Here is a 230,686-nt window from a genome sequence, read left to right as displayed (position 1 = left end):
TCGTCTCCTGATACACGGTATAAAGCACATCGGCAATTAATGTCGACGTCAAAATCGAAATACGGGACACCTCATTAGCTCGTCCACCCAATGCCTGAAGGATGTGTTCGACAGCCTGTTCTGGCGTTTTTCCCTGCGCCTGTTGTGAAGCCAGTACGGAAACCAATTTATTTTTTATTTCATCATTTGCCATCGTTCGGTTCCTTCATACATTGATTACAGATGTTATTTTAGTATAAGCACGCTACCTGTCATGGCAGTAATGAGCAAATAAAATCATGCGGCGATACCCTTCAATGGGTACAAAAAGACATCAATCCGCGCTGAGGTGTATGATATGCCCAACTTTAGGAAACGCAGACCTCCTAAAGCCAGAGCTGCGCGTAGATATAGATAGAATAGAAAGCCAACGCACATGCGGCTTGAAGTATGACGGGGATAAAACACAGTTTGATACAACTCCGCATACATCGTTCCACCCTCTTTTTTCCTGAAATGCGATAATCACCCGATAAAAATCGTATTTTCGTTTATGCCCAGTCATTTTCATCGTCCGAAAAGACCATGTAAAATGAAAGGCTTAGTGAGCAAGAAGGCTATAAGTCATGATCACCACCGACGGTAATAACGCAGTCGCCTCCGTGGCCTGGCGAACTAATGAAGTCATCGCCATCTACCCCATCACTCCCAGTTCCAGCATGGCTGAACACGCGGCCGCCTGGTCGAGCGACGGCGGGCTGAATATATGGGGAGATACGCCCCGCGTTGTTGAAATGCAATCGGAAGGCGGCGCGATCGCTACCGTCCACGGCGCATTGCAGACGGGCACACTCGCTACTACGTTCACCTCATCGCAGGGTCTGCTGCTGATGATCCCCACGCTGTATAAGCTGGCTGGTGAGCTAACCCCGTTCGTCTTGCACGTCGCTGCCCGTACGGTTGCGACGCATGCGCTTTCTATCTTTTGCGATCACTCAGATGTCATGGCCGTGCGCCAGACGGGTTGTGCCATGCTGTGCGCCAGCAATGTGCAGGAAGCGCAGGACTTTGCGCTGATTTCGCAAATCGCCAGCCTGAACAGCCGCCTGCCGTTTATCCATTTCTTCGACGGTTTCCGTACCTCACACGAAATCAATAAGATTGAGCCGCTGAGCGATGACGTGATTCGCCAACTTCTGCCGCAGAAATCCATTGATGCACACCGTGAGCGAGCGCTCACACCGGAACGTCCGGTAATTCGTGGTACCGCCTCTAACCCGGATACCTTCTTCCAGGCGCGCGAAGCAACCAATCGCTGGTATGACGCAGCTTATGAGCACGTTGAGCAGGCGATGAACGATTTCGCCGCCGCGACAGGACGCCAGTATCAGCCGTTTGAATACTATGGCCACCCGGAAGCGACCAAAATCGTCGTCCTGATGGGCTCTGGCGTCGGTACCTGCGAAGAAGTGATCGATACGCTGCTGACACGCGGCGAGAAAGTCGGCGTGGTGAAAATCCGCCTGTATCGCCCGTTCTCCGCCAAGCATCTGCTGGCCGTCATTCCGCAAACAGCGAAGAGCATCGCAGTACTGGACCGCACAAAAGAGCCGGGTGCGCTGGCAGAACCGCTGTATCTCGATGTGATGACCGCGCTGGCTGAGGCGTTTTCCGTAGGTGAGCGTTCACTCATGCCACGCGTGATTGGTGGACGTTATGGCCTGTCTTCCAAAGAATTTACCCCGCAGTGCATACAGGCGATCTTTAATGAGTTAGCGCTTGCTAACCCAAGACCGCGCTTTACTGTTGGGATTTATGACGACGTCACCAATCTGTCTCTGCCACTGCCGGAACAGCATTTTCCCAGCGGCGCATCGCTCGAAGCCCTGTTCTACGGTCTGGGCAGTGACGGCACCGTTTCTGCGACCAAGAACGCCATCAAAATCGTCGGTGAAACCACGCCGATGTTTGTGCAGGGCTACTTTGTCTATGACTCGAAGAAAGCCGGTAGCCTGACCGTTTCCCACATGCGTGTGGGCCCGCACCCGATCAACTCCGCCTACCTGATCGATCAGGCCGATTTCGTCGCCTGTCATCAGTGGCAGTTTATCGACAAGTACAGCATGGTCGAACGGCTGAAGCCCGGCGGCGTTTTCCTGATCAACTCGCCGTATAGCAGCGACGATCTGTGGCACCGTTTGCCGCAGGAAGTGCAGGCAGGGCTGAATCAGCGCAATGCCCGCGTGTACTGCATCAACGCCGCCAAGATTGCCCGCGAGTGCCATCTGGGTGCGCGCATCAACACCGTCATGCAGATGGCGTTCTTCCACCTGTCACAGATTCTGCCAGCCGATGTAGCGGTGGAAAAACTGCGTAGCGCCATCGCCAAGAGCTACGGCAGTAAAGGTCAGGAGCTGGTTGAACGTAACTGGCAGGCGCTGAGCGCCACATTGGAAGCGCTGGCAGAAGTGCCGCGGGAAGCCGTCAACCCAGACAGCCCGCAGCGCCCGCCAGTGGTTTCCGACGCCGCGCCCGATTTCGTCAAGACTGTCACGGCCGCGATGCTGGCGGGTCTGGGCGATACGCTGCCCGTTTCCGCCCTGCCGCCCGATGGCACCTGGCCGACCGGCACCACCAAGTGGGAAAAACGTAATATCGCGGAAGAGATTCCGCTGTGGCAGCCGCAGCTTTGTACGCAGTGTAACCACTGCGTCGCCGCCTGCCCGCACTCGGCTATTCGTGCCAAAGTCGTTCAGCCTGATGCAATGGAAAATGCACCCGCTTCACTGCAATCGCTGGATGTGAAAGCCCGCGACATGCGCGGCCAGAAATACGTGTTGCAGGTCGCCCCGGAAGACTGCACTGGCTGTAACCTCTGCGTGGAAGTTTGTCCGGCCAAAGACCGTCAGAACCCAGAAATCAAAGCTATCAATATGGAATCCCGTCTGGATAATCTGACGGCGGAGAAAGAGAACTACGATTTCTTCCTGCAATTGCCGGAAATCGACAAATCTACGCTGGAACGTATCGATATCCGTACTTCTCAGCTGATTTCGCCACTGTTCGAGTATTCCGGTGCCTGTTCCGGCTGTGGCGAAACGCCGTACATCAAACTGCTAACGCAGCTCTATGGCGATCGTCTGCTGGTCGCGAATGCGACGGGCTGTTCATCTATTTATGGCGGTAACCTGCCTACTACGCCGTGGACGACTGATGCCAACGGTCGCGGTCCGGCTTGGGCCAACTCGCTGTTCGAGGATAACGCCGAATTCGGTCTGGGCTTCCGCCTGAGCGTCGATCAGCACCGTCAGCGAGCCGTCCGTCTGCTCAATAAACTGGCACCGCAGCTGCCGCCGGATCTGGTTAACGCGTTGCAGGAAGAGTCCATTGTGCCTGACCTGCGCCGTCAGCAGATTGAACAGCTACGTGGATTGCTGGCAGCTATCAATGATAACGATGCCAAGGTGCTGGCGAGCGAAGCCGACCACTTTGTCGATAAATCTATCTGGCTTATCGGCGGCGACGGCTGGGCGTACGATATCGGCTACGGCGGGCTGGATCACGTCATGAGCCTGAGCGAAAACGTCAACGTGCTGGTGCTGGATACGCAGTGCTACTCCAACACTGGTGGACAGCAGTCCAAAGCGACACCGCTGGGCGCAGTGACCAAATTTGGTGAGAAAGGCAAACGCAAAGCGCGTAAAGATCTCGGCATCAACGTCATGATGTACGGTCACGTGTATGTCGCGCAGATCTCACTGGGCGCACAGCTGAACCAGACGGTGAAAGCGATTCAGGAAGCCGAAGCCTGGCCGGGCCCATCGCTGATTATCGCGTACAGCCCATGCGAAGAGCATGGCTACGATCTGGCATTCAGCCACGATCAGATGCGTCAATTGACGGCAACCGGCTTCTGGCCGCTCTACCGCTTCGATCCACGTCGCGCCGAGGAAGGTAAACCAGCACTGGTGACGGATTCTCGTCCGCCATCCAGCAGCCTGAGTGAAACGCTGCTGAAAGAGCAACGCTTCCGCCGACTGAATAACATGATGCCGGAAGAAACCGCGCAGCTCTATGAAGAAGCAGAACTGGATCTGCGCCGCCGCTTTGACTTCCTGACGATGATGGCAGGCAAGGCGGAGAAAAACCCGCAGGAATAATCGTTCCGCTCCAAACCGGCTTCGGCCGGTTTTTTTATGGCGTGCCATCCCTGGCCGCCACCCTTACGGGCCGTTGCTGATGCAACGTTAAAAATTTCTCCCGGAAACTTTTTATGGCGTGCCATCCCTGACCGCCACCCTTGCGGGCCGTTGCTGATGCAACGTTAAAAATTTCTCCCGGAAACTTTTTATGGCGTGCCATCCCTGACCGCCCCCTTGCGAGTCGTTGCGGTTTTCCTCATCCAAACTAGGTTGAATACCGAAGAATCCAGCGCCGATAGCCCAGTTTGTCAGGCATGGTAAAGAGGGGCTGACAAGACGCAAGTTACCTTATACTTTATGAGATTATTCGCTCGTTACGGTGTCAAACCGCTCTCAACGTCGCAGAGGACGAAACATGAAAGGAAAGTTCGCACCATCGCAGATTGCATTGCACTGGCTGGTTTTTCTGTTGCTCGTTGTGACTTATGCCACCATCGAGCTGCGCGGATTTGCTGAACGCGGTTCGCTGCTGCGCACCGTGATGATGGTGACGCACTTTAGCTGCGGCGTAGCCATACTGGTTCTCATGCTGGCTCGCCTATTCTTGCGTCATCGGCATACCTCACCCGCCATTACGCCAGCGCCCTCTCGTTGGCAAAGTGCTCTGGGTTCGCTTACCCACGCCGTGATTTACCTGCTGTTTATCACGCTGCCGATACTGGGCGTTGCCTCGCGCTATTACAGCGGTCGGGACTGGATGCTTTTTGGTATCGGCATGCCAACAGCCGCGACACCAAATTTCGATCTGGCTGAAACGCTGATCGGCTGGCATGAAACACTGGCACCGTTAGGATACTGGCTCATTGCCCTGCATACCGCCGCTGCCCTGTTCCACCACTATGTTATGAAAGACAATACGCTGCTGCGCATGATGCCAGCCAAGCGCGATTAATCGGGCAACGAAGGAGCAAGCATGAAAGTCGCACTGGGACAATTCGCCGTTGACCGCGAGTGGCAGCAAAACGCCACGACCATCACTGAGTTTATGTTGTCAGCACAGCAAAACGGTGCCGACCTGCTGGTGCTGCCCGAAGGCGTGCTGGCTCGCGATATTACCAATCCCAACATGGTGCTCACCGCCGCCCAACCGCTTGATGGCCCGTTTATCTCGCATCTGCTGGAAGCCAGCAAAGGCAGCGACCTGACGACCATGCTGTGTGTACATATCCCGAATGGCGAAGGGAAAGTCTGGAACACGCTGCTGGCGCTGCGCAACGGTGAGATCGTCGCTCAATACCGGAAGCTGCATCTGTACGATGCGTTTTCCGTACAGGAATCGGAAAACGTACTGGCAGGCGAAGAGGTTCCGCCGCTGTTAACCATCGCCGGGTTGAACGTCGGGCTGATGACCTGCTATGACATCCGCTTCCCTGAGCTTGCACGCCGTTTGGTGCTGGACGGCGCAGACGTACTCGTTCTTCCCTCCGCCTGGATTAAGGGGCCGCTGAAAGAAACACATTGGGAATTATTGGTGCGCGCCAGGGCACTGGAAAACACCACTTATCTCGTCGCCGTTGGCGAGTGCGGCGTCAAGAATATCGGCAACAGCATGGTGGTCGATCCTTTAGGCGTTGTCGTGGTTCAGGCACCGGAAACACCGGCTCTCATCTATGCCGACATTGACCCAGAACGACTGGCGTATGCCCGTCAGATTCTTCCGGTACTGGCTAATCGCCGCTTTAGCACACCCACGTTGGAAGAGGAAAACTGAGTCGAGATTCACCCTAAGAGGTTTTCTTTCCCACTCGTGCGCCAAAAAGTGTGATTAGTTACACATGTTGTTTCCCTCTGAGGCCGTTCTGCACATATAATGCGCATCCGGTCGTCATGGCGACCCTAGCAGACCAGCCTCCTGATTCGGGGGGTGCATTCACCACTCAAATAAGAAATGAAAATGAGTATTCGCGCGATCTTGACTTTAGTTCTTGCAGCAGCCGCATTCAGCCAGGCCGCTTTTGCCGTTGTTTATCCTCTGCCTGCGGCTAACAGCCGACTGATAGGCGAGAATATCGACATCACCGTACCGGAAGACAGCACACAGCCGTTGGAACATTTTGCAGCACAGTTCCAAATGGGTCTGAGCAACCTGATGGAAGCCAACCCAGATGCGGACGTTTACCTGCCCATTCCCGGCAGCAAAATGGTGATTCCTCATCAGTTGATTCTGCCGGATGCACCACGTGAAGGCATTGTCATCAACAGCGCAGAAATGCGTCTGTACTACTACCCGAAAGGCTCCAAGACCGTGGTCGTGCTGCCAATCGGCATTGGTGAGTTAGGTAAAGATACGCCGATTAACTGGACAACGTCTGTTCAGCGCAAGAAAGCGGGCCCAACCTGGACACCAACCGCGAAGATGCATGCAGAATATGCGGCACGCGGTGAAACCCTGCAAAAAGTTTTCCCAGCTGGCCCAGATAACCCAATGGGGCTGTATGCGCTGTACATCGGGAACCTGTACGCGATTCACGGTACCAACGCCAACTTCGGTATTGGTCTGCGCGTCAGCCACGGCTGCGTCCGTCTGCGTGCTGATGATATCAAGTATCTATTCAACAACGTGCCGGTCGGTACTCGCGTTCAGTTCATCAATGAGCCAGTGAAAGCCACCGTTGAGCCAGATGGTTCACGCTATGTTGAAGTTCACAATCCGCTGTCTCGCACGGTAGAAGAATTCCATTCTGATTCTCCTGCACCGATCAGCATGACGCCAAAAGTGAGCAAAGTTCTGGCCGACGCAAGCGTGAACACCAGCGAAGTCGATCAGGCAATCCAGAGACGTTCTGGTATGCCGACCAAAATCAATGGTCTGATCGAACAAGCCACGCCAGCCATTCCGGTTGAATCTGTTGCTGCACCTGTCGCACCAGAAGCACAGCCGCAAGATAGCCTCAATGCCGTGCAAAATACCGCACCCGTTGAAGCACAGACAACGACCGCAGCCGACGCTAACCGTTCGTAATCGTCTATGACGCGTTGGAAACCGATTCAGGTTTCCAACGCGTTTCTCTAATATCCCTACCGTTTACTTTTTCTGTGAAGCTTCCAGCGCCTGCGCCACATCAGCGATGATGTCGTCAATGTGCTCAATGCCGACCGAAATTCTGACCAGATCCTCACTCACGCCTGCTTTCGCCAGCTCTTCCGCATTCAACTGCCGGTGCGTGGTACTTGCAGGATGGCACGCAAGCGATTTGGCATCGCCAATATTCACCAGTCGTAAAATCATCTTCAGCGCATCAATAAAATGCCCCCCTGATGCTTTCCCGCCTTTAATGCCAAAGCTGATAATTCCAGACGCCTTACCCGAGGTAATTTTGTCGCAGTTTGCTTTATAGGGGCTATCCGGCAACGCGCCATAGTTCACCCAGGTAACCAACGGATGCTCATTCAGGTAGCCAGCCAGCGCTTCCGCATTGCTGCAATGACGTTCGATGCGCAGACTGAGGGTTTCCAGCCCCTGCAATAGTAAGAACGTGCTGTGCGGAGAAAGCGCCGCGCCAGTATTGCGCAGCGGTACCACGCGGCAGCGCCCAATATAAGCAGCCGGACCGAAAGCGTCGGTATACACCACGCCGTGGTAAGACGGATCGGGCTCATTCAGTAACGGGAAACGCGCTTTATTCGCAACCCAGTCAAACTTACCGGAATCGATAATCGCACCGCCAATCGTGGTGCCATGACCGCCGATATATTTGGTCAGTGAATGGACGACGATATCTGCGCCGTGCTCAAAAGGTCGGCACAGTACGGGCGTCGCCACCGTGTTATCAACAATCACCGGGACGCCGTGGCGATGCGCAATTTCCGCGATTTTGGCAATATCGACGATATTTCCCGCTGGATTCCCGATAGATTCACAAAAAACGGCGCGAGTGCGTTCATCAATCAGCGATTCCAGCGTCGTAAAATCATCGAAAGAGGCCATCCGCACTTCGACACCCTGACGCGGCAGAGTGTGGGCAAACAGGTTATAGGTGCCGCCATACAGCTGGCTGGTGCTGACGATATTGTCCCCAACCTGCGTGAGCGCCTGAAGCGAATACGTTATTGCCGCCATACCGGAGGAAAGCACCAACGCGCCGATACCGCCCTCAATGGCCGCCAGCCGCTGTTCCAGCACCGCATTCGTCGGGTTCATGATGCGGCTATAGATATTGCCCGCCACCTTCAGATCAAACAGATCGGCACCGTGCTGCGTGTCGTCAAATGTGTAAGAGGTCGTCTGGTAAATCGGCACGGCTGCGGACTTCGTTGTCGCTTCAGATTCATAACCATGATGTAGCGCGAGGGATTCAAGTTTCATCTTACGGGCCTTTTTGTTGATCGTTGGAGTGAGGAAAATATCCAGACAAAATAGCAGACAGCGATCGGGAAAAGCACTTGATGATGTAGAAGAAATGGAGATAAGTTAGTAAAAACAAGACTAAATTTCAGCGTTACATTATTACACTGAAGCGCCTTCACAAAACCGTGATCCTCCGCTGAAACGAATCTGAAAAAACGATAAAATTTGCGCAGAGAAAAAAACGTGCGCACCGTAACCTATCTGCGCGTCACGTATTGCACCGCCTGCAAATCACAGCTACTTTTAACGTTATAAATCCCCCACCCGAAGCGCAATAAATGACTGATACAATAAAAAATATCGCTACTTGCGAACTGCCTGCCAGCGTCCAATTTCCCCACTACGATCGTAAGGCGCTGAAGCCGCGCATCGTCCATATCGGTTTTGGTGCTTTTCATCGCGCTCATCAGGCACTGCTCACCGATCGCGTGCTGAATATGGTGGGAGGAGACTGGGGAATTTGTGAAGTCGTGCTGTTCAGCGACGACACCATGATCACTGCGCTGCGCCAGCAGGATCATCTGTTTACCGTGTTGGAAAAAGCGGCGACTGAAAATCAGCCAATTGTGGTTGGTGCCGTGTGCGAATCGTTACATGCCAAAATAGAAGGCATTAGTGCCATTATTGAGAAACTCGCCGCACCAGAGACCGCCATCGTTTCCCTGACGATTACCGAAAAAGGCTATTGCATGGACGGGACGAGCGGCAAGCTGGATCGGACCAATAAGCTGATTCAGCAGGATCTCAGCGATCCTCGTCATCCTGCTTCAGTACCGGGATTGCTGGCGGAAGCGCTACGCTTACGTCACGAACGCGGGATTGCGCCATTCACCATCCTCTCATGTGATAACGTGCCGGAAAATGGCAAAACAGCCAAAGCTGCCGTGCTCGAATCTGCGGGGCTTAACGATCAGAGTCTGATCGATTGGATCGAGGCTAAGGTTTCTTTCCCGAATACGATGGTGGATCGCATTGTCCCTGCCGCGACGCCGGAAGCGTTGCAGGAAATTGCCGATCACCTCGGCGTCGCCGATCCCTGTGCGATAGCCTGTGAGCCCTTTATTCAATGGGTGATCGAAGATCATTTCACTGCCGGACGCCCTGAGTGGGAAAAAGCGGGCGTGCAATTGGTGCATGACGTCCTGCCGTTTGAAGAAATGAAACTGCGCATGCTGAACGGCAGCCACTCGTTTTTAGCCTATCTGGGCTATCTCGCCGGTTACGATCACGTCAGCGATTGTATGAATGACGAGAACTATCGCCGAGCGGTATCTCATCTCATGCTGCTGGAGCAGGCACCGACGCTCAGCGTGGTGGATATCGACCTGAAAGACTATGCCGTTCAGCTGCTTACCCGTTTTTCCAACCCAGCGCTCAAGCATCGAACCTGGCAAATCGCGATGGATGGTTCACAAAAACTGCCCCAGCGCATGCTGGAATCGCTACGCTGGCATGTGCGTAATGGCGGAGACTATCGCTGTCTGGCATTAGGGGTCGCTGGCTGGATGCGTTATGTCAGCGGAAAAGATGATGCAGGCAACCCTATAGAGATCCGCGATCCGCTGGCTGAAAAACTCAGACAGGTCGTTGCGGAAACATCAGATAACGCCGAGCGGGTCAGTGCGTTTCTCAATATTCGTTCTATTTTTGGTGAGGATCTGTCAGCAAACCACGATGTGTTCAACGCTATCGCACAGGCTTATCTGAAGCTGCGCGATCACGGCGCAAAGAACACCGTGGCCGCACTGGTACAAGACTTTAAATAACGATAAACCCAAGCAGCGCAAGGTATAACGCACTTTGGACACTCAGTGACAGAGTGCGACTTTTCCCCTTTGTTTCATCCAGCCACTGCAGCGATGACCAACTCATTCCCCCACCGATGACCGCGATCAACAACATCGCCGCAGCAACCAGCCAGACGAATTTATCCAGCAGCGAATTGGGAAACAAAATTTGCAGTGCGGAAACGACGAGAAACAGCGTCACGCAGCGCAATACCCCGACCAAAATACCTGCACGATCTCTCAACCCACGCGGTGCGGAAGACGGCAACCAGGCCTGAAAAGCAAACAACCCAATCACAGCAATAAAAATCACATAAATAATGGCATAGACCAGCAAATGACCCACGTTACGGCTCCTGATGAGGGAATACGATAAAGTAAACTGGGCGGGATGATGACGACATTTCCTCTCTGCGGTCAATGCGTTATTTCATACCATGCTATCGATTTGTGGGGCAGCGCCCACTATCGCCTCGCCGCCAATCTGCCCGTATAATGCTTTCCCGTAATAAATTTACATACTTTGTAAGTTAAGAACACAAAGACACGATCAAAGAATTATAAAAAGCAAATTAAAATATCTTATTTCATGATCTGTCTGACAGATCGTCATTAAAAGCCCCCTAAATCGTGATCGTCAGTTTACTTTCTTTTCAATAGGGCAAATGATAAAGAAATGATAGTTCAATAGAACTGAAATATTGTTTCATCTTTGTAATTAGGCTGATCATGAATAAACCAATCTCTTTTAAACATACGTTCTGCTACGGCAGCGCAAACCTGCTTGGCAGTGGCGCGCTTGCTATCAGCGGCGCATGGCTGATGTACTTCTACACCACATTCTGTGGGTTAACATTGGTTCAGGCTGCTGCTATTTTCTCCGTTGCCAGCATCATCGATGCGATCAGTAACCCCATCATGGGGTACATCAGCGATAACTTCTACAACACCCGAGTTGGCCGCCGATTTGGCCGCCGCCGCTTCTTTATTTTGCTGGGTGTCCCGCTGGTTCTGGTCTACCCCATGCTATGGGTTGAAGGCTTTGGCTTCTGGTACTATCTGGCGACGTACGTGCTGTTCGAGCTGATTTACACCTCGATCATGGTGCCGTATGAGACGCTGGCTACCGAAATGACCTCTGACTTTAAACTGCGCTCTAAGCTGACAGGTTCTAAAGCCATTTTCGGTAAAATCGCCAACTTCCTGGCGGCATTCATTCCTGGGCAGTTTATTGCTATCTACGGTAAAGATTCCGCAACGCCATTCTTCTACACTGGCCTGGTCTACGGCGCCATTATGTGTGGGGCGATGATCGCGCTGTACATGACATCCTGGGAACGTCCGGTCAACGAAATCGTCCGTGAAAGCACCTCCAGCCTGTGGCAAGCGATGAAAAAGCTGAGCGTGGATATGGTTTCTACCTTCCGTCTGCGTATTTTCCGTAAGCATCTGGGGATGTACCTGTTTGGCTTCGGCGCTGAGTGGCTTTTCGCTTCCGCGTTCACCTACTTCATCGTGTTTGGTCTGAAGCAGAACACCGCGCTGGTATCACACCTCAATAGCTTCAGCTCGATTATGCAGCTCATTTCTACCGCAGCCTTCATCGGTATCTGCGTCAAAATGGGCTTTGCACGACCGTTCCGTCTGGCACTGATGGTGGTGATCGTCAGCGTGATAGCCTATGCCGCGCTCTATTTCGCTAACTGGTCAGAAGACATGACCATCTTTGTTCTGTTCGCCATTACGGCCGTATTTGGCCTGAGTACGGGCGGTATCTACTACATTCCGTGGACGGTTTATACCTTCCTGGCCGATGTGGATGAAGTCCTGACCGGGCGTCGTCGTGAAGGAATTTACGCCGGTGCGATGACGTTTGCCGGTAAAATGGTTCGCTCTGTGATTGTCTTCGCGATGGGCTGGACGCTGAGTCAATTCGGCTTTGTCTCCGGGCAGTCAGTGCAACCAGAATCTGCCGTACAGGCGATTGTTGGCGTGTTCTCGCTAGGTGTTATCGGTCTTGCGCTGATTGCGATTTACTACACCACTCAGATGAAGCTGGATCGTAAAAACCACGCCATTCTGCTGGAAGAAATTGCACGTATCAAAGCGGGCGGTGCCATTGCCGATGTACCAGCTCATGCTCGTGCTGTCGCAGAAGAGCTGACAGGCTGGGAATATGAGAAGTGCTGGGGCAACAACCCGTTAGGCGTTCAGTCAGAAGAGTCTAAACCGCAGGTTGCTACTGCACAGCATTAATTGAAGACGTTCGTTTATTGAAAACAGGCATCAATTAAAAGCTGTCATCAACGAAAAACAATCAGCCCAATCTCGTATTGGGCTGATTCATTTAGGCCTGCGTTTGCTGATTAACAGAACAGGTAGGATATGGCAGGCGATCGCATCAATCGCCTGCCAACATGCAGGATTAAATCAACGAGGCTTCTTTCAATTCGCTTTTCAGGTAAGCGTAATATATCGGGGCAGCAATCACACCGGACAAGCCAAACGCTGCTTCAAACACCAACATCGCCAGCAGAATTTCCCACGCGTGCGCTTTGATCCTCGTCCCAACGATTTGTGCATTCAGGAAATACTCAAACTTGTGAATCAGCATCAAATACACCAGCGCGACCAGCGCAATCGGCAACGAAAGCGATAAACCAGACAGGAAAACGATCGAATTGGAGATCAGGTTACCAATCACCGGCAGCAGGCCGAAAACGAAGGTGAGCACCACCAGCGTTTTAGCAAACGGCAGATGGATACCACACAGCGGCAGAGCACCAAGAATGAAAATGGCAGACAGCACCGTGTTAACCGCAGAGATTTTCACCTGAGCGAAAACGATGTTGCGGAACGAGGCCGACAGCAGCGAAACCCGACGCAGTAACTCCGCTTTCAGTAATGGTTTTTCCGTGTCTTTATCGACGTTATAAAGCGAGACAATCGCGCCAAGCACCATACCGATTAGCATCGTCACAAAGCCATGCAGAAAACTTTTCCCCATGTTCTGCAACATCACAATATGCGCCTGAACCCATTGCAACAGCTCGTGCTGGAGCTCTTCAATACTGACCGGCAAATACCCCGGTAAGTAGTGGATAATCTGCTGCTGGATGTCATTGAGGATGTAGCCAATGCGCACATTAAACGCGGCGGTATCCTTCATTTCCTGCATCAACATCCCGACCAGGCTACCAAACAATAGACTCAGCAGGCTGACGACCAGCGTGCTGATCACCGCGACTACAATCCAGCGAGCACGCTTACCGCTGATGACCCGTTGAAAATAGGGCGTCAGTAAATTCACAATTTCATACACCAAAAAACCAGCAATAAAGCAGGTCAGCAGGCGTAAAGGCAGCAATATAAGCAGGCCACCCATAATAAAGAAAAAGCTCAACAGGCGAGCTTGTTTCAGATTCAGTAACTGCATGATGACATCCCGTATGAAGAGGCAACGCTGAGGGTACTCTTTGTGGAGTATGTTACGCCTTTTTCGGTACCAACAGATTGATATATATGCGCCAGATTTACGTCTATTCTGCGAGTGATAACAAACGAGGGATATTTTTGGTGTTTTACCCGCGAAATACCAGCCGTGTTTTAGCTCGGACGGATATCCACCCACCAGGCAAAACGCCGAGTCACCTTCACTGGCAACGTCCGTGCAACGGCGTCAAGCAGGCGATCGGTTTCATGTAGCGGAAAAACGCCCGAAATCCGTAGCATCGTCACTGCGGAATCAACATGAAAATAACCATTGTGATAGCGGGCAATTTCAGTAACGAACTGACCTAGCGGCATGTTATCCGCAACCAGTTGTCCTTTGCGCCAGCTCTGGCGGAAATTCTCAACGGGCGCAGGTTCGCTGCTCCTGTCACGGGTAAAGATCACCTGTTGCCCTGCCGTCACGCGCTGCGCGGCGGGTACTGCCGTTTGTAGCAAGACCTCACCGCTAAAAACGGAGAGGACGCTGTGGGCGGACGTATAGCGCAGCGCTAATTGGCAAGAATACGCAGAAGCCGCGAGATCGCCATGGGGCGTGGTCAACCGGGCAGCGTGAGCCGTTCGGTTATCCAACATCAATTCACCTTTGAGCAATTGAAACGTCAGCGGCTGAGCCAACGCGGGATCGCCCTGCTGATTTAATGCCGAATCCGTATTGAGCCAGACGGTCATCCCCGTTTCGATGTTGAGCTCACGCGTTTCGCCCGTTCCCGTGTGGTAATCGGCCGCATAGCTTTCCCACGGCAGACTAAAGCCCACGCCTCCGGTAAGGCTGGCAATCGCCAACAGTTTGAGCATGCGCCGACGTTCCCCACCCCGCTTGCTCAGCACCGAAGAGGCTAATTGGCTGTCTACCGCATGGAAACGGGCGTGAATCTGCTCAACCTGCTGCCAGGCAAGCTGGTGAGTGTCATCCTGATGTAACCATCGCTGCCATGCCTGACGCTCGTGTTCGGAGCAGTCTTCGTCATACAGCGTGGCATACCACTCAGAGGCGGCATGAAGAACATCTTTCGGAATAGAAGAAGTAATAGAGGAAATCATAAGTCCTGACACAATAGACAATTCAGCATTGCCTGTGCCATATATTTTTTCACCATCCGCTCGGAAACGGCTAATTGTTCAGCAACCTGCCGATAGGTCAGGCCATCGAGATGCACAAGCAAGAATGCCTGACGCACTTTGCCCGGTAGCGTCGCCAGCATTTGGTCGATGGCCATCAGCGCATCAACCACCATCGCCTGCTGTTCCAGCGAGGGAGAAAAAGTAAACTCTTGCTCTGCCAGCACTTGAAGATAGGCATTCTCGATGTCTTTACGTCGCCAGTGATTCACCACCAGCCCGTGGGCAACTGTCGTCAGCCAGGCACGTGGTTCACGGATGCGATCGGCCTGATGCTGGCAAATCAAACGCAGAAACGTATCCTGAGCCAGATCTGCGGCCTGCTGAGAACACCCCAAACGCCGACGCAGCCACGCCTGTAACCAAGCATGATGGTCATGATAAATCTGCTGAACGTTTAAGGTTTCAGGCTGATGGAGGCAGGCAGCGGCGGGACTCTTCACGGTATTCGCTCAATGTGACAGCAATGAAATGATTTTCATTATCATTAAAAGCAAAGTCAACGACTATTCGCGTTTATCATGCCGATTACGCGAAAAAGGAGGGCGTTGTAGGGATTGCATGGAAAAAGAAAGAAGCCCGAGGGCTTCTTTCAGTGAGAGTCGAGAAGGAGGATTACCAGCGATAGCTGACATTCGCGCTAACGTTACGGCCTTCACCGTAGTAGCACCAGTAGTTACAGGCGCTGACATACTCACGATTTGTCAGGTTGGTTGCATTAACCTGCAACCGCCAGTCTTTGCTGAAATCATAGGCAATCATTGCATCCCACAGCGTATAAGCCGGAACCTTCATGTCCGCCGAATTGGCAATGTCACCGTAAGAGCTGCCAACATAACGCACACCGCTGCCGATACTTAATCCTTCCAGTTTGCCGTTAAAGGCATAAGTCGCCCAGCCAGACACGATCTGTTCAGGCAGGCCCGGTAGGCGTTTACCCACTTCACCGACGGTACCTGACTTGGTCGTCTCCACTTCGTTGTATGTGTAGTTTGCCGTCAGCGTCAGACCGGTATACACCTCACCGCTCAGTTCTAATTCAAGGCCGCGTGAACGCGCTTCACCCGCCTGAATAGTCAGGCTTGGGTTTTTAGGATCCGTCGTTTTAACGTTTTTCTGTTCCAGATTAAACAGGGCAGCAGAAGCATAGCCGTTAAAGCCTTCCGGCGTATATTTCACGCCAACTTCCGTCTGCTGGCCTTCTTCCGGCACATAAGGACGTTCGTAACCATCACGACCCGACACTGGCAAGAACGATTCCGAGTAGCTGACGTAAGGGGAAATACCGTTATCAAACAGGTACATTACCCCAGCAGTCTTGGTAAATTTGGTATCGTCGGTGCGAGTATCCGCGCCTGATGAAAAATTACGGTCGCGAGACTTCGCCACGTCGTAACGTCCACCCAGCAAGAAGATCAGACGCTCGTCATACTTAATCTGGTTCTGAACATAATACCCGGTCTGATGGCGGCCAGAGCGGTGAGCAAACAGTTGGCTGTCCGGCGACGTATAGTTGCCGTAAACCGGATTAAAGATGTCGATAGGGCTACCAAAGGCGTACAGGTTTCCATCGCGGCTTTGTGTATTAGCACGGCGGTAGTCGAACCCAAGCAGCAGGGTATTTTCAATGTCTTCCCACTGCCATTCACCCACTAAACGGTTATCGGTAGCCCAGTTTTGCGCAAAGCCGTCACGGTAGGTCAGCCCACGGTTAGCCTGACGATCATTAGCCATACTCAGCGCATAAGCATTGCGCAGATCCAAATTCAGATAGGTGTAATTCACATTCTGGTGGAACGTCCAGGTGTCGTTCAGATGATGCGTGAATTCATAGCCCAGAGTGAACTGCCGGGTATCGTGGCGGTTCATACCCGGTTCGCCCAGCGACGTTTTATAGCCGACTTTGCCAAACGGTGTGCCCTGTAGTGTACCGTATGGCAGCTTAAAGCCGTTGGTCGTGTCGGATTTCGTATCCATGTAGCTGGCTAATACGGTCAGTTCCGTGTCTTCTCCGAGGAACGTGACGCTCGGTGCCAGATAAAGGCGCTTACTCTTCGAGAAATCCATCTCGCCCGAGGTATCACGCGCTAGCGCAACAACCCGATACAGCACTGAGCCATCATCATTTAACGGACCTGCGCTATCGACAGCCAGATGGCGATAATCATTAGAGCCATATTCCAGCTCGACTTTCCCCTGCGGCAAACGCGTTGGTCGTTTGGAGATGACGTTAACCAGACCGCCCGGCGGGTTTTGCCCGTACAGCACGGAGGCTGGGCCTTTCAGGACTTCAATACGCTCGACGCCGAACGGCTCAATCTGCTGGCCGTAGAATCCATCTTCATTCAGCGTCGCCAGGCCATTTTGGAACCGGGACTGATCGCTAAATCCACGAATAGTCACCCATTCGGCTTTATTGTCCGGCCCGTATGGCGTCGCGAGAATACCGCTGCTATAGCGCAGCGCCTGATCGATCTTCTGCGCGCCGCGCTCTTCGATCTGCTTCTCCGTCACAACAGCAACCGCACGTGGCGTCTCTGAAATCGGCACATCCAGCTTCATTGCCGTATTCGGTGGAGCGGTGACGACGATCCGATCGTTTTTAGCGGTAACAGGAGCTGAAACGGAAACAGGCTCACTCGCCGTGCGCTGCACTAGCGTCACGCTGCCATCGGCACTGTATTGTGCGCTCAGGCCGCTGTTGCTGAGAATCTGCTGGAAACCCTGCTCAACGCTATAGTTCCCCTGCAACCCCGTACCGCGCTTACCCGCCACGGCTGCCGGATCATAAGACAGTAATACACCAGCCTGTTGGGCAAATTGATTGAGCACCTGATTGAGCGGGCCAGACGACACCGCGTATTGCTGGACAGGTGCCGCTGACGCGGCATAAACCGCCGCCATTGGCAGCACTGAGGCAAACGATGCCCCAAGTACCCCGGCACGTAAAGTACGCGCCAATAGGTGGGTACGGAATTTAACCATGACTTATCCCCTATCGCATAAGAAAGACTTGTTTTCAGAAGCTATGCCAATTGAAAGAGTAAAAAGGGGAACCAGAAATCGAAAAATAATTAAAGTAATCGTTATCAATCAGAACTATTAGGGAAAATACGTTGCCGCTATTGGTAAACCTATACGGTGACTAATAAAAAACTGACGTCATCTTTATCAAAACGTGCTATATGGCGATAAACGCTATATAGGCTCAACCATATCCATAATTAGACGACAGTCTACTTATTTATTCGTCATCCTTTCGGATTCAACACGCTAAAAATAAAGAAAATTTACAGAGCTTATTGCCAGCGTTTAATAAACCATGATGTTTAAAAGGAGTAATTTACGAGCAGGAAGAGGAAAGTGATGAATAGGCAAGAGGCAGGGCTGGATAAGAGCGAAACGTTTCGCTGATTATTTTAAACAAGCATAATATATGCAATAAAATAGTTAACCGTCTATTTTTATTAATTTTTCACATCATTCCGGTTAATAAAGAACGCTTTTTATTCTCCATCCACAAAAGCTACGTGTTGCTTTATCGTTCTGCTGGCCGTCAGCGGATATCAATACACACCTCGAGTCTTCCGGCCAGATAATCTCCGATGATTCAAGCTTACGATGCCAGATTTGTCGAAGGCTCAACCGCATCCTGGTTTAGGATCAGCAGAGAAAGCACTCGATTTTCAACGTTCAGCTTCGAAAAAGACAGCGTACTTAGCTGCTTTTTGGTAAAGCCATCAGACAACAAATCCGAGACCACACGCGTACTCAACATGTTGGAATTCGTCATAAAATCGTGATAGGCAAACTTCACGTTGATAGGGAGTACATCATCAATTGAGACGGGCGTATTCATTTCAGCACGCAATCCAAAATGGGCGTTGAAGGCAGAATTCGCACAGACGACCTTACATTTCTCGTCAATCACCGCCACTGCACGTCTATCATTCTGAACTGGTTGAGAAAGCATGCCTAAAATCTCATTCCGGCCAAATATCAGACTCATTGTTTCCTCTGCATCATGCTATGTAAAAAGATATCTCACAGCGCGCCATGACGCCACGGCGCACCATTGATAAGCAATCAACCTACCGGAATTTAAAAGGTTTCCGGACTAATCGTGTTCTTCCCCACCCCAGAAAATCACCTAGTGAAAATAGTGAATTTCGCTAACCGGAACCGTTTACACGTTCTCATGCTACCGGGGCTCAAACATCTGCCGCCTTACTCAGCGTCAGTGATGTTGGGTATATCTCTGTTATTTATTTTTGGAAACCGGATATTTCTGAATCAGACACAAAAAATAACACTTAATTTTTCTTTTTTTAGCGGCTAGCACACGACATCTTTACGCTTTTTAAGAAAGCTCACATCTGTGCTGTGGAACCCACCTAAAGTGTAGATTATTCACACTTATCTGCCCGTTGATAATCAGATAAATCTATTTCATTAATAGCCTACATATAATTAACAACTGGAACAAAAATTCAACACATCAATCATAGTTGAACGCGCTAAATAGCTGGCCTACGTAGGAATATACTCTGAACAGGATTTTTACTATCGGCTGAATAAGCGGGATCTTTATGCCTTTTGATCGTAAAGGGCGATCAAAAACTTGATAACAATAGATATAATCTATTGAAAACAATGAATTGATCGTTTATGACATTATAACAGCCCTGATAATTCTGCTGGCAGTCATATTGTGACATACATCACTTACTGCATTTTGGCTACCACGAAAAACTTGCCTGTTTTCTGAGCCGAAAGACTATCTTTTAAGTAATGCCCCGCTGCTTTTCCTGCATTGCGTGATCAATCGCGCAAAAAAGAAACAAAGATAACTGGTTAACTAGAATTAACCATTATTTGACATAGCATTAACATGTTTAAGGAGAAGCGCTATGACACAACATAATAAACACGCCATTCCCGCCGCCATTGCGGAAAATGCACTGATAAATGCCCAGCAATACAAAAATATGTATCGGCTGTCCGTTGACGATCCCGCCGCCTTTTGGGGTGAGCAGGGAAAGATCGTCGATTGGATCAAACCCTATGAAACGATCAAGAACACCTCATTCGATCCCGGCCACATCCGCATTCGCTGGTTTGAAGACGGTACATTAAATGTGGCAGCAAACTGCCTGGATCGCCATCTGGCCGAGCGTGGCGATCAAACCGCCATTATCTGGGAAGGGGATGACGCGACAGAAAGTAAAAAAGTCACCTACCGCGAACTGCATCAGTCCGTGTGCCGCTTCGCCAATGTGCTGAAGTCGCAGGGCGTCAAAAAAGGCGATGTTGTTGCCATTTATATGCCGATGGTGCCGGAAGCGGCTGTGGCAATGCTGGCCTGCGCCAGAATCGGGGCGATTCATTCGGTGATCTTCGGGGGCTTCTCTCCCGAAGCGATTTCCGGGCGTATCATCGATTCCAATGCCAAGCTGGTCATCACTGCCGATGAAGGCGTACGCGCCGGACGCGTGATTCCGCTGAAGAAGAATATTGATGAAGCGTTAAAGAACCCGAACGTCACCACCATTTCCAGCGTTATCGTTTTCCGTCGTACGGGTAAGATCAATGAATGGCAGGAAGGACGCGATCTGTGGTGGCACGATCTGGTTGAAAAAGCAGACGACCATTGCCCGCCAGAAGAGATGAACGCGGAAGACCCGCTCTTTATCCTTTATACGTCAGGTTCGACGGGGAAACCCAAAGGCGTACTGCACACTACTGGCGGCTATCTGGTTTATGCCGCGCTGACCTTCAAATATGTCTTCGACTACCATCCCGGCGACATTTACTGGTGTACGGCGGACGTTGGCTGGGTCACGGGGCACAGTTACCTGCTTTATGGCCCGCTGGCATGCGGTGCGATTACGCTGATGTTCGAAGGTGTACCAACCTGGCCGGACGCCAGCCGCATGGCGCAAGTAGTCGATAAGCATAAGGTCAACATCCTTTATACCGCTCCAACTGCGATCCGCGCACTGATGGCGGAAGGTGATAAAGCGATCGAGGGCACATCGCGTGAATCCCTCAGGATCATGGGTTCCGTCGGTGAGCCAATCAACCCAGAAGCCTGGGAGTGGTATTTCAAAAAAATCGGCAATAGTAAATGCCCCATCGTCGATACCTGGTGGCAGACAGAGACGGGCGGCTTCATGATCACCCCGCTGCCGGGCGCGATTGAGCCGAAAGCCGGTTCCGCGACGCGTCCGTTCTTCGGTGTACAGCCTGCGCTCGTCGATAACCTCGGCAACCCGCAAGAAGGCACCGCTGAAGGCAATCTGGTCATCGTGGATTCCTGGCCGGGTCAGGCAAGAACCCTGTTTGGCGATCACGATCGCTTCGAGCAAACCTATTTCTCTACCTTTAAAGGCATGTACTTCAGCGGTGACGGCGCGCGCCGTGACGAAGATGGCTATTACTGGATCACGGGTCGCGTTGACGACGTGCTGAACGTTTCCGGGCACCGTCTGGGGACAGCGGAAATCGAATCAGCGCTCGTTGCACACCCCAAGATTGCCGAAGCCGCCGTGGTCGGCATCCCGCACCATATGAAAGGGCAGGCTATTTACGCTTACATCACGCTGAACCACGGCGAAGAGCCGTCCAGCGAGCTGTATACGGAAGTCCGCAACTGGGTGCGTAAGGAAATCGGTCCGATTGCTACACCGGACATCCTGCACTGGACTGACTCTTTACCAAAAACGCGGTCCGGCAAAATCATGCGTCGTATTTTGCGTAAGATCGCCGCCGGTGACACCAGCAATCTGGGGGATACCTCAACGCTGGCCGATCCTGGCGTCGTCGAAAAACTGCTCGAAGAAAAGCAGGCTATGAGTACCGCCTCTCAATAACCCCCTGACCCACCACTCTCTTCATTCCCGTAAGCCATGATGTGGCTTGCGGGAATGTGGGTGGCGATAAATCAGAGGGTGACGTCGCGGTAGCACTCAACCCTACAGATTACTGGAGACTTACGATGAATGATGCCATTTATCAACGGATTGAAAGTCACCCCTTATTCAGAGAACTGGTCAACAAGCGACAGCGTTTTGCCGCTTTCCTTTCACTCATCATGCTGGTGCTTTATGTCGGCTTTATTCTGTTGATCGCCTTTGCACCTGGCTGGCTGGGAACGCCGATCGCTCCAGGTTCCAGCATTACCCGCGGCATTCCGATTGGTGTGGGATTGATTGCGATTTCCTTCATTCTGACCGGCGTTTATGTGTATCGCGCTAACGGTGAATTTGATCGTCTGACCAAGCAGTTACTGGATGAGGTAAAGCAATGAAAATACGCTTTATGATGCTGTTCGGGCTTTTGACGCTGCCCGTGCTTGCGTGGGCAGCGGATGCCCTCACGGGGGATATCCAGCGCCAGCCGTTGAATATTCAGGCCATCGTGATGTTTCTGCTGTTCGTCGGCGGCACGCTGTATATCACCTACTGGGCGTCGAAGAAAACGCGTTCGCGTAGTGATTACTATACGGCGGGCGGCAACATCACTGGCTTCCAGAACGGGCTGGCGATTGCGGGCGACTACATGTCCGCTGCATCCTTCCTCGGTATTTCTGCGCTGGTCTATACCTCCGGCTACGACGGATTGATTTACTCACTCGGCTTTTTGGTCGGCTGGCCAATTATTCTGTTTCTGATCGCAGAGCGGCTGCGCAACCTCGGGCGTTATACCTTTGCTGACGTCGCATCCTACCGTTTGCAACAGCGCCCGATCCGTAGCCTTTCCGCCTGTGGTTCGCTGGTGGTTGTGGCCCTGTACCTCATCGCACAGATGGTGGGCGCGGGGAAACTCATCGAACTGCTGTTCGGCCTCAACTACCATGTGGCGGTGGTGCTGGTCGGTATTCTGATGGTGATGTACGTGATGTTTGGCGGCATGCTCGCCACCACATGGGTACAGATTATTAAAGCCGTCCTGCTACTATTTGGTGCCACCTTCATGGCCATTATGGTCATGAAATCCGTGGGTTTCAGCTTTGATGCGCTGTTCAAACAGGCGATGGCGGTTCACCCGAAAGGGGCGGCTATCATGAGTCCCGGCGGACTGGTTTCTGATCCGATATCCGCGTTATCTCTCGGGTTAGGACTGATGTTCGGTACGGCTGGTCTTCCACACATTCTGATGCGTTTCTTCACCGTCAGCGATGCGAAAGAAGCACGAAAAAGCGTGTTCTACGCCACAGGCTTCATGGGCTATTTCTACTTCCTGACCTTCATCATCGGTTTTGGTGCCATCCTGTTGGTCAGCGCTAACCCTGCGTTTAAAGACGCAACAGGCGCGCTCATCGGTGGGAATAACATGGCGGCGGTGCATCTGGCTGATGCGGTCGGCGGCAACTTCTTCCTCGGCTTTATCTCCGCCGTGGCCTTTGCCACCATTTTGGCCGTCGTCGCCGGTCTGACGCTAGCAGGTGCTTCTGCCGTATCCCACGATCTCTACTCTAACGTGATCAAGAAAGGGAAAGCGACGGAGCGTGATGAGCTGAAAGTCTCGAAAATCACTGTACTGGTGCTGGGTGTGGTGGCTATTTCGCTCGGTATCCTGTTTGAAAACCAGAACATCGCCTTCATGGTCGGGCTGGCGTTCTCCATCGCCGCGAGCTGTAACTTCCCGATTATTATCATCTCCATGTATTGGTCGAAGCTAACCACACGCGGTGCGATGATTGGCGGTTGGGCAGGTCTGTTGACGGCTGTCATTTTGATGGTGCTGGGGCCGACGATCTGGGTGAAAATCCTCGGTCATTCTGCGCCTATTTATCCTTACGATTATCCAGCGCTGTTCTCGATGCTGGTTGCGTTTATCGGTATCTGGTTCTTCTCCATCACCGATCGTTCCGAAGCCGGACAGCAGGAACGCGCACGCTTCCATGCACAGTTTGTCCGCTCACAAACCGGCGTCGGCGCATCAAAAGGCAGTTCCCACTAATATTCCTCCCACTGGCCCGCGAAATGCGGGCCAGCTCTTCTTTGCAATCCAGCGCGTCGCACTATTGAAAGATTTTTGCGGGGCGGCTTCACGATAGTTATCGACCTTCTGTTCTTCCCTGAACGTTCCGCTAGGGTGTCTGCATACACATCACAGGGAAAGGATGCGATGCAGCCTCACGATGCCATCTTCAAACAGTTTTTGAGTGATATTGATATCGCCAGAGACTTTCTTGCGGCCCATTTACCCCCCGCTATTCAGCAGCAGTGCGATTTCAGTACGTTGCAATTGGAATCTGCATCGTTTATCGAAAATACATTACGTTCGCGTCTGTCAGACATGCTGTACTCACTGCAAACTCGCTCTGGTTCTGGATATATCTATTGCGTCATAGAGCATCAAAGCCGCCCCGACAAGCTCATGGCTTTCCGGTTATTACGCTATTGCCTTGATGCAATGCAGCAGCATTTATCACAAGGTCATCAGTCGTTACCCGTGGTTATTCCACTCCTGTTCTATCACGGCAAACGTAGTCCTTATCCGTATAGTATGCAGTGGCTGGACCATTTCACCGATCCACCGCTGGCAGCACAGGTTTACCATCATGCCTTTCCGCTGATAGACCTGACCGTGATCCCAGATGAAGAGATCAAAACGCACCGTCGTGCCGCACTGCTGGAGCTCGTGCAAAAACATATTCGAACACGGGATATGCTGGAATTGGCACACGACATCGGGCTATTATTTGAACACTGGAACCTGTCTTTACCACTGCGGCACGCGTTATTACTGTACGTCGCAAAAGTGGGTAATACATCTGACATAGACAGGTTCATTGATTCAGTGGCTGAGCCCCTGTCAACGCATAAGGAGGACACAATGACCATTGCACAGCAATTACATCAAAGGGGATTTGAGCAGGGGATGCAGGAAGGTATGCAAGAAGGGATGAAATCTAGCGCACTAAACATCGCCCGCCAACTGCTGCAAAACGAGATGGAACTGGAATTAGTTCAGCGTGTGACCCAACTGTCCGATGAAGAGATGGCGCAACTGCTCCGCAGCGAGCAGAAATAATTTTTTATCGTGGGCTATCCCTGCCCACGGCTCTGCGAAATCCAGCGCTTCACCTTGTTAAACGGGATTTATTCCTCGCTTAATGTCACCACGTCATACATCACGCTGCCGCCTTTTAATTGTAGCGTGATCGTATTGTTGCCGTTTTTCAGAAAGCGGGATGACACAGGGATACGGGCAATGTGATAGCGACCGCTCTGTAGCGCACCGCGATAAATAGTTTTGTCGTTTTCGTAAGTCAGCGTTTCCAGCGTGCTGCCGTTTACCGCTACCGCCAGCTGTGGCATGGTCGGTTCACTCATACCGCTGTTGCTCGCTGCTGCCAGTGCGATGTTCAGGAAATAGGTTTTCTTCTCAGGTTGCAGGGCAAAACGGATGTCCCATTTTCCCGGTTTGGTCTGCGCGTAATACCAGTCACGCCGATAGTCGCTACGGCCAATATCGAACGTCAGATTTGCCGGAACCTCATGCTGCCAGCGGGTATTGCGGGCTTCATTGCCAAAGCGGAATTCACTCGCCTGCCGATTGGCCTGTCCAATAGCCCAAACAACCGATTCAGCTTTGGGCAGCGTTATCACAGGCAGCACTTGCTTATTACCAGAAACGGACAGCGTTTGTTCTGCCAATATCCCTGGCTGCGTACCACTGTTGGCGTATACCGCCAGATGGTAATTGCCCGGACGGACATGGGGAATGGCAAAATTCCCCATGTCCGTGGTTGCCTGATACGAATAGCCACGGGTTTGCACATCAAACGGTTCATCCAGCGATGACGAAAGCACAATGGTCACCGGCTGCTGGCTGGCAACGCGTCCGCTCACCTGCGTGCGATCGCGCGCATAGCGGGAATCGCCCACCCAGTTGTACGGCCAACTGACAGTTTCCGTCAGCGCCTGACGCTGAGCATCCGCCAGCATGTGTCCGGTATCGCCCTGATTGATATACAGCAGCCACGGACCGTAGAATTTTTTCCAGCCCGGTGGGGCCACCATATCCGGCGTGCCAAAGTGCGAGCCCGTCATGTAGTTCAGGATGATCGCATCCTGATGCACCAGCAAATCCTGCTTGAGCGCATCGCCGGAGAAATACTCTCGATTGCCATGAATCAGCCACGCGCCCACGCCATTACCGAAAACGCCCCAGAAAGGCGCGGCACGCATATAACCGGCAAAGTCATATTTGGAATAAATGCTGCCATCCGGCAGTCGCCAGGTTTCATCCTGCACCTTCGGCGACGCTTCAAGCTGGCTGTAGAGCAGCGGTTTACCCTGACGATCGCCATTGTAGAGATGGTCTAATCGGACAGGATCGAAGCGATAGACGTTACGCAGTTCGCTGACTTTAACGTCCTGATTTCCGCTATTCTCAGCGACGACATAGCTATAAATCCCGCTAACGCCGCGCCGCATAATCAGGTGATATTCAAGCCGTAACAGCCCGTCCCGATCGTCGATATAGGCGACATGCGCCATATCACGATCATTGCGCAGCACCTCTACCCGCTCGGGGACAAAATCTTTGACGCCTTTAGCATGAGCATCGTTAATACGGTCATTATTAATATAGTAATCGAGATAAGCGCTACGCGTTTTACTCGGATCGCGCGCTGCGCCGGACAGGTTGGTGACGATATTCTTGCCTCCCGTCACCATGCTCGTCGCGCTGCCGTCCTCCCCGAACGCGACTTTTAGCAAGCCATTATCCAGAACGGTATTCAAACCAGAAACGGATAGCGACACCGCATTATTCTGCGCGCTATAGCTATAGGGAGCCAGCATGGCCCCTACCAACAACAAGACAGATCGCATCACAGTCAGCCCTCTTGTGTTCAGTCGGTTAAACGAGAATTTTCATCACAGTGGTGATGGCCACTACCGCTTCAATATCGAGATACTCGGGGCTACCACGGTGCGAGGTGTCCCTGCGGGAACCTCATCACCGTGCTTCCCCTAATATCCAGCATTGGGTGTAGCCTGAGATATCAAAAAAAATTCCCGCTATTTTAAATAGATACCCTAAATAATTCGAGTTTCAGGAAGGCGGCAAGAGAAGGAATCCCGATGAGCTTACTCAGGTAAGTGATTCGGGTGACTGAACGCAGCCAACGCACATGCAACTTGAAGTATGACGGGTATAGCCGTGATGGGAACAGCATAATCGAGAGAGATAAGCGCCCTCCTTCACGCCACTGCCAGCACAAACAAGAATCTGGCAATAGCGGGAAGAAAGTCAGGATCGACATCGCAGAAATCAAAACTGATCAGAATGACAGCTCGCGAATCAGTACGGCGGACACCACTTTCCAGCCGCGAATCAATAGGCTTTGCGCCTCACCGTCCATCACTACCGTGCCGCGCAGCACCTGCGGCTGAGCACGATAATCGTCAGGCAGACTGAGCAGCACGCGATAAACGGCCTGTTCAGGATGCAGCTTGCGCTGTGCATCGCTCAGCGTGGCAATATCGCCGCCATAAATTGATGCCAATTCCGGCGCAGCGTTTAGATCGCGGGTTGCCGTGCTGGCAATCTCCACAATGGTGAGCGGCAACGACGAGCGGCTCACATCCTGTAAATAAAACGTCCCCTTTGCCCCCGTGCGAAGCCGCTGCCAGTCTTTTTCCGATACGAACGCTTCCACCAGTCCGCCGGTTGGCTTGGTGACGACAGCCAGCCATTCGCCCTGTCCCAGCCACTCGCCGGTTTCCAGCGGCGTAGTCATGTCTGCCACCACGCCGTCTATCGGTGCACGCACCGTCAGCTGTTCGGACTGACGCTGCAAGACCTGTAACTTTTGCAGCGCCGCTTCATGCTCCTGTTTCACCCGCTGGTGATCGCCAGCCGCTTCCTTGTTGAATACCTGAAAGGTGCTTTGCCAGTTCAGCGTAGCGATTTGTCGCTCCAGCTGTTGCCGTTCGTGCGTCAGCGCGTCAGACGACAGCGTAAACAGCGTTTGTCCCGCTTGCACAGGCTGGCCGACCTTCACGTCAATGCGCTGAATCATCGCGGGCACGGGCATATACAGGCTGCTTTGCTGTTCCGCCCGCAGCAGCGCCGGTGCATACACACCACGCTGCCAGGGAATCATCAGCAAGAGCAGAACCACGGCGCTCACGGCCAGCGTTGTCGTCATATTACGGTTCATACGGTAATCCTTACGGCGTTTACTCCATTCGCGCACTTCATTTACTACAGGCATCACCACGAAGTAGCCGATTTCAATCGCAAAAAGCAGCATCCCCAGCAGTTTGAACGTCATGTGGTAAACCAGAATCGCGATACCGGTAAACAGGAAGAAACGGTATATCCACACCGCGAAGGCATAGCCGACCAGCGTGCGTTGCAGCCAGCGCGGAAAATGCTCCGGTGGCGCATCCCCCAAGCCGAACAGCCATTCCCGCATCTGCCAGCGGCCGATAGCGAAGCCCCGGTTTTGCAGGTTCGGCATCTGTAACCCATCGGACAGCAGGAAATAGCCATCGAAGCGCATCAGCGGGCTGAGGTTAATCGCCAGCGTCATGATCCAGGTCGTCGTCGCCAGCATAAACGCAGCGCTGCGCAGCATGCCGTCCGGCAAGAAGCTCCACGCCAGCGTCGCCCACGCCGCCAGTACCAGTTCGGTCATCATGCCCGCTGCGCCAATCGCCATCCTCTGCCGACGGCGGGTGAGTTTCCACGAGCCGGACGTATCGGTGTACAGCACCGGCATCATCACCAGAAAGGCGACGCCCATGGTGGCAACCCGCGCACCAAAACGCTTGCAGGTGTAGGCGTGGCCGAACTCATGCAGAATTTTGGTAAAGCACAGCGTCAGCCCCGCCAGCGCCGCGCCCTCCAGCGTGAAGAAGTGCAGGAACGTATGCTTGAAGGTTTCCCACTGGCGTCCGGCGAGGAAGAGCCCCAGCACGGCCACCAGCAGCGTCAGTTTGAGGAAAGTCCGGCTGAAAAACGGTTCTACCCACGGCAGGGTCGCGCCCAGAAAGCGATCGGGGTGCCATAAGGGGATGCGAAAAAACAAATAGTTCTTCAGCAATTTGCGCCAAATCGAAACGCGTGACTGTTCCACCTGACGAGAAAACTGTGCCAGCGCGTCATCGCCGGAAACGCGCGTCAGGCTGTTGGCCTGCAAGAAGCGGTTGAAGTACTGCACATCGCTGTCATCGAGCGTCAGCGCAGAAATCTGGTTAACCTCAGCCACGATCTGCGCGGCGTTCCCCATCGACCAGCGCGATAGCATCGCCATTTCTGCCCAGCCGATACGAAAATAGAGACCGCGCAGCGGATCTTCTAGCGTCCAACTGGGCGATCCGTCGCGGTTAGCTGGTCCGGCATGCAGGATCAGTTCATCGCGCAGCGGGCTAAGCCCGGCCGCTGGCGTTGCGCCTCCGGCCATCGTTAGACACCCAGCCAGACGCGCAAGGAGGCCAGCGGTTTACGCAGCAGGTAAACGAACAGCACCGTGCGTTTACCGTACAATTTGGCTGTCCCCTTCAGACCCACGCGCAGCTGCGGGTCATCCTGCGTAAAGCGGGCTCGTAGCCGATAGGCCATCACATTATCCGGCGTCGGCGCGGCGCGATAGCCAATCTGTTCAAGCCGCGCTTCCTGTGCCGAATTCGGTGCAACGTTGAGGAACAGGCGTACATCTGCACCGTTTTCCAGCGCAATCGCATCCGCCGCAGGCAACTGGATCTCCAGCTCAACATCGTGCGGATCGGCGATCATCATGATGCGTTCCCCCACCGCCACCGAGCGCCCAATCCAGTCACTGCTGTCGTCAAAAATCGCCACGCCGTCACGCGGGGAAACAAGCTGCATGCGTTCCTGCTGGCGTTGCAGAAAATCCATGTCGCTCTGCGCCTGTTCGCGACGGCTTTGCAGCACGGCCAGACTGGCTTTGCTGTTAGCATCGAACAGCGCCTGCTGCTGTGCCTGACGATACTGCGCATCGGCGGTGGCAAAAGCCTGTCGGGCCGATTCCAAGCGATTTTCCAATTCGCGCACGTCCAGTCGCACCAGCGGTTGATTAGCGCTGACAGTCTGATTAGGGCGAACCAGTATGTCATCCACCACGCCCGCCACAGGGGCGCGCACCATCACCGGACGATGGGCAACAATCTCTGCCGGCGCTAGCACCGACTGGCGAACCGGGATCAACAAGATCAGCACCAGCGCCACGATCGCAGCAACGATCAAACGGCGTCTGGCAGGCGGCGTTTTCGACGGGCGACGGCGTACCTTGCACAGGCTCGACCAGGCGTGTGCGTAGGCATCCGCCAGTTTTTCCAGCAGCACGATCTCGGCCGGCAGCCACGCGCTGTCCCGCGCTAGCACCAACACCAGTGGCGTATCGCCCTGCGGTAAACGCAGCGGTAGCCAGAGTAAAAATTCTGGCAGATGCTCCTGCCACAAAATCTGGTCATCGTCAGGCAGCTCGCGGCATTGCAGCGCCTGCGTTTGACGCCCTTCTTCCTGCCACTGGCGGCACAGGCGGCTAAATTCGGTACAAAACGGCGCGTTGTGATCGAGCGAGGCCAGCCCGGAAGCCGCCTGCAAGCGCTGTTTATCGCAGTCCCACAGCAGCGCCTGCCGATACTTCACTAAATTGTGCGTCTCGTTGACGATAAAAAACGCCAGCTCCTCCAGCGTTTCACGCGCTCTGGCACGGCTTTGCAGCTGCAACAGTTCGGCCAGCAAAGCCAGCCGGGTATCCTGCTCCGTTTGTGCTGCCGTCGTGTTCCGTTCGATCATGGCGATACGCTACCCGCATCAGGCGGTACGATTTGTGCCACGCCGCTCATGCCCGGCAGCAATCCAGCGGTAGACTGGGTAATGCGGCCAAAGACTTTTACCGACTGACTAACCGGATCGATCGCCGAAGAAAGGCGGCTGATTTCCGCCGGATAGCTCAGACCGGTTTCATCCAGCACGACCTGAAAGGCGCTGCCCTGTTTTAGCCACACCAGCCAGCGCGACGGCACGATCATTTCCAGCTCGAACGCGCTGTCATCATAAATCGCTAACAGCTCTTTGCCTTCCGGCACGGATTCCCAACGTTTCACTTTGGTTTCCGTTACGCGACCGGAGAACGGCGCTTTAATCATACAGCGTTGCAGCATGGCGCGATTGACGCCGCTTTCGGCCTGCGCCATCGACACCGACGATCGCGCCTGATCGACATCCGACAGGCTGATCGAATTGAGCTTATCCAGTCGATCGGCAATCGCCAGTTTCTTACGTGCGGCATTCTCTGCGGCGTTTGAGTAGTTCAGCTTTTCGCGCAGCACGGTGCAGTCAAACGTCACCAGCGTATCGCCCTGTTTGAAGTGTTCGCCCTCTTTCACCGCAATATCCGTCACTTTTCCGGCAATTTCGCTGGATAACACGGTATAGCGCTGCGCGCTAAGCTGTACGCGAATGTCTCCCGTCGTCGCAGCCTGCCCCAACAGGGGCAGACCTAACGCACTGACCAGCAATAGCGGACGCATCATGCCGAAAGCCATTAACGCGAACCTCCCGCCTGTAGGGATTGCAGGTTATCCCACATATCCGTGTTCACCACGCGATAAGGCTTACCCGCGCTAGCCGACGATGTAGTCGTCGACGACGAGGCAATCGGCTTCGCGACTGGCGCAGAGGATGGAGTAGAGACTGTTTTAGCCGACGCCGTCGTGGTGGCAGGCGTAGCCGGTGTTGCCAGAGACAAGCGCGGTACCGCAACGCCACCTTTCTCAAGGTTACCCGTGGTGCGAGCAATCGAGCTGCTCAGCGCCGCCAGACTGACATCGTTCACGTTATCCGGCAGCACATCCAACCCGGCAGCCTGATACACCGCGCCGAGCGCGTTCTGTACATCGGCAAAGCTGCGGTCGCGCGCGCGGGTCGTCAGAATGGTTTCCGTGCTGACGCGCACCTGTTCCATCTGCGTTTCAGCACGATGCTGTACGCTAAGTGTGGTCTGGTTGAGGATGCCACGCTGAATCCGCGCAAGTTCCTGATAGCGGCCAAACATCTGCGTACTCTGCTGATATTCCTGCCAGGCGACGTTCACCTGCGTCAGCACCGCCATGCGCAGCGCCTGACGACGAACTTCCGCCAGATCTTCATTCGCCTGTCCGGCGCGTTTCACCGATGACCACGACAGCACGTTCAGCAGGTTGCCGCTGACCTGAACGCCCGCGTTCGCCCACTGGTGATTGACCAGATAGCTGTTGCTGTCGCCGTTGATACCGGCAAACAGCGACACGCCCGGTAGCAGACGCAGCAGTGATTTCCGGGTTTCCAGTACGCTATTGCGTGCCAGATAGCTCTCTTCGCGCACTTCTGGACGTTTAACCATCGAGAAGTTTTCCAGATCGTCGAGCGAGTAGGCCATCTTCGGTGCGACCAAACTGCTTTCGCTCGGCACGACGACATCGTATTTGCTCGACGGCGGCAGGTTCATCAGCGCCGCCAGACGGGATTTCGCCACCACCAGATCGCTGTCGACAATCTCTAACTGACGCACCATCTCCAGCATGTTTTTCTGGAAACGCAGCGCCTCAACCGGTGCCAGCAAGCGCTGTTGTTCGGTCTGACGCGCATATTCCAGCGCCTGACGCGCCTGCGTCAGCGCAGTGGTCACTTCTGGCTGCAAACGCTGTGCCGTTGCCGCTTCCCAATAGGCCGTCCGCACCTGACGGGTAATATCCGCAACTACTCGACGACGACGCTCTTCCGCCGCCAGTGATTTGTTCGCCTGTACTTTGGCGTTGAAATAGCTGATACCGAAGTCCAGTACATTCCAGCTCATCGTCAGATCGGCGGTGCGCTGGGTCTGATCCTGACTGGTTGACGCTTCCAGCGACTGCCTACCCGTAGTCACCGATTGGCTGCTGGAACCGGCCACGTTGTCGCGGGTTTGTAGCCCGGCGCGCGCGGTCAGTTTCGGTAACAGCATGTCCAGATTCTGTACGCCCAACAGGTCATCTTCCATCGCCTGTTCCAGCAGCGCGACCCGCTGTTGCAGGTTATATTTCAGCGCACGGGCAATCGCTTCATCCAGCGTGATCGTGCCGCGCACTGGTTCCTGATTGGCGAACATCTGCGTTCTGTCGCTCAGCGCCTGTGCAACCTGTTGCTCGATCGTCACCGGCTCAGGTTTGACGGCACAGCCAGCCAGACCCAGACAGGCCAGGGCTACCGCGATCCGTAACGCCCGGGAACCCGCGGTGCGTGGTGTAGCCTCGTGTTGAACGTTCTGCTGCTGACTGTCGTGTTGCTGGCTATCCCAGAAATGCGCTATGTGCTGATTCACCCGGGTTCTCCCCATCTTCTATTTGTCTGTTCCCTTCATCTTGCAGGCGGTGGAATGGTTACCGCCTGCAAGCGCCCGGGTTAGTGGTTAAGTAATAAAATCTCGTCTCGGTATTCGATCTGCGCTTTACCAGGTTTGCGCTTGGTTACGCGCGCAGACTGCTCAGCTCACTGAGCGCCGCCAGCAGTGCATCCTGTTCAGGCTGGTGCTGACGCAGTTGTTCGGTAAAGGCGGTTTTCCCCGCAGGCGCTAACCGCTCTGCATCGCGGTTTTCTGCGGGGAGTGCATCAGAGTGGACAGGCAGCTGCATCGCGCCACGGTCAGTCGCCATCTCTGCGCCATCGCCCTGTCCGGTTTGCAGCGTAATCGGTACGATCCGGCTGGTACCGTCTTCAGCCTGCGCTTTCAGCGCCAGTTGGATCTGATTAACCTGCACTGCGCTGGCATCGGTAATGCGCACCACGCCGTTGCGGGCATCAAACTGCACCCACGCAGGCAGCGGACGCCCGTTCGCCAGTTGCAGCGTCAGCGTGGCATTGCCTTCGCGCACGCTGAACATGCGCTGCGGCAAGCTAAAGGCGAGTGCGCCGGAGGCATCCGGCTGTAACGCGCCCTGCACGCTGCTGAAAGCCGACTCCAGCGCTGTTGTCTGACCGCGCACGCTCAGGAACAGGTTGGAATCCGTCGGACGCAGCGCGGCGTTGTCGCGCATAGACGCTTCAGCGCGCGAAGAGAAGTTGACCTGCTCCAGTGTCGGCATCAGCGATGACATGACGGGATCGAGCACCCAAGGGGCATCCGACTGGCGTGTCGTACCGGCATCTCGCTGACGCACAGGTTCGGTAACGATATTGTTCGGTAACGGCTGCGCTTCCGGGCGAGATAAATCGGCGACGATCGCCCCCAGCGGCTGTTCGCGCTCTCTTTCGCCCGCATCAACAGGCAGACTCACACCCTGCTGCACCAGAATTACTGGTGCAGCTGTCGCGGTGTTATCAGGGGTTTCCGGTTGTGGCTCTACATTAGCTTGCGCCACCGTCACGTTGACTAAATGGGTGGCTTCCGCCTTACCATCGCTCGCCGTAAGCACCACAGTAAACTCACCGGATGCAGTCGGTGTGCCAGAAATCGTGCGAGTCGCCGCATCAAAATTCAGCCCATCCGGCAGGCCGCTGACACGCCAGGCCAGCGTGTCGCTATCGGCATCGGTAAACAGGTTTTCCGGCAGTGTATAGTGATACTCGGAGCCCGCTTGTAGCTGGCCCAGATTCAGCCCAGCGTTGTCGTTATAAACTGGAGCACTATTGTCTGGCTCCACATCCGGCGCTTGAGCCACCGTCACCTTGACGGAATGGGTAGCCTCCGCCTTGCCATCACTCGCCGTAAGCACCACGGTGAAATCGCCGGATGCAGTCGGTGTGCCAGAAATCGTGCGGGTCGCGGCATCAAAACTCAGCCCATCCGGCAGACCGCTGACACGCCAGGCCAGCGTATCGCTATCAGCATCGGTAAACAGGTTTTCCGGCAGTGTGTAGTGATACTCGGTGCCCGCTTGTAGCTGGCCCAGATTCAGCCCTGCGTTGTCGTTATAAACCGGGGCGTTATTGTCAGGAGCTTCACCGCCTTCAAAGGTGATGACTGCTTTTTCTTTGAACGCTGCCTCAACATTCTGTCGCCAGTCAGCATCTTCAAATACGGTTAACCCGATAGTGCGGCTACCAGAACCCTCAGTTCCACCGTGGCTATAGGCGAGGCCATCGATTAACTGTGCGGTACTTGCACCATCACGCGTTACATAGAGGGTCACGGTAGCGACACCATTAGCAACACTGACACGGTATTCTATCTTGCTGTCACCGACAAACATCTGATAGTCAACGGTTTTGTCGATAACAATTTCGCCGCCGTCCACATGTAGCACATCACCAGTTGTTGCAGGGGAAATGACGATTTCCATCCTGTGAATATTTTGGCCGACTTCAATAGTGTCTATGGCGGTATTCTTAAACAGGCTGACAGGTTCACCGCCTGACGCGTAGGATCCCCCGACTGGCTCGGTACTGACCACCGCAGGATCGTTAATGCCGACCACATTCACGGCCGCAGTAAATTCTGCCGTATGGCCTTCACCGTCATTGAAGCTGATGCGGAAAGTGGCGGTGTTTCCCGCTAGAGTGGGATCTTGACTGGTGGACTGGTAAGTTATTGCACGCAATACTTGTTGCGCTTCAGCCTGAGCGACGCCCGTCAGGAACGTGATGGTGAGCGCACCATTAGCAGCCGTTGTGACAGCAGCAATGGCCTTATCCCCTTGCCAGATTTGGCCGTCGTTGAAGCTCAAACCACTGGCAGATGAAACCCCAAACTGGTCACCGGTCTGTGTACCGCCAGTGCGCTCAATAACAATGCTGGCACCCTGATAGCTACTTTGGTCGTTTACCGGTGCAGATACCGTACCACCAGGAAGCAACGCTACCGGGTTGTCATTTTCGGTAAAGGTGACATTGGCTGGTTTCAGATCAAGAACAATGACACCCTCTGGGGAACCGTAATCAATCGCACCAGTTATATACAGCTGTTTGCCGTCAGCGCTAAACGCAACCTGACGAACCTCATTCAATAGCGTGCCATTAAAATTGGCAAGGTCGCCAAAACCATCCACAGCCTGCAACTGCGTCAGACTGCCATCTGCAGCACGGGCATACAAAATGATACCGTAGGTACCAAAATTATCGCTTTGTCCTAAATCGCCAGTGATCACCACCGATGTGCCATCGGGCGATACCAACACCTGTTTGACTACGCTAACACCATCTCCCAATGTGAGAGAATCTTTGGCGGCCAACGTACCGTCATCAGCCACAGCAATAATATGAATGAACTTATTGTTATCAACTACATAAAGCGTTTTCCCATCGGGAGACACGCTCAACGTAGAAGCATAATAGCCGTCTTCACTGGCGCTGACTCCCACAACGGATTGTGCAAAACTCAAAGCGCCGTCATCGCCAATACTAAACCGGCTCACCAAGGTATCGCCGCCAGACGTCGCGACAAACAATGATTTACCATCAGGTGATAACACCAGAGCATTAGCAGCATCAAGTTGTAAACCGCTGCTGTCGCCATCCGTAAAGGTCTTACTCAACGTCAGCATATCGCCATTGCGGGTGAAAACCAGCAGGCTTTCTCCGGTGGTGATATAAACCTGATTACCATTAACCAACACATCGCGCACCATACCAACATCATCACCAAACGTACCGAGCACGCTCAAATCGCTGGCGTTAAGTAGCACGATCTTCTCCGCCCCAATGACATAGAGGCTGCTCCCGTCACTGGACACACGCACCTGCGTCGCGTCAGTCAATCCTGTGATTTCTACACTGTTAGCCAGCTGTAATGTGCCATCCTCGCCACGCTGAAGCACATAAAGCGTGTTGTAAGCCACGTCTGCGCCGGTTTCGGTTTCAGCGTTATAGACATACTCACTGTGAGTGCGAACCACATAAATATTTTCCCCCGCCACGGCGATGCCCTGAATACCGGTAAAGCGCGAGTTCCCGTTGTCGTCCAACACCTCGAAAATTTCTACATAGTCAAGCGAACCGGCTTCTGCCCCCAAATGCGGTATCAGACGAGAGTCCAGCACAGCCACAGAAGCACTGATGTCAAGTTGCGCTGCGTTATCGTTCGCATCGACAAGGCGTGTCAGGGTGACGGTAACGTCGCCTTCAGCCACCGCATCCTCCAATGCCCAGTATTGGATATCGTCAATCAATGCAGCCACAGCGCTCGGTGCATTGTCTCCATCGTGCATCACGAGCGTGATAGTCGTCGTGTTATTTTCGACAGACACCTGATACTGGTGCCCATTCGTTGTCACACCCGCAGCATCCGTTGCCGTTAACGGGATTGTACTCCCATCAATCACCAGTGCCTGGTCTGCTCCGGTACGGTTCACCGTGAGCGTCAATTCTGAGAGCGCCGCGCCATCTTTACCCAGAGCAATGTGCACGTCGTCAAATAAATCCACCGCTGCAGGCAAGCCATCCAAGCCAATGTCCACCACTGGCTGCTGGCTTTCCGCACTCATATTGGGTTCAACAGAAGGCGCAACCAGCATCAGCGCCAGTGGAATGTCAGCGGATTTTCCCCCGCTGTCGCGCACACTGACGGTCAGATCAACGCGTGCTGGCAATTCAGTCCCGCTGTTACGGTACGTCACCTGCTGTAAAATCTGGTTAACCACAGTTTTAGATATTGGTGATGTGATGCTGACCGTGATCGTGCCTTCCGCTACCGTTACATCGGCGATTTTCACATTATTGAGCAACAGCGTGCTGCCTTTCAGGCTCAGCCCCTGCCCATTTGCCAGCCCAAACACATCGTTAGCGGAAGCATCACCTGCACGAGCGATCGTGAAGGACATTCCCTGATAGCTATCCAGTTCATCCATATCAACATCGCTAAACTGTATGCCCTGAGTAAAAGGCGTATTAGAGATGGATGCACTATAAGGGGCGTGAACCAGTGCGAGGGACGCCATCACACCGGTATTGTAGAAGCGTGCACCGGTATACAGCGATTTGCCATCTTCTGATACCGTCAGCGTAGTGACCGGACGCCCAGCTGACAGCATCCCAGTTTGCGTCAGCTTGCCGTCCGTGCCAATCGCGTAAACCGTCACCATACTGTCATTGCTGCCGACATACAGTGTTTTGCCGTCCGCCGAGGCTGTCACGCCCCAGGGGTTGCTAAACGGTAGCGCCTCAACCCGAGCGATGGCGTTCGTCGAGCTATCGTAATGCAGCACCGTCAGGCGATTGCCCACATTGCTGGTCACAATGTAGATATACCCCTCATCCGTCACGGTAAAAGCGGCATTGGCGTGATTCAGTTCATTACTGGTGGCTAACGTTCCGGCCGCCTTTTGAGCTCCGCTACTGTCGGTATAAGTCAGCGTAACCCCATCACTGCCGCGTACCAGTTGACCGGCATAGCTCAATGTCTCGTTTGCTGCTGTGGTGTAAATCGTTATCTTGCCGCTGTTACCCAACACATAAACGGTACCCTTCGCATCAACAGACAAGCCAATCGGCGTCGTGCCATTAACTTGATCGAATGTCGCTGTATTGCTCAGTGTGCCACTTTCACCAATGGTATAGTGGTACAACGTACCGGACGTTAGCGCATACAGGCTTTTCCCGTCATCGGACCGTGCCATCTTCAACACATTGCCAGCTAACCCTTCCACACGCGTCGTCAGGCTTAACACACCGGTGTCAGCATCTTTACTGAATACCAGAACCGTCGAATCGGCACTCAGATAAACCGTGGAACCATCCGCCGAGAAAACGGCTGCGCGTCCGATAAGTCCGCTGACCTCCGTCCCATTATCCGCATTGCCATCATCCATTCCCGATACAAGACGCTGTAATAGCGTTAGTTTTCCTGTTTCAGGATCGCGCTGATAGAGGCTGACCCGCGCATCGCCGCCATAGTTAGTGGTGGTGGAACCAATAACCAGCAACGTACGGCCATCATCGGACAACACCATGCTGCTGACGTAGTTGTCATAGCCAGTGAGCAGCCCATCGGAGTAATACAAATTAGGATCGACCGTGATATCGGTCTGGATGGTTGGCGCATTATTGATGGCTAACGTTAAGGTGGCCGTAATATCCGGGAGGCCGGTATCCACACTCTCACCGCTGGTTCCGCCACTATCACGCAGGCTTACCAACGTCACAGTACGTGTGCCTGTCGTTGCCTCTGTCGTGTCATTAACATAGGCGACACCGTTGATCAGTGTTTGCGCCGCAGACACGGTCATACCAGCCGCATGATGGATAGTCAGCGTGCCATTACCATCGCTCAGAGCATAGGTGTAGGTATAGCCGCTTACCGTTGTTCCCTCGCCAGACTGGGTAAGATCAACGCGCGTGCCATCAATTACCAAGAATTCGTTGGCAGCTTGGGACAAACCGCCAATACTCAGCGTGATATCAAGGATTGTCTGCCCTGCTTCGCCCGCATTAATCTGCGTATTGGTGAACACATTGACGGCTGTCGCCGTTGTATCGTAGTTAGGCAGCGGCACGGCTGTCGCCGTCAGTATCGGTGCCGTATTGGTTGTCACCAGCACCGCCAGCGTAATAGGCAGGCTGTCAGCGTCGCCGTCATTTGCCCGCAAAGACAGCGTCACCACGGTGCCATCGGCTACCGCATCAGTATTCTGGTAGGTGACCTGATGTAAAACGGCATTCGCCTCAGCACGGCTTACGCCCGCCAGAAATGTGACCGTTAGCGCTCCACCACTCTGGCTGAACGTGGCAATCGCGCGATCGCCCTGAAGGATCTGTCCATTCTCCAACCGTATATCGTTCGCCGTGTTGAAATTAAACACATCCTTGTCTGATGCCCCGCCCTCACGAGAGACGATCAGTTGCATACCGTCATAGTTGCCATTTCCCGCATTCAGGGCGTCGAAATTGGCATCTGACAGGGTTATTCCAGAGGCAATCGCCACACCCGAGCCACGGATCTGCGTTAACAGCGTTGAATAACGGCTAACACCCTCACCCGCAACGAGTAAAGAACGGCCATCCTGAGATAACGCGATATCCCCGCCGTTAGTACTGCCCGCCACCTGACCAAGCAATGTCAGTGCGCCCGTCGCGGATACCGCGTAAACGGAAACCATGCCGTCCGTCGTCGCGGCATATAAGCGAGTTCCCTCGGTATTGAGTACCATGCTGCCTACGGGTGTGCTGGTGAACACATTCACTACGATCAGTGCGTTATCAGCTCCAACGCGGTAAAGCGTAATATCATTCGTTGTCGGGTTAGCGAGATAGACCGATTTTCCATCAGCCGACACCGCCATCGCATAATCGACGGGACCTTGCCCCGTTATACCAAGCGCCATGCTGCCTAAAAGCGTCAATTTACCGTCGCTCATACGCTGATAAACTTCCAGCGTATGTTTTTCGTAACTTACCGCTGCACTGTGCGCAATATAAACATACTCGCCTGCGGTGGCGATCACACCGTTGCGATGACGGAGTGAATCAGTACGAGTTAACTCGCCCGTATCAGTATTACGCTGATAGACAAACACTTCTCGACCACTACCATTACTTGCGTCGGCATAAACTTGCGAACCATCATTCGCTATCGCCAGCCCCCCGTTTGCGCCATTGCCTACCGAGATCGTGCTGATATGGCTGAGCGTGCCGTCCTGAAGGCTAAATTGCATCAGGTTGCCGTTACCCGATAGGGTATACAGCGATTTACCATCGGCGCTGACCACCATGTCATTCACCTGACCCAGATTATCAACCACCAGACTCTGCTTTTGCGTCAGACGCCCTAGTTCATCAACCGTAAAGACCGTCAGCGTGTTATCCGAACCAGCAACATAAGCCTGCTTGCCATCCGTGGAATAGGCCACTTCCGTCGCCCCTGCCAACGAACCCGCCGTTAATGACTCCGCCTCCTGCAGAACTTCACCCGATACCACCGGCGCAACGTTGATCCTACTGTCGATGGTGACGGTAGAGTGAATATTCAGCTCGGCAGTATTGTTGCCCTCATCGCTCAGGCTTTTCAGCGTTACCGTCACATCGCCGCCTGCTACCGTGTTATCGCGTGGCTGGTAGGCAATACCGTCAATTAGTGTTGCAACGTTATTGGGTTGAAATGCATCAGAGGAAGATTCGATACTGATTGTGATGGTGGTCGTCTCACCACTGACCGCAACGCTATAACTGTATTTCCCTTCACCGTTTGTCAGTTGCGCGCCATTAACCGCTTCAAGCGTAATTTCAGTACCGTCGATCACTAATGCCTGATTCGCTCCCGTGCGGTTAACGGTAATCACCAGATCTTTCAGTTCCTGCCCGTCTTTATCTGCCGACACGCTAACATTGCTAAACAGATCGACCGCCGGGAAGCTGTCACTGGTATCGGTAATCGTGACTGTCGCCTTGGTGGGTGTCGCATCAACACTCGGTGCGGTATCCGTTGCCACCACAACCTGCGCGGCTACATCCGCCATCGTCGCGACAGCAGCAGCATCAAACATCATGCGCGGTTCCAATACCCACGCCTGACGCGGCGTGCGCGTTAAGCCTGAACCAGATTTTGAGCGGGAAAAAGTCATCGTGTCATGTCCTGTAATAAAGGGGCAAATCGCGTCATTTCTGGCTACCTTCAGCGGTCATTCAACCAACCGAACATAGCCGCCCTCGGTTTCGATCTGGCCGGCAATACGATCCAGACGTCGGATCAATTGATCCTCAACGCCCTCAGCACCGAAGCCTGCACCATCGATAAAACTCATACGTTTCTCACCCTCGGTGCAGACCAGCAGGCCTGGTGTCGCTTCGGCATCAAACAGGTTGCGGCCAAAATCCTCTGGGTCGCCGGGGCGAATGCCGACAAAATAGAATTTGATGTTGCGCGCGCGGAAGCTGGAACACAGATCGCGGAAGCGCTGCGCGGCAAAGGTACGGGCGGGATCCGTACCGGTTTGACCACTGAATGCATTTCGGTTGAAGTTATAGCTGTCGGTGTCGAACCAGTTACCAATCGTATTAGCCATCATCACGATCACCTTTTGCCCGTCACCGTTGCCGTCCAGATTGAAATCCAGCGGCAACGTGGCATCACCCCAGCCGTCTGAACCACGCATGTTGGGCGACAGCGCCGCGCCCGCCCATGACATCGCGATGGCATAGTTCGTGTTGAAACGGGCAGAAAACTGTTCGATACGCTGATTCAGCCTGTTTTCTTCATTGGTCAGCGGCATCAGTGCAGCATTGGGGCACCCTTTGTCCGCCACGATCCAGCGTGTATCCACTGCATCGTTATCGTCAAAATCAGGATTCGGGCCGCGCCAGGAGATCGGCGGTGCGCCGGGACTGCCGTTTTGCGGCAAGTCGTGGCGGTAATAGATCTGGAATTGAGCAACGGGAGGTTCATCCCAGAAGAAATTTTCTTCCCGCCCCAGCCCGCGGTACATGCACAGCAGGTTAGCGCGACGATCCGGGAAACGGCGGTCGGCCATGCTACTGACCACGCCGCTGGCAAATAGCGAGCGCAGTTCTGGCGGGTTCAGCGCACCCGGTGCAGACCAGCGCCGAATGCGGTTGGCGTCTTCCGCATCGTACACATTCACCGACTGGCTGTACGGCACCAGCGATAGCCACAGATTGTCACGTTTGCCGTCTGCACTACTCAGCATGCGCTCGACGAAGCTACGGCTAACACTTTTGAGCGAACGGATATCCCCTTCACTCATATCCCCCGTCACCGGCATGACAAAGGCGATTTCGGTCGGACGATTGATAACTTCGGCGGTCGAGTACACTTCCTGCGTCCTCGCCCCGAGGTTCAGCAAACTGGGCTTGGTTTCGAAGGCAACGGTGACGGTATAGGTTTTACGCGTCTTGCTGTTGCGCCCTTCCGTGACGGCCACATCGCCCTCCACCAGTTTTTCACTCAGGGCATTATTCATCCCCAGATTATTTTTGACGTAGTCATACGCCAGCTTATTGGTCTCTTCCTGGCTGTATTCTTCGCCATTAATGGTCGCCTGATGCGCGACAGCCAACGCAGCGGCATCCGTCGCGCGTTTGATCTGCGTTGCATCACCGGTTGCCGTGGAGGTATCCACGATAAAAGCCGCTGTCACCAATAACGCCATCGCACCCAGTGCATAGAATCCGGTGCCCGCGCCTTTTTCCTGCTGAATAAAGGCAGACAAGCGTTCACGCCAGAACAGAGTAATTCCGGTAGCATCTTTTTTTACTTTTCTGTTCTGTAAGGTTTTTTTCATTCCTTCCTATCCTGTATTCCTGGATTCAGCGCGTACTTAACCCGCCCATAAAACGGGAAAATAAAAATGACATTGCTCATATGCCTATCGGTTTTTAATGGTTTCATTATTCCGGTAACGAGAAGCTCGCTGCCGTTTGCGGTCTATTGCCGCTTCTGTGTCTGGTATAAAACCCGTAACTATTGATCTTCTTCTTCCAGACCTGCCTCTTTTCTGAGTACCTCATCCAGTTCAACCACGTCGACAGCGACCCGGTTGACCGACGACGCATGCAGCAGGCCGCCCAGCGACAGGCCACCCAGCAGGCTCACATCTTTCCCCTGACGGCAGATCTCGACCACGATCATGGAGATATTCTTGCTGCCCTCTTCACGGTCTCTTTCCGGCAGCTCAGGAAGGTACTCCTCGCCCGGCAGGGTTTCACTTTCTTCGCACAGCGCCTCTGCCGTGCCCCTGCTCAACTGCCAGTGCAGCTCACCGGTCTGGCGCACGTTGCTGATTAACAGTTGGTAATTTCCTACACCTTCCGTTGGCAACATCGTATCGAGCAGCCCCTGTAGCCCACTCTCATCCAGCTTCTGCTGCATCGCTAATACTGACGCGATGGCGCCCGCACGCTGTTCCATGCGTGTACGCTCAAGCCCGACGGTGTAGATATCCGCGCACAGCGACCCAATCGCCAACACAATCGGGAACGCTAACGCCGTTTCTACCGCAGTAGAAGCACGGCGAGAAAACCAGAAGCGGCGTATCCCGCTCAGTAAACGACTGGTTTTCAATAAACGACTGGTTTTCAGTAAACGATCAGTCATTGCGCAATTCCGTCCCAAACACATGTTTGTACTGATAACGGAAGGTGTCGCCAAGCGTTAACACTTCCGGCAGCGGGGTAATAAACGCCTTTTTAATCTGCACCGTCACGGACCACACCGGCAGCGTCGTCGTTTCCTCACCATTCGGGTTTTCCTGACTGCCATTGCCGTTCGTCAGCCCACCAAGCTGGCTCAGATTGTCGAAGTGCAATACGCTGACGGTTAAATCGTCTTCCTTGAGGTAGCCGTATCCTGCTTCAACCATGCGCGCCTTGAGACGGGTACCCATCTGTTCCGCGCTGTCCGATGCGAGATTATCGAGACGGAAAGCCTGCACGGCTTTATCCAGCGCGGCGCTGCCAGCAGCAATCACCAGCCCGATACGTGCCAGTTCAAACAGCATCATCACCCCGACCAGCACCACCGGCACCAGAAACGCCACTTCCGTCGCGATCACACCGCGCGTGCTGCGCCAGTGGCGTTCATGGCGCGGCACGATACATTGCGCTACGCTTTCATCACGCCACGGGCCGAGATTACGAAGCCACGCCATTACTCAGGCGTACTCAATTGCAGGCGTTGACGGCTGGATAACAGCAGCGCTTCACCACGAGATTTATCCTGCTGCATCTGCTGTAAACGCTGATTCAGCTCGTCAATCAGGCCATCAATACGCTGCGGCTGTGCAATGGTTGCCAGCGCAGCACGCGCATCATCGTCTCTGCCAATCGAGAGATAGGCCAGTGCCAGATTCAGCCTGCCTGTCGCGTTGCTGTCATCCACCGAACGCAGCAGAGAAATCGCTTTGTCCGTATTACCGCTTGCCAGCCATGAGAGCGCCAGATTATTGAGTGCCGCGACATCCGCCGGGTTTATCTGCAACGCTTTTTCAAACAGCTGACGCGCTTCGGCGTGTTTGCCAGAGGCATCCATCACCACACCCATGCCATTGAGTGCGCCAGCGTCGTTCGGTTGTGCTTTCAGCGCACAGGTAAAGTCGGTTTGCGCCATCGCATTACGTCCTAATGCCAGCTGCGCACGGCCCATTCCCAGACACACCGCCAGCGCTTCTTCCGGCGTCATTTTGTTGGTATCGCCGCCCAGTGCCTGGCGTGCTCGTCCGTACAGCTCCAGCGTTTGCTGCGGTGGACGTGCCAGAGCCGCCACGCTGGCATACTCCAGCATCTCTGCCCCTTTCAGCGCATCGCGACTGTCGAGACGCGCATACACTTCCGTCGCCGCTTCAACACGGCCTTGATCGCGCAGCAGACGCGCCAAACGCAGGCCTTCATCTTTGCTGCCTTTAATCGCCATCGAGCTGCTGCATCCCGCCAGCACGGTACTGACTATCAGCAGTGCCAGCATGGGCGCGCCGCGCTTAAGTTTTGCTACCAGATCGACCATCTTCGATAACTCCATCGGTTGTAACCTTGGTGATTTCCGGTGCATACCGGGAATCGATGCTTTTAAAGTAAATTAATTAAAATCAATACGTTAAAAATAAAACGCTACTGCGCCAGCAGGCGGATCACTCGCACCAGTGCAGGCGATGCCATAATGGCAATAATCGGTGGCAGGATCAGCGCCATCAGGGGCACACTCAGCTGCGCAGGCAATTTACCCGCCTTCTCTTCCAGCCCCAGAATCAGCGTCTTGCGACTTTCATCCGCAATCGTGCGCAGCGCCTGAGACAGCGGCGTGCCGTAGCGTTCCGCCTGAATCAGCGTCGCCACCATGCTTTCGATCTCGCTAACGCGGGTACGCTCCGCCAGATGCTTCATCGCCAGCGTACGATCCGACAGGATCTGTAATTCGGCGGCGGTGTAGTGCAGTTCATCCGCCATTTCCGGCGAAGACAGCCCCAGCTCTTTCGATACCACCTGCAACACGCGTCCGATAGGCAGACCGGCTTCGGCGCAGACCACCATCAGATCCAGCGCATCCGGCACCGCACGCGCCAGCTTTTCACCCCGACTTGCCGCACGCCATTTCAGCCACCACTCCGGCACCATCGAACCGACAAAGAAGCCGATCAGCCCCGCCGCTACGCCCGTCAGGCCCGCGCGGTCAGCCGGTGGCAACCATCCCCACACCAGTGCGATAGCGAACAGCGCCCCAGCGGCAAATTTCCCCATTACCAACCAGCCCACCGCTTCGCTGCGGCGGAGCCCAGCCAGATCCAGCAGGCGGCGCAGATTGCGGCGATCGCGATCCGATCCCGACAGACGCTCGCCCTGCGCGGCAACGGGCTGCAAGACTTTGTCTAACCAGGGAGATAATGCAGTTCCCTGTCCTCTCAGGATGTTTTCCTGAGAGCTCGCCTCTGTCGAAGTGACGGGCAGATGCCCGCGCATGCGGATTTCCAGCTGTTTGTATTGCTGGATTTTATGTTGTGTACGGGCCAGATAGATTCCAGCCACCATCAGCACAAGCGCCAGCAGCAGTAAGGGATCGTCAAAAACAGTCATGAGTAGCTCTCCCTTTATCCTATCCGTTTAACCATAACGTGCGTGATCAACATGCCGACCGAGACGCTGCACAAGGCGTAAATCAGTACCGTCGTTCCCACCGGATCGGAGAATAAGAAACTGAAATCCTCCGGTGACTTCATGTACAGATAGGCCAGACAGCCGGGGAACAGGGCGGCGACAATCTTGGCAGATGCCCGCGCTTCCGACGTTTTGGATTGCACTTTCAGTTGCAATTCACGACGTTCACGCAGCGTAGCGGACAGACGCTCCAGCGTTTCCCCCAGTCGCCCACCCGCTTCCTGATTGATGATCAAAATCACCACGAAGAAACGGTATTCGGACATCGGCACCCGCGTAGCCGAGGCCTGGATCACCTGACGCAGCGGAATCCCCAACCGCAGCCAGTGATCGATCGTCTTGAATTCATTCGCCAGCGGCCCGGTCAGGTGCTCCGCGACAATTGAGAAGGTATTCGCCACCGGCACGCCGGCACGGCAGCTGCGGGTAATGGCATCAATGGCTTCCGGAAGGCTCTCGCGCAGCGCTTTCAGGTGTTTTTGCAGCGTCGAACGAAATAGCAGCATGCCGATACTGATAAACAGCACCAGCGTAAATATCAGCCCCATCGTGAGCGGCAGCAGGGTGCGTTGTCCCAGAATCATGCCGAGAATCAGGCTCACCGCCGCCAGCGAAAGGGAACGCTGGAGCAGGTTCTTTTTCCAGCCGATGAACGTCATCTGCGCCCAGAGGATCGCCAGCCAGCGCCCAATCACCGGGACACCCATCAGCGGCGTTCTGATTTCGTCACGCAGAATGGAATCAGATGCCACGGCGGCGGCCGACGGGCTGACCTCGTTCAAAATCTGCTGCCAGCGTTGTTCGCGCTGCATGCGCTGCTGCCGTGACTTTTTCCAGGCGTTGATCGCCAGAAACAGCATCAGCACGCTGCCAAATACCAGCAGCGTGATCAGATTCAGGCGTAAATCACTCATCGGCGTCTCCTCAGTCCGTCATTGCGCATCAAACAAATGCGCTTTATCGCTGTAGAACTGCGGGCGCTGAATGTGCTGAACATATTCACCGGTCAACAGACCCTGTCCATCCATCCCCTGAATGTTGAAGCTGAACAGATCCTGAAGCTGGATTACTTCGTTCTCCATGCCACACACTTCGGTGATGGAAACCACGCGGCGCATACCGTCACGCATACGTTCGATCTGCACGATCAGGTGAACCGCGCTGGCGATCTGACGGCGGATCGCCATCAACGGCAGCTGCATGTTCGCCATCATCACCATGTTTTCCAGACGCTGTATCGCATCGCGCGAGGTATTGGCGTGCACCGTACACAGCGAACCGTCGTGACCGGTGTTCATCGCCTGCAACATGTCAAAGCTCTCGCCGCCGCGCACCTCACCCAGAATGATGCGGTCAGGGCGCATACGCAGGGCGTTACGCATCAGATCGCGCTGATCGACGCGGCCCGTGCCTTCGGCACTGACAGGACGAGTTTCCAGCCTCACCACATGCTCCTGCTGCAATTGCAGCTCGGCGGCATCTTCGATGGTGATGATGCGATCGGTGATGCCGATTTTCTGCGACAGCGCATTCAGTAAGGTGGTTTTACCCGCCCCCGTACCGCCGGAGACGATCACGTTAACGCGTGCCTGCATCGCTTTGTTCAGAACATCCGCCATCGCGTAGGACATGCAGCGGCGCTCTGCCAGCATTTCCAGCGACAGGTTGCGACGCATAAATTTACGGATCGAGATCGTGGTGCCGTCGATCGCCAGCGGATAGGTGATGACGTTGACGCGGCTACCGTCCGGCAGACGTGCATCCACCATCGGGCTGGCTTCGTCGATACGACGACCCACCGCGGCGGCAATACGCTGCGCGGTGTTAAATACATGCTCTTCATCAATGAAGGTAATCGGCGACAGTTCCAGCTTGCCAAAACGCTCGACAAACACCTGACCGGCACCGTTGACCAGAATATCGTTGACCGTGTCATCCGACAGCAGCGGCTGGATCGGCCCGATCCCGGTCATCTCATCCAGCATTTCGGTGGCGATGGCTTCCTCTTCCTGACGAGAAAGCTGTAAGCGCTGCTCATCACAGATGCGGCGGATCACCGTTTCGATCTGCACCAACAGCTTGTCACGCCCCATCATCGCCGCTTTACCTGCGTCGATCTGATCGTAGAGCTGTGCGCGGATAATCCGACGCTGGCTGTTTCGGTTGTCCGTCTGGCGGGCAGCCGGTGCAGATCCAGAAGACGTGTTCGCCGCAGGCTGTGTGCGGTTCTCCGCAGCCGGGCGCGTTTTCAGTTCTGCCACATTGGCAGCAGGCGCAGGCTGAGGCGTGCTTTTTCCTGCTTCACTTTTTTGCAGGTTGTTCTTACGAATCAACATGTCCGTAACCCTAAAATAGTCCGTTAGCCCTTTAAAAAACGGTAAACGCTGAACATCATCAGGCGCGTTTTAACCAACGCGAGAACCAGCGTTTTTCCGCCGGTCTGGCGCGTACACCGCAGGCCAAATCGACCAGCTGGCGTAATCCCTGCTGGAAAGCGGGTGCCGCAGCCAGATTCAGTGCGCCGAGCGTCAGGCTCTGCGATAACGCGTGGCCTGCATTCGGCAGCACGACATCAATCTTCCGGCCAGTAAATTGTTCGAACTGATCGCGGCTTAACGGCGCGGTCGTAGCAAAGCGGCTCTGGTTATGCACCAGCAACAGACGTTGCCCTTCGCTTTCGTCGCCGATCTCATTCAGCACGCGCCGTACATTACGTGCATCCTGAAGCGTCAATTCCGTCACGATGATGCGCAGATCCGCGTAGGTCAGCACGTCGAGCGCACCGGTTGGGTAGCTGCTAGGCAGATCCCAAATAACCTGATTGAACATGCGGCACAGCGCACCGCCGAGATTCAGCACGTTATCGACGTCAACCGGAGCCAATTCTCCCAGCTCTGGCTTCTGTGCCAGCAGGTGCAAGCGGGTATCCACGCGCAGCATGGCGCGTTGCAGCAGTCGGGTATCCAGTTCCTGCGTACCCAACACCGCCGCCAGACCTGCATCGTCGGTTTGCCCCTGCAACAGCAGTTGGTCGCCGTTACGACGGTCAAAATCCACCAGTGCCACAGGCAAATGACGCTCGCCGGACAGCAGGCGACTCAGCCCCATCGCCACGGTACTTGCGCCACTTCCGCCGCTGGCACTGACGACCGCAATCGTCCTGCCCATGCGGGCATATTCCGGCCCGGCCTGTTGGCCTTCACACTTCGCCAACGTTGCCGCCAGCAGATCCAGCGTGAACGGCTTAACCAGATAGTCCACCACGCCCGCCTGGAGCAGTGCGCGGTACAAGCCGACATCCTGTTCTTTGCCCGTCGCAATCACCTGACTGGTGGGGCCGCAGACGCTCAGCAGCTCTTCGAGTGCCGGAAGCGGCCAGTGCGCCCCTTCCAGATCCACCAGTAAAATGCGCGGCGGGACATTCAGTTCACACCACTGACGAGCCGCAGCGATACCACCGGACATCACTGGTACATCCGGCTGTTTCAGGCGAGTAAAGAGATCGCCGATATCGGCCACGTCGCGTACGTCATTGGCGAACGCCACCAGCGGCAGCGCCAGTTCTTCACCATCGTTAGGGGTAATTTCACTCATGGAATGTCACGCCCTTAATCTTCTTCAAAGTTAATGTCGATGAGCTCTTTCACTTCATCTTTGTGATAGCGTTCGATGCTATTGACCGCCGCCACACCATCCGCACCGTCCAGCGCTTTGGCCTGAATCAGATCGCGTGGCTCCGCAACCATCATCGCCAGATTGTTTTGCGTGGCGCAGCCGAGAGAACCAATTGCCTCATAAGGCTTCACCATCAGCTGATTGGGGTCATTGATCGTGCAGCGGGTGGTTTTGACCACCAGCGCCTCGGAGATCACTTCCAGATCGCCATTCTGTCCACTCGCCGTAGAACGGCGCATTTGCTTCACATTCTGTGGATTAGCACCGGCGTTTTTCAGCACGGTAACCAGTCGCCCTGCCATCTGCTCGCCGCTCGCGCTGTGTGGGATCAGCGTCAGCGTCTGTGCGGAGAGCCGCCCTTGATCCTTCAGCATGATATTGAGCTGCCTCAAGGATTCAGGCAGGAACCCGCGCCCGTTCGGTGCAACCAGTAACGGCACTGACACCGATGAAGGCTGGACGGCAATCGGTTGAAGCCCAGGCTGATCAAAGCGCTGCATACGTACGTCGTTAATCGGCTTATTCCATCCGCATCCCGCCAGCAAAACAACGGCGGTCAGCACCGCCACACGCATGTGCAGCGGGCGAAGCAGGGGGTAACTGTTGTTGATCGTTTTCATGTTTTATTGCCCCTCGCGGACTCAGTAGAGATAGCCGATAGATGCAGAGCGCGGCATGGACGAATCCAGCATTTTTACGCCTTGTCCCGGTGTCTGAAGATCGCCCGCGTTAACTGGCTCAACGACATAGGCGGTCGCGATAATCACCAATTCCGTTTCTTCCTGACTGGTGGATTCGCTTTCAAACAGGCGGCCAAACATCGGAACGCTGCTTAATCCCGGCACGCCGTTGATCGTCTGGCTACCGGCGCTACGCAGCATGCCCGCCAGCGCAAAGCTCTGTCCGCTGGCTAGCTCTACCGTGGTATCCGCACGGCGCACGGTTAAGGCCGGAATGCGCGATCCGCCTTCCAGCTGTACGGAACCGACGTCGGTTAGCTCACTGACTTCCGGCGCAATGTGCAGGCTGATGCGGTTAGCAGACAGCAGCGTTGGCGTCATGCGCAGAATCACACCGTAGGATTTGTAATCGATGCTGACGCTGTTATTGGTGATCAGAACGATTGGCACTTCACCGCCTGCGGCAAACGCAGCGGTTTCCCCTGACATCGCCGTCAGGTTTGGCTCGGCCAACACGGTCGCCATGCCCTGCTGGTTCATCGCGGTTAACAATCCGCTCAGTCTGGAGCGACCGAAGTTCAGGAAGCCAGTATCCGTTGGGTTAGCAAATCTTCCGGTCGTAGCGCTGAACAGATTAAGACGCGATCCGCTGCCTGCGGTCATGTTGCCGCTACCGGTGCTCAGTGATGCCGCCCAGTTGAAGCCCAGTTCACTGGTTAACTTGCGGGACACTTCCACCACGCGCACCTGAATATTGATTTGCGAAGGCGTTTTGATTTTGAGCTGGTTGACTACGTTACCGGACGTTTCGCTGGAACCCGGTAGTCTTTCGCCACCGCCTCCACCGCCGCCCTGACCACCGCCTACAGATGACTTGATGTAAGTCTGAATACTGTCGATGACACGTTTGGCATCCTGCGGGGTATCGACGCTACCGCGCACAATCACACCGCTGGGAATCGAGGGTTCCAGTTGGATATCCGCACCGGGGAATTCACGCTTCATGCGTTCACCCAGCGCTTTCAAATCATGCTCGGACACCAGACGAATGGCGTTGATCACATTGCCATTTTCATCCATTGCATAGAGCGTGGTGGTACCGACGCTTTTGGCGTAGACAAACAGGTTACCCGGTGAAGGCAGTTCGAAACTGGCAATATTCGGATCGGCCACCAGCACGCTGTCCGGCAGATCGCTGAGTTGCAATAACCGTCCTTGGTGCACGGTCAGTCGCACCTCATCGGTTACTGGCGCTACAGATACCCCAGCAGCCAGCGTAGTCGCAGGCAACATCATCGTCGTCAGCGTGACAGGCAATACCGCATTAAACAGGCCAGCGGCCAGCAATCGTTTGCACGTACCCCGAAAGTCCGATTTCAAAAACAGCGAAAACATCGTCATTTACTTAATTCCGTAATGGGCTTCATTTTTCCATGAGCAGCTCGCGGCACCCCGCAGGCTGTCAGATTGCGTGTTCGTCCTATCGGGAGGGGAACGTCACCACGTCTTTTTGCTCAGCGCGATAGATTTTCACTTTGTGTCCGCCGGATCCTACGGATAGTGCTCCGTAGATATCGGTCGCCAGCGGAACCGTGGTCACATGTGGCCGCCCTGTGGCTGGATCGACTACATCATCCAGATCGGCACTGCGCAGTGCCAAATGCAGAATGCCCAGCTCTTTGGCAACCGCCAGCGCTTCAGCCTGCTGAGGCGTCACTTCCAGCGTAACGGTTTGATAGGTTGCAGGACGAGAACGCACGGCAGGCTGACGGCTTTTGGCGGTGGCATCAAGCACCGTACCGTCTTCCTCAGCTTCAAAGCGTGGGTATACCGGCGTACCGGTTTTATCGTTCAGCGCCAATACGCGTAAATCGCGCACGATCGTTTGTGATGCCAGCAGCGGCATCACAACAGGCTGATTACGGCTTGCAGGTAGCTCTGACTGATCGTCTCGTCTCATGCTGAGGATCACATCAACACGATCGCCAGCGGACACTAGCCCGGCATTACTCGCAATAGCGCTGGTAGGAACGGAGATAGCACGCATCCCTTTACGCAGCACAGCAGCAACGAAGCCCGGCTCATTGGGGTTCACAACAGCATTACTGCTGAGCCACGCGCCTTCCTTCACCGTTTCACGCAGGGTCGCGCCCAATAGCGGGGACTTGCTGTCCGGCCCGCGAACGAAGTTAAACGCACGGGAAACCGATTCATCCGTGGTCTGCCAACGCAACGAGGTAGAATCAATGAAATCACCGGGATGCAGATCTTTCGCGGCCACCAAAACAGCAGTTTTTTCCGGCGCTTTAACCACGACCGGAGGCGGCGCAGGGGGTTCAGAAGAGAGATGGCTACGCACCATCAGCGCAACAATGCCTGCCAGAACGAGCGCGCCTGACAGTACGTATGTAGAGTTCACTTTCATTTCAACTTGCCTACCCTAGCGTGTGTGTCTTAAAGCTGCGACAGAATTAAAACAAGGGAAAAATCAGGACATATATCGCGCCGAACGCAATGGCGACGCCGTAAGGTATGCCTTGAGAAAGATCGGCGGGCAACGCGGGTGGCATAGGCAACCGACTCTTGAATATCCGGTTGGTGGTTTGAATGCCCATCGCCACCGCTGTGGGTACGGTATTCAGCAGCGGCAGGCTAAGCGCCAAAACACCGCCAGCCAGTGCCGTCACCATGACGAAAACGATCTGGTGTCCTTGCCCGACCCACAGGCACAGCACACTCATCAGCTTGACATCCCCAGCGCCTAATCTGCCGGTGAGGAAAAGCACAAATCCCACAACCAGTACTGCCGCCGCGCCTGGCAGCGCCCAGAGCGTTTTGCGTAGTGCCAACATATCTAACGCACCGGATTGCAGGACATGTGAAGCGCTGAAAAACAGCCAGCCCAGCAATAAAATCAGTACCGCCTGATTCGTAATTTTGCGTACTAACAGGTCGGTACTGATACACCACAGCAGGCACCCTATCAGCAGTACCGTCTGCGGCCAGTGCGCGTAATCCGCCATCTCGCGCTTATTTCGCTGCGCCGGATGTACCGCCGCTGGTGCCCGTACCGGTAATTTGATCGGCGATTTGGCTGAATTTCTCATTCAGCGCTTTCACGAAGATACCGTCGCCGCCGAAAATAGCACCGATGGCTGCCGCCATTGCCGCCGCAAGAATGCCGTATTCGATTGCCGTTACACCGCTCTCGTCACGCAGGAAAGAACGCAATTTTGCTTTCATATTTTTCATGGGAAGACTCTCTAATCCGCAGGCAAAGAAATCATGGCCTACTCGGAAATTCGGGGGGTGCCATGATGATAATAAGATTAATAATGAGACTTATTATCAAGCGCCGCAAGCAGTAGAACATTAATATTCGTTAATCTTTCCATACAAAAAATTATCAATATAAATCAATAATTAACACACTTTACATTGCAGGAAAAATTAATAAATATTCATGTTTTTTGCAGGGATATTCATAAACGATCACGAGAAAATGGTCGCGGCAAGCAGGAAAAACCCACTCACCACGCATCGTATTCATCGAGAAAAAAAGAGGATTAGCAGCGATTAAGGCACAGATAAACGTTCAGGCCCGGCTCTGAGGAGTCCAGATAGAGCTTTCCACCGTGCAGGTCAGTAATCGCCTGAACCAGTGATAATCCCAACCCGTAGCCGGACTGAAACCAGGTATCCAACCGCTGAAAGCGCTGTAGCGCTTTGGAATGCAGCGCGGGCGGAATGCCCGGACCACGGTCAGCAACACTCAGGGCGATCCAGCCACGATACAGCGTCACGCTCAACGTGATGTATTTACCCTGCGCCGCGTATTTCAGCGCGTTTTCCACCAGATTGGCCAGCGCCTGAAACAGCAGCGCCCGGTCACCAAAGAGCTGAATGCCGGCTTTGATTTCAATCTTCAGGCGACAGCCGCGCTCTTCCGCCAGCGGCTGATAATATTCGGCAATTTCTTCCAGCAGCTGGCGCGCTTCAATGTTCTCAAACTGGTGCACGCAGCGCCCGCTTTCGATTTCACCGATGCGCATCACGGTACGGAATAGCCCGAGAATTTTATGCACCTCGCCCACCGCCAGATTCAATTCATCACGAATGTCGTTATCCAGCCCTGCCCGCTCCGTCAGATTGAACAAGCGATTTTGCAGATGCGTCAGCGGCGTACGCAGTTCATGCGCGACATGGCTGGAGGTGCTGCGCACCTGCTCCATCAAGCGCTCAATCCGTTCCAGATTCTGGTTAATATCGGCACTCAGACTGTCAAAATCATCGTCGTAAGGCGACAGCGGCATACGCACCTGTTGCTCGCCGCTGCTGTAGCGATGCAGCGCCGCGCGGATTTTCTCCACGCTGCGCAAGCGGCGTAAACTGAAATGACGGCTGATAAACAGGCAGAAAAGCAGTACGACAAACAGTCCCGCCCCTGCTACAAGCGGGATTGTCCTCACCCGTTCTAACATGGGTCGAATGTTGTAAGCGGTAAACAGCACGCCACCGTCATCCAACATCACGGACAAACCGATCAGATTGGGATCGTCAGGGCTGGAAATTTCGGCTTTAAGACAGCTGACATCCATCCGGCAATCGGTATGCTGCCGCATTTCCAGAGGGTGTGAGTTTGCAGAATGGGGGGTTAAAAGATGCATTTTCAAGGGATGATTGTGATACAGAATATCACCGTGTTTATCCATCACCAGAAACAGCGGTAATTCATCCCCTTTCGCTCGATTATCGTGCCGTAATTGCGTAATCAAGCTATCGGCATTCGTTAAACGCGACTGCATCGAGTAGTCGTAAATATTACCCAGAATAACTTCGCGGACATGCGTTCTAATCAGCGTTTCACTTAATGAACTGAAGCCGACAATACACATCAGCATCATCAATAAGAACAGAAAAACAATGGTTATTGCCTGGCGAAAATTAGAGGTGCATAAAAAGCCGGGATATTGGCTTGCCCCCAGTAATTGCCAGTGTTTTATTTTTACCTGCCAGCGCTGCCCAAGCTTCTTTATTTTTACTTTATTCAGCGTGGCTGCCAACATCGGTTTTGTCCTTATCTACCGCGCCTAATGCGTAGCCCATCGCTCTCAGCGTTTTAATTAATGGATGCGGGAAGCCTTTATCAATTTTTGCCCGCAGTTTTGACATATGAACGTCGATCAGATTGGTCTGCGGATCAAAATTGTAGCCCCATACGCGCTCTAACAGCATCGTACGCGTAATCGCCTGACCCGGATTTTCCATTAATATAATCAGTAACTTGATTTCTTTATCGGTCAAGTCGATACGCTTGCCGCCGCGCCATGCAACGCGCTGCATACGGTCAAGTTGCAGGTCTTCAAAGGTCAGCATGGAAGGATTATCGATATGGCGTTTACCGCGCCGCGCCATAATATCCAGACGTAATCTAAGCTCATTAAAATTAAAAGGCTTGCCGAGATAATCTTCCGCACCAAGTTCCAGCCCCATCACTCGATCGACATCACGATCCAGCGCCGAGAGCAGCATAATAGGCGGATGACGTGAGCCTTGTAATTCACGTAATACCGTAAATCCATCCATGATGGGTAACATTCTGTCCAACAGAACGACATCATAAACTTCATCCTTGATCGCTTTTAATGCGTGCGCGCCATCATGCACCATTCGGCAAGAATGGCCGTGGGAATGTAATTTAGACCCCAGCCAATGGCACAGCACAGAATCATCATCAACCACTAATACACGCATAATGTTCCCCTATAAACGTGGCTTATTACCTAATTAATTTAGGGTTAATGTCCGTTTATTTTATCTGGTCCTTCAAACAGCCATTCACCCCACACGATGTTGATACCGTGCGGGCCGTTTTTCACTTCTAAGAAAAGTCCTACGGATAATAACAATCATTATCATTTAGTGACAAGCAGTTTACAATCGCCTGACGTCGTTCTTAGACTGGACGCATAAAAAACATCCCCATCGCTTACGCCATGGGGATGCAGAGGAAGGAAAGAGAAGAGAAAGAAATCAACGCGGTAACGAGGATCACCTCACCGCGTCTTACTCATTTTCGATCAGAAGCGCTTCCATCAGGTCGAGGTCGCGCAGCATTTTTTGTAATGTCTCATTGCTGATTTGCTGCGTGGCACGCAGATGATACAACTCCGCACGTTCGGAATTCAGCGCAGTCAGGCGAAAACGCCGCTCCAGATTCTCAATCAGCAGGCCATTTTCAGGATCGTCTTTATCAATGAGCCGTCGACGCAGATTGCCAATGACGCGTGCGCTGACTTCTTTCAGCACCTGCTCATCAATGTTTTCCTCTCGATCGGCGGCCAGACGCTCCTCCATTTTGTGCATACTTTTGATCGCCACTTCTGCCACCGCCATACGCGCCATGCGGATTTCTTTGGCATGCGCGGCCTTGTCCGCGACCACCACACCACGCAGCAGAAACGGCAACGCCAGCACGCCACACAGCAGAGAAAACAAAATAACGCCCGTGGCGATGAATACCAGCTGATAGCGAGATGGGAACGCGGTGCCGTCCGTCAGCAGCAGCGGAATAGATAGCACACCCGCCAGCGTAATCGCCCCTCGCACGCCGGCAAAGGACGCGATCCACAGCTCGCGCGTGGAAAACTCGGCAAAGATCATCGGACGCTTTTTCTGAATGTGCATGCTGTATCTTTTCATCACCCACAGCCAGCAGAAACGCAGCAGCAGCAGAGCACCATAGATAATCACGATATCGGTAAACAGCATCCAGGTTTCAACTGTGGGATCCAGCTCTGCCTGCGTCACCGAGGTTTCCAGAATGTCCGGCAATTGCAGGCCCAGCATGATGAACACCATGCCGTTAAACACGAATTCCAACATCGACCACACGCCGTTCGCACGCAGCCGCATCGTCAGCGGCGCGCTACGAATCACACCCGACTGCCCGATGGTCATCCCCGCCGCCACCGCAGCCAAAATGCCTGAGACGCCAATGTGTTCGGCAATCAGATACGACGCGAAAGGTAACAGCAGCAGCAGTACGATCTGCGTTGCAGCATCATCACCGCTCCAGCGGCTGATAGCGCGCAGCGATTTACCGAATAACCAGGTCACACCGACGCCCGCCAGCAGCCCGCCCAGTGCGACCTGCATGAATTCCAGCGTCGCACCGGAAACCGTAAACACCATCGTGCCCATCGCAATCGCGACAGCAAATTTCAGCGACACCAGGCCGGACGCATCGTTCATCAACGCTTCGCCCTGCAAAATTCCCATCAGCTTTTTCGGAATACGATCTTCACCGACAATGCCAGACAGCGCGACGGCATCCGTTGGCGACAGCACGGCGGCCAGCGCGAAGGCCGCAATCAGTGGCATGCCCGGCACCATCCAGTAGATGAAATAGCCGATGCCCACTACGGTAATCAGGACCAGAACCAGTGCCAGACCAATAATTTCTCGACCGTGCTTCAGGAACTCACGCGTCGGCGTTTTCCAACCGTCGGCAAACAGCAGCGGCGGAATGAAGAGCACCATAAACAGCTCGGGATTGAAATCAACGTGCAAACCGAACTGGGGCCAGGCAAGGATGGCACCAAGCGCGATTTGCATTAAAGGCAGAGGGATTTGAAAAGGTAAAATGCGGGTAACGACCCCAGACAGGGATACCACCAGGGTCAAAATAAGAATCGTAAAAAATATTTCCATGCTTTCCTTAGACGTACTCCTAAATCAAAAAAATTCTGCCTGTTAGCGAGCAAACTGCTCTTCCATATTTAACGCATTTAGCTCGGTATGAAAATGGATTTCTGGGTGAAGAAGAAAGGTTTCATCCTAAATAATTCAAGCTGCAAGAAGGCGGCGACACAGCGAATCCCCAGGAGCTTACACCAGTAAGTGACTGGGGTGAGCGAGGAAAGCCAACGCACGTGCGGCTTGAAGTATGACGGATAATTACTTTACTGATTATCACACAAGTTACATCAACCCAAAGCCAATAAAAGGGCACATAAAGTCGCGTTTGGTGTGAGAAATGCTAAGGAAGAGAAAGAAGAAGGAAAGATGAGAAATGACAGACCTTCTGGACGGCGCCAGAAGGTCTGTTGGAAAGGATTACAGCGCCCAGCCGCCAGCGTAGAACACCACCAGCGCGACAGCAATCACCACGGTGCCGATGTTCAGTTTACGCCATTCGCCAGAGAAGATGCGGCCTAATACCAGCGCGCCAAAGCCCAGCATAATACCGGTCACGATGTTACAGGTCAGCACGATGAATACGGCGCATACCAAACCGGACATGGCATCGACGAAGTCATCAAAGTTCAGTTTGGAGACGTTGCCCAACATCAGCAAGCCGACGTACATCAGCGCAGGTGCAGTGGCATAACCAGGCACCAGATACGCTAACGGAGACACAAACAGCAGCAGCAGGAACAGGACACCGACAACAGTTGCCGTTAAGCCCGTTTTACCACCGGCTGCCGTACCCGCTGCGGATTCGATGTAAACCGCCGCCGGAGACGTCCCGACCAGACTGGAGAAAATGCTGCTCACGGAGTCTGCGGTCAGGGCTTTACCACCGTTGATGATTTGTCCATCTTTATCCAGCAGGTTCGCCTGTCCAGCGACAGCACGGATCGTCCCCGTGGCATCGAACACAGCGGTCATCACCAGCGCCAGCACGCTCGGCAGAACCATCGGCTGCAACGCACCCATGATATCCAGACTGAAGATCAGTGACGAACCATCAGCAGCCGCCAGGCTCGGCAACGCAAAGAAGCCCGCGTATTTTACATTCGGGTCAAAAATCAGCCCCAGAATAGAGATCGCGATGATAACCAGCAGAATACCGCCCGGTACGCGACGCTTCTCTAAACCGATAGTCGCTGCCAGCCCCAGCAGGGACATAATGACGGGGAAAGAGGTGAAATCACCCAACGCGACCGGCAGGCCGTCAATGGGGTTTTTTACCACCAGACCGACACCGTTAGCGGCAATAATCAGCAGGAACAGACCGATACCAATCCCTGTGCCATGCGCCACGCCCATCGGCAGGTTGCGCAAGATCCAAGAGCGGATGCCCGTGACGGAAATGATGGTGAACAGCACACCCATCAGGAAGATCGCTCCCAGTGCCACAGGAATGCTGATTTGTTGTCCCAGCACCAGACTGAACGCGGTGAACGCCGTCAGAGAAATCGCACAACCAATCGCCATTGGCAGATTGGCCCACAATCCCATCAGCAGCGACCCCAGACCGGCAACCAGACAGGTTGCAACGAACACGGCGGTAGGCGGGAAGCCAGCCTTGCCCAGCATACTCGGAACCACAATCACGGAGTAAACCATCGCCAGGAACGTCGTCAGGCCGGCTAACACTTCCTGACGCACGTTACTACCGCGCTGTGTAATTTTGAAAAAAGCATCAAGCGTGCCTTGCGAGCCTGCCTGACGGGTGGTGTTTGACATGGTGGTATCCCCTGAAATGCCATTATTATTTAAGATCGATTCTGACGGTTACCGCGGCCTTGCTCCGCGAGCGCACCAACATTGCTGGTGCGGCATGAACCGTATAGCTCCGCACGCAAACGATTAACTCGCTGGATGCAAAGCTTGAAAACTTTGTATATCAAGACACTGCTGTATCAAAAACAGGCTGAACGAAAACAAGCTGGATAAGACGGTGTCAGGCAATGTGAAGCGCGTGATTATCCCGCTTCACCCGCGCTTATTTCAACTGCTAATCGAGACAATTTATCTATCTCACTTCATCTGTCCGATAAGGAAGCGCACAGCCAGTACAGGTAATGTTCAATCAGGCCACTTGCTGAAAACGGCTCAGTATGAAGAAAAAGCAGAAAGGGTTTTTAGACGGAAATCAAAACAGTGGTTTACTCCTCACAAACTGATCGTTCATTTTTTTGTGATTCGTGTCACAAAAAAGTTGACCACCCGTATCAGTGCGAGTATTCTTAAAAACGTGAACAGCATCACAGAAAACAAATCAACTAACAACGAGGAAATGACCATGAAACTGCTGAACAAAATCATCGCTATGTTTGAAAACATCAACATCAACTTTGGTACTTTCAACCAATAATTATTTAAGAATCGTGGGGGATAAAAAGATGCGCGTTGTCCGCAAAATCAATCAAATATTAAAAGCGTTGGGCAAAACCTATCGCGGTGTTAACCCCCACGCTATCTTCCGTTAATCGTACTCAAGTACGTTAACCACCATAAAATGGCTGCCATCCGGTAGCCATTTTTGTTTCTGGTATTCTGCATGCCTCACGGCGCGACATACGGATGGTGCTGACGCCAATGCTCGGCGATATCCTGACGACGACAAATCCACACTCGCTCATGCTGTTGAATATAATCCAGAAAACGCTGCAACGCCCGAAAACGGCCTGGCCGTCCTAGCAAACGACAGTGCATCCCGATAGATAGCATCTTAGGTGCGGTTTCCCCTTCCTCATAGAGCACATCAAAACTGTCTTTCAGATAGGTGAAGAACTGATCGCCACTGTTAAATCCCTGTGGTGAGGCAAACCGCATATCATTAGCATCCAGCGTATACGGCACAATAAGATGCGGATGCACCTCACCATTACTTTTTTTGACCGTCATCCAGAACGGCAGATCGTCACCGTAGTAGTCGCTGTCGTACCAAAAATTGCCGTTATCGACAACCAACTGGCGGGTATTGGGGCTATCGCGACCGGTATACCAGCCAAGCGGAGCCTGACCGAATAACGTAGTGAGTACATCAATGGCTTTATGCATGTGCTCGCGTTCGGTATCGATATCCATGTGCTGGTAATGAATCCAGCGCCAGCCGTGACTGACCACATCATAGTTAGCCGATTTGATCGCCTCGACCACCTCGGGATTACGCGCTAATGCCATTGCCACACCGAATACCGTCAACGGCAATCCTCGACGCTGAAACTCGTTATGGATACGCCAAAAACCGGCGCGCGAACCATATTCATACAGCGAATCCATCGACATATGACGATCGGCATAACTCGCTGCACCAATAATATCGGACAGAAATTGCTCGGATCCAGCGTCACCATGTAAGACGTTATTTTCCGCACCTTCCTCGTAGTTCAATACAAACTGCACGGCAATACGTGCATTTTCGGGCCAGTTAGCATGCGGGGGCTGCCCTGCATATCCGATCAAGTCGCGCGGATAATCGCTCTCAATGCCGTACATCGTTGCAGCAGGTGCTGTGATCATATCCTTTCCCTTTTTTAACGCAGCGAACTAAACATACCGCTCAGCGGCTTGGCAATCGGGTAATCCAGATCGCCCTGCTTACTGGTCGTCAATCCCAGTGCCGACAATGACTCAATCAGCTTGACGGCAGCGCTAACGCCGTCGATCACCGGAATCGACAGTTCTTGCGTCAGTTCCTGCGCTAGATCGGCCATTCCACCACACCCAAGCACAATCGCACCCACACCATCCTGACGCAGAGACTGTATACAATATTCACGCACCTTGTTCTGTGCGATCCCGCTATCCTGCTCCAGCGCGAGTACTGGCAAATCGATCGCGTGCAGCGCAGCACAGTGATGTTCAAAGCCATAGCGCTGTAGTAAATGGCGGGCGATGATGACGGTGCGCGGCAATGTGGTCACAATCGAGAAGCGCGTTGCCACCAGTGTCGCCATATGCATGGCGGCTTCGGCAATGCCGATGACCGGTTTACTGGCGACTTCCCGGGCAGCAAGTAGCCCGGGGTCGCCGAAGCAGGCAATAATGTGCCCGTCGACACCCTGCGCTTTCCCCTGCTTCACTTGTTCCAACACGCCAATCGCGGCTATTGCTTCGTCAAAATGCCCCTCAATAGACGGTGCCCCCTGAGAAGGACACACCGCGACAATCTCCGTTCCTGGCGATGCCACAGCGCGAGCTGCGGCACCAATCGTTTCGGTCATAGCGAGGCTGGTATTAGGGTTAATCACCTGAATGATGCAAGGTTTCACGCGAGCTTCTCCTTAATATGGCCAAACAGTCGGCGGAAATCCGGCTCCACGTTTTCATCTCGGTCAAAACGCAGGCTGGCAACAATGTCATCAAAATGCTGCGTCATCGCTTCCGCTAACCCTGAGACATTTTTCTCCCGTAGTAACGCCAGCAGATCGTGGTGATCGTGGCATCGGCATCCCTGTTGCCACGGCGTGCCATATGCGGCGATAACCAGTGATGAGCGCAGCGTCAGTTGCGACACAATTCCCGTTAGCACGGTATTGCCAGAGATCGCCTGGAGTTGAATATGGAATGCGGCAGACAGGCGGATCGCTTCTGCACCGTTCTGGTCTGCGTGTGCCTGCTGCTCTGCCACGATCAATCGATCTAACGCCGCCAGATGAGGAGACTGGCAGCGCAGCACCACTTCAGACAGATTGGCACACTCAATAAAGCGGCGAGTCTGGAAAATTTCCTGCGCTTCTTCAACGGAGGGCGTCGATACCTGCGCACCACGTTTGGGCGTTAACGTCACCATCTGCACCATCGCAAGACGTTGTAAGACTTTTCTAATTCCCGTTCTGCTCACATCAAACACATCTGCCAGCGCTTCCTCCGGCAATTTTGTTCCCGGCAGTAATTGGTGTTCGACGATAGCGTTAAGCAGAGCCTGGTAGATAACATCATCTTTTTGCTGCAAAAACTGCTCATTTCCCAATCCGTAAGTGTAGTTCATTCGCTTTTCTCGTTGTCATATTCTTATCAAATCGTACACAAAAAATATAAAACACGTATACAAGAAATTAATTTTGGCCTGATTAATGCAACTCCTTTTCTACATACATAACGTCATTCATTTCACGACTAGGGTAAAAGGAGCAGATTCCATGCCAGAAAAAATGATTACAGGTAATGGTAGCAACGCATACAGCCCCAAACTCTGCAATGAGGATCTGGCACCGACACGTGTTCAAACCTGGTCTTGGTACAACATCTTTTCATTCTGGATGTCAGATGTGCACAGCATGGGTGGATACGTTGTCGCAGCGAGCTTTTTTGCGCTGGGGTTAGCAAGCTGGCAGGTATTACTGTGTCTGCTTGTGGGCATCTGTATTGTGCAGGTCTGCGCAAATTTGGTCGCAAAACCCAGCCAGATGAGCGGCGTTCCTTATGCGGTGATTTGCCGTCAGGCATTCGGTGTCTTTGGCGCGAATATTCCCGCCGTCATTCGTGGCCTCATCGCTTTTGCCTGGTACGGCATTCAGACATACCTGGCGGCACATGCGCTTATGCTGGTTCTGCTGAAGTTTTATCCTGCGCTCGCCCCACTGACACAGAGCCACTGGCTCGGCCTGTCTGCACTGGGATGGATCTGCTTTGGCATCATGTGGTTCCTGCAGGCTCTCGTGTTCTGGCATGGCATGAACGCGATTAAACGCTTTATTGATTTTGCAGGCCCAGCGGTTTACGTGGTGATGACGGCGCTCGCGATCTGGATTGTTTACCAGACCGGATGGGAGAATATTTCTTTTACGCTGACCAGCAAAACGCTCACGACCAGCGAGCAACTTTGGCAAATGCTCACCGCCACTGCACTGGTTGTGTCCTACTTTTCCGGCCCGCTGCTGAACTTCGGTGACTTTTCTCGCTACGGTAAAAGCATGCAGGAAATCCGTCGGGGCAACCGCTGGGGTCTGCCGTTCAATTTTCTGCTGTTCTCTATTATCACCGTGGTGATTGTTTCGGGAACACAGTCATTATTCGGCCGCATGATTACCGACCCGATCGAAACCGTCTCGCATATTGACAGCGGTTTTGCCGTCGCGCTTGGCGTGCTGACCATGATTATCGCAACCATAGGGATCAATATTGTTGCTAACTTCGTCTCATCAGCGTTTGATTTCTCCAACTGTTCGCCACAGCGTATCAGCTTCCGCACGGGCGGTATGATCGCCGCTGTCGGCTCCGTACTGCTCACGCCGTGGAACCTCTTCAACTCGCCAGAGTTGATTCACTACACGCTCGACGTACTCGGTGCCTTTATCGGCCCGCTGTTCGGCATTCTGCTCATGGATTTCTATGTCATCAAAGGCGGGAAAATCTATGTGGACGATCTGTTCGACGCGACGCCAAAAGGGAAATACTGGTATCGAAATGGCTTCAATCCCAATGCGATAATGGCATTGATTCCCGCGGTGACCATTGGGTTGATTATCACCTTCACGCCACAGTGGCGTGACGCGGCCAACTTCAGTTGGTTTATCGGCGCATTCCTTGCCGCTGGCTGCTACCGCTATCTGGCACGCCACGAATACGTTGGTACAATGAAAAAATCCTTCGCTCCACGCGGGCTACTGTTAGGAAAAGAATAAAGCACCATCGGCAGTGCCGCACCGCGTGAAAACCGGTGCGGCACTTCGTATCAGGCGTAGTTCGCATCAGGCATAGAGCGACACTTCCCCTGCCGGACGGGTTTTAAAGCGACGATGTAGCCAGAGATACTGTTCAGGCGCACGCATGATTTCTGTCTCAATCACCTTATTCATGTAGCACGCCGCAGCCTGCTCATCGTGATAAGGATAATCCTGTAATTCAGGTTGAATCACCAGTTGATAACCCAAAGCATTGGGCTTGCGGATCAGCACTGTCGTCATCATCGCCGGTTTTGCCAGACGGCTAATGGTATACGTACCGCTAGTGGTCGCCGCATTTTTCACCGCAAAGAACGGCGCAAAAACGCTACCTTTAGGGCCGTAGTCCTGATCGGGCGCGAACCATACCGCTTCACCCCGTTTTAGCGCTTGTACCATCCCACGCAGATCTTTACGGTCGATCATCGCTTTGTTGGAACGAGAACGTCCCCAGGTTTGGACCATTTCCATCGCTTTATTATTGTGCGGACGGTACATCGCCATCATTGGCTGACACAGCCCCATCGCCCTGCCACCCAGTTCCAGCGACATAAAGTGAATACCAATCACCATTACGCCCTGACCTTTTGCGGTAGCGTGCTGTAAATGCTCCAGCCCTGAAACATCAAACCACTGGCGCACGCGGCGATCGGACCAAAACCAGGCCATGCCGGTTTCAACCAATGCCATTCCGAGCGAAGCGAAGTTACTGTCGATCATCGCTTCTCTTTCGTCGTCAGAGATCGTAGGGAAACACAATTCAAGATTGCGTCTGGCAATCGACACCCGGCGTTTCAGAAAGACGCGGGATAGACGACCCGCACTGCTTCCGAGCTTCATCAGCAGCGGGTAAGGGAGTTGAACTAATAAAAACAGCACGCCAAGGCCGAACCAAGTCATCCAATAGCGCGGGTGGAGTAATGCCCAGGTAAATGTTTGCTTAATCTTCATGATACTCGTCTTTAAGTGATTAACAGCGTACCGCATAAAGAGTCGTTCTCATCGCGCTACATCTATCATGACACTTTTTTATAGGGATCGTTTCAACTGTGTGGAAAACTGTTTCTGACCGTTATCGCGCGTGAGGTTAAAAAGCAGGATAAACATGCTGATAACACTGAGGGGATTTTGAGCAGCCGATGAACGGTTAACGGCAGCGGCATCATACCCGATTCACACTTAATAATGGAGTGGTCGGACAAGAAATATTCGCAATATCACGCCGTCTAACGCTACCATCTTGGTATATGTCAAAAACAGCGACTGGCTTTCTGGCCGCTAAAATAGCGCTGGCGACAAGCCACAACATAATCAAGGAATTGATGGAAAATGACTTTTTCTCTCCCTTCTCGCCTCCCTATGCTAACCGCACTGATCACCGGGATGCCTGTTCTGGCGTTTGCCACCACCTTCGCCGATAGCACTTTCTTTCATAAAGACTGGGAAGTGGTCTGTGATAACACGCTAACGTGTCGGGCTGCCGGCTACTCGCCAGAAGAGAAGTACATGGGAGAAGATAAGGAAGCACAGGACGTCTCGATTCTCATCACACGCCATGCTGGGCAAAATACGCCAATAACAGCCGACGTTACGCTCGCTGAGGTAGACAAAGCGATGCCTCAAGGCACCAAACTAACGCTAACCATTGACGGCATAGATAAAGGCCCGCTCACCTCGACCGGAGACAACCTCTGGCAGCTAAATGAGACACAGATTCCCCTCGTCCTACAGGCACTAAAAGGAAACGGGAAAGTGGCGTTTCATCACAATGGCATCGTTTCCGAGCTGTCTGGAGCGGGAGCCTACGCCGTTTTGTTAAAGATGGATGAAAGACAGGGTCGCATTGGCAAAACGGACGCTATCACCAAAAAAGGAAGTGAAAGCAGCGCGTTACCTGCTGTAGCAACCCCCGTCATCTACGCGGCAGCAACTAAACAGGCACGATCAAGAAATCTGACAGATGCGGAACAGGCGGCTATCCAGAAAACGCTGCTTAAGACGCTAAAGGCAGATGACTGCGACAGTTTCCCACCGCAGGATTATCAAGAAGCAGAGCCAATTGAACGCATTCCGCTGAATGACAGCATGTCGCTGCTCAGTACTCTCTGTTGGCGCGCCGCTTACAACGAAGGCTACGCTTATTGGGTTATCGACAACGCCATGCAGACTCAGCCGCAGCTCGTGACGACAAGTGGAACAGGCTATGAAAACGGTGAGATTACCTCAGTGCAGAAAGGACGCGGGCTCGCGGACTGCATGAGTTATGACGCCTGGACATGGGATGGCAAAGCATTCCAATTGAGTCGCATGTCAATCACGGGCTCATGCCGCATGATCCACCTCGGCGGCACCTGGGATTTACCCTACTGGACGACGACGGTGGTGAAATCAGGAAAGTGAAACTTTGATTGGATCGCCGCAAACTTTTACCTGCGGCGTTTCTGGCTCATTCCACCGGAAGAGGCAAAGATGCCATCCATTAGGAATGTTTCGGGAACAATCAATCATGCCGTCAGCTCCACTGGCTCTTGCACGATCTGCGTTAACCCATGAACCTGGGACTAGCCCGCTCCTGATCGCCTCCCGCCAGGAGCCATTCGACGTTTGCGGGTTAATTCCCATACGTAGAGAAATCTCCTCATTTCGCTGATCCAGCACCCATGCATCGGTAACGCTAATCGGGATAAGAACACGAGCAAGACCATCTTCTCTCATATAGCCTGAAACAGCACTGATTGACCACTCCGGAAATGGACTCATGTAGAGTGCAGGCTGGCCATGTCTATGATAGCGACCTGCACTTTGTGGCCCCGGCGGATCAAGGACAGCCCCAGCATTCGTCGCCAACACAGAACGGTAGAAAACACCCTGAATTTGAAGAAAGTTTCTACGAACCATGAAGTTACTCTCCCTGCCAGATGAGTTTCGACCATAACAATCACCAGAAAGCGCGCTTAAAACCCTACGCGTTTTCTTGGATTTTACTCTATGGCTTGGCACAGCGGTTCTCAAAATCTGTAAATGGAGTGCGTATAGTATTTCAGGTGTCATCATTCCCTATACGCATAACTATACGCACTAGGCTGTAGATTTAGATAGATGAGGTTTTCACTAAACGACTGAGAAGTAGCGCGAAGTATTGTCATCACTGAATTTTGTGGACTTTGGGGAACTTCAGGGGTGGTATTTTTGGAGCGAGTGAAGGGAAGCGAATATGCCACATAACTTAATGTAATTGTTTAATTTTTATGATTTGAAAAAACTAGACTAATCACATTCCTATACATATCTCTCTTCAACAACCACTTAGACAACTAGAAGATAATAAGGCGTTAGTCAACATGCACCGCATACAGAATTTTAAATTTGATAAAATCATACGTGGCTATGAGCAGAGATCCTAAACTGCATCACGACTCAAAAATGCAAGCCATTAGCTTAGGATATATCTTTTTATTGCTAAATATTCCATCACTTTTCCATTCCAGTGTTCACTGGATTTCCCCATGGAGTCAATCAACTCATCAAAAAGGAATTCTCTATTATTTGATATAATCTCTTTATCAGGGATTCCTTCAGGCGATATCTTATGAAGATGCATCATAACATTAAATTTTTGAGTTTCACTTGCTGAGTCGTTTCTAGAGCAATCATCAATTATTGACGTTATTGATATATTTTTACCTCGAGAGACCTCAATCATTAATTCAAATTCATCTATTGTCATATAATAAATTCTATTCTTGCTTATGGAAAGGAAACCATGCTTATTTTCAATCATATTAAAAAGTGAATGATCTAACATTTCCTCAATCGACTTACCAGTGGAAATATAATGATCCATGTGAGTTATTATTATTAAAGAATCACGTTCAGATATAGGCTTTTTGTATATTTCATTTATTGCTCTCGCACAGTCTTGACCTTGTATGACACCTTTAATAAAGCTATTACTCAACCGTTGTTTAATGTGTAGGGGCGTATTTGAATACTTTACTGTTTTATCTGGCTCGATCGCTTTTGAGTCAATATATACATTACCTTCAGTTTCGCAAACAACAAAATCAACAACTTTAGTTTTTTCAGATATTTTATTGTCTCTATACAGCTTGATAAGCTCATTTTCTACAATAACATCAGATGAAAGTTCACCTAGTAAAGTCGCTATATAAGACTCCATGACACGTCCAAATTTATCCTTATAGTTTGAACCATCCTCTTTTTTTAGCACTGAAGGAACTAGGGCTGCGAGAGAGGCTCTTAAAAGATGTTTGCTTAGTATAACTAAGCCATCATCTGTATGAATGAAGGGTTTATTCAACATTGGTGGATCTAAATAGTATTCAATCTCTTTTGACTCAAAATCTTTAAATTCACTCAAAAAGCTTCTTAATTCAACCTTTTTTACTGATACTAAATTTAAATATTTTTTTAAAACATCAGCACCAAAACATGGAACAAGATGAATCAAATAAGTTTGCACAGGAATAAGTGTTGATTCTTTACCATCATCAATGCATGACAGCATCGCAAAGTATGCGCTAATTTTATAATAAGACTCAAGGCTTAGACCATATAAATCAAAAAACTTTTTTTCAAAATATCCGCCATCATAATTGCAATACCAATAATACTGCCGAGATAATGTATTTAACTCTAATTTCATAGGAACTTGATATAATTTTTGATTTATTAACATCCTACGTATACTTAATAACACCTTGTTATTATCAAACAGGTCTTTCACTTCATTTTGAAGATTATATATCCTGTTTACTATATCAATAAAATCTCGCTCATGCATTGATACAGTTCTTCCTTTCAATGGTTCAGTAAACTTCCACTTTAGTGCTAAAAAACAGCACCATGGGAAATTTGATGTAACCCCATAATCAGGCTCTCTGATTTTTTGAAAATGTTGATAAATATTATAAAGAAAAGAATCGTCATCATAGGTAGATAATTTCTTTTTTATTGCTGCAACCTTTCCTTTATAATCTTTTTTTATTTTAACTTGAAGAGGATGTTGTAAATTCATTAAATGCCCCATGACTTATATAATTATTTCAGAGCTATGTATCTGTAGTTTATAGCATCTTCCATAGAATAAAAACATTACCACACTTAAATTATATTCTGAAAAAATCGGCGCTACACCGCACCCGCCTGAAGTTTTCGGATCATAAAAATTTTTCAGTTTTCTTTTTCTACAAACCAACCCGCCAGACTGCGCCGTGACTAGGCTTGTGCGCTTGGGTGCCAACTGAAATCATTGAAACAAATTTCAGTTTTGGCGTTTTTTGTCAGTTCGGGAACCCACAGAAAAACCATCTATCTATTTGAATTTAAATACATATTATTATTTCACCGTGGCGTGGTGAAAAAAAATCAGGCGAGAGAAGGAACACGCTACCGTTCCGGTAATCCCTTACCAGACGGGGCTTTCCCTAAACGACTGAGAAGTAGCACGAAGCATTGTCATCACTGGGTTTTTTGGACTTTGGAGAACTTCAGGGGTGGTATTTTTGGAGCGAGTGAAGGGAATCGAACCCTCGTATGCAGCTTGGGAAGCTGCCGTTCTACCATTGAACTACACTCGCACACAGAAGCGACTGGCATTATAGCGCTATGCCGTTGCCGAGCAAGTAAAAAACCCGGCAACGTGCTGATATTTTAGCCGGTTATGCAACGGTGGAGAGTGGCAGAAACAGCGTCTCATAGCCGTTGGAAATGACGTGCCAGGCAAAATAGGCAAATAGCAGCGCCGAGATCAGGCTGCAATAGAATGAGATCCGTTCTTTCAGCAGACGTTGGCCGTATTTCACCAGCGCGGCAAGGAAGAACGTCCACAGCACGCCGCCGACGAAAAAGCCCAGCAGAAACAGGCTAATCATGAAGGCTGAGCCATCCGTAGACTGTGCGATAATCGTGCCGCCAATCGCCGCAAACCATAGCAGCGCCGTCGGTGACGCCAGCGCCATGCCGATGCCACTGAAAAACTCGGTATACCGGGCAGGTGGCACAGTGAAATCCGCCGTATTCGCTGTCGCAGACAGGTCAGCAAAGCGTTTAACCTGATAGTCACGCCATGCTGCACGCGCCATGCTGAATGTCATCCAGAGCAGAATCAGCCCGCCACCAATCCATAGCACCCAGCGAACGGGCGTCAGGTTAAACACCACCGCCAGACCCAGCACCGATAGCGTGGCATAAAACAGATCGCCGAAACAGGAACCCAACCCGATATAAAACGCTGAACGCGCCCCGTGCCGCAGCCCACGGTTAATAATAGCGGTATTGACCATCCCCAAATCGAGACAGAGTGACAGGGATAGCAGCATCCCCGTGAAGACAACTAACAGCATGGTATTCCCTTCGAGCGTTAAGCAATAAGGCGAGTGTAGAGCCGAAGGGAAACGCTGTATTGTCAAAAATTGATACGACGGAATTGCCCTGGCGTCATGGCGTTATAGCGGTTGAAGGCCTTCGTGAAATGCGCCTGATCGGCAAACCCGACATCGCCCGCAACCTGACTAATCGCAGCGCCCTGCCGCAGCAGCTCCCGCGCTTTACACATGCGTCGCTGCATCAGCCACGCCAGCGGTGGGAGCCCAACCGCCTGATTAAACGAGCGCACCAGATGTGCGACCGACAGATTCTCCTGCTGCGCAAGCTGGTCAAGCGTAGGGACATAGCTGAGATCGTTCAGCAACCCGTCTTTGATTCGCGTGATCCGCTCAGCTTCTTTGACCTGCCCTTGAGACGGCACATGATGCTGGTTTTCCATCAACCCCGCCAGCAGCAGGATAATGCGCTCCTGACGCGTGCTATCGTCCAAATCAGAGGTAACCAGCTGTTTTAACTCGGACGCCAATTGTGCCGATGGATTCCAGCCCCGTGAGAACCGAAAGGTTTGGTGGAAATAATGCTCGAATGCCTGTGGGTGAACGTACAGCGATGCGCACTGCCAGCGGTCAAATTCGTTGTCGCTGCCTTGTAGCTGATCGGGATTGTAGGTCGTCACCATATCGTTGGTGGCAACAAAAGTCTCTCCATCCAGCCAGACCGTTTCCAATCCGCTGAGATTGGCGCTGATGACGAACTCATCGTGTGTATGCCGTGGAAAACTGCGGCCATTGGTTAACAGCGCCAGTTCGAACCAGGCATCGCGGTACGTCATCATGAGGGTGTTCCGGCAGTGAATGAATGCCTGAAAATAGCATCTTCCCCCGTTGGGCGACAATCACAGAATGACGGCAAGAATGCGGAGGGAAAACGAGATGATAATACTATCGAGATGAGATCGAGATACACGGGGCTACCACGGTGCGAGGTGTCCCTACGGGAACCTCATCCCCGTGTTTCCCCTAAAATTTTACATTGTCGATAAGAAAAAAACCGGTGTAATTACACCGGTTTAATAAAGTATTACGACAACGTCAGGCCGACTTTCTCTATCTTATTTCTGCGGACGCATCGCAGGGAACAGGATCACGTCGCGGATGGTGTGGCTGTTCGTGAACAACATCACCATACGGTCGATACCGATACCCAGACCGGCTGTTGGCGGCAGGCCGTGTTCCAGCGCGGTCACGTAGTCTTCGTCGTAGAACATCGCTTCGTCATCGCCTGCATCTTTAGCGTTCACCTGCTGAGCAAAACGCTCTGCCTGATCTTCGGCATCGTTCAGCTCGGAGAAGCCGTTACCGATTTCACGGCCACCGATGAAGAACTCAAAGCGATCGGTGATTTCTGGGTTCTGATCGTTACGGCGCGCCAGCGGTGACACTTCAGCCGGATATTCGGTGATGAAGGTTGGTTGGATCAGGCTGCTTTCTGCAGTTTCTTCGAAGATCTCGGTCACGATACGGCCCAGACCCCAGCTTTTCTCGATCTTGATCCCCAGAGACTGGGCGATCGCGGTCGCTTTCTCCAGATCGTCCAGATCGGCAACGTTGGTTTCAGGACGGTATTTGCAAATCGCTTCGCGCATCGTCAGCTTCTCGAACGGCTTACCGAAGTCGAATGTCTGGTCGCCGTATTGTACCGTCGTCGAGCCCAGCACGTCCTGCGTCAGCGTACGGAACAGGTTCTCCGTCAACACAATCAGGTCTTTATAATCGGCATACGCCATATAAAGTTCCATCATGGTGAATTCAGGGTTGTGACGCGGGGAAACACCTTCGTTACGGAAGTTACGGTTGATCTCGAACACACGCTCAAAACCACCCACAACCAGACGCTTCAGGTACAGTTCCGGCGCGATGCGCAGGTACATGTCGATGTCCAGCGCGTTATGGTGCGTGATGAACGGACGGGCAGATGCGCCGCCGGGGATCACCTGCATCATTGGCGTTTCAACTTCCATAAAGCCGTTATCCACCATGAAGCGGCGAATTGCCGCCATCACGTTAGAACGGATGCGGAAGGTATTGCGTGATTCGTCGTTAGCAATCAGATCCAGATAGCGTTGACGATAGCGGGTTTCCTGATCGGCCAGACCGTGGAATTTATCCGGCAGCGGACGCAGTGCTTTGGTCAGCAGACGCAGTTCGGTACAGTGGATGGACAGCTCGCCAGTCTTGGTTTTGAACAGCTTGCCGCGCGCGCCCAGAATATCGCCCAGATCCCACTTCTTGAACTGCTCGTTATAGATGCCTTCAGCCAAATCGTCGCGGGACACATACAGCTGAATACGGCCGCCAACGTCCTGCAAGGTCACGAAAGAGGCTTTACCCATGATGCGACGGGTCATCATACGACCCGCGACAGTCACTTCGATACCCAATTCTTCCAGCTCTTCGTTCTCTTTGGCATCGAACTCAGCGTGCAGACGATCGGACGTGCTGTCACGGCGGAAATCATTCGGGAATGCGATCCCGGTTTCACGCAGCGCCACCAGCTTTTCACGACGCGCTTTTAATTCATTATTCAGATCTTGCGCCTGATCGGCACCCTGTGATTGTGATTCAGCCATGTGAATTCTTATAACCCCGCTTTTAAACTTGCTTCAATAAATTTGTCCAGATCGCCATCCAGTACCGCCTGCGTGTTACGTGTTTCCACGCCGGTACGTAAATCTTTGATGCGCGAATCATCCAGAACATAGGAACGAATCTGGCTGCCCCAGCCGATATCAGACTTGTTGTCTTCCATCATCTGCTTCTCAGCATTTTTCTTTTGCATCTCAAACTCATACAGCTTCGCTTTCAGCTGTTTCATCGCCTGATCTTTGTTTTTATGCTGGGAACGGTCATTCTGACACTGCGTAACAATGTTGGTCGGAATGTGGGTAATACGCACCGCGGATTCTGTCCGGTTAACGTGCTGACCACCCGCACCGGATGCGCGGTAAACGTCAATACGCAGGTCGGCTGGATTGATTTCGATATCAATATCGTCATCCACTTCCGGATAGACAAACGCGGAGCTGAATGAGGTGTGACGACGGCCGCCGGAATCGAACGGACTCTTACGCACCAGACGGTGTACGCCCGTTTCAGTACGCAGCCAGCCAAACGCATAGTCACCGATGATCTTAATAGTGGCGGATTTCGTACCGGCCACGTCACCGTCTGACTCTTCAATAATTTCGGTTTTAAACCCTTTGGCTTCCGCCCAACGCAGGTACATACGCACCAGCATGCTGGCCCAGTCCTGCGCTTCCGTACCGCCAGAACCCGCCTGAATATCCAGGTAGCAATCCGCACTGTCGTACTGACCGGAGAACATGCGACGGAACTCGAGCTGGCCTAATTTATTCTCCAGCGCGTCCAGTTCTACCGACGTTTCATTAAACGTATCTTCGTCGTCTTCTTCCACCGCGAGCTCAAGCAGACCATTCACATCTTCCAGGCCCTGAGCCAATTGATCGATGGTGTCGACGATAGCTTCCAGCGAGGAACGTTCTTTTCCCAATGCCTGAGCGCGTTCAGGCTCATTCCAGACATCAGGTTGTTCCAGCTCGGCGTTTACTTCTTCGAGGCGTTCTTTCTTGGCATCATAGTCAAAGATACCCCCTAAGAACGGCACTACGTTCAGACAGATCCTGAATGCGGTTTTTTACCGGATTAATTTCAAACATGATTTTTTATATTCTTACGTTAAGTCGTTGACAACGGAATGGTGTAACCCGCCATTCTAGCGGATAAAAGGCCTATTTTATAGACTTTCTGCCCGCCGTATTCGGTTCACGCTATCAGCGCGGCCACAGATGTTGGATCATCAATTGCACAGAGCGTTTACCGCGAAACTCGTTAATATCCAGCCGGTACACCATTTCCACTTCTTTAATACTTGGATCTGGCCAGATGGTGGTATCGATATTGAACGCAATACCGTCTAGCAGCGGCACCTGCCCGGTTGCGCCGATCGGTTCAAACATCGCTTTCAAATGGCGCTCTTTGAGTAGGCGGGGTTGCAGAATACGGAAGCAGCCATCGAACGTCGGTTCGGGGAACGCCTGTCCCCACGGCCCTGCATAGCGCAGCATTTCTGCCGTTGAGAGCAAATCCAGTTCCGGCAACATCAATTCGCCATCAGACCAGACGACGCCTTCAAGCTGAGACGGATCGAGCCATTCACCAACCAGATCGCCGAAGCGCTGACGAAAATCTTCAAACCGATCTTCATGCAGCGATAGCCCTGCCGCCATCGCGTGTCCGCCGAATTTCTGCATCATACCGGGATACAGCGTATCTAATCGCTCCAGCGCATCACGCAAATGCAGGCCGGAAATGGAACGTCCTGACCCTTTCAGCATACCGTCGCCAGCAGGTGCAAAGGCAATCACCGGACGATGAAAACGCTCTTTAATACGCGACGCCAAAATGCCGACAACGCCCTGATGCCACTCTGGGTGATACATCGCCAACCCGTAAGGTAACTCCGTACGAGTGCGCTCCAGCGATTCGCACAGGCGCAGCGCTTCGACCTGCATCCCCTGTTCGATTTCCCGACGATCCTGATTCATTTCATTCAGTTCGTTGGCAAGGATACGCGCTTGTACGATGTCATCGCTGAGTAGCAAGTCGACACCGATTTTCATGTCGTGTAATCGCCCAGCAGCATTCAGCCGTGGGCCTAATGCAAAGCCTAAATCGCTGGCGACCAGTTGACTGGCATCGCGGTTCGCCACTTCCAGCAGCGCCCGAATGCCCGGACGGCATTCCCCCGCACGAATGCGATTCAGCCCCTGAGCGACCAGAATGCGGTTATTGGCATCCAGCGGCACCACGTCAGCCACCGTGCCCAGCGCGACCAGATCTAGTAATTCGGTGAGATTCGGCTTCGCCAGCCCCTGTTGCATAAATAAGGGCTGCGTAAACCAGTCGCTGTCACGCAGGCGCACGAACAGTGCCATCATCAGGTAAAACGCGACGCCTACGCCAGCCAGTGACTTGGAAGGAAACTGGCAGTCAGGCAAATTGGGGTTAATCATCGCGTCGGCATCAGGCAAGATTTCGCCCGGCAGGTGGTGATCGGTCACCAGCACCGCGATACCACGCCGATGCGCGTCTTCGACACCCGCGTGAGAAGAGATCCCGTTATCCACAGTCACAATCACTTCAGCACCCAGCGCGGCAGCCTGCGCCACCACTTCCGGGCTTAGCCCGTAGCCGTTTTCAAAACGGTTCGGCACCAGATATTTCACGTTCACGCCGCCCATACTGCGCAGCGCTAATACGGCGAGCGCCGTGCTGGTGGCACCATCGGCATCAAAGTCACCAACGATGACGATGCAGCGCTTCTCGGCCAGCGTGTGTTGCAGCAGGTCAATCGCTTTATCAATGCCGCTGAGCAAACGGTAATTCAGCAAACCACTCAGGCTACGTTCCAGCTCCTGCGCACCTTTCACGCCGCGCTGCGCATAAAGGCGACGCAGCAAAGGCGGAACGGTGTCAGGTAAATCAATGTCCTCCGCCAGCGGACGCCGACGGAGTTGGGTAATCATATCCACGTAGTATTAACCGCCGGTTTTCTTCGAAGCTTTGTGTGCTTCCAGCATCGCCAGCATCTCTTTCGGCCCTTGATATCCCGGTACGACCATACCGTCTTGCAGCACGATGGCAGGGGTGCCCTGCACACCAAACTGTATGCCCAGTTGGTAATGCGCGGCAATATCGGTTTTACACGTTGCTGCCGAGATTGCGTCGCCCTTCATCGCGCTATCAAATGCTTTATTGCGATCGGCCACGCACCAGATGGACTGCATGTCTTTTGCTGCTGGCGATTTCATACCCTGACGCGGGAAGGCCAGATAGCGCACGGTAATACCCAGCGCGTTGTAGTCTTTCATCTGTTCATGCAGTTTGTGGCAATAGCCGCAGGTGATGTCGGTGAACACGGTGATAACGTGTTTTTCCTGCGCGGCTTTATACACAATCATCTGTTCCTGTAGCGCATCCAGCTTGCCGATCAGGATCTTATTGGTGGTGTTAACCGGCATGGTGCCACTCACGTCATAAAGCGGGCCTTGCAGCAAATGCTTGCCGTCTTCGCTGATGTACAGCACGCCGCTATCGGTAATGACGGTTTTCATACCCGCCATCGGCGAAGGCAGGATTTCCGCCCCCTGCATGTCCAGACGCGTTAACGTCTGCTTGATCGCAGCATCATCGGCGTGCGCAAAATTGGTCGCCGTAGCCACCAGCAAAGAAAGCAGTAATAACCCTTTTTTCATTTCATCAATCCTGTTTTTCGCAGCATGGTCCGTAGCAAACATGGTTCGTAGCAAAATAGCCTTGTACCAATGCGCTGTGATAGTGAACGGGGTGTCCCGTCAGCCAGATAACGTCCTGTTACTCTGATAGTGACTCGATTGGTTATGTTATCCCTAGGCGCGCGGATGGTGCTGCTGATGCAGCTGTTTCAGCCGCTCCGTCGCGACATGGGTGTAAATCTGCGTCGTGGAAAGATCGCTGTGCCCCAAGAGCATCTGTACGACCCGTAAATCCGCGCCGTGGTTCAATAAATGGGTCGCAAACGCGTGACGCAAGACGTGCGGCGAGAGCTTTTCGCTGTCGATGGACGCCAGTACCGCATAATGCTTGATACGATGCCAGAACGTCTGGCGCGTCATTTGCCGTGCGCGATTGCTGGGAAACAGCACATCCAGCGTCTGCCCGTTCAGCAGCCACGGACGACCATGTTCCAGGTAATACTCGATCCAGTACACCGCTTCTTCACCCAGCGGCACCAGCCGTTCTTTATTGCCTTTCCCCAGCACGCGTACCACGCCCTGCCGCAGGCTGACATCGCTCATCGTCAAACTGACCAGCTCGGAAACACGCAGCCCCGTCGCATACAATACCTCAAGCATGGCCTTATCGCGTAATTCCAGCGGTTGTTCAATGCTTGGGGCGTTGAGCAACGTATCCACCTGCGCCTCACTCAAATCTTTGGGTAGGCGCTGCGGCAGTTTTGGCGATGACAGCACAGCACTCGGATCGTCACTGCGCAGCTTTTCCCGATAAAGGTACTGAAAGAAGCGACGCATCGCGCTCAGCAAGCGAGCCGAGCTGGTTGCCTTGTAGCCCCCCTCAACTCTGTCAGCGAGAAACGCCTGAAGATCGAGCGACTGCGCCTGCAACAAATCGTTGTCATGATGTGCAAGCCACTCCGCGAGCGTTCGCAGATCCAACCGATAAGAGGCCAGCGTATTCTCTGCCAGATTTCTTTCCAGCCACAACGCATCGAGAAACTGTTCGATAAGCGCCTGATCGTGTTCTTGCATCGCTGTGTCCTTCTTCACTGATTGGCAATATTATGCCGATGAAGCGGCGACTTTACACCTTCATCGAGTCCGCATTCTCTCGCAAACAGAATTGTGCGCGATCTCACATATTCCGCGAACACCAACATCGCCATAACATTCTCCGGCAAAAACAAGGCCGCGGCACATTATATTTTATGTATCGTCAATATATCGGAACAGGCTCCTTGAAGCCGCGTGCCGACTGGTATTGACCTTACTTAATCAACGTTGAAAAGCCGATTTTTCTGTGCGTAGAATGGCCGTTCGTGTTGTTAAAATAAAGAAACATTATGCAAGCCACCACCACCACTCTCGATGCCGAAGCGGAAGCACCACCCGTAAACTCACGCAATAAAGTGATTGTTGCGTCATTAATTGGCACCGCCATCGAATTTTTCGATTTTTATATCTACGCCACCGCCGCGGTGCTGATTTTCCCGCACATTTTCTTCCCACAGGGCGATCCGACTGCCGCTACGCTACAGTCGCTGGCAACCTTTGCGATTGCCTTTATTGCTCGCCCGATTGGCTCGGCAGTCTTCGGTCACTTTGGCGACCGCGTCGGACGTAAAGTCACTCTGGTCGCTTCTCTGCTGACCATGGGGGTTTCAACCGTTCTGATTGGGCTGTTACCGACCTACGAAACCATCGGTATTTTTGCACCGATTCTGCTGGCACTGGCGCGCTTCGGCCAAGGGCTGGGTCTGGGCGGTGAATGGGGCGGCGCGGCGCTGCTGGCGACCGAAAATGCACCGTCCCATAAACGTGCGCTGTATGGGTCGTTCCCCCAGCTTGGCGCGCCGATTGGCTTCTTCTTCGCTAACGGTACCTTCTTGCTGTTGTCCTGGCTGCTGACGGAAGAGCAGTTCATGACCTGGGGCTGGCGCGTACCGTTCGTCGCGTCCGCCGCGCTGGTGCTGGTTGGCCTGTATGTTCGTATCTCTCTGCATGAAGCTCCCGTCTTCACCAAAGCGGTCAAAGCGGGTAAGCAGGTGCGTATGCCACTGGGCACACTGCTCAGCAAGCATATGAAAGTCACGATCCTCGGCACCTTCATCATGCTGGCGACCTACACGCTGTTCTACATCATGACCGTTTATTCCATGACGTACGGTACGACGCCAGAGCCTAAGGGGCTTGGTTTCTCGCGTAACAGTTTCCTGCTGATGCTGATGATCGCGGTGATTGGCTTTGGTCTGATGGTGCCGGTAGCCGGCTATCTGGCGGATGCTTTTGGCCGCCGTAAGACCATGATTACTATCACCTGCCTTATGATCGTCTTCGCCATGCTGTTCCCTTACATGCTCGGTTCAGGTAATCAGGCGCTGGTGATGGGCTTCCTGGTGCTGGGTCTGAGCATCATGGGACTGACGTTCGGCCCGATGGGTGCGCTGCTGCCGGAGCTGTTCCCGACGGAAGTGCGCTACACCGGTGCGTCATTCTCCTATAACGTCTCGTCGATTCTGGGCGCATCAGTCGCACCGTATATCGCGGCGTGGCTGACGGCCAACTACGGCCTGTTCTACGTCGGCGTTTATCTGGCGGCCATGGCGTCGCTGACGCTGATTGCACTGCTTCTCACCAAAGAAACGCGTCACCAGTCTCTGGGATAATATCCCTTCAGTGGGGGCTACGGCCCTCACTGCTCCTTTCCTTTTCACGATGTCACCAAACCGTCCATCCCACTCAAGTCATAACTCCACGTTATTATCACTTTGATACATTTTCGCATTTACCACGCTAATCAAGTGAGGTATACCAACAGGCCTGTCGGTGTAACAAATCCGTTCGATACAACAAATCAGTTCGATACAACAGCCAAATTGGGATGCAAAAATGTTTTCAAAACATTATGAAGTTGAGGACAGTCATATCGACTTTCAGGGCGTCGTCGACGGCCTCTACTACCCGTTTTATATGGAGTGGACTCGCCATGCCTTTATGAAAGAGGCGCTGGGCATTGATATTGAAGAAGAGTTCAAGCAGGGAAAGGTTTATATGGTGCTTGAGTACACTCTGCGCTTCCGTAAAAGCCTGCAAAAAGGCGATCAATTAGAAGTGACCTGCCAGTTGGAAAAGAACGAAAAACGCAATCGTGTCAATTTCGTTCAGCAAATCAAGGTTGGCGGCGTCCCTTACGCAGAAGCCACATTTGTCGCCACTTGCCTGACCAATGGGCGCCCATCCATGCCGGAAGCGGTAGTGAATGCGTTAGCGCTTTAAGCGTTCGTGTTGTCATGAGTTCTCTTCGTTAGCACACTCGACATATACGTAGGTGTGCTAATGCAGAGACGCTGAATGTTGTAATGCGATACGCCCTTCCCTCTGAAATCACTCCCTCAATACGGTTCTTTCCTCATTCATTTAAGCCAATAGCTCTGCCCCGCGTGTTTCACCAGCGATTGTAAAAGACCTCAATATCATCGAATATGACAGCCATTGCCTGTTTTCTGCTGCAAATGAGCGATGGGCTTATCGCCTTTAGGCAGTGACATCGCCGCGCAGAGACTGAATCAACGCATTGATTGTAGAAAATAATTAAATCATGGACTTATAGATAGTATGAAAATCGGTCTGTTTTACGGCTCAAGCACCTGCTACACCGAAATGGCGGCGGAAAAAATTCGCGACATTCTGGGCGAAGAACTGGTGGATCTGCACAACGTTAAGGATGTCGACCCTCAACGTATGGAAGATTACAGTACGCTGATTCTCGGCATCCCCACCTGGGATTTCGGCGAGATTCAGGAAGACTGGGAGAACATTTGGGGTCAACTAGCGACGCTAAATCTCAAAGGCAAAGTCGTCGCGCTCTACGGTATGGGCGACCAGCTTGGCTATAGCGAATGGTTCCTTGATGCGCTGGGCATGCTGCATGACCAACTGCTGCCGCTGGGTGTCACATTGATTGGGTACTGGCCGATAGAGGGTTACGAATTCACCAGCCCGAAACCACTGACCGCCGACGGCAAACACTTTGTCGGGCTGGCGCTGGACGAAGTGAACCAATACGATCTCAGCGATGAACGGCTGGAACAGTGGTGCGAACAAATCCTGCAAGAAATGGCGTCACTGCTGTAAACAGTACGACTCAACAGAGGTAAGCACGATGAAAATGTTACTCATTGCGGTCGCAGGATTGTTGCTTGCTGGTTGTGCCCAAACAGGCACGCAAGAATACGCCAGAAATCTGGGCGGGAAATGCGATGTGCCGCAGTATTACGCTATCGATTTCTCAAGGTTTGATGAAACAGCGCAGCAAATCGCGCACGCAACAGGCTGTGGCATTATCACCGATACCACGCTGACTGGCGCGATTAAACCGCATCCCGTCAAAGGCTATCTGACCCGACGGGAAGCGGTATTTATGGCGATTCAGGGAACGTCGTTGAAGGTGACTCAACAGGAACCGGATACGATTACCGTCGAGTAACACGTTCGCGGATACCGTTGTGACCGGTATCCGCGAATATTGATATGTGTAGACGTTGAAATGGCTTAGCGCTTTTGTAACCAGCGGGTACGCGCAGCGGTATCAAGAAAACTCCACGCGACAAAGCGGCTTTGCTTCTGGCCTTGCGCCATATCTATCGTTCTGACCTTCTCCACGTCAACCGCTTCCAACGCGCGATAAATCTCCGGCAGGTTCTCTTTGCGTGACACCAGCGATGTAAACCACAGGCACTGACGGGCGAAACCGGCGCTCTCTTTGATCATCTGACCAATGAAAGCCGACTCGCCACCTTCACACCACAGCTCATCCTGCTGCCCGCCAAAATTCAGCGGTGAGCGCTTATCCAGTCCCAGATTATGCAGTTTGCGCTGCGATCCCTGACGGGCATCCTCAGCGGAAGCATGGAACGGCGGATTACACATGACGGCATCAAACGAATCGTTCTTGTGAATGATACCTGCCAGTATTGCTTTGCTGTTCTTCTGACGACGCAGGCGAATCGACCGATTCAAGCCGGGGTTCGCCTCAATGGTCTCATTGGCCGCTTTCATCGCCAGCGGATTGATTTCGCTGCCGGTAAAACGCCAGCCGTATTCGCGATGCCCAATCAGTGGGTAGACACAGTTGGCACCGCAGCCGACATCCAACACGGACGCATCGCGCGGCACAACGGAACGGTTATCTTCCGCCAGCAAGTCAGCCAGATGGTGGATATAGTCGGCGCGGCCAGGAATGGGCGGACACAGAAAGCCGTCTGGAATCGTCCAGTGCGCAATCTGATAAAAATGCTGCAACAACGCCTGATTCAGCGTTTTCACCGCCTCGGGATTGGCAAAGTCCACGGATTCATCACCGTAGGCATTCACCTTTACAAACGGAATCAGTGCAGGATAGCTCTCTTTGAGCGCGGGAAAATCATAACGGTCGCGATGGCGATTACGAGGATGCAGACCATTTTTTTGCACTGCGGGCTTAGTCATCAGTTATATCCAATCAATTTCAAAGCACGGCCAAACGATGACCGAATAAAAATATTTCCAACGCGCTGCTATCTTGCCCAGTGTTTCTGCTGCAAAAGAAGCTGACGCAAGTGACGCCACTCTTCATCACCCATGCTGTCCGATGCCAGCCACAGCTGTTGCTTGTCTTTACCGTTAACCGCTCGCAATGACAGCAATACGCCATTCTTCAGCAGCCACGGTCGTTTAACGATCTGCCATTCCTGCTGCCGCCAGTTCAGGGTCGTTTCGCTAAGCAGAACGATTTCCCCCTGTCGGGATTTGATATTCTTTTGGCTACGGATAAAACCGAACATCACCATCGTGACCAGGCATAGCCATAGCCATGCATAGCCGTCCGGCCACGGTGCCAGCAGAATGAGCAATACTAATAGGCCATGCACAACCAATGACAGCAGTTGCATGCGCCAGGAAACACGAAGGTCACATTGCCACTGGGCCACGATCTTTATTTCGCGTCTGAATAAGGGAAATAATGCGTTTCAGCTCTCCGTCCTCCGGTTCACCGTGGTTCATCAGCCAGTTGAATAAATCAGGATCGTCGCTTTGTAACAAGCGGACAAACGTGCGCTTATCCGTGTCATTAAGTGTGTCATAGTCATGCTCAAAAAACGGCATGATCGCGATATCCAGTTCGCGCATACCACGGCGACATGCCCAATGAATGCGTGATTTATTATCGATTTCCATATTTCATGTCCACCTTGTTATCGCTGCTTGCCGCTAGTGTACTCCGATTCCGGTAGCGGGTATCAACTAATAGTAACATTTTGACATAGTTTACCGACGGGCACCGCGCCAAGTGCGCTCACCTGTCTCAGGATGTGCTATGCAATAACGCTGCGTGAATAACCACTTGCAAACCCTGAGCGCTCTTTTACCATTAGGCCATTCGGGTATCGCCCTTAGCGCAGGATTGTACTATATGGTTAACCAACATACGGCTTATCAACTTCCTTTTGCATCACAGCTCCCATTTGCTTCCGCCCAACTGGCCGCCACGCTCATCTCACTGGATGACTGGGCACTGGTCACACTCGTCGGGCCGGATACCGTCAAATATCTTCAGGGACAGGTCACCGCAGATGTCGGCGCACTGCCTGACGATGGGCACACGCTTTGCGCCCACTGCGACGCAAAAGGGAAAATGTGGAGCAACCTGCGTCTGTTCCATCACGGCGAAGGCTTTGCGTTTATTGAGCGTCGCAATCTACGCGACGCCCAGCTTAGCGAACTGAAAAAATACGCCGTTTTCTCGAAAACGACCATCGCACCGGACGACAACACTATTCTGCTGGGCGCGGCGGGTGCGGGCATCCGCGAACTACTGGCCTCTGTATTTAGCCAGCTTCCAGACGCTGAACACCCTGTCGTGCAGCACGAAGGGGCTACCTTACTGCATTTCGCCCATCCTGCAGAACGTTTCTTACTGGTGCTGTCTCCTGAGCAAAGTACATCGCTGCTTGAAAAGCTCGGCGATAAAGTCAGCCTGAACGACAGCCGCCAATGGCTGGCGCTGGATATTGAAGCAGGTCAGCCCATCATTGACAGCGCAAACAGTGCGCAGTTCATCCCGCAAGCGACTAATCTACAGGCATTAAATGGGATTAGTTTCAGCAAAGGGTGCTATACCGGTCAGGAAATGGTCGCTCGGGCGAAATATCGCGGAGCCAACAAGCGTGCGCTTTACTGGCTGGCGGGTAAGGCGAATAAAGTACCGCAGGCGGGGGACGATCTCGAATTACAGCTTGGAGAGAACTGGCGTCGTACCGGTACGGTATTGGCAGCCAGCCAATTGCAGAACGGTGATGTGTGGGTACAGGCAGTGTTGAATAACGATCTCACCGCAGAGAACGTTTTGCGCGTCCGTGAAGATGCCGAAAGCCAGCTCACGGTTCAGCCCCTGCCGTATGAAATAACGGATTAATCCGACGAGTAATACCGCGCATGAGCCAGCCTGGCTCATGCGTTTTATGCAGGCTCAGATATAAAGATAAATCGCCAGAAAATGGCAGACGCTGCCGCCTAAAACAAACCCGTGCCAAATCGCGTGATTATAGGGAATCCGCTTGCTGGCATAGAAAATCACGCCCAGCGTATACACCACGCCGCCCACCGCCAGCAGCGTCACACTTCCTGCCGACAGCTTCATCACCATCTGGTAAATCACCACCAGCGACAGCCAGCCCATCACCAGATAAGTAATCAACGACAGCACTTCAAAACGATGAGCAAACGCCAGTTTGAAGATCACACCCAGCAGCGCCATTCCCCAGATGACAACCATCAGGCCATGCGCCAACGGTGAATCCAGCCCCACCAGCAAAAATGGTGTATAAGTTCCGGCAATCAAGATGTAGATAGCGCAATGGTCGAATTTTTTCAGCCACGGCTTAATACGCTGAGACGGAATCGCGTGATACAGCGTCGATGCCAGAAACAGCAGGATAATGCTGCCGCCATAGAGGCTGTAGCTGGTAATCGCCACGCTGCCAGCGTCATTGTTGACCGCCTGCACCAGCAATAATATCAGCCCCACAATCCCGAAAATCACACCGATTCCATGGCTTATGCTGTTCGCAATTTCCTCTGCCAGAGAGTAATCCGGCATTTGTGCATTTTTTGACATCAATCGATTCCGCAGTATTCGGCAATAATCCACGCTCTTGTGCAAAACGAAGCAGGCGTAGGTGTTTAACCTTTGAGCAGATTAACTGAGAATAGTTTCAGTGTACACGTGTAAGCTAAAATATTTACTTTCGCCTTATTTCCGGCTTTCTCTCTTACTTAACGTGCAATCATGCGTGTCAATCTCGGGCAACATCCCCTACAATGATCGGCGTTGATATCTCCCTGTTTTTTGAAGGGCTCTGCCGTTTTTACCGGTTATTCGCGTTAACGGTCATCCGGTTCTCACGCTCACAGCACCTTCCTGTAGTTTTCACTACATATCGTTTTGGTTTTCACTACGTCTCGTTTCACTGCATGATTTTTACTGCATCGTTTTCACTGCAAGAGGTAAGTTTTTCATGTCATCTGCCCCGTCTACTCTGAATTTCGGTTCCATGACCGATGTTTTCGGCTTTCTGATAGAAATCGATAAATTAAAAAGCGTACAGCGCCGCACCAAGATTATCGGCAGCGAACGTCACGAAGATTCTGCCGAACACAGCTGGCATTTTGCCGTCGCCGCGATGGCATTGGCGCCTTATGCCGGTGAAGGCGTGGATATCCAGCGCGTGATCCAAATGGCACTGATTCACGATATCGTCGAAATCGATGCAGGCGATGTGATCGTTTACGATCTTTCCGCTCGTCTGGCGATTCACGATCAGGAAGTGGCTGCCGCTGCCCGTATTTTCGGCCTGCTGCCCGAGCCACAGCGTCAGCAATTCCACGATCTGTGGGAAGAATACGAAGCGAATGAAACTCCGAGTGCCCAGTTCGCTCTGGTGCTCGATCGCGTCATGCCGATGCTGATGAACCTGTACAACGGCGGCCAAAGCTGGGTAGAAAATGGCATCCGTCTTGAACAAGTTCTCGACCGCGCCGAATTCATCGCCACGATCAACCCGGAACTGTGGCAATACCTCCAGCAACATCTGGAAGACGCCAAAGCCAAGGGCTGGTTGCTATAATTCGGTTTTCCCGCTAAACGCCCCGTCGCCGGGCATTCACGTCAGGAGAGGGTGATGTCTTTAAAAACAATCGCGAATAACCTGGGTTTGTCCGTGGCGGCGGTGAGTCGTGCGCTGAACGGCCATCGGGATATCTCCGACGCCACGCGCCAGCGGATTCAGGAAGAAGCGGAACGCATTGGCTATCGCCCTAATACGCACGCGCGCCGCCTGAAAATGGGCAAGAGCGACGCGGTCGGGCTGGTCTATCCCTACGCCTCTTCCCTGAGTAACGATATCTTTTTTGAGATGATTGGCGCGATCAGCCGCAAGCTGGCGCAGCATGAAGTCGATTTTCTCCTGCTGGCAGACGAGCAAGACGCCTGTCAGGGTGCCGCACGGTTGATCGCCAGCCGCCGTATCGACGCGCTGATCGTGGCACATACGTGCGAACAGGATGCGCGGCTGACATTACTGCAACGTAACAACGTCCCGTTTCTGGCGCTGGGGCGCAGCCAGCTCCCTCATCCTTACGCCTGGTTCGATTTTGACAACCGCGCAGGTATGGCGCTGGCGACCGAACACCTGTTTGAACTCGGCCATCGCCGTATCGCCATGTTAAGCGAAGATCACCCGCAGGCGTTTATCATGCAGCGTCGTCAGGGCTATCGCGATACCCTGCAACGCCACGGCCTGCCGTTTCACGACGCCTATCTGCGCTGTGTAAACCCCACGCGCCGCGCGGGTCATCAGGCTATGCTCGATCTTCTGGCGCTGCCTGAACCGCCCACGGCGATAGTGATGGACGGCAATGTCCACGGCGATGGTGCCGTTGCCGCATTACAGCAGGCCGGCCGGCTTTCCGGTTCACACCCCATCGCATTAGTGATGTATGACGGCTTACCACAGGACAGCCTGACCGACATCAACGTGACAGCCATTGAGCAGGCGACACGCGAGCAGGTTGGCGAACAGATTGCCAGCATGATGCAGGCGCTGATCGCGGGCGAAGCCGTAGAAAACTTGCAGGTGTTATGGCAGCCAACATTACGCATGGGTAACACGAGCTTTCCCGCCTAATCTATTCCGTTATCTGCCACATTTCATAAAGCCATCGGTTGGTTTGCTACACCAACCGTCAGCGAGATGCTCTTCACATCTTCATCGCAACCTTTTTCCATTTCCTAACGATTATTTTAACAACATCACATTTCTTAAACGTTTAAGTTGATGACTTAAACGTTTAAGTTTTCACTGAGATCCACTCTCCGTAATTTGGAATCCTCCTCATGATGCGTGATATTGTTCAATTAACCAGCGCACAGTGCGATGTCATCGTACGCTGCGCCCCAGCGGCAGAAATTCTCTACTGGGGGCCACGGCTACGTGGTTTTTCACCAGAAGATATCATTTCACTGCAACGCCCCGTCGCTAACGGTCGTCTGGATGTGGATCTTCCTCTAACGCTGGCGATGGAATACGGGCGCGGTCAGTTCGGTTCGCCGGGTATTGAGGGGCACCGTTCAGGCTATGACGCCGCGCCGATCTTCACGACGACGCAGGCTGACGTTCAGGACAATACGCTCACCATCACGGCGGAAGATGCACAGGCAGGGCTTCGCATGATCAGCGAACTGCGTCTGGATCCGCAGACCGACGTCCTGCAACTGCGTCACACGCTAGAGAATCTGCGTGCGGATGCCTGGCAAGTACAGCGCCTCGCCGTCACGCTGCCCATCCCAGAACGGGCAAGCGACGTCATGGCATTCCACGGCCGCTGGCTGCGTGAGTTTCAGGCCCATCGTCTCACGTTGCAGCACGGCGGTTTTATTCAGGAAAGCCGTCGGGGAAGAAGCTCCCACGAATATTTCCCTGCCTTTATCCTCGGCGAGTCTGCGTTCAGCGAACAGCGTGGTTCGGTATGGGGCGTGCATTTAGGCTGGAGCGGCAACCACCGTCTGCGTGCCGATATCAAAACGGATGGCCGTCGCGTCGTCCAAGCGGAAGCTCTGTATCTGCCGGGAGAAATCACGCTGGCGCAGTCGGAATCCCTCACGACGCCGTGGGTCTATGCCGCCTTCTCTGATACCGGTTTAAACGGCATGAGCCAGCGCTATCACACCTTCCTGCGCCAGTCCCTGATCCAATTCAGTGGCGATAAGCCACGCCCGGTACATCTCAATACGTGGGAAGGGATCTATTTCGATCATGACCCCGAGTACATCATGCAGATGGCGAGCAAAGCCGCCGACGTCGGCGTAGAGCGCTTCATTATCGATGACGGCTGGTTCCGTGGGCGTCACCACGACCAAGCCGCGCTCGGCGACTGGTATCTGGACGAGGAAAAATACCCTAACGGGCTGATGCCGGTGATTGAACACGTCAAAGCCTTGGGGATGGAGTTCGGCATTTGGGTCGAACCGGAGATGATCAACCCCGATTCCGACCTGTTCCGCGCCCATCCTGACTGGGTGCTGCAATTGCCCGGCTACGCACAGCCAACAGGCCGCTACCAGTACGTGCTGAATTTAAATCAGCCCGAGGCATTCGCTTACCTGCTGGAACGGCTGAGCTGGCTGCTGGGTGAGCACCCGGTCGATTATGTGAAGTGGGATATGAACCGCGAGCTGGTGCAACCCGGCCATGAAGGGCGTCTGGCAGCTGATGCGCAAACCCGACAGTTCTATCGTCTGCTCGATACCCTGCGCCAGCGCTTTCCTCATGTCGAATTTGAATCCTGCGCCTCCGGCGGCGGCCGCATCGACTACGGCGTGCTGGAGCGTACCCAGCGCTTCTGGGTATCGGATAACAACGACGCGCTGGAGCGCCAGACTATCCAGCGCGGCATGAGCTACTTCTTTCCACCAGAAGTCATGGGGCAACACATTGGGCACGCTCGCTGCCACGCCACCTATCGGCGTCATACCATCGCCTTTCGCGGTCTGACCGCTCTGTTCGGCCATATGGGTATCGAGCTGGATCCCGTGAAGGCCGATGACGACGAGCTGGAAGGCTATCGCCACTACATCCAGTTGCACAAAACGCTGCGCCCGTTGCTGCACAGCGGCACCACCTGGCGGGTCGAGATGCCGGACGATACGGTGCAGGTCACCGGCGTGGTGAGCAACGATCGGCAGCACGCCGTTTTCCAGATAGCTCAGCTGCGTATGCCGGATTATTCGCTGGCGGGGACGCTCCGCTTTCCCGGCCTACAGCCCGACGCGCGCTATGAGGTCACACTGCTGGACGGCCCGGAAATCAAAACGGTGCGTGAAGGCGGCGGCACCATGCGTGAGCTCCCGCCTTGGTTACGTCAGCCAATCGTGGTTTCCGGCGACTGGCTGATGCAGGCCGGCCTTGCCCTACCCGTCCTGACGCCGGAAACCGCCATTTTGGTCGCGCTTTCCGCGGTGCCGGACAGCTAGCTTTTTTGCTGTATAGCAATCATGGAACACCAACACATAACCACACACCTATACCCTAAATAATTCGAGTTGCAGGCAGGCGGCAAGAGAAGGCATCCCGATGAGCTTACTCAAGTAAGTGATTCGGGTGACAAATCTGCCGGGAGCAGATTTGAACGCTGCTAGCAGCGGCCCTTAGGGCGAGGCCCACGACGGGCCGAGTATTTAAGCGCAGCCAACACACCTGCAACTTGAAGTATGACGGGTATACCCTTTAGAGGGAAAGTAAGATGCCTACAACCTCGTGCTACTACAAAAACAACCGTAACTTCTGGATTTTCGGCGCGTTCTTCTTTCTTTATTTCTTTATCATGGCGACGTGCTTTCCGTTTTTGCCAATTTGGCTGGCGGACGTTATCGGGCTCAACAAGACCGATACTGGCATCGTTTTTTCCTTCCTGTCGTTGTTCGCGATCCTGTTTCAGCCTTTCCTCGGCATCCTGTCCGATAAGCTGGGCATGAAGAAGCACCTGCTATGGGTGATCTCTGTACTGTTGCTCTTTTTTGCCCCTTTCTTTCTGTATGTCTTCGCTCCGCTATTAAAAATCAACGTGATACTGGGTGCTTTAGTCGGCGGCCTGTATATCGGATTTTCTTTCAGCGCGGGAGCGGGAGCCATTGAAGCCTACATCGAACGCATCAGCCGACAGCACAACTTTGAGTACGGCAAGGCGCGCATGTTTGGCTGTTTTGGCTGGGGAATTTGCGCTTCAACGGCGGGCATGTTGTTTAACATCAACCCCGATATCGTGTTCTGGATGGGATCCGGCTCGGCAATTATCTTGATTGTGTTGCTGTGTCTGGCGAAGACGGAAAGCAACCCGACCGCCGCCGTCATGGATTCACTCGGGGCCAACGCCTCGCCTTTTAGTGTGAAGCTGGCGTTAGGATTGCTGGCCAATCGTCAGTTCTGGCTGCTGGTGCTGTACGTGGTCGGCGTCGCCTGTATTTATGACGTCTACGATCAGCAATTCGCTAATTTCTTTAAATCATTCTTTAGCTCGCAGGAACAGGGCAACCAGATCTTTGGTTTTGTCACCACCGCCGGGGAAGCGGCGAATGCGCTGGTGATGTTCTGTACGCCGTGGCTTATTAACCGGATCGGCGCTAAAAATGCGCTTCTGGTGGCGGGAACGATTATGTCGATCAGGATTTTGGGATCGGCCTGTGCCACCTCCATCACGGAGGTGATCATACTGAAAATGCTGCACGCCTTCGAAGTACCGCTGCTGCTTATCGGGATTTTCAAATACATCGCCAATACTTTTGATTCGCGCCTGTCGGCCACGATTTATCTAGTGGGCTTCCAGTTCGCCAAGCAGTTTATGGCGATATTCCTCTCCTCCGCGGCGGGCAATCTGTATGACCGTATCGGCTTCAACCAGACTTACCTTATTCTGGGCGGCATCGCGCTTACCTTTACTGCAATTTCCGCCTTTACGCTGTCATCGTCACGTAGCTCGGCGGGAATGAGTTCTCAGGCTGCACATTAAAGGTGAGTCGAGCGGTGATAATGGGTAGATCGTAAAGACGCTGCGAGTACATCCCTGTAAGCTCGAGCCGCGCCATCCCTGGCGCGGACGCTTTACTCTTCTATCCCATTATCACCGTTTTCGTTCTGCAAATAGGTTTGTTAACGATCTAAATCGCTCAGAACCGTTTTTCAACGCTCACCCCGCCCCATTGGCTTAATACCAACGGGGCGCGATGTTACTATTTCACGTCTCGCAACGCGGTTTTATCCACATAAGGCTTCATGATGCCATCCGCCTCTTTTTGTGCAGCGGCGGCGGCGTCATCGACCTTTTTCGCCGGATCGTTTAGCAGCGCCGCCAGCTGATTTTCCATCGCTTTGCGTACTGCGACCGTTTCATAGGTGGCGTACCACGGATGGGCATATTGCAGCTGTGACAGCGCAATGGCCGCACGCGGATCTTTCGCCAGATAGTCCTTCATTTCTGGCAGATCGTAGGCCGCCATGCGCGGGGCGAAGTAGCCGGTAAAACGACTCCAGTTTCCGCTCACTTCTGGGCTGACCAGATAGTTCATAAACTGCCAGGCCGCTTTCTTCTGATCTTCAGAAATCCCTTTGAAGCTCACCAGACTTGCCCCACCGATGGTCACGCCACGACGCTCTTTTTCCGGCATCATCGCCACACCGAGCTGAAAATCTTTGGTGTTTTCGCGCATAAAGCCCAACGCGCCGGTACTCAGCATCGTCATGCCCAGCTTGCCGGAGAAAAACGCGGCGCTGATCTGCTTGGAATTCAGGACACCGGCTGGCATCACTTTGTCGCGATACACTAAGTCGCGCCAGAACTGGAGCGCACCTTTGGTTGATGCGGTGTTGTAATATACTTCGCCCGGATAGTCGGCGTTGTAATACGCCCCGCCGTTGGCACGCGTCAGCGCAGACAACATCCAGCCGCCGTAGTCGTCGTTCGTGGACGGAATCATGATGCCCCACTGCCCTTTCGCCGGGTCAGTCAGCTTCTTCGCGACCGCAATCACTTCATCCCAGTTTTTCGGCGGTTCGTTAAAGCCCGCCTTCTTCAGCATGTCTTCGTTGTAATAAAGGATCGGCGTCGAGTTGTGGAACGGGATCGCGTAAGTTACGCCCATCACCTGCGCGTTCTGATGCAGTGCAGGCCAGAAATTTTTAGTCAGGAAAGGCGTGGCTTTTTCGTTGCCGTATTTGAACAGCTCGTCCATCGGCAGAATTTCATCTTTGATGACCAGATCGGCAGTGAAGTTTGCCGACATAATCACCAGCGCCGGAGGATCGCCCGCTTTGGCGGCCGCTTCCGCTTTCACTTTCGTCGTGTCGTAATTGCCGGTGAAGATCCCGCGCACTTCAACCTGATCCTGCGATTGGTTGTACTCCTTGATGATGCGCGTCATTTCCATCGTCAGCTTGCCATCAACCGGCGCGGGAAACATGAAATCGATACTCTCTTTCGCCAGCACGGGGCCGGACATCAGCAAGGCTATCGCCAGCGCCATCATACGGGGCTTACGCATTTCTTTTCTCCTGGGATAAATTACGGGCGGTTTGCCCGGAAAACCAATGACAATCCTGCGGTGAAAAATGAAGCACAATGGATGCGCCGACATCCGGCACGCCATCGCGATTTGGCCGACGGTAGCGAATATTTCCCAACGGCGTATCCACATGAATCAGATACTCCGCGCCAAACAGCTCCCGTTGCTTCACCGTTCCCGACAATGACAAGTCGCCGTCTGACGCGGCGTGTTCGGTAATATGCTCAGGGCGAATCCCGAGCAGCACACTGGTTAATGAACGCGTTTCTTCACTGGTTGGCAGCGCCACAGACAATGCCTGTAGAAATGCCTGCCCATCAGCACAAGGCAGCGTCACCATATTCATCGCGGGCGTGCCGATAAATCCGGCGACAAAGACATTCGCGGGGTGAGAATACAGCTGTTCCGGCGTGCCAACCTGTTGCAGTACGCCGCGATCCAGCACAGCAATTCTGTCCGCCATCGTCATCGCCTCGATCTGATCGTGCGTGACGTAAACGGTGGTTGTTTTCAACTGCCGATGCAGATCCATAATGCCATCCCGCACGTCGCTGCGCAGGCGAGCATCCAGATTCGACAGAGGCTCATCCATTAAAAACAAGCGCGGATCGCGTACGATCGCCCGCGCCATTGCTACGCGCTGCCGCTGACCGCCGGACAGTTTCCCCGGCTTGCGTTTCAAGAGTGGCTCAAGCTGGAGCAGGCTGGCAACGCGCTGCACGCGCTGTGGGTATTCCGCCTTCGGCTCACCGCGCATCCGCATCCCGAAAGTGATGTTCTGCTCGACCGTCAGGTGCGGAAACAACGCGTAGTTCTGGAAGATCATCGAGAAATTGCGCTGCTTCGGGCTCCACGTCGTAATGTCGTCGTCACCCAGCAGGATTTGCCCATCGCTCACGTCTTCCAGACCGGCCAACATACGCAGCAGCGTACTTTTGCCGCAGCCAGACGGCCCGACCAGCACCAGAAACTCACCGTCAGCGATATCCAGCGACAGCGACGCCAGCGCCTGCATGTGCTCAAAGCGTTTACTGATATTACGTAACTGAATCACGGCCATTACGCATCCACCGGACAGCTGATACGCGGATCGTAGAGGTAAGGTCCAGGGTACGAGGTGATCGACTGGCTGTAGCTCACCAGCCCCGTGACTGGCACGTAGCGGTGCATGACAACGCTGGCGGGTTCCAGGTTGTAGTACGACGTATCGTCATAGTAGAAATACGGCACCTGATGGACGGTACCCGGCACGGTGGCAATAATCGCCTGCCGATGCTGCGTCATAATCAGGCGGTGCGTATGTCCACAGAAGATCCGCGTAAGCTGCGGGAAACGCTCGATCAGCGTCAGCAGCTCACTTCCGTTTTCGCAGGCGATCCGATCCATATGCGCCGATCCCAGCGGGAGCGGTGGATGATGCATGAAGATCGCCGTTTCGCGCGTTGAGTGATCCTGCAATTGCTGCTCCAGCCAGCCCAGCGTGGACGGCGTCAGCCAGCCTTTCGCCTGCCCAGCCAGACTGGTGTCGATGAACAGCAGGCGCATCGGGAAGTCATCCACCGCATAGCGGATGTTCTCTGGATCATCGCCCAATTGTGGGCAAAGCGGGCGCATCGCGTTGAGGAAATGCTGCTTATCATCATGATTGCCTGGAATCACATACATCGGGTAATCCAGCATCTGCAATACGCGCTGTGCCACCTGATACTCCTGCGGGCTTCCGCAGTTGACGATGTCGCCGCTAATCACCACCGCGTCCGGCCGCTCACTCAGCGCGTTTAGCTGGTTAATGACCTTGGCGTTTTCTCCGTTAATATCAATAAATTCATAGAGCTTGCGCCCCTCACTGCGAAAATGCAGATCGGAAATTTGTGCCAGCAACATAACCACCACCTCTATCGTTATTTCGCCCGTTGGCGAACGCCGATCGTTTAAGGATCGAGATACACGGAGTGACCACGGGGCGAGGCATCCTACGGGAACCTCATCCCCGAGTTTCTCCTAAAAACCAGATTTAATTGACCCGAATTAACCCATTAGCAATTCACTTAATACCCGAGAAGCCGAAGCTGCTCAGGAACTGCTTCTGGAACACCACAAAAGCCACCATCAACGGCAGGCACACCAGCAGCGTGCCCGCGCAGATCAATCCCCACTGCCCGCCGGACTCCGCGCCCATGGCGAACGACACCAGCCCAATGGTCAGCACCTGTTTGTCAGGGTCGTTGAGCACCATCAGCGGCCAGAGATATTCGTTCCAGTGGTAGGTAATGCTGACCGTGGCAAAAGCCAGAATCGACGGCCAGGTCATCGGGATCAGGACGTGAAACACCACCTGCCACCAGCGACAGCCTTCCATCAACGCGGCTTCTTCAATCTCTTTGGCGATATTGAGAAACGCCTGACGCATCAGGAATACGCCAAATGCCGAGGCAAAATACGGCATCATCACGCCGGTCAGGGTATTGAGCAGGCCAAGCTGTTTGAGCGTCATCATGTTCGGCACCATCATGACGACGGGCATGATCATCATCTGAATCAGTAGCAGGTAGAACAGCAGCGTTTTACCGCGGAACTCGTGATAGGCAAAGATGTAGCCCGCCGTGGTGATCGTCACCAGTTGTACCAGAAACGTGCCGACCGCAAAGAAAAGCGTGTTGGTGTAAAGCCGTAACCAGTCGGCGCTGTCCCACGCGTCGCGGAAGTTATCGAGCGTCAGCGGGAGACGCGGCAGCAGCGAGGCCATGTCCACGCCAAAACTGCTGGTGCTGACGGAAGAAGACAGCATCCAGATAAACGGACTGACCCACAGTAACGCAGCGCAAATCAGCAGCAGCGGCAACGTGAACCGCGTCGTGATGCGAAGTGGATGGCGATTGGCAACGCTGCGGTTTGCAACATGCCGAACGTCAACGCTTAGGTTCTCAACATTCGGGTGATCAACGCTCGTATTTTCAACGTTCATAGTGCGCCCCTTTCTCCAGCACTTTCAGATTCATAATGGAAAAGGCGAACAGCATCGCCAGCGTCAGGAAGGTGGCCGCAGAGGCTTTGCCCAGATCGTGCGTGTCATTCGCCAGATCCTGGATGTAATAGAGCAGCACGGTCGTCGCATTATTCGGCCCGCCGCGCGTCATCACGGCGACATGGTCGATCTGGGTAATGGCGTAGATAAAAGCGATGGTGACCACAAAGGCGATGGTTGGTCGCAGCAGCGGCAGCGTGACGTAGAAAAACACCTGACGCCGTGAAGCCCCTTCCATCAGCGCCGCCTCGCGTGCAGAGGCTGAAACGGCTTGCAGACCGGCGAGAAAAAACAGCATGTAGTAGCCAGCAAATTTCCAGATACCGATGATGCTCACCGCCACCAGCGCGCTATCGCTCATGCCGAGATAGTTGTTGTTCATCGGGCCGAACACTTTCGCCAGATAGTAATCCAGCAGCCCCAGCCCCGGCATAAAGATGAACAGCCACAGCGTCGCGGCGCTCACCAGCGGAATAATCATCGGAAAGAAGAAAGCAGTACGCAGCCAGCGGTTAACGCGCGTGTTTTCCCACAACAGCACCGCCAGCAGCAGCGCCAGCAGCACGCCGGGCACCACCGTCATCAGGATATACAGCACGTTGTTCAGCAACGCCTGCCAGAACACTGCGTCCTGCACCAAACGCACAAAATTATCTATCCCGACGAACAGCGGTGTATCGGCATTCAGCCGAGTGTCATACAGGCTGTCGATGACCGAGCGCAACAGGGGGAAATAGGTGAAGGCAAGCAAAAAAACCAGCGTCGGCAACAGCACAAGATAGGGAAAGCATTTTGCACGCATAACTCAAAGGTCGCTCAGTGTGAAACACAGAGGCCTTACCCTAGAACGCTAGCGTGTCAGTGGGGCGTCAGTTTAATGACAGTTTGTTTTCGAAAGTAAATAATTCGCTGGCTAAGTTGATGAGCTAAATTCAGTACAACAATGAGCCAGTACCCTACGAGCCGCAAAGCAGCCAATACTATAATTTGAAAACCATATCTATACAGCGCATCTCACTCCCAGTAAGAGTGGATTGATACAAGCTTTCCTGCTGAAACAGGAAACCATGCTTTTGATAGAAAGAGTGAGCATTAGGGGTTGAGGATAATGTTAATTGCTCATAATCACGTTCACGTGCTTCATTCTTTATAGCGTCAAGAATCATTCCAGCCAACCCTCTCCCAACATACTCAGGCAAGGTAAAAATAGCCTCAACACTGCGAGAAGAAATATCGAGAAAGCCTGTAGCAACCGGTCTGTTATCTAAATCCACAACAACAAAGAACGGGTTAGTAGCAATAGCTCGCCTGTATCCCTCCGGCATGGATTCTGGTGTCCATGCTGCAATAATTGTCGCTTCATAGCTGCTCTTGCATCCATGGCGGATAGCCTGATTCCTGATCTCCCAACATTCTTCTGCTTCATCAGGTTCTGCAAGTCTGACTTTCATTTTTTCTCCATTTTGGGCTATCCCTACCCACTGCTTATGCCTAACTGATTAGGTGATACAAGGCGGTATCTGAAAACTATCGTTAATTCGATAACTCAGTGTCCGCCTATCACATCACTGGCAGTAACCATCTCAACGATCGCGGTTAATTACGCATAATCGCTCATCGGCACACACGAGCAGAACAGGTTACGGTCGCCGTACACATCGTCCAGACGCTTCACGCTCGGCCAGTATTTGTGTTCGCTGCCTGCTGGGAATACTGCCAGCTCGCGGCTGTACGGGTGCGCCCAGTCGGCCACCAGCTCCGCCTGCGTGTGCGGCGCGTTGACCAGCGGGTTGTCATCCAGCGGCCATTCGCCCTGTGCAACGCGGTTGATTTCGGCACGGATCGCCAGCATCGCGTCAACAAAGCGCTCGATCTCTACCTGACTTTCCGATTCCGTTGGCTCCACCATCAGCGTGCCCGCTACCGGGAATGACATGGTCGGCGCATGGAAACCGTAGTCGATCAGACGTTTGGCGATATCCATCTCACTGATACCCGTACTCTCTTTAAGCGGACGAATATCCAGAATACATTCGTGCGCCACGCGACCGTCACGGCCGGTGTAAAGAACCGGATACGCCTGCTGCAAGCGCGTCGCGATGTAGTTGGCGTTCAGGATCGCCATCTGGCTAGCCTGTTTCAGCCCTTCCGCCCCCATCATGCGGATATACATCCAGCTAATCGGCAGAATAGACGCACTGCCGAACGGTGCCGCAGAGACCGCGCCTTGTTCCGTCAGCACACCCTCGATTTTTACCACCTGATGACCCGGTACAAACGGTGCCAGATGCGCTTTCACGCCAATCGGCCCCATGCCCGGTCCGCCGCCGCCGTGTGGAATACAGAAAGTTTTATGCAAATTCAGGTGCGAGACGTCTGCGCCAATGTAGCCCGGCGTCGTGATGCCAACCTGCGCATTCATGTTCGCGCCGTCCAGATACACCTGACCGCCATATTGATGCACGATCTGGCACACTTCACGGATCGTCTCTTCATAAACGCCGTGAGTAGATGGATAGGTCACCATGATGCAGGAAAGCTGTTCGCCCGCCGCCTGCGCTTTCTCACGCAGATCGTGCAGATCGATATTGCCCTGCTTGTCACAGGCGACCACCACCACATCCATCCCCGCCATCTGCGCCGATGCCGGGTTCGTACCGTGGGCGGAGCTAGGAATCAGACAGAGATTGCGGCCAGCTTCATTGCGGCTTTCATGATAGCGACGGATCGCCAGCAGCCCCGCGTATTCACCCTGCGCGCCTGAGTTGGGCTGCATGCAAATCGCGTCATAGCCCGTCAATTGCACCAGCCAGCCCGATAGCTGTTCGATCATCTGACGATAGCCCAGCGCCTGTTCCGTCGGACAGAATGGATGCAGCTCGGCAAATTCCGGCCAGGTAATCGGCAGCATTTCCGCCGCTGCGTTGAGCTTCATGGTACAGGAACCGAGCGGGATCATCGCCTGATTCAGCGCCAGATCCTTACGCGCCAGACGGTGCAGGTAGCGCATCATCTCGGTTTCACTGTGATAGCGGTTGAACACCGGATGCGACAGGATCGCGTCGTGGCGCACCAGCCCAGCAGGGATCGTTGCCGCTTTCTGGCCGATGGCCGCATCAAGCGCATCGATATCCAACCCGTGATCGTCACCTAACAGCACGGCAAACAGCGCCAGCACATCTTCACGCGTGGTCGCTTCATCCAGCGTGATGCCTACCGCACTCGCCAGATCGCTGCGCAAGTTGATGCCAAAACTTAATGCCCGGCTCAGCACCGCATCTTTGTCCGCGACTTCGATAGTCAGCGTGTCGAACCAGCTGCGATGGCGCAGCAGCAGCCCGCCCTGCGTTAATCCCGCCGCCAGAATATCGGTCAGACGATGGATACGTCCTGCGATACGTTTAAGCCCTTCCGGCCCGTGGAATACCGCATACATCCCCGCAATGTTGGCCAACAACACCTGCGAGGTACAAATATTGGAGTTCGCCTTCTCGCGGCGAATGTGTTGTTCACGCGTCTGCATCGCCATGCGCAGCGCGGTATTACCTGCAGCATCGCGCGACACGCCGATAATACGTCCCGGCATGGCACGTTTATGTTCATCACGGCAGACGAAGAACGCCGCGTGTGGCCCACCGTAGCCCATCGGTACGCCAAAGCGCTGTGCGGAGCCGAAGACGATATCCGCGCCCTGCTTGCCCGGTGCGGTCAACAGCACCAGCGCCATGATGTCCGACGCCACGCAGCTGACGACCTTGCGTGCTTTCAGTGCGGCCATCAAGTCGCTGTAATCATGCAGTTCGCCCGTTGTCCCCGCCTGTTGCAGCAGTACGCCAAACACCGCATCGTCTTTCAACGCTTCTTCAGCCTTACCGATGACAATTTCAAAACCGAAAGTTTCTGCACGGGTACGCACGACGTCCAGTGTTTGCGGATGCACGTCGTCGGCGACGAAGAAACGCTCGGCCTGTTTGAGCTTACTGATGCGTTTCGCCATCGCCATCGCTTCCGCCGCAGCGGTCGCTTCATCCAGCAGAGACGCGGAGGCCAAATCCAATCCGGTTAAATCCTGTGTGACCTGCTGGAAATTCAGCAGCGCTTCAAGACGCCCCTGAGAAACTTCCGGCTGATACGGCGTATAGGCGGTGTACCAGCCTGGGTTTTCCAGCACGTTGCGTAAAATCACTGGCGGCATCAGCACTGCGCTGTAGCCCATGCCGATGTAGCTTTTATAACGTTGATTGCGTCCTGCAATGGCCTTCAGCTCAGCTAACGCTTCATGTTCCGTCACCGCCTCTCCCACCGCTGGCGGGCTAGGCAATTGAATGTCCACCGGGACAATCTGGCGGATCAGCGCATCCAGCGACGTCGCGCCGACCACCGACAGCATGTGCTGCTGTTGGCTGACGGAAGGACCGATATGGCGCTCGATAAACGCGCCGTCATGTTCGAGTTGACTGAGTGTCTGGGTCATTACAGTAATTTCCTGCATTAATCGTGCTTGCATCAATCGTGATCGCTACCGCGCTGAAAGATGACGCGGGCGAATAAAACAAAACGCCCCCGGTTCAGCAAAACCGGGGGCGCGATAACTACTCGTCTTCTTCTAGCGACGCCTGATAGCCTTCGGCATCAAGCAGTTCGTCCAAATCAGACTCATCAGAAATTCTGATGCGGAACAGCCAACCATCGGTATAAGGCGCGCTGTTGACCAGCTCTGGGGAGCCTTCCAGATCTTCGTTAACTTCTAAGATCTCACCGCTGATGGGCGCATAAATATCCGACGCCGCTTTTACAGACTCTACCACCGCACAGTCATCGCCTGCGGCGACGACTGTGCCCACTTCGGGTAAATCGACAAAGACCATATCACCCAGAAGCTCCTGCGCGTGTTCGGTAATGCCCACGCTGTAGACACCATTGCCCTCGTGCAGTACCCATTCGTGCGACGTGGTGTATTTTAATTCTACTGGTACATTGCTCATTGCATCCCCTTTCCTAAAGTCGTTAATCCCGTGCGCTACCCGTCATACTTCAAGCTGCATGTGCGTTGGCTTTCCTCGCTCACCCCAGTCACTTACTTGTGTAAGCTCCTGGGGATTCACTGTGTCGCCGCCTTCCTGCAACCTGAATTATTTAGGGTATGACATAAGAAGTTATTCAATACTGAACGATGGCTTTTCCGGCGCGGACAAAGCCGGGTTTGGTCACGTGGACAGGCAGTTCGCGGTGACGAATCTGCACAATCGCCTGTTCACCAATCCCCACCGGAACACGCGCCAGCGCGATGCTCACGCCAAGCGTCGGCGAGAACGATCCGCTGGTGATGACCCCTTCGCGCATCACGCCATCACTATCAGTAAAGCGCACAGGTAAATCATTGCGCAATACGCCTTTTTCCGTCAGCACTAAACCAACCAGTTGATCGGTCCCTTTTTCACGCTGATGCGTTAATGCCTCACGCCCGATAAACTCGCGATCCTCCGGCTGCCAGGCGATTGTCCAGCCCATATTGGCCGCCAGCGGCGAAATGCCTTCATCCATATCCTGACCGTACAGGTTCATCCCCGCTTCCAGCCGCAGCGTATCGCGTGCGCCCAGTCCGCATGGCTTCACGCCAACAGCCAGCAGTTGTTGCCAGAAATCGACCATCTGCTCATTCGGCAGCGCGATTTCATAACCGGCTTCGCCCGTATAACCTGTCGTGGCAACGAAGAAGTCACCCGCCTGCTTGCCAAAAAATGGCTTCATGCTAGCGACCGCTGCCACGTCGGCATCACTCAGGCCTTTTGCCTTCAGGATTTCTTGCACTTTTTCCTGCGCCTGCGGACCTTGCACCGCGACCAGCGCCAGATCGTCGCGCTCACGGATTTCAACCCCAAACGGTGCAGCGTGCTGCCCGATCCAGGCGAGATCTTTTTCACGGGTCGCGGAGTTCACGACCAGTCGGAAATTGTCTTCCGTGAGAAAATAAACGATCAGATCGTCGATGACGCCACCGGAGGCATTCAGCATGCCGGTATAAAGTGCTTTGCCCGGCAGTGTGAGTTTGGCGACATCATTCGCCAGCAGATAGCGCAGGAATTCACGCGTTCTCGCGCCGTGCAAATCGACGATGGTCATGTGGGAGACATCAAAAATGCCGGCTTCCCGACGCACAATGTGGTGCTCATCCAACTGAGAACCGTAATGCAGCGGCATCATCCAGCCGTGAAAATCCACCATTTTGGCGCCATCGGCCAGATGTTGTTGGTACAACGGGGTCTGCTTTGCCATTCTTCATCCCTCTTCAGCGCATGGCGTTTAGGCGATAAAACACACTACGCAAACGATATCTTATGACTGAACTTACCACCGACGCGCAGGTTAAACCACTCTCTCAGACATAAGATAAATTATATAGAAGACAAAGAAAGTCGAGCCGCCCACAAAAAACAAAGCAGCGTAATATTCTTAATAAATGACAAAAATAAGCACGTAAATTATTTAAATCAGAGAAAACCACAAATTAATGACATTAAAACTGGCTAACGCAGGCATTGACACCCAGCTGAAAACGCCGTTCGGATTAGATAATATAATGATAAAAACAAACCTAAATTAGATTTTTTCAATCAAAAACCAACAACGACTCCCAGATTGACTCCCTCCTCACTCTGCATTCTGTGAACCGCTTCTCAGGCGTCTTTACCTCAGTGCCAGCGAACAAGATGACATGGCACCTGACGGAAGGCGCTGATAACCGATTTATCCCACACTAATAGCAAGGAATTGCGCAGCATGTATTTTTCGCTTTATCAAAATCAAACGTGATTAGGAGATAGATGATGGCTAACAGAATGATCCTTAACGAAACGTCCTACTTTGGCACGGGTGCGATTGCGCACATCGTCGATGAAGTGAAACGTCGGGGGTTCAAAAAAGCGCTGCTGGTGACAGACAAGGATTTGGTTAAATTTGGCGTCGCGACCAACGTCACGGCGAAGCTGGATGCAGCAGGCTTACCCTACGATATCTACGATGAAGTGATTCCTAACCCAACCATCGCCGTGGTGGAAAGGGGCGTCGAGCGCTTCAAGGCATCACAGGCCGATTACCTGATCGCGGTTGGCGGCGGCTCACCGCAGGATACCTGTAAGGCTATCGGGATTATTATCAATAACCCTGAATTCGCCGATGTCCGCAGTCTGGAAGGCGTTGCGGCCACCCGACGCCCTGCTGTCCCGATTATCGCGATCCCGACCACCTCCGGTACGGCCGCAGAAGTTACTATCAACTACGTCATCACGGATGAAGAAAAACGCCGCAAATTCGTGTGTGTCGATCCGCATGATATTCCGATTGTCGCCATCGTCGATCCCGACATGATGATGAGCATGCCTGCCTCGCTGAAAGCCGCTACGGGGATTGACGCCCTGACGCACGCCATTGAAGGCTTCACCACTAAAGCTGCCTGGGAGCTGACCGATACGCTACACCTGAAGGCCATTGAAATTATCAGCCGTTCACTGCGCGACTCCGTCGCCGGGAAACCAAAAGGCGTGGAAGAGATGGCGCTGGGGCAATACATCGCTGGCATGGGGTTCTCGAACGTCGGGCTTGGGCTGGTACACGGCATGGCGCATCCGCTTGGCGCGTTTTACAACACCCCGCACGGCGTTGCTAACGCGATCCTGCTGCCGCATATCATGGCCTACAACGCGGATTATACTGGTGAAAAATTCCGGGACATCGCCGTGGCAATGGGGGTAAAAGGCGCGGCAGAGATGCCGATAGCCCAAGCGCGGGAAGCCGCAATTAACGCCGTGCGGCAACTTTCCCACGATGTAGATATTCCACCGAGACTGCGCAATGTTGGGGTAAGAGAAGAGGATATTCCCGCACTGGCACAGGCCGCCTTTGACGATGTTTGTACCGGCGGCAACCCGCGCGATACGAATATTGGTGAGATTAAAGCACTGTATCAGTCGATTTATTAACGCATTATAGCAAGGCTCTGTTTTGTGCCCGCAATCGTTACTATGCGGGCACAAATAAGCGGGCACAAAATTTATACAAACTAAATCAGCACACTAATATTCAGATTCTCCATCAGCCAGTGGTTATCGGAATAATCAACGGGGATCGCAATCACGGCAGGGCCGTCAACGTCCATCGCCTGACGGAGTTTGCTGACCAGTTCATCCGCGGATTCCACCGCAAACCCTTTCGCACCGAATGCTTCCGCATACGCTTTGAAGTCAATCGGCCCAAACGACACGCCCGCCGGACGATGGTATTTGTGCCGTTGCTGGATTTCGACCATGTTGTAGCCGTTATCCACCCAGATGATATGCAGGAGATTGCTTTTCAGGCGCACCGCCGTTTCCAGCTCCATACTGGACTGCATAAACCCGCCGTCGCCGGAGACAGACACCACTTTTTTGCCAGGCTGCACCAGTGATGCGGCGATTGCCCACGGTAGCGCCACGCCCATCGTCTGCTGGCCGTTGGTCATCAAAATCTGTCGCGCCCGGAAGCTATACAGGTAGCGCGCCAGCCAGATATGGAAACTCCCCATATCCACACACAGCGTGACATCCTCATTCACGATATCCTGCATCGCCCGCACCAGACGCAGAGGATGGATCGCAAACCCCGCCATGTCGATCGCGCGCGTACTGAGATCGTGACGCTGGCGCTGACGATCCTGCAATACGAGCCGTGTATCAGCAGATAAGATAAACGGCTCGCTGATGCAGGTATTCAGCGTGTCCACCGTCATCGCGATATTCCCGAGCAGCTCGATATCGGGACGATAAGCACTGTCGATCTCCGCCCGCAGCACATCGATGTGGATCAGCGTCGCCTTGCCGCTATTCCATAACACCGGATCGTACTCAATCGGGCTGTAGCCCACGGTCACGATCACATCCGCCTGTTGCAGTAGCTTATCGCCAGCCTGATTGTTGAATAATCCGACACGTCCAGCAAAGTGATCGAACTGCTGCTGATCGATCACGCCAGCAGCCTGATACGTGCTGGTCACGGGGAGTTTGCTATGGTGAAGGAAACGACGCAGCGCCTGTGCATTTTCCTGCTGGCTAGCCATTAATCCGAGCAGCAGCACCGGATTTTTAGCCTGCCGCAGCCGTTTGGCCGCTTCGGAAATGTCGCTATGTGGTGCGCCGTTTAGCAGCGGCAAATTCGGACACGCCAGCACTGGGCTACTAACCGGTTCATTGACGATATCCTGCGGCAGGCTGACAAACGCCGCCCCCGGACGCCCGCTCTCCGCCGCCCGGAACGCATTCGCCAGCACTTCCGATATGGCGGAAGAAGCCGTAATTTCCGCACTGAATTTACTGACCGGCTGAAACAGGCTGACGGTGTCCAGACTCTGGTGCGTCAGCTTAAGTTTATCTGCCCGCTTAACCGCTCCGCCCAACGCCACAACGGCATCTCCCTCTGCGGTCGCCGTTGCCAGCCCAGTCACTAAATTTGAACAACCGGGGCCGGACGTCACCAGCGTCACCCCCGCTTTCCCTGTGAGACGCCCTATCGCCGCCGCCATAAACGCGCCGTTCGCCTCATGCCGTACGGGGATCGTTTGGATCGTTGAGTCTTCCAGCTCATCAAACACGCGATCAATTTTTGCGCCGGGAATACCAAAAATATGCTTCACGCCCTGCGCTTCCAGGTGTTTTACAATCAGCTCGGCTCCGCTACGCCAGCTTTGCTGTTCGGTGGACTTTTCCATGACATGACTCCGATGAAATGACTAACTCTCTACTGACTTGATGACGCTGTTGAGGTTTTCTGAGGACAGATCGGCATTGAGAAATTCCCGATCCTGAGGCAGATCGATGATCAGTTTGGCAATCACGCCAAACATCAGCGTGCCGTGTTCGACGTCATAATTCAGAATATGGCCGCCGCCCTGGCGATCGTCAGTAATGAAATGTTCGTGGTAACCCGCGACATTAATTCCCTGAGTGTAAGCTGGACTACGAAAACCAATAACGCTGCCGCTACGGTGTTCAAAATGAAAAGTTGGTTGCCCTTCAATTGCTTCCTGCATCGGTTTATAAGGTCGGCACTGTCGTGGGACAGTACGCGTTTCAACGCAGCGAAAATTCCCATCAATCCGCAGGGCACAGAACAGGTTATCCGTTCCCACGATCTCATCGATCTGGCGATGTACGTCTGCACGCGAGGTCCAGCGATCAAAACGGATCGTTTCTGTCGGACGAAAGAACGTCATGACCGCAAACGGCGTTTTCTGCTCTGGCTTCGCCGCCCGTGCGCTGCCGTCGGATAACAGCTGGAAAATCTGGCTATTCAAGGCAACCAGTTCCCCATCCAAACTATTAAATGTTCCTAATCCAAAGTCGCCATGCTCCAGTAATTCAGCCATCGTTCGGCTACCTTCGTATACGCCATTTATTAGTCCACTCATTAATGAGGTTTGATAAATAACGCTGTCTGCATGCTGTCGCCGAAAGTCATAGGCGTATCTGACAAAGGCATCTTCACAGGATTGCTCACCGATATTCGTTTTCATACCTTCCTTCTCACCGCACCACTTACTTAAACATTACTAATCTTTAGATAAAGATTGACGCGGAAGAGGACAAAATTCCAATATGCAATAAAGGTCATTTCAAGATCGGAAACATATGGAGTTACGTAAATGGAGCTACGTTATCTGCGCTATTTTGTCGCCGTTGCCCAAGCAAAGCATTTCACGCGTGCAGCAGAAAATCTGGGGATGTCACAGCCGCCTCTCAGCCAGCAGATCAAGAAATTCGAGCAGGAGATCGGTACACCGCTGTTCAAGCGCCTGACGCGCGGCGTAGAAATGACGGAAGCGGGACAGGCGCTGTATGAGGATGCACGTCAGATTTTGCAGCTTACCGATTCGGCAATCGCGCGGACAAGAAGCATTGCGCGAGGTGAGAAAGGTAGCCTGAACGTGGGGTTTTCGCCGTCGGCTATGTTCCACCCGACCGTGCTTGCGCTGCTGCATCGTTACTGTCAGCAGCATCCACACGTTCAGCCGCTGCCAAAGGAGGAAAATCCCGCTGCGCTCATTACGGCGCTGCAAGAACGCAATATCGACATCGCATTTCTGCGCCTACCCTGCGATCTCAGTGATGAGATTAATGGGGAAATTTTGGCCGAAGAGCCGATGAAGCTGGTGTTACCCGCTGGACACGCGCTTAGCCATAAAGCGCAGGTTTCACTCAGCGAACTGCGTCAGGAGCCGCTGATTATTTTCCCGCGCGAGGTGTGTCCGGGGCTGCACGATATGATTATCCGCACCTGCTATCTGTCAGGCTATGGCCCTAGACCCAGCCCATTTGCTCCGCAGTTAATGGCCACCATCGGGATGGTCGCCGCAGGCTTCGGCATCACGCTTGTGCCGGAATCTCTCGCCTGTATTAAGGCGGATAATGTGACCTATCATGATATCGGCATGCCCGAAATCCATACACAAATTGCGGCTATCTGGCGCAAACATGAGCGATCGCCCGCTATCGTGAATATGATCCACCTGATACGCCAGCATTTAAGCACTCAACACCCCGATTAACGCGCCTAGGTAGAAAATTCCAACCATCTGCTCGTCAAAAAGCTAGTAATTGATATAAATTCTTATATGATATTAGTTATCATTATCATTTTTGACGGGTGGAAAAATGCTGACAGCAATGATCACAGCCTGCGGGCTATGGGGTGTGAGTTGGTGTATGGGGAAGCATCTGTCTAGTGCGTGGGGCGTGCTGCTGCCTTGTGCCATCATGCCGCTATTGGCACTGCTCAACCTGAACCTGACGCATCTAAAAGTGATTATCGCCATCGCCCTGCTGGCGACGCTTGTCATGCTGTTCCATCAACGCTTACGCCACTATTTACTGCTGCCATCCTGCATTGCGCTGGCTGGCGGTTTGGCGGCGCTGTCTGTCACGTTTAATCTAACGACGCTGTAAATGTGCGTTGATCAGTAAATGGATCAATAAACGAGGGATAGTACACAAGCCCAGAATGGTAAATATCGCAAGAAAACGACATAGCCAGAAACGGGATAAGAGAGAATAAATAGGGAAGTACAGAGGGAGTCTGTGGTGCGAAGAGAGGGACTTGAACCCTCACGTCCGTAAGGACACTAACACCTGAAGCTAGCGCGTCTACCAATTCCGCCACCTTCGCACTGAGAACGTTGTTTGTCTTATACAATAAATCTATCACGACATGGTGCGAAGAGAGGGACTTGAACCCTCACGTCCGTAAGAACACTAACACCTGAAGCTAGCGCGTCTACCAATTCCGCCACCTTCGCAACTCTGTCATGCAATTTTTTACTACGTGATATTGATTTACTGCTTCGGTTCGACAAACCAGAACAGCTGTAGTGATGTTGGTGCGAAGAGAGGGACTTGAACCCTCACGTCCGTAAGAACACTAACACCTGAAGCTAGCGCGTCTACCAATTCCGCCACCTTCGCAACACTGCTTTACGCAATATCACTACGGGGGCGAATTCTAGAGGTTTTCGCGTTCACGTCAATGATTATTTCCTCTGGAATGCGGGGTTTGCTGCAAAAATCACCATCTCGCTGCGGCGTTGCGCGTAAAGAGCTCATCGAGCCATTCTATAAACACCCGAATCCGTGGCGCGAGAAAACGACCGGGCGCATACATCACGTAAAGCGGCATCGCAGGCGGCGGCATTTCCGGCAGGATCTCCACCAGTTCCCCACTTTCCAGAAACGGGCGTAGGCCGCGACGCGGTGCCTGAATAATCCCCAGCCCGGCACGCGCGCTGGCGATGTAGGCATCGGTGCCGTTAACCTGCAACGCACCGGGCAACATACGCGTAATGCACTCATCACCCGACATGAATTCCAGCGGATAACGGTGTTCGGTACGCAAAGAGAAATAGCCAACCATCTGATGCCCCGATAACTCATCAAGCGAACGCGGCACGCCGTATCGCGCCAGATAGTCGGCCGACGCACAAGTCATCTGCGGCATTGACGGCAAATGGCGGGTCGCCAGCGTTTCGTCGTCCGTCTGCCAGGCGCGCAGCACACAGTCGACACCTTCACGCAGTACATTAATCGCCGCATCGTTGGCGCTCAGCATCAGCGTCACCTGCGGATAGCGCGCGTAGAACTCGCCCAGCGCCGGAACGACGATTTCCCGCGCCAGCGAGTGCGGCATATCCACCCGCACTTTACCCACCGGCTGCTGCTTTTGCTGCGTGAACAGCGTGTCGATCTCTTCAATTTCCGCGAGCAATTGCAGACAGCGTTCATAATAAACGCGCCCTTCATCGGTGATCTGCACCTGACGGGTCGTGCGTTGCAGCAAACGAACTCCCAGCCGAGCTTCAAGCTGTTTGATGGTGTTGCTCACCGTCGCGCGTGGCAGCGTCAGTCGCTCCGCCGCACGGCTGAAGCTACCCAGTTCGACAATACGCACAAAAACCCGCATCGCCTGAATGTGATCCATCGCGCCACCATTGTTGGTTATTTTTGAATAGTGTTGCATAAAAAGCGGTATTTATCTTTGTTGGATAAACAACCAGACTGCTTTCACTGCCAACGAGATGAGGAAGATGACAATGCAACAACGCAAATTAGGCGCGAACGGCCCGCAGGTTTCGGCTATTGGGCTGGGCTGCATGGGAATGAGTGATTTCTACTCCACGGCGCAGGATGAAAAAGAATCCATTGCCACGTTGCATCGCGCACTGGAGCTGGGCGTCACACTGCTGGATACCGCCGACATGTATGGCCCCCACACCAACGAGCTGCTGCTCGGCAAAGCGATAAAAGGCAAGCGTGAGCAGGTCTTTCTGGCGACCAAATTCGGCATCGTACGCGATCCGGAAAACCCCAATGCACGCGGTGTCTGCGGTAAACCGGACTACATCCGCCGCGCGGTGGAAGGCAGCCTGACGCGACTCGGCACCGACGTTATCGATCTTTACTATCAGCACCGCATCGATCCAACCGTTCCCATTGAAGAGACGGTCGGCACGCTGGCTGAACTGGTTCAGGAAGGCAAGATTCGCTACATCGGCCTGAGTGAAGCCTCCGTCAGCACGTTGGAACGTGCGCATCGCGTGCACCCTATTACGGCGTTACAGAGCGAATACTCACTGTGGACCCGCGATATGGAAGCCGAGATTCTACCCACCTGCGAGCGTCTGGGTATCGGGTTCGTGCCTTACAGCCCATTGGGGCGTGGTTTCCTGACCGGCGCGATTCGCAGCCCGGACGACCTGGCCACCGACGATTTCCGTCGTACCAATCCACGCTTCTCGGGGGAAAATTTCGGTAAAAATCTACAGTTGGTAGAGAAAATCAACCAACTGGCGCAGGAAAAGCAGGTTACGCCATCACAGCTGGCGCTGGCGTGGGTATTGGCACAGGGTGAACATATCGTGCCGATTCCGGGCACTAAACGCCGCCGCTATCTGGAAGAGAACGTCGCGGCGCTGGATGTCACGCTGACGAAAGAGGAACTGGCCGCCATTGATGCCATTTTCCCGCCCGATGCCGCAGCAGGTGAACGCTACGGCAAGGAGAGTATGGCGGCACTAAATCGGTAAAGGAAGTATCAGTAAAAGGAAGTACCAGTAATTACCGACGACGGCCTTTAGTGCCTTTGCGCGGCGGACGGCCCACGATGGCCTGATACACCTTGAAGCGCCCAGTCTGCGCCAGCACTTTATGGCTACCAAAGGCGGCATCTAACAACGCGGGATAAGGCAGGAAGGCGTTAGCGACGATGCGCAACTGTCCGCCAATCGATAAATGGGTCACCGCGCCGCGAATCAGCATTTCAGCGGCTTGCAGGCTAGTCTGCAAGCCGTCATGGAATGGTGGATTAGACACGATCATATCGAAGCGACCGTCGATGTCTGAGTAGACGTTACTCGCAATCACGCTGCCTTCTAACGCATTCGCCGCCAGCGTTGCCTTGCTGGATTCAACGGCGGCTGCGCTGACATCGCTCAACGTCAGGCGGATTTTCGGCGACTGTTTCGCCAGTACCGATGCCAGCACGCCTGCACCACAGGCGATATCCAGCACTTTGCCTTTCATGTGCGGCTCAAACGTAGACAACAGCAGTCGGCTACCCGGATCCAGGTCATCACGACTGAAGACGCCCGGAAGCGTTTTGACGGTCACGTCGTCCGTCGCATACTCGTCCCACCACTCGTCCAGCGTGAAGCTGGCCTGCTTGTCAATCCGACCGTGGTAAAGCCCACAGCGACGTGCACTGTCGATTTTTGCCAGCTCAACGAAGTCAGACAGCACGGGTTCAGCACTGCGCACACCGCTGCGGTTTTCCCCAACAACGAAGATTTCCGCACCGACCGGCATCAGGGACAGCAAGTTACGCAGTTGGAATTCTGCTTCCTGTTTGCTCTTCGGCCAGTAATAAATCAGCGTGTCGCTATCCGCCACCAGCGCCACATCCGCGACCAGACTATATTGAGCGTTATCCCCAAGTGGCTTTGCCATCTGTTGCCAGTGGTGATATTGGTTGCAATGGACACGCACTGACGCCGCCTCAAATTGCGCGGGCAGGGTATCCTGCAAATCACCGGCAAACAGAACTCGGCGTGAAAGAAATTCGTCACTATGGCGCAGTATGACTTCACTGGCGGGGGTTAATGCGGACATCGGGCTACGGCTCCTTAATCATTGAGCGGGGGATTATATACGCTTCGTCCCCGAAGTTGCAGAGCGGAGAGGAAATAACCGCATCGACGTTGGCGCAGCCTGACGGGGTTTGTTAGCATAGGCACGAATTATTTTCTCGCACGCCAGACAGGATAACGCATGGAATCAAGACGTGACAGGCTGCTACAGCAACTGGGGATTACGCAGTGGACGCTGCGTCGCCCGACAGTGCTGCAAGGCGAAATCGCCGTCAGTCTGCCCGAACAGGTGCGTCTGGTGATCGTCTCCGCCGAGCCGCTGGCCGATGATGAACCGCTGCTGACCGACGTTCTGCACAGTCTGGCGCTGACACCTGCGCAAGCCTATCGCCTGACGCCACAGCAGATTGAGATGCTGCCCGCCGATGCACGCTGCCATAGCTGGCGGTTGGGCATCGCGGAACCCATTGCGCTACAGGGCGTTCAGCTTTCCAGCCCTCTGCTTTCCGAACTTTATCAAAATGCCGACGCCAAACGGGCGCTGTGGCAACAGATCTGTGAACATGAACACGATATCTTCTCTGACGCCAGCTGACCTGGCACAAGCCTTTAAAATTGAACAAGTCAGCCACGCTTTTCCCTGGTCGGAAAAGACGTTTATCAGCAATCAGGGGGAGCGTTATTTCAACCTGAAACTGGAACATAGCGGGCAGCTTGCTGCGTACGCCATCACGCAGGTCGTGCTGGATGAAGCGACATTGTTCAATATCGCGGTGCACCCCGATCATCAGCGTCAGGGGTTGGGTCGTCAGCTATTGGAACACCTGATCGACGAAATGGAGCGACGCGGAATTCTGACGCTGTGGCTAGAAGTCCGCGAGTCAAACGCACGCGCCATCGCGCTGTATGAAAGTCTGGGATTTAACGAAGTCTCCGTGCGCCGGGATTATTACCCCACGGCACAAGGCCGGGAAGACGCCATTCTCATGGCGCTGCCGCTCGGCTAACACCTTTATCTATACTCCTCGCGACATGGCGGGTGCCATAATGTGCGCCCCATCCCGCTCTGCCTTTTTTCCTGACAGAAAAATCCCCGCAACGTGATCGTCATAAATAAAACCTCGTTTCTTTTTTATCACAATGACATTCCATTTCATGTTTCTGGTTTGCAGGCATGCATGGTTTATCCGTTATCTACGAGGAATAATATGAAAAAATACACTCTGGCTACGACGCTCCTGTGCGGCTTATTCTCTCTTTCCGCTTACGCGGTACAAGTAACGGCGGTGACAGCTTCCGCTTATGATTCAGACAAGGGCCACAAACCGGCCAACATTGCCGATGGCGACGTAAAAACCCGCTGGGCAGCAAATGGTGAGAGTTGGGTTCAGTTAGAACTGGATAAAGAACAGTCGGTTGAGAACTTTGTTCTGGTTCCTTTCAAAGCGGACGAGCGCAAACTGAAGTTCTCCGTTTCCTACTCCACCGACGGGAAAACCTGGCAAAAACTGGCCGACAATTTGGTGACCTCCAACAATGCCAAAGACGGTGAAAAATTCACTTTCCCTGCCGTGAAAGCGAAATTCTTCAAGCTGGATACGTTTGGCACCGATGTGAACAAATGGAGCGCCATCAACGAGATCAGCTTTAACAGCGCTGCACAGGTTCCGGCTCAGGCCATTAAGTAACACTGTCGGGGTGACCTGGAGCTTAGGTCTCATGCTGGTCAGTTAAGAGAATATGTTGATAAAAGCTGCTATTTCATTATGCGATAGCAGCTTTTTTGCTTAGTAGGGAGTGGGTGCTACAGATACCACCAAGGTGACAAGCATCTACAACGACGTTATCCAGATGATGTACCTAACAATGAGTTACCGTACTTCATTCGCGACATATTCAATACGAAAATTCTCCCGTTCGGCCTGTGGAGCATCACCAAAATTAACCTGCAATACTTGCCAACGGCTGACATCCCATGCACAAAGTTGCCCATCCAGTGCCAATGATGCTAGCTCGCTATACGCGGCAATGTTCTGCGCTGTCATCGACAACCAGGCAGCGTTATTCACTTCGTCAATAGCTGGAAGACGCAACGTCAGCCAAGTATCGATCTGCGGCCAGCCAAAATCCAGTGTCAGCTTTTTAAAACCGGGGCTCTGTAAAAACTGCGCCATCGCTTCAGCATTTTTCCATACATAGAGCGGGGCATAGCAGTTTTCATTGCAAAAAGCGTCATCACGTAGGGAAATGAGATAAGCCTTAAACAACAGGCCAGGGAAGCCATTAAGTTTAGCGCCGTTCTGCACAATGCGTGTCTTGACGATAGCCATGTCGTAGTCGGCTGGTAAGGTAAAGCGATATTGCATCACAATCATAATATTTCCTCCGACAACATCTGGCCGTTGCTGAAACTCCATTCATCGGCAGTATTAAACTGGATTATCACCATCACATTATCCGGATGAATATTCAGCACGCCATGCAGTCGCTCGCTTAGCATGCGGAAGAAGTTTCGCTTTTGCTCACGTGTTCTAGGTTTTCCCGCAAAAATATGGAACTGCATAAAATTGTCGCTACGTCCGCCACTTTTATAATGTCTGTCAAATATGCGCTGGCCAGCTGGCAGCGTTTCAAACACTTGAAAGCGATCGGCAGGCGGGACAGCAAACTCATCTATCAGGCTTTGTTGCAGAACATCGGAGATCTGACTTATCTGTGCGTCACTATAACCCTGACGCAGGGTGATACGGGTGAAAGGCATTTCCTTATTCCTCCAAACAACCAAGGGCGGAAACTGCCGCTGGCCAGCCTGCGTAGAATGCCAGATGAGTGAAAACCTCAACGATCTCTTCGCGGGTTAACCCATTCTGCTGTGCGAAGTTGATATGCCAAGGAAGCTGCTGCACGCGCCCTTGCGCCGTCAGGGCCCCCAGTGTGATCAGGCTACGCTCGCGCGGGGAAAGCGTTTCACGCTTCCAAATATCATTAAACAGTGTGTCTATGCTCAGTTCGGCCAGTTTCGGTGCGACGCTGGCCAGCGTTTCACGATCAAGCGATTTCGCCATGGTATTTTCTCCGTATTGACAGTAGATCAATTCTGGCGCGATAGTTTCATCCCGAAAATCAAATTATTTTCAAATAACCATCCCGAATTTCAGGACGATAATGGACAAACTTTCTCTGACGCTTGACCTCGATGCGCTACGCAGTTTTGTGACAGGTATGGAGTGCGGCAGCTTTGCACTGGCTGCGACACGACTTTGCCGCTCAACCTCGGCGATAAGCGCCCAACTAAAAAAGTTGGAACAACAGTGCGGTGCCAAACTGGTGGTAAAGCAGGGCCGTCACTTGGTGTTGACCCATACAGGCGAGATATTGATAGGTTATGCCCGCCGTCTGTTGACACTGAATGATGAGGCGCAGCGAGCGGTGAAAGGTGAGCTATTGCAGGGGGAAATCCGCATTGGCATGCAGGAGGATTTTGGCGAGTCGCTGATGCCTGATATTTTGGGCGAGTTCAAACGCCACCATCCGGGGCTGCGGATTATTGCGCGAGTAGATCGTAACCAAGCGCTGCTCACCGCACTTGATAACAACGCACTTGATATGGCACTACTGTGGCAGCCGGAGAACACCACGCGTGAAGGCCGACTGCTCGACCAGTGCCAGTTGGAGTGGATACAGCATCCAGAGCTGGACATCAACACACTACTAGCACGGGGGAACCCTTGCCGTTAGTGATGCTTGAAAGCCCCTGCCTGATGCGTTCACGTGCCACAACCAGCTTAGACCGGGCTGGTATTGCGTGGAAAGTGGTGTTTATCAGCCATAGCCTGAGCGGTATCTGGGCAGCAGTGCAGGCCGGGCTGGGTATTACCGTGCGTACGCGTATTGGGATGCCCAACAATCTCCACATAATGGGGAATGTTTTACCCTCACCAGGGACTATCGGCATTAGGCTGGAGCAAAGGACTGAGAATCAAGCCGTTCACAACGTGCAGGCAGTTCTGGGACAGTTGATGGAAAAGGCGCTGTTAAATGTGAAGCTTGAGTCGCCATGATCAACCTAAAGGTCAGTCTCCCACTGGTTTACTTAAACGCCCCCCTGATAGCCGTATTTGCATTGGCATGCCGAGCGCGCCTGACTCTCTCGGCTAATGTTACGCAGCCGGAGAGGGATATTTTCCCGCTCGACATCAGTACCCACATTTTCCTTAGCATTGAAATAAAAATCATTCTCAATTAATATGCGCCTGAAATTTGACCTCCTATCGCTTCGTTTCAGGCACCAGACATGTCATCAGCCAATATTGATACCTCAGCAGATCTGCATCAGCTCTATTGTCAGCATCATGGCTGGTTGCAAGGGCTATTGCGCAAACGGCTGGGGAATCTGTGTGATGCGGCCGATCTGGCGCAGGATGTATTTTTACGGCTCTTGCTGAAACCGCGCCAGTTCGACAGCCACGCAGGCGCGCGGGCTTACCTGAGCGTGATGGCGCAAGGCATGTGCGTCGATCTCTGGCGCAAACGGGAAATTGAGCGCGTCTGGCTCACCTCGTTAGCCGAACAGCCGGAGCCAGTTGCCCTATCCGCAGAAGACAGCAACATCATTCTCGAAACGCTGTATCAGGTCGATGCCATGCTGCGTGCGCTGCCGGAGAAGGTGCGTACCGCCTTTATCATGGCGCAGGTTCAGGGATTGCCCTATCGGGAAATTGCTACGGCGCTGGGCGTTTCCGAACGCATGGTGAAAAAGTACATGGCGCAGGCCATGCTGCATTGTGTGCTGCTGGAAGCGGAGATAGACGCGGACGGTCAGGCCGTTCATTCATGAATAAACCCAGCTTTATCGCCTTGCAACAGGCATCCCAATGGTACGCCCAGCTGTGCGATCGGGAACCTGACGATGAGCACTACCGCCACTGGCAGCGCTGGATGGACGAAAGCGAAGAACATCGTCAGGCCTGGGAATACGTGCAAACGGTCAGCCAGCGCTTCCAGCCGCTGCGTGGCGACAGTCAACAACCCGCGCTGAATACACTGCTGCACCAGCCTGCGCCGATGACACGCCGCCGTGCGCTCAAGCTCGCCGCGCTGCTCAGCACCGGTTCTCTGCTGTCCTGGCTGACTTACCGCCACACGCCGTTAAAAGGCTCGCTGCTGGCGATGACGGCCGATCATCACAGCGCCGTTGGGGAAATCAAACCGCTGACCTTACCGGACAACACCCGACTGTGGCTGAACACCGCCAGCGCGATTGATATCCGCTACAGCGACCAGAGGCGGGAAATTGCCCTGCTGGCGGGGGATATTCTGATTGATACCGCCGCCGATGCTCGCCCTTTCTTCGTCACCACCGCACAAGGGCGCTTGCAGGCTCTGGGCACGCGCTTTAGCGTTGCGCAGGAGTCGGACACCACCACGCTGACCGTTTACCAACACGCGGTCGACGTCAGCGCCAAGAACGCCACCGCCGCACGTCGGGTCAACGCGGGCTATCACCTGAGTTTTAACGCCGAAGGTCAAGGTAACATCGTACCCAACCAGCAGAACGATGCCGGCTGGTCACTCGGCGTGCTCCAGGCGGACAACATGCCGTTGGGGGACGTCGTGGCACAGCTGTCCCGCTATCGCTACGGCTATCTGGCGTGCCAGCCTGCCATCGCGGATTTACGCGTGATGGGCACCTTCCCCTTAACCGATACCGACATGGCACTGAACATGCTGGCGCAGGCCTTCCCGGTCCGCATCCATCGCCGTTTTCCGTGGTGGGTGACCGTCGAACCGCGCTGAACTCGCCGTCTTTTTTAGATACTGTTTTTTTGGATACCGTTTTTTGAGGAGACAGCCAAAAAATTTTCTCTTTTGAGTTCCCCTTTTTCCACTGTCGTTCGATTCACAGTAAAACCACCAATTTTTACTCTGGGTCAGAAGGCGAATTTTCATGGCATTGATTCCATTTTTCTCTACACAGCGCACACCGTCCAAACTGGCAATTGCCGTTCATCTGCTGCTGTGCGGCGCACCGCTGTTCGTCCATTCCACTGCCATCGCAGCAGAAACGACAGCCGCGGCAGCAACCAAAACCTACGCGATTCCTGCTGGGCCGCTTAACCAGCAGCTAAACCAGTTTGCCGCCCAGTCGGGCGTTTATCTGGTCGGCGATGCACAGCTGGCGACCGGAAAAACCGGGCCATCCCTGCAAGGGAATTACAGCGTCGATGGCGGATTTTCGGCTCTGCTAGCCGGAAGCGGGCTTCAGGTGATTCCGCAGCCTAACGGCGTCTGGCGCTTACAGAGAATACCGCAGGGGGATGAAATGCTGGTCGTGGCGGGCGTCAACCGCCACGGCGTGACCGAAGGCACCCAGTCCTACACCACGCGCAGCATGAACACCGCAACGCAGCTGAATCTGTCGCCGCGAGAAACGCCGCAGTCGGTGAGCGTTGTCACGCGCCAGCGTATGGACGATCAGAACATGACCTCGCTGGATGAGGCGATGAAGCAGACCACCGGCATTAACGTGGTCAATCAGAATAGCTATCAGGTGAAATACGAATCGCGCGCTTTCGTGATGGATAATATCAAGGAAGACGGGGTGAACTTCTCCAGCCAGAACAGCGTCTCCAACATGGGCGCGGTGCAGGCCTCCAGCGAATCGCCCGATCTGGCAATTTATGACCGCGTCGAGATCCTGCGCGGCGCGTCCGGCCTGTCACAAGGCAATGGCGAACCCGGCGGCACCGTTAATCTGGTGCGCAAACAGCCTACCCACAACTTTCAGGCATCCGGCAGCGTTGGCGCGGGTAGTTGGGATAATTACCGCAGCGAGCTCGATGTCTCTGGGCCGCTGAACGACGATGCCAGCCTGCGCGGCCGTCTCGTTGGCGTCTATCAGGATAGACAGAGCTTTAAAGATTACGAACACAGTGAAAGAAAAGTGCTGTTCGGCACGTTGGCCTACGATCTGACGCCGTCCACCACGATCACTGGCGGCATCAACTGGCAAAAGACCCGGGGCGTGCCTGATGTGTATGGCATCCCGTTCGCTACCAATAAAAGTAGCCTGAACCTGCCGCGATCCACCTATCTGGGCGCAAGCTGGAACCGCATCGAATTTGAAAAAATTAACCCGTTTGTCGAACTGGAGCACCACTTCGATAATGATTGGACGCTGAAAACTGCGCTGAACTATATCCACTCCCGCGCGGACAGCAGCTATATCGGCATCATGAACGGCACAAGCGGCGTCAATCCGGCAACAGGAAATTCGTCGCTGAACAATAACCTGCGCTACGACAATAAGGCCGAACAGTGGGGTTACAACCTGAGCCTGAACGGCCCGTTCGAACTGCTGGGACGCAACCATGAACTGGTGGTAGGCGGTGATTATCAGAAAGAGAATTTCGATAACAATCATATCCGCATCAACAACACCAGCACCGTGAATATCTTCAACTGGCAGCCGAATTCGCTGGCAGAACCAGACTGGTCAAATACGAGTCTCTACAGCAATCACTACAACGACCGCTTTAATTTATATCAGCGCGGCGCGTTCGCCACGGCCAGATTCGAGCTGGCGGATGACTGGAAGCTGATTCTGGGTGGCCGCTACAGCGCCTACAGCTACGACGAATATTTCACTAACCATTTCCGCAATACGTCCTCACTCAGCAGCCTGCATGCCAGCAATGAATTTGTGCCTTACGGTGGCCTGCTGTGGGACTTTGCCGACAACTACACCTGGTATCTGAGCTACGCCGAGATCTACAAGCCGCAGAGCGAAAAAGATCGCAACGGTCAGCTGCTGCCAGCCATTACCGGCACCAACTATGAAACCGGCGTGAAGGGCGAGTTCTTTGATGGCGATCTGAATACCTCGCTGGCGCTGTTCCGCATCATTCAGGCGAACCGTGCGATAGCCGTCGCAGATAGCTCAGTTTGCCTGATCGGGACAAGCTGCTCCCAAGCTCAAGGCGAAGTACGCAGCCAGGGTGTCGAGTTCGATGTCACGGGCAAACTGGCCGAAGGCTGGCAGATTCAGGCCGGTTATACCCTGACTAACAGTAAATATCTTGAAGGCAGCGCGAATGAAAGAGCCGCACAGTTCAGCCCCCGCACACCGAAGCATATGTTCAAGCTCTACACCTCATACAATCTGCCGGGTGAATTGAACCAATGGACGGTTGGCGCGGGTATGACGGCACAGACCGAGACGCAAACCTACCCTAATCGGGCTTATGGCCTGCATCAGGGCGGCTACACCCTGTTTAACGCCAACATCCGTTATCAACACAGCAAAAACCTGAGCTTCAATCTGGTGGGTAATAATCTGACGGATAAAACCTACTTCTTAAACCTGAACAACCGCCATCTTAGCGGCAACAACTATTACGGCGATCCACGTAATTTCATGCTGACCGCGAAGTGGAATTTCTAAGCGAACACGCCTGCCAGCGTCTGCTGGCAGGCCATCGCCCCATCCATTATGCAAACGCTTAGACGCTTTTATTCACTGGTCGCGCCTTTCTGGCTGACGACACGCGCCACGCTGCTGTGGTTATTGCTATTGCTGATTATGAGCCTGACGCTCTCCGTCGTGTGGATCAGCGTGCAGTACAATAACTGGAGTCGGGATTTTTACGACGCGCTGGCCGACTATTTTCAGCACGCCTCAGTCTACGATATGGCCGTGCGCTATCTGGCCTATACGCTGCTGTTCGTGCTGGTCATCATCTGCGGCAACTGGCTCAAGAAACAGCTGATTATCCGCTGGCGCGATACCATGACGCAGCAGTATGAGCAGGATTGGCTGCGCAATCACGCCCACTATCAGCTCAACTCAGGGCTGGATAACCCCGATCAGCGCATCGCGGAAGATATTCGCCTGCTGATCGAACAAAGCCTCGAACTCCTGCTCTCATTGCTGAAAAATACCGCCCGCTTTTTCTCTTTCATCGCGATCCTCTGGCAGCTTTCCGGCGTCCATACCTTCACGCTAGCCGGCTACACCATCACGATCCACGGCTATCTGGTGTGGATCGCGCTGGTTTACGCCGCAGTAGCCAGCGTGGTGACGCACCTGCTGGGGCACCGCTTGCACAAGCTAAATATTGAACGCCAGCGGACAGAGGCCGACTATCGCGCCACGCTGCTGCGGGTGCGGGATAACAGCGAGCAGATTGCGTTTTATCAGGGGAGTGACGCCGAGCAGCAGCGGATGCGGCAGTATTTCCAGCCCATCGTGCAAAACTGGCAGCGCTTAATGGCGCGGGAATTCCGGCTGGAGAGCTTTACGACCAGCTATTTCCGCTTCAGCCTGATTATCCCGGTTTTCGCTACGCTGCCGCTGTTTCTCACACGTCAGATTAGCCTCGGGGCGATTATGCAGGCGCGATCCGCCTTCGGCTATGTGCTGGACGCCTTTGGCTGGTTTATCGATGCCTATCGCCAGCTGGTTCAGTGGTCTTCCACGATTGAACGCCTGTGGGAATTCCAGCACCGCTTACAGCAACTGCCTGTGCCGGAAGCACCGCGCCATGAAGGCCATACTCTGCATATCAACGCGCTGTCCGTACCGCGCCCCGATGGTTCGCCGTATTTCTCCCCGCTAACGCTCACACTTCAGGCTGGCGAATGGGCGACGCTTAACGCGGCCAGCGGCACGGGAAAAACCACGCTGCTACGGGCGCTGGCGGGGCTGTGGCCAGTCTCACAAGGAGAGTGGTATTTCCCTGAGGGCCGCGCGCTGTTTCTGCCGCAAAAGGCCTATTTACCGCAGGACACGCTGCGTCAGGTTCTGTGTTATCCGCAGGCACAGTTAGCGGATACTGCACAGCTGATCGCGGTGCTGGAACAAACCGGGCTGACCGCGCTGGTTCCTCGTCTGGACGACAAAGCGAACTGGAGTCGGGAGTTATCGGGTGGCGAACAGCAGCGCCTGTCGCTTGCGCGTGCGCTACTGCTGCGCCCGACATTGCTTTGTCTGGATGAAGCCACCAGCCAGCTCGACGACGCGGCAGCACTTCAGCTGTTAGAGCACATCAGGATTACGCTGCCACAAACCATTGTTTTGGCCGTCAGCCATCAGCCTGCCGTACAGGCCAGTTTCAGACATCAAATACAGTTAACACCGCTCGAACCAGAGAAGAAAGCGCACACAGAGAACCACACAGACGAGCCTTCGGTTGCACCGCCAGCGGCGGACAGTCAGCAGGTTGCTTACAGAAAGATGTGAAGGGAAACACAGGAAAAAACAGCCCGGAGCGAACATCCGGGCTGATGTGAACTTACTCGTTATCGCCCAGCAGAACGGATTCCAGCGCGATTTCGATCATTTCGTTGAAGGTGTTTTGACGCTCTTCTGACGTGGTCTGCGCACCGGTACGAATGTGGTCAGAAACGGTACAGATGGCCAGCGCTTTCGCACCGAACTCTGCCGCGACACCGTAGATACCGGCTGCTTCCATTTCCACACCCAGAATGCCGTATTTTTCCATCACGTCGAACATCTGCGGATCTGGCGTGTAGAACAGATCGGCGGAGAAGATGTTACCGACGCGGACAGAAACATCGCGAGCTTTAGCTGCATCAACGGCATTACGCACCATGTCGAAATCGGCAATCGCTGCGTAGTCGTGATCTTTGAAACGCATACGGTTCACTTTGGAATCCGTACAGGCGCCCATGCCGATCACTACGTCACGCAGTTGAACATCTTCACGTACCGCACCGCAGGAACCCACACGGATGATCTTCTTCACGCCGAATTCGGTGATCAGCTCTTTCGCATAGATTGAGCAGGATGGGATACCCATACCGTGACCCATCACCGAAATTTTACGGCCTTTGTAAGTCCCCGTGAACCCTAACATGCCACGCACGTTGTTCACTTCACGGGCATTTTCCAGAAAGGTTTCCGCAATGTACTTAGCACGCAGCGGATCGCCCGGCATCAGTACAACGTCCGCGAAATCACCCATTTCTGCATTAATATGTGGCGTTGCCATGCGTTTATTCCTTATTAATCAAGTTCACGTAAAAAACGGTGTGTTTTACAGTATCGATTTGCCGTAGTCCATAGGCGACAGGCCAAAGTAAGCCGCGACCGTCTGCCCGATATCGGCGAAAGTGTCACGGTGGCCGTATGAGCCCGGCTTCACGTTCGGGCCATAGATCAACACCGGTACGTTTTCACGGGTGTGATCGGTGCCATGCCAGCTTGGGTCACAGCCGTGGTCAGCCGTCAGAATCAGGATGTCGTCGCCCTTCACGCGGGACAGCATTTCTGGCAGGCGGCGGTCAAACAGCTCCAGCGCGGCAGCGTAGCCCGGAATATCGCGGCGGTGGCCGTAGGCGGAATCGAAATCAACAAAGTTGGTAAACACAATGGTGTTGTCGCCCGCGCTATCCATTTCTTTCAGCGTGGCGTCAAACAGCGCATCGATGCCGGTCGCCTTCACTTTCTTCGTGATACCGACCTGCGCGTAGATATCCGCAATCTTACCGACGGAAACCACTTCGCCACCTTTTTCATCCACCATTTTTTTCAGGATGGTTGGCGCTGGCGGTTCAACGGCCAGATCGTGACGGTTGCCGGTACGTTCGAAGTTGCCGGGTTTGTCGCCGATAAACGGACGTGCAATCACGCGCCCGATGTTGTAATCCCCTTCGGTCAGCTCTTCGCGGGCAATTTCACACAGCTCATACAGCTTATCCAAACCGAACGTTTCTTCATGGCAGGCAATCTGGAACACGGAGTCCGCAGAGGTGTAGAAAATCGGTTTGCCGGTTTTCATGTGTTCTTCAGCCAGCTGATCCAGAATCACCGTACCGGAAGAGTGGCAGTTGCCCAGATAGCCCGGCAGATTGGCGCGCTTCACCAGTTTATCCAGCAGTTCCTGCGGGAAACTGTTTTCTTCATCTTTAAAATAGCCCCAGTCGAACAGGACAGGCACACCGGCAATTTCCCAGTGACCCGACGGCGTATCTTTACCCGAGGAGATTTCGCTGGCGTGCGCGTAAGCACCGATGATATCTGCGTTTTCATCCAGCCCTGGCGGGAAGGTTCCCGTTGAGGCCTCAGCGGCTTTACCCAGCCCCAGACGGCTCAGGTTCGGCAAATGCAGCTTGCCACTTCGCCCTTTATCCGCCGTCCCCGCGGCACACGCCTGAGCGATATGACCCAGCGTATCCGAACCGACATCGCCAAAACGTTCTGCATCGGCACTGCTGCCGATCCCAAACGAGTCGAGAACCATAATATATGCACGTTTCATTCTTTTTCTCCTGCGCAGCTATGCGCTAACGCCCTGCCGAGAGGCAGGGGAAAACCAATTCAAGACGACCACTAATCAGCTCTGTGCGATCACGCTTCTGCGCTCACTCGACGATAGACCATCGGGGTCTTTTCTGGCGCGGTGTCGCCCAGTTGGATCGCAGCACGGACTTCATTCGCCGCCTGCTGCCACTGCGCTTCCGTATTGGCGTGGATCACCGCCAGCGGGCGCTGCGCATCAACGCGCTCACCCAGACTAATCATGCTATCCAGACCGACGCTGTAATCGATCGTATCCGTGGCCTGACGGCGTCCGCCGCCCAGCGAGACGACGGCCATGCCCAGCGCGCGGGTATCCATCCCAGTCACGATGCCTTCACGCGCCGCGAATACCGGCTTACTTAATGTCGCCACCGGCAGGTAACGATCGTAGTGTTCGACGAAATCGCCCGGGCCACGCTGTGCGGCGACCATGCGGCCAAAGACTTCGGCAGCTTTGCCGTTATCCAACACGGCTTGCAAACGTGAATGTGCGTCGTCCGCCGAGCTGGCCAGTCCGCCCGCCAGCAGCATCTCGCCACATAGCGCCATAGTAACATCATACAGGCGCGGATTGCGGCTCTCCCCCGTCAGGAAACGCACGGCTTCCCGCACTTCCAGCGCATTACCCGCACTAGAAGCCAACACCTGATTCATGTCCGTCAGCAATGCGCTGGTGCGGCATCCCGCGTTGTTCGCTACGCCAACAATCGCCTGTGCCAGCTGTTCGGACAGCTCATAGGTCGGCATAAACGCCCCCGACCCCACTTTGACGTCCATCACCAGCGCATCCAGCCCTTCAGCCAGTTTCTTCGCCAGAATCGACGCGGTGATCAGCGGGATGGAATCAACCGTGGCGGTAATGTCACGCGTGGCGTAAAAACGTTTATCCGCCGGAGCCAGCGATGAGGTCTGTCCAATGATCGCGACACCAACCTGCTGGATAATGCGGCGAAAATCTTCATCATTCGGGAAAATATCTAATCCCGGAATCGCTTCTAGCTTATCCAACGTGCCGCCGGTGTGTCCTAAGCCGCGCCCGGAGATCATCGGGACGTAGCCCCCGCAGGCAGCGACCATCGGCCCCAGCATCAGCGAAGTAACATCCCCGACGCCGCCGGTAGAGTGTTTGTCCACCAGCGGACCGTTCAGGTTCAGACTCTTCCAGTCCAGCACCGTGCCGGAGTCACGCATCGCCAACGTCAGCGCCACGCGCTCGTCCATCGACATGTCGTGAAAATAGATGGTCATCGCCAGCGCTGCTATCTGGCCTTCGGAGACGGTATTGTCACGAATACCGTTGATAAAGAAGCGGATCTCTTCTTCGCTCAGAGTTTTTCCGTCACGCTTCTTACGAATAATTTCTTGAATCAGAAACAAGGTCTGTACTCCTGATGAATTCTGATGTGGCTCAGCAGCCTGTCGCTGCAAGCACATTTGCTGTGAACAAAATCGTACGCTATGTGCACGTAATTAGTAGCCGCCTTTTGGAGCCGCTGTTCCGTGGCCAAGCGTGCTCAGCAGGCTCGCCAGCAGACTGGATGCACCAAAGCGAAAATGCTGTGCCGTCGCCCATTCCGCGCCCATGATATCGTCCGCCAGTTGCAGGTAGATGGCGGCATCTTCCGCATTACGCACGCCGCCCGCCGCTTTAAAGCCGACACGCTCACCCACGCCTTTATCGTGGATCGTCTTCAGCATGATCGCCGCGCTTTCTGGCGTCGCGTTCACCGGCACTTTACCGGTTGAGGTTTTAATGAAATCCGCACCCGCATCAATAGCAATCTCGCTCGCCTGACGAATCAGCGCTTCCTGTTTCAGCTCGCCCGTCTCGATGATCACCTTCAGCAGCACGTGGGCATCCTGACACACAGCTTTACATGCCTGCACCAGCTCAAAACCGACTTGCGCATTGCCTGCGATCAGCGCGCGGTAAGGGAATACGACATCAACTTCATCAGCGCCGTAGACGATTGCCGCCTTGGTTTCTGCAACAGCAATTGCCACATCATCATTGCCATGAGGGAAGTTGGTCACCGTCGCGATGCGGATATCCGGCGTACCCTGCTCACGCAGGATCTTTTTCGCCAGAGGGATAAAACGTGGATAGATACAGATAGCAGCCGTTTTTCCGGCCGGGCTGTTCGCCTGACGGCAGAGTGCCGTCACTTTTTCATCCGTATCATCCTCATTCAGCGTGGTTAAATCCATCAGCGCCAGCGCACGTTGCGCGGCCGTGGTCAGCTTGGTCATACAACACTCCAACTCGTCAGCCGGTCTAACCGGCCCTGAACATTAACTGGTGCAAAACCAGCACGTTTGGCGAGCGGACTTGGTTCCTTGAAGATAGCGCCCAGGCGAAACAACCTGTAGCGGCACCGAGATCCTTCTCACCGCAATCAGCCTTCCTCTACCCTTCATTCTGTGATTATTTCAACACCGAAAGAACGACATCGAAAGAAACCTATTTATTCATTAAATAAAAGACGACTCATCAGACATTTGAACACGCCATGCCGGACTATTTTGTGCATTCATTCACACTTGATGTAAGAGAAATGCAATAGATAGTGATTATATGTGATTTTTATCACACATACTTCCCTAGATAAGGTTCATCCGATGAATTAACCGTGACAGCCTTGTCGGCCAAACGATCCCTTTATACCGGGAAAAAGAAGGGGTCAACCACGGGCCACGCGCGGGATAGAAACCGCCTGCTGCGGGTTGATGTCATAGAGTAAGCATAGCGGCTTCTCCCTAAGTACAGGGAGAAACCGCAGGCAGTGCAGGAAAATTATTTCCCTGCGGAAGGTTTACGGTAATCCAGCGCGGGTTTTCGATCGCCCAGTAGCGGCTTATAGTGGAAGTTCTCGCCACGGCTCTTGTCGAACTCCGCTTTTGCCTGTTGAATTAATGCGGGATCGCTCAGTAGCTTCGCTCCTGTGACAGCCAGCGTTTTGGCCGCAACGTCCATGCCTTTATAGCCAATCGCCATACCGCCGGATGCCACAGCCTGCCAGCTGTGCGCAGGTACACCCGGCACCCAGGTCGCCGTTCCCAGCCCGACCGTCGGCACCACCCAACTGACATCGCCCACATCGGTCGACGCATAGCCCGTTTCACCAAAATGGTACGGCGCGATCTGACCGGCACTGGAAAGCGGCGGCAGTTTGGATTGATCCAACGTTTTCTGTAGCGCGGTGGCGAAATCCGTATCCGCCTTATCCCACTGCGGTGCCCCAACGCTTCTTAGGCTGTCATCCATTACTTTTCCCAACACGTCGTTCGGCAACAGGCTATACACGCCGCCGAGAATTTCAAATTCATAACGCGTTTCGGTTCCCAATGCCGCGCCTTCCGCCGCTTTACGGATACGATCGGTCACGCTGGCGACCACAGCCGGATCGGGATGACGCACGTAGTAATACACTTCGGCAAAATCCGGCACTACGTTCGGCGCTTTACCGCCATCGGTAATCACATAGTGAATGCGCGTTTCCTGCGGCACATGCTCTCGCATCGCGTTAACCATAAAATTCAGCGCTTCCACGCCGTCCAGCGCCGAGCGCCCTTTCTCTGGTGCCATCGCAGCATGCGCGGAGCGACCATAGAAACGGAACTTACCGTTCACGTTCGCCAGCGAATAGTCTTGCGAGGCAGAATTCTCATCGCCGGGATGCCAGTGCAGCATCACATCCACATCCTTAAACAACCCCTCACGCGTCATATAGACTTTACCGGAACCACCTTCCTCCGCTGGCGTGCCGTACACCCGGATTTGGCCCGGTTTGCCCGTCGCTTCCAGCCACTGTTTCAGCGCAATTGCCGCGCCTACCGAACCCGCACCAAACAGGTGATGCCCGCAGGCATGTCCGGCCTCGATACCCGCAACCGGCGAACGTTCCGGCGTCGCGGCTTGAGAGAAGCCCGGTAGCGCGTCCATCTCGGCCAAAATACCAATAACCGGTCCGCCGGATTTCCCCGCCGTCGCCACAAACGCGGTTGGGATGCCTGCGACGCCCGCTTCAACACTGAATCCAGCGGCTTTCAGCTCATTCTGTAACAGTTGGGAGGTGTTGGTTTCCAAATAGCCCAGCTCAGGCTTTGCCCATATTTGCTGAGCAACGGTCGTCATCTGGCCTGAGTAATTCGCGACAGCGTTCACAATCGTTTCCCGATCTTTCTCTGCCAGTTCAGCGGCATAGCCCAGTGAGAGGAAGCAAGAAGAGAACGCCACAGCCAGCGCAGGCGGTATATATCGTTTCAGTGTCATACGTTTTTCCCTATCCGTAAAAGAAATGCACGTCGGTGAATAACGGCTCTTGATGTGGTGTAGTGCCTGTTCTTTGAAATGCTAGTGTTTTGAAATGCTAATTGTTTGAAATACAATTGGTGTGAGGTGCTATTTATGTTTAGCTGTGCCGAGCAGCTTTTTCAAACAATAATCCACAGGCAATAATCCACAGACAACACCATGACTGAACACGCCGAAGATTCTCACTGGTATCTGTACATACTGCGCACGGTCGCTGGGGCGCTGTACACGGGTATCACAACGGATGTCAGCCGCCGCCTGAATCAGCATCAAACGGGAAAAGGCGCAAAAGCGCTGCGGGGAAAAGGCGAGTTAACGCTGGTGTTTCACTGTCTGGTGGGCGATCGCTCAGACGCACTGAAACTGGAATATCGCATTAAGCAGTTGAGCAAAAAACAAAAAGAAAGGCTGGTACAAGACCAGCCCAAGACGCTATGCATTTCAGACACGATGTATTGATACGCTATCGGCTAGCGAATCACGTTAGAGAAAGCGGTTAAACGGTTCGGCGTATTCCACCAGCCCGCTCGTGCTTTCAAACCTGCTTTCGCCCTCAGGATGCCCTTCACCGACAACATGATTATCCGCCAGCGGGTAAACCTGAAAAGCCGATTCACTATCCGGCCAGCGGCAGTGCAACTGATGTTCTGTAGCCGGAACGAAACCAAAGCGAGAATAGTACGTTGGCTCACCCAGTACGACGACGGCGGTATAGCTAAATTCATTCAGCGCATCCAGCCCTTCGTAGACCAGTTGCTCCCCCACGCCCTGTCGACGCAGGCTGTCGTCTACCGCCAACGGTGCAAGCGCCACCCACTGGCGATCCTCACCGTCGATCAGCACCGGACTGAATGCCGCGTAGCCCACCACGCCACCCTCATCGTCAGTCGCCACAACGCCGAGCGTCAATAAGCCATCTTCACGCAGTTGGTGAACCAGATCTGCTTCTGCGCCCGTTGGAAAAGCACGGCGCAATAAATTGTCGATCCCTGCGGCATCGACGGGAATTTCCACCCGAACTAGCATGATACTGGCGCGTGATTCGTTGGTTGCACTACGCCCTCCTGTAAGCCGGCTTCAACAAAGTTCGCCAGTTGCAGCAGGCCAATGCGCAGCGGTGCGGGCATCGCTTCCAGCTCAATGGCGTCCATCAGGTTCTTCACATACAAACCTAATTCGGTATCGCCCTCGATGCGCAGACGACGCTGGAAAAAGAGCGTATCGGGATCTTCTTTACGCGCGGCGATCAAAATCAGATCGTTCGCGTCTGCACTGAAGCTGACATCCGGCGTCTCAGCGTCGCTCACGACCAAACGGCCATCGCGCAGGGTCATAAACCACTGCAAGCCGACATCACGCACCTCAATTTTCAGCCAGCGGCTTTCGAGAAATGCCAGATCGCCCTCTTCCAGCGCCTGACGGAACTGCCAGCCCAACATCTGTTCCAAAACCTGACGCTGTAGCGCAAAGGGGGTGAACTTGAGTGGCTTACCTAATAAGCTCGGCCCCTGACGCACAATCTGCGCTCGTAGTTTTTCCAACACTGGCGTACTCCTCTTAAAGCAATCTGACTGTTCAGATAATCTGCAAACATTTTGCCACATCCACCGCACGCGGCAGAGGTCTATGTCAATAATTTAGTCGGTTATCCGATTATGCCCAACAGATTTTGTCCTTGCGCGACGATTAGCACCATAAACTGCCTTAAATCAAAGTCCTTACCGATTTGGTTAATTAAGATTCCCAATCGTTAACAACATTCATCGACTGATAAAAAATCGCTTACGTCGACCCGCAAGGGTGGCAGGCAGAACGCCCGTCATAAACGCGATCATCAGTCTGAACATCATTGATCGTACCGAGCCGCTACGGCTCCAAAGGGATTAATGAAGGATTGTGTATGGAACTGCTTTGCCCCGCTGGCAACCTGCCGGCACTGAAAGCTGCCATCGATAATGGCGCAGATGCGGTCTATATCGGCCTGAAAGATGACACCAACGCACGTCATTTTGCCGGGCTGAACTTTACCGATAAGAAGCTACAGGAAGCGCGTGAGTACGTGCACCGCCACCGGCGTAAGCTGCATATCGCCATCAATACGTTTGCGCACCCGGACGGTTATCAGCGCTGGCAGCGCGCCGTGGACATGGCTGCGCAAATCGGAGCCGATGTGCTGATCCTCGCCGATATCGCCATGCTGGAATATGCCGCTGAGCGCTATCCCAACATTGAGCGTCACGTGTCAGTTCAGGCGTCGGCGACAAACACCGAAGCGATCCGTTTCTATCATCGCCATTTCGATGTCTCGCGCATCGTGCTGCCGCGCGTGCTGTCCATCCATCAGGTGAAACAAATCGCCCGCACCAGCCCCGTGCCGCTCGAAGTGTTCGCCTTCGGCAGCCTGTGCATCATGGCGGAAGGCCGCTGCTATCTCTCTTCTTATCTGACTGGTGAATCACCGAATACCGTAGGTGCCTGCTCGCCTGCGCGATTTGTACGCTGGCAGCAGACGGAAAACGGCATGGAATCACGCCTGAATAATATCCTGATTGACCGCTATCAGGACGATGAAAACGCCGGTTATCCCACGTTGTGTAAAGGGCGCTATTTAGTCGATGGGCAGCGCTACCATGCGCTAGAAGAGCCAACCAGCCTGAACACGCTGGAGCTGCTGCCTGAGTTGATGGCCGCCAATATTGCCTCCGTGAAGATAGAGGGCCGCCAACGCAGCCCAGCCTACGTCAGCCAGATTACGCAGGTATGGCGACAGGCGATCGATCGCTGTCGTGCCAATCCCGAGACATTCGTTCCCACTCAAGCCTGGATGGATGCGTTAGGCGCGGTGGCAGAAGGCACGCAAACCACGCTCGGCGCTTATCACCGTAAATGGCAGTAGCAGGAGAACACATGAAATACGCATTAGGGAATATTCTCTACTATTGGCCGAAAGAGGACGTTGAGGCGTTTTATCAGGCAGCGGTGAGCAGCAGCGCCGATATCATTTATCTCGGCGAAACAGTGTGCAGCAAGCGCCGCCTGATGAAGGTGGCAGACTGGTTCAACGTTGCCCGCGAGATCGCCAACAGCGGAAAACAGGTGGTGATCTCTACGCTCGCGCTCTTACAGGCTCCATCTGAACTTACCGAGCTAAAACGCTATGTGGAGAACGGCGAGTTCTTGCTGGAGGCGAACGATCTGGGCGCAGTTAACATCGCCGCCGAACGCAATCTGCCGTTTGTCGCCGGACATGCGCTCAACTGCTACAACGCTTACACCCTGCGAGTCCTGCATAAACAAGGCATGGTGCGCTGGTGTATGCCAGTCGAGCTCTCCCGTGACTGGCTGCAAAACTTACTGAATCAGTGTGAAGAGCTTGGCTTTCGCCATCAGTTTGAAGTGGAAGTGCTCAGCTACGGCCATTTACCGTTAGCCTATTCCGCCCGCTGCTTCACCGCCCGTTCAGAAGATCGGCCAAAAGATGAATGCGAAACCTGCTGTCTCAGCTATCCACAAGGCAGAAAAATGCTGTCGCAGGAGAACCAACAGGTCTTTATCCTCAACGGCATCCAGACGCAAAGCGGCTATTGCTACAACCTCGGCAACGAATTGGCGTCAATGCAGGATCTGGTCGATATTGTCCGGCTATCCCCGAACGATATCAGCACTCCGGCGATGCTGGATAAATTCCGCGCTAACGAACAAGGCAATGCGCCATTAACGTTGGAAAATCAGGCAGATTGCAACGGCTACTGGCGTCGCGTCGCTGGCCTTGAGCTCGTTCAGTAACTCACGTCCTGTCAGGGCGGTCAGCCGCCCTTTCCTTCCTAAGCGCACCTTTGAACTACGTATAACCGCGACATTCCCTCATACTGCTCTGACTTTCATCATTGACTGACAGCGTTAGCATCCACCGAATGGGTGGAGTCAGTGAACAACAAAGTGAGCCATATTATGTCTACACCTTCTCAATCCGCCGTGTTTTCCGTCCTCGATCTTGCGCCTATTCCGCAAGGTGCGACAGCACGTGACGCCTTCCATCGCTCGCTGGATCTGGCGCAGCATACAGAAAAATGGGGCTATCACCGTTATTGGCTGGCGGAACACCACAGCATGACAGGTATCGCCAGCGCGGCGACTTCGGTACTTCTCGGCTATCTTGCTTCGGGAACACAGCGCATCCGCCTCGGTTCCGGCGGCGTGATGCTACCGAACCACTCACCACTCGTCATCGCCGAGCAGTTCGGTACGCTGGAATCGCTGTATCCCGGCCGTATCGATTTGGGATTAGGTCGCGCGCCCGGCACCGACCAGCGCACCATGATGGCGCTGCGTCGCCACCTCAATGCCGATATTGAAGATTTCCCACACGATGTGCAGGATCTGCAACGCTATTTCGCCGATGCACAGCCAGGTCAGGCAGTGCAGGCCGTCCCGGGACAAGGTCTGCACGTTCCGATCTGGCTATTGGGATCGAGCCTGTATAGCGCACAGCTGGCCGCGAGACTGGGTTTGCCTTTCTCCTTTGCCGCCCATTTTGCCCCAGATATGTTGCTGGAAGCATTCCGCCTCTACCGTGAAAACTTTGTCCCTTCAGCCACCCACGCCAAGCCCTATGCGATGGTTTGCGTCAATGTGGTTGCAGCCGATAGCGATCGGGATGCGCGTTTCCTCTTCACCTCGATGCAGCAGCAGTTCATCAACCTGCGCCGTGGCACGCCGGGCCCGCTGCCCGCGCCAGTAGAACACATCGATACGGTCGGATCGCCTGCCGAGCAGTTTGGTGCGGAGCAAGCACTGCGGCTGTCGATTGTTGGCGATAGCGCGAAAGTCCGTCATGGATTGCAGAGCCTTTTGCGTGAAACGCAAGCGGATGAAGTGATGATTAATGGCCAAATCTTTGACCATCAGGCGCGACTACGATCGTTTGAAATCGCAATGGATGTACGGCAGACGCTGTAATATCGAACGAGTGAGTTTATTCTGGCCAAAAAAAACGACCCGTTCAGGGTCGTTTTATATTGCAGCAGATTTTTTAAATCAATCGTAGCTTACGCGTCAGCAGGACGACGACGTGGAGTACGTGGTGCAGCTGCATCACGATTGAAAGAACGTTCGCGACGCTCACCGCCGTTAGCGTTACCTTCACGGCGTTCACCACCGCCGAAAGAGCGACGTGGCGCTGCGCCATCACGACGTTCGCCGCCCGCACCCGCAGGACGACCACCACCGCGACGTTCTGGCTGTGCGACTGCATCACCCAGCAATTGCATATTCATTGGTTTGTTCAGAATACGCGTGCGGGTGAAGTGTGATAACAGGTCGCCCGGCATACCTTTCGGCAATTCAATCGTCGAGTGAGACGCGAACAGTTTGATGTTACCGATGTAGCGGCTGCTGATATCACCTTCGTTGGCGATAGCACCAACAATGTGGCGAACTTCAACGCCGTCATCACGACCCACTTCGATACGGTACAGTTGCATCTCACCCGCATCACGACGCTCGCGACGCTGTGGACGGTCACCGTCACGGGGTTCACGGGAATCGCGGGAATCACGAGCATCGCGAGGTTCACGGCGACGATCGCCACGTGAATCACTACGAGACTCATCACGATCGCGGTATTCGCGACGCGGACGGAATGCCGGATCTGGTGGCAGAATCAGAGGACGTTCGCCTTGCGCCATTTTCAGCAGCGCAGCAGCCAGCGTTTCAACATCCAACTCTTCCTGCGGTTGCAGTTTCGTCAGCAGCGCACGGTACATATCCAGATCGCTGCTTTCCAGCTGTTGCTGCACTTTAGCGGCAAATTTAGCCAGACGACGTTGACCCAGCAATTCTGCATTTGGCAATTCCACTTCAGGAATCGTCAGCTTCATTGTGCGTTCAACGTTGCGCAGCAGGCGGCGTTCACGGTTTTCAACAAACAGCAGTGCGCGACCGGCACGACCTGCACGGCCAGTACGACCAATACGGTGGACGTAAGACTCCGAATCCATTGGGATATCGTAGTTGACGACCAGGCTGATACGCTCAACGTCCAGACCACGCGCAGCAACGTCAGTTGCGATCAGGATATCCAGACGACCATCTTTCAGACGCTCCAGCGTTTGTTCACGCAGCGCCTGATTCATGTCACCGTTCAACGCAGCACTGTTGTAACCACTACGTTCCAGTGCTTCAGCCACTTCCAGCGTCGCGTTTTTGGTACGAACGAAAATAATCGCCGCATCAAAATCTTCCGCTTCGAGGAAACGTACCAGCGCTTCATTTTTACGCATGCCCTGCACCGTCCAGTAGCTCTGGCTGATGTCTGGACGCGTAGTCACGCTTGATTGAATGCGAACTTCCTGCGGATCTTTCATGAAACGACGCGTAATGCGGCGAATCGCTTCCGGCATGGTTGCAGAGAACAGCGCAGTCTGATGCGCAGCTGGGATCTGAGCCATGATGTTTTCAACATCTTCGATGAAGCCCATACGCAGCATTTCATCGGCTTCGTCCAGCACCAAGCCACTCAGGTTAGACAGATCCAGCGTACCACGCTTCAGGTGATCCAACAGACGGCCCGGCGTACCAACAACGATCTGTGCTCCACCACGCAAAGCGCGCAGTTGCACGTCATAACGCTGGCCACCGTACAGGGCAACGACGTTAACGCCATGCATATGCTTGGCAAAATCATTACAGGCTTCAGCAACCTGAACAGCCAGTTCGCGGGTTGGAGCCAACACCAACATCTGCGGCGCTTTTAACTCAGGCTTTAAATTATTGAGTAATGGCAGAGCAAAAGCCGCAGTTTTACCACTGCCGGTCTGTGCCATACCCAGCACATCGCGACCGTTCAGCAGGTGGGGAATACATTCAGCCTGAATTGGCGACGGTTTTTCATAGCCCAGATCGGTCAGGGCATTAATAATAGGAGCAGACAGCCCCAAATCGGAAAAAGAAGTAAATAAATCAGTCATGTACACGTGCCTCATTAAACATGGCGGCCAGTCTACATAACTCGTCGTGAAAATTTTCAGTCATTTTCATTGAAAAGTGTGAACCGGCTCAAATTGGATTAAAAAGCGAACAAAAAAGCCCTCACCCGTGAAGGTGATAACCGAAGTTTTTTCAGGCTGATTAAGTGTTCGTCAGCTATTGCTGGTCCGATCCTGATAGGTCGTCTTGCTCTTGGCCTAATAGCGCCAATTCCAACAATGCATAGCGGTGCTCAACAAAGTTATGGACGTTGTTGGCAACCGTCAGCTTGAACAGCGCCAAAGCGGTGTTCTTGTCCCCCAGACTTAGGTAGTGCTTACCTAAATAGAAGTCAGTTTCACTGAGATGCTCAGCGAGCGAAGTGTTATCCGTAGCTTCTACCTGTAAACGCTGCATCAGTGTTTTTTCACTGATACTGCCCAGATAGAATTCGACAATATTCCATCCCCAAGGCCCTTTCTTGGCGTCGTCATAGCGTTTCTTCAACGCAATTTTGGCCGTCTCTGGATTGATTTCTCGCTCCACAAGATACAGCCACAACGAACGGAAAGGATCATTCGGATCGTCTCGATAAAACGCCAGCAGATCATCCTGCGCTAACAGGTAGCGACCGCCATAATACAAAGCGATGCCCCGATTTAAACGCGCATAATTGTAAGTTGGATCAAGCTCTAGTACAGAATCAAACGCTTCATAGGCAGCATCAAAATTGCCTGCCTGCGTTAAATAGATACCCAAATAGTTAAAAACTTCTGGAATATCAGGGCGGATCGTCAGCGCTTGTGAAAAATCATTCCGCGCCAATGCCCGTAACCCGAGACTATCATACAGCACTCCGCGCTCATATAATAGCTGTGCTCGCTCATCATCGGTTAATGCCCGGCTTGCAAGGATTTGTTCCATGCGTGCCAGAATCACTTCCTGCTGCAAAGTAGGCTGTAACGGAATCGCCAATACTGCGTCTTTACGCCAATCAGTGTTGCTGCATCCTGCCAGCATGAGTGCTGTTGCAACATAACACCAGCGCAAGAAAGGCTTCATTTCCCACTCCCGAAGACAAACATTGGATGAACATCCTGTCCCGGACCGCTCAACGTAAGAGCATCCATTCCCTTACGATACACGCAGCACCTTGCCATGATAATCAGGCAAGGTGCCATAAGACCGTTTTCTAACAGTCGTTATTCCTCAGAAGACGGGGCTGCCGCTTCCTGAGTTTGCGCATTTGCTTCTTTGATGCTTAAGCGCACGCGGCCCTGGCGATCAACTTCCAGAACCTTGACCGGCACTTCCTGACCCATTTGCAGGTAATCAGTCACTTTCTCTACGCGCTTGTCGGCGATCTGAGAAATGTGCACCAGGCCTTCTTTGCCGCCGCCAATAGCGACGAAAGCACCAAAATCAACGATGCGGGTAACTTTACCCTGATACACGCGGCCGACTTCGATTTCAGCAGTGATCTCTTCAATACGACGAATTGCGTGTTTCGCTTTTTCGCCGTCGGTTGAAGCGATTTTCACAGTACCATCGTCTTCGATTTCAATGGTCGTGCCCGTTTCTTCCGTCAGCGCACGAATCACAGAACCACCTTTACCGATCACGTCTTTAATCTTATCGGTACTGATCTTGATGGTGTGAATACGCGGTGCGAATTCAGAGATATCACCACGTGGTGAGCTGATCGCCTGCTCCATCACGCCCAGAATGTGCAAACGTGCACCTTTGGCTTGATTCAAAGCAACTTGCATGATCTCACGGGTAATCCCTTCGATCTTGATATCCATCTGCAGCGCAGTGATACCTTCACGGCTACCGGCAACTTTGAAGTCCATATCGCCCAGGTGGTCTTCGTCACCCAGAATGTCGGACAGAACAACAAAGTTATCGCCTTCTTTCACCAGACCCATCGCGATACCCGCAACGGCTGATTTAATTGGCACACCTGCATCCATCAGTGCCAGAGAAGCACCGCAGACAGACGCCATGGAAGAAGAACCGTTGGATTCTGTGATTTCAGACACGACACGCACGGTGTACGGGAATTCGTTCGCCTTAGGCATAACGGCCAACACGCCACGCTTAGCCAGACGACCGTGACCGATTTCACGACGCTTAGGCGAACCGACCATACCCGTTTCACCAACACAGTACGGAGGGAAGTTGTAGTGCAGCAGGAAGCGATCGGTACGTTCGCCAGTCAGCTCGTCGATGTTCTGCGCATCACGCTCAGTTCCCAACGTTGCGGTTACCAACGCCTGCGTTTCACCACGGGTGAACAGTGCAGAACCGTGAGTACGCGGCAGTACGCCAGTACGCACATCCAGACCACGAATCATGTCTTTTTCACGGCCATCGATACGTGGTTCGCCAGCCAGCACGCGGCTACGTACGACATTTTTCTCAACGTCACCCAGAATTTCCTGGATATCACCCGCACTCAGGGTCTCGTCTTCAGCCTGCAGAGCAGCAACAACATCCGCTTTGATGACATTAACTTGTGCATAACGCTCTTGTTTTTCAGTGATGCGGTAAGCGTCACCCAGACGTGCTTCAGACAAAGCCTGTACACGCTGCTCTAAAGAAACGTTAACTTCTGGCGCATGCCATTCCCACTTCGGTTTGCCCGCTTCGGCAACCAGTGAGTTGATGTTCTGGATAACGATCTGCTGTTGCTCGTGACCAAATACCACCGCACCCAGCATCTGATCTTCGCTCAGCAGCTCAGCTTCAGATTCCACCATCAGAACCGCGCCTTCTGTACCGGCAACCACCAGATCCAGACGGCTTTCTTTCAGCTCGTCCATCGTTGGGTTCAGGACATACTGGTCGTTCAGGTAACCGACGCGTGCAACACCGATAGGGCCGTTGAACGGAATACCAGACAGGCTCAGCGCCGCAGAGGCACCAATCATGGCAACGATGTCAGGGCTAACCTGTGGGTTAACAGAAACAACGGTCGCGATCACCTGAACTTCATTCAGGAAACCTTCTGGGAACAGAGGGCGAATTGGGCGGTCAATCAGACGAGAAGTCAGCGTTTCGCCTTCACTTGGACGGCCTTCACGACGGAAGAAACCACCAGGGAAACGTCCAGCAGCGTAGGTACGCTCCTGATAGTTAACTGTCAACGGGAAGAAACTTTGACCCGGCTTAGCACTTTTAGCGCCTACAACGGTAACGAATACCGCGGTGTCATCCATGCTTACCATCACAGCGGCGGTAGCCTGGCGTGCCATCATACCGGTCTCTAACGTGACGGTATGCTGACCATATTGGAACTTACGAACGATCGGATTCAGCAAAATTATATCCTTAGCTGGGGCGCGCTACACGTATTCAAGATAAACGCGCCAGTGAACTCCCGACCTTTGCACTACATTCTCACGACTAATGACAACCCTTATCTTGCTTATGCAGATAAAGCCTCTCATTAGCCGCGCGAACCTCTGTAATGAAAGATCATATTAACAACAATACACTACTCTGTTTTGCTAACGCTTCCTAGAAGAAAGGGGCCAAAAGAGGCCCCTTCCCACTGAAACACAGAAGACTTAGCGACGCAGACCCAGACGCTCGATCAGACTGGTGTAACGTGCTACATCTTTACGCTTCAGGTAGTCCAGCAGCTTACGACGCTGAGAAACCATACGCAGCAGACCACGACGGCTGTGGTGATCTTTTTTGTGCTCAGAAAAGTGGCCTTGCAGATGGTTGATCTGCGCAGTCAGCAAAGCAACCTGAACTTCAGTAGAACCACTATCGTTAGTGCCACGACCGAAGTCTGCTACGATTTTAGCTTTAGCTTCAACACTTAGAGACATTGTAATACTCCAAACATTATAGATAAAAAAACAGGCGCCGATCTCTAATTCAGCCACCCAATAGTCAAGCCGCGCTATTCTACCCTCAGCGTTCTGCGATAGCAAGGCAGCAACGGGCGGGTTTACACTGGAAACTCAACAACCAAACGACGCGGCGCAACCCGGCCATCGCTGTCGATTTCACCCATCCCAATAAACTTGTGCTCGTCACCTTCGGTGATTCTCACCATGCCGTTCAATGGCGCATTCGCGGCCTGAACCGCTTGCCCCAGCTTCAAATAGCCAGCAACAACCGGCGTCAAATTCACTTCGGGAAAATCAATAACCGGGCTTTCCATCGGCATGAGCAGCGGATCGAGACTCAGCGAAAGTGGGTCTTCTTGTGTTTGAGCCTGCTCGGCCAAAGCCGCTAACTGCTCCAACGTCACCATTCTTTCGGTAGGGTACGTAGCAACCTGCAAACGACGCAGATAAATCACATGCGCACCACAGCCCAGCTTTTCGCCCAGATCGTCAATGATAGTACGGATGTACGTCCCTTTCGAGCAGTGAATCTCTAGCTCCAGTTCATCACCTTCCCAGCGAATGAACTGCAGTTCGTAAACGGTGATTTCACGTGCTTCACGTGGAACCGTCAGCCCCTGACGGGCATACTCATACAGCTTGCGCCCTTGGTATTTCAGCGCCGAGTACATGGACGGCACTTGCTGCGTAGTACCACGAAAGCCTTCCAGCGCCTGCTCCAAATCCGTAGCAGAAAAACCAATCGCACGCTCTTCAATCACGTTACCATCGGCATCAGAGGTGTCAGTCCGTTGCCCAAGTCGAGCAATAACACGGTAGCGCTTATCAGAATCCAGCAAATACTGGGAAAACTTCGTCGCTTCCCCAAGACAAATCGGCAGCATACCGGTTGCTAATGGATCCAACGCCCCCGTATGGCCCGCTCTGTTCGCGTTAAAAATCCGTTTTACCTTCTGCAAAACATCATTAGACGACACGCCCTGCGGCTTATCTAATAACAATACGCCGTGTACATCACGGCCACGGCGGCGAGGACGACTCATTAATCCTCCTGATCTTCGCCCGTAACAGGACGACGTTCCGTATCGTTTCTGACCACATTGGTCACCAGATTGGACATTCTCATCCCTTCAACCAATGAGTTGTCGTAGGAGAAGGTCAATTCTGGAACAACACGCAGGCGCATTGCCTTGCCAATCAGTTTACGGATAAAGCCAGACGCATCTTGCAGTGCTTTTATTGCTATTTGAACTTGCTCTGGTTCGTTATCATTCAGGAAGGTCACAAAAACCTTGGCATACGCCAGATCGCGAGACACTTCCACACCGGAGACGGTCGCCATGCCGATGCGCGGATCTTTCACTTCACGCTGAATAATAATGGCGATTTCTTTTTGCATTTCCTGCGCGACGCGCTGGGTGCGGCTGAATTCTTTTGCCATGATAAATCCTCAAGTAAAAATCGGGGGGCACTAGGCCCCCCTTACTAATAACTTACATCGTCGCTGAAAACGGATTATGCGATCGTACGTTTGATCTCAATCGTTTCAAAGACTTCGATCATATCGCCAGGACGAACGTCGTTGTAGTTCTTCACAGCGATACCACATTCCATGCCGTTACGGACTTCGCCAACGTCATCTTTGAAGCGGCGCAGAGATTCCAGCTCGCCTTCATAGATAACCACGTTGTCACGCAGTACACGGATCTTGTTGTGACGCTTAACGATACCTTCAGTCACCATACAACCCGCGACAGCACCAAATTTCGGTGATTTAAAGACGTCACGCACTTCAGCCAGACCGATGATCTCTTGCTTATATTCCGGCGCCAGCATACCGCTCATCGCCTGTTTCACTTCGTCGATCAAATCATAGATGACGGAGTAATAACGCAGATCCAGACTTTCCGCTTCAACGACGCGGCGAGCTGATGCATCTGCACGAACGTTAAAGCCAAGGATAATCGCATTCGATGCTGCTGCCAGCGTAGCGTCCGTTTCTGTGATACCGCCCACACCGGAGCCGACGATCTTCACTTTCACTTCATCAGTAGACAGTTTCTGCAGTGAATCGGAAATCGCTTCACAAGAACCCTGAACGTCAGATTTCAGAACGATGTTCAGTTCAGAAACTTCACCTTCCGTCATGTTGGCAAACATGTTTTCCAGTTTAGATTTCTGCTGACGAGCCAGTTTAACTTCACGGAATTTACCCTGACGATACAAGGCCACTTCGCGTGCTTTCTTCTCATCACGAACAACCGTCGCTTCGTCACCTGCGGCAGGAACACCGGACATACCGAGAATTTCTACAGGAATAGAAGGACCTGCGGACGTGATTTCACGACCCAGTTCATCACGCATCGCACGGACACGGCCATATTCGAAGCCGCACAGAACGATGTCGCCTTTATTCAGCGTACCTTCACGTACCAGTACGGTTGCAACCGGGCCACGACCTTTATCCAGGAAGGATTCGATCACAACACCGTTCGCCATGCCGCTACGGACCGCTTTCAGTTCCAGAACTTCGGCCTGCAACAGAATCGCATCCAGCAGTTCGTCGATCCCCGTACCCGCTTTAGCAGATACGTGAACAAACTGAGATTCACCGCCCCACTCTTCCGGCATGATGCCGTACTGAGACAGTTCGGTTTTCACACGATCTGGATCGGCATCAGGCTTATCGATTTTGTTTACTGCGACAACAACCGGAACCTGAGCGGCTTTCGCGTGCTGGATCGCTTCGATGGTCTGAGGCATCACGCCATCATCCGCCGCCACAACCAGTACCACGATATCCGTAGCCTGAGCACCACGAGCACGCATTGCAGTAAACGCGGCGTGTCCCGGTGTATCCAGGAACGTAATCATACCGTTGTCGGTTTCAACGTGGTAAGCACCGATGTGCTGGGTAATACCACCCGCTTCACCTGCTGCAACCTTGGTTGAACGGATATAGTCGAGCAGAGAGGTTTTACCGTGGTCAACGTGGCCCATGATGGTCACGACTGGCGCGCGCGATTCTGCCGCAACACCCATATCACGGTCGCTCATTACCGCTTCTTCCAGTTCGTTCTCACGACGCAGGATGACTTTATGGCCCATTTCTTCGGCCACGAGTTGCGCGGTTTCCTGGTCGATGACCTGGTTGATTGTTGCCATTGCGCCCAGTTTCATCATCGTTTTGATGACCTGAGAGCCTTTAACTGCCATTTTGTTAGCCAGTTCAGCAACGGTAACCGTTTCACCGATTACCACATCACGGTTAACGGCCTGAGCGGGCTTATTGAAGCTCTGCTGCAGTGTACTTGGCTTACGTTTACCTTTACCACCACGGGTAACGGCACGCGCTTCTTCACGGTCAGCCTTGGACTCAGACTGGCGATTACCTTTCTTCTGCTTGGTGACTTTGGCAGCGCGAGTACGGGTACGGCGCTCGCCTTCAACCTGACGGTCGTTTTCATCTTCCGCTTCGCGGGCATGATGAGACGTCGTCACATGATAATCAGCAGACTCTTCAGGTTTAGTCGCGCTTTCCGCTTCCCAGCGCCCTGCATTTTCTTCAGCCATACGGCGAGCTTCTTCAGCAATACGGCGAGCTTCTTCTTCAACCTTAAGACGTGCAGTTTCTTCTGCTTTACGCTTAAGTTCGGCAGCTTCCGCTTCGCGTTTCGCTTTCTCAGACTGAGCCGGCTTGGTCATACTTTCGTTTTGTTGGTTCGTCACTTTTTCTTTTTCCGCTACATCACGCTTAGCTTTTTCAGCGGCTTCACGTTTGGCTTGCTCGTCGGCAGCACGCTTCGCTTTCTCAGCAGCTTCGCGCAGATCGGCCTCGCGTTTAGCCTGCTCTTCAGCGGCACGTTGTGCCTGTTCTTCCGCTTCACGCCGTGCCTGCTCTTCCTCTTCTGCCTGTTGGGCATCAATCGGATCGCGTTTTACATAAGTGCGTGTCTTGCGGACTTCGATCTGCACCGACTTACTTTTTCCGCCGGTGCTAGGGACATTTAACGTGCTACGCGTTTTGCGTTGCAACGTCAATTTACTCGGCGCATTACCGCGATCGCGGTTCAAATGCGCCAATAACGTTTCTTTTTCATGCTGGGTCACAGAGTCCGATGCAGACTTGGTCATTCCCGCATCAGCAAACTGCTGTACCAGGCGGTCAACCGGAGTTTGAATCTCTGCGGCCAGCGATTTTACGGTTACATCTGTCATGCTGTTCCTTTCCTGCTACAGTTCGTTATTCGTTGTCGTCGCCAAACCAACAGATATTACGTGCGGCCATAATCAATTCGCCCGCTTGCTCATCATTGAGCTCTTCAATATCTGTCAGGTCGTCAACGCCCTGTTCAGCAAGATCTTCCAGCGTACAAACACCGATCGCAGCAAGCTTGAACGCCAACTCACGCGACAGCCCAGGCAAGCCAAGCAAGTCTTCAGCAGGTTGACCGTCACCAAGGCTTTCTTCATGCGCCAGTGCCAGCGTTGTTAATGCGGCTTTCGCACGCTCACGCAATGCTTCAACGGTTTCTTCATCAAAGCCTTCGATAGCCAACAGTTCCTTGATTGGCACGTAAGCCAGTTCTTCAAGTGAGGAGAAACCTTCTTCAACCAGCACGGTGGCAAACTCTTCATCAATATCAAGGTGCTTGGTAAAGACGTCGATTGCAGCATGTGCTTCAGCCTGATGCTTGGCTTGAAGATCTTCCACTGTCATCACGTTCAGTTCCCAACGATCGTCTGAACGATGCTGTTTCAACAGTTGGGAAGCCAAACGTACGTTCTGCCCGTTTCGACCAATCGCCTGAGCCAGATTGCTCGACTCAACAGCGATATCCATCGTGCAGGTATCTTCATCAACCACGATCGATACCACATCGGCAGGTGCCATGGCATTGATGACAAACTGTGCAGGATTATCATCCCACAGAATGATATCAATACGCTCGCCACCCAGCTCGCTGGAAACAGCCTGAACACGTGCACCGCGCATACCCACACAAGCACCGACAGGATCGATACGCTTGTCATTCGTCTTCACTGCAATTTTCGCACGTGAACCCGGATCGCGGGCTGCGGCCTTGATCTCGATAACTTCTTCACCGATTTCTGGCACTTCAATGCGGAAGAGTTCAACCAGCATTTCCGGACGGGAACGGCTGACGAACAGTTGAGCACCGCGAGCTTCAGGGCGAACAGAGTACAGCACACCACGAATACGGTCGCCAGGGCGGAAATTCTCACGAGGCAGCATATCTTCGCGGCCAATTACCGCTTCTGCACTGGTGTTAGAGCCATCGATTGGTCGGACTTCAAGCGAAATATTATCACGGTTCACCTTCTTGACGACACCGGTGATAATCTCGCCTTCTTGCTCACGGAACTGATCAACAACCATCGCACGTTCTGCTTCACGAACTTTCTGTACGATAACCTGTTTTGCCGTTTGCGTCGTGATGCGGTCAAAAGTTACGGATTCGATTTGATCTTCAACGTAACCACCAACATCAAGAGCAGGATCGTCAAACTGCGCCGCTTCAAGCGTAATTTCGCGCGTTGGCTGAGTGACTTCATTTACCACTAACCAACGACGGAAGGTATCAAAATCGCCCGTTTTGCGATCGATACTGACGCGGACATCAATTTCCTGCTCATATTTTTTCTTGGTCGCTGTCGCCAGTGCGGTTTCCAGCGCTTCAAAAATCTTCTCGCGCGGAAGGGATTTCTCATTGGAAACTGCTTCAACAACAGCCAGAATCTCTTTGTTCATCCTAGTTGCCTCATCCAAACTTTAAAAGTGGGGTACAAGATTCGCTTTCTGAATGTTGCTCAGTGCGAATACTTCATCTTTGCCTTCCACTGTTATGGTGATCATTTCGCCGTCAACAGCTTTGATCACACCCAACCATTTACGGCGATTCTGGACTGCCATACGCAGCACCACTGTGACTTCTTCACCAACGAAATGCAGGTAATGTGCTGCCGTGAATAAGGGACGCTCAAGCCCTGGAGACGAAACCTCCAGGTTATAGGCGACAGTGATTGGATCTTCTACGTCCAATACCGCACTGACCTGGTGGCTGACATCAGCACAATCATCAACAGTGATCCCATCTTCACTATCAATATAGATACGCAGCGTCGATTGACGACTACGGATGAACTCAATCCCAACCAATTCGTAGCCTAATGCGGCAACGGGTGCTGAAATCATCTCTGTTAATTTTTGCTCTAATGTGGACAAGTCCACCCCCAAGACATAAAAAAAGGGCCTAATAGCCCAGTTGTTTGTTGCCAAATAACAAAAAACCCCGAAAAATCGGGGCTTTATGCAACTGGACCCTAATACCGCTAACCAGCGCGGCATAACTTTCGGTGAAGGATTTTTTCAAAAATCACTGCAAAAAGAGATAGAAATTGAGTGAAGAACGTATTTGAAAAAACACTTTACTGGAAGTTAAGTGGTTGCGGGGGCCGGATTTGAACCGACGACCTTCGGGTTATGAGCCCGACGAGCTACCAAGCTGCTCCACCCCGCGTCCGAAATCGTGGCAAATACTACGCTGACAACTGCACAAATGCAAGTCATCCATAGGATTGGTTCGAAGGCGATTTTTATACGCTGGGTAGGCTTCTTTGTCAAGAATAAGCGTTCGCCCGAAGGTGGCCATCGCAACAGTGGATACTCTACTTTTTGTAAGCAGATCTTTTGTAAGCAGGCCTTATGCCATCACGCTAGCCGCACAGTAGACCAGTCGTAGAAGGTCGAAGCAAAGACCCTGATGCCAAGAAGGCTGAAAGAGATAACGAGTGAGATTCCCTGATGCTTAAATCAAACAATAACGACTAATATAATGAGATAAAACTTATCTTCGTTCTTCTTCTAATAGCACGATCGCGGCCTGCGTGCGGTTACGCACATTAAGTCGCCTGAAAATCGACTCCAAATGTGACTTCACGGTTCCTGCGCTGATGTTTAATGTCCGGCTGATTTGTTTATTAGAAGCGCCTGACGCAATCAGTTGCAGAACCTCATGCTGCCTTTCGCTGAGTTTGCCTTTTACACTGTTATCGACACTCCACCCCTCATAGATCACCCCATCATCCGGTAAACAGACCATACCCATCGACACTGTTTTTAATGCCTGAGCAATAGAATCAACGGGCGATGTTTTAAGAATGACGCCCATAACATGGTGTTTCAGATAATGATTCAAAATATGTCTTTCAATAGTGTCAACCATAATAATAACACTGGTGTTAATATATTTCTCATGCAGTGATTCAAGGAAAAAACTGTACTCTCCATTCTCTTTATTACAATTTAGTAAAATAAAAGCGTTGTTCATCTCCTCAAGGAAAGGCCATACATCATCAATTTCCTTTACGCCAACAATATTGGCATCGTGCATAAAATCATTCAACCCAACAGATAACCCCTGAATGAATACAGGGGACTTGTCAATAATAACAACATTCACTATGCAATCTCCATTTACCTTTATTTTAAAAGTGCCATATTTAAAAATACTCTCTAATAAGTTTTAGCCTATCTTGAAAGATATGATGTTGCGCCATTTGGCATATGCCGTTTACCTTATAGACTTAGCCATATTTATTCGCGCATACTGACATGATAATTTCAGACAACCTCCCCAAAGAGAAATACCCTTAGCAATGAAATATTATCTCAAAATAAGACATAATGGCGTAATGATTTCATAAATACACAAAGTATTTATCGCGAAATTTTAAAAATGAAAAATACAAATCGAAAGTGAATGGCCTATGCCATATTGCACTATATCTATAACATAATGGCTGATACACGCCTCCCTCATTAGCTGTTAACGTTTTCTCAAATTATCATTTATTTCACTCCAGGCCATTCATGTTTATCGCCTGAAGAATAAGATAAGGAGAGCGTATGTCATTCAAGAACTGGGTAATGGGGAAAAATAAAAAAACAGAAAATGGCGATAATACCAAAAAAGAAAATCTCCATTCCACACGGAACGATAACATAACCTCATCAAAGGCAATAACGCTAGCAGATATTGCTCGCGGCATGCAGCATGCTGCCACCGCCGCCAATCAATTTATCGCTCATCAATATCAGCAAACACTCGAGCCTTTTTTTGAACGTGACGCTGATGGCGTGTTAACCCCAAAGACAGTTGCGATTCAACTCGATCCCCGGCATCACGTCGAACTGCCACTGGTTGCGCTTTCTACCCCAAGGGGGTTGATGCTGGAAAAAATGAAAGTGCGAATGACGGTGAGAACCGATGCGGTCAGCCAGGACGAAATAACCTCATCTTTAGACCAGCATAACATCACTAATTTTCACGTCAGCATGTCGCCTTCAGGCAAAAACAAAAAAGGCAGAAATAGCCAACACGTCGATATAGAAATGCAATTCACTGCATTGGATCCTCCAGAAAGCATCATGCGGTTAATTGATGAATACACCAATCTCGTTCTCCCCAAAATAACTCAAGAGGAAAAAAACAATGGCTAATATTCCAGACACGATCAATGAAGCGGGTCTCTCATTGATTAAGAGTTTTGAAGGTCTGAAATTAACAAAGTATCGTGACACAGCAGGTAAATGGACGATTGGATATGGGCATTTAATACTGCCGAATGAAAATTTTGATAACGGGATTACCCTTCAGGAAGCGGATCTACTGTTACGGCAGGACTTAAAAACGGCGGAAGCTGGTGTTCAGCATTATGTGAACGTTGATCTCAACGGAAATCAATTTGGCGCATTAACGTCATTTACCTACAATCTGGGAGTTGAAAACTTAGAGGAATCGACCTTATTACGCTTGCTTAATCAGGGTAATTATGACGCCGCTGCTGAGCAATTTCCGCGCTGGGACAAAGATGGTGAGCAAGTCGTGGAAGGACTCCTTCGCCGTAGAGAAGCAGAGAAAGCACTTTTCCTACAAGCCATCACACCAAATTAATATTCAACAAAAGTTAAAAAACGCTATTTCATAGAAATCACTATAACGAGAATATTATGGATCTTTCAACATCCCCTATCATCTATGGCATTTTGTTCAGCGATATCATTGCATCCATTTCAGGATTGTTCGGCGGACTCAGTATTTCCTTTTTCTGGCGACCGCAGAAACTGAATAATTATGACAAATTTGTCGCCGCATTAATTATTATCATTATCAGCATTTCAGCAGCCTTCTCACTGGTAGGGATTATCGCCGAATTGCTGCACGTTAATATTAATAAAGTGGAGAATGCAATAGGATTAGGTTATCTGGTTGGGGCCATCAGCGTAGGATTGATTACGCTGATAGCCAATTTTTTCAGCTATCGGGAGAATAACGATATCCTGGATGTGGCATCGGAAATAAAACAGGCCAGAAAAGGCGTTCATTTGATTAATGAGGCCCAGAAAAAAACGTCCGATGACAAAAAACCATCAGACCCTTAACAGATTGTTCTTAAAGGCCAATGTTCTTGAAAGCAAACGTTCTTGAAGGCTAGAGTGCTTAAGAATAAGGACTTTCAACCGCAAGCCGCACGTATAGCAGGAAGGCACCTCGTTGCCTTCCTGCTACTGCTTTCCCCTTCCTGACGTGTTCAGCCACTCGGTCAATGCCTTGCCAATAAAACCATTGCCTACATGCGGAGCTCCTCAACGAAGGTGTCTCAATTCGGGACACCTTCGTTAGCGTTCTCTACAGGTTACTACACAAGGGAGCCGTATTTGGCTGTACGATATCCATCAGAATTTGATGGTACTGATGAGACAGCGCAGCAATCTCTTCCGTTTTAAAAGCCGCTTTCTGATAATTAAAACACAGCGTCAGAGCCTCATCATCATAAACAGAGAGCGTTAAATCCAGCCGCGCCTGATGATTAGCAATATCCGCAATCTGATAGGTATTTTCATTGATCTGTACGGCTGGCGGCATGGCCGTCAGATAGTTAAAACTGACAGGAAAACGTAGCTTATCAGACCATCCTTTAGTCCGGACATCGGCCATTAATACATCATAAGGCAACGTCTGATTGTCCAAAATCGCATGGATCTTATTCTGACTGCGGGCCAGAAGCGTGCTGAAAGACTCCTGAGCCGGCGAATCGTCGTAGTAAGCCACCATATTAACGAAACAGCCTATTGTGGTGGCGTTTTCAGTCAACATACGGTTCGACACCGGAATACCGATGGGAACATGACGATAGTTTGTCGTTTTGAGCAGTTGGGTAAAAGCGGTCAGCATGCAGACAAACGGTGTCGTGCGATGCTGTTGGGCATAGTGCTTTATCGCTTGCGTCAGCGTATCTGACAAAATGCACCAATAATTTTCTCCGTCCTGGCTGTCACTAAGCGGGAATGCCGTCGCATCGGCTCCCGCAGTCAAGTAATCCTCCATCTTATCCAGCCAGAACTGGCGTTCTCTCGGATAGCATTGATCTTTGGTGCGCCGCTGCTGTTGCCGATAGCACAGATAGCGCGCTTCACTGCCTATTCGATAGCTGCGATCGCCCGCGCTATAAGCACGGACGTAATCAACAAACTGATGGAAGAACAAACCAATAGCGTCATGATCGAATACCGTATGGTGTACACGTCCCAGCAAAATATGCCGTTGCGTTGTCAGCGAAATCAGATGAAAACAGATGAGCGGCGAGTGTTCTACATCCATTTCCGGCGTGCTGATCAACTCCAGCAGCCGTCGGTCGCTCAGCGTATTCTTTCCCCCATCGGGAGAGAACGCCGTCAGCCGTTCAATCGGGATCGCCTCGATCGGATAATCGCCCTCAAGGCACTGTAGCCGATCCAGATCGAAGCGGGTTCGCAACACCGGATTACCTTCCAGAATACGCCGAATACTCCACTCCACGGCAGACTCATCCAGTGGGCCCTTTATCGTCAGACGGAAAGCCAATTGATAGGCCGACGGCTCCGGGCTGAGCTGGTCCAGCGTCAGAAAATAACGCTGCTGCGATGAGGGTGCGAGCGCCTCGATATCCGCGTTGTTCTCGTTAAACGCGGGTTCGTCATCGTTAACATAGTAAGGGACGATGAAAGCCAGCAGATGGGGCGTCGCGTTGTTGAAAAATAACGGGTAATCAATTTCACTAAACAGCCGTTTTCTAATCAGTAGACGGGCTTTCATCGCCTGAAGCGAATCGCCCCCTAAATCGAAAAAGTTATCGTTAGCGCCGAGTTCGCGAAAGCCAAGCACCTCTTGCCAGATATCGATCAGTTCCTGTTCCAGCTCATTACCTGCGGTTTTAACCGGATATCCCAACTCAGGGCGCTGCGGACACGGCTCTGGAAGCCGGCTCACATCCAATTTCCCGTTAGGCAATTTGGGCAGGGTTTCCAGCATAATAAAGTGGGACGGATGCATCGCTCGCGGCAGTTTATCCTGCAAGAAGCGGCGCAGATCGTTCGTGGCAAGCGACGGGTTACGGTTCACCAGATAGGCCACCAGACGCTGACGTCCGTTTTCCTGAATCGGCCGCACCAGCGCCTTGTCGATATCGCCATGCTGACGTAACACGATTTCGACTTCTTCAGGCTCGATACGAATGCCATTAATCTTAATCTGACGATCGATACGTCCCAGATACAGGATCTCCCCTTCTGGCGTCATTTTCCCTAGATCGCCGGTACGGTGTCCCCAATAGCGTTTATCGGCTCGAACATGGGTGAAGAAACGCTGCTGCGTTAATTCGTCGCGGTTAATATAGCCACGGGCGACGCCTTCACCGAACGCGCAAATTTCCCCTTCCTCCCCTTCAGCCACGGGACGCAGACTCTCATCCACAATCATAATTTCGCTGCCACGCAGTGCCTTACCGAGCGTCACATTTTTCCCCGGCCTTAATTCAGCAAATGAGCAGTTGGCCGTCGTTTCCGTCGGACCATACAGATTAAAGAGCCTGACATCAGGAATCTGCTGGAACGTACGCTCTTTTAAATCAAAAGAGACAGGCTCGCCAGAGAGAAAAACCGTTTTAGGTAATGCCCACACGTGAGAAGAAGATGCCTGATAGCGCAGCAGTTCATCCCAAACGGTCGGCACGCAATAAATGGCACCGTCTGAATGCTGCTGATGCCAGCGTAATAACACCTCCGGCTCATTCAAGCTGTCGGCAGGCAAAATAAACAGAGTGTCGCCGCGCAACAAAGGCGCATAAAGCTGTGTCACCGCAGCAGCAAAGCTGAGTGTCGATGTCAGAGGGAGCGTCGCACGGGTCTCTGGCCACACATCTTCATTAAACCAGTTCAGATAATAACTCAGGTTCCGGTGTTCAATGGCCACCCCTTTTGGTTTCCCTGTAGAACCGGAGGTATAGAGAATATAAGCAAGGTCGTTTTCGCAAACGGGCGGCAATGTGGCCACAGACTCAGCAGGATAATGGATATCCTCTAATACCAGCGTGGAGGGAAAAACCTTATCGATAGCCGTTTTATTTAACATCGTTCGCGTGGAAATAAGCAAAAACGTCGAAGAGTCCTCAAGAATTTGAATGATTCTTTCTGACGGATGAAAATGCGAGAGCGGAACATAGGTATGTCCTGCTTTTAAAATAGCCAGCAAGACCACGGGCATCATCACACCAGGCTCCAGATAGACGGCGATTCTGCCACGTTTATTATCCGGGTAATGTGATAACAAATAATCGGCCAAAAGGCGCGACTGAAATTCTAGTTGTTGATAATTCAGCCTGTCGCCATTAAATTCCACCGCCGTCTTATCGGGACTTTTCAGTGACCATTCAGAGATAATTTCAAAGACCGTTTTTCTATTCTTCATCATTTTCCTTCCGTATTGTAAAAGGATGCTTTTTGCAGGAATGGTTCTAACGCGACTTCCGGTATCTCACGCGGTGAAAAATTAATGCTGTAAAAATGAGAACACGTAACGATGGGTTCGTCATGCTAATACCAGGAAAGACACATGAAATAACGCGCATGCCTGAGTATGGGTTTAACAAATAAAAGACATTATTGCCTATATACCAAAAGGACTACGCCAGAATGCGAAAGTCCCCCCGTACCCTGACGGGTATTATTCCCCCTTCCTTTTGCTATTTTTATTGACAGTGCATCACACCCTATTCGCAGATAATTGGAGGCTCCGATGGATTCACAATTTATCGGTTCTGTTATTAATGCGCTACCGCTGGAAAATATGATTAGCGGGCCATTACAGGCAATGATTAACGCACAGGTTCAGGCCAGCAAAGCCTATACGGATTTTCTATTGTCCGTATGCATTCAGAATAATAAAGCCGTCGCCATCCAATTCGACTACGACGAAACGCTTATTGATGAAAGCGGAGTCGCAAAAGGCTCGGTGACAAAAACGATGCGCATACCGCTCATTGCCGCGATTACCCATCCGATTATTTCTATTGAAGAAGGGACGATCGATTTCGAACTTGAAGTCACACAGAGTGAATCTTCATCCGATGACACCGGAGAAGACGGCAATCTGGCGGCGTCACTGGGATGGGGGCCGTTCAACGTCAAAATGGCCGGTCGGGTATCACACAAGTCGGCGCAGACCCGAGCGACGGACACTCGCGCCAAGTACAGCATTCACACGCAGGTAAAACGTCAACCCGCGCCTGAAGCGCTCATGCGCGTCATCGATTTTCTAACCGATGCTGCCATCAGGCCAAGCATTCCCAGTGGAGAAAGCACGCCACAGATAGCGGAAAACGCCGCGCCACCAGCACCTGCGGAGCAACAAGAAGCGTCATCATAATCAAAGCACATTGTTCAGCAGCAACATGACTCAGTGGCAATTACTCAGCGGCACAGTGCAGGTGTGCCGTACCTGCATAACGCGTAAAAGGATGCCCGGCGTGACCCCTGGCATCACCAGAGGATCAGAACATGGCATCGGCAAGAGTGCTCCATACCTTATTTGAACAGCAGCGGCATCAGACGCCAGACGCCATCGCCCTGAGAAGCGATACAGAAACGTTGACCTACCGGCAATTGGATCAGCGAGCAAATGCAATGGCGAGCGATCTATTACAGCGGGGCGTAAAGCCGAAGGATGTTGTCGGTATTTATTTAAATAAAAGCCCGAATCTGATCGTCAGCCTGCTCGGCGTATTGAAAACCGGTGCGTGCTATTTACCGCTTGATCCTTACTATCCACACGAGCGTCTGGATTACATGATCAATCATGCCGATGCGCGTCTGGTCATTACCGACAATGCACACGCGCTTACGCTGGCACCGAGCCATCGTGAGATCGTTGACATCAATCAGATCGATCTGAGCGTTCAGGCTACCCCCACGCTTCCCTCGGTCAGTGAAGAACAGCTTTGTTATGTGATGTACACCTCCGGCTCCACCGGAACGCCAAAGGGCGTCATGGTCAGCCACAGGACGGTGGTTAATTATCTGGCGTGGATGCAAAGCGCCTTCGTGCTGCAGCACGAAGATGTTGTCCTTAACCAGTCCACGTTCAGCTTTGACGTCTCAGTGTGGGAAATTTTCTGGCCGCTGATCGCCGGCGCAAGCTGTGCGGTCATTACCGAAGATGCCAAGTATGATCCGCAGCTGCTGGCTGAATTTATGCACCGTCAACAGGTCACGGTCGCACAGTTCGTACCGACGGCACTGCGCGTCATTGTGGATGCGGAGGTGCTATCCCGCTGCACCTCTCTCTGCCATATCTTTTCTGGTGGCGAAGCACTCGATCAAACGCTGGTCAACGATCTTTCCCTGCAATATCCGGGAAAGATCCACAATCTCTACGGCCCGACCGAGGCAACAATATTTGCCTGTCATTGGCTCTGCCAGCCGGGAGCAGAAGAAAAAATTGCCCCGATTGGCAAGCCCATCCCTCATGCTGCCGCTTATGTATTAGATGAAGCGCAACAGCCTGTCGCATTGGGGAAAGCGGTGAACTTTATCTGGCGGGGGATATTCTGGCAAAAGGCTATCTGCATGCGGAAAAGCTGACGCATGAGCGATTTGTGGATGACCCGTTTAGCCATCAGACCAGGCAGAAAATGTATAAAACCGGCGACTGGGTTAAGCAACGCATCGATGGCGTGCTGGAATTCATTGGCCGAATAGACAGTCAGGTTAAATTGCGCGGACACCGTATTGAGCTGGCGGAAATAGAAACGCACCTACAGGCGCTGCCGCAAATTAACCATGCTGCCGTTATTCTCGAAAGGCGCTCGGAAAACGCGGCGCCATCACTCTCAGCATTTTATGTATTACGGCATCAAAAGCACATCGATATTCAGGAGATAAAAGCGCACCTTGCCAAGACGCTGCCTTTTTTCATGGTGCCCTCGCATTTCGTTGCGTTGGAAAAAATGCCAACGCACCCCAATGGAAAAATTGATAAATCCAAGCTGTGTTCCTGCGTAAATAACTAATGGTGAAAAAATGTCAAACGACAAAGCAATATTACCTTCCGAGATAGAGAAAAATATTATTTCTATCTGGCGGACCGTACTCAATAATCCGAAGGTCTCCATTCAAGAGAACTTTTTCGATGCAGGGGGAAATTCCCTGCTGATGTCCAAGGTTTATCGCGAAATAAAAAACAAAATGGAGTCACCTATCTCTATTGTTGATTTATTCCAATACCCAACGGTACAGATGCTAAGCAAGCGTATTAGCGAAATACACGCTGGGAAATTAAGCAGCAAGAAGTAATTACGCCAAAAGCGTATTTATACTCCAGGGGAATAACCGCCCAACAATGGGCAATATGTTTCATCATCCTTATTTCACTGATAATAGGTGGTAATACCATGTCTGCAAATCAATTAAGTGCTATTTATGCAACAAAATCAAAAGTGGCTGCTGCTATTCATATTGTAGAAAGCCATAAAGCCTCATCCAAACCAACTCACTACCATGGCGTTGGTCGAGCGCTCCTGCCACACCCGAAGTGGAGTAAAAAACCGGCACCAACCATGCCTGCATACATCAAAGCGTTATATCAACACCCCTCTGCACTTTACGTGCAAGATATCATTAAGCAGGTAAGAGCAGAGCTTGCAGCTATCAAAAAATAAATCACGTTAATTTAGTTGTCCCTTCTATATTCACGGCGTAAAGCGTCGTCTTCCTTCTCTGGATTTTATTCAGAGAAGGAAGGTTCATGATCTTTATCGTGACAGAAGGCGAATATATTCATGGTGAGGTAATTAAATGAAACAGCAAGAACAGTTCCGCGATAAGGATATTGCCATTGTAGGAATGTCGGCTCGATTTCCCGGCGCAGAAGATACCACGATATTTTGGCAAAACTTGTTAGACGGCGTGGAGACGATCAGCACATTCAGTGAAGAAGAACTGAGGGAGTCAGGCATTGAAGAAGAAATGATCGCCTCGCCCAACTATATTCGCCGCCGGGGCATTCTGGGTAACGCACAGCACTTTGACGCTAATTTTTTTGATATTACGCCCCGCGATGCCGAAATTATGGATCCACAGCATCGTGTCTTTTTGGAATGTTGCTGGCACGCGTTTGAAGATGCCGGCTACGTCCCTGCTACCTACTCTGGGAAAGTCGGCATATTCGGCGGAACGGGAACCGCCTGGCATTTGAGTAAAGCGAATGCCCATCCTGAAGTGCAGAAGTACGCCAGCGGTGCATCAGTCGTCACCAACAATGATAAAGACTACGTAACAACCCGAGTGTCTTACAAGCTTAACCTCAAAGGGCCGAGCGTTAACGTACAGACCGCCTGTTCAACTGCGATGGTCGCCGTCGTGATGGGCATGAACAGCCTGCTGAATGGGGAAAGCGATCTGATCGTCGCGGGCGGCGTTTCCGTGGATACGCCAGAGCGCCGAGGTTACTCCTATATGCAAGGCGGCATGGAATCCGCCGATGGCCGCTGCTATGCCTTCGACTCCCGGGCCAACGGTACGGTGTTCAGTCGTGGTGCTGGCGTGGTGTTATTGAAACGTCTGAATGACGCCGTACGCGACGGCGACCATATTTACGCCGTGCTGAAAGGCGGCGCAGTGAATAACGATGGTAACCTGAAAGCCGGTTTTACCGCACCGAGCATCAACGGGCAAATCGCCGTTGCCAAACAGGCGATCGCCAATGCGCAGCTTGATCCCGCTACCATCAACTTTGTTGAAGCTCACGGCACCGCAACGGCGCTGGGCGATCCTATTGAATTCACCTCACTCACACAGACGTTTCAGGAATACACGGATAAAACGCAGTATTGCCGTCTGGGATCGGTGAAAACCAACATTGGCCATACGGACGCGGCGTCAGGCATGGCTAGCCTCATCAAAGCCTCACTGGCGCTGGAAACCGGCAAACTGCCAGCCTCGCTTCATTTCGAATCGCCAAACCCTAACATTGAGTTTGAAACCAGCCCGTTCATCATGAACACCGAACTCAGTGAGTTGGAACCGTCGGAAACACCGCATCGCGCGCTGGTGAACTCTTTTGGCGTCGGCGGAACCAATGCCTGCATCATTCTGGAAGCGGCACCGTCGCTAAAAGCGGGCGATGCTCATGACGACAGTCTGCTGGTTTTGCCTTTCTCCGCGAAAAGCCGCACGGCGCTGGAAGACATGAAACATCGCCTGCGTGAGTATCTCAGCGCGCATGACGATGCCAATCTGGCAGATATCGCCTACACCTTGCAGGTTGGGAGACAAAAATTCTCTCACAGCACGGCTATTATCGGGAAGGATCGCGATTCCCTGCTGGCCAAGCTGGATCAGCCTTCACTGGTGGTGACGCAGCAAGGAAAAAATCAAAAATCCGTCGTGTTTATGTTCCCCGGACAGGGCAACCAATACGTCAATATGGCGCGAGAACTGTACGACACCTACGATGTTTTCCGCGCGAGCATGGACCAATGCTGTGACTATCTGGAGCCAATTCTGGACGTCAATCTGACGTCGATTATCTTTCAGGACAGCGACGATATCGCCGAGTCCCGCATCAATGAAACCCAGTTTACCCAGCCGTCCCTGTTCGTGGTGGAGTACAGTCTGGCAAAACTGTGGATGTCGTGGGGCATTCAGCCGGATGTCATGATCGGTCACAGCGTGGGGGAATACGTAGCAGCCTGCCTGTCCGGCGTGTTCTCACTGGAAGATGCACTGAAAGCCGTCGCGATGCGGGGCAAGATGGTACAGGCATTACCCGCGGGAGATATGCTTGCCGTCCTGCTCGATGAAGAAAGTCTGAAGGCCAAACTTCACGGCAGCAAGCTGGAAATTGCGGCAGTTAACTACCCTGGATTATGCGTCATCGCTGGTGCTTCAAACGATGTCACGCGTTTCCAGCAGCAGTTGGAAGACAGCAATATTTTCTGCAAACATCTGGATACCTCGCATGCTTTCCACTCACACATGATGGAACCCATGCTGCCTGCCTTCAAAAAGGTCATTGATAGCATCACGTTGCACGCGCCACAGATCCCATTTGTGTCTACCGTTAACGGCGAATGGGTGACGGAAGCGCTGGCGAAGAACAGCGACTACTGGGTGCGTCACGTACGCAACCCGGTACTGTTCTCTCATGCTTTCAAAACGCTGATGGCTGAAGAACATCACGATTTCGTGTTCCTTGAAGTCGGACCGGGGCGCTCGCTGGAATCGTCCGCCAAGCAGCATTTCAGCGCAGAAGACGGCGCGTTGATTTATGCCTCCTTGCCAACGGCGAAAGACGTGGCCTTATCCGGCGAACATCTCCTGTCGACGCTTGGTGCGCTTTGGGCCAGCGGCGTAAACGTTCCCTGGCATCAGCATCATCCAGAACAGCACCGTCGCCGCATCCCGCTGCCGGGCTACCCTTTCGAGCGTAAACGCTTCGCCCTGCCAGCCCTGTCGTCAGCCAGTAATGACATGCAGAGTGAGCAATCCGTTAAGGCTAAAAAGCGGAAACAGGCGGATATCGGCGATTGGTTCTATATGCCGACCTGGAAGAAAACCATTCCGGCGAAATACATGGCGGGCAAACGCGTTGACGCTGAGAACACCTGCTGGCTGCTCCTGACGGATACGCTGGGTATCGCCGAACGTGCGAAGCAGCTGCTGGAAAAGGACGGGCATAAGGTCTTTTTCGTCAGCCCGGGAACGCAGTATCAGGAAGCGCTTTCCGAAGGCCGCTACACCCTCGATGCATCCTCGCGTGCCGACTATGTCCGGCTACTGAAAAGCCTGACAGAACAAGGGCTACGCCCATCACGTATCCTGTATTTATGGAACCTGACGGCGGCGGAACAGGTCCAGCCGCTTGAGCACACTTATCTCTCCTCACCGCTGAACACGTTCTACCCTGCCCTCTATCTCCAGCAGGCGCTGGTGAACGAGAATTTGCTGGACGATCTGCATGTGACCTTCGCCACCAGCAACACGTTCAGCGTGATGGGGGAGCGCATCGCTTCACCAGAGAATGCGTTACTGGTCGGGCCGTCACGCGTGTTCTATCACGAGTATCCTGAAGTGCAATGCCACCTGGTGGATATCGATCTTAAACAAAACGCCGAACAGCTTGATGAGTTTGCCCACAGTCTGATTGCAGAAAGCCATATCGCAACACACGGCAATCTGGTGGCTTACCGCGGCAACCAGCGCTGGGAAGAAAGTTATCAAGCCGTGCATTTGGAAGAGGACACGATAGGCGATCCTGCTGAGATAAAACATGACGGCGTTTACCTCATTACCGGTGGCCTTGGCGGTCTGGGAATACTGGTCGCCAATCATCTGAGTGAGACAAGTAATGCAACGATAATTCTGACGTATCGTTCCGCTCTACCGCCGCGTGAAGCATGGCACCATTGGATCCAACAGCATCCGGTTGACGATCCTACCAGTGAAAAACTGGCAAGCATTTTACGTCTGGAAGCACATGGCAACGCAGTGCATTTAGCACAGGTGGATGTTTGTGACTATCAGGGAATGCGCGACATGCTATCCACATTCCCACAGATCGATGGGGTGTTCCATACTGCAGGTGTACCAGGCGGCGGCATCATTCCTTTGAAGAGTGACACCGATTGCGCCAACGTGCTCGATCCTAAAGTCGCAGGTTCGCTCATTCTGGATGAGCTGCTGCGGGACAAGCAGCCTGACTTCTTTATTCTGTTCTCTTCCATTACCGCAATTGTGGGTGATGAAGCCCGTATCGATTACTGCTCGGGTAACGCGTTTATGGATTCCTTTGCGCATTATCGCAACCAGCATCGTCGTGGCCGTTCAGTATCAATAAATTGGGGACAATGGGGCGATGTCGGTATGGCTGCCCGTTGGAACAAACAGTTAGAAGAGAAGAAAAATAGCAAAATACCTGTCGCTGAGGCAATCTCGGGGATTTACTCACGCTCATTGCACGTGAAAATATGCAGGAAAGCTATCAGGTCAATCTCACCGTAAACGACTGGGTTATCGATGAGCACCGCCTTGCGAAACAACCTTCACTGGTGGGAGCGACGATCTTATCGCTGCTGCATGAATTCATGACATGTTTTAAGCCTCAGGAAAACCTTCAGGTCAAAAACCTGATGATGACCAAGCCAATTATCTATACCGATGCCTGGCCTCGATTTATGCGACTGTTCGTCACGCAAGAGGGGAAAGGCTATCAATTTAGCCTCAAGAGCCGGGGTGTACTTGAACTGACATGGCAAGAGCACGCATTCGGGGCAATAGGCCACGGCGTTCAGGTGCCTGACATCGTGCCGTCATCGTTCGATGCTATCAAACAGCGCTTCACGAACAAACTCCCCTATTCACCCTTTGTTACCGAGCTGGGAAACGCCAGTACTGGCGATAATTTTCTCTCTTTCAGTCAACGCTGGAACAATCATAGTGAGATCTTCCAAGGGGATAGTGAGTGGTTGATACACAAAGTGTTGGGGAGCGAATATGAGCACGATTTGACGCGTTATCCGTATCATCCTGCGATCATCGACTCAACAGCAATATCCTGCATTATCCTGATGACCACGAATAATTACTTACCAATCAGCTATGGGAAAATGGTCTTCCTGTCTCCATTGGAAAAAGAGTGCTACGCCCACGTCAAACTCAAACAGGCGTACCAGCCGCAGGATAGCGCCATCGTCATGGATATCACGTTCTTTTCATCGGCAGGCGTTCCGCTGCTGACACTGGAAAATTACACGCTGATGAAGATGACGCAGGGCAATCAGGTCTCCATGTCGGCAAACGTTTCAGCGGCAGCCACCGCAGCAGTAAAAGTGAATCTGGCAGATAAAGACATTATGTTGCCTGAAGGAATTGACGCAATGAAACGCCAGTTTGCTCATCTGGAATTTGAGCAAATCGTGATCGTCACCAGCGATTTGGACCAGCTCATTTATGAGACGATTCCAGAACAGGAAACACCTGAGTCTATCTTGCAGGACAATGAAGCGACGGAAGGGTATTCCAGACCTGCGCTCTCTGTCGACTATGTTGCACCAGAAAACGATATTGAAAAGGAAATCATCAAAGTCTGGCAGTCCATTCTGGGGATCTCTGGGATCGGGGTTAACGACAGCTTTACTGAACTGGGCGGTAACTCGCTGCTGGCAGTACAGGTCGTTTCTACTGTCTCGGGCATCTTTGAAATCGATATCCGCGTTGACCTGTTTTACCAGAACCAGACGGTGAAAGGGTTAGCCACGCTGATTCTCACTGAACTGGAATCCTTACTGCAAGAATAAACACACGAAGGCCTTCTACAGTCATGTCGAAGGCCTTCCTCATTGTGAAAACAGAAAGTCACAACACGAGACTCGACAATGGCACAGAATCCTACCGGAAAACTCACTTCACTGAGTATTGATGAACTCAAAAAGCTGGCAAAAGAAAAAAAGAAAGCGGGTGGCACGCAAGCAGGTAAAACTATTTCCCTGCCCACTTCGCCAGGCAGAGTGCATTTCCCCATGACCAGCGCCCAGAAGAGTATCTGGATACTTTCCCAGTATCTCGACAATAATCAGGTCTATAATAATCCCTATGTTCTCGCCAGTAGGATTGAACATGAAATGGAGCCACATCGCATCCAGCAAACACTTAACTATATAATGAAGCAACATGACATTCTACGAACGACATTCCGTTTAGTCGATAATGAAGTGTGCCAGTGTATTGCTGACGAGATGTCCTTTCCTTTTCATTTTGATGATATCTCCGCATTCAGCGAAGAAGACATTGAAAAACACATCTCAAATATGTCAAAAGAACAAGGGAAGATTATCTTTGATCTGGAGAATGGTCCATTAGTCTATCTCCACATGGTCAAAACCCATCAGTACGACTATGTCCTTTTCCTGACATTTCACCACATTATTTCCGATGGGTGGACACTAAATCTGTTCATAAAGATGTTAATAGAGAACTACTTTCGCCTGTTGCAGGGGGATACGCTGCACATCGAAAAAACGCTCCAATTTTCCGATTACGCTCTGGCAGAAAACCGATGGTATTCCCAAGGTGAATACCAGACAGGACTGTCCTATTGGGCTAAGAGACTGGATGGCATCGCGGGGCAACTAGATTTGGCAACGGACTATCCTCGCCCCGCAAAAATGAGTACCACTGGAGGGATTGTCATCGATTATTTTGACGAAGCTTTCAGTCAGCGCTTAAAAGATTGTGCAACACAGCATCGAGCAACACAATTTCATATTATTCTCACGGCCTATAAAATCCTGCTACACAAATACAGCGGACAGCAGGAAATTATCATTGGCGTACCTTTTGCCAATCGAAATTTACCAACCACGCAAAATATGATGGGGTTATTCATGAACACCCTACCATTACGCTTTGATATTATTTCCGATATCAGTATTAACGATCTCATTGATGCTGCTCGCCTCGAATGTGAAGAGGCCATGAAATATCAAGATGTGCCATTCAATTATATTCTGGATGAAATAACCTATACTCGTAACCCCCAAATAAACCCCATATTTCAGGCAATATTGACGTATCAGGTATTCCCTCATTTTCACAGTCGAAATAGCGGAATAAAATATAAACCGCTAAAGGTCGATTATGGCAGTGCCAAAGTAGACCTAAATTTATGGATAGAGGAAGATAGAGATAGCAACGGTTTGCTGTTTACTATGAACTACAGCAATGCATTATTTTCCAGCGCCACCATCGAGCGTATGCTAAGCAACCTGCGTACTATTATCGAAACGATAATCACCCAGCCGCAGTTAACCGTCCGAGATATCTCACTGTTAAGCGACGAAGAACGTCACGCGGCAATCGCACAATGCCACCCGACCACGAATACATTCCCGCCTGCGGTTCATCGGCAGTTTGAACAACAGGCACGGCAACATCCCGATGCCATCGCGGTTCGCTGTGAAGGCCGCTCGTTCAGCTATGCTCAGCTCAATGAACGGGCAAACCAGCTGGCTCATCAGCTCCAGAAAGACGGCATTGCTCATGGCGAGTGTGTCGCGCTGTTCATGCCGAAAAGCGAGTATTACGTCGTCGCGATTCTGGCCGTGTTAAAAGCAGGTGGATGCTATGTTCCAATCGATATCGATCTCCCTGAACAACAGGTTGAGTTCATCCTGCAAAATTCCGCCGCCCGCTGTGTCATCATTGACGAACAGGCGCCCAGTGATAAGCTCCCCTGCCTCTACGTAAGACAAAACCGCAGTATGATGCCGGTAAGCAATCCATCGCAGCCACAGGTTACGGATGGCCCGGCTTACATCATTTATACCTCGGGCAGTACCGGCAAACCGAAAGGCGTTCGAGTCAAACACTCGCAGCTTAGCCACTACTGTCAAGCCATTCGGTCCGTGCTCAACCTGCCGCCCGATGCCCGCTACGGCATGTTTTCATCCTTCACAACCGATTTGGCACACACGGTACTGTTCCCCGCGCTGATTCATCAGGGTCAGTTAGACGTGATCAGCACGGAATTACTCCGCTCCCCACAGGAGCTGTTCGCTTATCTGGCGCAATACCCAGTCGATTGCATGAAGATTACGCCGTCGCATTTAGCGACGTTATTGACGTCACCGCAGGCTGAAGCGCTGTTGCCTCGCCAGTTGCTGGTTATCGGTGGAGAACGCGTTCCTCTGTCACTCATCAAGCGCGTACGCGAATTCCGAACATCTTGCCGCATCCTCAATCATTATGGCCCAACCGAATGCACCGTCGGCGTCACCACGTATCCGGTACCGGACGATCTCAGTCTCCTTTCAGGCGACTATCTACCCATCGGTAAGCCGCTGTCTGATAGCCATGTTCTGCTGCTCGATACTTATCACCAGCTCGTTCCGACCGGCTTACCGGGCGAAATTTATCTGGGCGGCTCGCATGTCGCAGAAGGGTACATCGGTCTGCCAGATCAAAATAACGCACGCTTTATTCCTCACCCTTATCTTGAAGGCGAGCGGCTTTATCGCAGCGGTGACAAAGGCCGTTTCCTGCCTGATGGCAATCTTGAATTTATGGGGCGCTTGGATCGTCAGGTTAAAGTACGCGGCTACCGTGTTGAGCTGACGGAGATCGAACAGGCATTGCAACAGGTTGCTAATGCGACCCACGTTGCTATTAAACAAAACACGCTGCCCAACGGGGAAACCGTCTTAACCGCGTACCTGTGCGGCATTGATGAACCCAGTCAGTCCACAGTAAAAACAGCGCTGCAAAAAAAACTGCCAGACTATATGCAGCCAGAACGCTGGGTATGGCTAGACGCGATGCCATTAACCGCCAGCGGTAAGATAAATTACGCTGCATTACCCCTGCCCTCAGCAGAAAAGCGCATAGCATTCCATGCCCCGGAAAATCAGCGTGAACACGACCTGCATGAAATTTATCGCGACATTTTACAAAGCGAGACGATTGATACGCAGGAGAGCTTCTTTACCCTTGGAGGGAATTCTCTCAGCGCATTAAAGCTCATCCTGAGCGTTAATCAGCATTTTGGGACATCCCTGTCTCTGGGGCAGCTGTTCGAAAACAGCAGCATTGCCCAGTTGGCCCGCGTGATTGAAGAGAAGGGAGCACAGACTCAAGTCGCAAGGGTGACGATCAATCGTGGACAGCCTGAAGATAACCCCACTTTGCTTTTGATCCATCCAGCTGGCGGTAACGTGCTGTGCTATTCCGGGCTGGCGCGTGAATTGGGCGAGCGCTATCCGATCTATGGCATCCAAGTGCCCGATTTCAGCGTTAACCAGCCTTATAACGCCAATATCAAAGCGCTTGCCGCTTTCTATCTCTCAGAAGCTGGCGACATCGTTCATCACTCTCGTCTGGTACTCGGAGGATGGTCTCTCGGTGCAACTATCGCCTTTGAAATGGCACAGCAGCTCGCGAAAAAAGGCATAACACCGACGGTATTAGTGTTGGACCAGCCTGCGCCGGAGATCAACATCGACGGTTCTGCAGACATGAGCGAGGCTGAACGTCTGGCGTATTTTGCCCATAAAGTGGCTTTGTTTACCGGTGCGTCTTTCGATCTTTCAGAGCAATCGCTTTTAGGCATGAGTAATGAGCAGCGCACGACACGTTTTCTGGCAGAGTTTAAGCGTGTGGGACTCGTTCCTGACGAGATTGGGCCGCAAGAGTTTCAGGATTTTCTCAATATCTTACAATCACATATTTACGCAGCGGAGACCTACCGTAGCGAGCCTTACCCTGGAAACCTACTGGTCGTCGAAGCGGAAGATATTTTACCTGGGCGAATCCGCCTGCCCGAATCCGGGCTAGGGTGGCATCGTCTGACCGAAGGATGTCTGACCGTACTGACAGCTTCTGGCGATCATATCTCCATGATGAACACACCGCATATTTCACGCATAGCAGAGAAGCTAGAGCGCGTATTGCGATAGCACATCCGCCGTCTACGGTTTCAAATGTTTAACGGCGGCTTTATCACATAAGCGAGGAGAAGCAAATGAGCGATACACCGTCGTTAACCGTTTGGCAATATCTGGTATCACGCGATGCCATCCTAACCATTATCTTACCAATTATTATTTACAATATCGCTTTCTGGCAATGGGGGGCGGGAGCTGCATTATTAATTACAGCTGTCTATTCTGGTGTCCTGCAATATATCAGTCGGTGGAAAGGCTACTTGCCGATCATCGCCCTTATTTTGGTCTCAGGACTAAGCCATTATCTTTATTTGGAAGGGTATATGCTGTTTGATATCAGGCAGGAGAGCGTCTTTTTATCCGTCAGCGGCGCAATATCTACCGTGATTATCTTCAGCATTTACAGCATGCTCGGGCGTCCGGTCATACAGACATTAGCGGAACAAGCTACGCCAAGACTGAAAACACTTCCTAACTATGGCACCCCACGGTACACCAAAATATGGAACGAAGTCTCATTGGTGTGGATTTTGGCCTATCTGATAAAAGCTATCGTCATTTATACCCTTTCACACCGATCTGGATTACCAATGGATACCCTCGTCCTGATCAGCGGCTGGCCTCTAACATTGTTGCTCGTAATTTTCAGCTTCAAATGGCCAAAATATCGCTGGTCTTCACATGCGAACGATAACGCTGTCTGAATCAGCCATCAAGCCATGAATGATGAATATAGGGAATATTATGAACCCGTTAACAAATAAACTAATCGTACTCGCTCACCATCCTGATGGCCCAGCCCAATTAGAACACTTCAGGCTTGATGAACGTCACATCGATGCGTTACAACCCGGCGAATACATAGTTGAAAATAAGTGGCTATCTATTGACCAATACACGCGCGCTCGACTCAGCAAAAATACAGCCCTTGTTAGCCCTATCAAGCCCGGGGAGGTTATTCAAGGGGAAACTATAGGTAATATCATAGCAACGAAGAATCCAAAATTTCAGGTTGGAGACTGCGTATTCACCTTTTCAGGCTGGCAGAAATACTATATTGGTACACCTCAGGATTTTATTACTCATCGCGTACTGCCGACGACCTTATCACCTTCTATTTTTTTGGGGGCAGCAGGAACACCAGGGCGTTCCGCTTATTTTGGCTTGAATAAAATAGCCAAACCCAAAGCGGGAGAAACGTTGGTAGTATCCGCTGCATCAGGGGGCGTAGGTTCCGTCGTCGGTCAGTTAGGTAAACAGGCAGGATGTCGGGTTGTCGGTCTGGCTGGAAGCGAAGAGAAATGCCGCTATGTTGTTGAGACATTAGGCTTTGACGCCTGTATTAATTATAAAGAAGATGACTTAAATCACGCCTTACGAGCTGCCTGCCCTAACGGGATTGATATCTATTTTGAAAATGTTGGCGGCAGAGTTTCGCTCTTCGTTGCCAGGTTGCTTAACGAAGGTGCCAGAGTTCCCGTTTGTGGCAGCGCGGCACTCTATAATCAAGGGCAGGATGTTGATGCTTCAAGCCCGGTAGCATTTTTCTCTTCTTTGCCCGATGCCCCTCTGAGCCGTTTTTTTCTCGTCACCGAGTGGTTCAAAGACTACGCAGAAGCGGACATTTGGCTACTCGATGCCGTTGAGAAAGGGCGATTGAAATACCGAGAGAATATTATTGAGGGAATAGAGAATGCGCCTCAAGCCTTTATCGACTTATTAGACAGCAAGCACTTTGGCAAGCAGTTAGTGCGCCTGTAAGGCAGAGCCATACATTAAAGACAAAAAAATAGACGTCTATCGACGTCTATTTTTTTATGTTGGTACCGAGGACGGGACTTGAACCCGTAAGCCCAATCGGGCACTACCACCTCAAGGTAGCGTGTCTACCAATTCCACCACCACGGCATCACAATTACTGCTTTAAAACGCTTACTTCGGAATGTCACTCGCCGGCGTTGAAGGCGCAGCAGGCGTTGTCGTCTGCTCTGCTTTTTCTGGCTGGTTCAGGTTGTCCCATGTTCCGCCTCTTTTCTGCAGCGAACTTAAGTTGCCCAGAATGAGACTGATAATGAAGAACAGGGTCGCCAGTATCGCTGTCATGCGGGTCATGAAATTACCAGAGCCGCTCGAACCGAACAAAGTTGCAGAAGCACCTGCTCCGAACGAGGCCCCCATATCAGCACCTTTACCCTGCTGAAGCATGATCAAGACAACCAGCCCGATCGATACTAACAGGAAAATCACTAATAGAGCTTCGTACATAGTCGTACCCGTTAACCGTTTTCCCCATGATTCATGGAGATGCTATATTCTGGCGGTAAACCGCGTGTCATTCCGCTAAGCAGGATGTAGAACATCCCTTATCAAGCGGGTCTGAATACTAACCAAAGGATGTGGCGTACGCAAGGGTAATTTGGTCACCACAGGTTGATTGCAGAAAAAAACAGCGGCTTTCGACGCAAGATACCTATCGAAAGCCTTATCTACCTGATTGGCGAATCAAAAACGCCCTCAACCAGCGGCTTTCACCGCATCGGCAATACGATTCGCCAACGCGATTACCGTCTCTTCGTGTTCACCCTCAACCATGACGCGGATGAGTGGCTCAGTACCGGATTTACGCAGCAATACCCGCCCGCGTCCGGCCAGTTCTTTTTCCACATCCTGCGTAATCTGCTGCACATTTTTGTCTTCCAGCGGATCGTGTTCACCCGTAAACCGCACATTGACCAAAATCTGTGGAAACAGCTTCATACCGCTGCATAAATCATGCAGGCTCATATGGTTTTTCACTATCGCGGTAAGGACTTGCAAACCGGCAATCACACCGTCGCCCGTCGTGGTTTTGTCCAGCAGGATCACATGACCGGAGTTTTCTGCCCCGATGCGCCAGCCTTTTGCCTGCATCATTTCTAATACATAGCGGTCACCCACTTTGGCACGAGCAAACGGGATACCCAGCTGCTTTAACGCAACCTCAAGCCCCATGTTACTCATCAGCGTGCCAACAGCGCCACCACGTAGTTGCCCTTGGCGTAGACCTTCGCGAGCAATAATATACAGAATCTGATCGCCATCGACCTTGTTGCCTAAATGGTCGACCATGATGAGCCGATCGCCATCGCCGTCAAACGCCAGACCAACATCCGCTTTTTCAGCGAGCACGCGTGCCTGTAGCTGTCTGACGTCCGTCGCACCACATTCTTCATTGATGTTCATCCCATCTGGCTCACAGCCAATCGCGATGACTTTAGCACCAAGCTCGCGCAGTACGCTGGGGGCGATATGATAGGTCGCACCATTGGCACAATCGACGACTATCTTTAAACCATTAAGGCTCAGCTCGCTCGGGAACGTTCCCTTGCAAAATTCGATGTAGCGTCCGGCAGCGTCAACAATGCGGCTGGCTTTACCTAATTCAGCAGACTCAACACACGTCAGCGGTTTTTCCAGTTCAGCTTCGATTGCTTCTTCTACGTCATCCGGCAGCTTGGTGCCGTCAATTGAGAAGAATTTAATGCCGTTGTCGTAATACGGATTGTGAGAAGCAGAAATCACGATACCTGCTTCAGCACGGAACGTACGGGTAAGATAAGCAACCGCAGGCGTCGGCATCGGGCCGGTAAAAGAAGCCGACAACCCCGCAGCCGCCAGCCCAGCTTCCAGCGCAGATTCCAGCATATAGCCAGAAATACGCGTATCTTTGCCGATGATAATCTTACGAGAACCATGTCGCGCGAGAACTTTCCCAGCAGCCCAACCCAGTTTAAGCACAAAATCAGGGGTAATCGGCGTATCACCAACCTTGCCACGTACACCATCGGTACCAAAATATTTGCGGTTACTCATCTCGTTTTTATTCCTTCGCAGAAAGGGTGGCCTCAACAATGCGCATGGCATCAGCCGTTTCTTTAACATCGTGCACGCGAATAATCTGTGCTCCCTGCATCGCCGCGATCACTGCGCAGGCGATGCTGCCATGAACACGCTGCGCAGGCGGTACGTTGAGGATCTGTCCAATCATGGATTTCCTCGACATGCCAACCAGAAGAGGCAGTTCAAAACGATGTAACTCGCTCAAGCGAGCCAGAAGCGCATAATTATGGGCAAGATTCTTACCGAATCCGAACCCAGGATCCAGCAATAGCTTACTTTTCGGAATATTGGCGTTCACACAGCGATCAATCTGCTGCTGCAAGAAATCGCCAATGTCCTGCATAAGATCATCATAGTGCGGTTTGTGCTGCATGGTTCTCGGCATACCCTGCATGTGCATCAGGCATACTGGCAAACCTGTAGCTGCAGCCGCCTCCAGAGCACCGGGCTCTTGCAAAGCGCGGATATCATTAATCAGATGTGCTCCCGCCTGCGCCGATGCCGTCATCACTTCCGGCTTTGACGTATCGACCGATATCCATACGTCAAAGCGTTTAGCAATGGCTTCAACCACAGGCACTACACGGTCTAGCTCTTCTTCCGTACTAACTTCAGCCGCACCGGGACGCGTCGATTCACCGCCAATATCAATCAGGGTCGCACCAGCGTTAACCATCTCCTGAACGTGCAATAATGCCGCATCGAGTTTGTTGTGTTTGCCACCATCGGAAAAAGAGTCCGGCGTGACGTTAAGAATACCCATGATGTGTGGGCAGGAAAGATCCAGCGTTGAATCTCTGGCAACCAGCTGCATGATTTACCTCCGCATTCTGGTGTAGTTAGCATGAAATGTGATTCGAAGAATCACTCCCAGTAAAAAACCCCAGCCTGAGCTGGGGTTTCGTAAGTTACAGATGTCAATCACAAGCGAATTATTTGTCGTCCACTTGCTCAGACATTGTATTACCGGGATTAGGTGTCTGCGGCTCATCTACTGGTGTAGGGGCTTTAGGTGTACCGCCACCGTTGCCAGCATCGTTGTCAGAACGAGACTCTTCCCAACCTGCTGGTGGACGAACGTCTTTCTTACGTCCCATCAGGTCATCGATCTGCGGCGCATCAATGGTTTCATACTTCATCAACGCATCTTTCATTGAGTGAAGAATGTCCATGTTGGCCATCAACAGTTCGCGAGCACGCACGTAGTTACGTTCAACCAGAGATTTTACTTCCTGATCGATGATACGCGCCGTCTCATCTGACATGTGTTTAGCTTTTGCCACAGAACGACCGAGGAAGACTTCACCTTCTTCTTCCGCATAAAGCAATGGGCCCAGTTTTTCGGAGAAGCCCCACTGCGTCACCATGTTACGAGCAATCGACGTTGCAACCTTGATATCATTCGACGCGCCTGTCGAAACATGTTCCACGCCGTAAATAATTTCTTCGGCCAGTCGACCGCCGTACAGCGTAGAGATCTGGCTTTCCAGCTTCTGACGGCTAGCGCTGATCGCATCGCCTTCAGGCAGGAAGAACGTCACACCCAGTGCACGGCCACGCGGAATGATCGTCACTTTGTGGACCGGATCGTGCTCTGGCACCAGACGACCAATGATTGCATGCCCAGCTTCATGATACGCCGTCGATTCTTTCTGCTTCTCAGTCATTACCATGGAACGGCGCTCTGCACCCATCATGATTTTGTCTTTAGCTTTCTCAAACTCGACCATCGAAACAACGCGTTTGTTACCACGAGCGGAGAACAATGCAGCTTCGTTAACTAGGTTAGCCAAATCTGCACCAGAGAAGCCTGGCGTACCACGTGCAATCACTGACGCATCGATATCTGGAGACAGCGGCACGCGACGCATGTGAACTTTCAGAATCTGTTCACGACCGCGAACATCCGGCAGGCCAACCACAACCTGACGGTCAAAACGACCTGGACGCAGCAACGCGGGGTCAAGAACATCAGGACGGTTAGTTGCCGCGATGACAATAATGCCCTCGTTGCCTTCAAAGCCATCCATCTCAACCAGCATTTGGTTCAGCGTTTGTTCACGTTCATCGTGACCACCGCCCAAACCTGCGCCACGCTGACGGCCAACGGCGTCGATTTCATCGATAAAGATGATACAAGGCGCAGCTTTCTTCGCCTGTTCGAACATGTCACGGACACGAGAAGCACCGACACCGACAAACATTTCAACGAAGTCAGAACCGGAAATCGTAAAGAAAGGCACTTTTGCTTCACCGGCAATCGCTTTTGCCAGCAGCGTTTTACCTGTTCCCGGCGGGCCGACCATCAGAATGCCTTTCGGAATTTTACCGCCCAGTTTCTGGAAACGGCTAGGTTCGCGCAGGTACTCGACCAGTTCGCTAACCTCTTCCTTCGCTTCGTCACAACCCGCTACATCAGCAAACGTCGTCTTGATCTGATCTTCAGTCAACATACGCGCTTTGCTCTTGCCGAAGGACATAGCGCCTTTACCGCCGCCGCCTTGCATTTGACGCATGAAGAAGATCCAGACGCCAATCAGTAACAGCATCGGGAACCAAGAAATAAAGATAGAAGCCAGCAAGCTCGGTTCTTCCGGCGGCTCACCAACGACTTTCACGTTCTTCGTTAGCAGGTTATCCAGTAGCTTGGGATCATTGACAGGAATGTAAGTCGTGTATCTGTTGCTGTCTTTTTTGATAACACTGATCTCACGCCCGTTAATACGTGCTTCACGGACCTGATCCTGATTCACTTCAGTCAAGAAGGTTGAATAATCCACCCTACGGCCATTCGACTCGCTGGGCCCAAAGCTCTGGAAAACAGACATCAGCACAACTGCGATGACTAACCAGAGAATTAGGTTTTTCGCCATGTCACTCAAGGGATTAACCTCATATTACAACTGTGTTAAAAAACAGCGTTAGGGTACTACAGTTTGCGCCCTGTCGCTACAATATACACTTCACGAGACCGGGCACGTGAGGCGTCTGGTTTACGAATTTTCACTTTCGTAAACAGGGAGCGAATTTCCCGCAGGTATTCATCAAAACCTTCTCCCTGAAACACTTTCACCAGGAAACTTCCGCCTGGTGCTAATACATCCCGACACATACCAAGTGCTAATTCAACCAGATACATCGACTTCGGAATATCAACGGCTGGTGTACCACTCATGTTAGGGGCCATGTCAGACATCACCACCTGAACTTTGCTATCGCCAACCCTTTCGAGCAAGGCTTTGAGGACCAGTTCATCACGAAAGTCCCCTTGCAGGAAATCGACGCCAACAATCGGATCCATCGGTAAAATATCACACGCGATAATTCGACCATTCCCACCTATTTGCGTGACCACATACTGTGACCAGCCGCCAGGCGCCGCGCCTAAATCCACAACGGTCATACCGGGTTTAAACAGTTTGTCGCCTTGCTGTATTTCGTCAAGTTTAAACCAAGCACGTGAACGCAGCCCTTTTTTCTGGGCCTGCAGCACATATTTATCGCTAAAGTGTTCCTGCAACCAGCGACTGGAACTTGCAGAACGCTTTTTATTCGCCATCGATTTTCCAACTATTCTCAGTAACACGCTCGTGGTGGGGAGAAACTTCTCACATATTACCAATCAGAGCAGTCAAATTGGTTATAATCATGAGATGGCGGTAGAATGACCCGTTTTCAATCCCAACCTAAGTAAAAAAGACAATGAACCTAAGTAATAAACAAAAACAACACCTGAAAGGCTTGGCACATCCGCTAAAACCGGTTGTCATGCTGGGCAATAACGGTCTCACCGAAGGTGTTCTGGCTGAGATCGAACAAGCATTGGCACATCATGAGCTGATCAAGATAAAAGTAGCGACCGAAGATCGCGAAACCAAGGCCTTGATCGTGGAGGCAATTGTTCGTGAAACGGGTGCCGCTAACGTTCAGGTTATCGGCCATACGTTGGTGCTCTACCGGCCTGCAAAAGAACGTAAAATTGTGTTACCACGATAACACTTTTTATTTCAGGATACTCGGTTTTAACGGAAAGGTGCCATGCCTCTCGGTTAGAGAAAAGGCCGCAAGCGGCCTTTTTCTTTTCTTTACAATTTTTGCTGTTTTAATCAACAATTCGGCAAAATTTATAGATATTCGACCTTCAGGATCTCATATTCCACGTCGCCGCCCGGGGTACGGATGACCACAACGTCATCTTGCTCTTTGCCGATCAGGCCACGCGCGATAGGGGAATTCACAGAGATCAGATTCTGTTTAAAATCCGCTTCGTCATCGCCAACAATCCGATAGGTTTGCTCTTCTTCGTTATCCAGATTCATCACCGTCACGGTCGCGCCAAAAATAACACGCCCGTTGTTCGCTGACATTTTCGTGACATCGATAACCTGTGCGTTAGACAGTTTCGCTTCAATGTCTTGAATACGTCCTTCACAAAAGCCCTGCTGCTCGCGTGCGGCATGATATTCTGCATTTTCTTTCAGATCGCCGTGCTCACGCGCTTCGGCAATCGCGGCAATAATTTCAGGTCGACGCACAGATTTCAGGTGGTCAAGCTCTTCGCGCAATTTTTCAGCGCCACGCAACGTCATCGGAAATTGTTTCATATTGTCTATACCTCTAAAAAAGTCCGTAAGACTCAAATAATCGTCATCCTGACGCGCTAAAAATCAAAGGCGACGGAGTCTCTGCAACGTGTCAGTCCTCACTGGACATAAAACAAAAGCAACCAGCCCCGGAACAAAATTTCCAGGCTAGCAGCGGTTTTGCATTTTGATACGTATTTTACCCCAGAGTTCAATGAGGGTCATCGTTTACTTTAGACCTTGTTGCGCCGTAGTATGACCACACGTTACCCCGTTATTAGCTGAGATTATGCGTTTTTCATCGATTGTTACCGGACTTGCCTGCGCTTTTGTTCTGCATGCCAATGCAGCTTCTGTTGAGGATCATCGCCAATATTTACCAGATGGTGCCAATTTGGCGCTATTGGTACAAAAAGTTGGCGCAACAACACCCAGTATGGCCTTCAATAGCCAGCAAATGGCGCTTCCGGCCAGTACGCAAAAGGTGATAACCGCATTAGCTGCATTACTACAGTTGGGTCCAGATTATCGATTCATCACCACGATGGAAAGCCACGGGCCTGTCACCAGCGGTATTCTGAACGGTAATCTCATCGTACGGTTTAGCGGCGATCCTACGCTTAAGCGCCAGCAAATACGCAATATGGTGCAGGAATTAAGAAAGCGTGGGATACAGGAAATCTCAGGTGATGTGCTGATCGACACCTCAGTGTTCGCCAGTCACGATAAAGCGCCAGGCTGGCCCTGGAACGACATGACACAGTGTTTCAGCGCCCCACCGGGGGCTGCGATTGTCGATCGCAACTGCTTCTCCGTCTCGCTCTACAGTGCGCCTAAAGCGGGTGATAATGCGTTTATCCGCGTTGCATCCTATTATCCAGTGCAAATGTTCAGCGAAGTCCGCACGCTGGCTAAAGGCTCAGCCGATGCCCAATATTGCGAATTGGATGTGGTACCCGGGGAATTAAATCGCTTCACGCTTACAGGTTGTCTGGTTCAGCGCACAGAGCCGCTTCCGCTGGCATTCGCGATTCAGGATGGCGCCAGCTATGCCGGTGCTATCGTTAAAGATGAGCTACAGCAGGCAGATATTCGTATTAAAGGCAGCCTTCGCCGCCAGACGCAGCCAGGTCCAGCAGGAAGCGTACTGGCCCAGACACAATCGCCTCCGCTGCACGACCTGCTCACTATCATGCTGAAAAAATCAGACAACATGATTGCCGATACGGTCTTTCGTACTATTGGGCACGAGCGTTTTAGCGTACCAGGAACATGGCGCGCTGGCGCTGATGCCGTGCGACAAATTCTGCGCCAGAAGGCAGGTGTCGATTTAGGAAACAGCATTGTTGTAGATGGTTCAGGCCTGTCACGACATAACCTGATTTCACCGGAAACGATGATGCAAGTCTTGCAGTACATCGCACAGCACGATAATGAACTGAATTACATCACGATGCTTCCGCTTTCAGGCTATGACGGCACGCTGCGTTATCGTGGCGGCCTGCATGAAGCTGGTGTCGATGGCAAGGTTTCGGCTAAAACCGGGGCATTGCAGGGCGTATATAATCTGGCAGGCTTCATTACTACCGCGAGCGGCCAGCGTATGGCATTCGTCCAGTTCCTGTCCGGCTATGCCGTGCCACCAGAAGACCAGCGCGCACGTCGCGTCCCTCTGGTGAGATTTGAAAGCCGTCTCTACAAAGATATTTATCAGAGTAATTAAAATAACAACGCGGCCTTACTTTGAGGGTAAGGCCGCGTTGGCGAGATCTGACTAGCAGGAGAACGAATTATTTTTGATAGATGATCTCAACACCTTCATCATCTTCATCGTCCCAATCATCATCCCACTCTTCTTCGGCTTCTTTTTCTACTTCTGCCAGTTGTTCACGGTGATAATCATCCCACATGAACTCCACTTTTTCCGGCGCACTTTCAGCGATTGCCGTCATTTTCGGATTGGCTTTCAGGAAGTTCATCACATCCCAGCAAAGTGGGTTGACGCCTTCACGGTTCGCCGCAGAAATCAGATAGTATTTATCATCCCAGCCAAGCGCGGCCGCAATCTCTTTGGCACGTTTTTCCGCTTCAGCCTTATCGATCAAGTCAACCTTGTTGAAAACCAACCAACGCGGTTTTTCTGCCAAGCCAGCACCATACTGCTCTAACTCGTTGATAATGATCTTGGCATTTTCAATCGGATCTGACTCATCAATCGGTGCCAGATCAACCAAATGCAGCAGAACACGGCAGCGTTCAAGGTGTTTCAGGAAACGAATCCCCAGCCCGGCACCGTCGGATGCGCCTTCAATCAAACCTGGGATATCCGCTACAACAAAGCTCTGCTCGCTATCCATACGGACCACACCAAGGCTCGGCACCAAGGTGGTGAACGGATAATCGGCCACTTTCGGCTTCGCTGCTGATACTGCGCGGATAAAGGTCGATTTACCTGCGTTAGGCAGGCCAAGCATTCCCACGTCAGCCAGCAACAGCAGTTCCAGCGTCAGCTCACGCTCTTCGCCTTTTGTACCATTGGTTTTCTGACGCGGAGCACGGTTGACTGACGATTTAAAACGCGAGTTACCCAAACCATGCCAGCCGCCTTTCGCGACCATCAGGTTCTGTTGATGGCGAGTCATATCGCCCAGTACTTCGCCCGTTCCCTGATCAAGAACACGAGTACCGACTGGAACTTTAATCGTAATATCTTTACCGCGTTTGCCCGTACAGTCGCGACTTTGCCCGTTTTGTCCACGCTCAGCGCGGAAAGATTTTTCAAAACGATAGTCGATCAACGTGTTCAGGTTTTCGTCTGCCAGCAGATAAACGTCACCGCCATCCCCGCCGTCACCGCCGTCTGGGCCACCGTTAGGAATATATTTTTCACGACGAAAGCTGACACAACCGTTACCGCCATCGCCTGCCACAACGAGAATTGTGGCTTCATCTACAAACTTCATTGATTCTCTCCGCAAAAAACCAATAGAGAATATCTACGTGTTTTAGGCTTGTTATTGGTTCTTCTTGGCGTAACTTTTTGATTTTAAGGCATGTAGCGTGTTTCTACTTACCATTAAAAAACTGACGCACCAGAACGCATTCCAGCAAAGGAGCGGATTGTACCTGCCCGCTCCAATAATTTCATCTGTATTAAAAATAAACAACACATGCAGACTGTCAAAAAATGGCTGTGACCGCTGCAATACATTTTCTCTTACGCTATTTTTTCGCTACCAATGGCAGCACAGGCTCTTTCTTTCCAGGAAGGAAACGATGCCCAATAGCGGAAAACATGGCGCCAGCAACAACCACAAACGCACCGACATAACCAATCCAATTCAATACTGGCGCAGCAAAGAAAGTCGGCCACCCTAACGCCAGCAGATCGGAAAACAGCAGCGTAAACAACGGCGTCAGCGTAATGACCGCGCTAACCTGCGACGCCTGCCAGCGAGCCATTGCTTCCGCCAGCGCACCATACCCAATCAACGTATTCGCACCGCAGAATAACAGGCAAATAAGCTGCCAGTTGCTCAGTTGAAAAATAACCTCAAGCTTGGCAAAAGGCGTGATAAAGACGACACACAGAACATATAACAAAAATAGAATCTGCTGTGATGTCAGACGTCGCAATAGAACTTTCTGCGCTACACCATAGGATACCCATACCGCCGAGGCGCAAACACCCAGCAGCACGCCCAACGTGTAGTCTGTCAGTCGGGTAAAAATCTCAATCAGGCTGGTATTAAAGAACAGGAGCAGACCACAGATCAGCATGATCGCGCCAATGATCTGCGTGCCGCGCATCTTTTCCTTTAGGATAAGTACGCTGGCGAACATCATGCCTACAGGGGAAAGCTGCCCGATAACCTGAGACGCTGTCGGGCTCAGATATTGGAGAGACGAGCTAAAGAAAACAAAGTTGCCCAGTAGCCCAGCCGTCGCAATCAGTAGCAGAACCCACCAGCGCCGATGCCGGAAAACCCGCATTGGCGGCAACTTCTTACGGGATGACAGAATAATGCCGAGTCCAATGGAAGCAATGAAAAAGCGATACCAAACAATTGTATAAGGTTCCATCACCACCAGAACCTGTTTCATGGCTATCGGTAACGCCCCCCAGCAAACAGCCGTAGTCAGCGCCAGACAAAGACCGATGCCCGTCTGTTGTTTAGTATTCATACTTATCCAGATGGTTTACTCAGAATCAGAATGTAAAAAGCCCCGCAAAGAATTGCGGGGCTTAAATCCGTCAGACCTAACGCGAAAAATTATTCAGCAACGATGCTGATAAATTTACGGTTTTTTGGGCCTTTAACTTCAAACTGAACTTTACCATCAGTCAAAGCAAACAGAGTATGGTCTTTCCCGCAGCCAACGTTAGTTCCTGCGTGGAATTTAGTACCACGTTGACGAACGATGATGTTGCCAGCCAGTACACTTTCGCCGCCAAAACGTTTTACGCCCAGACGTTGTGCGTTAGAGTCACGACCGTTACGGGTTGAACCGCCAGCTTTCTTGTGTGCCATTTAATCCGCTCTCCTAATCTTAAGCGCTGATGCCGGTAATTTTCACGTCAGTGAACCACTGACGGTGGCCTGCTTGCTTACGGTAGTGTTTACGGCGACGGAACTTAACGATCTTCACTTTTTCGCCACGACCATGAGCAACAACTTCAGCTTTGATTTTACCGCCATCGACGAAAGGAACGCCGATTTTGATTTCTTCACCGTTAGCAACCATCAGAACTTGGTCAAACTCAACGGCTTCACCAGTTGCGATGTCCAGCTTTTCCAAGCGAACGGTTTGCCCTTCGCTTACTCGGTGTTGTTTACCACCACTTTGGAAAACTGCGTACATATAAAACTCCGCTTTCCGCGCACCCGTTAATAGGTTTCAGAGCGCGCTATAAATATTCATAATAGGGCGCGAATTCTACGCAAAAATACTGAGGATGACAAGTGCATAATCAACGGATGTGAAGAAAAAGAATACAACGTATCAACTGCCGTTTATCTCTCTCATTTTTCAAGTACAATCGGCCCAATAAGTTCCGTCTTGCCGATATGCAACAGCAATCTTACGGCAGTGTTGAAGACATACGTTGGCACAAACCATGAATCTAGAACAAATTACAACATTAACTACGCAGGATATGGCAGCTGTTAATAACGTCATTCTTGAACAACTGAATTCTGACGTCGTTTTGATAAACCAGCTCGGACATTACATCATCAGCGGTGGTGGAAAACGTATACGCCCGATGATTGCAGTCCTTGCGGCCAGAGCCCTCGACTATAACGGTGATAAACATGTCACTGTTGCCGCGCTGATCGAATTTATCCACACTGCAACACTGCTGCATGATGACGTGGTAGACGAATCCGACATGCGCCGGGGTAAAGCGACAGCCAATGCCGCCTTTGGCAACGCAGCAAGCGTGTTGGTTGGGGATTTCATTTATACCCGCGCCTTCCAGATGATGACCAGCCTCGAATCGTTACGCGTTCTGGCGCTGATGTCAGAAGCGGTGAACGTGATCGCTGAAGGCGAAGTCTTGCAGCTAATGAACTGCAACGACCCGGATATCACTGAAGAAAGCTATATGCGCGTCATTTACAGTAAAACAGCGCGTTTATTTGAAGCCGCAGCGCAATCTTCATCGATCCTTGCTGGCGCGACGCCAGAGCAAGAAAAAGCGCTTCAGGACTATGGCCGCTACCTGGGCACTGCGTTCCAGTTAATTGACGATCTGCTCGACTACAGTGCGGATGGCAAAACGCTGGGGAAAAACACGGGCGATGACCTCAATGAAGGCAAGCCGACGCTGCCGCTGCTGCACGCGATGCGTCATGGTAATGCAGAACAAAGTTCGATGATTCGCAAGGCGATTGAAGAAGGAAACGGGCGTCATCTGCTGGGACCAGTTCTTGCCGCCATGCAGCAATGCGGTTCACTTGATTATACGCGTCAGCGTGCCGAAGAAGAGGCAGATAAAGCGATTAGCGCACTACAGCTGCTGCCGGAAACGCCACACCGCATGGCGCTCGAAGGCCTTGCTCACTTAGCCGTACAGCGCGATTTCTAACGTGGTGTAAGTTCTATCAGATAAGATCGTTGATTCATAAGTAGCGCTGCCTTGCAGCGCTACTCGTTCGCCAGGCTTAGGCAGTCTGGTCGAGTGTGACATCATCCAGCCGAGACAGCATCGCTATTGTCCCTTCACGCAAGATGAAATTAATCAGCCGGCTTCGTTCATCAACGGAAAGTTGATGGAAAATATGCACCCACGATGACAGTAGGGTCGGCTCATTATCGATACGATAATACTCGGTTGGCGGATTTTCTTTTACCAGTAGAGAGTTCCTGACCTCGTTCGGCAAACTGCGAATAGAATATTCGACACCGCGCCCTTGAACCCCTTTCCGCCTGCGCTTTTCCCAACCATCGTCTCGCGCCCGTTTGTTCAGCCCCTGCGGTGACTTAGGCAATCCACCTACGCCAACCAGCTCACTTGTTGCAAACCACTCTTTGTCCATACTCGTCACTCCCTTGTTTGTTTTGAACAGGCATTACGTCAACTCGCCCAAAAGTTTCCATATAGTAGACTATAATTACCTAAACCGCTAACTTTTACACGTTACCGACACACCTAAGTAATAGAAGAAATGATTAAATCCAGCGTGATGTCCAACCACTGCAGCCAGAGAAAGTGCTACAAAGCGACAGAAAATACAGGTTCCTTTTCATCACTGAGGCTAACGTTCAGAAAGATCGCCAAGAGCGAATCAGTCAATCACCATCGATGAGACAGGTTCCCCATCCGACGGTGTAATGCCTAACTGACTCAGCGTGGTAGACACCCCGACTCGCAGAATATAAGCGATTAGCTCATCTCTTTCTTTTTCAGATAGTTGTTGATAAATCTGCATCCATACGGCCAATGCCGCAGGCTGTTTAGCCGAGTAGGCGGAAGGCTCGATTTCGAGTAATAGGGATTTTTTTACCGTATCCGGCAAGCTGTGAATTGAGTACTCCACTCCTCTTCCCTGGACGCCTTTACGGCGACGCTTCTCCCATCCATCCTCGCGGGCGCGCTTATTTAATCCTTGTCTTGATTTCGGAAGGCCGCCGACTCCAACCAATTCGCTGGTAGCAAACCACTCTTTTTTCATTGCCTTTCATCCTGATAGTGCCATCCCTAACAAAAACGCCCTTATTTGGAAATTAATTGAGAGTTTTAAGGAAAATTAATGCTATATTATTTCCAAATAATAATGTCATGTTAGTTCGGCATATAACTAACATCCGTTATTTATACCACTAATCTACAGTCGTCTTATAGCAAATAAGGGAAGGATTATGATTTTAAGGAAACAAGACTGGCATCCCGCTGATATCATTGCTGCACTGCGCAAGAAAAACACAACGCTGGCGGCGGTATCGCGAGCGGCCGGATTAAGCTCATCAACGCTAGCTAATGCACTCTCACGCCCTTGGCCCAAAGGGGAATGGCTTATTGCCGATGCGATGGGTATTCACCCATCAGAGATTTGGCCCAGCCGATACTACAATCCAGAAACCAATGAGCTTATCGACAGAAAAAAACTCATCCGTCCCGATTAAAAAAGAAAAAGCCGGAGATCGATATCTCCGGCTTTTTATTCAACGTCACGTATTACAAGAATCTCAATGATTAGTTCTTGATGAACGTCTCGCCTAGCTCAATATCCTGCTTCAGCGTATCCAGCATGCTGTTCAGCGCATTTTGCTCAAAAGCGCTTAATGTGCCGATGTCTTTACGCTCGGCGACGCCGTCTTTGCCTAACAGAATCGGTTGAGCGAAGAAGCGGGCATATTTGCCATCGCTTTCAACGTATGCACATTCCACCACACCGCTTTCGCCTTGCAGCGCACGAACCAGAGACAGACCAAAACGTGCCGCAGCCTGACCCATAGACAACGTAGCCGATCCGCCACCTGCTTTGGCTTCAACAACCTCGGTGCCCGCATTCTGGATACGCTTGGTCAGATCGGCCACTTCCTGCTCGCTGAAGCTGATACCAGGAACCTGAGACAGCAGCGGCAGAATCGTCACACCAGAGTGTCCACCGATAACTGGCACATTAATGTCCTGCGGCTGTTTGCCTTTCAGCTCAGCAACGAACGTGTTGGAACGGATGATATCCAGCGTTGTAACGCCGAACAGTTTGTTTTTGTCGTATACGCCAGCTTTTTTCAGCACTTCTGCTGCGATGGCAACGGTCGTATTCACCGGGTTGGTGATGATACCGATACAGGCTTTCGGGCAAGTAACCGCAATTTGCTCAACCAGATTACGCACAATGCCAGCATTGACGTTGAACAGATCGGAACGATCCATACCAGGTTTACGTGCCACACCCGCGGAGATCAGCACGATATCTGCACCAACAAGCGCTGGTTTAGCATCTTCACCGCTATAGCCTTTGATCTTCACTGCTGTAGGAATATGGCTCAGATCGACGGCAACACCCGGCGTTACTGGGGCGATATCGTAAAGGGATAGTTCTGAACCTGAAGGAAGCTGGGTTTTGAGGAGGAGTGCGAGTGCCTGACCGATACCACCTGCTGCTCCGAGAACTGCAACTTTCATCCTAAACTCCTTATTATCATAAAATAAAAAAGTGCCGTGAATTCATTTGGTTATAAACAGAATATAAAAATGGGGATACGAGCAACCTACTTATCTTTCCACAAATGACACGAGAGACAAAAAATACGCTATGTCTCTAATAATAAATCAAAAACAACCATTCGTTTGAAAGGTAAGTAAAGTTAATAAGCTATTGAGCTATAACGCGGTGTTCATTCACGTGCGTTTAACCAGTGCGCTACATTACACCGATCAATGGCGTCCGAACAACATCATTCTGATAACATTTGATTTACTTTTATGTGACGCAGGACGCATTTTTCGGACTACCCGAGAGTCGATTTTTTTTGAAAACAGCGACTAACGCATATCTGGTGAAAGGGATTGGAATTATACGCGATTTAATTGCATAAAAATTCACACAACTGCATAATAGGAAGATTAACCATAACAATTAATCCGGTGCAGAATGCGAAATTCGACAAAACAAGAAGACCTCGTTAAAGCGTTCAAGGCGCTGTTAAAAGAAGAGAAGTTCAGTTCTCAAAGTGAAATTGTTCAGGCATTGCAAGACGAAGGATTTGAAAACATCAACCAATCCAAGGTGTCACGCATGCTAACGAAATTTGGCGCCGTGCGCACACGCAATGCCAAAATGGAGATGGTGTATTGTCTCCCTGCCGAACTTGGCGTCCCGACGACATCCAGCCCGCTGAAGAACCTTGTGCTGGACGTGGATTACAATGATGCCGTCGTCGTGATCCACACCAGCCCTGGCGCCGCGCAGCTCATTGCTCGCCTGCTGGACTCACTAGGTAAGTCAGAAGGCATTCTCGGCACTATCGCGGGTGATGATACTATTTTTACCACCCCAGCAAGAGGCTTCAGCGTCAAACAGCTCTACGAAGCGATTCTGGTGTTATTCGAACAAGAGCTGTAATTCGCTTATCCGCTAATGTTTTTGCTACGCTTTCTTCACTACGTGTAGAGCAACTATCTACACGTAGCGATTACCGCTCGAACACTCACACCGCAGGCAATTCAGCCAACGGCCAACGTGGCCGAACAGATACGCCCAGCGTCTGGCTCGCGCCATGCACAAGACGCACACTGCCTGCGTAGGCAATCATCGCGCCATTATCCGTACAGAATTCAGGCCGCGCATAAAACACTTCACCACCGCGTTTCGCCATCACTTCACCTAAGCGCTGGCGCAGTGTCCGGTTTGCACTCACGCCCCCCGCCATGACCAGTCGTTTAAAGCCCGTCTCATCCAGCGCACGACGACATTTTATCGCCAGCGTATCTACGACGGCGTCTTCAAACGCACGAGCAATGTCAGCACGCGTTTGATCGTCATCACCATTGCTACGAATCGTATTGGCAGCAAATGTTTTTAGCCCGGAAAAGCTGAAATCCAGCCCCGGCCGATCGGTCATCGGGCGCGGAAACGTAAAGCGTTGGGAATTCCCCGCCTGCGCCATTTTCGACAGCATTGGTCCACCGGGATAATCTAATCCCAGTAACTTCGCCGTTTTATCAAACGCTTCACCCGCCGCGTCATCAATCGACTCGCCCAGAAGGCTATATTCACCAATGCCCGTCACGCTGATGAGCTGCGTATGGCCACCAGAGACCAGCAGCGCCACGAAGGGAAACGCCGGCGGGTTATCTTCCAGCATCGGCGCCAGCAAATGCCCTTCCATATGGTGCACAGGAATCGCCGGCACACCCCAGGCGAACGCCAATGACCTACCAATCGTCGCGCCCACCAATAGCGCGCCAACCAAACCCGGGCCGGCGGTGTAAGCCACGCCATCGATATCGTCAGCCTGTAGCCCAGCTTCACGCAGCGCCGCCTGAATTAACGGAACCGTTTTACGCACGTGATCGCGTGAGGCGAGCTCAGGCACTACGCCGCCGTAATCAGCATGCAATTTAACCTGGCTGTATAACTGATTGGCGAGCAAACCGGCTTCCGTGTCATAAATGGCCACACCGGTTTCATCACAGGATGTTTCGATACCCAATACGCGCATTGCTGTTCCTAACTTTGATGATGATACGAGCATGCGTTAAATGCCGCTTGCTTCAAACTGCGGATAGTCTACCATAAGCGGCCTGATTTCTACGCTGGCAGTGGTTGGGCGTTTTATGATCACCGCAATGCTTTACAAAGACGTCACGTTTGCAGTAGAATTCCGCACCATTTTGAAAAGGCTGGCACAAGCCAGCAGCAAACCGAATTTATTGAGGTGAGAGGCACATGCCGGTAATTAAAGTACGTGAAAACGAGCCGTTCGACGTAGCTCTGCGTCGCTTCAAACGTTCCTGTGAAAAAGCAGGCGTTCTGGCTGAAGTTCGTCGTCGTGAGTTTTATGAAAAACCAACGACCGAACGCAAGCGCGCTAAAGCTTCTGCAGTGAAACGTCACGCGAAGAAATTGGCTCGAGAAAACGCACGCCGCACTCGTCTGTATTAATTTTCGGAGGGTTTCCCTCCAACGCGTGATTAATCCGCAGACTTAGCAGTTGCATACGTAAGGCCGTGCTTTCCGAAAGGAAGCGCGGCTTGTTGTCGTTTATAAGCTATATCCAATGTAATCACCTTACAGAAGGGTATACACCAGGGGCTTATGGCTGGACGAATCCCACGCGTATTTATTAATGACCTGCTGGCTCGCACCGACATCGTCGATCTCATTGACGCGCGCGTCAAACTGAAGAAGCAGGGCAAAAACTACCATGCGTGTTGTCCGTTCCATCACGAAAAAACCCCCTCATTCACCGTAAACGGTGACAAACAGTTCTATCACTGTTTTGGCTGTGGCGCACACGGCAACGCCATAGACTTTTTGATGAATTACGATCGTCTCGAATTCGTTGAAACCATTGAAGAACTTGCCACCCAATATGGCCTCGAAGTGCCTTATGAAACCGGCACTGGCCCAACCCAGTTAGAGCGTCACCAACGGCAAAGTCTGTACGAATTGATGGGACAGCTCAGTGGGTTCTATCAACAAGCACTAAGCCAATCAGTCGGTACGCCAGCGTTGCAATATCTGCAACAGCGCGGTTTAAGTGCAGAAGTGATCAGCCATTTTGCGATTGGCTTCGCCCCGCCCGGCTGGGATAACGTTTTAAAGCGCTTTGGCCGCAATGATGACGATCGCAGCACATTGAACGATGCTGGCATGCTGGTGACTAACGATCAGGGTCGAATGTACGACCGCTTCCGCGAGCGTGTGATGTTCCCTATCCGCGACAAACGGGGACGAGTGATTGCCTTCGGCGGACGCGTATTAGGCGACGGTACCCCAAAGTACCTTAACTCGCCGGAAACAGAAATTTTTCATAAAGGTCGCCAGTTGTACGGCCTGTATGAGGCGCAGCAAAGTCACCCAGAACTCAAACGACTCTTGGTTGTTGAAGGCTATATGGATGTGGTAGCGCTGGCGCAGTTTGATATTGACTATGCGGTGGCATCGCTGGGTACCTCCACGACTGCCGATCACATTCAGTTACTATTTCGCGCCACAGACTTGGTGGTGTGTTGTTACGACGGAGACCGTGCTGGACGTGAAGCGGCATGGCGCGCGCTGGAAACTGCGCTACCCTATTTGAACGATGGTCGTCAGCTACGCTTTATGTTCCTGCCAGACGGTGAAGACCCCGACACGCTGGTGCGTAAAGAAGGCAAAGTCGCCTTTGAGCAGCGGATGGAACAGGCCCTGCCGCTGTCGCAGTTTCTGTTTGAAACGCTGCAACAGCAGGTGGACATGAGTTCACCCGACGGTCGTACTAAGCTCAGCACGCTGGTGCTACCGCTGATAGGCCAGGTACCGGGAGAAACGCTGCGGATGTATTTGCGCCAGCAACTCGGTAACAAGCTAGGAATTTTGGACGACAGCCAGTTGGACAGACTGCTCCCAAAAGTGGCAGAGCAGGCTCAATCCTACCAGCCGCCGCAACTAAAAGTCACAACTATGCGTATACTTATAGGACTTTTAGTACAAAACCCAAGATTGGCGGCAGAGGTGCCAGACCTCGCGCTGGAAGGCATTGAAGAAGACAAAGTGGCGGGTTTATCCCTGTTTCAAGACTTGGTGAAAACCTGCAACGCCAGCCCTGGGATGAACATGGGTCTGCTGTTGGAAAAATATCGCGACAGCAAGTACCGCAAACAGCTTGAAACCATGGCTTCATGGAACCATATGATCGTAGAGGAAGAGCTCGACGAGAAGTTCAGAATCAGTCTGGCAGAGCTCTACGATCAGCTGTTGAAACAGCGACAAGAAACATTGATTGCCCGTGACAGAACGCATGGGCTCAACGCCAAAGAAAAAAAAGAGCTTTGGTCGTTGCAACTGGCGTTGACCAGAAAACACTGATACAGAGGCTTAATTGCCGATAAATAGCAGGGTTGAGCCCTGCAAAGAGCCGCTACAGGGGCGCGGCGATAAGAAAAATACCCCTAATGCTATTGTTAGCGAACTACGCTGACCGACACCAACCCAAATACTCTGAAGTGTGGATACCGTCTTATGGAGCAAAACCCGCAGTCACAGCTGAAGCTGCTTGTCACCCGTGGTAAGGAGCAAGGCTACCTGACCTATGCTGAGGTCAATGACCATCTGCCGGAAGATATCATCGACTCGGATCAGATCGAAGATATCATCCAGATGATTAACGACATGGGCATCCAGGTGATGGAAGAAGCACCGGATGCAGACGATCTGTTGCTGGCCGAAAACACCAATGATGCCGATGAAGATGCAGCAGAGGCTGCTGCGCAGGTTCTATCCAGTGTTGAATCGGAAATTGGTCGCACCACCGATCCGGTTCGCATGTACATGCGTGAAATGGGTACCGTTGAGCTGTTGACGCGTGAGGGCGAGATCGATATCGCCAAGCGTATCGAAGACGGTATCAACCAGGTTCAGTGCTCTGTTGCAGAGTATCCTGAAGCCATTACTTACCTGCTGGAACAGTATGACCGCGTCGAAGCGGGCGAAAGCCGCCTGTCCGACCTGATCACTGGCTTCGTCGATCCTAATGCGGAAGAGGACATTGCGCCTACCGCGACTCACGTTGGTTCCGAGCTTTCGAGCGAAGAAATGGACGATGACGATGAGGAAAAAGAAGACGAAGAGGAAGAAGAAGACGACAACAGCATCGATCCTGAGCTGGCGCGTGAGAAGTTCACCGAACTGCGTGTGCAATATGAAACGACCCGTCAGGTTATCAAAGCTCACGGTCGTAGCCATGCATTGGCAGCACAGGAAATCCTGAATCTGTCCGAAGTCTTCAAACAGTTCCGTCTGGTGCCGAAACAGTTTGATTTCCTGGTTAACAGCATGCGTTCCATGATGGATCGCGTTCGTACTCAGGAACGTTTGATCATTAAGCTGTGTGTTGAACAGTGCAAAATGCCGAAGAAAAACTTCGTCACGATGTTCACTGGCAATGAAACCAACAACACCTGGTTTGCCGCAGCAGTCGCAATGGGCAAGCCATGGTCTGAAAAGCTGAATGATGTTGAAGAAGACGTCACCCGCAGCCTGCAAAAACTGCAGCAGATCGAAGAAGAAACTGGCCTGACGATCGAGCAAGTTAAAGACATCAACCGTCGTATGTCGATTGGTGAAGCGAAAGCGCGTCGCGCCAAGAAAGAAATGGTGGAAGCTAACCTGCGTCTGGTTATTTCTATCGCGAAGAAATACACCAACCGTGGTTTGCAGTTCCTCGACCTGATTCAGGAAGGCAACATCGGTCTGATGAAAGCGGTAGATAAATTTGAATATCGCCGTGGTTACAAATTCTCGACCTATGCAACCTGGTGGATCCGTCAGGCGATCACCCGTTCTATCGCCGATCAGGCACGTACCATCCGTATTCCGGTACACATGATTGAGACGATCAACAAACTGAACCGTATTTCTCGTCAGATGTTGCAGGAAATGGGTCGCGAGCCGACGCCGGAAGAGCTGGCTGAGCGTATGCTGATGCCGGAAGACAAGATCCGTAAAGTGCTGAAAATCGCGAAAGAGCCGATTTCAATGGAAACCCCGATTGGTGATGATGAAGATTCACATTTGGGCGATTTCATCGAAGATACGACGCTGGAGCTGCCGCTGGATTCCGCCACGTCGGAAAGCCTGCGTTCTGCGACACACGACGTTCTGGCTGGCTTAACCGCACGTGAAGCGAAAGTCCTGCGCATGCGTTTCGGTATCGATATGAACACCGACCATACGCTGGAAGAAGTGGGCAAACAGTTTGACGTTACTCGTGAACGTATTCGTCAGATCGAAGCGAAAGCGCTGCGTAAACTGCGTCACCCAAGCCGTTCCGAAGTGCTGCGTAGCTTCCTGGATGATTAATTCATCCCTCAGCTAATCCGCACGGTAGATAGCCTCACGATAAATAACCCCAGTTCGCTGGGGTTATTTTTTGCCTGTCAGAACGCTCAGATTGAATTTATACGTTATCCTGCAACGCCTGATGCAGTTCCTGATACGACGCCACCAGCGACTCCAGCGTCGCACGATTCAGCCCGCTAGGGTTCGGCAGTACCCAAACCTGCGTTTCGCCAATACACAGCTCCTGACGCCCCCAGGAAACCTTCTTGATACCAAACGCCTGACTGAACGCCTGCTTCCCTAACACCGCCAGCGCACGCGGCTGATAGCGTTCCATCTTCTCAACAATCGCATTCCCACCTTGCAGCAGCTCGTCTCGCCCCAGTTCGGTCGCTTCAACCGTTGGCCGCTCCACCAGCATGGTGATGCCACATCCGGTATCCAGCAGATGCTGCTCTTCCGCAGGTGTCAGCAAACGTTCAGTAAAGCCTGCCTGATGAATCACCTTCCAGAAGCGATTACTAGGGTTAGCGAAGTGGTAACCGTGATGGGCCGTCGACAGCCCGGGGTTAATGCCGCAGAAAACAACCTGAAGATTCATGGCCAGAATATCGGTAATCATGTCTTTCCCTACTTCCGTTGACTACAGCCATCGTAAATTCTGATAAGAATAACAACAAGCTATCTTGAGTATAAAACCACCACCCGGCAGATAGACTATAGACCTCCCCCGCACATTACCGTATAATCATCGCCCATTCGGCCCCTTAGCTCAGTGGTTAGAGCAGGCGACTCATAATCGCTTGGTCGCTGGTTCAAGTCCAGCAGGGGCCACCAAATTTTAGTTTTAAAATCATATGATTAAGCCACCTTTTGCAAGGTGGCTTTTTGCTACTCTACATGCAGTGTCGCAAAAATGTCGCCCCATTTTTTTACTTACCATCGATTAGCGATTGCTACGAATCCTGAAAGGAACGAGTTATGGCAGATATATCCCTTTCTTGGGAGGTAATTACAGGCTTCTTCGCCTCCGCAAGCGTTATCTATACTTTTTCATTGAAACATCCACGTTTCTACTTAGAAGTCATCTCAGGTAAGGCGTTTATGACGCTGTTGTTCGTATCGCTCTTTACATATTTAATCGGTGTGTTCGTACACTCCTACAGTGAGAAATTAATCTATAAGTTGAAGGATTACCCTGCCGCCACAGATATAGCTAACAAACAATGGGATTCCATTTCTTCCATGCTGTCTTATGCAGCATTATTTCTAGCAGCCAGTTGGCTCGCTTGGCTTGGCTTAGAATTACTTATCAGTTCAATAGAACGCTTTAAGAAAAGCAACCCTGAATAATCATCCAATTCCATGATTTCTTGTCACCATATCTAGACCGAAAAATTAAAAATAAAAGCATTGATCGTTACAAAAAGATGGTTGCTAACAGTTAAGTAAAAAATCAGGCTTTTCCTGATTTTTTAATCATAATAAGGTTCAAGAAAACCGAAGTATACAGTACCTAAATCCCTCACAATTTCCAAAGAGTCTATTTCTATTTCACTGAAATCAGAAAAATCACCGGCCAATTTCAAAAGCACGCTTAAATCATATGAATCATTTATTGTAGATGTTACGCTACCAGCACGAATATAATCCTTATCAAAAGAATCATAATGATAGAGAGAGAAAACACCCTCTATATCCAACTCTACATTGAGTAAAGTTTCAACTGTTAAATAATCGTCGCTAGCCTCAATAATTTTGAAATTTGTCGCTATAGAATGAAGCTGTTTAAACTTAATTTCAACACCATCCCCCTCATAAACTAATGATGATGCTGCCTCCTGCGTTAACGTTAAACGCTCGACGGCACCTTCTAGCATACTCTCGAGTTGTACTTTAAAATTCTGTACATCATCTTCATCGCTATCAATTGCTTCAGCTAATTTTTCAACAACCAATCGTGAAACGGTTTCGCTATTGAAGTAATCAAGAGCTTTCGATAGATCATTGATATAATCTATATCATCAACTTCATCACAAAAACTGCCCCAGTCTTTATCCTTTGAGACAGCACAAACTATTTGTTCATTCTTTTCAGCCCAGTTTTTCAACGCAATGAGAGATATAGCATCAGGAAACTCATTTTTTTTGCTTCCTGATTCAGTAAATGGTGATTGATTACTAAAATAAGCGTCCCTGATTTCAGCAATACTCACGTATTGGTTGGTATCCAATACAATAGCTCCAGTCATATCAATGTACGTCTGCACACGTTTTAATGCAGCATCTTTGAAATCTTTTAAATCTGAAAATTTCTCCTTAAAAGAATTTAAATCGCTGTCAGGTATTAAAAGATGGTTTTTCGAATCTTCCAGTGCTTTCTCAAGTGAAAACTTGCTGGCTTTCATCTTCTCTTCAAGGTGATGGGTTAATTCACTCACCGTCACATCAGTGAGTACAAAGATAATTGGGATCGTCTTAAATTGCCGCATCCTCCCTAAAAGACCCTGTTCAAGTCTCAGCCCATTACCATCAAAAATTGAGGTATCTAGCGTGATTGCAGTATACTCTTGCTCCGACATATTCCCGTCCTCCAGACTAAATAGCTTTGTATCGTGTAACACATATAAATAGTGAATAATAGGTAATCGTTGGCAAATTATAGTAATATATATCAATAACAAATAACGAAAAATATTTATTTTCGGTTATTTCTTTAGGAACCAATAACCACTCAGTCACCAGCCTAACTCCAGCGGAAGCAACCAAATACAAGGAGTTGCGTTAATAGCGCAGCTCCTTTATTTTTGGGCGTCTGTTTATATTTATCAGGGAGAAGTGAGATGGGATGGAAAACCAAGACGATCTGTTGCGTTCTGGCGACAGCTAGTGCCTTAGCTGGCTACGATTATTACCTCAGACATAGTGGCCCGTCCTGCCTGGAGGTGACGTATGAGCAAGCCGTTGACCATGTGAAGAACGATCTCCTGACACACCGTATTCCGCGCTGGGCTAAATTCCAACCCGAAAACCTCGGCACCGCGACACCAGTGATTGCTTTTGATAAAGCCGATTCATCTACGTTATCCAACCCCGAGATTTACCTCCTGGCATTCACCGTCTCCGGCCCACAGAAAACACACTCACTGTTTGCCATGTACGAATGCAAAACAGGCTCAGTTGAATACGCTTCGAAAGACTGACGGACGAGCTCGGCCTATTCATTCACGTCTTAATTATCTGCGAACACACGTCGATAAACGCACGCAATTTGGGTTGATTCCTCGCGGCTCTTGAGAAATAAAGAAAGAGGCCGTCATTTCCCGGCGAGAGATCGAGTAACGCGGCTTCCAGCGTGCCGTTTGCCAGTTCGCGTGAGGTATGGAAAGTGGATGAGTAAATAAGCCCAACGCCCCTGACCGCGAGGCTACGCATGAGCTCGCCATCGTTCACGGTAATTGTGCCGGCTGGCTCAACTCTTACCGTTTCTTTATTTTCGACAAACTCCCACCGATAAATATCTCCCTTTTCAGGGCGACGAAAGCGAATACATTCGTGATGCACCAGATCGCGCGTCGCTTTAGGCTTACCGTTCGCTTTGAAATATTCCGGCGAACCGAATACCGCCCACTTAAATGGTGGGGAGAGCCGTACTGCAATCATATCCTGTTCGATATAGGAACCGATCATGATGCCAGCATCATAGCCTCCAGAGACGAAGTTATCGTGACGATTACTCACCGTGATATCGATATTCAAATTCGGCCATGCCTGACGAAATGCAGGGATGAGCGGCTCGATGACATGGGGTAATGCCAGGCGTTCTACGATCAGCTTCAACGTCCCCGATGGTTTTTTTGCCGATTGAGCCACATCTTCAAAACCTGTTGCGATAACGTGTGCCGCAGGCCCGATTCTCAGCAGCAGATCTTCCCCTGCTTCCGTCAATGCCATCTTGCGCGTCGTGCGGTGGAACAGTAGCACGCCGAGGCGATGCTCCAGCTTCTGGAGCGACAAGCTCACCGATCCCGGCGTCTTACCCAGATCGAGCGCAGCTTTGCGAATGCTCAAGCGTTTCGCTATAGCCAGAAATTCTGCCAGTCCATCAAAGCTATCGGATTGCCCCATCAGGGTTCCTCATCATCATACAACACAGGGATCATCAAACGCATTTTACGATAATTTATCACACCAATATAAAGTGATTACATCGATTTTTTAAACAATGCATTCCGCTTTTACCGCCTGTTTTCAACCCATTATCACGGATATAGTGGCGACCATCACCACCTGCTGAAAGGAGTTTTTTATGTCAATCATCAAGCGCTGTGCTGGTCTTATCGCCGCGATGGCTGTGTTTGCCGCAGCCTCCCCCGTTTTCGCTCAAGCCAATCTGAAAGAAGAGAAGGTCTTAATCGTCGTCTCCAGTTTGGATAAAAAAACACCCGATCTCGTTGGCGGCTTCTGGCTTCCTGAATTGACTCACCCGGTCGAAGTATTCGACAAAGTCGGTCTGTCTTACGATATCGCCAGTCCCAAAGGTGGGATGCCTCCGTTTGACGGATTCGATCTCAAAGATCGGGCGAGTCTGGATTTCTGGACTAACCCGGAACACCGCAACAAACTGGCTAATTCAATCCCGCTGGCAAAGGTTGATCCCGCGAAATATAGCGCGATCCTGCTGGTTGGAGGACATGGACCCATGTGGGATTTCGTCAACAATCCTGAGTTGATCAACATCGTGCGTACCATGTACGAGAAAAATGACATCATCAGTGCCGTTTGCCACGGTCCGGCAGGCTTGCTGAATGTGAAGCTCAGTAATGGTGAACTGTTGATTAAAGGCCGTCGCCTTACCGGCTTTACTGCGGAAGAAGAAGCGTCCCGTAATTACGACAAGATCGTTCCGTTTGAACTTGAAGCGGCGCTGAAAAAGGATGGCGCAACATTCGAAGAAGCACCGATCTTTGAAAATAAAGTCGTCGTTGACGGGCGGCTGATCACCGGTCAAAACCCAGCATCCGCTCAAGCGCTGGGCGAAGCCGTCGTCAAGGCGCTGCAAGCGAAGTAACGTCATGAAGCCACGGCGTTAGGGGGTAAAACGCCTAACGTCTGGCAACACCGAATCACGCCAGCAGAGATGTCGTGACCGGAGTCACATAACCAGACGGGGGCATTGCCGCAGAGATTCAGGATTGTATAGTGTTCTAACAAGACGTTACCGCCAATGGCGGGCGAGACTTGGGCAGAGGTGAGTAGCACTACTCTCTTCTGCCCAAGTTTTTTTTTGCCTGTCATCCAGCGGTTCCCAGCGCGGAGCCACAGCCCGGCACAGCGTAATGATGTAGAAAACGATAAGGAGAAATACCATGAAAGCATTCCCCGACGGATTTTTATGGGGCGGTTCAGTTGCAGCAAACCAGGTTGAAGGGGCATGGAATGAAGACGGTAAAGGCGTATCCACCTCCGATCTTCAGCTACAGGGCGTACATGGTCCGGTGACGGAACGCGATGAGAGCATTAACTGCATCAAAGATCGGGCCATCGATTTTTATCATCAATACCCGCAGGATATTCAGCTGTTCGCCGAAATGGGTTTTAAGGTGTTGCGCACCTCGATTGCCTGGACGCGCATTTACCCCGAAGGCGATGAAGCCGAGCCCTGCGAAGCCGGTCTGGCCTTCTACGATCGTCTGTTTGATGAAATGGCAAAGCATCAGATTCAGCCGCTGATTACGCTGTCGCATTATGAAATGCCTTACGGGCTGGTGAAAAAACTGGGAGGCTGGGGCAGTCGTGCCGTCATCGACCATTTTGAGAAGTATGCCCGTACCGTTTTCAGCCGCTATAAAGATAAGGTGAAGCACTGGCTGACTTTCAATGAAATCAACATGGCGCTGCACTCGCCCTTTACGGGCATCGGGCTGGGCGGCGAACCCTCGAAGCAAGAAATTTATCAGGCCATCCACCACCAGTTAGTTGCCAGCGCACGCGCGGTAAAAGCCTGTCACGACATTATCCCGGATGCCAAAATTGGCAACATGCTATTGGGCGCGGTACGCTACCCTATGACCTGCCATCCGAAAGATGTGCTGGAAGCGCAGAGCAAGAACCGTGAATGGCTGTTCTTCGGCGATGTGCAGGTACGCGGCACCTATCCGGCCTGGATCCAGCGCTATTTCCGGGAAAATGGCGTCGAACTCACCATTACCGCGCAGGATAAAGACGACCTGAGCCACACCGTAGATTTTGTCTCCTTCAGCTATTACATGAGCGGCTGCGCGACCTTCGAACCAGAAAAATATCAATCGTCACGCGGCAATATCATCCGTCTGATTCCTAACCCGCACCTTGAGGCCTCCGAATGGGGCTGGCAGATTGACCCAGAAGGCCTGCGCTTCCTGCTAAACGAGCTGTATGACCGCTATCAGAAGCCGCTGTTCATCGTGGAAAACGGGCTGGGCGCACGCGACGTGGTGGAAGAGGACGGTAGCATTCACGACAGCTACCGCATTGATTACCTGCGTCGCCATCTGATTCAAGTACGTGAAGCCATCGACGATGGCGTCGAACTGCTGGGCTACACCAGTTGGGGGCCGATCGATCTGGTCAGCGCGGGGACGGCGCAGATGTCAAAACGCTACGGCTTTATTCATGTGGATCGCGATGATGAGGGCAAAGGCACGCTGGAGCGTCGGCGCAAAGACAGCTTCTACTGGTATCAGGATGTGATTAGCAGCAACGGAAAATCGCTGTAACCCTATAGCACATAAGATGATAGAGAAAATCAGACGGCGTATTCACACAACGCCGTCTGATTTATTACGCTGGATTATTTATCCATCAGCTCTTTCAGCAGCGGCTCACTCTTTTTCACCGCGTCGTTTGAGGCTTTCACCTTCGCTTCTTTACCGACCTGATCGGGGATAAACCCAGCGAGAATCTCCTCGTGGTTGTACCCTTTCAGCCATTCGCGTGGGAACGGCGCAAGCTGCTCACCGGTGCCTTCATAGCGATAGACCTGTCCTTGCCCTGTACGCTGGTTATACGGGATCACATTTTTCCCCTGTCGATTACTCAGCTCTTCATACAGCTTTTTGCGCAGCGCAATTTTGACATTCACGATCTTCTCATCGGTCGAATCGATCAGGTTATGCTTCTCTTCCCGATCGTTCTGCATGTCGTAAAGCTCTTCTTTATCCCACACGCCGTAATATTGGATGTATTTGTACTCCGGCGTGCGGATCGCAAACGTGGTTGGCGTCTGCGGGAAGCTGTATTCCCAGAAGTATTCATAGACGAAATAGTCTTTGCGTTTCGGCACGGTATAGCCATCCAGCCCCAGACGCCAGAAGCTCTGCCCGTCGTAATGCTTCGGTGCGGCAACGCCGGCGGCTTCCAGAATGGTTGGCGCCACGTCGATGTTTCTGACGATGTCGTCCACCACTTTGTCTTTGGCGAAGCCCGGCCCGGAAGCAATCAACGGCACGCGGATCGACTCTTCATAGGCGTTACGCTTATCGATCAGCCCATGTTCGCCGAACATAAAGCCGTTATCCCCCATCACCATGATAATGGTGTTCTTATCCAGCCCCTGTTTTTGCAGCCAGTCGCGCACGCGCCCTACGCTGTCATCCACTGAGCGCAGCGTTTCATAGTAGTCGCGCTGATACTGCTGAAGATCCATATCCGTGTTGTAGGGATAATCCACGCCGTGCCAGCTGTTACGCTGATTCTTCACCCACATCGGCTTGCCGGCATAGTTTTCCGGCGTATCGGCATAGGTATCCGGCACAGGGAACGTCACCTCTTTCATGCTGCCACGGTGGCGTTTGGCGGGCAGGAAGTCAGAGTGCACGCCTTTATGCGATAGATACATCATGAACGGCTTTTTCTTATCGAGCGTGTTCAGCCAGTCTACGGCGTAGTCCGTCAGCTCATCGGTGATGTAGCCTTTTTGCGGCACCATCTTGCCATCAATATTGAGCAAGGTCGGCTTGCCATAGTTATCAATCGGATAATAGCTACCTTGCCCCAGCAGCCCTACCCAGCGATCGAAGCCGGCGAAGCCTTTCGTAGCCGTTTTATCCGCGCCGCCGAAGTGCCACTTGCCAAAGAAACCGGTCTGATAGCCGTTGTCGCGCAGCAGTTCCGGGAAATAGTTCAGATGAGAGAGATCGGACGGATTGTTATCCGATACCCCATGATTATGCACGTACATCCCCGTCAGGATGCTGGCACGGCTGGGCGAGCACAGCGAGGTGGTCACGAACGCATTCTTAAAATACGTCCCTTCTTTGGCGATGCTGTCCATATTCGGCGTGTGAATAGCCGAGTTCAGGAAGCCAAACGCGTCGTAACGCTGATCGTCAAGAATGATATAAACCACGTTTGGCTGCTTTCCATCAGCCGACGGCACCGTCGTTGCAGGAGAAGTCGCCGCGGCAGCCTGTCCCCCAGCCGCTTGCATACAGGCCAGTGTAATCGCGGCCATAAGTCTGTTTCTTTTCATTATTTTTCCTTTTATGCCATCCCTTCCCAGAGCGCTCGAAGAGTATTCGGCATCGGTTAATAAAACTCGGCTTTCATATTCCTTCTTATTTTCTTCATCGATTCCTGGCGTCCCAATTGAGAGAGCAAGGCATTCATGCGTGGTAACACATGGAATAGGTGCGTTTTAAAGCCATCGCAGAAATAGTTTTTATTCGGTCGCCCATCGCTGGAAATTTCAAACCGATGCTTCGGGCAGCCGCCATGACAAACCGCTTTCACTTCACAGTTCAGGCAATCTTTGCTGATGTTTTTTCGCTTATTTTCGCCAAAGGCGAGGTTTTGCGGCGAATTCACCAGCGACGCCAGATCGTCCTGATTAATATTGCCGAGCTTATTTTCGGGATAAACGAAATGATCGCAGGAATACACGTCGCCGTTCGCTTCAACAATCAGGTTGCCGCCGCAGGTTTCGTTGATGACGCAGGCGCTAAGCTGCTCGGTCATTTTGGTCAGCGTTTGTTCGAAGTTCATGACAAACACATTGCCCAGATCGTGCTGAACCCAATGGTCAAAAATCGTATTCAGGAAACGACCATACGCTTTGGCAGGCACTGACCACTCCGTCACGCTGCACTGGCCCGAAAAATCAGGCTGAATCAGCACCAGTCCGTTGTCATCTGGCTGAGCAGCGCGGCGTTCCACCAGCGGAATGAACTGCATATAGCGGCTGCCGATGCGTTTAAGAAACTGGTACACATCCAGCGGGCGTTTCACGTTTTCCGCATTCACCACCGTCAGGGTATTAAACTCGACCCGATGACGCTTCAGCGCTTCCAGCCCCTTCATCACGTCATCAAAGGTGCTTTTCCCTGCTCGCGTGAGGCGATGCGCATCATTGCTGATACGGTCACCGTCGATCGACAATCCCACCAGAAACTGGTTCTCTTTCAAAAAACGCGCCCAGTCGTCATCAATATTGGTGCCGTTGGTCTGAAAGAAATTATTGATCTGCTTTGTGCCACGGTATTGGTTTTGCAACCGCACCGCTTCGCGGAAGAAATCGATGCCCAGCAGCGTCGGTTCGCCACCCTGCCACGGGAAATCAACGACGGGTGCCTGCTGGCTACTGATGTTCTTTCGCACATAGTTTTCCAGCGTATCGCCATCCATCTTCCAGCGGCTTTTACGCTCGGGATAAAGATGTTCCTTCTCCAGATAAAAACAGTATGAGCAATCGATATTGCACACGGACCCTGAAGGCTTGGCCATCAACTGAAAATTGGCAATAGACTGACTCATTGGCACCTCAACGTAACTTACCGGCTAGACGATGTTCTCTTTACTGAGAGAGGTTCTCTTTCCTGAGAAAATCGCCGCCAACTTCCCTGTCGGCGGACCGTTTGCGATTACAGATCGAACAGCGGCGGTTTCTTCTCACCCAGCGACTGTTCATACGCCTGTGCTTTCTCAATTAGCGCCCGATAGCGATCCGGCTCTTTCGCCGACAGATCGTGCTGTTCAGAGACGTCATCGCGCAAGTTGAACATGAGCGGTTTCTCCAGATCGACCGGGATACCCGCTTTCTTGTCACGGAAGACCACCTTGTAGTCGCCGTCACGGTAGGCATCCATCTTGCCCCAATAGAAATACGGCATGAAGGTGCGCGCGCTCGGCTTTCCGTTCAGGAAGGCGGCACTGAGATCTACGCCGTCCAGATCGCGCTGGGCATGCGGGCTACCGGTGATCTTCATCAGCGTCGGCAGAAGATCCAGCGTACTGCCGATATCATCTACCACTTTCGGCGCGATATGGGATTTCCAGTTCACGATAAACGGCACGCGCTGCCCGCCTTCAAATACGGTGCTTTTACCCGAACGCAGCGGCAGCGCCGAACCGGCTAAACCGTCTTTGTCATACTGCAACCACGGGCCATTGTCGGAGGTAAAAATCACGATGGTGTTTTCCGCCAGCTTGTTCGCTTCCAGCGCCTGATAGATCTGCCCCACCGACCAGTCGATCTCCAGCATCACATCGCCGTAAGGGTTATGTCCTTTGCCTTTAAATTCCGGCGAGGTAAACAGCGGTACGTGGGTCTGCGGGTAAGCCATATACATAAAGAACGGCTGATCTTTATTGTCGGCAATGTACTGCACCGCCTTGTTCGTCACATCCTTGGTAAAACTGGCCTGCTGGAAGCCCTGCGGCACGGCGTAATCGACCAGTTTTCCTTTGTCTTTGTAGGAGTGATAAAGCGGCACATTCCAGTATTCCTGCTGCGGTGCGCGGTTGATCGCTTCCATTTTACTCAGCAGTTCACGCCTTTTCGGATCGGTGCTTGCCAGCCGATTCATCTCCACCTGATCGACAACGGTACTGAAGCGATCGTTACTGGTCGGGATCCCGTACCACTCATCAAAACCGTGGCGCGTCGGAAACGCATTCGACTGCGTCCCTAAGTGCCATTTGCCGTACATGATGGTGCGATATCCGTTGTGCTGGAGTGATTCCGCCATGCTGACTTCATCGTCAGGGAAACCATCAGGATCTTCATCCATAAACACGCCGGGAATTTTCGTGCCGTATAGCCCGGTTTTGGTTTCGACGCGGCCCGTCATCAATCCGCCACGGCTGGGAGAAGAAATCGCCGAAGAGACATAAAAATTGGTCCAGCGCTGCCCTGTTGCCGCCAGCTTATCCAGATGAGGTGTTGGCGTTTTCGCGCCCTGTACCGACATATCGGCCCACCCCATATCATCGGTAAACAGGATGATCACATTCGGCTTAGCCTGCGCCGCCGCAGCGGCCTGCCACGCTGCTGGCCCAGCCAGCAGCGCCGTCGCGATAGAGAGCGCCATGACCTGTTTCTTCATCATCTTCCATCCCCAAAGTGTCGTTTTAGCGTGCTCACATCATCAAGGTATGTGAACAGATTCACATACTTATTTTCATGGCTGAGTGGGCAATGTACCAACCGGGCTTTCCTGCCAGCCATAGCGAATCGCCTTGAATTGCAGCTGCGATGCGCTCTTCAGCGGCGTGATGCTGCCCGTGTACAGCTCCCACTCTTTGCCATCCCAGCTGTAGCCAATGGAAGCATCCTGCGTGCGGTTAGCCAGATAAATTTTGTGGCTGACCGCATCCCACTGCGCCACTGGCGTCAGCGTGGCGCGCTGCTTGCCCTGCTCATCCAGCAAATCCGCCACCATCTGATCTTCCGCGATCAGATTCATGTCGTTCTCACGGTTACACCAGCGATCCATCTCCTCACGCATCCGCACCAGTACGGCATGTTGGGCTGGGTCTGCCGCCAGGCTATGCAACTGCAAAGGATCGCGTTGCAGATCGTACAACTCTTCCGCCGGACGATCGGCAAACCAGCTTTGCTGCTCGGCACTTAGCTGGTGCTGATCACGCGCCGCATTCAAATCTTTCATCGATCCGAGCGCGTTGCGGAAAGCAATGCCGATGCCCCCCGGCGTAGTTGCCAGATTACGGACATATTGATAGTCACGATCTCGGACAAAATAGGCGCGCATGTCGTATTCATCCATCCGCCCCCGCACGCCGTAGACAAACTGGCGCTGCGGCGCGAGATCCTGCGCCAGACTGATACCGCGCATATAGTCAGGCTGTTTGATGTCGGCAAATCCCAGAATGGTTGGCGCCAGATCCTCGAACGACACCAGCCGATCGTTCTTGCTCCCATCTTCCCACCAGCCTGCCGGACGATACTTCTCAGGGATATGCACGATCATCGGGACATGGGTGCCGGAGTCGTAGCCCTCACGCTTATGGCGCGGGATCCCATCGCCGTTATCCGCCGTGAAAATGACGATGGTGTTATCCCACAGCCCGTCCTTTTTCAGCCCGTCCAGCAGCTTACCAACCTGCATGTCCATAATATGAATATTGTCGTAATGCTGCGCCAGTTCCTGTCGGGTTTGCGGCGTATCCCGCAGATAAGGCTCCAGTTTCACACTTTGCGGATCCGTTGGCGTATAACGGTATTGCTGGCGGAAGGTATCCCACTGTTTGACGAAGCGCGATTGACCTGCCGGATGATTTTCCGCCGTAAAGAGCGCCGATTCATGCGTAATCTGCGGGTTGAAATTCATGAAGAACGGCTTGCCCTTCAGATCGTAATTACGCCAGGCCAGCTGAATATGTAGATCGTCCATGCTGCTGTACTCCCCGTGGCGCGTCCACAGGGTGAAAGGGCCAACATCGGCATGGCCTTTCGTAAACTGGTAATCCGTCTTGGTGTCGTTATAGGTGAAGTAACCGCTGCGGCGCAGCAGTTCGGGGTAGCCTTTCACGTAAGAAGGCGGCACGCCTAAATAGCCGCCAGCGGGTCGGGTCGCCGTGCGCATGTGCTGCAACCCGGTGGTATGTTGAAACATGCCGGTAATCAGCCCCGCTCGCGACGGGGCCGAGACGCCAGCCATGGTGAAGGCCTGCGTAAAGACAACGGACTCTTTTGCCAGCGCATCCAGATTCGGCGTTCGCGCCTGCACATCCCCGTATGCGCCCAGACGGGGATTCATATCCTCCGCCACAATCAGCACCACATTCGGGCGCGGGCTGGCGATCTGAGCGGCAAAATCGACACCCACCGCCTGACCAGACAGTGAAAATGCCGCCAACATCGCCGCAACCAGCGGTGTCTTCTTCATCATTTAGGTTTCCTCAGACGTCTTGAGCTGCGCGCTGCCACGCGTTATCTGGCGGCAAATGCCCTAATCATTCACAGCGCTACGCCAGCGCGATGATCGTGTCGCCAGCCTGCGGGTGACGAACAGAACTCACGCCAAATACGCGATAGTCTTCAGGATTTGTTACCACCATCGGCGTCACGATGTCGTAACCTGCTTTCTTGATCGCTTCCAGATCGAATTCCAGCAGCAGTTGGCCTTTCTTCACTTCATCACCTTCTTCAACACGCATTTGGTAGTGCTGCCCTTCCAGTTGAACCGTATTGATACCCACATGGATAAGGATTTCCGCACCGTTTTGCGAGCGAATACCGACGGCATGACCACTGGCAAACGTGCTGGCAATCACGCCATCCACCGGTGAATAAATGCAGCCTTCATTCGGCACAATGGCTACGCCTTGCCCAACCACACCAGAAGAGAACACCTTGTCGTTTACCTCTTCCAATGGGATGAGTTCACCTTTTGCGGGCGAGCCCAGTTGCTCTGCCGTGGCGGGAGCTTCTTCCAACGGTATTGTCGATGGCATCACGTTCGCGCCAGCAGCCGAAGTTGTCGATGCACTAGATGTAGTGGATGCTGTCGTTGAAGTGGAGGTCGCTGCCGGCGCAGTGGCAGGCGCTGGCACTTTCCCGGCCGGCGGGGTTGGATCATCAAACCCAACCACAATAGTCAGCACAAAACTTGCGACAAATGCGATAGCACAGCCAATGAGGAACCCAACGAAGCCTTCACCATAGAAAATCGGCAGTGTCAGCAATCCAGGCATCCCCATAGAAATCGCCGAGCTTTTCGCATAGCCTGCGATAGCCCCGCCCATTGCCGCGGCGATCACTGCACAGATAAACGGTTTTTTCAGCTTCAGCGTGACGCCGTAGACACCGGGTTCCGTGATACCAAACAGTGACGCAATGAACGAACTCCCCGCCAGCGCTTTGAGCTTCTTATCTTTGGTTCGCACCATCACGCCCAATAACGCACCGGATTGAGCAAAGACAGACGGGCTAGATGCCGCTTTAAGGTAACTGTGCCCCATAACGGAAATATCATTGATAAAGACGGTCACGAAACCCCAGTGAATACCGAAAATCACTAAGATCTGCCATGAAGCCGCAATCAACGCACCAGCGATGATTGGGTTAAAGCTATAGATGCTAACAAACAGTGAAGCGACGAGTTTACTGGCCGTGATACCGATTGGGCCAATGGTCATCAGCGTTAACGGCACCATCAGCGTTAATAGGAAGAACGGCGTTAAAATGTTACGCACACTTTCGTGAATATGACGATTCAGGAAACGCTCGAGATAAGACATCAGCCATATGCTGAAAATAATCGGGAGCACCGAGGATGTGTATTTCATCATCACGACCGGCAACCCTAAGAAGGTTACAGGCTGGCCTGCCTCAAATAGCCCTTGTATTGAGGGATAAACCAGAGCGCCCGCAATCGATACTGCCACGAAAATATTAGTGTCAAACTTACGCGCGGACGTAATAGCCAACAGCATAGGCAAGAAGTAGAACAAGCTGTCAGAGGCCGCATGCAGTATCACATAAGTACTTTCTTTTGGACCTAACCACCCACAGGCAATAACAATCGCCAGCGCACCTTTCAGTACACCCGCTGCCGCCATTGCTCCTAGCAGCGGGGTGAAAATACCCGCGACCAGATCAATCAGTCGTCCCATCATAGAAACCGATTTTTCATTTTCTACTGGCTTCTGTTTATTCGTACCATCTTCCAGTAAACCAGAGATGGAACCAAAGGCGCGGTACACTTCCGGCACCCGGTTCCCGATCACCACCTGCAATTGCCCTGATGCGTTGATGACCGTAATGACGCCTTCCAGCGCCTCAAGCGCAGCCACATCCACCTTACCGTGATCGACAATCTTAAAGCGCAAGCGTGTTGCACAATGAACCAGAGTGGAGACATTCGCCTCTCCCCCGACCAACCTCAAAATATTTTCAGCTAGCACTTTGCTATTCATAATGACTTCCCGTTTCGTCAATGGCTGCAACTGCCCAATACACGTCATCCCGCTTGTTGTCCGCTGGCCAGCTGGAAAATAAGCAAAAAAAAACCTGGATAAAGCAGCGTGCTATACGCTGCTTTATCCAGGTCTCGCCCAGAAAATTCTGGTGACGTCCTTTCCTGTTTTCTAACAAGTTCACGCGGAGAAAGCTATCTCTACGTTTTATTCTGTGAAAACAGTCACTAAATTTTTACCAATCGGGTGAAGCCGCCCACTCCACGACGTGATAAAAACAAAATGGCGCCTCTCAGAAGAGGCGCCATCAGCAAATTTACGGCTTGCTCTGCTTCTTCAGCCAGGCTTCCATTTGGTCGATCTCCGGCTGCTGAGCTTTGATAATCTCTTCCGCCAGCTTGCGCAATTCCGGGTCTTTGCCGTATTGCAGCTCCGTTTTTGCCATATCAATCGCGCCGCGGTGATGCGCAATCATCCCTTTGGCAAAGGCAACATCAGGGTCGCTGGACTGCATCCCTTTCATCATGTCGCTATGCATCGCATCCATCCCTTGCTTATACGCCTGCTGGGAGGACGACGCGTCGTTCGCAGCACCGTGGCCGCTATGCGCGCTGTCGGCCGCGAACGAGAGAAACGGAACCAGCAACGCTGCCGTCAATAACACATGGACTTTCTTCATCATAACCCCTCAATCAGTCACAGTACGGTTGAGGGTAGACGTTCCAGTAAGGGGAAGGTCAAGGGAAGAGTCAGACCTCTTCAACCAGGCGCATACAGACACGATTGCGCCCCTGCGCTTTCGCTTTATACAGTTGCTCGTCCGCCAACCCGATCAGATCGTAAATATTGCCGCCTTCATACTGGGGAAACGTGGCAACGCCAATACTGGTCGTAAAACGGATTTCCCGGCCGTCGGACAGCGTCAGCGCCGTGGATTCTGTAAGATGCCGCAGCGCTTCAGCCATCGCTTTGGATTGCTCAGCCGTCAGGTCGTAAGCCGCAATCACGAACTCCTCCCCGCCCCAGCGGCAAAGGATGTCGCTCGGACGAATCGTAGTACTCAGCATACGGGCAAAGCTGGCGATCAGTTCATCGCCACAGGCATGACCGTAGGTATCGTTGACCTGCTTAAAATAATCGATATCCAGAAACAGCAGCGTTAATTGGCGCTTTTTCTTATTCATCAGCACGCCCTGCCGCCCGTTCAACATGCTGAGAAAAGCACGGCGATTGAACGTGTTGGTGAGCGCATCCTTCAGGCTGCTGCTTTCGATGATTTTAATCAACCGCCGGTTCATCGAGACAAAATGAGAGACGCTTAGCATCGCCATAATTAACATCGCGATATTCAGGCGCGCCGTAGTGAGAAACGAGTTAATGTACGCTTCGGAATTCGAATCGATGAGTATACCGACCTGATTAATATAGAGATAATTCAGTATTACGCCGGTAATCGCACAGAGCAGCGACATGATCGGAAAAGAGTAATTGAACGCACACAGCGTGAGAGGAATAACGGACAGCGTAATCAGACTGGCATCAAGGAAAAAGAGGCTCACTAATAAGAAAATGATGAAGACCAGAAAGGGAAAGATATTTTCTCTGATGGTCTTAGGGCACAGCGGAATATTCCGTAGCGCACGCAGGATGTCTTTACCCCGCAGGAAAAAGAACGCGAGGATAATGCCAGTTCCCAGTTGTTCGCTGAACCAGTCCATAAACTCGGCATAGCGGTTTCCCGTATCGTAAACATACGCATAAACCCCATACGCCACGCCGGATAAGAACGCGCCGACAAACGTCGAAGCGAAAATAATGTAGACGTAATATTTGCTGAATTTTTCAAATGTCGACCACTTTCCGGTAAACCGACACATCAGGCAAAAGGCGCACCAGGCCGTCACCACAAAGACCATATTGCACAAACATAACAGCACCTTGGTTTTTAGCGGCGAGCTATTATCCATCAGTAACGCGGCCGACAGCATCGCCGCATAGCTCACAAAAAAACCGATACCGATAGAGAACATTTTACCTGTTATCGTCCCTTTTCTGGCTCTGAAAATGATCATGAGGCAAAAAACCAGAATGTTGGCGGGCCAAAACAGCGACAGCTCATCCAACACCCGAAAACGAAATCCCAGACAGCTCACGATGAGAGTGGTCAGAAACAGCAGCGGCATGAACTTTATAGCTTTCAACGTCAAATCGTGATTCATCTGTCCTTTACCGCCCGCTGTCCGATCATTTCACCTGCTGTCTCCGCGTGAGAATAGCATTAATCATTTCCCTACTCACAGTGCGATGGCGACGGGAAAATAAATAAAAAAACCACCGGACCGAGGCATTACCCGTGAGGTAATACGTCAATCCGGTGGTCTTAGTAGCTTACTCGTCATACCTCAAGTTGCATGTGCGTTGGCCGCGTTCACTCACCCGAATCACTTACTGGCGTAAGCTCATCGGGATTCCTTCTCTTGCCGCCTGCCTGAAACTCGAATTATTTAGAGTATATTTATTTCCGCGCCGACACGTTATTCCGCAGGGACAGGCTTGCCGTCAGGTTTTGGCGGTTGAGTCAGTCGTTTTTCAAAATTGTCGTTGTACTGCTTTTTCTGCTCTGGCGTCAGAACGTTGTAAATTTTGTTCTTGGTTTCCAGTCCGTTAAGCATTCTGGCCTTGTGCGCGGCGTCGGCTTTATCCAACTGAGCCTGTGCTTTTGCGGCATCAAACGTATCGGATGCAACCAGGCTATGCATGTCACGACGATCGTCCTGCATCGCTTTGTGCATTTTCTCGCGGGAATCTTTCATGATGTCTTTAATTTGCTGCTTCTGCGCTTCCGTCAAATTCAGCTCCTTAAACATCGCATCCGGCCCCATCATGCCACGATGCTCCCGACCCTCTTTCATCATCATCTTGTGTTCTGGGCCAGGACCTTTCGGGGCATCATTAGCATGCGCGATACCTGCCGCGCCCAATGCCAAAGAAGAAGCAACCAGCATTGCAGTGAGTTTACGCATATTCTATTCCTCTCTCTGAATTGACTTGTCGACGGCGAGTGCCGTGCTACGAGAGAAAGTATAGGCCCGACACCTTCAGTTAATTAGAGTAAGGGTAAATCTCTGCAAGTGTCGGCTCCACATTTGCGGCAATTATGGAGAATGAGGAGGAATTGTGTAAGGAAGCGGACGTATTGCGTTAAGCGTTACCGCAGTGAACGCTTAAAGGCGCTGGCTTCTTGTGCCAACACATCAAGATGGGCATGAACGACCTTCATTTTCTGAATCAGCGGATTACGCTCCGGCGAGCTATCCATCGCGCTCAGCTGTGCAGAGAGCCGTTCAATCTGCGCACAAAGGTAAGCATCACGCTCTTTCGCCTGAAGCAACTGCTGCTGGAGGGACTGATGTTCCTGCCGCCACGTCTGTTGCTGACGTTGAACGCTTTGCTCTAACGCCCGAAGCGCGCTATCCAGCCGATATTCCAACTCTTCCACCCGCATAACGATACCTTTGCCCAATAAACTCGCGGATTATAATGTGACACGCCCCCGACAACAAACACTCCAGCACACGATCCCTTTCCTGCACGCGCTTTCCCCCACGATTCGCAATGACATCAATCACAATAAAGAAACATAAATTTCACAACTCCCTCAATTACGGCTAGATTGAACACCATGACTCATCAGACCAGTTAACTTCACCGGAGAGTGCAATGACTGCCTACCCCACGCTGCTTTCCCCACTCGATCTTGGCTTCACGACGTTAAAGAACCGCGTGGTGATGGGATCCATGCATACCGGTCTGGAAGAACACCCGGACGGCACCGAAAGGCTGGCGGCATTTTACCGTGAGCGGGCTCAGGGCGGCGTCGGCCTGATTGTCACTGGCGGCATTGCGCCAAACGCCAAAGGTGCCGTTGCCAAAGGCGGAGCGACCCTGTATGACGAGGCGCAGCTCGCACATCATCAGGTGCTGACGCAGGCGGTACACGACGCAGGCGGGAAAATCGCGCTGCAAATTCTCCACGCCGGACGCTACAGCTATCAACCCGATCCCGTCGCGCCATCGGCCATTCAGGCACCAATTAACCGCTTTGCACCACGAGAAATGAGTACGCAGGATATTGTGCAAACCATCGACGACTTTGCCCGTTGCGCCGCGCTGGCACAGCAGGCGGGTTACGACGGCGTGGAAATTATGGGATCGGAAGGCTACCTGATTAATCAGTTTCTGGTGACGCACACCAACCATCGCGATGACGAATGGGGCGGCGATTTCCAGCGCCGTAGCCGCTTCGCGCTTGAGATTGTTCGCGCCGTGCGGGAACGAACAGGGCCGGACTTCATCCTGATTTACCGTTTATCGATGCTCGACCTGATAGAAGAAGGATCAAGCTGGCAAGAAATTGTGCAACTGGCGCAGGCGATTGAGCAGGCAGGTGCCACCCTCATCAATACCGGTATCGGCTGGCATGAAGCGCGAATTCCGACTATCGCCACGCTGGTGCCTCGCGGTGCCTTCGGCTGGGTAACGCAGAAGCTGATGGGGAAAGTCCGCATCCCGCTGATTACCACCAACCGCATCAACGATCCCGGCGTCGCGGAACAGCTTTTAGCCGAAGGCTGTGCCGACATGGTGTCGATGGCGCGTCCTTTTCTCGCCGACGCTGAACTGGTAGCAAAAGCACAGTCGGGACGTGCGGATGAAATCAATACCTGCATCGGCTGCAATCAGGCCTGCCTCGATAAGATTTTTGCTGGCAAGGTCACGTCCTGCCTGGTCAACCCACGCGCCTGTCACGAAACCGAACTGCCTATCCAGCCCGCACGCGTTGCTAAACGCTTTGCGGTGGTCGGCGCAGGGCCTGCTGGCATGGCCTTTGCCGTCAATGCCGCCGCACGCGGCCATCAGATCACACTGTTTGAGTCCTCTTCCTATATCGGCGGGCAGTTCAATATTGCCAAACAAATACCCGGCAAAGCGGAGTTTTATGAAACGCTGCGCTATTACCGTCGACAGCTAGAATTGCTCGGCGTCACGCTTCGCCTGAGCACGCAGGCAACCGCCGCTGATTTGCTTGGTTTTGATGACGTGATTCTGGCCTGTGGCATCGTGCCGCGTATTCCCGCGATTGCAGGTATCGATCACCCTAGCGTACTGAGCTATCTGGACGTGCTGCGCGACAAAAAGCCCGTCGGCAAACGGGTCGCCATTATCGGCGCAGGCGGCATCGGTTTTGATACCGCGCATTATCTTCTTAACGAGAACAGTCTTCTAAACAAGAATAGTCTTCTTAACAACGAGCACAGTGGCAACCATCGTCTTAATCCCCAGCCTCCTCAAGCGGGACATGCTGACTTTTATGCGGAATGGGGCATCGATAAGCAATTGCAGCACCGGGGCGGCCTGCTGCCTCAACAGCCTGACGGGCTTCCCCACCAGCGGGACATTACCGTATTACAGCGGAAGACCGGCAAGCCCGGTGAAAATCTGGGGAAAACGACAGGCTGGATACATCGCACCACGCTGCTGCGCCACGGTGTAACGCTGCTGGGCGGCGTGGAATATCATCATATTGATGATGAGGGGCTGCACATTATTCACGACCAGCAACGACGCTGTCTGCCAGTGGATAACATCATTATCTGTGCCGGTCAGGAACCTAACCGTAAGCTGTATGACCCCTTACTCGCAGCTGGGTGTCACGTTCATCTGATTGGCGGTGCCGATGTGGCGCAGGAACTGGACGCACGCCGGGCAATCGATCAGGCCACCCGGCTGGCGTTAATACTGTAGTTCGTGAGGCTAAATTAGCCTCACGAAACAGGAGCGGCTTAGCGGGACGAGCCCGTTTTCACCGAGCGTAGTACCGCGAACTTCGTGTTGCTGGCGAGGGTTTCACAGTTACCGAACAAGCGCTTCATCTTGTGGAAATAATCCAGATGGCGATTCCCCACGATGCGCAGTTCTCCGCCAACCTGAAGGCAACGGCGGGCATCCATAAACATCTGCCAGGCGATTTCGTCCGTCACGGCCTGCTGCTGGTGGAATGGCGGATTACACAGCACCGCCTGCAACGTATCGCGTCTAACGCGAGACAATCCGTGGTTCACCACGAAGCTACAGCGCTCAATATCCTGCGGGCGGTTGACTTCAACGTTCGTCTGGCTCGATGCCACCGCCATGTAGGATTCATCAAAGAAGCCGACGGTGGCTTCTGGGTTGGCTTCCAGCGCCGCTAGCCCAATGACGCCATTGCCACAGCCGAGATCGATGATCTTACCGTCTATCTGTTCCGGCAAGTGCTGCATAAAGAAGCGAGCGCCGATATCCAACCCATTACGCGAATACACGTTAGCCAGGTTTTGAATGCGATAGCCGTAACCATCCAGCTCCCACTCAGTAGTAAGTGATTGCTCACTGACTTTGAGTTCCGCCCACTCACAGTGAACCAGACGCGCCTTTTTCCAGGCCAGCGAGGTTTTCGTCGGCCCCATCACGCGTTCAAACAGTTGCAGCGTAGAGGTATGAATATCCCGCGCTTTCGCACCGGCGATGATGCGCGTTTGCGGCGTAACAACCTTGCGCAACATTCTCAGTTGGTGTTCCAGCAGCGCGATCGTTTTCGGTATTTTTATCACCACCAGCGCAGGTGCATCGGGTAGCTCTGCCATACTGTCCAACAGGGTTACCGCATCGGCATCATAACCGTTCAGTTCCAGATTATGTCGCGTCGCCAGTTGACTCAGATAAGAGTCGCTGATACTGACGGGCGATTGCGCCTGTAAACCGCAGGCCAGCGCACCAAACGTATCATTGAAAATCAAGCGCGGGCCCGGCGCGATTTCCATGGTAGCCAGTTCACGCAGCAGATATTCATCTGCGGCATCCCACGCCTGTAGCGCCGAGTTTTCAGCGACCTGAGGATAACGCACCAACGTCAGGTTGCACGTTTCCAATTCGAGTTGGCTCATTAGCCTCTCCTGCATCATAAAATTTGCGCTGTTTATCCCTTAAAACAGCCCGTCAGTAAATGCTTTTCTCTGCCAAAACCGGAAATGATTGACGTTGCCTTGTCATTTCACCGTGATAATCTGCATAGTCATCCCCCATGCTTTCAGGATACCAAACGCTTATGATTCGCTTCGCCATTGTAGGAACCAGTTGGATCACCCGTCAGTTTGTTGACGCCGCCCATGAAACCGGCAAACTGAAGCTCACCGCCATCTATTCACGTACGGCAGAAAAAGCGCAGCCGTTTCAAGCCGATTACATGGTGGATACGCTGTTTGATTCACTGGAAGCCATGGCGAAATCCGATCTTATCGACGCAGTGTATCTGGCCAGCCCTAATTCCCTGCATTGTGAACAGGCGCTGCTTTTCCTGAGCCACGGCAAGCACGTCATCTGTGAAAAACCGCTGGCTTCCAACCGCTATGAAGTCGAACAAATGGTCGCCTGTGCCAGAGAAAATCAGGTCGTCCTCTTTGAAGCCTTCAAAACCGCCAGTCTGCCCAATTTTAGCGTGATCCAGCAATCGCTGCCGAAAGTTGGCAAATTGCGTAAAGTGGTGCTGAGCTACTGCCAGTATTCCTCACGCTATCCGCTCTATCTGGCGGGTGAGAATCCCAACACGTTCAATCCGGCGTTCTCCAACGGTTCCATCATGGATATCGGCTACTACTGTCTGGCCTTCGCCGTCGCGCTGTGGGGAGAGCCGTGCACCACGCAGGCCAGCGCGACACTGCTGGAAAGCGGCGTTGATGCGCATGGCAGCATCATCCTGAATTATGGCGATTTCGATGTGACCATCGTCCACTCCAAAGTCAGCCACTCCGCTATTTCCAGCGAAATTCAAGGGGAAGACGGTTCGCTGGTGATTGAAAAAGTGTCCGAATGCCATAACGTGAAATTCATTCCACGTGAAGGCAAGCAGTTGGATCTCAGCCAACCGCAGCATATCAACAGCATGCTGTACGAAGCCGAGGTCTTTGCCACGCTGGTGAACAATAACGACATTAACCATGCGGAACTGGCGCGCTCACGCACCGTCGCAGGGCTGCTGACGGAAATTCGCCGCCAAACGGGTGTCGTATTTCCTGCCGACGCCGCGACGCCGGGAAATGCGGAGTAAGACAGCGATAATTATTTGACCAAGATCATCTTTTCACCTATCTTCAGTCAGGCAAAGGGGAGTAACTTTTCCGCCAGCTAATCGTCATTACGATGCGTTTCGCATCCGGTTACTGGGCAACCTTGATGAGACAGTTTCATTAACGTTGTAAGTGAGACCTTGCCGGGAGGCGAGGTGCATTTGCAGCTTTAATAACAAGCGGCCAGCGTCCTTCCGATGTTGGCCGTTTTTGTTTCTATTTAAGGATTTTGCTATGCACACCATCGGCACGCCATGGTTATGGGGCAGCTTCGCTGTCATAGTTATAGTAATGCTGGCCATCGACCTACTCTATCAAGGGCGCAAAGGGTCGACGGTAATGACGTTCAAACAGGCTGCTGTCTGGTCTATCATCTGGGTCACGCTCTCTCTGCTGTTCAACGCCGGTTTCTGGTGGTATCTGGATGGCACGATGGGTCGCGAGGTGGCCAACGCCCAGTCGCTGGCCTTCCTGACCGGTTATTTGATCGAGAAAGCGCTTGCCGTCGATAACGTCTTCGTCTGGCTGATGCTATTCAGCTACTTCGCCGTTCCCCCGCAATACCAACGTCGCGTGCTGATTTACGGCGTGCTGGGTGCCATCATTCTCAGAACGCTGATGGTATTTGGCGGCAGTTGGTTAATCACGCAGTTCCAGTGGTTGCTCTACGTGTTCGGTGCCTTCCTGCTGTTCACCGGCCTTAAAATGGCGCTGGCGAAAGAAGATGGCGGAGCGATAGGCGACAAGCCGCTGGTGCGCTGGCTGCGTAGTCGTCTGCGCATGACGGATAGCATCGAGAATGAAAAATTCTTCGTCCGTCGTAACGGCATCCTGTACGCCACGCCGCTGTTTCTGGTGCTGATTATGGTTGAAATCAGCGACGTGATTTTCGCCGTAGACAGTATCCCAGCTATTTTCGCCATCACGACCGACCCCTTTATCGTGCTGACGTCAAACCTGTTCGCGATTCTGGGCTTGCGTGCGATGTACTTCCTGCTGGCTGGCGTGGCTGAACGCTTCTCGCTGCTGAAATATGGTCTGGCCGTCATCCTGATCTTCATTGGTACCAAGATGATGCTCATCGACATTTTCCATATTCCGGTGGCGATTTCTCTGGGCGTCGTTGCCAGCATTCTGGTCATCACCATGCTGATCAACGTCTGGGTGAACAAACGCGCCGAGCGTTAATCCTATTCACTCCTCTTCGCAGGGTGACGGACAAGGATGTCCGTCATAAAAAACCACATCATTGCTTTTCTCAAAAATAAATTTTCATATACTGATACACGCAAACACACTTCGTTACGGAAAAACAAAGCCACCCGGCACAAGCCAGAGGTGTCAGCTCCGTACAGACAACTACTTAGCGGAACGGTTACATCGTCAAAATTATGGAAACTCAACACTCTCGTTTTTTGCAGTACATTACCCACGGCAGCCTGGTTAAACAGATTCTTCTGGGCCTTGCGGCGGGTATTATTCTGGCTTCACTGTCCACGCAGGCCGCGCTGGCGGCTGGCTTATTGGGAACGCTGTTCGTCGGCGCATTGAAAGCCGTCGCCCCCATTCTGGTATTGGTGCTGGTCATGGCGTCTATCGCCAACCACCAGCAAGGACAGAAAACCAATATCCGCCCTGTCCTGTTTCTTTACCTCATCGGCACCTTCTCGGCGGCGCTGATTGCTGTCGTGCTAAGCGTCTTATTCCCTTCCACGCTGGCGCTCAACGCGCAGGCCGCCGACATTACGCCACCATCAGGGATTGTCGAAGTGCTGGAAGGGCTGTTGATGAGCGTCATCGCCAACCCGATTCACGCGCTGCTGAATGCGAACTACATCGGTATTCTGGTCTGGGCCGTTGGGCTGGGCATTGCATTCCGTCACGGTTCGGACAGCACCAAGAACATGATTAACGATGCCTCCAACGCGGTCACCATGATTGTGCGCGTCGTGATTCGTTTCGCACCGCTGGGGATTTTCGGTCTGGTCGCCTCAACGCTGGCGGAAACGGGCTTCGGTGCACTGTGGGGCTACGCCCATCTGCTGATGGTGCTGATTGGCGGCATGCTGCTGGTCGCGCTGGTGGTCAACCCGCTGATCGTCTACTGGAAGATTCGCAGCAACCCTTATCCGCTGGTGCTGCGCTGCCTGCGTGAGAGCGGCGTGACCGCCTTCTTTACCCGCAGCTCCGCCGCCAACATTCCGGTAAATATGGAACTGTGCCGCAAGCTGAATCTGGATGAAGACACCTATTCTGTCGCCATCCCGCTGGGTGCAACCATCAATATGGCTGGCGCGGCGATTACCATCACAGTGCTGACGCTGGCCGCCGCCCATACGCTGGGTATTCAGATTGACGTGCCGACTGCGCTGCTGCTCAGCGTCGTGGCTTCACTGTGTGCCTGTGGTGCCTCGGGCGTGGCGGGCGGTTCACTGCTGTTGATTCCACTGGCGTGCAGCATGTTCGGTATCTCCAACGATATCGCCATGCAGGTAGTTGCGGTTGGCTTCATCATCGGCGTATTGCAGGACTCCGCAGAAACCGCGGTGAACTCCTCAACGGACGTGATGTTCATCGCCGCCGTATGCCACGCGGAAGATGCCAAGCTGGCGGAAAAAGAGCGTTTGAATCTGCTGTAACTGATTAGGGATTCATACCCCCGTGTCCTTGGTTCGATTCCGAGTCCAATACCACTATTTAGAAAAAACCAGCCTTAGGGCTGGTTTTTTGCTTTCTGGAAGCTCCGAGGGATTTCTGGGTGTTCTGGTCGCGGATGCCGATTGCTCTGCCCTTTCCATCCCGACTGAGCATTTACCTTTAGTGACTCCCTACCCTTCCGGTCACAGTGCCAACGTCTACTGGCCTTCAAACTGCCAATAAACACTATTTCCAACTTGTATACCTATCTGATGGATTAATCACAACAAGGTAGCATCCGGTCTTTGTCCGGTCAGGAGAAGGCAAGCATTATTGCTTCACTTCTGATATGTGCAAAACACTACCGCGCCGGTAGGCTTGCTAACCCCCCACAATCCCGGAAAGGATTCCCAGCCTTGTTCACGGTTCTCAATAAAATCGATTATGAGCACTCCTTCAACCAACTTTTCCCAGCAACTGCTAAGCCTCCAGTAAGTGATGTTAATGGCGGCGTTAATATCCCTGCTGAGCAGCAATTCAGGTCTGGCACTTTTGCTGTCCCCAACAATACTCATGTTGACTGTCGCTTATGTGCCAAAAGCGGAAGTAGCTAACAGCACTTAGTGTTGATTAACGGGGAGCAGGTCAAAAGTACTTAATCTGGCGGCACTCGTCCGAGTGCATCCATGACAAAATCCATCGACCTAGACAAGTTCGGCGGATCCGGACGCAGAGGCGGAAGACGCTACATCACCAACTCTTTACGACTCAGTCTACGTTTTACGCTCAGGCTGATATCTGCAAATAATTGGTATGTCCATTTAGACAGTTCTGTTTCACAGTTCGCATTATCAGGTCGTGATTGGCCGCTTTCGTCGAAGCAGCAAGGGCTCCACATAGGTCGTTTGTTGGCACTGATTACAAGCCTGCTGAAAAATCGCACATTGCCATTGAATTCTTACTTTTTACCCATACCTGTATGTAGTTCAATTTAGAACTTAGTCATGGATTAGGGCGATACAATGTCTTTAGGCTCATCAACCTCTACATGCAGCACTACGACTACAAGTAATTTTAGCGACGATAACTTGGCCGTCTGGCTCAATAGATGTCTGGCACAAAAGCACCGAGTGGCATACGTCACTGCGGGGTATCTCTGCAAGTTGGTTGATCTTGATGAGGTAGGGCTCGCATTTCACCTTGCTGATCCTGGACCGAAAGCAAAAGTAAGTCTGAAAAAGCTAGTCCAAAAATGCTTGCTCTATAGTCTGGATATGGGGCTTGAAGCCTTCCTTTCTGCCCAGACCGCTGACAGTTCTTGGACATTTACGTCTGTAAAGAGTAAGGACGCAGTGGATATTTTCATCGCGGCCCGGGATGGGCTACTCGGAAGAACTAAAGGTCGGGGGCAAGAGATCTCAGAGAAAACGGCGCAAAAGGTTTGGGCTGATGCGGGTGCAAGATGCATGTTTGAAGGCTGTGCGCATGATCTGTCAGAGATTGCCTTATGGACCCAGGCTGCCAGAGTTGGATATCTGGCACATATCGTCGCATCGGACCCAGAGGGGCCTAGGGGTAGTCAGGTTGATTCACACCGTCTTGCCAATGTTGCCGAAAACATCATGTTGATGTGTGATGAGCACCATCGCCTGATTGATTCTTTTTCACCTCAGTATTACACCGCCGAAATTCTGAATGAAATGCGCCGGTCTCACCGTGATATTGTACGAAATTATCTGGACTCATTAGCGTTTCAGCGCACAAAAGCGGTGACTTTGCATGCAAACCTAGCAAACGTGCCGACCTACTTTCACGACTCTGAGCTGATTGAAGCCATTGTGGCGACCAGACGAGCCATGGAACCAGGTGTTGTCCATTATATGCGACGAAAATCACAGCGAGACGACCGTCATCTACCTGAGTTTTGGTACCAATATTTGCGTGAGCATGAGCATCATATTCGAGAGCTCGTTACTGGATTTGATTCCAGTAACGGTTTGAGCACCGAAAACCTTGCCATCTTCCCTTTGCACCATATCCCTACCTTGGTTTTGGCCGGTCGAGTGATGGGTGAAGCGCAGGCTATTCAAGTTTTCCAGTACGACAGGGGCCGCAAGACCTGGGCGTGGGACTCAAAGGCTAATGCTCATCCAGCAGGTACTTTTAGAGTTAGCCCTCTGCCGCCGACGCGCGCAGACGAAGTTTTTATAACACTTGAGCTGTCGGCCAGTCTTGATGAGGATTCACTTTCTCCTGAATTCAGAGGCGAAGTCGATGCCGGCAAAATCCCTTGGATTCGCGTCACTACCTCAGAGACAGGAGCTGGCTGTATTGGGTGTCCGGAGGATCTTGAACAGTTTTCGCGAGCTGCGCGCGCAGCAATTGTTCACGCTCAAGACGTGATGAGAGTTGCAAAGGTGCACCTAATCGCTATCAGCCCTGCCAGTACGGTGTTCCGTTTTGGCCAGATGTTGCAGGCAGGCAACCACCCTGAGTACGTGGTTTATGACCGCGCAGGACGGGACTACAAATTTGTTCCTGCTCTATCTATAACTGGCCATGATGTATCTGCCACTCACGGACAGAATTCCGTCAGTATTTCTCTTCGATAACGAGTCTAATGCCATGAATAAAACCAAAAGTGCTGAACTAGTGATCCACGCCGAACAAACACGTTTTGATCGATTGACGAACTCTTTTGAGTCGTATGCTGGTGTAATGGATGGCGTGGCGTCCGACTCTACAAGATCGCAGCCCGAATACAGGCATTGGGAAAAAGCATTAAATGAAGTGAATACGCACATCGCGGTGCGTGAAGAAGAAATCGAAGCTGCCAAGGAGGCTTATCAAGAAGTGGCTGAGCTACTCGCTGCCAATCTTTCGTGGCCACCCGAAGCCATATCAATTTTGCCTCAAGGCTCAGTCAGCACCAAAACCCTAATACGATCGCCCAACGGGGGGGAAAAATTTGACATCGATGCGGTATGTCAGGTCGATATATCTCGTATTGAAGCCTCAGAGCCTATGGTATTTTTTGAATCCATTGGTAAGGCTTTGATTGAACTTAATGCTCAAGCAAAAAGGCGTTGCTGGAATCTTCCTTTCCCAAAGCAACCGTTTTACCTAGAGTTCACTCCATCAGTACCATTGAATACTGTTCCTCAGAATATCTATGAATCCATGGCTCCGCGCTATCGTGCTGTTCGATACACGGAAACTGCATTGGCAGTGGTGGACACACCTACTACAAGCTGGAAAACCTCCAACCCGGCGGGCATGAGCAAGTGGGTAGACGATACCTCGAAGCGTGCTCTGATCCTTGTTCCAGGGATGGAGTCATTGGCTGAGGGCCGCTTTATGGATAGCATTTCACCAGTACCAGATCAAACAGTGGAAATTACCGATACCCTTAGAGTAGCCATTCGTCTGTTCAAACGTCATCGAGATATGTGCGTAAGGCGCGGCCTCATTGAAAGGGGGACCAAGCCGATCTCGGTGATTATTGTTACCTTACTGACCACTTGCTATGAAGGTTTGGCAGATCTGGAACGTGTGTTTCGGCACCCTGTGGAGGTGCTGGATGAGCTCGCGGTTTACATGCCGCACCTTTTACTTCAGCTTGACGGCAAGTACCGGGTGGATAATCCCACCGTTGAGGGTGAGAATTTTGCCGAGAAATGGAATGATGATGAGGGAGAGCGTTACCGATCATTTATGACTTGGTGCGATGCGCTGTCAGCAGATCTCAAAACTATTCTGGCATTAACTGAACCACAAGCTATTACCAAGCGTGTGCGGGAGGTGTTCGGTATTCCGGCACCAACTGGAGCGGGTAATGGGTTGCCCACAATCGAGATTCCAAAACCTAAAGCTACTCCGGTTACGACCGGGCTTGCTTGAGTAGTGGGGAAATTCAGTTTGACTATGAACTTGGCTCTCATTCGCCAGCAATTCCCAGATTTGCTGCCTTCAGCCCTTTACCGGGAAGGCGGTATAACTGCTTACCAATTGCAGTTACCTACTTTCGAGGAGGAAAGGGGGTTTAAGTGGGCCGAGTTACGTCTGCCTGCCGAATTCCCAGAGTGCGCTAAGGCATTCATTCAACTTTCCCCCGATGCGGTGCTGCGGCTTCCGCACCTTGATGGCGTTGGGGTTCTATGCATGGAAGGTGACCCAGGACCAGGCTCGGGTTACTCTACGGAAGAGAGAGTTCTTTATCTTCTAAATGCTTTTTTGGAGAATTTTCTCAAACCTTGGTTGAATGGCAGTTTGGATGGAGCTTTTGAGGCGGAAGTAATCAACTACTGGGCTATTGAGGTCGCTAGGGCTCGCTCACAATACGACCCTGTGAGAGCGGTTTGGACCTTAGATCCACCTCCCCAAAAGGCAATGATCAGGAGCGGTTTGCTCCTGACGCCGAATAGGATAATCGTGGCCGCGGATGAGGCCCTTCGCATCACCAATCGCGTGGTTCAGTCCGTGGGAGCTGAGCAACGTACTGCGGTGATGATTGCGGACGTCCCGATTTCATATGTACTTACCCCCAGTACCTGGCCTAAATCAATGGGTGATCTAGAGCGCATACTGAAAGGTCGCCTTCCTCCCTCGGACTATTCGAAGTTTCAGGTACACCGTAGTCGCCGCGGTCGAGAGATACATCGTGTAGTCTTATTGAGGAATGCTGAAATTGCTTTCGCGTATCTGCTTCCTGGTGGTCCGCCGACGATCCAGAATATCGGGAAGGGAAAATGGAAACGAAAGAAATCGTTTCCTTCTCTATCCAAAGTGCTGCCACTTAGCACGTCTCGCCTTGACCCAAATTGGACCGCCGGGCGAGATCAGCATCCAGAGGTTGACCAGCGGCAGGCAAAACATGTGCTGGTGTTAGGTGCAGGGGCTCTAGGTAGTTCGATAGTTGATCACCTTGCTAAGGCTGGAGTTGGAAGGATTTCTTTGGTTGATGCTGACACCATGTCTCCGCCAAATGTAGGACGACATCTACTTGGGGCGGAGTCTATCGGTGAGAACAAAGCATGGGCCGTGGCCAAACGAGTGAATTTGGCATTCCCTTCGACCGAGGTAGCACCATACTTTAAGAATACGGCAGCGTGGTTGAAAGAAAATTCTTTGGCTGAAGTGCACGCGGTGCTCGACCTCACCGGTGAGCCTGATGTGAGAATGCAAATTGAGAACGCTCGACAAAAGCATCCATGCCCGTTATTGATTGGTTGGATGGAGCCCTATGTGGCTGCTGCCCATGCTTGTTTTTTGCCGTCGGGACAATCGTGGCTGCAAGGCGCAATAGATCCGTTGTATAGCTTGCAGGCGGTGGAGTGGCCCGATGAGGTTATCCAACAAGAACCCGGGTGTAGTAGTCGGTTTCAGAGTTACACTGCCGCTGCAGCAGAACACGCCGTTGCTTTGATTGCTGAATGCGTTTTGGAAATGATTGACGCCTCAGTCGAATCAATTCTCCCTAAAGTGCGGAGCTGGGTGCGTGGGCAACTTTATTTGGATGAACATTGGCCGGGATTGAAACATAACGAGTGGGCGAGTATTGCATCTGAATTTGAAGGCTTGATTCTGACAAGACCATTTCCATGAGCAGGATCTTTTTCTATCCCGACAATAGTCAATATGTCATGTTTACAGATCAGGTTTTGGCACACATGTACAAACATGCTCAACGTTGTCTGTGGCAGAAGGAGGCAGGAGGGGAAATATTTAGCTCAGAGCCGAGCTCTCACGGTCTGATCATAAGTAACGCTATGGGGCCAAGTCCTGCCGACCAACGACGTAGGAATGCTTGGAATCCAGATGTGAAAGCCTCTGATAGGAACAGGCAAACTGAATTCGAACAATACAGACATGCAGTAGGTTTGTGGCATACACATCCAGAGAGTACTCCATCGCCGTCTTGGCGGGATCAGAAAACTACATGGGAGTACCTTGACTCCTTTGAGGGGGATAGGAGTCGTTATTTTATGGTGATTATCGGCAACCGCGGCAGCGTTCCAGCCATGACTGTCTGGGTGGCCATCGATCAGTCATCCCGTGACTGGATACAGCTAAGCGAAGCTAAAAGTCTCACTCAAGCAGATAATCTTAAGAAGGCCGATTACAACTTATTGCGGCTAAAGCAGGTAGCTGCCGAGTGAGGTATTCTTCATCTCTGTTGAAATGGTTTGATAGCCCTAATCAAGCGAAATATTTCCGCCTGATATTGAGCATCATCTAACGCCTCATGACGTTTTCCTTCATATTTGGAGTCAAGCCAAGTAGCCATCTGGCTTGAACGTGTCCCTGCCCAACTCGAGCCTGTTGTCCCCATAAAAAGCGCTTTGATATCCAGTGCGGTAAAACCAAAAGGGTTCGACTTCAGAAAGTAGTGGAAATAGTAATTGATGAACGACCAATCAAATGGGGCGTTCAGCCCGACAAATACGGGCACCCCGTCTGTACCCGTGACCGACTCTACCCAATCCTGAAATTGCATCATTGCAGTTTCAGGATTTAATCCCTTTAGTGCTAGGGTTTCCATGGACAGCCCTGTTACTGCCAGTGCCTCTGGATCGACGTTGTCCGAAATTGGCTTCAGTTCACACGAAAACACTTGTTCTGGATCGTAGACGTTACAGGCTCCGATCGTGAGCATGCTGTACACGCCGGGGATTGGGCCAGACGTCTCGACGTCGACCGAGATATAAACTTCACGCTTCTGGCTCATAGACCTGCTCGCTGAAATAAGAGTGGGAACGAGGTATACGATGCCACAAATTTATGTGTTTTGATGTAGGCATCAGAAGTGTAAAGTTTTAAGATAGTTTAGAGGCAGGACTGACCTCGCCCCGGTAGACGGTTCTGCCCTATAGTTTGTCGTGTCGGTCCATTCCGGCATCCCGGTTGCTGAAGCAGGAATGGGATTATGTGCTGTCGTGTGGACGGGTGAAGTCCACATATCGCAATACACAAATACAATAAAAAATTAAAATCAATGCGTTGAAAGATGATTGTAAAAGGAACACAACCTATCCATCAATGCATATCAATAGATACTCATACTTCTACTACTGAAAACTCATGCAATTGAAAATCAGCCCTTCCCTTATAAAAGAAGGTATCGGATAATGTGCATTAATCACTCACCCTAACAATAAGCATACAACAAATAATGACAAAAGAGTTACTGTATGAATTACTCCATGATATTTGGAAAATATCTAGCCATAGTGATTTCTCTGGAATCGGAGTAATTATTTGCAATGATACCAAAAACCTTTCTATAACAAATCTGCGGGATACAAACCCCATACAGGATGGTTCTACAATAGATTTACTTTCTAATATATCAAGTAAAGACAATAAATATCACGACGGTTTCCACATTTTAGATGAATTAGGAAATATTACACATATAGCACAATATTTCTCCCCTCAAGTAATACCTAACATTTGGTTTGAAAGATCAAGGTTTGTCGGTGGGCGTTTCGTTGCAGCGCTCTATGGTTCTTTTATCGAAGAAGTAAAATTTACAGGCATTGTAAGCGAAGGCGGGCGTCTTTCTATATTTGAGAATGGAAAGGAAACTCACTATGAGGAGTTACAATGATAAACTTAATTCCAATAGGAAAAGTTATATCCTTGATTGCTGTGGTCTATGCCGTTATATGCTGTCTGATTTTATGGATTTTATGGGCTGTATTCGATAAAAATATAACTTTTTCCTCTGCTATATCAATTGCAACAGGGGGCTCACTACTTCTCAATGTCCTTTTATTGTCATTGTTTTACTTTGGTTGGCGCCGGCTATGGAAAGCTTTACCTATATTAAACGATCTGCTCTTCCCTGATTTAAATGGAACCTGGGATATGGTTATCCATTGGGAATGGGGAGATAAAAAAGGTACATCACGAGCTAATGCAACGATTAAGCAATCCTTTCTTAAAATTGGAATGGATGTTGAAGCTGAAGGCTCAGACTCACAGACGTTGGTGGCTAAACCTAAGAAGGATGAAGAAACTGGGCGAGCAGTACTCTATTATGTCTTTTTAACAACTCCTAAACATAAAGCAAATTTTGACGAAGAAGCTCCGTATAGAGGAACGGCAATTCTTAAACTAAGCCTAAAAGGTAAACGCATACTTAATGGGAACTACTTCACAAGCCGTAAAACTGTTGGTCATTACGAGCTGACACGTATTGAGTAATCAGCAGTTAACGGTTCCTTGATTGTGACCACAAATCGATATGTTAGGAATAACTAAGGCATAGGCGCTGTTTTTTGCCAAACTGATGCTTTAATCATCAAGTTTTTTGGCTTCCACCATTGAACAGAACTCCGATAACCCCATATCCTACGTACGATTACGATGGCAATTTTGTAGACGATCATACAAACAAAACTTAAGCGGCTTATGCCATGGAAAAGTGTTCACTGTTTGTGAGCACTTATTCTCAAAAAGAAAGATCAGTGGATAAAAATAGTGAGCCAGAGCTAAGTTGGGATTTGACCGTCAAGATACAAATAGCTTCATATTTTATGATAGAACAACGACATAATCAGGGAGGGTAGAGGCATGCCAACAAAAAACGCCGAAGATTTTCTCACCGCTTTAGCCGAGGAGCTTGCAATCAGTGACTCACGATACGAGCAGGCATGTCGGAGCTATACATCACTTGGAGAATGGCTTCACCGTCCAGAGTCCGCCGTTGCCAAATACGATCCACAAGTTTACGTACAGGGTTCATTCCGACTAGGTACAGCGATTCGTCCTTTGAATGATGCAGAGGAGTACGATGTAGATTCTGTTTGCTTACTCCAAAGCCTCGGTACCAAGGATCTTACTCAGAGTAATTTAAAGACTCTGGTCGGCGATGAGATCAAAGCTTATCGTAAAGCTCAAAATATGGTTAAGCCCGTTCGTGAAGGTCGGCGTTGCTGGGTTCTGGACTATGCAGACGGCGCCCAATTTCACATGGATGTAGTCCCCTCTCTCCCTAACGCTACACAACAACGTATATTACTTGAGACTTATGGCTACGATCTCAAATGGTCCGAGACAGCAATGGTCATCACTGATCTCGAATCTCCTGTTTACCAGGTGCTTTCTGATGATTGGCAGCGATCAAATCCCAAGGGATATGCTGAGTGGTTCAAGCTGCGGATGAGAGATGTTTTTGAACAGCGGAGAAAAATGCTGGCGGAATCAATCAAAGCTAGTGTCGAGGAGATTCCTGACTACAAAGTTCGGACCCCGCTCCAGTCAGCGATAATGATCTTGAAACGCCACCGTGACGGTATGTTTGAAAAGCGTTACGACGAGCGCCCTATATCGATCATTATTACTACCCTTGCCGCGCATGCTTATAATGGTGAAGTAAAGATAGCCGATGCTCTCTACTCAATCCTTTCTCGAATGGACTCGTTTATCGAACGTGATGGGAATCGTTATATCATTCGTAACCCTTCCGACCCCCTCGAAAATTTTGCAGATAAATGGCCGAATCATCCTGAGAGAAAAGATGCGTTCTACGAGTGGCTCAACCGGGCTCGGCAAGATTTTGGAAATTTAGCACATCAGATTGAAAAACGCCGCTTAGTTGAAAGCGTCCAGCCTCATATGGGAGCGGTAGCAGACAGAGCTGCAACACGCCTTAGCCCTACGCCAGGATCAATGTTGCAACCAGCAACAGGAGTTGCAGCTCTGGGGGTTGCAGCAGCGAGCACACCGGCATTTCCAAATACTCGTCGGGAGCCAACTTCACCAAAGGGGTTTGCATGATTTGGTGGGTGGATCAGTCTATTCGTGTGCAGTCCGAACGTACCACCATTTCGGATCTGGAAGAGCGGAACACATGGCTCACGAATATAAAGTGGCATGTAGTCAGTAACTTGCGACTTGCTGCTGACTTTGATTTACAAGTTGCAGAACGGCTAATTCCGTTAACAATTACATACCCCGAATATTTCCCTGATGTTCCTCCTTCAGTCGTTCCACGGGATGGGAAACGTTTGTCTGATCATCAATATGGAGAGGCTGGAGAACTTTGTTTACAGTTTCGCTCAGATAATTGGACGCCCGAAATCACCGGCGCAATGATGATTGAAAGTGCCTATCGTTTACTTTTATCCGAGCAGGAGACTGGAGAACCCGCTCCATCAGAACATCGAGTCCTTCCCGCTCAGCGGGCAAGAAATTCCGTATTTCGTTTCCTTTACTCTCCAAGAGTCTTCGAAGGTTTGTTGATGGTAGAAGAGGGTCAGGTGGTCGATGCGGAAATTCAAGAGCACCTTTATGCTGGAGCTTTTGCAGCTCAGCTTACACGAATTGGACCTGTAGATGATTCTATGTGGATCGCACCGAACAGGCGTGGCTACGGGGCGAGTACTGTAGCGACTAAGATTATCCGTGTGCCCGAAGGCGCATCAGTCGCTTACGACAATCTTAATGAACTGGTTTCATTGCTTGAAAGCCACAACTTCGAATCTGTGCTCCCCGAATTATTACAGGTATCAGGTCCTTTAGGGCTTATTCTTTTCAATGGCACTAATCATCAGGTCTCAATGGCTTACGGTGCTTCAGACAATCGCAAACTGGTCAACTACGACAAAACTATTGTTGATATTGACCGTGTGCGTCTTGATCCCGAGTTTGCTCGTCTTAAAACTGCGAAAGTTGCAATAGTCGGTTGCGGATCCGTTGGGTCAAAAGTAGCCGTACATCTTGCTCGATCTGGTGTTGGGCAATTTGTACTCGTTGATGGAGATTTACTTGCTTCAGGGAATCTGGTTCGCAACGAGTTAGATTGGCGGGCCGTTGGTATGCATAAATCACAAGCACTGGCAGCCAGGCTTAAGGAAGTCAATGCCGAATGCGAAGTTATTAGCCGCACTACAGTTTTAGGTGGGCAAGAGAGTGGAGGAGCAACTTCTGCAACGATGAGATATATCGCAGAGAGCGATTTAATCATAGACGCAACCGCTGACCCGGTGGTTTTCAATCTTTGCGCATCAATTTCACGAAGGGCAAAGAAACCAATTTGCTGGGCACAAGTATTCGGCGGTGGGGCTGGCGGAATAGTCGTTCGACTACGCCCGGGTATAGATCCCACGCCACTTAGCGCCAGACAGCGGATAGAAAACTGGTATTCCGAGCAGGGCATAGCCTGGCCTGAAAGCGAGATTTCGCAGCCATACTCACAACTTGATGGCTCTGGGGAACCGCTAATTGCAGATGACGCCGATGTTTCCGTTATTGCAGCGCACTTATCTCGTTATGCAATTGATCTTCTCGTCCGCCCCAATTCGACAATTTTCCCTTATTCCGTCTACCTTATCGGAATGACTGACAGCTGGATATTCACCGCCCCATTTGACGTTAGACCAATTGATCTTGGAGAAAGTGATGGATGGGATATAGAAGTACAAGCAGGAGATCCCGAGGCTTACCAGCAATTGCTGGCCGACTTGTTCCCTAGAGAAAATGATGCAGGTTGAGATCGCTGAAAACGTCAAAGGCAAGCTGCGTAAAGCCCTCAAAGCCGCTGGCAGCAGAGAAATTGGTGGTGTGATGATGGGAGAGCAAATTGCTCCGGGCCATTTTCGAGTTGTTGACCTGTCGATTGATAGTCAGACTGGCGGGAAAGCTCACTTTGTTCGCGATTCAGAGACACATAAAGAAGCCCTAAATGCTTTTTTTCACAGAACAGGGCATCAATATGATCGATTCAACTACCTAGGAGAATGGCACTCTCATCCCTGTTTCTCAGTCACACCGAGCTCTCAGGACGTTTCCTCAATGACCGATTTGGTTGAAGGGGAAAGAGGGATCGAGTTTGCTGTATTGCTAATCGTCCGGTTGCGATGGTGGCGAAAGCTTACCCTATCTTGTACCTTATTCTGTCGAAATACTAACCCTTCAGTTGTTGAAGTTTTGGAGTCATCATCTTGATAAGCTATTTTCTGCGCTCACTAATTGACTGGGTCTTCAGGAAACGGTCTGTAGGCCTGGCTCTAGTCAGAATTGGAGTACCGCTCTTTGCAGTGGTTCTTACAGGATTGACTCTTGGTGTGACAATACCCTCATCCCAGGGCAACTATATTTTCAGTTGGGACTCTTCCGGTAGTGCTGGTGCGCTAAGTTGGGGCGTGTTTATCATCGCTATCATAATCGTCTTCTTAGGAATTTCACTGATTGTTCGAGATATCCGTAGTGAAAGCAGCAAGAAAGTGATCGTTATTGAAGCAAGAGGGCTGAGAGATTACCAGGGACAACCTTTAGCTTCCGCAGTTCCTTCATCAATACCGGGACGCCGTGAACAGGTGACAATTGACCTTAGAAAGGGGGGAATGGCCGATGGTGCGATCCTCAGTCCCGATGCAGCAATACGTCGGCTGACGAACCTCCCAGACGACTTAGCTCGAAGGTGTGATGGGCTGGACAGGTCAGATATATCATTCGTACTCGGTGGACTTGCACCAGTTCCATTTCTCTTTTTGCTCGGTGTTATTGTCGATGATGAGTCCCGAACATTAATCATGGACTGGGATCGGAGACAGCATACCTGGCGAGCGCTTACTGATGAAGATGATGGTAACCGTTTCGTTGTAACAGGACTTGATGCCATAAACACTACTGTAAAACGGGTAGCTCTCTGCGTGTCTGCATCTTACGATGTTCTTGAAGCTGATGTGCAAATGGTTGAAAGTGATGTTCCAATCATCAAAGCAGATTTAGTAGGACGTAATACTCATTCTCACTGGTCGGAATTTAAGCAGCAGCACCTCACGCAGCAATTTCTGGATATTGTCATGTCTTTAGCACAGCAAGGTATTGTCGAAATATCGCTATTTCTGGCGGCACCCGCGAGTCTCACGCTGCGATTGGGTACTATCTACGACAAACGTAATCTCCCTCGTATCGAAGTTAACCAATATGAAGCAAGTGACCCTAAGCGATTCCCCTGGGCGGTTCGAATGCCCGTAGCAGGTTTGCCCCAGGCTGAGTTGTTGGAACGATAAATTCCATGGATCTGCTATGGATGTTATGGGTTGTCGTTTATATGTATTAGTCGTGCCCAACTGACACGAGTTTTGGTTCTCCCCTTCCCTCTAACGCCGTTCGCTTCAAAACGAACGGCGTTATATTACGAGAAACACCTGAAATTACGCCTTATTTTCGACGCTGAAAGGATCGATGCCGCGCTGCTGCATACGCCAGAAGCGGATGATGTTAAAGCCGTTCATCAGCAGGAAACTGCCTTCAATCAACGATCCACCAATCGAGCCCAGCCAGATATTATGCACGACCCAGCAGGCGGTTGAGCACCACATCACGCAGCGCGTCGTCAACCCAGACGTACGAAACAGCGCCCAAGTACTGGCGACCGTGCCCGCTATCGGCAGCAGTTCCATCGCATGGTTCATGCCCGATAAACCAAAGAGCAGCGTCAGTGAGATAAAGACAAACATCACGAGGATGTTGTGCGTTTTCAGTGAGATTAATGTACGTGCGGAGTTCAACAATGCACTGGCACCTGCTGCATTTGCCCCCATCAGGAAGAAATGCAGGCCAATAACGGCGCTGTATGCCGAGAGCTGTATTTTGAATTTTTGATCGTTACGGTTGAAAAACATGGTGATGCCGACCATAAATGCCAGTACACCAACAGACTGGGCAATCCAATAATGTGTCATGATCCCTGCCTCTAAAAGTTGTAGCGAATAAAAGTTGTAGCGAAAAAAAACGGCGCCATCATAAAAATGAAACGCCGTTTTATTTTAATTGGAATGGATAGAATTTACAACGTCACGCCGCTCTTAAATATGGCTAATTCGCGGAAGTCGTTCACTTCGTTCTTCGTCCGCTTGCCGTCAGCAATCTCGACAATCAGCTCAACAAACTGGCTCAGCAATTCATCCATCGGTATGTCGTGAATCAGACGCCCCGCATCGAAATCAATCCAATGTGGTTTCTTCTTCGCCAGCTCGCTGTTGGTCGCCAGTTTTACGGTAGGCACGAATCCACCGTAAGGTGTGCCGCGTCCGGTACTGAACAGCACCATGTGGCAACCGGCACCCGCCAGCGCGCTGGTGGCAACGGCATCATTCCCCGGTGCGCTGAGCAGGTTGAGCCCTGGAGTATGTAAGCGCTCACCATATTTCAGCACGTCCACCACTTTGCTCTGTCCGGCTTTTTGCGTACAGCCCAGTGATTTCTCTTCCAGCGTGGTGATCCCGCCCGCTTTGTTACCCGGCGAGGGGTTCTCGTAAATCGGCTGGTTGTGTGCGATGAAGTACTGTTTGAAATCGTTCACCATGTGCACGGTTTTCTCAAACGTGGCTTCATCACGGCAGCGGCTCATCAGGATTCGTTCTGCACCGAACATTTCAGGCACTTCAGTCAGCACGGTGGTGCCGCCGTTAGCAATCAGATAGTCGGAGAAACGGCCTAACAGCGGGTTGGCAGTAATACCAGACAGCCCATCGGAACCGCCGCATTCCAGACCAAACTTCAGCTCGCTCAGCTTACCCGGCTCGCGTTTGTCATGGCGCATCTCCTCATACAGCGTATGCAGCCGTTCCAGACCGGCTTCAACTTCATCGTCCTGCTGCTGGCACACCATGAACGTCACGCGATCGGAATCAAAATCGCCCAGCGTCGTGCGGAAGGCGTCAACCTGATTGTTCTCACAGCCCAGACCGATCACCAGTACGGCACCCGCATTCGGGTGACGCACCATGTTTTGCAGCATCGTACGGGTGTTTTCGTGATCCTGACCGAGCTGTGAACAGCCGAAGGTATGACTGAACAGATAAACGCCGTCGATCCCTTCCGCATCGTTAGTTTCTTTCAGAAAACGCTGCTGAATCTGGCGAGCAATCCCGTTCACACAACCGACGGTGGGTAGGATCCACAACTCATTACGGATACCCACATCGCCATTTTTGCGACGATAGAGCTGCACATCCCGATTACCCATCTGCGGCGGCAGTTCGAGAAATTCAGGTTCATACTGATATTCATCCAGATCGCTCAGATTGGTTTTCGCATTCTGGGAATGGATGTGTTCTCCGGGAGCAATAGACACCAACGCATGGCCGATCGGCAGGCCATACTTGGTAATCATTTCTCCCGGTGCGATGGTTTCCAGCGCGAACTTATGTCCGCGCACGACAGGTTGCTGAAGTGTCACCGTATGGCTATCCACCGACACCGTTTCGCCTTGCTCGACATCACGCAGGGCGACAGCCACATTGTCCAGAGAATGAATTTTTATAATACTTTGCATGGATAACCCTTCTTACTGATTAGCAATAACCTTCCACGGCTGCGCGCATGCCACGCTCAACGATGGTTTGCAACTGTTCAGTCACCTGCGCAGCCAGACCAGGAACCAGTGTTAAATCCTGTTCCCAGTGATCGGCATCGCACAGTACGACATTCACCAGCTCAGCCAGGCTGACGGTGTTTTCTTTTACGCCCGCCCACAGCGTGGAGTAACGCTCCAGCCAGTGTGCATCGTCCTGCAACGGATAGGTTTGTAACGCATCGCCTTCACCGCTACGCTCGCCGCGATAGAATGCAATCAAGGCCGCCAGCGCAAACGTCAGGCGAGCAGGCAGCTCACCGTGGCGTTCACG

General features: G+C 52.0%; 191 protein-coding genes, 7 tRNA genes and 3 pseudogenes (2 of these 201 only partly in view). 79 read left to right on the top strand and 122 right to left on the bottom strand.

The features are described from left to right. A protein-coding gene (locus BJJ97_RS09130) for a hypothetical protein (RefSeq protein WP_095993726.1) crosses the window boundary here: on the bottom strand, positions 1-193 show its start. 233 nt of this gene lie to the left of the window's left edge; the window shows 193 of its 426 coding nt (coding positions 1-193); its start codon is at positions 191-193; its stop codon lies beyond the left edge, outside the window. Positions 194-605: 412 nt separating this feature from the next. Here BJJ97_RS09130 and nifJ point away from each other — a divergent pair, with 412 nt between their 5' ends. The 4 genes from nifJ to BJJ97_RS09110 all read left to right on the top strand — a co-directional run bounded on the left by nifJ (position 606) and on the right by BJJ97_RS09110 (position 7,143). Next, positions 606-4,139, top strand: coding sequence for a pyruvate:ferredoxin (flavodoxin) oxidoreductase (gene nifJ, locus BJJ97_RS09125; RefSeq protein WP_095993725.1), 3,534 nt, complete (start codon positions 606-608; stop codon positions 4,137-4,139). A gap of 397 nt (positions 4,140-4,536) precedes the next feature. Continuing rightward, positions 4,537-5,073 carry a cytochrome b561 gene (gene cybB, locus BJJ97_RS09120; RefSeq protein WP_039470919.1) on the top strand — a complete coding sequence of 179 codons (537 nt, stop codon included), beginning with the start codon at positions 4,537-4,539 and terminating at the stop codon, positions 5,071-5,073. A 21-nt stretch (positions 5,074-5,094) separates the two neighbouring features. Continuing rightward, positions 5,095-5,892, top strand: a complete 798-nt coding sequence (locus BJJ97_RS09115) for a deaminated glutathione amidase (RefSeq protein ID WP_095993724.1) — start codon at positions 5,095-5,097, stop codon at positions 5,890-5,892. Positions 5,893-6,075: 183 nt separating this feature from the next. Next, positions 6,076-7,143, top strand: coding sequence for a L,D-transpeptidase family protein (locus tag BJJ97_RS09110; protein ID WP_095701665.1), 1,068 nt, complete (start codon positions 6,076-6,078; stop codon positions 7,141-7,143). 63 nt (positions 7,144-7,206) lie between these two features. Here BJJ97_RS09110 and BJJ97_RS09105 read toward each other — a convergent pair whose 3' ends face one another. Beyond that, positions 7,207-8,487, bottom strand: coding sequence for an O-acetylhomoserine aminocarboxypropyltransferase/cysteine synthase family protein (locus BJJ97_RS09105; protein ID WP_095993723.1), 1,281 nt, complete (start codon positions 8,485-8,487; stop codon positions 7,207-7,209). 320 nt (positions 8,488-8,807) lie between these two features. On the opposite strand from BJJ97_RS09105, the gene BJJ97_RS09100 reads away from it, so the two are divergent. After that, complete coding sequence (locus tag BJJ97_RS09100; RefSeq protein ID WP_095993722.1) at positions 8,808-10,295, top strand: mannitol dehydrogenase family protein; 1,488 nt, start codon at positions 8,808-8,810, stop codon at positions 10,293-10,295. On the opposite strand, the gene BJJ97_RS09095 is transcribed toward BJJ97_RS09100, so the two are convergent. Next, the gene (locus tag BJJ97_RS09095) at positions 10,288-10,662 is read right to left on the bottom strand and encodes a hypothetical protein (RefSeq protein WP_095993721.1); all 375 of its coding nucleotides are present in this window, start codon (positions 10,660-10,662) and stop codon (positions 10,288-10,290) included. The genes BJJ97_RS09100 and BJJ97_RS09095 overlap by 8 nt on opposite strands. A 383-nt stretch (positions 10,663-11,045) precedes the next feature. Between BJJ97_RS09095 and BJJ97_RS09090 the strand changes: the two genes are divergently transcribed. Further along, the gene (locus BJJ97_RS09090; RefSeq protein WP_095993720.1) at positions 11,046-12,572 is read left to right on the top strand and encodes an MFS transporter; all 1,527 of its coding nucleotides are present in this window, start codon (positions 11,046-11,048) and stop codon (positions 12,570-12,572) included. A gap of 169 nt (positions 12,573-12,741) precedes the next feature. Here the strand turns inward: BJJ97_RS09090 and BJJ97_RS09085 are convergent, their stop codons facing one another. The 5 genes from BJJ97_RS09085 to BJJ97_RS09065 all read right to left on the bottom strand — a co-directional run bounded on the left by BJJ97_RS09085 (position 12,742) and on the right by BJJ97_RS09065 (position 18,957). Next, complete coding sequence (locus BJJ97_RS09085; RefSeq protein ID WP_039487799.1) at positions 12,742-13,752, bottom strand: AI-2E family transporter; 1,011 nt, start codon at positions 13,750-13,752, stop codon at positions 12,742-12,744. Between the two features lie 170 nt (positions 13,753-13,922). Beyond that, a complete protein-coding gene (locus BJJ97_RS09080) occupies positions 13,923-14,870 on the bottom strand; it encodes a FecR domain-containing protein (protein ID WP_095993719.1) in 948 nt (315 codons plus the stop codon). Then, a complete protein-coding gene (locus BJJ97_RS09075) occupies positions 14,867-15,391 on the bottom strand; it encodes a sigma-70 family RNA polymerase sigma factor (RefSeq protein ID WP_095701659.1) in 525 nt (174 codons plus the stop codon). The genes BJJ97_RS09080 and BJJ97_RS09075 overlap by 4 nt, the downstream gene beginning before the upstream one ends. Before the next feature lie 172 nt (positions 15,392-15,563). Then, positions 15,564-17,933, bottom strand: coding sequence for a TonB-dependent siderophore receptor (locus BJJ97_RS09070; protein ID WP_095993718.1), 2,370 nt, complete (start codon positions 17,931-17,933; stop codon positions 15,564-15,566). Positions 17,934-18,564: 631 nt separating this feature from the next. Next, a complete protein-coding gene (locus tag BJJ97_RS09065; RefSeq protein ID WP_010282300.1) occupies positions 18,565-18,957 on the bottom strand; it encodes a hypothetical protein in 393 nt (130 codons plus the stop codon). A 901-nt stretch (positions 18,958-19,858) separates the two neighbouring features. Between BJJ97_RS09065 and acs the strand changes: the two genes are divergently transcribed. The 4 genes from acs (at position 19,859) to BJJ97_RS09045 (ending at position 24,989) form a co-directional block, all read left to right on the top strand. Continuing rightward, complete coding sequence (acs, locus tag BJJ97_RS09060) at positions 19,859-21,820, top strand: acetate--CoA ligase (protein ID WP_095701657.1); 1,962 nt, start codon at positions 19,859-19,861, stop codon at positions 21,818-21,820. Positions 21,821-21,945: 125 nt separating this feature from the next. Further along, entirely contained in the window at positions 21,946-22,257 is a 312-nt protein-coding gene (locus BJJ97_RS09055; protein WP_095993717.1) for a DUF485 domain-containing protein, read from the top strand. Further along, positions 22,254-23,912: a cation/acetate symporter ActP gene (gene actP, locus BJJ97_RS09050; protein ID WP_095993716.1), complete on the top strand. Its 1,659-nt coding sequence runs from the start codon at positions 22,254-22,256 to the stop codon at positions 23,910-23,912. The genes BJJ97_RS09055 and actP overlap by 4 nt, the downstream gene beginning before the upstream one ends. A 168-nt stretch (positions 23,913-24,080) precedes the next feature. Then, on the top strand, positions 24,081-24,989 hold the full coding sequence (locus BJJ97_RS09045) for an Rpn family recombination-promoting nuclease/putative transposase (RefSeq protein ID WP_095993715.1): 909 nt from the start codon (positions 24,081-24,083) through the stop codon (positions 24,987-24,989). A 68-nt stretch (positions 24,990-25,057) separates the two neighbouring features. Here the strand turns inward: BJJ97_RS09045 and BJJ97_RS09040 are convergent, their stop codons facing one another. From BJJ97_RS09040 to BJJ97_RS08930, 23 genes are all read right to left on the bottom strand, one after another. Continuing rightward, positions 25,058-26,800, bottom strand: coding sequence for a polysaccharide lyase family protein (locus BJJ97_RS09040; protein ID WP_193438355.1), 1,743 nt, complete (start codon positions 26,798-26,800; stop codon positions 25,058-25,060). A gap of 449 nt (positions 26,801-27,249) precedes the next feature. Further along, entirely contained in the window at positions 27,250-29,379 is a 2,130-nt protein-coding gene (locus tag BJJ97_RS09035) for an HlyD family efflux transporter periplasmic adaptor subunit (protein ID WP_095993713.1), read from the bottom strand. Between the two features lie 2 nt (positions 29,380-29,381). Beyond that, positions 29,382-30,737 (bottom strand): efflux RND transporter periplasmic adaptor subunit, encoded by a 1,356-nt coding sequence (locus BJJ97_RS09030; protein ID WP_095993712.1) that lies wholly within the window; start codon positions 30,735-30,737, stop codon positions 29,382-29,384. After that, positions 30,734-31,489 (bottom strand): efflux RND transporter periplasmic adaptor subunit, encoded by a 756-nt coding sequence (locus BJJ97_RS09025; protein WP_095993711.1) that lies wholly within the window; start codon positions 31,487-31,489, stop codon positions 30,734-30,736. Before BJJ97_RS09025 ends, BJJ97_RS09030 begins: the two co-directional genes overlap by 4 nt. Further along, positions 31,489-33,282, bottom strand: coding sequence for a TolC family protein (locus BJJ97_RS09020; RefSeq protein ID WP_095993710.1), 1,794 nt, complete (start codon positions 33,280-33,282; stop codon positions 31,489-31,491). The genes BJJ97_RS09025 and BJJ97_RS09020 overlap by 1 nt, the downstream gene beginning before the upstream one ends. 145 nt (positions 33,283-33,427) lie before the next feature. Beyond that, positions 33,428-41,449 (bottom strand): beta-propeller fold lactonase family protein, encoded by an 8,022-nt coding sequence (locus tag BJJ97_RS09015; RefSeq protein ID WP_095993709.1) that lies wholly within the window; start codon positions 41,447-41,449, stop codon positions 33,428-33,430. 57 nt (positions 41,450-41,506) lie between these two features. Next, a complete protein-coding gene (locus tag BJJ97_RS09010) occupies positions 41,507-43,126 on the bottom strand; it encodes a pilus assembly protein TadG-related protein (RefSeq protein ID WP_095993708.1) in 1,620 nt (539 codons plus the stop codon). A gap of 179 nt (positions 43,127-43,305) precedes the next feature. Then, the gene (locus BJJ97_RS09005) at positions 43,306-43,938 is read right to left on the bottom strand and encodes a TadE/TadG family type IV pilus assembly protein (RefSeq protein ID WP_095993707.1); all 633 of its coding nucleotides are present in this window, start codon (positions 43,936-43,938) and stop codon (positions 43,306-43,308) included. Beyond that, positions 43,931-44,491 (bottom strand): hypothetical protein, encoded by a 561-nt coding sequence (locus BJJ97_RS09000; RefSeq protein ID WP_095993706.1) that lies wholly within the window; start codon positions 44,489-44,491, stop codon positions 43,931-43,933. Before BJJ97_RS09000 ends, BJJ97_RS09005 begins: the two co-directional genes overlap by 8 nt. Beyond that, on the bottom strand, positions 44,491-45,342 hold the full coding sequence (locus BJJ97_RS08995; protein ID WP_095993705.1) for a tetratricopeptide repeat protein: 852 nt from the start codon (positions 45,340-45,342) through the stop codon (positions 44,491-44,493). The genes BJJ97_RS09000 and BJJ97_RS08995 overlap by 1 nt, the downstream gene beginning before the upstream one ends. Positions 45,343-45,446: 104 nt before the next feature. After that, complete coding sequence (locus BJJ97_RS08990) at positions 45,447-46,406, bottom strand: type II secretion system F family protein (protein WP_095993704.1); 960 nt, start codon at positions 46,404-46,406, stop codon at positions 45,447-45,449. Positions 46,407-46,420: 14 nt separating this feature from the next. Then, positions 46,421-47,401: a type II secretion system F family protein gene (locus BJJ97_RS08985; protein WP_095701643.1), complete on the bottom strand. Its 981-nt coding sequence runs from the start codon at positions 47,399-47,401 to the stop codon at positions 46,421-46,423. A gap of 18 nt (positions 47,402-47,419) precedes the next feature. Next, positions 47,420-48,823 carry a CpaF family protein gene (locus BJJ97_RS08980; protein ID WP_095701642.1) on the bottom strand — a complete coding sequence of 468 codons (1,404 nt, stop codon included), beginning with the start codon at positions 48,821-48,823 and terminating at the stop codon, positions 47,420-47,422. 58 nt (positions 48,824-48,881) lie between these two features. Then, positions 48,882-50,081 (bottom strand): AAA family ATPase, encoded by a 1,200-nt coding sequence (locus BJJ97_RS08975; protein WP_014914205.1) that lies wholly within the window; start codon positions 50,079-50,081, stop codon positions 48,882-48,884. A 14-nt stretch (positions 50,082-50,095) separates the two neighbouring features. After that, positions 50,096-50,782: a CpaD family pilus assembly protein gene (locus tag BJJ97_RS08970; protein ID WP_095993703.1), complete on the bottom strand. Its 687-nt coding sequence runs from the start codon at positions 50,780-50,782 to the stop codon at positions 50,096-50,098. A 21-nt stretch (positions 50,783-50,803) separates the two neighbouring features. Next, positions 50,804-52,243 (bottom strand): type II and III secretion system protein family protein, encoded by a 1,440-nt coding sequence (locus BJJ97_RS08965; protein ID WP_095993702.1) that lies wholly within the window; start codon positions 52,241-52,243, stop codon positions 50,804-50,806. A 79-nt stretch (positions 52,244-52,322) separates the two neighbouring features. Continuing rightward, positions 52,323-53,267 (bottom strand): Flp pilus assembly protein CpaB, encoded by a 945-nt coding sequence (gene cpaB, locus BJJ97_RS08960; RefSeq protein WP_039485838.1) that lies wholly within the window; start codon positions 53,265-53,267, stop codon positions 52,323-52,325. Positions 53,268-53,313: 46 nt separating this feature from the next. Then, entirely contained in the window at positions 53,314-53,865 is a 552-nt protein-coding gene (locus BJJ97_RS08955; protein WP_095993701.1) for an A24 family peptidase, read from the bottom strand. 7 nt (positions 53,866-53,872) lie between these two features. After that, positions 53,873-54,094, bottom strand: a complete 222-nt coding sequence (locus BJJ97_RS08950) for a Flp family type IVb pilin (RefSeq protein WP_010285252.1) — start codon at positions 54,092-54,094, stop codon at positions 53,873-53,875. Between the two features lie 314 nt (positions 54,095-54,408). Next, positions 54,409-55,908 (bottom strand): sensor histidine kinase, encoded by a 1,500-nt coding sequence (locus BJJ97_RS08945; protein WP_095993700.1) that lies wholly within the window; start codon positions 55,906-55,908, stop codon positions 54,409-54,411. Continuing rightward, positions 55,886-56,596, bottom strand: a complete 711-nt coding sequence (locus tag BJJ97_RS08940) for a response regulator transcription factor (protein ID WP_095993699.1) — start codon at positions 56,594-56,596, stop codon at positions 55,886-55,888. The genes BJJ97_RS08945 and BJJ97_RS08940 overlap by 23 nt, the downstream gene beginning before the upstream one ends. A gap of 312 nt (positions 56,597-56,908) precedes the next feature. Then, positions 56,909-58,555: a Na+/H+ antiporter gene (locus BJJ97_RS08935; protein ID WP_039485846.1), complete on the bottom strand. Its 1,647-nt coding sequence runs from the start codon at positions 58,553-58,555 to the stop codon at positions 56,909-56,911. 405 nt (positions 58,556-58,960) lie between these two features. After that, complete coding sequence (locus tag BJJ97_RS08930) at positions 58,961-60,316, bottom strand: NCS2 family permease (protein WP_095993698.1); 1,356 nt, start codon at positions 60,314-60,316, stop codon at positions 58,961-58,963. A gap of 214 nt (positions 60,317-60,530) precedes the next feature. On the opposite strand from BJJ97_RS08930, the gene BJJ97_RS08925 reads away from it, so the two are divergent. Then, positions 60,531-60,947, top strand: coding sequence for a hypothetical protein (locus BJJ97_RS08925; RefSeq protein ID WP_095993697.1), 417 nt, complete (start codon positions 60,531-60,533; stop codon positions 60,945-60,947). 191 nt (positions 60,948-61,138) lie between these two features. On the opposite strand, the gene puuE is transcribed toward BJJ97_RS08925, so the two are convergent. From puuE to BJJ97_RS08910, 3 genes are read right to left on the bottom strand one after another with little or no spacing between them, the layout of a single operon-like run. After that, the gene (gene puuE, locus BJJ97_RS08920; protein WP_095993696.1) at positions 61,139-62,098 is read right to left on the bottom strand and encodes an allantoinase PuuE; all 960 of its coding nucleotides are present in this window, start codon (positions 62,096-62,098) and stop codon (positions 61,139-61,141) included. 14 nt (positions 62,099-62,112) lie between these two features. Continuing rightward, positions 62,113-62,802: an aspartate/glutamate racemase family protein gene (locus BJJ97_RS08915; protein WP_207189305.1), complete on the bottom strand. Its 690-nt coding sequence runs from the start codon at positions 62,800-62,802 to the stop codon at positions 62,113-62,115. 44 nt (positions 62,803-62,846) lie between these two features. Next, entirely contained in the window at positions 62,847-63,569 is a 723-nt protein-coding gene (locus BJJ97_RS08910) for a GntR family transcriptional regulator (RefSeq protein ID WP_095993695.1), read from the bottom strand. A 151-nt stretch (positions 63,570-63,720) separates the two neighbouring features. Between BJJ97_RS08910 and BJJ97_RS08905 the strand changes: the two genes are divergently transcribed. Beyond that, positions 63,721-65,205: an NCS1 family nucleobase:cation symporter-1 gene (locus tag BJJ97_RS08905; RefSeq protein WP_095993694.1), complete on the top strand. Its 1,485-nt coding sequence runs from the start codon at positions 63,721-63,723 to the stop codon at positions 65,203-65,205. A gap of 66 nt (positions 65,206-65,271) precedes the next feature. On the opposite strand, the gene lpxP is transcribed toward BJJ97_RS08905, so the two are convergent. After that, positions 65,272-66,195, bottom strand: coding sequence for a kdo(2)-lipid IV(A) palmitoleoyltransferase (gene lpxP / locus BJJ97_RS08900; protein WP_039485868.1), 924 nt, complete (start codon positions 66,193-66,195; stop codon positions 65,272-65,274). Positions 66,196-66,573: 378 nt separating this feature from the next. Between lpxP and BJJ97_RS08895 the strand changes: the two genes are divergently transcribed. Next, on the top strand, positions 66,574-67,644 hold the full coding sequence (locus BJJ97_RS08895) for a DUF1176 domain-containing protein (RefSeq protein WP_095993693.1): 1,071 nt from the start codon (positions 66,574-66,576) through the stop codon (positions 67,642-67,644). Here the strand turns inward: BJJ97_RS08895 and BJJ97_RS08890 are convergent. The 10 genes from BJJ97_RS08890 to xerD all read right to left on the bottom strand — a co-directional run bounded on the left by BJJ97_RS08890 (position 67,633) and on the right by xerD (position 78,979). Then, positions 67,633-68,142 (bottom strand): RES domain-containing protein, encoded by a 510-nt coding sequence (locus tag BJJ97_RS08890; RefSeq protein WP_095993692.1) that lies wholly within the window; start codon positions 68,140-68,142, stop codon positions 67,633-67,635. The genes BJJ97_RS08895 and BJJ97_RS08890 overlap by 12 nt on opposite strands. 535 nt (positions 68,143-68,677) lie before the next feature. After that, the gene (gene gapS1 / locus BJJ97_RS08885) at positions 68,678-70,282 is read right to left on the bottom strand and encodes a GapS1 family protein (RefSeq protein WP_095993691.1); all 1,605 of its coding nucleotides are present in this window, start codon (positions 70,280-70,282) and stop codon (positions 68,678-68,680) included. Positions 70,283-70,770: 488 nt separating this feature from the next. Next, positions 70,771-70,844 (bottom strand) — tRNA-Gly (locus tag BJJ97_RS08875). 81 nt (positions 70,845-70,925) lie between these two features. Beyond that, positions 70,926-71,609: a LysE family translocator gene (locus BJJ97_RS08870; RefSeq protein ID WP_095993689.1), complete on the bottom strand. Its 684-nt coding sequence runs from the start codon at positions 71,607-71,609 to the stop codon at positions 70,926-70,928. A 62-nt stretch (positions 71,610-71,671) separates the two neighbouring features. Continuing rightward, positions 71,672-72,427: an AraC family transcriptional regulator gene (locus BJJ97_RS08865; protein ID WP_095993688.1), complete on the bottom strand. Its 756-nt coding sequence runs from the start codon at positions 72,425-72,427 to the stop codon at positions 71,672-71,674. Between the two features lie 276 nt (positions 72,428-72,703). Continuing rightward, positions 72,704-74,221, bottom strand: coding sequence for a lysine--tRNA ligase (gene lysS, locus BJJ97_RS08860; protein WP_039487301.1), 1,518 nt, complete (start codon positions 74,219-74,221; stop codon positions 72,704-72,706). 8 nt (positions 74,222-74,229) lie between these two features. Further along, positions 74,230-75,328, bottom strand: a protein-coding gene (gene prfB, locus BJJ97_RS08855; protein ID WP_095993687.1) for a peptide chain release factor 2 whose coding sequence is annotated in 2 segments (ribosomal slippage) — positions 74,230-75,252 and positions 75,254-75,328 — 1,098 coding nt in all. Because the reading frame shifts where the segments join, the coding sequence is not laid out codon by codon here. Positions 75,329-75,442: 114 nt separating this feature from the next. Continuing rightward, positions 75,443-77,203, bottom strand: a complete 1,761-nt coding sequence (recJ, locus tag BJJ97_RS08850) for a single-stranded-DNA-specific exonuclease RecJ (RefSeq protein ID WP_193438353.1) — start codon at positions 77,201-77,203, stop codon at positions 75,443-75,445. Positions 77,204-77,209: 6 nt separating this feature from the next. After that, positions 77,210-77,926: a bifunctional protein-disulfide isomerase/oxidoreductase DsbC gene (gene dsbC / locus BJJ97_RS08845; RefSeq protein ID WP_010279866.1), complete on the bottom strand. Its 717-nt coding sequence runs from the start codon at positions 77,924-77,926 to the stop codon at positions 77,210-77,212. A gap of 153 nt (positions 77,927-78,079) precedes the next feature. After that, positions 78,080-78,979, bottom strand: a complete 900-nt coding sequence (gene xerD / locus BJJ97_RS08840) for a site-specific tyrosine recombinase XerD (RefSeq protein ID WP_095993685.1) — start codon at positions 78,977-78,979, stop codon at positions 78,080-78,082. Positions 78,980-79,290: 311 nt separating this feature from the next. Here xerD and BJJ97_RS08835 point away from each other — a divergent pair, with 311 nt between their 5' ends. The 4 genes from BJJ97_RS08835 (at position 79,291) to BJJ97_RS08820 (ending at position 82,433) form a co-directional block, all read left to right on the top strand. Continuing rightward, positions 79,291-80,613 carry an MFS transporter gene (locus tag BJJ97_RS08835; protein ID WP_039487297.1) on the top strand — a complete coding sequence of 441 codons (1,323 nt, stop codon included), beginning with the start codon at positions 79,291-79,293 and terminating at the stop codon, positions 80,611-80,613. 223 nt (positions 80,614-80,836) lie between these two features. After that, positions 80,837-81,223, top strand: a complete 387-nt coding sequence (locus BJJ97_RS08830; protein WP_095993684.1) for an acyl-CoA thioesterase — start codon at positions 80,837-80,839, stop codon at positions 81,221-81,223. 339 nt (positions 81,224-81,562) lie between these two features. After that, positions 81,563-82,081, top strand: coding sequence for a flavodoxin FldB (fldB, locus tag BJJ97_RS08825; protein WP_095993683.1), 519 nt, complete (start codon positions 81,563-81,565; stop codon positions 82,079-82,081). A gap of 28 nt (positions 82,082-82,109) precedes the next feature. Further along, complete coding sequence (locus tag BJJ97_RS08820; RefSeq protein ID WP_095993682.1) at positions 82,110-82,433, top strand: hypothetical protein; 324 nt, start codon at positions 82,110-82,112, stop codon at positions 82,431-82,433. A 65-nt stretch (positions 82,434-82,498) separates the two neighbouring features. Here BJJ97_RS08820 and rlmF read toward each other — a convergent pair whose 3' ends face one another. The 3 genes from rlmF to sdhE form a co-directional block, all read right to left on the bottom strand. Beyond that, positions 82,499-83,434 (bottom strand): 23S rRNA (adenine(1618)-N(6))-methyltransferase RlmF, encoded by a 936-nt coding sequence (gene rlmF, locus BJJ97_RS08815; RefSeq protein WP_095993681.1) that lies wholly within the window; start codon positions 83,432-83,434, stop codon positions 82,499-82,501. A 68-nt stretch (positions 83,435-83,502) separates the two neighbouring features. Then, positions 83,503-83,916, bottom strand: coding sequence for a protein YgfX (locus BJJ97_RS08810; protein WP_039487287.1), 414 nt, complete (start codon positions 83,914-83,916; stop codon positions 83,503-83,505). Further along, positions 83,897-84,163, bottom strand: coding sequence for an FAD assembly factor SdhE (gene sdhE, locus BJJ97_RS08805; RefSeq protein WP_039487284.1), 267 nt, complete (start codon positions 84,161-84,163; stop codon positions 83,897-83,899). The genes BJJ97_RS08810 and sdhE overlap by 20 nt, the downstream gene beginning before the upstream one ends. Before the next feature lie 235 nt (positions 84,164-84,398). Here sdhE and ygfZ point away from each other — a divergent pair, with 235 nt between their 5' ends. Further along, the gene (ygfZ, locus tag BJJ97_RS08800; RefSeq protein ID WP_095993680.1) at positions 84,399-85,400 is read left to right on the top strand and encodes a tRNA-modifying protein YgfZ; all 1,002 of its coding nucleotides are present in this window, start codon (positions 84,399-84,401) and stop codon (positions 85,398-85,400) included. A 54-nt stretch (positions 85,401-85,454) separates the two neighbouring features. Here the strand turns inward: ygfZ and trhA are convergent, their stop codons facing one another. Next, a complete protein-coding gene (gene trhA, locus BJJ97_RS08795; protein ID WP_039487281.1) occupies positions 85,455-86,102 on the bottom strand; it encodes a PAQR family membrane homeostasis protein TrhA in 648 nt (215 codons plus the stop codon). Positions 86,103-86,502: 400 nt separating this feature from the next. On the opposite strand from trhA, the gene BJJ97_RS08790 reads away from it, so the two are divergent. The 4 genes from BJJ97_RS08790 to BJJ97_RS08770 all read left to right on the top strand — a co-directional run bounded on the left by BJJ97_RS08790 (position 86,503) and on the right by BJJ97_RS08770 (position 92,047). Then, a complete protein-coding gene (locus tag BJJ97_RS08790; protein WP_095701613.1) occupies positions 86,503-87,111 on the top strand; it encodes an HD domain-containing protein in 609 nt (202 codons plus the stop codon). Between the two features lie 54 nt (positions 87,112-87,165). Continuing rightward, positions 87,166-88,170: a LacI family DNA-binding transcriptional regulator gene (locus BJJ97_RS08785; RefSeq protein ID WP_095993679.1), complete on the top strand. Its 1,005-nt coding sequence runs from the start codon at positions 87,166-87,168 to the stop codon at positions 88,168-88,170. Positions 88,171-88,379: 209 nt separating this feature from the next. After that, on the top strand, positions 88,380-90,515 hold the full coding sequence (locus BJJ97_RS08780; protein ID WP_095993678.1) for an alpha-galactosidase: 2,136 nt from the start codon (positions 88,380-88,382) through the stop codon (positions 90,513-90,515). A 269-nt stretch (positions 90,516-90,784) separates the two neighbouring features. After that, positions 90,785-92,047 carry an MFS transporter gene (locus BJJ97_RS08770; protein ID WP_095993677.1) on the top strand — a complete coding sequence of 421 codons (1,263 nt, stop codon included), beginning with the start codon at positions 90,785-90,787 and terminating at the stop codon, positions 92,045-92,047. A gap of 220 nt (positions 92,048-92,267) precedes the next feature. Here BJJ97_RS08770 and BJJ97_RS08765 read toward each other — a convergent pair whose 3' ends face one another. The 9 genes from BJJ97_RS08765 to gcvT all read right to left on the bottom strand — a co-directional run bounded on the left by BJJ97_RS08765 (position 92,268) and on the right by gcvT (position 102,897). Beyond that, positions 92,268-93,575 carry an ABC transporter substrate-binding protein gene (locus BJJ97_RS08765; protein WP_095993676.1) on the bottom strand — a complete coding sequence of 436 codons (1,308 nt, stop codon included), beginning with the start codon at positions 93,573-93,575 and terminating at the stop codon, positions 92,268-92,270. Continuing rightward, positions 93,568-94,656, bottom strand: coding sequence for an ABC transporter ATP-binding protein (locus tag BJJ97_RS08760; RefSeq protein WP_095993675.1), 1,089 nt, complete (start codon positions 94,654-94,656; stop codon positions 93,568-93,570). The genes BJJ97_RS08765 and BJJ97_RS08760 overlap by 8 nt, the downstream gene beginning before the upstream one ends. Continuing rightward, positions 94,656-95,480: a phosphodiesterase gene (locus BJJ97_RS08755; protein ID WP_095993674.1), complete on the bottom strand. Its 825-nt coding sequence runs from the start codon at positions 95,478-95,480 to the stop codon at positions 94,656-94,658. Before BJJ97_RS08755 ends, BJJ97_RS08760 begins: the two co-directional genes overlap by 1 nt. A 160-nt stretch (positions 95,481-95,640) precedes the next feature. Further along, positions 95,641-96,561, bottom strand: a complete 921-nt coding sequence (locus BJJ97_RS08750) for a carbohydrate ABC transporter permease (protein ID WP_095993673.1) — start codon at positions 96,559-96,561, stop codon at positions 95,641-95,643. Further along, positions 96,551-97,423, bottom strand: coding sequence for a carbohydrate ABC transporter permease (locus BJJ97_RS08745; protein WP_095993672.1), 873 nt, complete (start codon positions 97,421-97,423; stop codon positions 96,551-96,553). Before BJJ97_RS08745 ends, BJJ97_RS08750 begins: the two co-directional genes overlap by 11 nt. A gap of 178 nt (positions 97,424-97,601) precedes the next feature. Beyond that, complete coding sequence (locus BJJ97_RS08740; RefSeq protein WP_095993671.1) at positions 97,602-98,072, bottom strand: GNAT family N-acetyltransferase; 471 nt, start codon at positions 98,070-98,072, stop codon at positions 97,602-97,604. 149 nt (positions 98,073-98,221) lie between these two features. After that, positions 98,222-101,095 (bottom strand): aminomethyl-transferring glycine dehydrogenase, encoded by a 2,874-nt coding sequence (gene gcvP, locus BJJ97_RS08735; protein WP_095993670.1) that lies wholly within the window; start codon positions 101,093-101,095, stop codon positions 98,222-98,224. Positions 101,096-101,213: 118 nt separating this feature from the next. Beyond that, complete coding sequence (gene gcvH, locus BJJ97_RS08730) at positions 101,214-101,606, bottom strand: glycine cleavage system protein GcvH (RefSeq protein ID WP_095701601.1); 393 nt, start codon at positions 101,604-101,606, stop codon at positions 101,214-101,216. A gap of 175 nt (positions 101,607-101,781) precedes the next feature. After that, positions 101,782-102,897 carry a glycine cleavage system aminomethyltransferase GcvT gene (gene gcvT, locus BJJ97_RS08725; RefSeq protein WP_095993669.1) on the bottom strand — a complete coding sequence of 372 codons (1,116 nt, stop codon included), beginning with the start codon at positions 102,895-102,897 and terminating at the stop codon, positions 101,782-101,784. A gap of 551 nt (positions 102,898-103,448) precedes the next feature. On the opposite strand from gcvT, the gene fucO reads away from it, so the two are divergent. Then, positions 103,449-104,600, top strand: a complete 1,152-nt coding sequence (gene fucO, locus BJJ97_RS08720; RefSeq protein ID WP_095993668.1) for a lactaldehyde reductase — start codon at positions 103,449-103,451, stop codon at positions 104,598-104,600. An 80-nt stretch (positions 104,601-104,680) separates the two neighbouring features. Here fucO and alsS read toward each other — a convergent pair whose 3' ends face one another. Both alsS and budA read right to left on the bottom strand, forming a co-directional pair. After that, a complete protein-coding gene (gene alsS / locus BJJ97_RS08715) occupies positions 104,681-106,360 on the bottom strand; it encodes an acetolactate synthase AlsS (RefSeq protein ID WP_095993667.1) in 1,680 nt (559 codons plus the stop codon). Between the two features lie 21 nt (positions 106,361-106,381). Further along, the gene (gene budA, locus BJJ97_RS08710; protein ID WP_095993666.1) at positions 106,382-107,164 is read right to left on the bottom strand and encodes an acetolactate decarboxylase; all 783 of its coding nucleotides are present in this window, start codon (positions 107,162-107,164) and stop codon (positions 106,382-106,384) included. A gap of 129 nt (positions 107,165-107,293) precedes the next feature. Here budA and BJJ97_RS08705 point away from each other — a divergent pair, with 129 nt between their 5' ends. Together BJJ97_RS08705 and BJJ97_RS08700 are read left to right on the top strand one after the other, a co-directional pair. Further along, entirely contained in the window at positions 107,294-108,196 is a 903-nt protein-coding gene (locus tag BJJ97_RS08705) for a LysR family transcriptional regulator (RefSeq protein ID WP_095701595.1), read from the top strand. A gap of 106 nt (positions 108,197-108,302) precedes the next feature. Next, entirely contained in the window at positions 108,303-108,593 is a 291-nt protein-coding gene (locus BJJ97_RS08700) for a DUF1435 domain-containing protein (RefSeq protein WP_029369019.1), read from the top strand. A gap of 133 nt (positions 108,594-108,726) precedes the next feature. Here BJJ97_RS08700 and BJJ97_RS08695 read toward each other — a convergent pair. The 4 genes from BJJ97_RS08695 to BJJ97_RS08680 form a co-directional block, all read right to left on the bottom strand. Further along, positions 108,727-108,813: transfer RNA gene (locus BJJ97_RS08695), tRNA-Leu, on the bottom strand. Between the two features lie 43 nt (positions 108,814-108,856). Next, positions 108,857-108,943, bottom strand: a tRNA-Leu gene (locus BJJ97_RS08690). Positions 108,944-109,022: 79 nt separating this feature from the next. After that, positions 109,023-109,109 (bottom strand) — tRNA-Leu (locus BJJ97_RS08685). Between the two features lie 100 nt (positions 109,110-109,209). Then, entirely contained in the window at positions 109,210-110,118 is a 909-nt protein-coding gene (locus tag BJJ97_RS08680; RefSeq protein WP_095702019.1) for a LysR family transcriptional regulator, read from the bottom strand. Between the two features lie 112 nt (positions 110,119-110,230). Between BJJ97_RS08680 and BJJ97_RS08675 the strand changes: the two genes are divergently transcribed. Then, positions 110,231-111,223, top strand: a complete 993-nt coding sequence (locus BJJ97_RS08675) for an aldo/keto reductase (protein WP_095993665.1) — start codon at positions 110,231-110,233, stop codon at positions 111,221-111,223. Between the two features lie 31 nt (positions 111,224-111,254). Here the strand turns inward: BJJ97_RS08675 and rsmC are convergent, their stop codons facing one another. Beyond that, entirely contained in the window at positions 111,255-112,304 is a 1,050-nt protein-coding gene (rsmC, locus tag BJJ97_RS08670) for a 16S rRNA (guanine(1207)-N(2))-methyltransferase RsmC (protein ID WP_095993664.1), read from the bottom strand. 159 nt (positions 112,305-112,463) lie between these two features. On the opposite strand from rsmC, the gene BJJ97_RS08665 reads away from it, so the two are divergent. The 3 genes from BJJ97_RS08665 to BJJ97_RS08655 all read left to right on the top strand — a co-directional run bounded on the left by BJJ97_RS08665 (position 112,464) and on the right by BJJ97_RS08655 (position 113,970). Further along, positions 112,464-112,877, top strand: a complete 414-nt coding sequence (locus BJJ97_RS08665) for a DNA polymerase III subunit psi (RefSeq protein WP_095701592.1) — start codon at positions 112,464-112,466, stop codon at positions 112,875-112,877. Then, the gene (gene rimI / locus BJJ97_RS08660) at positions 112,846-113,289 is read left to right on the top strand and encodes a ribosomal protein S18-alanine N-acetyltransferase (protein ID WP_095993663.1); all 444 of its coding nucleotides are present in this window, start codon (positions 112,846-112,848) and stop codon (positions 113,287-113,289) included. Before BJJ97_RS08665 ends, rimI begins: the two co-directional genes overlap by 32 nt. 201 nt (positions 113,290-113,490) lie before the next feature. Next, positions 113,491-113,970 (top strand): discoidin domain-containing protein, encoded by a 480-nt coding sequence (locus tag BJJ97_RS08655; protein WP_010279759.1) that lies wholly within the window; start codon positions 113,491-113,493, stop codon positions 113,968-113,970. 183 nt (positions 113,971-114,153) lie between these two features. Here BJJ97_RS08655 and BJJ97_RS08650 read toward each other — a convergent pair whose 3' ends face one another. From BJJ97_RS08650 to BJJ97_RS08640, 3 genes are read right to left on the bottom strand one after another with little or no spacing between them, the layout of a single operon-like run. Continuing rightward, a complete protein-coding gene (locus BJJ97_RS08650; RefSeq protein ID WP_095701590.1) occupies positions 114,154-114,657 on the bottom strand; it encodes a DUF4865 family protein in 504 nt (167 codons plus the stop codon). Next, positions 114,654-115,043: a tautomerase family protein gene (locus BJJ97_RS08645; RefSeq protein ID WP_095993662.1), complete on the bottom strand. Its 390-nt coding sequence runs from the start codon at positions 115,041-115,043 to the stop codon at positions 114,654-114,656. Before BJJ97_RS08645 ends, BJJ97_RS08650 begins: the two co-directional genes overlap by 4 nt. 4 nt (positions 115,044-115,047) lie before the next feature. Then, a complete protein-coding gene (locus BJJ97_RS08640; protein WP_095993661.1) occupies positions 115,048-115,347 on the bottom strand; it encodes a carboxymuconolactone decarboxylase family protein in 300 nt (99 codons plus the stop codon). Between the two features lie 100 nt (positions 115,348-115,447). On the opposite strand from BJJ97_RS08640, the pseudogene BJJ97_RS08635 reads away from it, so the two are divergent. From BJJ97_RS08635 to BJJ97_RS08610, 5 genes and pseudogenes are all read left to right on the top strand, one after another. Further along, positions 115,448-116,343, top strand: a pseudogene (locus tag BJJ97_RS08635) (LysR substrate-binding domain-containing protein). Positions 116,344-116,576: 233 nt separating this feature from the next. Further along, entirely contained in the window at positions 116,577-117,119 is a 543-nt protein-coding gene (locus BJJ97_RS08625; RefSeq protein ID WP_095993659.1) for a sigma-70 family RNA polymerase sigma factor, read from the top strand. Next, a complete protein-coding gene (locus tag BJJ97_RS08620) occupies positions 117,116-118,078 on the top strand; it encodes a FecR domain-containing protein (RefSeq protein ID WP_095993658.1) in 963 nt (320 codons plus the stop codon). The genes BJJ97_RS08625 and BJJ97_RS08620 overlap by 4 nt, the downstream gene beginning before the upstream one ends. A 151-nt stretch (positions 118,079-118,229) precedes the next feature. Continuing rightward, positions 118,230-120,725 (top strand): TonB-dependent siderophore receptor, encoded by a 2,496-nt coding sequence (locus tag BJJ97_RS08615; protein ID WP_095993657.1) that lies wholly within the window; start codon positions 118,230-118,232, stop codon positions 120,723-120,725. Between the two features lie 48 nt (positions 120,726-120,773). Continuing rightward, a complete protein-coding gene (locus BJJ97_RS08610; RefSeq protein WP_095993656.1) occupies positions 120,774-122,522 on the top strand; it encodes an ABC transporter ATP-binding protein/permease in 1,749 nt (582 codons plus the stop codon). Between the two features lie 52 nt (positions 122,523-122,574). Here BJJ97_RS08610 and deoD read toward each other — a convergent pair whose 3' ends face one another. The 5 genes from deoD to BJJ97_RS08585 all read right to left on the bottom strand — a co-directional run bounded on the left by deoD (position 122,575) and on the right by BJJ97_RS08585 (position 128,877). Beyond that, positions 122,575-123,294 (bottom strand): purine-nucleoside phosphorylase, encoded by a 720-nt coding sequence (gene deoD / locus BJJ97_RS08605; RefSeq protein WP_039485937.1) that lies wholly within the window; start codon positions 123,292-123,294, stop codon positions 122,575-122,577. Positions 123,295-123,339: 45 nt separating this feature from the next. Further along, entirely contained in the window at positions 123,340-124,563 is a 1,224-nt protein-coding gene (deoB, locus tag BJJ97_RS08600) for a phosphopentomutase (RefSeq protein WP_095993655.1), read from the bottom strand. Positions 124,564-124,652: 89 nt separating this feature from the next. After that, positions 124,653-125,981 carry a thymidine phosphorylase gene (deoA, locus tag BJJ97_RS08595; protein WP_095993654.1) on the bottom strand — a complete coding sequence of 443 codons (1,329 nt, stop codon included), beginning with the start codon at positions 125,979-125,981 and terminating at the stop codon, positions 124,653-124,655. Between the two features lie 93 nt (positions 125,982-126,074). Beyond that, positions 126,075-126,854: a deoxyribose-phosphate aldolase gene (gene deoC / locus BJJ97_RS08590; RefSeq protein ID WP_095993653.1), complete on the bottom strand. Its 780-nt coding sequence runs from the start codon at positions 126,852-126,854 to the stop codon at positions 126,075-126,077. 544 nt (positions 126,855-127,398) lie between these two features. Further along, positions 127,399-128,877, bottom strand: a complete 1,479-nt coding sequence (locus tag BJJ97_RS08585) for an amidohydrolase (protein WP_095993652.1) — start codon at positions 128,875-128,877, stop codon at positions 127,399-127,401. A 201-nt stretch (positions 128,878-129,078) separates the two neighbouring features. On the opposite strand from BJJ97_RS08585, the gene BJJ97_RS08580 reads away from it, so the two are divergent. After that, positions 129,079-129,378, top strand: coding sequence for a GIY-YIG nuclease family protein (locus tag BJJ97_RS08580; protein ID WP_095993651.1), 300 nt, complete (start codon positions 129,079-129,081; stop codon positions 129,376-129,378). A gap of 24 nt (positions 129,379-129,402) precedes the next feature. Here the strand turns inward: BJJ97_RS08580 and BJJ97_RS08575 are convergent, their stop codons facing one another. Both BJJ97_RS08575 and ubiT read right to left on the bottom strand, forming a co-directional pair. After that, complete coding sequence (locus BJJ97_RS08575) at positions 129,403-129,945, bottom strand: GNAT family N-acetyltransferase (RefSeq protein ID WP_095993650.1); 543 nt, start codon at positions 129,943-129,945, stop codon at positions 129,403-129,405. Continuing rightward, entirely contained in the window at positions 129,939-130,463 is a 525-nt protein-coding gene (gene ubiT, locus BJJ97_RS08570; protein WP_039312948.1) for a ubiquinone anaerobic biosynthesis accessory factor UbiT, read from the bottom strand. The genes BJJ97_RS08575 and ubiT overlap by 7 nt, the downstream gene beginning before the upstream one ends. Positions 130,464-130,819: 356 nt before the next feature. On the opposite strand from ubiT, the gene ubiU reads away from it, so the two are divergent. From ubiU to BJJ97_RS08555, 3 genes are all read left to right on the top strand, one after another. Next, entirely contained in the window at positions 130,820-131,815 is a 996-nt protein-coding gene (gene ubiU, locus BJJ97_RS08565) for a ubiquinone anaerobic biosynthesis protein UbiU (RefSeq protein ID WP_095993649.1), read from the top strand. A gap of 11 nt (positions 131,816-131,826) precedes the next feature. Next, complete coding sequence (locus BJJ97_RS08560; protein WP_095993648.1) at positions 131,827-132,705, top strand: U32 family peptidase; 879 nt, start codon at positions 131,827-131,829, stop codon at positions 132,703-132,705. 165 nt (positions 132,706-132,870) lie between these two features. Beyond that, positions 132,871-133,878, top strand: coding sequence for a luciferase-like monooxygenase (locus BJJ97_RS08555; protein WP_095995343.1), 1,008 nt, complete (start codon positions 132,871-132,873; stop codon positions 133,876-133,878). 89 nt (positions 133,879-133,967) lie between these two features. Here BJJ97_RS08555 and BJJ97_RS08550 read toward each other — a convergent pair whose 3' ends face one another. The 12 genes from BJJ97_RS08550 to BJJ97_RS08500 form a co-directional block, all read right to left on the bottom strand. Continuing rightward, entirely contained in the window at positions 133,968-135,887 is a 1,920-nt protein-coding gene (locus BJJ97_RS08550) for a DEAD/DEAH family ATP-dependent RNA helicase (RefSeq protein WP_095993647.1), read from the bottom strand. Then, positions 135,880-135,951: a protein YrbN gene (yrbN, locus tag BJJ97_RS22460; protein ID WP_223193433.1), complete on the bottom strand. Its 72-nt coding sequence runs from the start codon at positions 135,949-135,951 to the stop codon at positions 135,880-135,882. Before yrbN ends, BJJ97_RS08550 begins: the two co-directional genes overlap by 8 nt. A gap of 111 nt (positions 135,952-136,062) precedes the next feature. Next, on the bottom strand, positions 136,063-136,947 hold the full coding sequence (nlpI, locus tag BJJ97_RS08545; RefSeq protein WP_010279700.1) for a lipoprotein NlpI: 885 nt from the start codon (positions 136,945-136,947) through the stop codon (positions 136,063-136,065). Positions 136,948-137,087: 140 nt separating this feature from the next. Beyond that, positions 137,088-139,208: a polyribonucleotide nucleotidyltransferase gene (gene pnp / locus BJJ97_RS08540; protein WP_095993646.1), complete on the bottom strand. Its 2,121-nt coding sequence runs from the start codon at positions 139,206-139,208 to the stop codon at positions 137,088-137,090. Positions 139,209-139,457: 249 nt separating this feature from the next. Beyond that, positions 139,458-139,727, bottom strand: coding sequence for a 30S ribosomal protein S15 (rpsO, locus tag BJJ97_RS08535; protein ID WP_010279698.1), 270 nt, complete (start codon positions 139,725-139,727; stop codon positions 139,458-139,460). A gap of 122 nt (positions 139,728-139,849) precedes the next feature. Then, entirely contained in the window at positions 139,850-140,794 is a 945-nt protein-coding gene (gene truB, locus BJJ97_RS08530) for a tRNA pseudouridine(55) synthase TruB (protein ID WP_095701570.1), read from the bottom strand. Beyond that, positions 140,794-141,192, bottom strand: a complete 399-nt coding sequence (gene rbfA, locus BJJ97_RS08525; protein ID WP_039485963.1) for a 30S ribosome-binding factor RbfA — start codon at positions 141,190-141,192, stop codon at positions 140,794-140,796. The genes truB and rbfA overlap by 1 nt, the downstream gene beginning before the upstream one ends. A gap of 74 nt (positions 141,193-141,266) precedes the next feature. Then, a complete protein-coding gene (infB, locus tag BJJ97_RS08520; RefSeq protein ID WP_095993645.1) occupies positions 141,267-143,969 on the bottom strand; it encodes a translation initiation factor IF-2 in 2,703 nt (900 codons plus the stop codon). Positions 143,970-143,994: 25 nt separating this feature from the next. Then, complete coding sequence (gene nusA, locus BJJ97_RS08515) at positions 143,995-145,524, bottom strand: transcription termination factor NusA (protein WP_039485969.1); 1,530 nt, start codon at positions 145,522-145,524, stop codon at positions 143,995-143,997. 21 nt (positions 145,525-145,545) lie between these two features. Next, positions 145,546-145,998, bottom strand: a complete 453-nt coding sequence (gene rimP / locus BJJ97_RS08510) for a ribosome maturation factor RimP (protein WP_010279686.1) — start codon at positions 145,996-145,998, stop codon at positions 145,546-145,548. 218 nt (positions 145,999-146,216) lie between these two features. Then, positions 146,217-146,293 (bottom strand) — tRNA-Met (locus BJJ97_RS08505). Between the two features lie 327 nt (positions 146,294-146,620). After that, positions 146,621-147,235, bottom strand: coding sequence for a response regulator transcription factor (locus tag BJJ97_RS08500; protein ID WP_095993644.1), 615 nt, complete (start codon positions 147,233-147,235; stop codon positions 146,621-146,623). Between the two features lie 446 nt (positions 147,236-147,681). Here BJJ97_RS08500 and BJJ97_RS08495 point away from each other — a divergent pair, with 446 nt between their 5' ends. Genes BJJ97_RS08495 through BJJ97_RS08485 form a run of 3 tightly spaced genes read left to right on the top strand, consistent with a single transcriptional unit; the run spans position 147,682 to position 149,217 of the window. Further along, positions 147,682-148,275: a DUF2589 domain-containing protein gene (locus BJJ97_RS08495; RefSeq protein ID WP_095993643.1), complete on the top strand. Its 594-nt coding sequence runs from the start codon at positions 147,682-147,684 to the stop codon at positions 148,273-148,275. Then, entirely contained in the window at positions 148,268-148,729 is a 462-nt protein-coding gene (locus tag BJJ97_RS08490; protein WP_095993642.1) for a lysozyme, read from the top strand. Before BJJ97_RS08495 ends, BJJ97_RS08490 begins: the two co-directional genes overlap by 8 nt. Positions 148,730-148,785: 56 nt before the next feature. Then, positions 148,786-149,217 carry a hypothetical protein gene (locus BJJ97_RS08485; RefSeq protein ID WP_095993641.1) on the top strand — a complete coding sequence of 144 codons (432 nt, stop codon included), beginning with the start codon at positions 148,786-148,788 and terminating at the stop codon, positions 149,215-149,217. 247 nt (positions 149,218-149,464) lie between these two features. On the opposite strand, the gene BJJ97_RS08480 is transcribed toward BJJ97_RS08485, so the two are convergent. Then, positions 149,465-152,563, bottom strand: a complete 3,099-nt coding sequence (locus tag BJJ97_RS08480; RefSeq protein WP_227003580.1) for a non-ribosomal peptide synthetase — start codon at positions 152,561-152,563, stop codon at positions 149,465-149,467. A gap of 324 nt (positions 152,564-152,887) precedes the next feature. Here BJJ97_RS08480 and BJJ97_RS08475 point away from each other — a divergent pair, with 324 nt between their 5' ends. The 10 genes from BJJ97_RS08475 to BJJ97_RS08440 all read left to right on the top strand — a co-directional run bounded on the left by BJJ97_RS08475 (position 152,888) and on the right by BJJ97_RS08440 (position 167,345). Beyond that, entirely contained in the window at positions 152,888-153,517 is a 630-nt protein-coding gene (locus BJJ97_RS08475; protein ID WP_095993639.1) for a DUF2589 domain-containing protein, read from the top strand. A gap of 131 nt (positions 153,518-153,648) precedes the next feature. Continuing rightward, positions 153,649-154,731: an amino acid adenylation domain-containing protein gene (locus BJJ97_RS08470; protein WP_264372072.1), complete on the top strand. Its 1,083-nt coding sequence runs from the start codon at positions 153,649-153,651 to the stop codon at positions 154,729-154,731. Positions 154,732-154,781: 50 nt separating this feature from the next. Continuing rightward, positions 154,782-155,159: an AMP-binding enzyme gene (locus BJJ97_RS22275; protein WP_405083406.1), complete on the top strand. Its 378-nt coding sequence runs from the start codon at positions 154,782-154,784 to the stop codon at positions 155,157-155,159. 10 nt (positions 155,160-155,169) lie between these two features. Continuing rightward, positions 155,170-155,442: a phosphopantetheine-binding protein gene (locus BJJ97_RS08465; protein WP_095993638.1), complete on the top strand. Its 273-nt coding sequence runs from the start codon at positions 155,170-155,172 to the stop codon at positions 155,440-155,442. A 98-nt stretch (positions 155,443-155,540) separates the two neighbouring features. Further along, positions 155,541-155,807 (top strand): hypothetical protein, encoded by a 267-nt coding sequence (locus BJJ97_RS08460; RefSeq protein ID WP_227003579.1) that lies wholly within the window; start codon positions 155,541-155,543, stop codon positions 155,805-155,807. Between the two features lie 136 nt (positions 155,808-155,943). After that, a complete protein-coding gene (locus BJJ97_RS08455; protein ID WP_227003578.1) occupies positions 155,944-160,149 on the top strand; it encodes a type I polyketide synthase in 4,206 nt (1,401 codons plus the stop codon). Next, complete coding sequence (locus BJJ97_RS22270) at positions 160,116-161,444, top strand: phosphopantetheine-binding protein (protein ID WP_227003577.1); 1,329 nt, start codon at positions 160,116-160,118, stop codon at positions 161,442-161,444. The genes BJJ97_RS08455 and BJJ97_RS22270 overlap by 34 nt, the downstream gene beginning before the upstream one ends. 78 nt (positions 161,445-161,522) lie before the next feature. Continuing rightward, positions 161,523-165,596, top strand: coding sequence for a non-ribosomal peptide synthetase (locus tag BJJ97_RS08450; RefSeq protein WP_095993636.1), 4,074 nt, complete (start codon positions 161,523-161,525; stop codon positions 165,594-165,596). Positions 165,597-165,661: 65 nt separating this feature from the next. Then, on the top strand, positions 165,662-166,288 hold the full coding sequence (locus tag BJJ97_RS08445) for a hypothetical protein (protein ID WP_095993635.1): 627 nt from the start codon (positions 165,662-165,664) through the stop codon (positions 166,286-166,288). A gap of 40 nt (positions 166,289-166,328) precedes the next feature. Beyond that, positions 166,329-167,345, top strand: coding sequence for an NADP-dependent oxidoreductase (locus BJJ97_RS08440; protein ID WP_095993634.1), 1,017 nt, complete (start codon positions 166,329-166,331; stop codon positions 167,343-167,345). 60 nt (positions 167,346-167,405) lie between these two features. Here BJJ97_RS08440 and BJJ97_RS08435 read toward each other — a convergent pair. The 6 genes from BJJ97_RS08435 to rlmE all read right to left on the bottom strand — a co-directional run bounded on the left by BJJ97_RS08435 (position 167,406) and on the right by rlmE (position 173,022). After that, positions 167,406-167,492, bottom strand: a tRNA-Leu gene (locus BJJ97_RS08435). A gap of 24 nt (positions 167,493-167,516) precedes the next feature. Beyond that, a complete protein-coding gene (gene secG, locus BJJ97_RS08430; RefSeq protein WP_095993633.1) occupies positions 167,517-167,849 on the bottom strand; it encodes a preprotein translocase subunit SecG in 333 nt (110 codons plus the stop codon). A gap of 249 nt (positions 167,850-168,098) precedes the next feature. After that, positions 168,099-169,436: a phosphoglucosamine mutase gene (gene glmM, locus BJJ97_RS08425; protein ID WP_010302570.1), complete on the bottom strand. Its 1,338-nt coding sequence runs from the start codon at positions 169,434-169,436 to the stop codon at positions 168,099-168,101. A gap of 7 nt (positions 169,437-169,443) precedes the next feature. After that, the gene (gene folP / locus BJJ97_RS08420; RefSeq protein WP_039274140.1) at positions 169,444-170,277 is read right to left on the bottom strand and encodes a dihydropteroate synthase; all 834 of its coding nucleotides are present in this window, start codon (positions 170,275-170,277) and stop codon (positions 169,444-169,446) included. A gap of 118 nt (positions 170,278-170,395) precedes the next feature. Next, entirely contained in the window at positions 170,396-172,345 is a 1,950-nt protein-coding gene (ftsH, locus tag BJJ97_RS08415; protein ID WP_167385194.1) for an ATP-dependent zinc metalloprotease FtsH, read from the bottom strand. A gap of 47 nt (positions 172,346-172,392) precedes the next feature. Continuing rightward, positions 172,393-173,022 (bottom strand): 23S rRNA (uridine(2552)-2'-O)-methyltransferase RlmE, encoded by a 630-nt coding sequence (gene rlmE, locus BJJ97_RS08410; protein WP_095701555.1) that lies wholly within the window; start codon positions 173,020-173,022, stop codon positions 172,393-172,395. A gap of 143 nt (positions 173,023-173,165) precedes the next feature. On the opposite strand from rlmE, the gene yhbY reads away from it, so the two are divergent. Continuing rightward, positions 173,166-173,459 carry a ribosome assembly RNA-binding protein YhbY gene (gene yhbY, locus BJJ97_RS08405; RefSeq protein ID WP_010283039.1) on the top strand — a complete coding sequence of 98 codons (294 nt, stop codon included), beginning with the start codon at positions 173,166-173,168 and terminating at the stop codon, positions 173,457-173,459. A 128-nt stretch (positions 173,460-173,587) separates the two neighbouring features. On the opposite strand, the gene greA is transcribed toward yhbY, so the two are convergent. After that, positions 173,588-174,067 (bottom strand): transcription elongation factor GreA, encoded by a 480-nt coding sequence (greA, locus tag BJJ97_RS08400; RefSeq protein ID WP_095701554.1) that lies wholly within the window; start codon positions 174,065-174,067, stop codon positions 173,588-173,590. Positions 174,068-174,335: 268 nt separating this feature from the next. Between greA and dacB the strand changes: the two genes are divergently transcribed. Further along, positions 174,336-175,769 (top strand): serine-type D-Ala-D-Ala carboxypeptidase, encoded by a 1,434-nt coding sequence (dacB, locus tag BJJ97_RS08395; RefSeq protein WP_095701553.1) that lies wholly within the window; start codon positions 174,336-174,338, stop codon positions 175,767-175,769. Positions 175,770-175,836: 67 nt separating this feature from the next. Here the strand turns inward: dacB and cgtA are convergent, their stop codons facing one another. The 4 genes from cgtA to rplU all read right to left on the bottom strand — a co-directional run bounded on the left by cgtA (position 175,837) and on the right by rplU (position 178,909). After that, entirely contained in the window at positions 175,837-177,009 is a 1,173-nt protein-coding gene (gene cgtA, locus BJJ97_RS08390) for an Obg family GTPase CgtA (RefSeq protein WP_039485897.1), read from the bottom strand. 259 nt (positions 177,010-177,268) lie between these two features. Next, on the bottom strand, positions 177,269-178,231 hold the full coding sequence (locus tag BJJ97_RS08385) for a DMT family transporter (RefSeq protein ID WP_039485894.1): 963 nt from the start codon (positions 178,229-178,231) through the stop codon (positions 177,269-177,271). A gap of 89 nt (positions 178,232-178,320) precedes the next feature. Next, positions 178,321-178,578: a 50S ribosomal protein L27 gene (rpmA, locus tag BJJ97_RS08380; protein WP_005971498.1), complete on the bottom strand. Its 258-nt coding sequence runs from the start codon at positions 178,576-178,578 to the stop codon at positions 178,321-178,323. A 19-nt stretch (positions 178,579-178,597) separates the two neighbouring features. Then, entirely contained in the window at positions 178,598-178,909 is a 312-nt protein-coding gene (gene rplU / locus BJJ97_RS08375; RefSeq protein WP_010283026.1) for a 50S ribosomal protein L21, read from the bottom strand. Between the two features lie 256 nt (positions 178,910-179,165). Here rplU and ispB point away from each other — a divergent pair, with 256 nt between their 5' ends. Further along, on the top strand, positions 179,166-180,137 hold the full coding sequence (gene ispB, locus BJJ97_RS08370; protein WP_095701552.1) for an octaprenyl diphosphate synthase: 972 nt from the start codon (positions 179,166-179,168) through the stop codon (positions 180,135-180,137). 76 nt (positions 180,138-180,213) lie between these two features. Here the strand turns inward: ispB and BJJ97_RS08365 are convergent, their stop codons facing one another. Together BJJ97_RS08365 and BJJ97_RS08360 are read right to left on the bottom strand one after the other, a co-directional pair. Next, positions 180,214-180,588: a DNA-binding protein gene (locus BJJ97_RS08365; RefSeq protein WP_039485888.1), complete on the bottom strand. Its 375-nt coding sequence runs from the start codon at positions 180,586-180,588 to the stop codon at positions 180,214-180,216. Positions 180,589-180,837: 249 nt separating this feature from the next. Further along, positions 180,838-181,224 (bottom strand): DNA-binding protein, encoded by a 387-nt coding sequence (locus BJJ97_RS08360; RefSeq protein WP_095993632.1) that lies wholly within the window; start codon positions 181,222-181,224, stop codon positions 180,838-180,840. A gap of 187 nt (positions 181,225-181,411) precedes the next feature. Between BJJ97_RS08360 and BJJ97_RS08355 the strand changes: the two genes are divergently transcribed. Then, a complete protein-coding gene (locus BJJ97_RS08355; RefSeq protein WP_039485882.1) occupies positions 181,412-181,675 on the top strand; it encodes a helix-turn-helix domain-containing protein in 264 nt (87 codons plus the stop codon). A 70-nt stretch (positions 181,676-181,745) separates the two neighbouring features. Here the strand turns inward: BJJ97_RS08355 and mdh are convergent, their stop codons facing one another. After that, positions 181,746-182,684 (bottom strand): malate dehydrogenase, encoded by a 939-nt coding sequence (mdh, locus tag BJJ97_RS08350; protein WP_014914106.1) that lies wholly within the window; start codon positions 182,682-182,684, stop codon positions 181,746-181,748. 469 nt (positions 182,685-183,153) lie between these two features. Here mdh and argR point away from each other — a divergent pair, with 469 nt between their 5' ends. Continuing rightward, complete coding sequence (gene argR, locus BJJ97_RS08345) at positions 183,154-183,624, top strand: transcriptional regulator ArgR (RefSeq protein ID WP_010283010.1); 471 nt, start codon at positions 183,154-183,156, stop codon at positions 183,622-183,624. A gap of 85 nt (positions 183,625-183,709) precedes the next feature. Here argR and tsaD read toward each other — a convergent pair whose 3' ends face one another. After that, entirely contained in the window at positions 183,710-184,723 is a 1,014-nt protein-coding gene (gene tsaD / locus BJJ97_RS08340; protein WP_095701550.1) for a tRNA (adenosine(37)-N6)-threonylcarbamoyltransferase complex transferase subunit TsaD, read from the bottom strand. Between the two features lie 227 nt (positions 184,724-184,950). Between tsaD and rpsU the strand changes: the two genes are divergently transcribed. The 3 genes from rpsU to rpoD all read left to right on the top strand — a co-directional run bounded on the left by rpsU (position 184,951) and on the right by rpoD (position 189,066). Beyond that, positions 184,951-185,166: a 30S ribosomal protein S21 gene (rpsU, locus tag BJJ97_RS08335; protein WP_001144069.1), complete on the top strand. Its 216-nt coding sequence runs from the start codon at positions 184,951-184,953 to the stop codon at positions 185,164-185,166. A gap of 153 nt (positions 185,167-185,319) precedes the next feature. Beyond that, positions 185,320-187,074 carry a DNA primase gene (dnaG, locus tag BJJ97_RS08330; protein ID WP_095701549.1) on the top strand — a complete coding sequence of 585 codons (1,755 nt, stop codon included), beginning with the start codon at positions 185,320-185,322 and terminating at the stop codon, positions 187,072-187,074. A gap of 153 nt (positions 187,075-187,227) precedes the next feature. Then, the gene (rpoD, locus tag BJJ97_RS08325) at positions 187,228-189,066 is read left to right on the top strand and encodes an RNA polymerase sigma factor RpoD (protein ID WP_095701548.1); all 1,839 of its coding nucleotides are present in this window, start codon (positions 187,228-187,230) and stop codon (positions 189,064-189,066) included. Between the two features lie 97 nt (positions 189,067-189,163). Here the strand turns inward: rpoD and mug are convergent, their stop codons facing one another. Beyond that, entirely contained in the window at positions 189,164-189,667 is a 504-nt protein-coding gene (mug, locus tag BJJ97_RS08320; protein ID WP_095993631.1) for a G/U mismatch-specific DNA glycosylase, read from the bottom strand. A 139-nt stretch (positions 189,668-189,806) separates the two neighbouring features. Here mug and BJJ97_RS08315 point away from each other — a divergent pair. Together BJJ97_RS08315 and BJJ97_RS08310 are read left to right on the top strand one after the other, a co-directional pair. Beyond that, positions 189,807-189,882 (top strand) — tRNA-Ile (locus BJJ97_RS08315). A gap of 144 nt (positions 189,883-190,026) precedes the next feature. Continuing rightward, positions 190,027-190,398 carry a hypothetical protein gene (locus tag BJJ97_RS08310; protein WP_095993630.1) on the top strand — a complete coding sequence of 124 codons (372 nt, stop codon included), beginning with the start codon at positions 190,027-190,029 and terminating at the stop codon, positions 190,396-190,398. Positions 190,399-190,520: 122 nt separating this feature from the next. Here the strand turns inward: BJJ97_RS08310 and BJJ97_RS08305 are convergent, their stop codons facing one another. Further along, positions 190,521-191,627 carry a PIN domain-containing protein gene (locus BJJ97_RS08305; protein ID WP_095993629.1) on the bottom strand — a complete coding sequence of 369 codons (1,107 nt, stop codon included), beginning with the start codon at positions 191,625-191,627 and terminating at the stop codon, positions 190,521-190,523. A gap of 261 nt (positions 191,628-191,888) precedes the next feature. Here BJJ97_RS08305 and BJJ97_RS08300 point away from each other — a divergent pair, with 261 nt between their 5' ends. Continuing rightward, complete coding sequence (locus BJJ97_RS08300; RefSeq protein ID WP_095993628.1) at positions 191,889-192,248, top strand: YebF family protein; 360 nt, start codon at positions 191,889-191,891, stop codon at positions 192,246-192,248. A gap of 22 nt (positions 192,249-192,270) precedes the next feature. On the opposite strand, the gene BJJ97_RS08295 is transcribed toward BJJ97_RS08300, so the two are convergent. Beyond that, entirely contained in the window at positions 192,271-193,173 is a 903-nt protein-coding gene (locus tag BJJ97_RS08295) for a LysR family transcriptional regulator (RefSeq protein ID WP_095993627.1), read from the bottom strand. 181 nt (positions 193,174-193,354) lie between these two features. On the opposite strand from BJJ97_RS08295, the gene BJJ97_RS08290 reads away from it, so the two are divergent. After that, complete coding sequence (locus BJJ97_RS08290) at positions 193,355-194,116, top strand: type 1 glutamine amidotransferase domain-containing protein (RefSeq protein ID WP_095701544.1); 762 nt, start codon at positions 193,355-193,357, stop codon at positions 194,114-194,116. 2 nt (positions 194,117-194,118) lie between these two features. On the opposite strand, the gene BJJ97_RS08285 is transcribed toward BJJ97_RS08290, so the two are convergent. After that, a complete protein-coding gene (locus BJJ97_RS08285; protein ID WP_095993626.1) occupies positions 194,119-194,343 on the bottom strand; it encodes a hypothetical protein in 225 nt (74 codons plus the stop codon). 71 nt (positions 194,344-194,414) lie between these two features. Between BJJ97_RS08285 and BJJ97_RS08280 the strand changes: the two genes are divergently transcribed. After that, positions 194,415-195,803 (top strand): glycoside hydrolase family 1 protein, encoded by a 1,389-nt coding sequence (locus tag BJJ97_RS08280; RefSeq protein ID WP_095993625.1) that lies wholly within the window; start codon positions 194,415-194,417, stop codon positions 195,801-195,803. A gap of 74 nt (positions 195,804-195,877) precedes the next feature. Here BJJ97_RS08280 and BJJ97_RS08275 read toward each other — a convergent pair whose 3' ends face one another. The 9 genes from BJJ97_RS08275 to BJJ97_RS08235 form a co-directional block, all read right to left on the bottom strand. Then, a complete protein-coding gene (locus BJJ97_RS08275) occupies positions 195,878-197,557 on the bottom strand; it encodes a sulfatase family protein (RefSeq protein ID WP_095993624.1) in 1,680 nt (559 codons plus the stop codon). Positions 197,558-197,613: 56 nt separating this feature from the next. After that, a complete protein-coding gene (locus BJJ97_RS08270; RefSeq protein WP_095993623.1) occupies positions 197,614-198,837 on the bottom strand; it encodes an anaerobic sulfatase maturase in 1,224 nt (407 codons plus the stop codon). Positions 198,838-198,944: 107 nt separating this feature from the next. After that, positions 198,945-200,411 carry a sulfatase-like hydrolase/transferase gene (locus BJJ97_RS08265; RefSeq protein ID WP_095993622.1) on the bottom strand — a complete coding sequence of 489 codons (1,467 nt, stop codon included), beginning with the start codon at positions 200,409-200,411 and terminating at the stop codon, positions 198,945-198,947. 72 nt (positions 200,412-200,483) lie between these two features. Continuing rightward, positions 200,484-202,214 (bottom strand): sulfatase family protein, encoded by a 1,731-nt coding sequence (locus BJJ97_RS08260; RefSeq protein WP_095993621.1) that lies wholly within the window; start codon positions 202,212-202,214, stop codon positions 200,484-200,486. Positions 202,215-202,290: 76 nt separating this feature from the next. Then, the gene (locus BJJ97_RS08255; protein WP_095993620.1) at positions 202,291-204,243 is read right to left on the bottom strand and encodes a beta-glucoside-specific PTS transporter subunit IIABC; all 1,953 of its coding nucleotides are present in this window, start codon (positions 204,241-204,243) and stop codon (positions 202,291-202,293) included. Between the two features lie 316 nt (positions 204,244-204,559). Then, positions 204,560-204,922 (bottom strand): CopM family metallochaperone, encoded by a 363-nt coding sequence (copM, locus tag BJJ97_RS08250; RefSeq protein ID WP_095993619.1) that lies wholly within the window; start codon positions 204,920-204,922, stop codon positions 204,560-204,562. Positions 204,923-204,992: 70 nt separating this feature from the next. Beyond that, the gene (locus tag BJJ97_RS08245) at positions 204,993-206,462 is read right to left on the bottom strand and encodes a GGDEF domain-containing protein (protein ID WP_095993618.1); all 1,470 of its coding nucleotides are present in this window, start codon (positions 206,460-206,462) and stop codon (positions 204,993-204,995) included. A 315-nt stretch (positions 206,463-206,777) separates the two neighbouring features. Then, positions 206,778-207,266: an ATP-independent periplasmic protein-refolding chaperone Spy gene (gene spy / locus BJJ97_RS08240; RefSeq protein WP_039481915.1), complete on the bottom strand. Its 489-nt coding sequence runs from the start codon at positions 207,264-207,266 to the stop codon at positions 206,778-206,780. A 185-nt stretch (positions 207,267-207,451) separates the two neighbouring features. Then, positions 207,452-207,748, bottom strand: coding sequence for a hypothetical protein (locus BJJ97_RS08235; protein WP_095993617.1), 297 nt, complete (start codon positions 207,746-207,748; stop codon positions 207,452-207,454). A gap of 215 nt (positions 207,749-207,963) precedes the next feature. Here BJJ97_RS08235 and BJJ97_RS08230 point away from each other — a divergent pair, with 215 nt between their 5' ends. Next, on the top strand, positions 207,964-210,048 hold the full coding sequence (locus tag BJJ97_RS08230; RefSeq protein ID WP_095993616.1) for an NADPH-dependent 2,4-dienoyl-CoA reductase: 2,085 nt from the start codon (positions 207,964-207,966) through the stop codon (positions 210,046-210,048). Between the two features lie 38 nt (positions 210,049-210,086). Here the strand turns inward: BJJ97_RS08230 and rlmG are convergent, their stop codons facing one another. Beyond that, positions 210,087-211,226 (bottom strand): 23S rRNA (guanine(1835)-N(2))-methyltransferase RlmG, encoded by a 1,140-nt coding sequence (rlmG, locus tag BJJ97_RS08225; protein ID WP_095993615.1) that lies wholly within the window; start codon positions 211,224-211,226, stop codon positions 210,087-210,089. A 161-nt stretch (positions 211,227-211,387) separates the two neighbouring features. Here rlmG and BJJ97_RS08220 point away from each other — a divergent pair, with 161 nt between their 5' ends. From BJJ97_RS08220 to sstT, 3 genes are all read left to right on the top strand, one after another. Continuing rightward, positions 211,388-212,386 (top strand): Gfo/Idh/MocA family protein, encoded by a 999-nt coding sequence (locus tag BJJ97_RS08220; RefSeq protein ID WP_095701531.1) that lies wholly within the window; start codon positions 211,388-211,390, stop codon positions 212,384-212,386. A 253-nt stretch (positions 212,387-212,639) separates the two neighbouring features. Next, the gene (locus BJJ97_RS08215) at positions 212,640-213,593 is read left to right on the top strand and encodes a TerC family protein (RefSeq protein WP_095701530.1); all 954 of its coding nucleotides are present in this window, start codon (positions 212,640-212,642) and stop codon (positions 213,591-213,593) included. Positions 213,594-213,796: 203 nt separating this feature from the next. Further along, positions 213,797-215,044 carry a serine/threonine transporter SstT gene (gene sstT, locus BJJ97_RS08210; RefSeq protein WP_095993614.1) on the top strand — a complete coding sequence of 416 codons (1,248 nt, stop codon included), beginning with the start codon at positions 213,797-213,799 and terminating at the stop codon, positions 215,042-215,044. Between the two features lie 674 nt (positions 215,045-215,718). On the opposite strand, the pseudogene BJJ97_RS22265 reads toward sstT, so the two are convergent. Beyond that, positions 215,719-215,835 (bottom strand): annotated as a pseudogene (locus BJJ97_RS22265) (IS3 family transposase); the annotation flags it as partial. 370 nt (positions 215,836-216,205) lie between these two features. On the opposite strand from BJJ97_RS22265, the gene BJJ97_RS08200 reads away from it, so the two are divergent. The 5 genes and pseudogenes from BJJ97_RS08200 to BJJ97_RS22365 all read left to right on the top strand — a co-directional run bounded on the left by BJJ97_RS08200 (position 216,206) and on the right by BJJ97_RS22365 (position 221,200). Then, a complete protein-coding gene (locus BJJ97_RS08200) occupies positions 216,206-217,654 on the top strand; it encodes an SAVED domain-containing protein (RefSeq protein ID WP_227003576.1) in 1,449 nt (482 codons plus the stop codon). A 13-nt stretch (positions 217,655-217,667) separates the two neighbouring features. Then, positions 217,668-218,942: a nucleotidyltransferase domain-containing protein gene (locus BJJ97_RS08195; RefSeq protein ID WP_095993611.1), complete on the top strand. Its 1,275-nt coding sequence runs from the start codon at positions 217,668-217,670 to the stop codon at positions 218,940-218,942. Between the two features lie 24 nt (positions 218,943-218,966). After that, complete coding sequence (locus BJJ97_RS22260) at positions 218,967-220,646, top strand: HesA/MoeB/ThiF family protein (protein WP_227003575.1); 1,680 nt, start codon at positions 218,967-218,969, stop codon at positions 220,644-220,646. After that, a pseudogene (locus tag BJJ97_RS22370) lies at positions 220,643-221,011 on the top strand (Mov34/MPN/PAD-1 family protein); the annotation flags it as partial. The gene BJJ97_RS22260 and the pseudogene BJJ97_RS22370, both read left to right, overlap by 4 nt. A gap of 15 nt (positions 221,012-221,026) precedes the next feature. After that, positions 221,027-221,200 (top strand): hypothetical protein, encoded by a 174-nt coding sequence (locus BJJ97_RS22365; RefSeq protein WP_264372099.1) that lies wholly within the window; start codon positions 221,027-221,029, stop codon positions 221,198-221,200. 8 nt (positions 221,201-221,208) lie between these two features. Here the strand turns inward: BJJ97_RS22365 and BJJ97_RS08180 are convergent, their stop codons facing one another. Continuing rightward, positions 221,209-221,769 carry a 3'-5' exonuclease gene (locus BJJ97_RS08180; protein ID WP_095993609.1) on the bottom strand — a complete coding sequence of 187 codons (561 nt, stop codon included), beginning with the start codon at positions 221,767-221,769 and terminating at the stop codon, positions 221,209-221,211. 444 nt (positions 221,770-222,213) lie between these two features. On the opposite strand from BJJ97_RS08180, the gene BJJ97_RS08175 reads away from it, so the two are divergent. The 6 genes from BJJ97_RS08175 to BJJ97_RS08150 all read left to right on the top strand — a co-directional run bounded on the left by BJJ97_RS08175 (position 222,214) and on the right by BJJ97_RS08150 (position 228,064). Beyond that, positions 222,214-222,651, top strand: a complete 438-nt coding sequence (locus tag BJJ97_RS08175; protein WP_095993608.1) for a diadenylate cyclase — start codon at positions 222,214-222,216, stop codon at positions 222,649-222,651. Then, complete coding sequence (locus tag BJJ97_RS08170; RefSeq protein ID WP_095993607.1) at positions 222,648-223,250, top strand: Cap15 family cyclic dinucleotide receptor domain-containing protein; 603 nt, start codon at positions 222,648-222,650, stop codon at positions 223,248-223,250. The genes BJJ97_RS08175 and BJJ97_RS08170 overlap by 4 nt, the downstream gene beginning before the upstream one ends. A 369-nt stretch (positions 223,251-223,619) precedes the next feature. After that, entirely contained in the window at positions 223,620-224,825 is a 1,206-nt protein-coding gene (locus BJJ97_RS08165; protein WP_095993606.1) for a nucleotidyltransferase domain-containing protein, read from the top strand. Then, positions 224,822-226,540 (top strand): ThiF family adenylyltransferase, encoded by a 1,719-nt coding sequence (locus BJJ97_RS08160; RefSeq protein WP_095993605.1) that lies wholly within the window; start codon positions 224,822-224,824, stop codon positions 226,538-226,540. The genes BJJ97_RS08165 and BJJ97_RS08160 overlap by 4 nt, the downstream gene beginning before the upstream one ends. Next, the gene (locus tag BJJ97_RS08155; RefSeq protein ID WP_227003574.1) at positions 226,527-226,994 is read left to right on the top strand and encodes a Mov34/MPN/PAD-1 family protein; all 468 of its coding nucleotides are present in this window, start codon (positions 226,527-226,529) and stop codon (positions 226,992-226,994) included. The genes BJJ97_RS08160 and BJJ97_RS08155 overlap by 14 nt, the downstream gene beginning before the upstream one ends. Beyond that, positions 226,991-228,064, top strand: a complete 1,074-nt coding sequence (locus tag BJJ97_RS08150) for an SAVED domain-containing protein (RefSeq protein ID WP_095993603.1) — start codon at positions 226,991-226,993, stop codon at positions 228,062-228,064. Before BJJ97_RS08155 ends, BJJ97_RS08150 begins: the two co-directional genes overlap by 4 nt. 144 nt (positions 228,065-228,208) lie before the next feature. Here the strand turns inward: BJJ97_RS08150 and BJJ97_RS08145 are convergent, their stop codons facing one another. The 3 genes from BJJ97_RS08145 to BJJ97_RS08135 form a co-directional block, all read right to left on the bottom strand. Beyond that, a complete protein-coding gene (locus BJJ97_RS08145) occupies positions 228,209-228,739 on the bottom strand; it encodes a YgjV family protein (protein WP_095993602.1) in 531 nt (176 codons plus the stop codon). A gap of 104 nt (positions 228,740-228,843) precedes the next feature. Continuing rightward, on the bottom strand, positions 228,844-230,334 hold the full coding sequence (locus tag BJJ97_RS08140) for a UxaA family hydrolase (protein ID WP_095993601.1): 1,491 nt from the start codon (positions 230,332-230,334) through the stop codon (positions 228,844-228,846). A gap of 19 nt (positions 230,335-230,353) precedes the next feature. After that, positions 230,354-230,686 carry the 3' portion of a tagaturonate reductase gene (locus BJJ97_RS08135; protein WP_095993600.1) on the bottom strand. Its footprint extends 1,134 nt past the window's final position, so the window shows 333 of its 1,467 coding nt (coding positions 1,135-1,467); its start codon lies off the right edge, out of view; its stop codon occupies positions 230,354-230,356.

It is taken from the genome of Pectobacterium polaris, from assembly GCF_002307355.1.
GTDB lineage: Bacteria > Pseudomonadota > Gammaproteobacteria > Enterobacterales > Enterobacteriaceae > Pectobacterium > Pectobacterium polare.
The sequence above is the reverse complement of the archived record's forward strand: the minus strand, read 5'-3'. Positions and strand labels throughout refer to the sequence as shown.

Bases quoted from the DNA above. Each gene is read 5' to 3' on its own strand.
- nifJ (WP_095993725.1), top strand. From the start codon at position 606: ATGATCACCACCGACGGTAATAACGCAGTCGCCTCCGTGGCCTGGCGA.
- cybB (WP_039470919.1), top strand. From the start codon at position 4,537: ATGAAAGGAAAGTTCGCACCATCGCAGATTGCATTGCACTGGCTGGTT.
- BJJ97_RS09115 (WP_095993724.1), top strand. From the start codon at position 5,095: ATGAAAGTCGCACTGGGACAATTCGCCGTTGACCGCGAGTGGCAGCAA.
- BJJ97_RS09110 (WP_095701665.1), top strand. From the start codon at position 6,076: ATGAGTATTCGCGCGATCTTGACTTTAGTTCTTGCAGCAGCCGCATTC.
- BJJ97_RS09105 (WP_095993723.1), bottom strand. From the start codon at position 8,487: ATGAAACTTGAATCCCTCGCGCTACATCATGGTTATGAATCTGAAGCG.
- BJJ97_RS09100 (WP_095993722.1), top strand. From the start codon at position 8,808: ATGACTGATACAATAAAAAATATCGCTACTTGCGAACTGCCTGCCAGC.
- BJJ97_RS09090 (WP_095993720.1), top strand. From the start codon at position 11,046: ATGAATAAACCAATCTCTTTTAAACATACGTTCTGCTACGGCAGCGCA.
- BJJ97_RS09085 (WP_039487799.1), bottom strand. From the start codon at position 13,752: ATGCAGTTACTGAATCTGAAACAAGCTCGCCTGTTGAGCTTTTTCTTT.
- BJJ97_RS09080 (WP_095993719.1), bottom strand. From the start codon at position 14,870: ATGATTTCCTCTATTACTTCTTCTATTCCGAAAGATGTTCTTCATGCC.
- BJJ97_RS09070 (WP_095993718.1), bottom strand. From the start codon at position 17,933: ATGGTTAAATTCCGTACCCACCTATTGGCGCGTACTTTACGTGCCGGG.
- BJJ97_RS09065 (WP_010282300.1), bottom strand. From the start codon at position 18,957: ATGAGTCTGATATTTGGCCGGAATGAGATTTTAGGCATGCTTTCTCAA.
- acs (WP_095701657.1), top strand. From the start codon at position 19,859: ATGACACAACATAATAAACACGCCATTCCCGCCGCCATTGCGGAAAAT.
- BJJ97_RS09055 (WP_095993717.1), top strand. From the start codon at position 21,946: ATGAATGATGCCATTTATCAACGGATTGAAAGTCACCCCTTATTCAGA.
- actP (WP_095993716.1), top strand. From the start codon at position 22,254: ATGAAAATACGCTTTATGATGCTGTTCGGGCTTTTGACGCTGCCCGTG.
- BJJ97_RS09045 (WP_095993715.1), top strand. From the start codon at position 24,081: ATGCAGCCTCACGATGCCATCTTCAAACAGTTTTTGAGTGATATTGAT.
- BJJ97_RS09035 (WP_095993713.1), bottom strand. From the start codon at position 29,379: ATGGCCGGAGGCGCAACGCCAGCGGCCGGGCTTAGCCCGCTGCGCGAT.
- BJJ97_RS09030 (WP_095993712.1), bottom strand. From the start codon at position 30,737: ATGATCGAACGGAACACGACGGCAGCACAAACGGAGCAGGATACCCGG.
- BJJ97_RS09025 (WP_095993711.1), bottom strand. From the start codon at position 31,489: ATGGCTTTCGGCATGATGCGTCCGCTATTGCTGGTCAGTGCGTTAGGT.
- BJJ97_RS09015 (WP_095993709.1), bottom strand. From the start codon at position 41,449: ATGACTTTTTCCCGCTCAAAATCTGGTTCAGGCTTAACGCGCACGCCG.
- BJJ97_RS09010 (WP_095993708.1), bottom strand. From the start codon at position 43,126: ATGAAAAAAACCTTACAGAACAGAAAAGTAAAAAAAGATGCTACCGGA.
- BJJ97_RS09005 (WP_095993707.1), bottom strand. From the start codon at position 43,938: ATGACTGATCGTTTACTGAAAACCAGTCGTTTATTGAAAACCAGTCGT.
- BJJ97_RS09000 (WP_095993706.1), bottom strand. From the start codon at position 44,491: ATGGCGTGGCTTCGTAATCTCGGCCCGTGGCGTGATGAAAGCGTAGCG.
- BJJ97_RS08995 (WP_095993705.1), bottom strand. From the start codon at position 45,342: ATGGTCGATCTGGTAGCAAAACTTAAGCGCGGCGCGCCCATGCTGGCA.
- BJJ97_RS08990 (WP_095993704.1), bottom strand. From the start codon at position 46,406: ATGACTGTTTTTGACGATCCCTTACTGCTGCTGGCGCTTGTGCTGATG.
- BJJ97_RS08985 (WP_095701643.1), bottom strand. From the start codon at position 47,401: ATGAGTGATTTACGCCTGAATCTGATCACGCTGCTGGTATTTGGCAGC.
- BJJ97_RS08980 (WP_095701642.1), bottom strand. From the start codon at position 48,823: ATGTTGATTCGTAAGAACAACCTGCAAAAAAGTGAAGCAGGAAAAAGC.
- BJJ97_RS08975 (WP_014914205.1), bottom strand. From the start codon at position 50,081: ATGAGTGAAATTACCCCTAACGATGGTGAAGAACTGGCGCTGCCGCTG.
- BJJ97_RS08970 (WP_095993703.1), bottom strand. From the start codon at position 50,782: ATGAAAACGATCAACAACAGTTACCCCCTGCTTCGCCCGCTGCACATG.
- BJJ97_RS08965 (WP_095993702.1), bottom strand. From the start codon at position 52,243: ATGACGATGTTTTCGCTGTTTTTGAAATCGGACTTTCGGGGTACGTGC.
- cpaB (WP_039485838.1), bottom strand. From the start codon at position 53,267: ATGAAAGTGAACTCTACATACGTACTGTCAGGCGCGCTCGTTCTGGCA.
- BJJ97_RS08955 (WP_095993701.1), bottom strand. From the start codon at position 53,865: ATGGCGGATTACGCGCACTGGCCGCAGACGGTACTGCTGATAGGGTGC.
- BJJ97_RS08950 (WP_010285252.1), bottom strand. From the start codon at position 54,094: ATGAAAAATATGAAAGCAAAATTGCGTTCTTTCCTGCGTGACGAGAGC.
- BJJ97_RS08945 (WP_095993700.1), bottom strand. From the start codon at position 55,908: ATGTTGGCAGCCACGCTGAATAAAGTAAAAATAAAGAAGCTTGGGCAG.
- BJJ97_RS08940 (WP_095993699.1), bottom strand. From the start codon at position 56,596: ATGCGTGTATTAGTGGTTGATGATGATTCTGTGCTGTGCCATTGGCTG.
- BJJ97_RS08935 (WP_039485846.1), bottom strand. From the start codon at position 58,555: ATGGAAATATTTTTTACGATTCTTATTTTGACCCTGGTGGTATCCCTG.
- BJJ97_RS08930 (WP_095993698.1), bottom strand. From the start codon at position 60,316: ATGTCAAACACCACCCGTCAGGCAGGCTCGCAAGGCACGCTTGATGCT.
- puuE (WP_095993696.1), bottom strand. From the start codon at position 62,098: ATGATCACAGCACCTGCTGCAACGATGTACGGCATTGAGAGCGATTAT.
- BJJ97_RS08915 (WP_207189305.1), bottom strand. From the start codon at position 62,802: ATGACCGAAACGATTGGTGCCGCAGCTCGCGCTGTGGCATCGCCAGGA.
- BJJ97_RS08910 (WP_095993695.1), bottom strand. From the start codon at position 63,569: ATGAACTACACTTACGGATTGGGAAATGAGCAGTTTTTGCAGCAAAAA.
- BJJ97_RS08905 (WP_095993694.1), top strand. From the start codon at position 63,721: ATGCCAGAAAAAATGATTACAGGTAATGGTAGCAACGCATACAGCCCC.
- lpxP (WP_039485868.1), bottom strand. From the start codon at position 66,195: ATGAAGATTAAGCAAACATTTACCTGGGCATTACTCCACCCGCGCTAT.
- BJJ97_RS08895 (WP_095993693.1), top strand. From the start codon at position 66,574: ATGACTTTTTCTCTCCCTTCTCGCCTCCCTATGCTAACCGCACTGATC.
- BJJ97_RS08890 (WP_095993692.1), bottom strand. From the start codon at position 68,142: ATGGTTCGTAGAAACTTTCTTCAAATTCAGGGTGTTTTCTACCGTTCT.
- gapS1 (WP_095993691.1), bottom strand. From the start codon at position 70,282: ATGAATTTACAACATCCTCTTCAAGTTAAAATAAAAAAAGATTATAAA.
- BJJ97_RS08870 (WP_095993689.1), bottom strand. From the start codon at position 71,609: ATGCTGTTAGTTGTCTTCACGGGGATGCTGCTATCCCTGTCACTCTGT.
- BJJ97_RS08865 (WP_095993688.1), bottom strand. From the start codon at position 72,427: ATGATGACGTACCGCGATGCCTGGTTCGAACTGGCGCTGTTAACCAAT.
- lysS (WP_039487301.1), bottom strand. From the start codon at position 74,221: ATGGCTGAATCACAATCACAGGGTGCCGATCAGGCGCAAGATCTGAAT.
- dsbC (WP_010279866.1), bottom strand. From the start codon at position 77,926: ATGAAAAAAGGGTTATTACTGCTTTCTTTGCTGGTGGCTACGGCGACC.
- xerD (WP_095993685.1), bottom strand. From the start codon at position 78,979: ATGCAAGAACACGATCAGGCGCTTATCGAACAGTTTCTCGATGCGTTG.
- BJJ97_RS08835 (WP_039487297.1), top strand. From the start codon at position 79,291: ATGCAAGCCACCACCACCACTCTCGATGCCGAAGCGGAAGCACCACCC.
- BJJ97_RS08830 (WP_095993684.1), top strand. From the start codon at position 80,837: ATGTTTTCAAAACATTATGAAGTTGAGGACAGTCATATCGACTTTCAG.
- fldB (WP_095993683.1), top strand. From the start codon at position 81,563: ATGAAAATCGGTCTGTTTTACGGCTCAAGCACCTGCTACACCGAAATG.
- BJJ97_RS08820 (WP_095993682.1), top strand. From the start codon at position 82,110: ATGAAAATGTTACTCATTGCGGTCGCAGGATTGTTGCTTGCTGGTTGT.
- rlmF (WP_095993681.1), bottom strand. From the start codon at position 83,434: ATGACTAAGCCCGCAGTGCAAAAAAATGGTCTGCATCCTCGTAATCGC.
- sdhE (WP_039487284.1), bottom strand. From the start codon at position 84,163: ATGGAAATCGATAATAAATCACGCATTCATTGGGCATGTCGCCGTGGT.
- ygfZ (WP_095993680.1), top strand. From the start codon at position 84,399: ATGGTTAACCAACATACGGCTTATCAACTTCCTTTTGCATCACAGCTC.
- trhA (WP_039487281.1), bottom strand. From the start codon at position 86,102: ATGTCAAAAAATGCACAAATGCCGGATTACTCTCTGGCAGAGGAAATT.
- BJJ97_RS08790 (WP_095701613.1), top strand. From the start codon at position 86,503: ATGTCATCTGCCCCGTCTACTCTGAATTTCGGTTCCATGACCGATGTT.
- BJJ97_RS08785 (WP_095993679.1), top strand. From the start codon at position 87,166: ATGTCTTTAAAAACAATCGCGAATAACCTGGGTTTGTCCGTGGCGGCG.
- BJJ97_RS08780 (WP_095993678.1), top strand. From the start codon at position 88,380: ATGATGCGTGATATTGTTCAATTAACCAGCGCACAGTGCGATGTCATC.
- BJJ97_RS08770 (WP_095993677.1), top strand. From the start codon at position 90,785: ATGCCTACAACCTCGTGCTACTACAAAAACAACCGTAACTTCTGGATT.
- BJJ97_RS08765 (WP_095993676.1), bottom strand. From the start codon at position 93,575: ATGCGTAAGCCCCGTATGATGGCGCTGGCGATAGCCTTGCTGATGTCC.
- BJJ97_RS08760 (WP_095993675.1), bottom strand. From the start codon at position 94,656: ATGGCCGTGATTCAGTTACGTAATATCAGTAAACGCTTTGAGCACATG.
- BJJ97_RS08755 (WP_095993674.1), bottom strand. From the start codon at position 95,480: ATGTTGCTGGCACAAATTTCCGATCTGCATTTTCGCAGTGAGGGGCGC.
- BJJ97_RS08750 (WP_095993673.1), bottom strand. From the start codon at position 96,561: ATGAACGTTGAAAATACGAGCGTTGATCACCCGAATGTTGAGAACCTA.
- BJJ97_RS08745 (WP_095993672.1), bottom strand. From the start codon at position 97,423: ATGCGTGCAAAATGCTTTCCCTATCTTGTGCTGTTGCCGACGCTGGTT.
- BJJ97_RS08740 (WP_095993671.1), bottom strand. From the start codon at position 98,072: ATGAAAGTCAGACTTGCAGAACCTGATGAAGCAGAAGAATGTTGGGAG.
- gcvP (WP_095993670.1), bottom strand. From the start codon at position 101,095: ATGACCCAGACACTCAGTCAACTCGAACATGACGGCGCGTTTATCGAG.
- gcvH (WP_095701601.1), bottom strand. From the start codon at position 101,606: ATGAGCAATGTACCAGTAGAATTAAAATACACCACGTCGCACGAATGG.
- gcvT (WP_095993669.1), bottom strand. From the start codon at position 102,897: ATGGCAAAGCAGACCCCGTTGTACCAACAACATCTGGCCGATGGCGCC.
- fucO (WP_095993668.1), top strand. From the start codon at position 103,449: ATGGCTAACAGAATGATCCTTAACGAAACGTCCTACTTTGGCACGGGT.
- alsS (WP_095993667.1), bottom strand. From the start codon at position 106,360: ATGGAAAAGTCCACCGAACAGCAAAGCTGGCGTAGCGGAGCCGAGCTG.
- budA (WP_095993666.1), bottom strand. From the start codon at position 107,164: ATGAAAACGAATATCGGTGAGCAATCCTGTGAAGATGCCTTTGTCAGA.
- BJJ97_RS08705 (WP_095701595.1), top strand. From the start codon at position 107,294: ATGGAGCTACGTTATCTGCGCTATTTTGTCGCCGTTGCCCAAGCAAAG.
- BJJ97_RS08700 (WP_029369019.1), top strand. From the start codon at position 108,303: ATGCTGACAGCAATGATCACAGCCTGCGGGCTATGGGGTGTGAGTTGG.
- BJJ97_RS08680 (WP_095702019.1), bottom strand. From the start codon at position 110,118: ATGGATCACATTCAGGCGATGCGGGTTTTTGTGCGTATTGTCGAACTG.
- BJJ97_RS08675 (WP_095993665.1), top strand. From the start codon at position 110,231: ATGCAACAACGCAAATTAGGCGCGAACGGCCCGCAGGTTTCGGCTATT.
- rsmC (WP_095993664.1), bottom strand. From the start codon at position 112,304: ATGTCCGCATTAACCCCCGCCAGTGAAGTCATACTGCGCCATAGTGAC.
- BJJ97_RS08665 (WP_095701592.1), top strand. From the start codon at position 112,464: ATGGAATCAAGACGTGACAGGCTGCTACAGCAACTGGGGATTACGCAG.
- rimI (WP_095993663.1), top strand. From the start codon at position 112,846: ATGAACACGATATCTTCTCTGACGCCAGCTGACCTGGCACAAGCCTTT.
- BJJ97_RS08655 (WP_010279759.1), top strand. From the start codon at position 113,491: ATGAAAAAATACACTCTGGCTACGACGCTCCTGTGCGGCTTATTCTCT.
- BJJ97_RS08650 (WP_095701590.1), bottom strand. From the start codon at position 114,657: ATGATTGTGATGCAATATCGCTTTACCTTACCAGCCGACTACGACATG.
- BJJ97_RS08645 (WP_095993662.1), bottom strand. From the start codon at position 115,043: ATGCCTTTCACCCGTATCACCCTGCGTCAGGGTTATAGTGACGCACAG.
- BJJ97_RS08640 (WP_095993661.1), bottom strand. From the start codon at position 115,347: ATGGCGAAATCGCTTGATCGTGAAACGCTGGCCAGCGTCGCACCGAAA.
- BJJ97_RS08625 (WP_095993659.1), top strand. From the start codon at position 116,577: ATGTCATCAGCCAATATTGATACCTCAGCAGATCTGCATCAGCTCTAT.
- BJJ97_RS08620 (WP_095993658.1), top strand. From the start codon at position 117,116: ATGAATAAACCCAGCTTTATCGCCTTGCAACAGGCATCCCAATGGTAC.
- BJJ97_RS08615 (WP_095993657.1), top strand. From the start codon at position 118,230: ATGGCATTGATTCCATTTTTCTCTACACAGCGCACACCGTCCAAACTG.
- BJJ97_RS08610 (WP_095993656.1), top strand. From the start codon at position 120,774: ATGCAAACGCTTAGACGCTTTTATTCACTGGTCGCGCCTTTCTGGCTG.
- deoD (WP_039485937.1), bottom strand. From the start codon at position 123,294: ATGGCAACGCCACATATTAATGCAGAAATGGGTGATTTCGCGGACGTT.
- deoB (WP_095993655.1), bottom strand. From the start codon at position 124,563: ATGAAACGTGCATATATTATGGTTCTCGACTCGTTTGGGATCGGCAGC.
- deoC (WP_095993653.1), bottom strand. From the start codon at position 126,854: ATGACCAAGCTGACCACGGCCGCGCAACGTGCGCTGGCGCTGATGGAT.
- BJJ97_RS08585 (WP_095993652.1), bottom strand. From the start codon at position 128,877: ATGACACTGAAACGATATATACCGCCTGCGCTGGCTGTGGCGTTCTCT.
- BJJ97_RS08580 (WP_095993651.1), top strand. From the start codon at position 129,079: ATGACTGAACACGCCGAAGATTCTCACTGGTATCTGTACATACTGCGC.
- BJJ97_RS08575 (WP_095993650.1), bottom strand. From the start codon at position 129,945: ATGCTAGTTCGGGTGGAAATTCCCGTCGATGCCGCAGGGATCGACAAT.
- ubiU (WP_095993649.1), top strand. From the start codon at position 130,820: ATGGAACTGCTTTGCCCCGCTGGCAACCTGCCGGCACTGAAAGCTGCC.
- BJJ97_RS08560 (WP_095993648.1), top strand. From the start codon at position 131,827: ATGAAATACGCATTAGGGAATATTCTCTACTATTGGCCGAAAGAGGAC.
- BJJ97_RS08555 (WP_095995343.1), top strand. From the start codon at position 132,871: ATGTCTACACCTTCTCAATCCGCCGTGTTTTCCGTCCTCGATCTTGCG.
- BJJ97_RS08550 (WP_095993647.1), bottom strand. From the start codon at position 135,887: ATGACTGATTTATTTACTTCTTTTTCCGATTTGGGGCTGTCTGCTCCT.
- nlpI (WP_010279700.1), bottom strand. From the start codon at position 136,947: ATGAAGCCTTTCTTGCGCTGGTGTTATGTTGCAACAGCACTCATGCTG.
- rpsO (WP_010279698.1), bottom strand. From the start codon at position 139,727: ATGTCTCTAAGTGTTGAAGCTAAAGCTAAAATCGTAGCAGACTTCGGT.
- truB (WP_095701570.1), bottom strand. From the start codon at position 140,794: ATGAGTCGTCCTCGCCGCCGTGGCCGTGATGTACACGGCGTATTGTTA.
- rbfA (WP_039485963.1), bottom strand. From the start codon at position 141,192: ATGGCAAAAGAATTCAGCCGCACCCAGCGCGTCGCGCAGGAAATGCAA.
- infB (WP_095993645.1), bottom strand. From the start codon at position 143,969: ATGACAGATGTAACCGTAAAATCGCTGGCCGCAGAGATTCAAACTCCG.
- nusA (WP_039485969.1), bottom strand. From the start codon at position 145,524: ATGAACAAAGAGATTCTGGCTGTTGTTGAAGCAGTTTCCAATGAGAAA.
- BJJ97_RS08495 (WP_095993643.1), top strand. From the start codon at position 147,682: ATGTCATTCAAGAACTGGGTAATGGGGAAAAATAAAAAAACAGAAAAT.
- BJJ97_RS08490 (WP_095993642.1), top strand. From the start codon at position 148,268: ATGGCTAATATTCCAGACACGATCAATGAAGCGGGTCTCTCATTGATT.
- BJJ97_RS08485 (WP_095993641.1), top strand. From the start codon at position 148,786: ATGGATCTTTCAACATCCCCTATCATCTATGGCATTTTGTTCAGCGAT.
- BJJ97_RS08480 (WP_227003580.1), bottom strand. From the start codon at position 152,563: ATGATGAAGAATAGAAAAACGGTCTTTGAAATTATCTCTGAATGGTCA.
- BJJ97_RS08475 (WP_095993639.1), top strand. From the start codon at position 152,888: ATGGATTCACAATTTATCGGTTCTGTTATTAATGCGCTACCGCTGGAA.
- BJJ97_RS08470 (WP_264372072.1), top strand. From the start codon at position 153,649: ATGGCATCGGCAAGAGTGCTCCATACCTTATTTGAACAGCAGCGGCAT.
- BJJ97_RS22275 (WP_405083406.1), top strand. From the start codon at position 154,782: ATGTATAAAACCGGCGACTGGGTTAAGCAACGCATCGATGGCGTGCTG.
- BJJ97_RS08465 (WP_095993638.1), top strand. From the start codon at position 155,170: ATGTCAAACGACAAAGCAATATTACCTTCCGAGATAGAGAAAAATATT.
- BJJ97_RS08460 (WP_227003579.1), top strand. From the start codon at position 155,541: ATGTCTGCAAATCAATTAAGTGCTATTTATGCAACAAAATCAAAAGTG.
- BJJ97_RS08455 (WP_227003578.1), top strand. From the start codon at position 155,944: ATGAAACAGCAAGAACAGTTCCGCGATAAGGATATTGCCATTGTAGGA.
- BJJ97_RS22270 (WP_227003577.1), top strand. From the start codon at position 160,116: ATGCAGGAAAGCTATCAGGTCAATCTCACCGTAAACGACTGGGTTATC.
- BJJ97_RS08450 (WP_095993636.1), top strand. From the start codon at position 161,523: ATGGCACAGAATCCTACCGGAAAACTCACTTCACTGAGTATTGATGAA.
- BJJ97_RS08445 (WP_095993635.1), top strand. From the start codon at position 165,662: ATGAGCGATACACCGTCGTTAACCGTTTGGCAATATCTGGTATCACGC.
- BJJ97_RS08440 (WP_095993634.1), top strand. From the start codon at position 166,329: ATGAACCCGTTAACAAATAAACTAATCGTACTCGCTCACCATCCTGAT.
- secG (WP_095993633.1), bottom strand. From the start codon at position 167,849: ATGTACGAAGCTCTATTAGTGATTTTCCTGTTAGTATCGATCGGGCTG.
- glmM (WP_010302570.1), bottom strand. From the start codon at position 169,436: ATGAGTAACCGCAAATATTTTGGTACCGATGGTGTACGTGGCAAGGTT.
- folP (WP_039274140.1), bottom strand. From the start codon at position 170,277: ATGCAGCTGGTTGCCAGAGATTCAACGCTGGATCTTTCCTGCCCACAC.
- rlmE (WP_095701555.1), bottom strand. From the start codon at position 173,022: ATGGCGAATAAAAAGCGTTCTGCAAGTTCCAGTCGCTGGTTGCAGGAA.
- yhbY (WP_010283039.1), top strand. From the start codon at position 173,166: ATGAACCTAAGTAATAAACAAAAACAACACCTGAAAGGCTTGGCACAT.
- greA (WP_095701554.1), bottom strand. From the start codon at position 174,067: ATGAAACAATTTCCGATGACGTTGCGTGGCGCTGAAAAATTGCGCGAA.
- dacB (WP_095701553.1), top strand. From the start codon at position 174,336: ATGCGTTTTTCATCGATTGTTACCGGACTTGCCTGCGCTTTTGTTCTG.
- cgtA (WP_039485897.1), bottom strand. From the start codon at position 177,009: ATGAAGTTTGTAGATGAAGCCACAATTCTCGTTGTGGCAGGCGATGGC.
- BJJ97_RS08385 (WP_039485894.1), bottom strand. From the start codon at position 178,231: ATGAATACTAAACAACAGACGGGCATCGGTCTTTGTCTGGCGCTGACT.
- rpmA (WP_005971498.1), bottom strand. From the start codon at position 178,578: ATGGCACACAAGAAAGCTGGCGGTTCAACCCGTAACGGTCGTGACTCT.
- rplU (WP_010283026.1), bottom strand. From the start codon at position 178,909: ATGTACGCAGTTTTCCAAAGTGGTGGTAAACAACACCGAGTAAGCGAA.
- ispB (WP_095701552.1), top strand. From the start codon at position 179,166: ATGAATCTAGAACAAATTACAACATTAACTACGCAGGATATGGCAGCT.
- BJJ97_RS08365 (WP_039485888.1), bottom strand. From the start codon at position 180,588: ATGGACAAAGAGTGGTTTGCAACAAGTGAGCTGGTTGGCGTAGGTGGA.
- BJJ97_RS08360 (WP_095993632.1), bottom strand. From the start codon at position 181,224: ATGAAAAAAGAGTGGTTTGCTACCAGCGAATTGGTTGGAGTCGGCGGC.
- BJJ97_RS08355 (WP_039485882.1), top strand. From the start codon at position 181,412: ATGATTTTAAGGAAACAAGACTGGCATCCCGCTGATATCATTGCTGCA.
- mdh (WP_014914106.1), bottom strand. From the start codon at position 182,684: ATGAAAGTTGCAGTTCTCGGAGCAGCAGGTGGTATCGGTCAGGCACTC.
- argR (WP_010283010.1), top strand. From the start codon at position 183,154: ATGCGAAATTCGACAAAACAAGAAGACCTCGTTAAAGCGTTCAAGGCG.
- tsaD (WP_095701550.1), bottom strand. From the start codon at position 184,723: ATGCGCGTATTGGGTATCGAAACATCCTGTGATGAAACCGGTGTGGCC.
- rpsU (WP_001144069.1), top strand. From the start codon at position 184,951: ATGCCGGTAATTAAAGTACGTGAAAACGAGCCGTTCGACGTAGCTCTG.
- dnaG (WP_095701549.1), top strand. From the start codon at position 185,320: ATGGCTGGACGAATCCCACGCGTATTTATTAATGACCTGCTGGCTCGC.
- rpoD (WP_095701548.1), top strand. From the start codon at position 187,228: ATGGAGCAAAACCCGCAGTCACAGCTGAAGCTGCTTGTCACCCGTGGT.
- mug (WP_095993631.1), bottom strand. From the start codon at position 189,667: ATGATTACCGATATTCTGGCCATGAATCTTCAGGTTGTTTTCTGCGGC.
- BJJ97_RS08310 (WP_095993630.1), top strand. From the start codon at position 190,027: ATGGCAGATATATCCCTTTCTTGGGAGGTAATTACAGGCTTCTTCGCC.
- BJJ97_RS08305 (WP_095993629.1), bottom strand. From the start codon at position 191,627: ATGTCGGAGCAAGAGTATACTGCAATCACGCTAGATACCTCAATTTTT.
- BJJ97_RS08300 (WP_095993628.1), top strand. From the start codon at position 191,889: ATGGGATGGAAAACCAAGACGATCTGTTGCGTTCTGGCGACAGCTAGT.
- BJJ97_RS08295 (WP_095993627.1), bottom strand. From the start codon at position 193,173: ATGGGGCAATCCGATAGCTTTGATGGACTGGCAGAATTTCTGGCTATA.
- BJJ97_RS08290 (WP_095701544.1), top strand. From the start codon at position 193,355: ATGTCAATCATCAAGCGCTGTGCTGGTCTTATCGCCGCGATGGCTGTG.
- BJJ97_RS08285 (WP_095993626.1), bottom strand. From the start codon at position 194,343: ATGACAGGCAAAAAAAAACTTGGGCAGAAGAGAGTAGTGCTACTCACC.
- BJJ97_RS08280 (WP_095993625.1), top strand. From the start codon at position 194,415: ATGAAAGCATTCCCCGACGGATTTTTATGGGGCGGTTCAGTTGCAGCA.
- BJJ97_RS08275 (WP_095993624.1), bottom strand. From the start codon at position 197,557: ATGAAAAGAAACAGACTTATGGCCGCGATTACACTGGCCTGTATGCAA.
- BJJ97_RS08270 (WP_095993623.1), bottom strand. From the start codon at position 198,837: ATGAGTCAGTCTATTGCCAATTTTCAGTTGATGGCCAAGCCTTCAGGG.
- BJJ97_RS08265 (WP_095993622.1), bottom strand. From the start codon at position 200,411: ATGATGAAGAAACAGGTCATGGCGCTCTCTATCGCGACGGCGCTGCTG.
- BJJ97_RS08260 (WP_095993621.1), bottom strand. From the start codon at position 202,214: ATGATGAAGAAGACACCGCTGGTTGCGGCGATGTTGGCGGCATTTTCA.
- BJJ97_RS08255 (WP_095993620.1), bottom strand. From the start codon at position 204,243: ATGAATAGCAAAGTGCTAGCTGAAAATATTTTGAGGTTGGTCGGGGGA.
- copM (WP_095993619.1), bottom strand. From the start codon at position 204,922: ATGAAGAAAGTCCATGTGTTATTGACGGCAGCGTTGCTGGTTCCGTTT.
- BJJ97_RS08245 (WP_095993618.1), bottom strand. From the start codon at position 206,462: ATGAATCACGATTTGACGTTGAAAGCTATAAAGTTCATGCCGCTGCTG.
- spy (WP_039481915.1), bottom strand. From the start codon at position 207,266: ATGCGTAAACTCACTGCAATGCTGGTTGCTTCTTCTTTGGCATTGGGC.
- BJJ97_RS08235 (WP_095993617.1), bottom strand. From the start codon at position 207,748: ATGCGGGTGGAAGAGTTGGAATATCGGCTGGATAGCGCGCTTCGGGCG.
- BJJ97_RS08230 (WP_095993616.1), top strand. From the start codon at position 207,964: ATGACTGCCTACCCCACGCTGCTTTCCCCACTCGATCTTGGCTTCACG.
- rlmG (WP_095993615.1), bottom strand. From the start codon at position 211,226: ATGAGCCAACTCGAATTGGAAACGTGCAACCTGACGTTGGTGCGTTAT.
- BJJ97_RS08220 (WP_095701531.1), top strand. From the start codon at position 211,388: ATGATTCGCTTCGCCATTGTAGGAACCAGTTGGATCACCCGTCAGTTT.
- BJJ97_RS08215 (WP_095701530.1), top strand. From the start codon at position 212,640: ATGCACACCATCGGCACGCCATGGTTATGGGGCAGCTTCGCTGTCATA.
- sstT (WP_095993614.1), top strand. From the start codon at position 213,797: ATGGAAACTCAACACTCTCGTTTTTTGCAGTACATTACCCACGGCAGC.
- BJJ97_RS08195 (WP_095993611.1), top strand. From the start codon at position 217,668: ATGAATAAAACCAAAAGTGCTGAACTAGTGATCCACGCCGAACAAACA.
- BJJ97_RS22260 (WP_227003575.1), top strand. From the start codon at position 218,967: ATGAACTTGGCTCTCATTCGCCAGCAATTCCCAGATTTGCTGCCTTCA.
- BJJ97_RS22365 (WP_264372099.1), top strand. From the start codon at position 221,027: ATGGTGATTATCGGCAACCGCGGCAGCGTTCCAGCCATGACTGTCTGG.
- BJJ97_RS08180 (WP_095993609.1), bottom strand. From the start codon at position 221,769: ATGAGCCAGAAGCGTGAAGTTTATATCTCGGTCGACGTCGAGACGTCT.
- BJJ97_RS08175 (WP_095993608.1), top strand. From the start codon at position 222,214: ATGACAAAAGAGTTACTGTATGAATTACTCCATGATATTTGGAAAATA.
- BJJ97_RS08170 (WP_095993607.1), top strand. From the start codon at position 222,648: ATGATAAACTTAATTCCAATAGGAAAAGTTATATCCTTGATTGCTGTG.
- BJJ97_RS08165 (WP_095993606.1), top strand. From the start codon at position 223,620: ATGCCAACAAAAAACGCCGAAGATTTTCTCACCGCTTTAGCCGAGGAG.
- BJJ97_RS08160 (WP_095993605.1), top strand. From the start codon at position 224,822: ATGATTTGGTGGGTGGATCAGTCTATTCGTGTGCAGTCCGAACGTACC.
- BJJ97_RS08155 (WP_227003574.1), top strand. From the start codon at position 226,527: ATGATGCAGGTTGAGATCGCTGAAAACGTCAAAGGCAAGCTGCGTAAA.
- BJJ97_RS08145 (WP_095993602.1), bottom strand. From the start codon at position 228,739: ATGACACATTATTGGATTGCCCAGTCTGTTGGTGTACTGGCATTTATG.
- BJJ97_RS08140 (WP_095993601.1), bottom strand. From the start codon at position 230,334: ATGCAAAGTATTATAAAAATTCATTCTCTGGACAATGTGGCTGTCGCC.